This window comes from Rhodopirellula bahusiensis, from assembly GCF_002727185.1.
Taxonomy (GTDB): Bacteria; Planctomycetota; Planctomycetia; order Pirellulales; family Pirellulaceae; genus Rhodopirellula; species Rhodopirellula bahusiensis.
This window is the reverse complement of sequence record NZ_NIZW01000012.1, coordinates 1-230,686: the sequence shown is the minus strand read 5'-3', so window position 1 is coordinate 230,686 and position 230,686 is coordinate 1. Positions and strand designations below refer to the sequence as shown.

Sequence of the window (230,686 nt, the reverse complement as noted above, 5' to 3'; positions counted from 1 at the left end):
TGTAAAATGCGCAATGTAATTGTACCGCCTATGCTTGGGTTGCAGTCTTGGCATGAAAAACCGGCTTGCAGGGGACTCCCGCCGCGACACAGTTAGACGGAATGTCCCGAGTGACTACCGAGTTCGCTCCGATAATTACGTTGTCTCCTATGTTAACATCCTTTGTAATGGTGACTTTATCGCCGATCCACACATTGTTGCCAATCCTAATCGGACCACATTCATATTTTCGTGAGACTGACAAAATGCCGTTGTCATCAAGCGAGAATTGATGGTCGTGGTCCAAGATTGAAACGAACTGGGCGATTGCGACATTGTCGCCAATTGATATCTCTTGCATGGCTACCAATCTCGAATACCGATTAATATCACAACGATTTCCTATCCTTATTTTCCCATCGCACTGTATTTCGGCAAACGGTTGAATGATGACCTTACTACCAAGGCAAACATTTCCTGAGCGAGACACTCGGAAACTCGCCGTCCATGACAAGAGCGATAAACCGTTTGCCGATATTCTATTCCGATATTGTATACGCAATAGGAAAAAACGGACTAGGGAGTTTAGCTTCCAAATAGGGCGATCGATCAACATAATTGCTCGAAATCGCCAGTGTTATGTATGAAGCGACGGGGAATCGAATCGTTTGCAGCATAGATGTCGATCTCAAACTGATCCGTTATTGACATCAATTCAGTGACATAGGATTTGGGCACTGTTTTTAACCAAGACCCGAACTTTTTCCCTGAGGCAGACAGACCTTGCTTCATCTCCTTACTCTGAGTTTTTGAGGGGTCGCCTGGCTTCAAAACGCACGTTTGTTCGATTCCTGCCCACGTAAATGACTGCTTCATTAAACTGTGGTAGTCGCCGCAAAGTTCCTCGTAGGTTAATGCCATTACCGCGTCTGAATCAGAATTATCTAAAAGGTATCGAAACGGAATTAAGTTTTCCAAACACCAGTCAGCGACTCTTAAAGCAAGCGGATCGCCCTCACTCAACAACCGTTCGATCAATGCACGTTGCTTGCTGGATAGGCACTCTTCGTAGAACTTCTCATCCTGGACAAACGCATGAGTATAGGGTTTAAGTCCCCACTTCTCCTGTGACAGGCAGGTAGGAATTGGATGTCGAAACATAAATAGCGATTGCGCAGAAAAGATATCGCAGAGCCAAGGGGCGATTCCAAAGGCATTTGCAAACTTGAAAATGCACTTAGTTGTAGACTTGTGAAAGTCGCTTCGCAGCGGATTCCAGGGGCAGCCAGCGCTGTACCGGCCGTTTTGCAATCCCGAGATGTATTCATGTAGCTCGGCAGCGTGTTCGCCAACGCTCATGAATTGAAAGTCTGGATGCGGCAGTAGTTTGCGGTAGTGTTCATGGAGATTACGGTCTATAAGCGGATCTTCGCAATACCGAACGCGAGCCTGCTTGGCGATTGATTCCGTGACCCATGTTGAGCCGCTCCTTCGCGTCACAAAGAAGAATATTGACTCTTCCGAGTGGACGTGTTTAGAAAAGGTCTTTGCTAAAAAGTTCTTTAGAACGTTGCGAGATTGGCGACTAAGCGGTGATTCGAAATGAGTCACGTCCTTCGCCAGCACTGGGGTGGGACTAGGCACTCGTCCACTCCTTCAGATCGCATTGCAATAACTTAGCCAGCAGTTCGGTATCTTTCCTGAAGTCTTCCGTCAGTAGTTGGCGAAATTCAGGCCGGAGAGGATGTCGTGCTGCCTGACGTTTTAGAGCGGTTTTGGCGAGTCTCAGAACTGCATTGTCATTCGTCCTGCTCCAGGTTCTAAGCCGACCTGCTAGTGGCTGTAGCAGAGCCGGCGGTGACATGATCATCGTCGAAATCATGCGAAAACGATGGCTCTTTGCCTGATTTACGACGGGGAATTCAATTCGCCCATCGTCTTCCAAGTCCAGGAAATCGAGCAGTTTCCGCCAGACTACCCGCGGCTCTTTGACTAGTTGATCGAACCGAAAGACGATTCTTTGGGATGCTGGCACGGCATCGAAGAAGCGTTCGATTTGTTGCCCCAACGAACCGATTCGACGATAATGAAGAAGCTCTGGGGATGGGCAATTTACCGGAACACGCTCCCCTTGGACCCGAGTCGGCTGAAGTCCCCATGCTGTCTCAAAGTCTGCCTCATCTTCGAAATGCGCAAATAACATCTGCTGGTGATATGCGTATACAAGATCTACTGGGTTACGAACCAAGGCAATGAATTTAATTTCGGGAGCGTATTGAAGCAAATTACGGACCGCGGAATCTGAGCTAAGATAAATTGCCGACGCCTCAGCCCGAACGCTACAATGATGGGCTTCAGCAAAGAGCCCTTCATACTTGCAAAGTGTATCAATTGGTTGCGGCATCTTGGATGTAACGTTCGGATAATCAGTCGCCCAGTAGAGTGGTTCCTTAGGGTTGCTGATGAACGCATGTGGGTGCTGGCCGAGGTAGCTTGCCAACGAAGATGTGCCACATTTGGGACCGCCGACAATGACTGTATTTGGTCTAACCATGGGCAGAGTGCTCTTTTGTGACTAGTCGCGAAGCTAAAAAATGATATGGGTCGAGTAGCAGATACTCTATGCAAGATATCGCCCAGAAACGCCATTGATGCATCTTCGGCAAAGCATTTGCGATCTGGCGATCGTTACATAGGTCGGGTAGCGATGCTTCAATGATAAATCGGTGCCGCAGCGGTAATTCGTCTTCCCAGCCGTAGACTCGGGTCTGCTCTGGGGCTTCATGTATTCTCGAGTGGGCTGACATTTGTCGGCCAATCTTATACGCAATAGTTGATTGGGGGCTGCGTTCAACACCAGCAAAACTGAGTACGCCATCGATTGTTTGACCGTAGTCACCAATTAGATCTTCGTAGCGGATGCTGCATGTTCTCTCCTCGTCAAGGCTTGTAATCATTCGCATAAACCGGCGATATCTTATGCATGCGCGAAGCGGACCAGAGTTGCTCATTTTTCGATATTTAAAAATAGATGTAGTATTCCACGCCGAAGACAAGCATGCACGCGGATCTCTTGAGATCGAAAGCCACTTGTAGCTACCAAATGACTTTGAGAGAACCCCCGCGTGCGCATTAATGTACTTGCCGTGCTTCAGCAAAATCGAATGCGGTGCGACGTGGCTTAGCCCCGGATTCACGCTCTTTCTATACTCGATCGCTAGCTCGGTAAGAAAACTACAAAGGCTTTCATTGGCAGGGTCTTCGGCCAAGCGTTTGAGTCGCTCCCAGGAGATGTTTAGCGAAGCGGTTCTGCCATCGAGTGCCATCTGCTTGAGTCGTTCTTGCGGGGTATCGCAATATAGCAAATGAACCGGAAACTCGAGTTCGGGTAACACAATGACACTCGGTGCCTCCTGTGCCACTCGCGACGCTAAGAAAGTCGATCCTGATCGGGCGTAGTAGACGAGCAAGAGGAAGTTAGGTCGTGGCATCGCTACTTTCCTGTAAAAACACAATTACCGCAGCCAGTCTCCAGAGATTCAGGATAGCAATTCCTGCACTGGCAACAATCGCTGCGCCGATCGCGCCATGCTGGATGATGGCAAAATAGGATAGAAAAACTGATGCAATGCACACCAGGGCGGCAGTGCGCTGCACAACTGCTTCTAGTTTGCAGCAAACCAGGAAGCTTGTGACGGGGCCCGTGAGGGCGTTGACCAACTGCCCAACTGCTAGAATCTGCAAAATCGCGGCGGCTGATACGTACTCTGGGCCGCAGCTGTAGTAAAGGATGGGCGATGGAAATGTGGCAATCAGGACAAACACAGGCACTGCAATTATTGAGGACATAAGCATCGAATGCTTGAATGCACTTTTTGCTTCAATCAAGTTAGAGTTAGCCATGGATTTCGCAAATCCCGATTCGTATGCGGTGCTTACAAGAGTTGGGAATATAGCCAGCGCAAGGCAGATTCTCGACCCGGCAGAAAAGAGACCCAGTTGCTCTTCAAGCTTGAGTACGCCCAGGGTGAACACACTTATATTCGCGAGCAGCAGTGCTGCGCCTTCGGCCCAGGTGGTCGCGATCGCTGCTGACCACCAAGTTTTGTCAATCAATGGTTTGAAAGAACGACTTGAGTGCGTGAATTGACGAGCCATCGTTGCCATTAGAACTGATGACAACAGAACTAAACCCAGATGCCAGCTGTAAACGTCGTTTAGTGAAACTCTGCCAGCGTACACAAATACGACGGCCAGGATGCTAGCAACGAATCCGTTATCCAAAAATAACGCAACCGCCGATTTTCCATACCCGATTAGAGCCCTGAACCAAACGCGTCGAACCGCAAGGACTGGAATACTCAGGCTGACCAATAGGACAGTGAAGTTTCCCCCCATCGATTCCTTGACGCTCTGCGGCAACAAATTCAGTGATACTGCAGCAGCGATACCGCCGATTGCAGCCACTGAAAGACTTGTCAGTATCGCTCCTCGGCACCTGGCGGGATCGTCAGCCCGCTGACCCTCAGCCAATAGTCGCGGCAGGATTACCGGCCATCCAAGGGTTACGAACCGTGGAAGAGTAGTGATGAAAGCCATTGCGAAAGAAAAAGCCCCGAAAGCCTCTACGCCGGGAAGTTTGTGCATCAGCACAACGTTCATTGCGAACACGGAGGCGCGGCTCCCAAGTCCACTAAACAGTACACCGATGAGCCTACGTATCATTGTGTTCGGGTCCGCGAATCGCAATGCCAATCGCCAGCCAGAATGCCCATGCAGAGAGACCATTGAGGAACATAAATGAGATCAAGGCAAAAATTAAGCAACCGAGGTCTTTGCTCCGCGTCGCCAAGGACCGACGGCAACTATATGTAATCATGCAAGAGAAAAGTAGATAGCTTACGATGCCAAACTCCGACCAAACCTGCAGATAGATTGAGTGTGCTTCGTTGAATTTCCTGAAAGCCAGCGAATCGTCCACAACGAATTCGACAGACTCAACTCCTTGGAAGTAACCAACGCCTGCAAGTGGATGGGCGCTACCAATCTTTGCGTATGCTATATGGAAATTGAATCGGTGTGTCGAAAGATCGTCAATCCTCTCGACCAAAGAGTGGTTCAGGTCCATTGCCAGTAATGCTACTGGATAGAGTAGCAGGACGCTCACTGTCGCATAGGTAAAAGTTTTCCGTACAAGACTCGGATTGAGGTGTTTGATGTTCCATCGAATTTGAGGAGCTATCACAAATGGAAGCGCAAAAAGGAACGCAAGCAGCCCGCCTCGGCTCAATGTTGGTACGCCGCACAATACAAAAAGAAATGCTAGGATGTAGTAGCGTCGGGCGACGCAGAGAAGTGACAGGAAACCTACCGTCGCCGCGAGGAAATTTACTCCTTCTTGCGTTCCGCTTAGACGCGGTACGGAACGGCCAAGCACGTTGCGAAACTGATCAGGCCCAACCACGAACAGCTCCCCTAGCAAAGCGGTGGCCGTGATGAGGAACAGCAGGACGTATTCCCACCGTTGCGATAAAATACTTTTGTCTTGGGCGATGAAGTGACAGAAGCCGACGCAACCAGTAAGCTGCACAAGGCGAGCCAGAGACTCGGCGTTCAATTCGTGACGCAGCAAGAACCCCATGGCATTGATAAAGATTGCAATAAAGGGAAGCAGCAGGATCGGAGTAATTCGCCCTCGAAAGAGGCCAATGACGCCTAATAATGGCATTAGTAAATGGCCATAGATGGTTAGGCCGCCAATGCTTTTCCAGTGCGAAAGGATTACCAGGAGCCGAACTAGAAAATTCTCTGTCGATTTTAGCCTGATCGCTAAGCGTCTCTTTAGCATTTACACCACTATCCCATGTCTCTTGCAGTCCCGGAAAATAGAGCTCTTGTTGAAAGCGGTAGAAACGGTCAATTCCGCTTGAACAGCCAGTTCTAAATGTCGGCGGCCTATCAAATATGGCCATCTGCTACCGTGTTCTCAACTTCTTTGCTGAATTTCGATCTGAAAACGCCCGGATTAAAATGTTCTGCATGCTTGCGGCAGCATGAGTGCAGGTGCGGATTGCAGTCGTATAGTTCGTCGATTCGCGATAACGCTTCGTTTAATGACCACGTTGTTTGCTTTTTGAAAAATATGCCCGTGTGGTCCTCGACAACGGTTTCCAATGCCCCACCCATGCCGAAGGCGATGACCGGTGCTCCTGCCGCCTGCGCCTCAACCGGAGTGATCCCGAAGTCTTCTATGCCCGGAAAGACGAATGCGCGGCAAGTTTCATAATGTTCTTTAAGTACACTGAATGGTTGTTTCCCAAGAAAAACGATGTTGTCCGCTGCCGCTCTTTCTAGCTTTTTGCGTTCAGGGCCATCACCAATCACGACCAAACGCTTCCCGCTCTCTTGAAAAGCTGATACAGCAAGGTCAATGCGTTTATAGGGTGTCAATGCTGATACAACAAGGTAAAAGTCTGAGCGGGGCCGGTCTGGCGAGAAGCTATTGACGTCAACAGGCGGATGGACAACAACCGAGTCCCGACCGTAGTACTGCTTGATGCGGTTCGCAACAAACTCCGAATTGGCAATGAAGAGGTTTACTCGCTGAGCGGAGTTATGATCGAATCTGCGGCAGTAGGGTGTGCAAAATTTAAAGACGGCCTTTTTTATTCGGGATCCGAATGCCGCGTGGTCGCCAAAATATTCGTCCTGCATTTCCCAGAGATATCGCGGTGGCGAGTGGCAGTAACATACGAGAAAGCAATCGTCAGGTACTTGGATACCCTTGATCATACTGGCATCGCTACAGATAACCAAGTCGGCATTCTTGATCCGCATTGATTTGATGAGCAGTGGATGCAGTGGCATCGCTTGCTTATAAAGCTGCCTCCCAAACGGTACCCATTGAAGGAAACTGCTGCTGATATTCCGCTGGGCGATAACTCCGGTAAGGTTGTTTCGATCATGAACTAGACATTGGATATCTGCAGCAGGAAACATTTTGCAGAACTGCTCTAAAACCTTTTCACCACCGCGCATGTTGACCAGCCAGTGGTGAGTCAATTTGACGCGATCCACCTGTTCTCTAGGGAAAGTCAAGCAACCACCAGAGTGTGCAGTTTGTCTTTGTTCTTGATTGAGCGGACTGAAGTGCGTACCCGATTGCATTAATACGCACCTTCGCGAAACAGCATTGTTCGGATGGTTCGGAAGATGATGTAGGTGTCGAGCCAGGGGGACCAGTTGCAGACGTAGTAGCTGTCCAGACGGATGCGTTGTTCGTAGCTGGTGTCGTTGCGGCCAGAGACTTGCCAGAGGCCTGTGATTCCGGGGCGGACTCGCAAGTACAGCGGGTACATCTCTCGGTAACGACCGATTTCATCCGAGACGATGGGGCGTGGGCCGACCAGGCTCATTTCGCCCTTGAACGTGTTCCAAAGTTGAGGAATCTCGTCCAGGCTGGTCTTGCGTAGGAAGTGGCCGATGCCGGCAATGATTCGCGGGTCGTTCTTGAGCTTTTGGTCTTCGACCCATTGGCGACGCATCTCTGGGTCTTGTTCGAGATATTGTTCGAGGACTTGATCTGCGTCGGTGACCATTGTGCGGAACTTCCACGCTTTGAAAGTTTCTCCGCCGAGCCCGATCCGTTTGTGACCGTAAAAGACAGGTCCAGGACTCTTTCGCTTGATGTAGATCGCCACCAATGCGAAGAGCGGCGAGAGGCAGATCAATGCTGCGGTAGAAATGAGTAAGTCCACTGTTCGTTTGACGAAACGACTAATGGGGCTTCGCAAGTGGTCACGCAGATGGACGCCCATCACTCCAGCACACTCACGGGTGTTGGTCCAAAGGCTTGGAAGCAGAACCTGTGATGGTAGCACCAGTAGGTTGGGAACGTTTCCCGCATGCGACATAACTTCGTTCATGTCAATCTGTTCGCATCCACCTGGTGCAACGATTGCCCAACGGATTTGGAGCTTTCGTCGAAGTCGATCCAGACGCTGCACGGATCCAAGGTATGGAATACCTTGGAGATCTTCCGAAAGGACGTCACTGGTTTGGCGTGGGAAGTCCACCACGCCGATCGGCCGGAGCCCACGCTGTGGGACCCGACTATAGAAGCGGAACAATGCGCGACCTTGAGGACCTGATCCAACGATGATGGTGTTCTCGCCCCACCAACTCGTTCGTGAGCAAACCTTTCTGGTGATCAATCGAACGATCGGCACGAAGAAGGCCGATACAAACATTCCGATCAAGCAAAGTAGAAACTCTCCAGTGCTCAAGATCGCCAGGGTCATATTTGCGAGTATGACAAATGCAAATGACGAAGCGGCGGCGAGAACCGTTTGACGGAGTTCCAAAACTGGACTGATGCCAGTGCCAGGATAGAGGCCCAAAATCGACCCGCTAACGAGATAGCACACCGTTAGGCAAACGGCTTGCAATCCAAGGCCCGAGTGCCAGTTGATCAATTCGAGTGTAAAGATGGGCAGATATGCGACAGCCGCGGAAGCCAACAAGGCAACGAGATCGCCAAGGATGAGAGGCACGCAAGTCAGGAAGACTTGCATGGAACCGTTCGCTTGATTCCGAGTCGCCCGACGTCGGCCTGGATTGGTGTTCCGCCGTTGTGTCAACCGTTGATCGGTGACCGCTGCACTGGGGACGAAGGGATCCAGTTGTTCGATCGTGTCTGTGCAAACGACACCGACCGGGAGCGGATTTGTGTCTAGTTGCGGCATCAAACGCTAGCCAAGGTGAACAAACAAGATGAGTGGGTGTTCCAGCCACCTTTCGTTTGGCGGCAGGACGGTTGGCATTGTAATTGGGTTGACCCAGAAAAAAGGTATCTTCCTTCCAGTTTCAATTCGATCGAAGTCGATGACCCGTCAACTCTTTGTAAAGGTGTGCTGATTTCCTTTAGGAGGAATGCTTGATCAGATTGGAGCAATCGATTTAGCGGACACTTGTGTCAGGCATACTGTTGTCGCAATTTAGATGACACGCATTTGCAGGTTGATTCTGTTCCAACAGCGAGACGCGAGTTTCTGGTTGGTTGATTACCGGCCAGTGGTCGCTGATCGTTCGTTCGCAACGTTGCGTCGTCATATTGATTTGTCTTCGGTCTGGGGGCTGCAGCCGTCGGTCTGAGCAAGTGGCAAAGGATGCAGGTTGTTTGTTGAAGCGATCGCAGGCATGTCCGCGACGCTTCTTGGGTAGGTCGCGTGGTTCTTGGCGAAGTCGATGGAGACGTCGAGAGCATCAAGCATCTTCTGCGTTTGCAAATCGAAGTGCAGGAAACTGCCCATGACGGTATGCGCGTATTCGAACTTGGTCGGGCCCATCAGCGACGCACGGACGAAGTTGCGGAGATAGAGGTAACGCGTGCGTTTGTCTCGAAGCATTCGCCAGGCGATGGTCCGGAACCCCTTGAACATGCGGCGGAATTCCCAAGCGTTGGGAACGTGCTTGTTAACGATCTTGATTCGCGCCGCTGTGTCGATCACACGGTCCATGAAGGCTCGTGGTGAGTAAACGTTTTCGATGATGTTTCGAAGCTCTTGATAGATCTCCACACGATCCCGCGTCGTGATGAAGTTCATCCCGCTGATCGTTTGGTCCTTTGACTCCGCGCTTCGGAGTTCGTAGTTCACTGTCGGATCTTGAACCCAATTGTGTTCCGAATCGATGAGCCGGCGTTCTTTCGCGAGGCGGCGAGTGAGTTGGGTATTTGGCAGCGCTGACAACAGCCCAACCATCGAGAGAGTGATGCCGCTTTCTTGAATGAAGCGGATCATTGGACCATCCGTGCCCGGTTTATCCGTGTCGAATCCGATGATCAAACCAGCCGCGACGGAGATGCCGTGGTCGTAGATCGTTCGAACTCGGTCGATGATTGGATGGACCGTGTTGATTCGTTTTTGGGTGTGAATCAACGTTTCTTCATCGGGTGATTCGATTCCGAGGAAGACATATCGGAACTGGACGTCACGCATCAACTCCAACAGTTCTTTGTCGTCCGCGAGGTTGATGCTGGCTTCGGTTGAGAACACAAACGGGTAGTTGTGATCTTCGTTCCATTGCTTGAGAGCCACGAGCAATGGTTTGATCAGTTTGCGATTGCCGATGAAGTTGTCGTCCGTGAAGTCGACCCAACCTCGATAGCCCAAGTCGTAGAGTTTTTGCAGTTCGGCGAGAAATTGATCTGGCGTTTTGACGCGTGGTCGCCGGCCGAATAGTTCGATGATGTCGCAAAACTCGCAGTTGTACGGGCAGCCTCGCGAGGATTGCACTCCGACGTGGAGGTAGTCGTTGAAGTCGACCAGGTCGAAACGTGGCGTTGGCGTGGTTGTTACGTCGGGTTTGTGTGGCGATTCAAATTGGCCCTTTGGGTTGCCGTCTCGCCAAGCATCCAACCACATCGGAATGGTCAATTCGCCTTCGCCGACGATGACGACGTCCGCGTCTTGATAGATCTGTGGTTGGCTGGTTGGGTCCGGACCACCGACGACAACGAACTTGCCTTCCGCATTGGCTCGTTCAACCCACTGCAAGATACCGGGTTGCTGAGGCAGCATGCCTCCCGTGCAGATTACATCAGCCCACTGCCAATCGGACTCGTCGACTTCGCCAACGTTTTGGTCGGCAATTCGAAATTCCCATTCCTGAGGTAGCAACGCCGCGACGGTCATCAATCCAAGCGGTGGTGCGGTCGCTTTGGCGCCGATTGCTTTGGCGCTCTCGACGAAATTCCAATAGTTCGTTTGCTCGAAACAGGGCTGGATCATCAAACAACGAACGGGCGAATCCGGGCTCTCGGGCAGTCTGGAGGTTGATGGCAACCGGGACGGATTGGACGTCGAAAGCATGGTCGCGAATCTAGCTGAGAGAGGGTATCGGGAGTCAAGCAATGCCGAATCGATCGATCGAAATCAAGTGGGGCCGCCTCCACGCGTCTCAATCAACCTAGTCAGAATAGGTGGTATCGCCAAATCAGAAACGCGGTTTTCACGGTAAATTCGCGGTCCGATGGAGTGGACAGTTGAGGCGAATGAGACGCGGCGGCAACCAGCTGAACCGAAGCGAAGAAGTTTTGGCGGGCTTTATCGATAGAACACGCGTGCTCAGGAGGCCGTCCGGTCAATCGAGATGATCCGCACAGGCAGCGTGATCGTTTTGACTCGGATCTTACGGTTTGAGCATCGCGCCAACGCCATCTTTTTGTGTCACAACATTTGCACTGAGGATTCTGTGAATAAACTTGGGCGATACGAAACATTTGTACTTCTGCCACTTGAGGGGCGTTTCGACGTAGCCCTGTTCACATCATGTCCCACTCGCCCTACCGACGAATGCCCTTGATCACGGGAGCCAGCGGAATGCTTGGCTCTTACGTGGTTGCTGAGTTGTTGAGGGCGCGAATCGAATGCGCGGTCCTGGTCCGAGGCAAAGGGAAGCAAACGGCTGAACAACGCATTGACCAAATCCTGGAGCGATTCGAACAAGCGTGGCAAGTGTCGCTGCCGCGGCCCAGAGTTTTAGAAGGCGACTTGAACCAGCGCCGATTGGGATTGTCGGAGGAGTCGATCCAGTGGGTGAGGGCCAACTGTGATCGAATGCTGCATAGTGCGGCGAGCCTGAGTTTCTTGCCCGCCGATCCAGCGGGCGATAACGAACCTTATCGAACCAACGTTGACGGAACCCGCGAGGTCGTGGCGTTCTGCAACGCAGTTGGGATCACGCAGTTGCATCATGTCTCCACCGCCTATGTTTGCGGCACGCGTTCGGGACGTGTGAAGGAATCCGAAGGCGACACGGGCCAGTCGTTTGCAAACGACTACGAACGAAGCAAGCTGATCGCGGAAGGCATTGTTCGAGAAGCGTTTGGTGGGTCGAACCTGACCGTTTATCGTCCATCGATTGTGATTGACCGGACGGGACTGTCGCCCGTCTCAGGCGATCGAACAATCTATGGTGCATTCTCGATGTACCAGATGTTGGCGTCGAGATTTGGCTTGCCGGAAGATGGTCAGTGGTTCCATGACTTGGGCTTTTCCGGAAGCGAACGAAAGAACATTGTCGACGTCGACTGGATCGCTCGAGCGATTTGCAAGGTGATGAGCACACCACGATTGCACGGCCGGACGTATCATCTGACGACCCGTGATGGCACCGCCATCAAATCGCTGGACGCCGCGTTTCATTCCGCCACGACGAAATGGCTGGAGACGCGAAAGCCGGGGCGGTTGAAGCGACCGAGGCAACTTGATCAGCAAACTGCTAGTGGAGGTTCCACTCAGCGTGAAGAGTTGGATCAGATGGCGGATCCGTTCGTGAAAACGTTCTTGCCGTATTTTCGTGACGATCCAGTGTTCGATCGAGCGAACATTGACGATGTGATCGCGACAACCCATTTGGATGATACGCCCGAGATCGGCAGGGATAAGTTGCTGCAGATGATTGGCAACTGGTCGGCGGTTCCGGCGAGGGCACCCAAGGTGGCGAAGCAACCATCATCGACACAGCAAACCAAAACTCAGCCAGTGTCAGCCCAGCAAAATGGCGATCCCGATGACTGTGTGATTTGCGGTTTCGAAGTTCGTCTGCCGGGCGGCGTTGATAGTGCGCGAGCATTTGAAAGCATGCTGTTCGAAGGTCGCTCGGTGATTGCACCGATGCCAGAAGATCGGTTGAATAGAGAACTGTATTTTGCGAAGCAGCATGGCGTTCCAGGTAAAACCTATACACAGCTCGGTGGATGTGTCTCACCCGCACCACTGGATGCCACGGTAGAGCGAGACATTCAGTCGCTCGGCGACTTTGATTTGACCCACCGCCAGTTTGCTCAGGTCGCGGTGGCGGCACTGAAAACGGCAAGCGGAGTCGGTAGTTTGTCGTCGTCTTCGGCGATGCATGGCGAGTCCAGTCGTGCGTTGTCGGTCGATCCCGTACGTGCTGGCGTTTTCGTGGGACACAGTGGTGGAACTGAACTGGGTGGGCCGCTCGCGATGGCGACGATGGCCGACACCGCGATGGAATTGGTGGACCAAGTACCGTCGATGCAGCACATTGATTGCGGTTCACGAGAGCAAATCAAAGCATCCGTTTCCTCCGCGATTCGTCGCGATCGGCCGCGGTACGAGCCAGGGCATTCACCAGCGTTCAACGCCTATTCGGCAGCGTCGTTGGCCGCTCGATTGATGGGGTTCGAAGGCCGCCGCGAGGTCATCGATGCGGCTTGTTCGTCTTCGCTTTTGGCGCTCCAGCATGCAGCCTCGGCGATCGATGCGAATCGATTGGATTTGGCGGTCGTTGGCGGTGCAACGTTCAACAACGTTGACAACTTGGCGTTGTTCTCGCAGTCAGGTGCGTGCAGCGAAACCGGATCTTATCCATTCGACAACCGCGCGAGCGGGTTGATCAGCAGTGAAGGCTACGTCGCGGTGGTGGTCGCACGGCGAAGCGTCGCGGAAGCCAGTGGGCTTCCTGTCTTGGCGACCTTGCGAGGTGTTGGCGTTGCTTCGGATGGAAAGGGGAAAGGCCTTTGGGCTCCGCGAAGCGAAGGTCAGCAGACGGCCATGCGGCGCGCGGTGAATTCTGATCCGCTCAACATAGATTACTTGGAGTGTCACGCGACCAGCACGCAGGTCGGTGACGCGACTGAACTGGAGAGTTTGACTTCGCTGTTGCGAAACACTCCAAGCACGCAAGGTGCTCTGCCGATTGGAAGCGTCAAAAGCAATCTGGGGCACTTGTTGGAAGCAGCCGGTTTGGTCGGGGTGGTGAAGTGTTTGCTGGCGATGCGTCGTGGCCAGATACCTCCGTCGATCAATTTCGCGATTCCGACCGAACGTCACGACTGGAGCGATTCACCAGTTCGAATCGTGGACCGTGTTGAACCGTGGCAACAACGAACGTCTTCCAGTGGTCGCGTCGCCGCCGTCAATGCGTTTGGCATCGGTGGATTGAATGCACACGCTGTGATCGAAGAGAAGGCTTCCGCTCGTCCTTTCACTACGCAGAAGAAGCGAAGCGAAGAACCGATCGCGATTGTCGGGCGAGGTGTGGTGTTGCCGGGTGCGGGAACACTTCAAGAGTTTCAGGAACTGCTGCAAGGCGGACGATCCGCGATCAGTGATCCACCGGAAGGCCGCTGGGTCGTGGATCCGAAGAGTGGATCTTGGATGGGGTTGAATTCGAATCGATCGAGCTACACGACGCTTCATTGTCGCGGTGGTTACGTTCGAGATTTCAAATTCGACGCGCAGTCTTATCGCATTCCGCCGAAAATGGTGGCTAATGCCAACCCCGCTCAGTTGATGTTGATCGAGGCGGTTCGCCAAGCGATGGATGAGTTTGATGGCGGAAAGTGGTCGATTGATCGTGAGCGAGTTGGCGTGGTCGTGGGAACGATCTTTGGCGGTCAGTTCAGCAACGAGTTGCAAATTGGTTTGCGGTTGCCTGAGATTGCTCAGCACTTGGGTCACGCGTTGGCTTCGATCGGTTTGGATGATTCGAAAACCGAGTCTGCTGCCGAAGAGCTACGCAAACTCGCACTTGCGAAGTATGGAGCTCTTCTCGATGAAACGGGCGGGTTCACGGCCAGCACGCTTGCGTCGCGAATTGCCCGAACGTTTGACTTGATGGGCGGAGCGTTCGCTGTCGATGCCGATGAAGCTTCCGGTGGTTTGGCATTGATCACAGCGATGGAGCAGTTGCATTCCGGTGCGATCGATCTGGCTTTATGCGGGGTGACTCAAAGAGGCATGGACCTGGTCGCTTTCGAACAGCTTTCTCACAAGAACCAGCTTTTGCCATCCGGCCAACCAGAAGACTTGCCTGCTGATGGATCACAAATCATTCCGGGAGAAGGTGTCGCTGTTCTGACGCTGCAGCGATTGTCCGATGCGAAGGCTCAAGGACGAACGATCTTGGGTGTGATGTCCAAGCCGACCGAGGCGTTCGCGGGGGATGTCGAGGCGGCTCGCGCTGAATCGGCTCGTCTTTCCGAAGTGCCTGGATTTATTTCTTCACAAAAGTTGGTTGGCAAAATCGGGCATTTGGGTGGCGGTCAGGGCATCGTTCGCGCAATAGCGGCAACTTTGTCGCCCGCGTTCAGCGGCAAGGATTCTTCCAACGTTTCAATCTCGATCGGTGAAGTTGCCGACGACGGATATCGTGTCAATTATAGTGTCGCCCCCCAGATGAACTACGAGTCGTCCACTTTGTCTTCCGGCGAGTCCGCTTTGATTTCGACCTCCCTTGCTTCCACACCGCTGCCGACTTCCTCTGCGCCGAAACGGTCTCGTTCCGAGGCCTTGGTGAATGAGTCCAACAACGACTCGTCGAGAACGCTCGTTGTTCGTCTTCAGTGTGCATCGTTGGAAGCTTTGCAGACCGCGCTCACTGAGATTGCCGCTGGGAAGTCAGCCAGCGAAAGTCTCGTCTCGTCGTTCACGTCCTCGTCGGTGATGTCATGTCGAGCGGTGTTGTTGGGCAGTGACAACACTGAGATGTCGGCTGCGGCATCGGCGGCACTATCCGGCCCGGTTCGACAAAACGTTTCCGGCGTTCTCGCGAAACAAGATGGTTGGGTTTGGCTACCGAATGATCGTGCAAGCGAGTTTGCGAATCCACGCGTTGGTTGGCTGTTTCCGGGGCAAGGGTCCCAGTACTCGGCCGTTCCGACATGGTTGGACACCGATGACTCCGCAGCCAGCCGAGCATTTTTAAACGGGTTCGATCAGGACCTGAAGTCACTCGGATTGCCATCGGTATCGGATCGTTTGCATGATCCAGATTCACAACTTGGTCGAGATGTTTGGTGGACCCAGGCTTGGGTGTTGGCGGTCGGGTCAATGTTTGCCGATTCGTTGATGCGTCGCGGATTGCGTCCTGATGTTGTGCTCGGCCACAGCTTTGGTGAGTGCACCGCGGCCTGGTGTGCCGGTGTCGTTTCCAGTCGACAAGCAATCGAGTTTGCCAAATCGCGAAGTGATAGCGTGGTGATGACCACGCGAGAACGCGGTGAATTGCTGTCCGTTCGCGGAGCACCTTCGGCCGTGGATGCCGCCCTGCAAGGATCCGATGTTCGTTACACCATTTCGCACCACAACTCGCCTCAACAAACTGTGATCGCGGGTTCCCCCGATCAGATGGCCATCGCGAAAAAGCAGCTTGCTGCGTGCGGGATGGCGTCCGTTGTGATTCCTGTGCCGGCCGCGTTCCATACGCCTGAGATGATGCCGGCTCAAGAGATGTTGCGAGCTCGGTTCACGGGCCAGAACGCACGTCCGCCACGGTTTGCTTTCTTGTCGGCGGTTTCGAATCGTTACTTGGCCGAGCCGTCTGACATCGTTGACAACTTGGTCACGCAGTTGACGCGTCCCGTGTGCTTCAGTGGTGCAACCGAACGTTTGGTTCACGACGGTTGCGAGTTGCTCGTTGAAGTCGGGCCGAACAACGTGCTGACACGTTTGGCCAGCGCGACCGTCGCTCCGCATGTGCTTTGCCTCTCTGCCGATGACCGCGGTCGCGATCCATCTCGTCAGCGACAACTGATCGACTTGGCTTATGAATCACTTGGCCAATCAGTTGACGCATCACGTGATTCGGCTGTTGCTGGAAATGCGATTGCGACACCAACGAAGTCCGGCGCTGAAGAGCCAAGAACGGTTGAGTCTGATCGACCAGCTTTTGAAGTGGTCGATGTGACTCGTCGAAGTCGACGACAACAGGAGACGTTGCAAGACGAGCCGCAGGACCATTTCAAGCCAACCTTGCAGGCAGCGGCAACTGCCTCGGATCAAACCCCCCCGACGGTTCCACCAATCAATGGCAATGGAACGGCTCATCTGAATGGCCTGCAGAACGGCAATGCTGCGGCAGATCTGATTCAGCCGGTAGCGGTTGTTACCGAAGCGGCCGATTTGGCATCCGAAGCGAATCTGCATGACCGTGTCCGATCGGCCCGATCGTTTCTGTTCGATCTGGTGGTCGATCTAACTGGATACGATCCAGAAGTGATCGAATTCGACGCGGATCTAGAAGCCGAATTGGGCGTCGATAGTATCAAAAAGGCTCAATTGATCGGCGAGATTGTTCAGTGGGGCAATTTGGAAGTCGACACGCAATCGATGCGATTGGCTCAGTTCGCTTCGCTCAATGACATCTTGCAATTGGTCGGTGATCCAGCGAGTTGCGATGAAGTCGAGTCCGTTTCTGCGGTAGAAAATGCTTGTGGGAAAGACGTCCCTTGCTCGCCCGATAGCGACGAGGACGCGACTGCCACTTCGGAATCTTTGCGTCGTTTGATGATTGATTTGGTCGTCGATCAAACTGGGTATGACGAAGATATCATCGACATGGACGCCGATCTTGAAGGCGAACTTGGTATCGATAGCATCAAGCGAGCGCAATTGCTCGGCGAACTGGAGCAGCAATACGAGTTGCAGTCGCTTCGCGAGTCGAATTTGAAGCTTTCTGATTTTCCAACTCTCTCGTCCATTCACGCTTTTGTGATGGATCAGATTGATCAGCCGGCGGACGAAAAAAAAAACGCCTCGCTGAATCCCAGTCCCGGCTCAGTTAAAGCGACGACTCAGGCTCCTGCGACGGGAACTCATCGCTTTGTCATGCGGATGAAGTCCGCGTCGCGTCGCGACGGGATGCCTGTGATGCCACGCCTCAACGGGGCTGCACTGATACTGGGCACCAATCCGGTCGCGGACGCATTGGAAAATCGATGTCGAATGGCTGGAGTTCCCGTCCATCGCATCGCAGCTCAGTTAACGTTGTCGGATCTGGATTCCGAACTGGATCGCATTTGGTCAATCGATGCGACGCCGCATCTTTTCTTGGCCACACCGCACGACGATGCGGCCTGCTGGTCAGCATTGGACACCGCGAGTTGGAAACGACGACATTCCGATGCACTCGCGATTCCTTATCGCGTTTGTCAGCGTTGGATGCAACAAACGATCGATGAAGGCCGAATGGCCGAGGCTTCGCTGGTCACCACTTTGAAATTAGGTGGCGGCTTTGGTTTCGATGCGATGTCCGAATCGGTTCAAACCTCGGAGCAGATCCAAGGTCGCTCGGCCGAGTCAGGCGGTTTGGCCGGATTGACCAAAGCCATGTTGATCGAGGCTTGGATGCGTGGTTTCCGAGACACACCGATGTTGGTTGTCGATCAGATTGATGGTGCATCGCCTGATCAGTTGGTCGATGGTGTCTTTCGCGAATTGGCGGTTCCTTCTTACGACGAAGAAGTCGCTGTTGCCGGTGAGCAACGATTGGCCACGGTAGCTCAATACCGTCCACTCGACTTGGCTTCACCAGCCAACCAAATCACTCGTGGCGGTACTTGGATCGTCGCCGGTGGTGGCCGCGGGATCACGGCGATGACGGCGATAGCATTGGCCGAGCGTCACGGGTTGAAACTGCACTTGTTGGGCATGGCCCCGGTGCCAGAAATCGATCCTTCGATGCGAGAACATGCCCGGCGAGATCGAGCGGATTTGCGCCGTGTCATGATGGGAAAAATTCAAAAAGAAGGTGGCAACCCGGTCAAGACTTGGCGGCAACTCGAGAAGGCCATCGAGATCGATCTGACGTTGCAAGCGTGTCGTGAGCGATCCATTGAAGCCACATATCACAGCGTCAACGTTTCGGATTCTAATGCGGTTGAAAATGTCGTCGCGAAGATCCGAAGCATGGATGGAGCGATCCATGGTGTGATTCAAGGCGCTGGTTCCGGACAAGATGCTCGGTTCGATCGCAAGCGTCCGGACAAGGTTGCCCAGTGTTTTTCCGCCAAGGTGGATGGCACGATTGCTTTGGCATCCGCGACGCAAGCCGATCCTTTGGAGTATTTCATTGGATACGGTTCGATCAGCGGACGCTTCGGCGCCAACGGTCACACGGACTACTCCGCAGCGAATGATATGCTCGCGAAGTTGATCGGCCGATTGCGTCAGCAACGCCCTGAAACACGCTGCCTGACTTTTCACTGGCACGCTTGGGGCGACGTTGGGATGGCGACCAAACCCGAAGCGAAATTGGCACTCGACATGATCGGCATGGAATTCATGCCTGCCGAAGAAGGGCTGCAGCATTTCCTGAACGAAGTCGAACATGGTGGTGATGAGGCCGAGGTGCTGATCACGGACCGTCGCTACGTCCGCAAATTCTTTCCCGCCGAGTCATCGCGAGTCGGGAATTCGTTGCCGGGGCCCTCCCCGATGATCAACCCAGCAGAACGGTTGATCGCGACATCGCAGGATTCGTTTGCGGTAACGCTTGATCCCGAACGCGATTTGTTTTTGAAACATCACCTCGTCAACGGCCGTCCCACACTGCCATTCGTGATGGCGATCGAAATGTTGGCCGAGGCGGCTCGCTTCGGAACCGATCAGAAGGTAGTCCGTTGTCGAAACGTATCGGCAACGATGCCACTGAAGTTCATGGGCGATGATTCGCTTGCCGTCGAACTGTTGCGAGATCCATCGGAGCTTACTCGGTGGTCTTTGGTCAGCGACCTCCGTCGACGCGACGGTCGTTTGGTTCAAGCTCAACGCCCTCATTTCTCGGCAATGATCGAGCTAGGGGATGACAGCGTTCCCGTTATAGCCGTTGGTGATACGGAAGTCGCGGAGACTGCGGTGCGGTACGCCGACGAGACGGCTCCGATTTACCATGGGCCATCGCTGCAGTGTTTGCGGTCGATTGGATTTGCGAACGTCAACGCGGGATCGTCCTGCGATGGTTTGGGAAAACATCCAAGTGCGGTCGGGACCATCGTCGCTCCCAGTCCAGCTCATTTGGCAGGTGAGGCTCGTCCGTTGTTGGGTTGGGTATTGTCACCCGCCACGATGGATGCGGTTTTGTATGCGGCGGGTATGCTTGCTTACCATGTTTCGGGTCGACCAAGTTTGCCGATCTCGTTTGAGTCAATCGAAATTGGGCGTTTGCCTGATCCCGGTGAGCCATTGAAAGTTCACGTGCAGTGGGAAGGCGAGTCATCGTCCCGGTCAGCGGGCGACGCCGATGGCGGATTGATGTCAGCCGTTCTAGTCGGCCAGAATCAGGAAATGATTCTGCGAATCAGCGGCTACCAAATCGGTTGGCTCCGCTAGCGCATGTATCACGCGACGACTTCTCAGCCGGCTTTGCTGCCGTCGAATTGGTACACCGATTCGACGATTCATCGACGCGAGGCGGCTGCGCTGGGGCGGGCCGGTTGGCAATTGGTCACGACGACAACGGGGCTATCCAAGCCCGGCGACTACCAAGCGATGGACCGGTTGGGAGTTCCACTGATCGTTCGCAACCACGACGGCGAGTTGGTCGCGCTGCGAAACGTTTGCGCTCATCGTCAGTGTCAGCTGGTGACGGAAGGTGGCGGGCATGCAAAGGATTTGAAATGCCCCTATCACGGATGGCAGTACGGCGGAGACGGTCGCACTCGAAAGATTCCGGCCGCGAAAAATTTTCCGCACTTCGATCGAGAACGCTACCGCTTGAATCGCTATCCAGTGCAAGTGGTTGGTCAGTTGGTTTTCGTGAATCTGGCGGGCGAAGCGACCACGCCGGGAGACGATGATTGGGTCGGTGACTTCGCCGCGAAAACGGACGCGAAGTTGTGGCAGCAGGTTCTTCATGAGGAACTGGAATACTCGTGCGATTGGAAGATCCCGATTGAAGGTTCGCTGGAAAGCTACCATCTCAGCGAAGTCCACTCGCAGACATTTGGCAACGATCCGGGTGAGAACGAGAGCACGCACGAATTGCTTTCTTGGGGAACTCGATTTCGGACGGATGCCCGTGACGATTCGTTTCTTGCTCGGATGGAAGAACGTGTGATGCGATGGTTGGTCGGAGAATTCGGGCCTCACTATCAGCATGTTCATGTGTTCCCAAATATCATGGCGTCGTTCACGGACACCATGAGTTTGGTCTATCAGATCACGCCCACCGGAACATCGAAGAGCAAGATCACCGTTTTTGGATTCACCCGCCGCCCCAAACGTTCGGGCATCATCGCGGGCCGGGTCGCGAGCGGATTGGGACGCAGTGCGGCGTCGATGGCTCGGAAAGTGTTAGATGAAGACGCGGCCATTTTTCCGCTCGTTCAGGCAGGAATGAATTCAGCTTGTCTCGATGACACGAGTCAGCAAACCGGGCGAATTTTTGGACGCTGTGAAGAGAGACTACATGCCTTTCATGTGCACTGGAGCAGCCTGATGAATTCAGAACGCGTGTCGTCAAAAGAAGCTACGTTGGAAGATCACCATGAATGAGGGATCGGGGACAGACATGAAACCATCAGCGGACTTGAAAGGCAAACGAGCTTTGGTCACCGGCGCAAGTCGTGGGATCGGTCGTGCGATCGCGTTGGAGTTGGCCGCTCGAGGTGCTTCGGTCGCGATCAACTTTCTGAAGTCGGAAGAACAAGCGGTCCAGGTTGCCACCGAGATATCAAATTCCGGCGGAACAGTGATGTTGGTGCGAGCCGATGTTTCGTCCAAGGAAGACGTGGAAGCCATGGTCGAGAGCGTCGCTCAGAAATGGGGCGGGTTGGACATCGTTGTCAGCAACGCGGCGGCCGGCGGTTTTCGCGATCTGAATGATCTGACGCCCGTCAATTTCGAGGCGGTCCTTCGTAGCAATTCGGCGCCCGTGGTTTGGCTTGCTCAAGCGGCATGGAAATATTTGGCGGAAGGCGACGCGCACGGAAAGTTGGTCGCCGTCAGCAGTCACGGTTCGAACTGGGCGGTGCCTCACTACGGAGCGATTGGTGCCTCGAAGGCGGCACTCGAAGCCTTGGTGCGTCATCTGGCGCTCGAGTATGGTGACCGAGGCATCAACTTCAACTGTGTGTTGCCCGGAATCATTGCCACCGATGCCATCGCCAGCATGCCTGGTTCCGAAGGCCTGATTGAGGCGGCAAGCGAACGAATGATGGTCGGCAAACGGCGACTTTGCGAACAAGATGTCTCGTCCGTGGTGGCGTTTCTATGCGGCGACGGAAGTGATCTGATTCAAGGGCAAACGCTCGTGATCGATGGTGGAGTCAGCATTCGCGTGTGATGCGAAGGTTGGCCAGGCAAGTTTTCATGACAGATGATTTAGGCGATTGGGAGTCCGATGATTGACCCACTGATTCTTCGACGAGCGACAATTGTGCTCGTGGTACTGTTGGCTGGAATGGTTGTGTGGCAGGTGGTGAAGTCCACGGCAGAACAACCTACCGCGAACAAGGAACGTGACCCGAATGCACCCGAGCTAAGCCTAGGTAGTTTCGCGCAGCCGTCGTTTGCTTCCAAGTCCGACAACGAGGCGCGTGGCGAACTCACTCTTCGCGTTGGAAAGATCGGGTCCGCACCGAGGCGTGATGAGATCACCGTGTTGAAGTCATTGCCTGATTCGGAACGTGATTGGACACGTGCCTACTCGATGGCGAAAGGCAATGCTTGCCGCTTGGTTGCACCGGGGGCAACGGTATCGGCACCGCTGTCGATGGCTCGCTCTGGCCAGCACGGCGAGCTGGGACGTTTGTCAGCCATCACAATCGGTTTGGAGATGGCAACTCAGGGCCGTCAGAAGTTGCCCGCCGTCACTCGTCAGCAAGTCGACCAGTACTTTGAAGACCATCGTTTGTCGGTCCAGCCCAAGCTGTATTACGACGAAGACAAACGTGTCTACTTTGGCACCGACTGCACGGCAGCTTTCTTTGAAATCGAGCGTCCCGGTTACACCATCGAACCGGAGCCGATGATCAATGTGGCAGTCAGCCGATTTCGCACGCTCGGGATTGTTGGCACGTCAGAGGATTCCGGTGTCTTGCTGGGACGGACTCTGGCGTTGATGTTTGCTTTCGAAAAGAGTGATGACACCATTTCAGGTGTGGCAGATGGAGGTCGTCAGGCGTTGGAATTGATGCTGTTGCATTTGCCACAAGATTCAACGGCGGAGGACTTCAACATTGAGGTCTACATCACCAGCGATGAGCGGGCCAGTTTGCACCGTTTGGATCTGGGGAATGAGGCGGTCAACTCGCCGCTTCCGACGATCTCGTCCGAGGTTCGTTTTGACAAGATGATCTTGATGGGCATGTACCCGGCGGAGCCCGTCGTGACCAAGATTCACTTCCGTTCGGCAGGCATTCTTTCGATGGAAATGATCACTCGGCTAACGCGAGGAACCAGCGAACGCACCGGGATGAGCCTGACCGAGATTTTGGATGAGTTCGGCAAGCTCTCGATGCAGTCCCCGATTGATACCTCACCAAAGTACGAGGACGCGGAAGTGGCTGAGGCGGCTCGTCGAAAGTACGAACGCTTGCGAGCCATGCGTGAAGAAGTTTCGCGTGACGACGCAATCTTGACGCCGTCCAAACGCCCAATGATGACCGGACTGGACGACTGATCAGTTGGTTGAGGCCGTTTCGAATGGCGCTCATCGTTGCGTGCGTGCTTGCAGCGTGGACACAAAAAACGGAAGCCAATCTGGTATCAGACTGGCTTCCGTTCATTGAATGTCATTCGTGAATCGTATCGGGTTTAGCGATCGCCACGGCCACCGTAGCCGCCACCGCCTCCGCCGCCGTATCCACCACCGCCGCCACCATAGCCACCGCCGCCACCATAGCCACCGCCGCGGTTGCCACCGCCACCGCCGTAACCACCGCCGCCGCCACCACGGCCGCGTCCGCCGCCGTAGCCTCCTCCTCCTCCACCGCCACTGCGTGGCTCACGTGGACGAGCTTCATTGACTGTCACGCTACGGCCATCGATTTCGTGGCCGTTCAGGTTTTCGATCGCATCCTTAGCACCTTCGGCATCCGCCATTTCGACGAAGGCAAATCCGCGACTACGTCCTGTCTCTCGATCCATGATGATGTTCACAGCTGACACTTCGCCATACTGTTCGAACGCGCCACGGAGTTCTTCCTCGGTGGCCTTGAACGAGAGGTTCCCGACATAAATGTTCGTCACTAATCTGATACCCTGCAAACCGTCACCAACGAGGCAAGATGCCTCTCGCATTCGGGCTCGTTTCACTGGAAAACGCTTCCAAAACAAACCAACCAACCCAAATGTGGTGCTCAACTGACTGCGCAGCGTGAACCATCCCGATACCCCAGTCAATCCCATCTTTTTGCCCCTCCCTCGGAATTCACGAAACAATCCGAGAGCGTTTGAGACGCCTGGGGACGCGGTTTTGTGGGGGTCGTTGCTTTAGCCTATGTGTGCCATTTCACTGTTAAAGCGAAGGCCTAGCTTCACTTCAAGATGCGTTCCGCGGTCCGTTCCGACGCCGCAATCACCGGTGCGATCCCCACGCCACCCAGTGCGTTTGTGTTCAGGTGCAGCCCCTCGAGTGAATCGATCGCGGCTTGAATCCGTTGGACTTTGTCCAAGTGACCAACCTCATACTGGGGCATCGCCTCGTTCCAACGCACGACTCGAACGAGGGCGGTGATGTCCTCGAGTGGTTGAGTCTGATCCAGTCCGATGAGGTCACCCAGTTCGGTGCGGACGACATCGGTGATCTCACTATCGCTGCGGTCGAGGATCTCCGGTTGCAACACACCGCCAACAAACGCTCGCACAATCACGTGATCATCGGGAGCACGCTGGGGAAACTTGGTGCTGGCGAAACTACCTGCTAGCACGCGTCGGTTTTCCTTTGGCGGCACGACAAAACCAAATGTTGCTGGCAGACGTGAGATGCAATCCCTGCGAACAGCCATCACCACAATCGCGGTGGATGCGAATGAAATCGAGCGAAGCGTGGAGGCCGCTTCTTCACTGAGCGATTGCAAGAGATTCGCTGCGACGTGCGCGGGTGTTGAAACGACGACTTGATCAAACTCTTGGGAAGACTGATCGCTGCATTCGGTTTCGATGTTCAGTTGATAACGATGGTTCGGGCGCGGGACGATTGAGCGAACAGCCGTGTTCAAGCGAATGTTTTCACGCCCGACGAAATCGGCGAGCATATCCATCCATTGCTTCATCCCATTTGGAAACGCACGAAACTTTTCGTAGCGAGCGCCACTGCTGGCTTGTTCCGTGGAGTCTTCGCCGGTTCGGATGCGTCGCAGAGTTGCTTTGGCGAGCGACCCGTCGTTGGTCTCCATATCCCAGATCGGTTTCATCGTCGCTGCCATGCTGAGGCGATCGACATCGGCCGTGTAGATGCCCGCGACCAAGGGAGCGACGATGTTGTTCAGGCACTCGTTCCCCAATCGCCGACGCACGAACGATCCAACGCTCTCGTCGGTCACGCTGTCGGCTCGACGTGGAACGAAGCGTTCTCGAAGCAATCGAAGTTTGCCCGAGAGACTTAGCAGAGGCGTCGTCAGCATCGAACCGAGTTTGGTTGGACGCATCAACACAAAACCTTCTGGGATCGGGATCAGCTTGTTCCCTCGAGCGATCATGGCACCGCGACCGAGCGGGTTGGGACGCAGCAATTGATCCGCGACTCCAAGTTGCTCGCACAGATCGATGGCGGCCGATGGAGCGGTGGCGAACATGTCGGCACCGTGATCAACCACGAAGGTGCGACCCGAGTTGTCCGTCAACGTCTCCGTGTGAATCACGCCCCCGAGTCGATCGGCGGCTTCAAAGAGAGTGATGTTGGGAAGAGGCTTGTTCTGCTTTTTCGACAACAAGAGAAGGTGAGCGGCGGTGGACAGTCCAGACAGTCCGCCGCCGATGATCGCAACATTCATCAATTCAATGGGCTCATTTATTCGTCGGTTCCATGCGGAAGCTAGGGCCGCTTTGGTCCATGCTGCCGTCTTGCATCATGGGTTCGCCGTAGCTGGGGTCCATGCCCATTTCCATGTCATCGTATCCCGGTTCACCCATGCCGTATCCGGGCTCGCCCATGTCATATCCGGAATTGCCGTAACCTGACATCCCGTTTGAATTGCGACCGCCGCCCATCTTCATCGCGGCACCGGCCATGCTCAGGAATGGTTGAAGCGGTGCAAGCATCTGTTCGGATGCCTCGTGAAAGGCTGTCGCGTCGGCGGCGGATTCCAATGCCGGCAGGTGTTGCTCAAACTGGGGAGCCATGCCAGTTGCCATCGCGCCGAGTGCACCGCCAGCTTGCTGGAGCGGCACTGCGGAGACCGTGTCGGCAGTCATGTCGCTAATCTTTTTCTTCTGATCTTCAATCCACTTTGGGAATTGATCCGCCACTGATTTAGGAACCCAGTAGCCTTCGACACGCACAAAGTCGATTGTTTCGCCACGAGGTGGGCGCCGTTGTCCTGGTTGCTGGCTGCCCGAACCGGCTCGTCGGATTGTCGCGGTGTCTTCATCGAAACGGGCGACTTCCCACATGGCATCGGAAGACGTGAAGGATTGTGTGAGTTGCCGAAAGTATGGTGCCATCGCTTCACTTCGCGAGCGGAACCAGTTTGTGAATCCTTGTTCGCGGATGGATTCTGCGTTGGCAGCATCGTCGGCCAACCCAGCGCGAATCATGCCCGCGACTGGCAAGACCATTTCATCGATCACATCCAAGTAGGGACTTTCGCTGTCGGGAGAACCAGAGGCCAACCGCGGGTGCGACTTGATCCAGTTTTGACGAGTGACGATCAAGTCTGCCCAACGATAGAACTGCTGAACGGCTTCGTTCCAGTTGCTGGCGTCAGCTTTCTGCATGGACAAGTTTGCTAGTTCGTCGATGTCACTGCGGTACGAAGGCGGCAACGCATCAATGGCGACTGCCAGGTGTCCCTCGCGAAGCTGCGAGTGAACTTGTGCAATGACTTCGTCGATTGACAGATTCGGTGCCAGCGGTTGGTAGGCGGAAGGTGCCGGAGGGGTGGGCAGTGGATCCGGTGCTGCTGCCGATTCTGCATTGGCAACTTGTTGCAACTCTTCGCTCAACAGTTGGCGTTGTTCTTTCAAGCGAGTCGCAATTTCTTCTGCTTGGATCCGGCTTTCCGCGATCAGCGATTTCATCGGCACGCTGACACGTTTGCCGTTGGACATCAACAGGATGACGTTGTCGTCCCACAACCCGATCATCTGAGCTTGGACCGTTCGGTTGCCAACCAAGCTGGTCCAGTTTTCCGCCGTCAGATTCGATGACGTTCCCAACGTGACGACTGACGCAACCGCCAGGCCAATTGTGCCTGTTAGGATCGAGAGTCGAAGCCGATGTTGCCGAAAGAAGACTTGGCGATCAAGCATGATCGATGGTCCGAATGAAAGGTGAGGCGGTGAGATCGCGAAGTCGAGACGGGCAAACTCGGTGGTCACTGTTCCACTGAACGGAAGGCTCTGCTTTTCAGCCGATTTGCATCTCTCTTCAGCCCACCAATGTTGATCAACGACGGGCTTGGAAAGCGATGTGCACACTACCACGCCGCTCGACCTCATCCACTATAGTAACTCAGGCGGGCGGGGTCGCCGACGTGAAAAAGGCATCTGGGAGTTGAAAACGCGATGGATGAACTGGGCTACCCGGACGATGAAGAAAAGCAGCGGCTTCGCGAGAAGCACTACAACGCGACAATCATCAAACGGATGGACCTGACTGAGGATCTGGCGAGGTACCGGATCCAGTGCGACGAACCTGTGATGCCGTTCGAGCCCGGGCAATATGTCGCCATCGGGCTGGGGAACTGGGAACCGCGATTGCGAGGCACCCAGCCTGAGGACGTCCCTGTCAAAAAGTCGCGAAAGTTGGTCCGGCGGGCATATTCTATTTCATGCCCGATGCTGCACGATGCCGAATCGCCCAATGCGGGCGAACTGGCGCCCGTCGACCAAATCGACTACCTGGAGTTCTACATCACATTGGTGCGTCAGGGCGCAACTTCCGCGAGCAAGCCACCTGCCCTAACGCCTCGCCTGTTTGGCAAAGGGGAAGGTGATCGAATCTGCGTCGAACGCAAAATCACCGGGCGATATTTGTTGGGTGAGATTCCAACGAACGAAAACGTTTTGATGCTCGGAACCGGCACCGGCGAAGCTCCCCACAACGCGATGGCGACCACTTTGCTGTCGCGTGGTCACCTCGGGAAAATCGTCATCGCAACCAGCGTTCGATACCAATCGGACATTGCTTATCAGAGCGAGCACGATGAGCTGATGCGTCGATTTCCCAATTATTGCTACCTACCACTGACGACTCGTGAGCCCAAGAATTTAGAGCCAAACCGCCCTGATTACGTCGGCAAGCAGTATCTGCAAACGATGTTCACCACCGGCAAGTTGGCGGAGTTGGTTGGCGATCCACTCGCGCCCAGCAACACACACGTTTTCCTGTGCGGGAACCCAGACATGATCGGTTACGTGCCGCCCGGTGGCGACGTTCCCGATAAGCCCGGCATGCTACCGCTGCTTCGTGCAGCCGGATTTCATGATGCCACAGAAACACCGGGACCCGGCACCATTCGATTTGAAAAGTATTGGTAAGCTAGCCGGTTCAGACACAAACGTTCACATTCAACAACTATCCACATCAACTAGCACGTCATCCCACGAGAGTGATCATGGACTTGAACAATACAATCGCGTTGATTCTTGGCGGTGGCCGCGGAACACGATTGTTCCCGCTCACAAAGATCCGCGCCAAACCCGCGGTGCCATTGGCCGCGAAGTACCGATTGATCGACATTCCGATCAGCAATTGCATCAACAGCGGACTGAATCGCGCTTATGTCCTGACGCAGTTTCTATCCGAGAGTCTCCACCGCCACCTTCGGCAAACGTACACCTTTGATCACTTCAGCGGTGGGTTTGTCGAACTGCTGGCCGCTCAGCAGACCGTGAATTCCGGCACCGATTGGTACCAGGGCACCGCCGACGCGGTCCGCAAAAACTTGGTGCACCTGCGAGAGAGTTGGATCAAGCATGTGTTGATCCTTTCGGGCGACCAACTGTACCGAATGGATTTTCGCGAGATGATGAAGACTCACATCGAGTCGGGAGCGGCCGCGACCATCGCGGGCATCCCGGTGACGCGAAAAGACGCTTCGGCACTGGGAATCATGCAAGTCGATGATTCCGGACGGGTGACTGGGTTTGTTGAAAAACCCCAAACCGAAGAAGAGATCGCAAAGGTCCGCATGGAGCCCAGCTGGATCGATGCTCGTGGGATTGAGAGCCAGGGCCGTGATTTGCTGGCCAGCATGGGGCTGTACATCTTCGACAAGGACCTGATGGTCGACATGCTCGAAAACAGCCTTCACAGTGACTTCGGCAAAGAAGTCTTCCCCGAGGCGATCAACACTCACAAGGTTCAGTTGCACCTGTTCGATGGGTATTGGGAAGACATCGGAACGATTCGCTCGTTCTACGAGGCGAACTTGTCACTGGCTAGCAAGAACCCGCCGTTTGACATTCGCAATCGTCACTCACCCATCTACAGTCGCCCTCGATTCCTTCCGCCGACGATCATGGGCGATGCGAAGATCACCGGCAGCTTGATCGCGGACGGTTGCCGCATCGGTGACAATGTGACGATCGAAAACAGCGTGATCGGACTTCGGACCGTTATCGGCGACAATGTCACGATCAAAGACAGCGTCGTGATGGGAGCCGACTTCATCGAGATGCGAGGTGCAAATCGCGACGGCAAGCTGCCGGTCGGCGTCGGCGCCGGAAGCGTGATTCAGGGTGCGATTCTGGATAAGAATTGCCGCGTTGGTGAGAATGTTCGAATCTTGAACGAAGCCAAGGTGGAGCACCAAGGCGAAGACGATGACCTGCAAATTCGCGATGGAATCAGCATCGTGATCAAAGACGGCCAGATCCCCGACGGATTCAGCTGTTAGTCAGCGAGGCGACCGATTGTGGCTCGGCGGTTCGCCGCCGAGCTCGATGGTGCTCCCGTCGATGGAGCTAGAAGTACTCGCTCAGATTGGCCGCATGCCAGCGAAAACCAAAGGCAGAGATTCTGCTGGCCACTGCTTGTTGCTCGCCATCAATTGATGGCGAAGCTCAGGAGTCGGCGGATTCTTTGGAGGCACCCAGTTGCCGGGTGACCGCCTCAATTGGGATCGGAATCCCTCGCAGGCAACCTTCCAAGACCAGTTCCGTGCCGACGACGCCTTGGAATCGGGCGACGATCATGCGTCCGCGGCGAGCTTTTTCGAGCTTCACCAGCACGATGAGATTATCGCCGGGAGTAACAACTCCTCGAAAGCGAACTTCATCGACCCCGCCGAAACCGACCATTGCGGCACCGAGCAGGTCGTGTTTTTGGGTGTAGTAGCTAGAAAGCTGAGCAACAGCTTCTAACATCACGACGCCGGGCATCAGCGGCATGCCGGGCATGTGACCGCGAACCCAAAACTCGTCTTCAGTGATTGCCTTGTAGGCGGCGCACGCGTGTTGATCGAGATCCTCATAGAGAATCGCGGTCAACTGTTCCATTTCGTGCCGCTGCGGGTTGTACTGGCGAATCGCTTCGATATCGGCGATTGGCTTGTCAACGTCCAGCAGAGCCGGATCAAGGATGAATTCGCTGCGTGCCACGATCAGGTCTTGATTTTTTTCCGCTTAGCTTTGCGTGCCTTCGCATTTGCGGGGCGTTTGCCGTGGTTGGCTTTCTTTGTTTTCCGGTGGGGCTTGGCCACTGTATCGGTCGCTGTTTCTGGAGGAGAGACGTGTGAAAATGGCAAGCAAATCGGCGATTGAAACCGTCAGCCAACGCAGTCGGATGTTAGCGTTCGCGGTAAACGATGCGACCCTTGGTCAAATCGTATGGCGAAAGCTCCACGCGAACTTTGTCGCCTGGAACAATCCGGATGAAGTGCTTTCGCATTCGACCAGCAACGTGGGCCATGACCTCGTTGCCGGTTTCCAATTGCACACGAAAGCGAGTGTTGGCGAGGGCTTGTGTAACGGTGCCCTCAACTTCAAAAGCTTCTTCTTTCTTACCCAAAATTGAACCTTCTTAGCGTTTGCTAAACTGAACGCCACGGCGAGCACCACGAAGGCCTGGTTTCTTACGTTCCTTCATGCGTGAATCACGCGTCAGGAAGCTGCCTTCACGCATCGGGTCGTGCAAAGCCTCATCGTGGCTGCACAGAGCACGAGCGAGGCCCATGCGAACGGCTCCGGCTTGGCCGGTCATTCCGCCGCCCGAAACACGAATCAGCAGGTCGACCGATTCGGTCAAGCCAGCGGCTTCGAGGGTTTCAGTGATCGCGTAGCGATGTTGGTCGTTGACGAAGTAATCTTCGATCGACTTACCATTGATAGTGATTTTTCCGCTGCCGGGACGAACGCGTACTCGGGCAACGCTGCTTTTGCGACGTCCTGTTCCCAGTGCGTCGCCGTTGATCTTGTCTTTTTTAACTGCAATCATGGATCAGACCCGCGTGATGCGGTCGGTGAGGGCGTGTGGGAACTAGGCGCTGGCTTTTTTGCCGGTGCGTGCCAATTCGACGGGTTGCTGAGCGGTGTGTGGGTGCTCAGGGCCAGCGTAGATTTTCAACTTGCTCAGCATTTGGCGAGCGAGTTTGTTCTTTGGCAACATGCGACGAACGGCGTGATACAGCAAATATTCCGGTTTGCGATCATGACGATCTTGGTAGCTTTCCAGACGCAAGCCCGGGTAGCCGGTGTACCAAGTGTAGTGGCGATCACGCATCTTGTTGCCCGTCATGCCGATCTTGTCGGCGTTGGTGACAATCACGAAATCGCCGCAATCGACGTGTGGGGTGTACTCAGGACGATGTTTTCCCATCAATACGACAGCGATATCGCTGGCGAGTCGACCGAGAACTTCGTCGCTGGCATCCACAACATGCCATTGCTTTTCGATTTGGCCGGGTTTGGCCATGTAGGTACGTTGAACAGCCACTGCTCACAACTTCTGACAAAAGGGCACCGAAAAATTTGAATCGCAGAACCTACTCGACTGAACCCAAATTCGGCAAGGGCTATTTGGGAAACGTTTGTAGGCTTTTTGGGCGAAATGGGATAGCCGAGCTAGCCAACCTTGGATCGGATCTCCCCCGCGGCGGCGGGCTGGGATCGTGTCTTGGCAGTCGTCTTCGCTTTTCGCTCGGGCTTTGCCGTCAGTTGAATTGGCGGGACCGAGGACGATCCACCATGAAACGTGCGTTTGCGATCAATGGTGTGATCAAGCACAAACGCTCCGCCCGGCATCCCCTTTCGCGGCGAGACACGCAAGATTGACGCGTGTCCGCACTGAGGGCATCGAATCCGAAGGCTATGTGTGTCCAACATCTTTTGGATGGAATTGGCAAGTTCTCGGTTTTCGCTGAGTGTCGGGAGCGATTGGCCGACGAGTCCCTGCAGCTTGGACTGAAGGGTTAGCCGCACGGTCCGCTGAATCCGGTTGAGTTCCCACTGCAGAGATTTCAGCATTTGGCCGGTCTCGTTGCCCTCCATTTCTGGGCTCCCGATTTCTGCGGTTTCGGATGGTGTCGATCCTTTTACCTCGTTGGAAATCTTCGGATCCGTGGCCTTTGGTTCCGCACCGCTTTTGTCGCTGGTTTGGATGCGGTGACTGTCGGCTGAGTCGGGTCGATCTTCGGGTGCAGCCAAAACGGCGTTCCAGGCGGAAAGAGATTGTCTGAGAAGAGGTCGAGGGTCGGCGGATGGTGAAACGAGTTCAACGACTTTTCCGACTCGACTCTGGACAAGAGGTTATACAAAATGTATAAGTTGTCCAGCGGGAATCGTTTCAATCGATTTTCTCTGTGTTTTCGGCGTTGTCGGACGAGACGTGTTGGGGGGTAAGACCGGGGCAACCGGCGTTTCCCATTCCAGCGTCACAGTTCGCCAGCGAAGAATGCAAACTCCGCTTTTGAAGCGACTTCCAGTGGCGATCTAGGCGGAATTTTAAGTAGTGTCGGCCCACTGGACATTTCCGCCCCCTTCTCGCCCGAGCAGTCAGACAGGCCCATGTCGGTCAACCAACAAACGGTCGAAGAAACCAAAGCGCAGATCCGCGGTTTGGTCAACGAAATCGCAGCTCTCACCAAGAGCGGTGCCACCGCTTCGGAGTTCTATCCGGAGTTGCTGAGCAAAATCATCACCGCCCTGGCCGCGGCCGGTGGTGCGGTGTGGCTGCTCGATGAGGATCAGCAGCTACGGTTGCAGTATCAGATCAACGCTGAGCCGTCGATTCTGAACGAAGGCACGGAAGACGCCGATCGCCACAACCGGCTGATTCGTCGCGCAGCCGCGTCGGGCCAGTCGCTGCTCGTTCCTCCTTACAGTGGAACGACGGACGGCGACGCCGAAGGCAACCCGACTCGTTACTTATTGGTGTTGGGTGCTCTGCAGCACGATGGCCAAAAAGACGGCTTGATCGAAATCTTCCAGCGTCCCGACACCGCCCCCGATACACAACGTGGCTACCTGCGGTTCCTGCAGCAGATGTGCGAGCTCGCGGCCGAATGGCTCCGCAGTCAAAAGCTTCGCACACTCGGGGATCGCCAAACGCTTTGGCAGCAAGCCGACTCCTTCGCTCGTGCGGCTCACGAATCACTGGATCTGAAAGAGACCGCCGCGATTGTCGCCAACGAAGGTCGCCGACTGATCGGTTGCGACCGAGTCAGTGTTGCAATCAAAAAGGGTGGCAAATGTAAAGTTGAGGCCATCAGCGGTCAGGACACGATCGAGAACCGCTCGAACATCGTTGCAGCCCTGAACGTGCTGGCCACGCGGGTTGTCGCGGCTGGCGAACCATTGTGGCACGACGGGTCCACGGAAGATTTGCCGCCGCAGATCGAAGAAGCCCTCGAAGACTACGTTGACCTTTCTTACGGACGGAACATCGCGGTCCTCCCGCTTCGGGAGCCACAACGAAAGCTCGGCCAAGAAGCTGAGATGGGTGCCGCCGGCGAAGTTGATCGCGACGATGCTCACCGCGGTGAAGTCATCGGCGCATTGATCGTCGAACAGATCGAAACGGATCTTCCGCCTGAAATCTTCCGCCAGCGATGCGACTTGGTTTACGAGCACGGCACTCGCGCAATCGCCAACTCGCAGGCTCACTCAAATCTATTCTTGATGCCAGTGTGGCGAACACTCGGTCGAGCGACTTGGGTTTTGCGAGCCCGAACTCTGCCAAAGACATTGGGAGTGGTCGGTGCGATCGCTGCCCTGATCTGCGGATTGATCTTCATCCCGATGGAGTTCGACCTGGAAGCCGACGGAACACTCAAAGCCGAAGCTCGCCGAGAAGTCTTTGCGGGCATCGATGGCGAAGTCCGTGAGGTGCTGGTCGATCACAACTCGATCGTGGCCGCGGGCGATCCGCTGGTGAAGATGATCAACCCAGACATCGGCATCGAACTGGAAGATCTACGCGGTCAGATCCGAACGACGTTGGCTGAATTGCAACGCATCCGGACTCAGTCCCGCAATCGATCGCAATTGAAGGCGACCGAGCGACGCGCGATTGAATTGGAAGAGGTCGAAGTCGAAACCAAGCTCGAAGCACAGCGAGCCAAGCTGCAGCTGAAAGAGCAGCGAGCTGAAGACTTGATCGTACGGTCGCCGATCGATGGCATCGTCGTTTCATGGGAAGTCGAAAAGATGTTGCTCAACCGTCCGATTCAAACCGGTCAAGTGTTGATGGAAATCGCTGACCTTTCCAAGCCGATGTATCTCGAAATCGAGATGCCTGAAAAACGCGAAGGTCACTTGGACCAGTTCATCCATGACAACAAGGTCCAGTCGTTGGATGTGGATTACATCCTGGCGTCGAACCCTGATGAACCGTTGCCCGGCAAGTTGCCCGTCGAAAACATTTCGCTGCGTGCGGAATCCAACGAAGAGCACGGCTCGGTCATCAAGATGCGAATCCTGCCTGACCTCACTGAACTGAGCAAAGTGTCTCCGAGTCCCGGTACCAAGTTGACCGCGGACGTCAAATGTGGCAAACGAGCCAGCGGGTTTGTGTTGCTGCACGAAGTCTTTGAGTGGGCCTACAAGTTCGCTTTCTGATTTCCTCCCACCTTCTCTCTCTTCTCTTTCAAATCTCATCACCTTGTCCCTCCACCACGAGATCCCTTTGATGAAATCCTGGCGATTGATCGTTGCTGTATTGGCTGGCGTTTGCGTTTCCGCAATCAACGCTGAGCCTGCCACGGCGCAAACCAGTCTGAGGGGCGAAACCCCTTTGGTCGCAGAGTATTGCCAAGTCAGATACATCCGGAAGGTCGACATTCCTGCGGAAGTCGAAGGCAAGTTGGTTGAGCTGCCGATCGAAGAAGGTATGAACGTCGCGAAAGACGATCTGCTGGCGTTGGTCGATGACACCTCTGCACGTTTGGCTCTCGAGTTCAAGAAAGCGGAAGAGAAAGAAGCTCAGCTCAACGCCGCGAATGAAGTCAACTTGAAGGACGCACGCAACAACGAAGAGTTGGCTCGAGCCGAAGCGGAGTCATTTCGTGAGCTCTACGAAAAGGGAGCCACGCCGTACTACGAAATGAAGAAGAAGGTTCTCGAAGCCATCCGCGCGTTGCTTCGAATCGATTTGGCGGAAATGCAAAAGAAGATCGCCGAAGCCCAGTACATCGCGAAACGCAGCGAACGTGAAATTGCCGAGTTCGAACTGGACCGCCGGCGTATCACCGCTCTGTTTGATGGCTACATCGAGATGCGAATCGCACAACTCGGTGAATGGGTGCAGCCTGGTTCGCCAATCGCGACGCTGGTTCAGCTGGATCGCGTTCGAGTTGGTGGCGACATCGACGCGCTCGCATCCAATGGTGCCGTTCGCGCTGGCGCACCCGTGTTGGTTCGTGTGTTCAACACGGCGAATCCAGATCAAAACTTTGAAGTGAACGCTCCGTTGGGATTTGTCAGCAGCGAAGTGGATGGCCAAAAACGTTATCGGATTTGGGTCGACGTGGACAACCAAAAGGACAGCAATGGGAATTGGATGATCAAACCGGGCATGGAAGCTGAAATCATTTTCCAGTGATTTCAAATCCGTTCCATCAATCCCTCTCGCTCTCTTTTTCCTGACCTTTTCATTCGACACTTGGCTCCATGACCACTCTGGCTGAATCACTGGTAAGCAGTTCGTCACGTGCACTGACGGTGCGCCGACGTCCTGACTTGACCGCCAGCCGCCACCATTACCAAGGGCAAGGGTATTGGGTGGTCAAAGAGCCTGTGGGATTGCAGTACTTTCGTTTTCACGACGAAGAGTATTTTATCCTGAACATGCTGGACGGGCATGTCAGCCTGCAGCACATCAAAGACGGTTTCGAGCAACGGTTCGCGCCACAGAAAATCACATTCGGTGACTTGCAACAATTCATCGGCATGCTGCACCGCAGCGGCTTGGTGATCAGCAATTCACCCGGCCAAGGAAAGTCGCTTCGCGAACGCGGACGCAAGAAGAAGAACAAGGAATTGATGGGGAAGATGTCCAACGTCTTCGCCGTCCGTTTTCGCGGGATTGACCCCGAGAAGATCCTCAATCGGATGTTGCCCATCTTTGGGTGGATCTTCACTGTCCCCGCGTTGATCTTCTTTGCGGGGTTGTTGCTGGCCGCGTCTTTGTTGCTCGCGACACAGTATCAAACTGTTTACGCCAAGCTGCCGACGTTCCATCAGTTCTTCGCTGCGGATCGCTGGATCATCCTGGCCGCGACGATGGCGATCGTGAAAGTCATTCACGAATTCGGGCACGGGTTGAGTTGCAAGAAATTCGGCGGCGAGTGTCACGAAATCGGCTTCATGCTGCTGGTGTTCACTCCATGTCTGTACTGCAATGTGTCCGACTCATGGATGCTGCCGAACAAGTGGAAACGAATCTGGATTGGTGCCGGTGGGATCTATGTCGAGATGATCCTGGCATCGATTGCCGCGTTCGTTTGGTTCTTTAGTGAACAAGGGACGACGATCAATGACTTGTGTTTGAACATGATGTTCTTAAACGTCGTCAGCACGATCTTGGTCAACGGCAACCCGCTGCTGCGGTTTGACGGTTACTACATCATGATGGACTACCTGGAGATTCCTAACCTTCGCCAAAAGAGCACCGAAGTGCTCAAGCGATGGTTCCAAAGCACGTGCTTGGGATTGGAATTGCAGGATGATCCATTCTTGCCAACTCGCAATCAATTCATGTTTGGATTGTTCACGATCGCCAGCGTGATTTATCGCTGGGTGGTTGTGTTTTCGATCGTATGGTTCGTGATGCAGGTTCTTGAGCCTTATGGCTTGCAAGCACTCGGGCGGATCTTGGCCGTGATTGGCTTCTCGGGTTTGGTTGCTCAACCCATCATTCAAACGTGGAAATTCATCCGCACACCTGGGAGATTGTCAAAAGTGAAACGCGGACCGTTGTTAACATCGCTCGCCGTGTTTGGCGTGGTCGTCGCCGCGGTGTGCTACATCCCGTTGCCGCACCACATTGATGCGGCATTTGAAATTCGACCCAGTCGTGCGGGAATGGTTTACGCCGGCGTGGTTGGGCGCGTGGAAGAGACCGTTCCGGTTGGAACCTTGGTCAGCACCGGCGACACGATCGCTCTATTGAAAAATCCCGAACTCGAAATTCGGCTGGCCGACTTGCATGGCGAACGCAAACTCGCCCAAGTGCAGTTGATGAACTTGAAGTCGCGACGCTTGGACGATGCGTCGGCGAAGATTCAAATCGAAACTCAAGAAGAAATGCTGGAATCGATCGAAGCGTTGCTTGCCAAAACACAAGAAGAGTTGGACCGGTTGACTGTACGATCCAAGCGAGATGGTTTTGTGCTTCCTCCTCCAGAAAAGAAGGAACAAGATCCTGGTGATGGGCGTCTACCTAGTTGGAGTGGAACACCACTTCAAGAACGCAACCGAGGTGCCTTGTTGACGGCGGATGATTTGATCTGCGAGATCGGTTCACCCGAAGCATTCGAGGCCGTGTTGATCATCGACCAAGGTGACCGGCAATTGGTTCGTGAATCGCAAGAAGTGGATCTGAAGCTTGATTCACGGCGACTGGAAACGTTCCATGGGTCGATCGAGGAGATCTCGAAGAAGCCACTTGAGGCGGCGTCCGCGTCGATGTCCAGTCAAACGGGCGGAAGCTTGCAGACGGAGATTGATCCTCAGACAGGACAAATCAAACCTCGCAGTGTCTCGTATCAAGCTCGTGTTCCAATCGAAGGACTTGAGTCGCCATTGCGGCCTGGATATCGCGGTGCGGCCAAGGTTCATGTGGACCCAATGTCTTTGGGAGCACGTTTATGGCGAGTCATCATTAAAACTTTCAACTTCGACTTCTGAGTGAGCTAGGCTTCCACCATCCTTTCCATTTGACGTGGTTTAACGTTTGGCTTTTTAGAAGCGATTCAAAATTCGGATTCTTGATCCTCACCCGTCGCTTTCGCGTTGCGACGTAGGGGGGGATCACTACATTGGCCCCAAACACGCGAATCTCAACGTACCTGTTACCCTTTTGATTTTTTGGAGATTTTGATGGCAGACGAAACCAAGACAGCTGAAGCCCCCGCCGCAGAAAAAGCCGCTCCCGCTGAGAAAGCACAAACTCAAGCTCAGGCTCCCGTTCAAGTTCAGGTTAACGATGACAATGCCATCGCAACCTACGCGAACTTCTGCCGCGTGACCGGTTCGCCTGAAGAATTGATCATCGACTTTGGTTTGAACCCACAACCAATCGGTGTGCCGAAGGAGCCAATCCAAGTCAAGCAACGCATCATCGTGAACTTCTTCACCGCGAAACGTTTGCTCGCTGCTTTGCAAATGTCGGTTGCTCGTCACGAATCCGTTTTCGGCGTTCTGGAAACAGACATCAACAAACGTGTTCGTCCAGGCCTGCAACAACAGCAAGCTGGCGCGAAGTCGTAATCGACCCGCGAGAATTGAGATTCAAAAAGCCATCCCGCTCGTTTTTCAGTGGGGTGGTTTTTTTGTGCGCCGACGGATGCGGATAGCTCTGGCTGACATGGACGGGTTCGAGGTGGCAAAAATGGGCCGAATCGCGGAAGATGGCGATGCGTCGCCGGGACGCGGTTCAATCTAGCCCACTACTCACCCACCGAACGAAAGAGCGGATGTCGTCTCTCGCATCCAATTCCAATCAGTCCGTTGATCCGGAATCGTTGCTGCCGCAATTTGGTCTGAAGCAGTTCCGGCCTGGCCAACGTGATGTGGTCGACGCTCTGGCCGCGGGCGCGGATTGTTTGTGCGTGATGCCGACCGGCGGCGGGAAAAGTCTGTGCTATCAGCTGCCTTCGCTTGCGAGAGAAGGGACCACGATCGTGGTCTCGCCGTTGATCGCTTTGATGAAGGACCAGGTTGATACGCTGCAGCGACGAGGCATCCGGGCGCGATTGCTCAACAGCACCCAATCGCCCGGCCAGCAAGAATCGGTCATGGACGAAATGGCGGCCGGAAAGTTGGACCTGATCTATGTGGCGCCCGAGCGTTTGAGGAACGGACGTTTCCTCGACGTGGTTCCCAAGGCCAACGTGAGTCTGCTGGCGGTCGACGAAGCACACTGTGTCAGCGAGTGGGGCCACGACTTTCGTCCCGACTATTCGCGTCTGGGAAGATTCCGCGATCGTTACTTGGGCGGCGTGCAAACGATCGGATTGACCGCGACCGCGACGCCGACCGTGCGTGATGACATCTGCGAATTGTTGAACCTGAAGCAACCTCGCGTGTTTGTCACCGGTTTCGCGAGAACGAATCTGCGGTTCTCGGTGACGCCATGCAACAACGATGTCGCCAAGCAGAATGCGCTGCGTGATTACCTGTCGAAGCAACCTGGAGCGGGCATCATCTACGGTGCGACTCGCAAGCGTTGCGAAGAGATCGCGGAGTGGTTGCCCGAAAAGACGGGACGCAAAGTCGGCGTCTACCATGCTGGGATGCATCCCGATGAGCGACGCCGAGTGCAAGAAGCGTTCATGAAAGGCGATTTGTCCGCGATTGTCGCGACCAATGCATTTGGAATGGGAATCGACAAATCGGACATCCGGTTCGTGGTTCACTACAACATGCCCGGTTCGTTGGAAGCGTACTACCAAGAAGCCGGTCGCGCAGGACGCGATGGCGAGATGAGTCAGTGCTTGTTGCTGTTCGCCTACGCCGATCGTCAGATCCAAGAGTTCTTCATCGAGAACCGTTACCCTTCGCGAGAAACGGTGAAGAAGGTTTATGAGTACTTGCTATCACGGGAAGAAGACCCGATTGAGCTGACGCTGGATCAAGTGCGTGAAGCAATTGGTGTTCGTGACGGCAGCGAAGCGATCGGAACCTCCGAGACGCTGCTTTCGAAAGCTGGTGTGCTTCGTCGGTTGGATTCCAGTGCCAACCAAGCGGTGTTGCGAATCGATAGTGACGTCCCGACGCTGCTGGATTTCTTGCCTCGGGAAGCCAAGCTGAAACGTCAGGTCATGACCGCGATCGAAAAGATCGTGGGACCTCGTCGCGGGGAAGATGTTTTTGTGCGGCTGAGCTATTTGGCGACTCGAGCCGGTGTTGAACGGGTTCAATTGACGCGAACATTGCGTGAACTGACAAAGCTGAAATCGTTCGACTATATCCCTCCGTTTCGTGGTCGTGCCGTTCACATCATGCGGCGGGATTTGCCATTCAATCAGTTGAAGATCGACTTCGAAGAGTTGGCCAGACGCAAGCAAGCTGAGTACGAAAAGCTGGACTCCGTGATTCAGTTCGCTCGTTCGACATCGTGTCGTCAGCACGTAATCTTGAATTACTTTGGTGATCCAAACGCGGAGAATTGCGGGAAGTGCGACCACTGTGATCCGGCTGGCGAATGCATGCCGAAGGTGGATCCGTCGAAGTTAGCCGCGAATCTGACGACAGGGGCTACGCTCGGAGAAAGTGGTTCAGTCGGGGCGTTGAGCGAGGAATCTGGCATCGACATGGTCGCACTGACGACCGCGATTCGCGTGATCCTGAGCGGGGTCACGCGTACACATGGTCGACTCGGAAAGAACTTGATCGCGCAGATGCTTGTCGGTTCGAAGAACAAGAAGGTAACGCAGTTGCGTTTGAGTCGGCTGAGCACCTACGGGATGCTCGCGGGGTTGAAGCAAGGTGAGTTGACCGACGCGATGGATTCTTTGTTGACGGTCGGTTTGCTGGATCAAAAGGAATTGAATGAACGACGCCCAACCGTCCACATGACGGGCTTGGGACGTCAGGTGATGAATGGCCAGGTTCCGTTGCCGCCTTCGTTGCAGTTGAAGTTCCCGCTTGCGAAAAAGTTGGCCAAGGTCGCCAGTAAGATTGAGTCCGGTGACGTTGCGGAGGAAGAGCCCGGTGATGTCGAGCCATCCGTTGCGACGGAGACTCCAACTTCCTCTCCTCCGGCGCAGCCAACACAAGAGAATGCAGCGAACGAAGTGAGCGTAGTGTCCGCGGAGCCTTTGACGTCGAACGATTCGCAAGAGTTGCTTGACCAGGATCTTTCGGATCGGATCAAGCGGTTTCGTCGAAAACGTTCAGCGGCTTTGAATGTTGCACCGCACCGAATCCTTTCTGAATCAACGATCAAGCGAGTGATCCAAACCAAGCCCGCCAACGCGACGCAGTTGGAAGCCGTGTCGGGGATCACCAGCGAATTCATCGAGGCGTACGGCAGCGATTTGTTGGAGTTGATCGCGAACACTTTGGCGGAACACGAGATCAACTGTCCGCCAAAACCCGTCGCGGTGGCGAAGAACGAACCGGCGGAAGCTCTCGCGGTCGAACCCGCGCCAAGCTCCGATGTGGATCCCGTCAAAGAAGAAGCAACGGATCCATCTGCTTGGCGACACGAGTATTGGACTTGGCGATTGTGCCGGGATGGCTACACGCTGCAGCAGGTCGCCGAAATTCGCGGCGAGCCAACGGAGACGCTGATCGATCATTTGATCGCCGCGGCTCGAGCCGGACAGAAGATCGATCCCGATTGGGCGGACACACCCGCGAATGCGAAACGGTTGCGGAATCTTTAGATCGCGGCCGAGCTGACGACCAATGCTCAGCCGTGACCGCCCGCCGAAAATCGCCGACGCGATCACAAGTGTCGCCCACCGACTTCGCTCGGTGGAACTGCCACAGGCTTACTTCGCCTGATCCGCTTTGTCGGATTGGCTGAGCAGTTCATCGATGGCTCGAAGAACCCGTTCTGCTTCGTGCTGCAGGTCGGCGAGCAGTTCGGGTGATTCCTGAACGCGATTTTCCCGGCCGGCTTCTTCGATGCGTTCGGCAGCTTCTTGAAGTTGTTTGGCGCCGAGCAATCCGCAGGCTCCTTTCAAGGTGTGAGCGTTCCGGCGAGCTTCGTCGTTCAGTCCCGCCGGCACTTCTTTGGAAAGTTGTTCCACCAACTGCGCGCATTCGGTTCGGAAGACAAATGCCAATCTCAACACACCGGCAGTGCCACCCGGAATCCGGGAGCGTGCCGAATCGAGATCCAGGCATCCGACATTCTCAGGTGACAGCGAGATCGCGTCGGAAGTGGAGCCCACCGAAGGAAAGGCGGCGTGAGCGGCATTGATCGTTGTTGAATCTTGTTCGGTGGCAAGATGGATATTGGGCGAACCAGTTTGCACCAGCGTTTCATCGAGAGAGTGATCAGCGGAGGACGGCAGTTCTTTCTGAAACGGTGTCAGTGCATCGCGAAGTTTGCGGCTGTGGATTGGTTTGGTGAGGTAGCTGTCCATGCCCGCTTCGCGACAGGCGGCCGCGTCTTCGCTCATCGCCGCGGCGGTCAGTGCGATGATGGGCGTGTGTCGCTCGGTGCCCCACTCTTCTTGCCGGATGGCACGGGTCGCTTCCAGTCCATCCATCACGGGCATGTGCATGTCCATCAGCACGACGTCGTACGATTCTGATCGCCATTTCGTCAGCGTTTCGCGACCGTCGCTGGCGATCGAACACTTGTGCCCAAGCGAACGCAGCAAACCAGAGATCACATGCTGGTTGGTGACGCCGTCTTCAGCGACAAGAACGTGAAGTGGTGCCAGACGTTGGCGGGTCGGGCCGCCGAGGTCTTCTTCTTCATCGTCGTCTTCGTTTGGCATCGAGGCCGGGCAAACCGGTATCTTCAGCTCAAACGAAAACGTGGTGCCGACGCCGACTTCGCTTTTCAGTTCCAACTCTCCACCCATCAATTCGACAAGCTGGCGACTGATGCTGAGGCCCAGCCCGGTTCCACCAAAACGACGCGTGGTGGAAGCATCGGCTTGTGTGAATGGATTGAGAACGGCGTCTTGCTGCGCGGGAGGAATCCCAATGCCAGAATCGCAAACACTCAAACGCAGTTCGATCATGTCATCACGACTGGGTGACTCTCTGCCGTTTGACGCCGCGGCGAGGTCGCTGTTGTCCGGGTGATCGCGTCGAAGCACTTCGACTCGGACGCGAACGCCACCGTGGTCGGTGAACTTGATCGCGTTGCCAATCAGATTGGTCAGCACTTGGCGGACTCGTCCCGGGTCACCGATCAATCGATCGGGCAGTTCCGGCGAGATGTCGCGTTGTAGTTCCAGGCCTTTTTCGGACGCTTTGAACGAGAATGATCGGAGTGTTGATTCAACCGTTTTACTGAGCGAAAATGGAACCGATTCCAATTCGAGTCGGCGTGCTTCGATCTTTGAAAAATCGAGGATATCGTTGATCAGTCGCAGCAGACCGTTGGACGATTCCTGGATGATTTGAACGTAGTCCTGTTGATCAGGGTCGAGCTTTGTTTGCGACAGCAGGTCCGCCATTCCGATCAACGCGTTCATCGGCGTGCGAATTTCGTGGCTCATGTTTGCCAGGAATTCGCTCTTGGAACGGTTCGCCGCGTCCGCCATTCGAACCGCTTCATGGAGTGCGGCTTCGGAACGTTTGAGGTCCGTGATGTCGCGGGAAATTCCGAACGTGCCGATGATCTCGCCGGCGTCAGTCCGAAGCGGCATCTTGGTGGTCATGCACCACGTGTCTTCTCGATCCGGCCACGTTTCGCGTTCGACTCGATCGACGAGTGCTTCGCCGGTTTCGATGACTTGCAGTTCATCCAGGCGAGCCCCCTCGGCGTGTTCGGGGGTGAAGATATCCGCGTCCGTTCGGCCATGAACTTCGTCGACGCTGGACCGTCCGAACTTCATCGCCATCGCATGGCTGACACGAATGAAGCGACTGTCGATGTCTTTGAAATAGATCGAATCAGGGATGTTGGCCAGCAGCGTTTTCAAGAGCGATTGTTCGAACTGAGTCGCCTTTTCCTTCTCGACTTTCGCAGTCACGTCCCAGAACAAAACCTGCACGCCCAGGAGGTTGCCATGGTGATCATGCACCGCCGTTTTGACACGCTCGATCCAGCCGATGGAGTTGTCCGCCAATTTCGCGGATTCGACGCTATGCAGCGATTCGCCTGTCTGCATCACCTTCTGATCGTCCTCGCGGTACTGGCGAGCGATCTCGGGCGGGAACAGCTCTTCATCGTGTTTGCCGGCGAGTTCTTGCCAAGTGACGTCTCGCCATTTGAGATACGAGTCGTTGGCAAAGACACGCCGTCCATCGGCCGCCTTGATCAACAGATTCAGCGGCAACGCGTTGGCGAGCGCACGATAGGTTGAGGACGTTTGGAACTCGGAGACGCTACTCATCGGTTCACTCGGCACCGCATCGTTTGACCAATGTGATTTGATTGCCTTGGTCGTTGAACCACATTTGGTCAACGAAGCTGGCGATCAACAGCAGACCCTGCTTGTCACCCTGGCTGACTCCATCGGCGCTGGCGGCGAGTGAACTGGCGTCGAGCTCACCGGCCTGCGGCACATTGGATGTGTCAAAGCCGGGGCCTTGATCGGTGATGACGATGCGAATGGCATGTTCCGAGGCGGTGGCTTCCACGTGGGTCACGCGGCTCTTGTACGGTTCCTGCGACAACCGTTCTTTCATCGCGTCGTTGATGACGCCTTCACGGGCGAGCTGGCCATGGCTGGGTTGTTTGTCGCGTGGGATTTCTAAGTTGCCGTGCAGCATGGCATTGGTCAGGGAATGTTCAACGGCGACACCCAGTCGGACCATCTCGATACTGGGCAGAAGCTCCATTCCCGCACTGACCTGCATCAACAAACCGACCAACGGCGAGATCAGTTCGGGATCCGATGGGAGGTCGAAGACAAACACGTTTTTCTTCAGCGTCGAAATCAACTTCGCATAAGAAGCGTCGCTGCGAATGACCCCCAGCACATCGACAATGGTGTCATTGAGCAAGTCGGACATGCGAGTCTTCGGAACGTAGCCAGCCGCGCCGCGACGGAGCGCTTCTGCGGCGAGTTCTTCGCTGCCGTGGCTGGTGACCAAGATGCTGGGAATGTGCGAGAAATTGGCTCGCATGCTTTCCACCAGCTGAAGTCCATTGATTTCGGGCATCTCCAGGTCGGTGATGACGAGATCGGGGGCTTGGTCTTTCAAGTGCGAAAGGCCGAGTTGCCCGTTGGCGACGTGGACGACTTCGTGGTCGGCTGCCTGAAGCAGCATCGTCATTTCTACCGCCTGGGTTGCACTGTCCTCGACGAGTAAGATCTTGGCCATCGCATCTACCTCTTTCGTATTGAGCAAGCAGGACAGGCGTGGTTCTGGTGAAGGAACCACCCCTAATCTTAGGGCTAATGGCGGGGAGCGTGTGCCATCCCCTTCAAAATTGTCGCTGGAGCGAGCCGAATGACTCTCTATTTCTCTGTTGGATCGGAAACCACATCGCTGACAACAGGCGACTTGCGTGACGCTCTGAAGCAGACGTTTGACGCGATCAAACGGCCCGAACGCGTGCTGTTGCTGCCTCCTGACGCGACGCGATTGTTCAGCCGTGCAGGCGAACTGACGGTGCTTTGTCACGAATTGTTGGGCGACCGGGTCAAAGACATCATGCCGGCGCTTGGCACGCACACGCCGATGAAACCTGCTCAGCTCGACCACATGTTTCCTGGTGTGCCCCACGATTTGTTCCGCCCACACCGTTGGCGAGAGGACGTCGTGGAGTTGGGGCAAGTCCCAGCGGAATTCGTCAGCGAAGTCACTGGCGGCATCTACACGCAAAGTTGGCCTGCTCAGGTGAACAAGATGCTGCGAGATGGCGGCCACGATTTGATCTTCTCGTTGGGACAAGTCGTGCCCCACGAAGTCATCGGGATGGCGAACTACAACAAGAATGTGTTCGTTGGCACGGGAGGTGTCTCAGGCATCAACGAGAGTCACTATCTCAGCGCAATGGTCGGAATCGATGAGACACTCGGTCTCGCCGACACGCCGCTGCGAAAGATTCTGAACTACGCCTCGGATCACTTCTGCGATGACATGCCGCTGCTGTACGCCTTGACCGTGATTCAGCAGATGAAAGACGGAACGAAGCACACGCGAGGTCTGTACATCGGCGACGATCACGAAACATTCTTCAAGGCGGCCGAGCTGGCTCGCAAGGTCAACATCACGCACCTGCCAAAGGCTCCCACGCATGTGGTTGCTTACTTGGACCCCGATGAATTCAAAAGCACTTGGTTGGGCAACAAAGCGATCTACCGAACACGAAAGGCAATCGCGACGGGCGGGCGATTGACCGTCATCGGTCCCGCGGTCGAAGAGTTTGGCGAAGACCCTCGAATTGACCAACTGATTCGCAAGTATGGCTATCGAACGAAAGCCGAAGTGATGCAGTTGGTGGCCGAGAACGAAGACCTAGCAAACGATCCTTCCGCAGCGGCTCACTTGGTTCATGGCTCACCAGAGAATCGATTTGAAGTGGTTTACGCGGCTGGGAAATTGACGGATGAAGAAATCGCTTCGGTCGGATTCACACCGGGTGACCTGGACGCGTTGATGAAACGATACGACGTTCATTCGCTCCAGGACGGTTTCCACACTGATGTGGATGGATCCGAGTTCTACTTCGTGCAGAATCCCGCGTTGGGATTGTGGGAAGCCCCGCTGAACTGACGCGTCGGCCGGTCGCGACCCGAAGAATTCACGTTGACTTCACCGTGAATGGCAAAGTCTCGACCGCAGGTTACTGCGTCGGAATTTCGCGAGCACGAGCGGCGACTTGTTGTCCGCGACGTGCGACGGCCAAAATTGTTTTTGAAAAATCGTCTCGCGTCTGCTGATTGACTTGCGGCAAACGTGACGCGATGTCCAGCATGGCAGATGGGTTTCGTTCGCTCGCTTCGCTGACCTGTGCGATGAACTGTGCGGTCTGCTCGAAGTTGCTGTCCGCGGAACGCCCGATGATGGGGCTCATCGTTCGAGCGATCAAGTCGATGCCCAGACTGTCGAGTTGCACAAAGCAATCGAGGGTCCCTGAAACACGCGTGCGTCCGTCTTCGCCAACCGTGTAAGTGGACTCGAGCACGAAGACACCTTTGCCGCGAATTTCGGTTGGAGTCATTTTTCCATCGTAAGATCCGTCGACGACAAAGATGTGTTTGTTGGCATCGCCGTAGACCAGGTCCACTCGGCAAAGTGTTCCCACTCCGTCGCTGGCATCGAGTTGATAGGGACCCGTTCGAGTCGATTGGACTTGGGTGATTCCCATCAAGTCCCAAAGCCCGACCAAGACATCGGGGTTGCGGGTCAAGAACAGGAACATGTCTCGGTCACAAGGAACGATCTGCGATGGCAGCCGACGAAACAATGTCGGCTTTTCCGCGATGCCCAGAATCCGTTGTTTGGCTTCGTCAGTGAGCCGTTCCATCGGCAAGGATTCGAGGATCTGCTCGCGATGTGCGATCGAACCCACGCGTGGAGTTCCGGAACCAGGAAGGAACGAAAAACGACGCGGTGCGGAGTCAGTGGGTGACTGTGCCGAGGCGTCGGTGCAAACAATGGCCAGCATCAATGCACCCACGATTTGCATGCAAGCAACGCGATGTCGATTGACGCGTCGCGAATTCACCGAAACGCGGCTCTTCTGGCACGGATCGTTTGTCACGCAGGCTCCGACGAGAGATCGATCAAAGGCATCGGTGGCCGCGGGGTCTCGAACCAGGGTGTCTCGCGATGATGTGACCGTTTGGCCATGGCGCATTGCAATCCCGATGCAAGCTCTCACTCGCACCACCCCCGCTGGTATCGGCTGCGATCAAGATTGGCCCTGAGTTTTTGGTTCGGGGCACTTCTCGTCGCGAAAAAGATCACTCGTGTGAATGATCGTCCAAATTGACCCGGTCAACGTGTGTCAGTTCCACCAAAACTCACGGCGGACCGGTGCTGTTGACGAGCCGCAAGCGATTCGTCACCGCTCCCTTTGTTTCGGTTGTGACGATGGCGCGACGTGAGAAAAAGAAGGCTCAACGTGACGTTCCCGGTGGGGGGACCGCGTCAAGTCGCGAAAAAACCGGGGTTCTGCCGGTCCCCTTCGCGAAATTGGGTCGCTGGCCGATACTTGTCCGCTGAAATCGACCCCACTCAACACCACCTCGGAGTTTCCCGGCAGATGGCCAAGAAAACCATTGATCAAATTGACGTTCAAGACAAAACCGTCCTCATGCGAGTCGACTTCAACGTGCCGTTGGACGATTCACTCGCCATCACCGATGACCGACGCATTCGCATGGCTTTGCCCAGCATCAAAAGCGTCCTCGATCGTGGCGGCAAGGTGATCTTGATGAGCCACTTGGGTCGACCAACCGGTGGTGAAGGCGACGAGAAGTACTCGCTGGCTCCGGCCGCGAAAAGATTGGGCGAATTGCTCGGCAGCACCGTTCACTTTGCGAGCGACACCGTTGGTGAAGATGCCGCCGCCAAAGCTGGCTCGCTAGCCTCGGGCGAAGTCCTGGTTTTGGAAAACCTGCGTTTCAATCCAGGCGAAAAGAAAGGCGACGTGGAGTTCGCTGGCAAGTTGGCGGCGATGGCCGACGCTTACTGCAACGACGCGTTTGGGACTTGCCACCGCAAAGACGCGTCGATGGTCGCTGTTCCCGAAGCCATGGCTGGAAAACCACGCGTGGTCGGCCACTTGGTAGCCAAAGAAATCCAGTATCTCGCCGATGCGATCGGCAACCCTGAGCGACCTTTCGTCGCCATCCTTGGCGGAGCAAAAGTCAGCGACAAGATCAACGTGATCAACAATCTGTTGGGCATCTGCGACTCGGTCTTGATCGGCGGCGCGATGGCTTACACGTTCTCGTTGGCCAGCGGCGGCAAAGTTGGCAACTCCTTGGTCGAAAAGGACAAAGTCGAATTGGCAAAGGAGTTGATGGCAAAGGGTGGCGACAAGCTGCTCCTTCCTTCCGACACGCATTGCGGAGACGACTTCGGCAACATCGCTGGTTGCAACAAGAAGGTCGTTACTGCGGGTGAGATTCCGGACGACATGGAAGGTTTGGACATCGGTCCTGAAACTGCGAAGAAGTACGCCGATGTCATCAAGTCGGCCAAGACCATCGTTTGGAACGGACCGATGGGCGTGTTTGAAAAACCACCAATGGACGAAGGCACCAAAGCCGTTGCACAAGCGATCGCTGATGGCGATGCCGTCAGCATCATCGGCGGTGGTGACAGTGCCGCTGCGGTTGATCAACTCGGATTCGCTGATGATGTCAGCCACGTCAGCACCGGTGGTGGAGCCAGCCTGGCAATGTTGGAAGGCCAAGCCTTCGCAGCCGTCGATCTGCTCGACGAAGCCTGAGTCGAGCTGCGTTCTTAGGGCTGACTGCAGGGACTTAAAAGTCGCGGAGTGGCGAGAGCTGCTCGATCTCGGCCGGTTTTCGGAATTGGTGGCGGGATTGCATTAAACTGGGGAGAACATTCGTGTTCTTCCCTCCCGTGCATTCTCCATCAGGAGCCCGCCGACCATGCCAAAAAACAACTTTTCAGACAACTCCTCGCCGGTCACCGGCGACTCTTCCACCCGTCGCCATTTCATGGGCACGGGGGCCGCGTTGACTGCGGGCGTTGCCGCCACCGCAGCCGCTCGTCCGATTCGAGGGGCTGAGCCCGCCGAGTCCGTCAGCAGTTCACCCAATTCACACATTCGATTGGCATTGGTCGGAGCTGGCGGTCGTGGAACGGGAGCGATCAACGATTCGCTCACCATCAATGACAATGTTTCGCTTGCCGCGATCGCTGACTTGGAAGGCGACAAGCTCGGGAAAATTTGCGAGTCACTCACCAAGCGTCACGGCGACAAGGTCGCGGTCGAAACGGCCAAAATGCATGGCGGCATCGATGCTTACAAAAAGGTTCTCGATGATCCCGATGTCGATGTGGTGTTGTTCGCGACACCGCCCGGATTTCGGCCTCAATATGTCTTGGATGCCGTCGATGCGGGAAAGCATGTCTTCGCCGAAAAGCCAACCTGCGTTGATCCAGCCGGCTACCGTGTCTGCGTCGAAGCGAACGACAAAGCCATCGCCAACAACACATCGATCGTGACCGGCACCCAGTATCGTCGGCAAGCGAATTATGTCGAAGCGATCAAACGACTGCACGATGGTGCGATTGGCGACATCATCTCCGCGACGGCTCGCTATTGCAGCAACGGGATTTGGAACAAGACTCGCAAGGAAGGCATGAGCGACACCGAGTTTCAGATCTACAACTGGATGCACTTCATCTGGTTGTCCGGCGATCAGATTGCTGAGCAAGCGGTGCACAACATCGATGCGATCAACTGGATCATGGGCGGTCCACCTGAGTCAGCCTATGGCAGTGGCGGTCGTTTCACTCGTCCCGAAGGCAGCGAGATGTGGGACAGCATGAGCATCGATTACCTCTATCCCGGCAACCGAACCGTTTCATTCAAGTGCCGCCAAATCCCGAATGCTCAAGGTGACAACTCCAACATCATCTATGGAAGCAAAGGCATCTGCACGATCTACGGAATCAATCGTGGTGCCATGATTCATGATCGCGATGGAAACGAGGTTTGGTCGATGAAGGGCGACTTGGGAGCTGCCTACAAGCAAGAACACAAGGACCTGATCGACAGCGTGCGTTCGGGTAAACCAATCGTCGAATTCAAAGAAACAGCCGACAGTTCGCTAACCGCCGTGCTCGGCCGCATGGCGGCTTACTCCGGCAAGCTGGTGACGTGGGACTTCGCCGTGAACGAATCGACGTTGAACCTGTTCCCCGAGAATCTGGACATGAAGGCGTCGCTCCCCGAGCCCGCTCACGCGATCCCCGGCAAGACCAAATTGGTCTGAGCCAAAGTGGCATAGGCTTTCAGCCTGCGATCAAAACGCCGTGCCCCAAAACCCCGGATTCACCAAGATCCGGGGTTCTTGGGGAGTCTCGCTACATACGACCAGCGCGGGCTGGTTTTCTGAGCCAACAGTGTTTGGATTGCGAAGCCGATCACGAAACCAATCTTGTGAAACGGCTGAATCACAAAGTGTCGCCGTTTGGCGTCACGGTAAGATCAAGTTTGCCTGTTCCGATTTGGTCTTCGCCTCGCTCGCCGCTGTCGGGCGAGCGCTCAGAAAAATTTGTTAACCAGTGTTTCGCCTGAATGATGATCTCAATACCAAAGCTGGCTTCCTTTCCGATCGCGTTTTGGTTGCTTCTCTCTGCGTCGAACTGCAATTGGGCCGCCGAAGAGATGACGATCGTGTCTCCATCCGGAGATCATTCGATTCAGTTTTCACTCCTGGAAGGTGTGCCGCACTACAGCGTCGCGTTTCGAGACGTCGCCATTCTTGTCAACTCCAGGCTTGCCTTGGTCCTTGATGGGGACCAACTCGGTGATCGGTTCGTTGTCGACAGCAAGCGGACCGAATCTGAAAACGGGAGTTGGGTTCCCGTGGTCGGTTCAAGAGCTTCCTACCCTGATTCGTACAATGGGTGTGTGATTCAACTTCGCGGGGCAACCGACGAAACACAAAGGCTCGAATTGACATTCCGGGCGTACGACGAAGGGGTCGCTTTTCGCTACGCGATTCCGCCGCAGGAAGGGATCGATGAGTTGGAACTGAAATCAGAAGACACACACTTTCAGTTCACCGGCGATCACTTTGTCTACTGGGATGACTATCCGCAGGCACGGTATTCCAAACTGCGACTCTCTGAGATGCCGGGCCATTCCGTTCGTCCGCTGCTGGTCGAAACCGGATCGCATTTTGTGGCGATCGCAGAAGCAGGAAGCATTGGGCGCTACGCTCCCATGATGCTGAATCGATCCGGTGAAAATCAACTGGTCACGCGGTTTCGAAGCGGGACCGTATCGGCGAACAAGTCACTGACGACTCCTTGGCGAGTGATCATGGTGGCGGAACATCCCGGGACCTTGGTTGAGAATCACTACTTGCTTCAGAATCTTTCGCCGCCGTCTAAACTGAGCGACACGGCATGGATCCAACCTGGGAAGGTATGGCGAAGCAGCCTGACGACAAAGGGTGCAAAAGCGATTGTCGACTACGCCGCGGCGAACAAGTACCAATATGTGCACTATGACGCCGGCTGGTATGGACCGGAACGCGACGCCGATTCGAACCCTCTGACGGTCATTGCTTCGATCGACATGCAGGAAACGATTCGCTACGCAAACGAACATGGCATTGGGCTGATCTGTTACATCAACAAAATTGCCATGTCAGGATACGACCTGGATAAAACATTTCAGACGTATCAGGAATGGGGGATTCGCGGGGTCAAGATGGGGTTTGTTGATTGGAAGAGCCAGTCTGACATGGAATTCTTGTACGATGCGATCGAGAAAGCCGCGAAATACAAACTGATCGTTGATATCCATGACAACTTTCGGTTGACCGGGATCGAGCGCACCTACCCACATGTGCTGACGGTCGAAGGGATCCTTGGGAATGAGGAATTGCCAGAGAAGGGGAATCCTCCGAAGAATGTTTTGACCACCTCGTTTGCTCGCATGATCGCTGGGGCTGGCGACTACACGCCCTGTTATTTGAATGGGCGTGTCGTCAGCCGTTCGTTCCAGCTTGCTTTGGGAGTCGTCTTCTACAGTCCGCTGCAATATCTGCATTGGTACGACCAGGCCGATCGATATCCTGAGAATCGTTATCCTGAACTTGAATTCTGGAAGGAGATGCCGACGACGTGGGATGACTCGAAGGTGGTCCAGGGATCCATCGGGAGCTACATGACGGTCGCCAGACGAAAGGGTGATCGGTGGTTCGTTGGATCGATTGTCAACGAAGCTCGAAGCCTCGACATCCCGCTCGATTTCCTGGGCCCAGGGGAGTTTGTCGCCAAAATCTACGCGGAAGATCCAGACGATAAAAAGCAGGTGATCATCCAGTCGCGCCAGGTCACCTCGAACAGCAAGTTGACGGCGACCATGGGTGCTGGAGGCGGATGCGCGATCATGATTTCGCCGATGTGAACGACGTCTGAGCAAACTCCGGACGCTCGTTGGCATGAAGGATGGCCGCGTCAGCCGAAAGCGATTCAACGGGTCGTCTCAGGAATGCCATTCATTGTTCGAACATGTGCCCTGGACTTTTGGCTGTTCTGCCGAAACGGTGGTCGAAATTTACGTGAGACCTGGTTGAACTGGTTTCACGCTCGTAGCGAGGTTTCCAATTTCCGCTCCATCCGACAGTCGAGCTGCAAAGCACTTTCACTTGATCCTCATTCCAAAGAGCCCACCTGTCTCCGATGCGTCAGTGATCTCAACTGAGTTTCGGTATGGTGCGGGATCGAATTCGTTTGCGAATTCCGCTGCTTCCAGCTGGTCGGAGTTAATGCAAATTATGTATTGGAAGCCATGCTGTTTGGACTGACTGGCTCCGATTTCGATGGCACGAGCAACCTGTCGACTGTCCATTCCATCAAACAAATGACTGTCGTGAACCAGGAAACCTGGCCCCGCATTTCGCTTCGACCAAAGCACTGCAAGCGTCATATCGAAGCAGAAGATTTGCATACTACGAATTCCCTTGCTCTCTTTGCCCTCGACGTTGACCGCGAATTCAGGGCCATTTTCCTTCGGTTCGATGACGAGACTTCCTTCGTGGTCTGAAATCAGCTTCGAGAATTCCTCGAAGATCACAATCGAGTCGTTGAGTGTATCAGCTTTCTCGTCGAGGTCCGTCGTAAGACGCTGCTTGATCTTCGCTCGTTCGATCGTCAGTTCGGTCGTTTCGGAATCAAGCTGTCTCGCCAATGCGACCTTCTTCTTCAGTTCTTCAACTGTTGCCTGCTGGCGAGACAATTCCTCCTGCAGCTTCGAGAATTGATCAAGGGCTCCATGGCTATTTAAGGTCGTCATGATTTCGAGGCGACGATCATCCAGTTGTTCTTTCTCGGCATCACGACGATCAATTGAAGCCTTTGCGTCGTCGATTTCGCTCTGAAGGTGGATGCGTCGATTTTGAATGATCGCCGCATGAAATTTTCTCACATCGTCCAAGCGTTTGGTTACCAATTCTGGAAGTACAATCCCAACCTCGCGGTAAACGCTTTCTAGCAAGGAGTCATCGGTTGATCGTTCCACCTCCAATTGGCTTGTCAGCGACTCCACTCGTTCCAGGTCGAGCGTATTCTCACTTGTCAACTCGGAGATACGGATCGCAAGCGCTGAGGCTTCTTTTTCAAGTTCGTGATACTCCGGCAGGACCTGAAATCCCTCTAGCTCCGATTTCAATCGGTTCGCTTCTTTTTCAGCAACCGCCAAGCGAGTACGCAACTCACCAATGTTTCCGATTAGCGCGCCCAATGCACCGCCTTTCGCTTCCTTCCTCAATGTCGCAAGAGACTTTTCTTTCAAACGTACCTGTTGCAAGGCGTGCGGGATTTCCCAATCGAGCCCGAATAAATAGGAAAGATTGGTTTGGACATCCCAGTTCTGCTGTTGAGAAGATTGCTTCTGAGCCTCTTGGAAAGCACCGCTCGATTCGCGTCGGACGAAATAAGAGATCATGGCGCGAAAGGTCGGCCCGTAGGATTCGATATCAACCGGCAAATCGAACATCAGCGATCCGAGGACACTGCACCAGTTCGTCTTACTGATCCGATACTCTCCGCTTTCCTTGTGGAGTTTCGGCTCGATCGGCCAATCATCGTACACCCCGTCAACAACGATTCGGTTCTTTTCGTTGCCCGTACGAGTTGCTGAAGTACGGTGACCACCGAGGTCAAAAGACAATGTGAATTGTTCGTCCGCGAGCGACTGCGATCGAAAAATTGAATCGCCATCGCATTTTGACCCTAGCAAGAAGTCGATGATTCGAACGAGACTTGTTTTTCCCGAACCATTTCGCGTCTGTCGTTCAGTCGCTCCCTTGCTCTTCTCTGCAACGATCAAGTTTAGCCCTGGTTTCAGGCGAATGGACTTGAAAGTGTCCAGTGAGCTGGTCACTTGATGGATCACTGCGTCACCTCGCGCCGGAGCAGGCGATGATCCGATTGCTCAACCGCGTCAATTGCGTAGAGCATCGCGATAGCCAAGGTGAACCAATCGAAAGTTAGACGCAGATTCCGTTGCTCATTCAGTTTCTGAAAATCCAGCCAAAGCTTGGAAACCGATTTTGGTTCATCCAATAGACCAACAATGTCTGCGCCAATTGCAATCAGCGAACGTTCGGTCGGCAGATGTTTCGTTGGAAGGATCATGAGGAATCGCGTGCGTTTTCAAAGATGTCGCAGGTGTGGAAAAAGTGGGACAGCACGGCAGTGACCGCCGCATGCTGGAATGGTGTCGTGAAGTGGTCACCGCCAGCGAAATGCCACAGTGTCTCGAAGGTGTCATCCGGCAGCATCCCGCCCGCTCGGCAGGACGCGTATTTCCGGCGGAATCCTTCGGCGATTGCCTCGCCAGTCCGCAAATCCGTCATCCCTTCCAAGTAGCGTGCTACTAAAGCGTGCTTGGAACGGCCAACACGAAGCAAATCCCGACACGTTTCACTCAGTTCATTGTATTGCAGCTTGCCGGGGTCAGGTATTGTCAGCTCTCCCACTGCGGGCGGTTCGGCTTGAACGGACACCAGATGTTCGATCACCTCCCGAATCGAAGGCATCTCCAGTTTCTCTAACATTTGGGAGGTTGGGGCCAGGCCAAGCAGGTCCTGGATCTCATCTTCGGAAAGCGATTGCATCAGTGTCCAGAGGTTTTCAAACGTCCAGATTTCGATCTTCACTCCCGGCTTGTCTTGCTGAAGCTGCATCATCAGCGTCCCCACACCCTTGGTCAGCCCCTCATCGTTGTGGACAAAAACCAATTTTTTCAATACGACCTTACGTTCCTTCAGGGTTTGTTCTGCCGCTGCGAAGTCGGACGCAATCTTCTTCTCCAGTTCAGATTGCGTGGCCCTTCGCGGTGCGAACACAGCGACGACAGCCGACTCGCTTAGGATGATTCCGTCTAAGCCGCCGTCGCCCTGCGTTAGACGGATATTCTCGTAGTCACCTTTGAGCGCTTTCTTCAACAATTGCCCAACCCAATCTTGAAACACCTGTCGTTTCTTTTCCCGATAGTCATCTCGTGCCATCAGTCGGAGGTAGTTTCGTTGATAACGATCCATCGAGTGATTCCTGGTTCATGAACTCATCTTGAGGCTTGCGGCTGACACCACTGGTCAACCAGCCGCTGTCGCTGTGCATTGCCGGTCTGCCTCTTACAAAGCGACACGTTTCTAAGATTCCGCGACTGACTAGCCGTTCAGCCAACTCGCATTCGAGCAAATTCTTCGCTGTAACTGCTATCGCGACGGCGAGTTCATTGCAAAAGGCGGAAAAACACCTTGCCAAACGGAACTTCATCTTATATTTTTGTTATATCAAGCCGATGGAAGATTTGCGACCTCCTGAAATTCCTCCGCGGCACGAAGTGCGGATTTGTTTGTCTGCTTTCCGTGATGCCCATGGGATCTTGCCACGCCTGACTGGGCGAGCACGATTGCGGCGGAAGGCGTTGAAGTTGCAGTGGTGGGAGCCTGGTGAGGATCGTGTGTTTGACCACAACGTTCGCCGAATTGGCGAACCAGTGACCGACATTTTGATTGAAATCCGTCAGATGCGATTGAACGTCGCGCTGGAGCGGATGCACATTCGCCACGACAACCCGTTTGGATTGCCTGAAGTGGAGACGACATCATGAGCACAACTGAAACTCCCGACGCGCCACTCGAAAACACGAACACGTCTCTGATGCGGATGATCCTTTCGCTGCACGGGACCCAACAGCAAGCGTTCATTGCTGCGCTGACCGAGTGCAGCGATCAGCTTCGGGCCAATTCGGAACGGCTGATGGCGATCATTGAAGACCCTGAGTCTCTTTCTGGTGACAAGGGCCGAGCATGGCACACGCTGTTGGATCAGTTTCGTTTGTTGCCCGACACAGAGGGCCGCTACGGCATGGACCTTGCGCAGTCCGAAGCGGGGGCCGCAGAGAAGTTTCCTGTTCTGCAAGCCGAAGTCGAGAAGATGGATTCACAAGAGGCTCAGTTCGCTGATCGACTTCGAGCAATCATGAAGGCCAAGCACATCACTCAAAAACAACTTGCCGAACGTATCGAATGCACCCAGCCAGCGATCTCTCAGATGCTGAATCGTAAGTGTCGCCCGCAGCGTGTAACGCTTGAGAAGATTGCAGTCGCGTTGCAGGTTGATATACGCGAATTGTGGCCGGACATTGAAGTCGTTGATTACTTGGATTCCGTTGTCGATTTTGGTCGCGATGGGCAAGTGATGAGCGAAGAAATGGCGAACGCTTTGCGTGATGACTCGCAGTCTCAATCGGCCAGTCGCGGCAAGCGTTTGCCTTCATGGAAGGAAGCAAAGCAAAACGGTGAGTGAGTTCCAACTTTATGCCGACGAATTCTGTGAAGCCGACCAAGTTGACTTGGTCGGCTTCTCTTGTGGTGACACCAAGCACGGACGATATTGCACGGAGTGGATTCTCGGGCCAGACGCGATGGAGTCCATCGCGAACTATGGCACCAAGGTTTGGATCTTTCGAAACGCGACTGGCCAGGTAGTCGGTTACGGTTCCGTGGGGACTGTCCGGTGGCGTTGGCCATTGCCCGACGGTGGTTATGCGAGTCTGCTTTACATTCCGATGCTGGGAATTGACCAGCGGTTTCAGGGTCAGCCTCCGGACGCGCAGTGGCGATACTCACGTCAAATCATGAATCATCTGATCTCTGAAGCACATCAGCTCAATTGTGAACGTAAGAAACCGGCTGAATACTTGTTGCTGTTAGTGGATGAAACCAACGAAGCGGCAGTGAAGCTTTATGCACGCTTTGACTTTGAGCTGATTCCTGTTGTTACCCGAGGCCCAGGGCTTCGAGTGATGAAGCATCGGCTTCGCTAAGCAGGAGTCATCGGGAAGCAGCTATTCGTTGACCGGGATGTGTCCAGGCAACGACAAATGGCGTTGGATTGCAATGAGGAGGTTGGCGGTTGCTTCAGCTTGTCGGGACTGGCGGGTGGAGCTGCGAAGGACGAGTCGTTGCGGCTCGAGTTCGCGACCTCGTTGAAGGACGGCGATGAAGATGATGCCGTTCACTGCGGGTGGAGCGTCGGGACCGAGGTGGCCTGTGATGGCGGCGGAGATGGTTGCGTCGGGGGTACGCTCAAAAACTGAGGTTGCCATGGCGTTCGTGATGGCTTGGCTTTCGGCGGTGTGCTGTTTCAATTCGGCTGCGGTGATTCCCAGCCACGCTTGCTTGGTGGTTTCTCGGTAGGTCACCGCGCTGCCGCAAAAGACGTTGGACGCACCGGGGACGCTTCCGATTGCGGCCGCGGCCGCGCCGCAGGTGCAGCTTTCGGCCAGGATCAAACGGTGCTGCGATTGTTTCAGTTGCGTGATCAAGTTGGATGCAACCACGCGAGGATCACTAGGCTCGGTCAGTTGATCACCAGAGGCGGTCATGCGGACGTTCCGCCCGAAGCGGAGTTGGTTGCGGAGGCTTCCAGACGTTCGCGAACCAACCGCAGGACTTCCAAGCGGACTTCGTCGGGAGTCATGCCATCCGTCTGGAGAACGATTGCGTCGCTGGCCGCTCGCAATCGTCCGACCGGACGCATTCGGTCTTCGAGATCACGTTGGTTCTGCGCGGTCAAGATTTCTTCCACCGTCATCGCTCGTCCGTTTTGAGCGAGTTGTTGTTGCCGGCGTCGGGCACGTTCTTCTGGTGACGCAGTCAGGAAAATCTTGCAGTGTGCATCGGGGAATACCTCGGTGCCTTGGTCACGCCCTTCGGTCACGATGTCGCGACCCGTGGCGATGCGTCGTTGTTGAGCTGTGATCCGTTCGCGAATTTTGGGTGGGTCCGCCAGGTGTCGAATGTGGCTGGTGACCTGTGGCGTACGAATTTCTTCGGAGATGTCTTGGTCGTCGAGGTAGATGCGATCGTCTTGCCAAACCAAGCAAGCCGCGTCGGCAAATTGAACCAACGCTTCGACGTCATCCCAGGCGATTCCACGCTGCATGACGCCCCAAGTCACGGCGCGATACATCGCTCCGGTATCAAGGAACTCAAATCCAAGTTCGCTCGCGACGCGTCTTGCGATGCTGCTTTTGCCTGCTCCGGCTGGGCCGTCGATGGTAATGATCATGAGGTTGAACGCTTTGCAATTTGGCGAAGGGTGTTCAGTGCATCTTCGATGTCAGGACGCGAAGAAATGGCCGGGTCCGATTTGGCGGAAGCACCCGACGAAGTGGAATCCGCGTGGGGCTTTGCAGTGCTATCGCCGGAAGCTTGGTGAGCTGCTCCAGGTGCCGCTGAATCCTGACCATACCGTAATGCGTAAAAGGCGTCGGTCAAACGACGCATCGGTCCGAGGGCCTGCACACGTTCATCGTTTTGATTCGGTTCCGCAGAAGACGGCTCGTTTGAATTCAGCGTTGAGGTGGAGCCAGAAGATGAGCTGGCAACCGCAAGCTGCCGGGTGAGTTCTTCGGGCGTTTGGCCTGGTCGTCGTTCGATGCCAAGATTCGAAAGCAGATCGAGTGCTTCGGCATAGAACGGGATCGTCGGCCGGGGGGCTTTTTGCTGGCCATTCTTGCCGAGTTTGCTGCGCAACCAACGTGGGAAGCGAATTTTCAGGCCGACCAATGCGAGGATGCCGAGCACGATTGCTATCACGGCACCCTGCCACGAGAATAGTTTGCCTCCGCCGAGGCCTTCCACATCGCCGGCGTTGATTCGCATGGCGAGTTCTCGTGTTCGGTCGATCCATGATCGATAAGAGGCCGTCATCGGAGCCAGCCCTGGTGTGGACATCAGGGCGGTCTCCTGGCGTTTCGAATCCATTTCAATGACGTAGTCGTCCCAAAGATCCTGTGCCAGATCGAGCATTTGGTTGCTGCCGGCTTCGGCCCCGGCAACTCCGCCGCCACCCGGGGTTGGATCCAAACGCAGCCAATAGAATTCGGACTCGGGTTGCCCGTACACCGACGTTCCGACCGGGATGTCCTCGCGATTGATCAATGCCTCGACCCAAACGTGAGCGTGGTTTTGTCGAACGATGAAGTACTGGCCCAGTTCGCTGAATTCGTCGGTGTGATAGCCGACAACCAATCGAGCCGGGATGTTCTGGCTACGCAGCATCATCACCAACGCCGACGCGAAAAATTGACAGTGACCACGTCGGTCGGTTGAAAGGAATTGTTCGATCGGATCAACACCCACCGTGGCCGATGGATTGGGTTGCAGCGAGTATCGAAATTCTCTGCTGAACGCCAAGTGTTTCTCGAAAGCGTCGGCGATCCCGGCGGCAGTTTTTTTGTTGCTTGGCAAGTCTTCAACGAGTGAATTCGCCAAGATCTCGGCGCTGGGAATCAGGACCTGAGGGTACTCAAGCAACTGGTCCATGTAGTTCAGGTCGTTGGCGGTAAGATCCGCCGAAGGTTCGTCTGGCTTGACGGACCTTTCGAGCATAGGTGTTTGATACGCCAGCCATCGGCTTTGAGCACCGTTGCGAAACGCGTGTGTCCCGAAGTGATATTTGACGGGCGGGTACCACGGCGTGCCCAACGCGCCAGCGGAGACTGATCCGCCGGAGGTGTTGCGACGGGCGAAGGTCCATTTTCCGCTGAGTTCCACCAAGTCATCACTGCCGGGAGACCAGTGATACGGCGCGATCGCGAAAAGCTTCTCGGTGTTCATTGATTCGCATCCGATGCGAACATTCACACGGTCGTAAAAGTTTGAGTCGCTGGCGCGTTGTGGAACATATTCGGGAGGCAATGGCCGCGGTGGTGACATGGACACCGAAGTCGCTCGCCAGGTTGTCGATGCTTCGACCATGTATTGTTCCAGCACCGCCCCGCGAAGATACAGATCATTGATGACCGGGTAAGGTTTCTTGGTTTCTCGATCGATCAAGTCGACTCGCAAAGCACGTTGAGTGCTCTGTTGCATCTGCTGGATCGCGCCCAGACGCAGTTCCTCGCTGAACCCAACCAAGGCAACGCCTTGCGAGCTGCCTCGAGAGGCATCCACGCGTCTTGGCAGGCCAAAGAAGAACAAGGCGGAGAACAGTAGAACCGCGGGGAACAAAATCACCCCGATCATCCACGGCAGGTTCACGCCCGCTCGTGCAAACGAATCCACCGCGGCTGAGTTGTTCCACTTGATATTGGAATGATCGGGTTCCGTGTTTAAAGCTGAAGGACGCGCCGCAAGGCTAGCGTTCTGGTCTGGTGACTGGGATTGCTCGACTACGTTGTCAGCCGCGAGCAAGGTGATGGCCATGCCACCGCAGATCGCCAGCGGGATGAAGAAGATCGCATAGGCAAACGCATCATTGAAAACTGCCGCGACCACGCAATTGAGCAACGCGAAAATCATGAGTTGTTCAAACAGTCGCGACGTCTTTTCCTGCAGCATCAAGATTGACTGAGCGATGATCAACAGTTCCGCAACGGCTTCCATCTTGTTGCCGACTTGCATGTCGTCTTGCATGAAGCCCGTGACGCAGTAGATCGCTGCGATCGCCATGGCGGCGTAGGCGATCACGGAGGGCAACGCAAACAGTTTCATCCAGTCGACAAATAGGAATCCGACCACACTGAAGAACACCACGATGATTGGCAGCGATTCAGTTTGTCCACTGCTGCCGATCACCAGTCCAGACAACATCGTCACCAACGCGAACGCAAGTTTTGTTCGCAGGCGAAGCGGCGAGTCCGGAATGGTCTCGGTGATCGCCTGCAACTCACGCAGATTGAGTGCGTCGGTGCGGCTCATTTCGTCGTCGGCAATCGAAGCGTCACTCATGCAGTGCCTCGGCGGATGATTTGGAAGACGAGCCTTCGGCGATCCAGGTTGTGGCGTCTCGGCCGGACAGGTTGACCCAGTTCAATCGCCCACGTTGTTGCCATTGTCGCAGCAATGAGGATTGGTTGTCATCCGAAGCCAAAACTTCTGACAATGGTCTCGGGCTGAGTACGACCAGGTCGGGCAGATGCTTGACCGCTCCGGCGACTTGTTCCAGAGATTGGTCCAAGTCTGGAGCGGCGGTGGTTTGCACGCGAGCGAGAATTTGCAGCATCCGTCTCAAAGCTTCGCGGGACAGGCCGCCGCCGCAGGTTTCGTTTTGCTGGCCCGCGACACTCAGCATGATTTGGCTGCCCGATCCACCGAACAGCTGAACCACCAATGAAGCGGCCAAACTGATTGCGGTTTCGACGCTTTCATAAGCAGGATCATTCTCGCCCGCTGAAGCTGGACAGTATGCATCGACCAAAAAGCAGATGTCCAATCGACGTTGTTGTTCGAATTGACGCACAACCAAGTCACCGATTCGTGCCGTGGTACGCCAGTGGATGTGTCGTCGACTGTCGCCCCGGCGATATTCGCGAAGACCGAAGAAGACTTCGTCGGCATGGCCTTGCCGGTGAGCCGAGGAGGAGACGTTGCCGACCTTGGTGGGCAGACGTTGTCGCCAGGATCGAGGCAGGTTCAACAGACGTGGGTAGACGTCCACAAATTCTTCTTCGTCTGTCGATTCACGCCATGCGGTCGATAAAGCAAACGGCGCGGTTGTGGAAACTCGCCATCTTCCCAAGCGATATCGCCCGCGTCGTTCAAACGTGAGATCGAGGTAGGCGCTGGTGGCTTTCGAAGGAAGCAGCAGCCCGACGCCGGTGTGGATCGAACGGGATTCGATGGCGGGAGTCGATGCGTTGCTGCTCGATCCGATGGCCTGGGAGTCCGCACCGGTCCGCATGATTTGATCGCTGAGGCAGATCAACCACAGCGGCATCAATCGATGGCGGTTGCTGACTTGATATCGGATTCTCGCGGGTTTGCCAGCGAACACTTCGCTGGGGACCCGCCGATCGACGCGAACGGATTCGATCGTGGACCGGCTGACTCGCCACTGAGCCAACAGCACCGCAAGAGTCATCGCAGCAACAACGATCAGTAGGTTCAATCCGTTGAGCGACCCGCCGAGAAGTCCAAACATACCGATCAGCATGAATTGCCAACCGAGCCGCGTCAGGCGATTGCGAGTGTTGCGTCGCTGCAGGGACATCGTGATTTAAACCGGCACGGGAATGGGTTCGATCAAATCGGCCAGCTGTTGCTCGACCACGGATCGGTTGCCGCCTTGGAAGATGCCTTCGGCCAAGACTCGGTGGGCCAGCGATGGAACGGCCATTTGTTTGATGTCGTCGGGTGTGACGTAGTCGCGACCACGCCGGATCGCCATCGCTTGGCAACCTCGGTGAAAACTGATCAACCCTCGCGTGCTGACACCGACTTGAAACGCGTCGTGATGACGTGTCGCTTCCACGATGTCCAGCAAGTAGTCCACCAACGATTCGTCCATGCGGACTTGTCCAACATTGGCCTGGGCCGAGGACACCTCTGCCGCGCCGACAATTGATTGAAGCTCATCGACGGGTTCGCCTGACTTGTGCGTCGTCAAAATATCGCGTTCAACGTTTCGCGATGGGTAACCGATGGATGTTCGTAAAAGGAAGCGGTCCAGCTGACTCTCGGGCAACGCGTAGGTGCCTTCGTATTCAAATGGGTTTTGGGTGGCGACCACCATGAACGGTTTTGGTAATTCATGAGTCACGCCATCGACGGTGACCTGCCCTTCGCTCATTGCTTCGAGTAACGCCGATTGAGTCCGTGGTGGGGCGCGGTTGATTTCATCGGCCAGCACGATGTTGGCGAAGATCGGTCCGGGTGCGAATTCAAATTGGCTGGTGTCGGTCCGGTAGATCATGCTGCCGGTGATGTCGCTGGGCAGCAAGTCAGGAGTGAATTGCAGCCGCGTGAACTTGGCATCCAGGCTTCGAGCGAGTGCTTTGGCGGTTAGCGTTTTGCCGACTCCGGGAACGTCTTCCAGCAAGACGTGTTCGCCGGCCAGCAAAGCGACCACCAGCAAGTCAACAAGTTCGTCTTTGCCCAAAACGACCTTTGCCAAGTTATCGCAGAGGTTTTGACATAAGTCGGACGCGGCCCGAAATGACATATGGTCGACCGTGAATCGTGAGCGAAGGAAGAAGGAACGAAGAAGACGTCGGAGGAGGACTGCTATGCTAGTGGCTCGGAGTTTCCTTTTCTATCGGCCTGATCTGCAGGGGTGGGGCATGCCCGCGTTGAACGGCGAGGCGGGTGGGCTTCTCGTTGTTGCTGCTTTCGGTTTTGTTCGACTCAATCGCGTTTGAGTCGGCATGGGTGTTGTGGGCAACTTGCATCTTGAGCACACAGCTGCGTAGTAAGAACGAGAAACTTGAAGGGGAGACTCTTTCGCCCTGATCAGGTGAAATGATGCTGGGGCGAGAGGATTCATGCGAACCAAATCCATGGTGGACAACTGATGAATGACAGTCGATCGATTCCGAATCAGGATGTCGCTGGGGGCGAAGACACGACTCGTGAGTTGGTTCAATTGTGCATGCTTCCTGGTCTGGGGCCGCGGACGTTGACGTCATTGATGGACGCCTTTGGGTCGGCACGTTCCATTTTAAGCGCGGACAAAAACTCGCTTGCGTCGGTGCATGGTGTGGGGCCGAAGATGGCTCACGTGATTGACACGGCGGACGATCATGTCGACATCGAGGACGTGTTCGCTTGGTGTGCGGCGAAGGATGTCAATATTCTGCGTCGGGGGCAGTCGTCTTATCCGGCGGCGATGGAAGAGCTGGAGGACGCTCCGCCATTGATGTTTTGTCGCGGTTCGTTTTTGCCGAGGGACACGATTTCGGTGGCGATTGTCGGAACCCGGCACGCGACCGCGTACGGATTGCAGCAAACTCGCCGAATCGCAATGGATCTCGCTCGGGCTGGTGTGACGATCGTCAGCGGGTTGGCTCGCGGAGTCGACACGGCGGCTCATCGTGCGGCTCTCGAAGCTGACGGGCGAACGATCGCTGTGCTGGGCGGAGGGCTGGGGAAGATTTATCCCGCTGAAAATGCACCGTTGGCCGACGAAATTTCTCAGCAGGGGGCTGTGATCAGCGAATATGCACCGATGGCCCAACCTCGTGGCGGGATGTTTCCGCAACGCAACCGAATCATCGCGGCTTTGGGACAAGCAACCCTTGTGATCGAGGCTCCCATGCGGAGTGGATCGCTGATCACGGCACGTTTGGCATCGGAATTGGGCCGGTCTGTCGGTGCTCTACCTGGTCAGGTGAATAGTCGGGCGTCGCAAGGGTGTCACCACCTGATTCGAGACGGTGCGACGCTGGTTCAGCACGCTGACGACGTGCTGGAATTGCTCGGGCCGCTGAGCGGAAACGTGTCGGAGGCCACCGCGGTCGACGGGGGGGAAGCGGTTCGGGATGGCCGTGAAATGACGCTCAATGACGTTGAACGTCAGGTTTTGGCTGCGGTGGGGACATCTGGTACGGCCATTGACGAGGTGACGCTCAGCAGTGGGCTACCTGCGTCCCGGGTGAACGCGATTGTCAGCATTTTGGAGATGAAACGGTTTGTTCGCCGCTTGAGCGGCCAGTATGTATCGAGGATCTGAGAAGGTTGACAGTTCGGTCCTACGGCGCTATTCTCCCGCCTTGGTTCCAAGCCTCCGTTGGTGGCTATTCACCGAAGGTCCTCGCGACGCTGACTTGGCGGCGGTGTTTCGATCCGCTCCATGTGGCTTTCACTGCGATGGTGAATGACGCTTACGACTCAATCTCAACCGTTTCTTTCGATTCGATCGCCGCAATGTTTTGACCGATGGCTTGTCACTCGTAAGAGAGATGTGTCACGCGCGCATTCGAATTGTCCCACGATGCTAGCAAAGCGACCGACATCCGATGACTGTTGATCTGGACGCAATCGCCCAACGCGGGCGATGCGAGGTCTCGAGTTTACGCCTGGCCCTGCCACTGATTGAGCAAGGTTACACGCCCCCGTTCCTCTCGCGATATCGGCGTGACGAACTCGGAGACATTGACGAGGCCAGTCTTTGGAACCTCGCCCATGCGGTGCGAACGCAGAAAAAACTCGACGAGTATCGATCGGATCTGCAAGACGCTTGGAAGCAAACTCCGCTGGCGGACCCTGCCATCGGCCGAGCGATTGGGAATGCCCAGTCCAAACGTCTGCTCGACCGCCTGAGTCGCCGCGTCAAACTAGAAACCGGTGAATCGGCGAACCTGGCCCAACGTTTGGCTGTTCGTACGCTGAACCCGCAAAAAGGCGACGGGGAAGATCTAAAAGCTTTGGCAGAAGCCTTGGCTGCCGAGTCCGCTTCGGCTGAGCCTGCGGCAGCTGAAACCGCCACCGAAGGCGAAGTTGCCGCACCGGAGTCGGCTTCGAACGATGTCGATGGAGCCCTGGCGAAACTGGACGCGACGATCGCCAAACGTTTGATCGGCGACCCACGAATCGTTGGCGCAGCGGTCCGTTGGCTTTCTCGGAACGCGAAAATTCGCGTGATGGAAGTTCACGACCCGCACATTCAATCCGGGGACGAGCCAGCGGATTCGTCCGATTCTCAGCCCAAATCGAAGAAGTCAGCGGCCGCTGCAGAAGCCCCGCCGGAAACTCCCGCTGCGGAAACTTCAACTGAAGCGGCCGCGGCCACGCCAGTTGCGGAAACACCTGCCGCCGAAACCTCCGCACCCGAAGCGAGCAGCACCGAGACAACCAGCAGCCCAGAGACTCCGGCAGCGGAACCCGCTGAGACGCCAGCCAGCGAGCCCGTCGCTGAAACCGCACCGGCCGAACAAGCGGCTCCGGCCGAGCCGGCTGCAGCTGAGCCTGCCGCTGCTGCGGAAGCACCCGCGACTGAAACCCCCGCAGCAGATTCTGGGGTATCGGAAACTGCGACATCTGAAGCCGCCACATCCGCTGAAGCAACGGAATCGACCGAGCAACCTGCTGCGGACAAGCCCGCTGCATCGGACGAACCTGCTGCCGCTGGCAAACCCGCGGAGTCGGTGACCAAGCAAGCTCCGGCTGCCAAAGCGGCTCCCGCGAAAGCGAAGGCCAAAAAGTCGAAGAAGATTTCTCCGCGACAACGCCGTCGTCGTTGGCTGGTCAGCACGCTCAAACCGTTGGCCGGCAAAAGCATGCCCGCGAACAAGCTGAGCTCGTTCCAATTGGTGATGCTCGGGCGTGCCCTGCGAAGCCAGGTCGCCCAGTGTGCATTCGATTACGACGCAGCGAAGTTGGTCGCTGAGCTTCAGAAAACAACAGCCGGATTCAATCGTCCGCTGGCGGATCGTCTGTCTGGTTTGGTGCTCGAAAACGAAGCCATCATTCGTGACGCCGCCGAAGCCGCTTGGTGGGACGAGTTGCAGGAGCAGGCTTCGGCACGATTGGTCGCGATTGCCGCCGACAACCTCCACTCGCAAATCAACCGCGGTGGCGTCGAAGCCAAAGTCGTGATGTCGATCGACGCCGTCGGGCCTCGGACCGCTGCGACTTCGATCGTCTCGGCGGATGGGCGTCTGCTTCACAGCGAAGACATTCCGTGTCAATTATCGGCGGCAATGCGGACGTTGGCTGTGACCAAGATGGGTGAGCTGATTCACGCTCACCACGTCGATCTGATCGTGATCAGCAACGGACCCGCGCGTCGGGCTTGCATGATCGCGGTAGGCGAATTGATCAAACAATCGGCCGACAAGTCAGTGCGTTGGACGTTGGCAGACCGCAGCGGTGCGGATGCTTACGCTGGCGGACCGGCCGGTGACCAAGAGATGAAGTCGACTCCGCGTCGTTTCCGTGCGGCCGCGTGGATTGCGTTCTCGGCGATGCAGCCCGCTCAAGCCTTGGTCAAAGTCGACCCACTGAAATTGCGTCTGGGTTCGTTCCAGCGAGAACTTTCCGACGATGCCGTTTTGTCGGCACTCGAAGACGTGATGGTCAGCGGAGCAGCCCGCGGCGGTGTCGACGTCAACTCGACCGCGACCACCTGGATGCAGCGTTTGCCAGGCATCACGCCTGAGATTTCGCAGGCCATCGAAGGACGTCGTCGTGAAAAACTGATTGCCTCTCGCGAGGATTTGGCGACCGCGGTTGAGTGGCCTTCCGTGGTCAACTCTCGTCAAGCGATGCCGTTCCTTCGCGTTTTCGCCAGTGAAGAAACACTCGACGGAACGTTGATTCATCCGGACGACTATCCGCTCGCGAAGAAGCTGGCCACCGCGCTGAGCGTTGAATTGCCGCCGGATCGCCCGCCCGCCTACGAATTGCCTGACTACAGCGAGCCTGCGCCGGCTCCCGTAGCCGCCGTCGAAGCTCCCGCGGAAGCGACCATTGAAGCCGCTGCATCCGAAGGTGCTGAATCCGAAAACACTGATTCAGAAGTAGCCGACAGCGACACGACCGCCGAGTTGTCGGCGGAAGCTGCCGCGGAATCGCCCGAGGCTCCCGCTTCTGACGAAGCTGCCGCGGAAGAAACGCCAGCGGAAGCGACTGCATCGGACGAAACTGCGTCCGAAGAGACCCCTGCTGCTGATTCGGAAGCCGCCTCACCGGAAGCCGCCGCCGACTCAGGCGACGCGGTCCCGAGCGATGGCGAGTCCAGCAGTCCTGAGGCCAGCAGCGAAGAGGCTGCTGCGTCCGATGGTGATTCGGCCGAAGCGGATGCTCCCGCGGCACCCGCCGCACCGGAGCCCGTTCGCCGCCCGATGCCAGAACGTGCTGCTGTCGACAAACTCATCAAAGAATGGCAAATCGGAAAGCGACGCTCGCATCAATTGGTTCGTTGGTTGTGCGATCCGTTCGGCGAAGGAGCCTCCGAGGGCGAATCACCCGCCGTCATGACCGCGATGCCATCGTTGGCCGAACTGAAACAGGGTGACCAAGTCATCGGTGTGGTCGTCGGCGTGATGCCGTTCGGCGTGTTCATCGAGTTGTCGCCCGATTGCAGTGGCTTGATTCACGTCAGCCGTATCTCAGACAGCTATGTCGAAGACTTGCACGAAGCGGTTCAAGTTGGTGACGTCATCACCGCTTGGGTGACCGGGACGGATGCGAAACGTCGTCGGGTTGCTTTGAGTGCGATCTCGCCGGAACGCGAAGCTGCGATGGAAACTCGTCGACAGAACGAACGTGGCGGACGCGGTGGTCGTGGCCAAGGCGGTCGCGGTCAACGTGGTGGGCAAGGCGGCCAAGGCGGAGGACAAAACGCTGGGCAAGGTCAACGATCGGATTCGGCACCACGTGGTCGGGGCGGACAGTCCGGTGGCGATGGTCGCTCGGGCCAAGGTGGTCAACGCGGCGGTCAAGGTCGTGGTGGCCAGGGCCAAGGCCGAGGTGCACAAGGCGGCCGCGGCGGCAAACCAGGTGGTCGTCCCGGAGGACGCGATGGTGGCCGAGGCGGTCGCGGTCGTGGACCGAAGAAACCAGAAGTTTACGAAGTGATCGGTAAGGATCCCGAAAAGCCAAAGATCAGCGATGCGATGGCCAAAGGCGATGAGCCGATGCGATCCTTCGGCGATCTGATGCAAATGTTCAGCAAGGAGAAAGGCCAAACGACTCCTCCTGCGGACAAGAAACCGGCTGCGAAACCACCTGCCGCTGAGAAGCCCGTCGGTGAAAAACCAGCGGAAGCGAAGCCTGCTGAAACACCTCCAGCGGACCCACCCGCGGCACCGAAAGCAGAGGCTCCCGCAGCCGAAGCTTCCACGCCAACGGCTCCCGAGGGAGACGAATGAGCGACGACTTTCAGTCTCGATTGGAATCGGCCATCGCTCGTGGACGTCGGCGCGCGGAGCATGAAGCTTCGCAGGAACGGCAAAAGGAGATGTCCGAGGAAGAGCTGAAACGACTTCATACGTCGTATCGTCTGTCGCTGTCGGAACAAATCGAAGCCGCCGTGCGTCGCGTGGCGGATCATTTTCCCGGCTTCCGCTACGAATCAGTCTTCGGCGAAGAAGGCTGGGGCGCCGCCTGCTACCGCGATGATCTGCGGCTCGATGCCGGACGTCGCACGAACCTGTACAGCCGGTTGGAATTGGTCATTCGGCCGTACAGTGATCTGCGAGTGTTGGATCTGAAGGGCAAAGGCACGGTCATGAACCGCGAGCTTTTCAATCGCACCCACTACACCAAGATCGCGGAAGTGGAGTCGGAAGACTTCAGCCAATTGATCGATTCATGGGCAATCGAGTACGCCGAGATGTACTCCGCCAAAAGCTCGACATCCTAAGCCGCATCTGCAGCGAAGGCCGTGTGGCTGATTCAGTCGACCACTTTTTCGCGGCCCTTGTCTTTTGACACCTCTGCGACGACCTGCATGCGAGCGTGAGTCGGCAAGTGGTTCTTGCCGATTCGGCCATCGGCTTTGACCCATCCCAACGGGCGATCGCGGTGCTGGACGATCAGCCAACCACGTTGATCCGTCGGAACCGTGCCTCCCGCCAAATAGGTCGCCGCTTCGGCATCATTCAGTTCGATGCGTTCGGCGTTCGTCGTGAATGGGTCGTCCGGGTGTCGCAGTGCACAGGCGTGAGATGGTTTCCAGGTTTGCCCGGTTCGGTGGGCCACTTCGGGGCCGATGGTCCAGTCTTGCTTGACCCATTCAGGAGCACCTTCGCAGAACGCTTCGGCGATCCAGTCTCGTTGCCGCAAGAGCACCGATTCTTCGTCGGTGCGTGCTTCTGTTGAAGAAATGCCAAAGACGGACTGAATCAGTTCATCACAACCAGAATCCAGTGGCTGCTCCGATTGCAGAACGCCGCGGCGAAGCAACCAAGGATCTTCCGAAAACTCTGCCGTCTCTTCCGACGGTTCCTCGGCGATTGGTTTCGTAAGTCGAGCCGCGAAGGCACCGGCGCAACCATCGCGGTGTGGCCAAACTCGATAGCCACAATCAGCGAGCGGGCTTTGGTAGTCGCTCAATGCTTCGATCGGAGAAGGTTGCATGTTCAGTTCGTCCTTCATCCACTGCACTTGGTCTTCGTTCTCCGCGACCGCGAAAGTGCATGTGCTGTAGATGATCGTGCCGCCGGGACGCAGAAGCTTGTGAGCGGCCGCCAGAATGCGTTGCTGGCGTGCGGCGTTCGTGGCCACCATGGATTCGTTGACGGCACCTTTGGATTGCCGGCCGCGCGAAAGCAACGCTTGTCCACTGCAGGGAGCATCAATCAGAATTGTGTCAAAGACGCCCGGCAATTTTTGCGAGAGAGCGTCTGGGTCTTCGCTGCTGATTGCGTAACGGTCCGAGCCGGTGCGAGACAAGTTGTAAGCCAGCGGAGCGACTCGCGATCGGATGGGTTCGTTTGCGAGTAAGAAACCATCACTGCCGATGGCTTCCAACACTCCAGTCGCTTTCCCACCGGGTGCTGCACACAGATCGCAAACCAGTTGTCCTGACAGCGAATCGGTGTGCGCCTCCGCTGCCGCGAGTGCGAGCAGCGAACCGGCGTCTTGCAGGTAGTATTCTCCCGCGGCGAAGTCGATCGAGCGCGAAGCGCGATAGTCATTTGGAATCGCGACGGCGGGCGGGTACCACGGCACATCGAATTGCGTGCCCGATACGGCTTCGCTCGCATTTAACTTGGATCGGTCTCGGCGAATTCGCATCACGTTCGAATGACGCTGGCTCATCGCCGCGGCGAGACGTTCCAGTTCATCGTGTGGCAATTCAATCGGCGTGATTGCCGCCGAAACTTGTTCCGCGTCCAACTCCACTGGTTTGCGATTAGTGGATGGTTTGGAAGATGCCGAGGATTTGCGGCTAGCTTTTTTCGAGCCTTTTCGAGATCGACTCACGTTCGTGTGATCTTGTTCCAAACGGACATGACCAGCGACAGCATCATCGCGATCACGAGTGGCGAGGTGAATGTGAACATGATGAATAGCACCTGCGAAAGACTGCCGGATTCATCTTCCGGAGGCGGTGCCCCCACCCAAATCGCGATGTCGGTTTGGACGCTGGGGACTCGCGACGCGTAGAACAAACCCGCCAAGAACAAGGCGCTGATCAGGACCAACAGCAGCGAGATCGCAATGCTGACTTGTGGGCGAGGGACGCCGGGCGAGGAGGTCCTTGAAACGGACGGGGAGGCAGGATCGGCTTCAGTCATTGAAGATGCCAGACCCGAAATCGTCGAATGGATCCGAGCTCTCTTGCGATGAGTGGTCGGGGTTTGCTCCTCCGGCGTCGCGGTTCGGAGAGTTTGACACGGTCGATCCGCGAGATCCGCCACCACGGCGATGAAGGTGCGGTTGTGGAATGCGTTGCTCGTCGCCTTGCTCACCACGTACGAGCAAAGTTTCCGAACCATCTTTGGTTACTGAACGGGTGTCAGAAACGTTGTTCGATGATTTCTCGGAGTCATTCGATGAGGAGCTTGCGTAGTCCGCTTCGTCGTAGTCTCCCGCATCAAAGTCGTCTTCGTATCGACTTCGGTAACCGGGTTGCTGCGATCGATCGAGTTCAGCCTCGAATTCTTCGATCACCGCCTGCTGAATCATTTCACGGCACTCACTGTTGATCGGGTGAGCAACATCCGCGTAGAGCTTCTGCGGCGAGTTTGCGTTGTGACCGCTCAGCTTCGCACCGCAGTGGTTGCAGTAGGTCGCTCGCAGGTGGTTCTTCGAACTGCAGCGTCCGCAGTGGCCGGTCAACTTTCGACTGGGCATTGCGACAAAGGGACCACTCGTGCCATCAATGATTTTTAAATCACGGACAACGAATGATTGATCAATGGTGATCGAGCAAAACGCCCGTAGACGATCCTCCGAACTTTCCATCAGCTTGATGCGAATCTCGGTAATTTCCACGACGTACCCCTATGCGATGTGGATCTCCGACGGCACCACACAACTCACAACCGGTCGGATCAATGCGCCGCCCGGAAAAGTCGAACGCAATGTTTCGGCGGCGATTGCTGCCTGTTGCGACGAGTCTGCCAATGCGAAGCAAGCCGAACCGCTGCCCGTCATGCGGCAATGTGTCAGTCCAGCCTTCGACAGACATTCTAGGGCGGGATCGATGCGCGATGAAAGCCCGCGTGCGGGCGCTTGCAAGGCGTTATGCAATGAAAACTCGGATTCCGCCCTTATTCCTTGCAAAGCACGTACTAAATCATTGCTAGATTGGGGAGAATCGGGGACTTGGCAGTGTGAATAGACTTGTGCGGTCGAAACACTCGCGGCCGGATAGATAACAACTGCGTGCAACGGATTGGCTAATGTGAAGAAGCTTAGTTTCTCGCCGCGTCCCGTTGCTTGTGCGCATTCGACGTCACGTTCGCTTTCCAGTTCTCCTAAGAAAAACGGAACGTCGCTACCAATTTCCGCCGCCAACAGCGGAAGCATCTCGTGTTTGAGCGGCGAGAATGTTGCGGAAGAGGTTTCGTAAGCCGCTTCCCACCCCAATCGCAACGCCGAGGCGGCATCACTGCTTGCGCCGCCCATCCCAGCACCACTGGGGATGTTTTTGTTCAGTTGGACTTCCCATCCACCGTCTAGATTCAGCGTTTGCGTGAGACGATTGAGAGCACGAACGACGAGATTCTTATCGTCAGTTGGAACAAGCAGCAGTTCGTGGTCATCGGTGACTTGCAGTTCTTTGGCAATCGACTCTCGTCCCGCTGACCAATCAACCGACAATTGAACGCCAGGTTTGCTGGTGCGTCGAACGCGAAGTTCATCACGCCAATCGATCGCGATCATCACGGTATCCAGCTCGTGGAAACCGTCGTCGCGACGCGCCAGGAGTTCCAAGAACAAATTGAGTTTGGCGGGAGGCGATGTGGAATACCAGCGGGATTCAGTCACGTGTTCAGGCTGCTTTTCGAGAAGACGGCAATTGGTCTTTCATCGTATCGGCAGACGCCATTGCCACCAAAGCGATCCCGAGTCGGTCGGCGAGTGCGATGGTTTCGTCGCTGTCGAGCAAGATCGTTTTATTGGCTTCGATCGCGATCGCGGCACCGCCCGCTTCATGCACACGCTGCACTGTTTGTGGACCGATCGTTGGAACGTCGAACCTCATGTCTTGTTCTGGTTTGCTGACTTTGACCAGGGTCCAACCGCCGCGACGGCACAATTCGCCGGTTCGTGCGATGCAGGCGTCGGTGCCTTCGATGGCTTCCACAGCGATGATGGTGCCATCTTTGATCGTGATGGCTTGGCCAATGTCCAGCCCGCCCATCGTCTTCGCAATTTGCCAACCAGCGGCAATGTCGGACTGAACCACCGAAGAAGGTTTGCGACGAGTCAATTGACCCGTTTTCGCGAGCAACTCAGGAGCCAACTCCGTGGCAGAACAAATCTTCATGGTGTGACTCTCATAAGTATCGATGACCGCTCCGAGCAAACGGTCGTCGCGTGCGTCTCGGCGAGCACCAAACAAGCACGGCCAAAAAGTTTTGATGCAAGTCCAATCCGGCGTGTGGCGAATCCAAACCGAACCGCTGTAAAGTAAGTCGGATTTAAACAGCTTGCCCGCCATGGTCACATGTTCGACGTCATTGCGTTTGAAGTATCGAAGGTGACCGCCAAACCGTCCGACGCCTGACCACAGCACACTGTCGCAAATTTCATTGAGCTCTTCACCTGCGTGACCAGTGATTGCCACGCAGTGAACCGAATGCCCGAGAGCCTTCAGTTTCTCGGCCACGCAAATTGGAAAGCGTCCCCATCCGGCGATCAAGCCAATCGGTGCACCTTGAGGCACATCGCGAAGGGGCGATTCGCTTTCATGATCGCGGTTGGCTAGGCCAACCCGATCAGCGTTTGGAATAGGAGGAGCTTGTGTCATGGCAATCGCAACGTTGCGGGAACCGAGGTTCGTTCAGGCCGCTTTCCGGCGGTTGGTGTCGGCCGCTTGTTCTTCTGATGCAGCGTTCATCCGAGCAACTTGTTGAGTCAGACGTTTTAGATCGCGACGCATCTCGGGCAGTTTGCGTTGGACGGCCATGATCTGCATTTGATCGCGTTGCGGTGTCGCGGGCGAACCCAAGTAAACCTGATTGGGCGCCAAATCGTCCATCACTCCGGCTTGAGCACCGACGATGACGCCGTCGGCCAATGCGATGTGGTCTTTCAATCCGACTTGGCCGGCCAACACGACATAGTCGCCGGTCGTGCAACTTCCCGCGATTCCAACTTGGCTGCACAGAAGGTTGTGTCGACCGATTTGACAGTTGTGGGCGATCATGACTTGGTTGTCGATCTTGGTGCCCTCGCCGATTCGGGTGGCTCCATAGGTGCCGCGATCGATCGTCGAACTGGCTCCCACTTCCACATCATTTTCGATCACGACGTAGCCCAGTTGTGCTGTGGGAACATGTCGTCCATCGATCATCTTGTATCCAAAACCATGAGCACCCACGACGGTGCCGGCATGCAAGGTGACTCGCTCGCCGAGTTGGCAATAGGCGTACAGAGTCACATTCGGATGCAGTGTGCAGTCCGCATCGATTTGGCAACCAGCCGCGATCGTGACTCCCGCTGCGATGGTGCATCCAGGACCGATTTCAACATTGGCACCAACATTGGCCGAAGGATGCACTTGGCTGCTCGGATGAACTTTGGCGGTCGGGTCGATTCCGCTGACTGTCATCGCGTCATCGAGAGCCGGGCGAAAGTGCCCGACCAATTGTGTGAACGCCGCATGAGGATCGTCGACCAGGATTTGCAATCGAATCGGCGATTCAGCCACGTATTCGGGCGCGATCACCGCGATGGCTTTGCTTTTCGACAATTGACCCACGTGGTTGGCTTGGTCGATCAACGTGATTTCTTGAGGTCCCGCTTCGGCCGGAGGCGCGGCGCCGGTGCAAACTGTTGCCAACGATTCAGCGCTCAGAGATTTTCCTTGGACCGCGTCGCCGGACGAATCGGTGGCGTTGGGAGGGCAATCGCTGAAGTCGAGCAGTCGACCACCAACCAAGTCGGCGATCTCTTGCAGTGACAGTCCATTGGAAGACGCCATTTGAAAAATCCTTTTTTCGTGACGTGTGTCGGGGTGCGGTGCGAGACTGTGGGTGACTTCTTTGTAGCGGCAACCCATAAATTGACGCAACGTGAATCGTCGGTCTTGCGACGGTTCGTCAGAAAGGACTAGTACAGGGCTGCATGACGCGCGTTGGTGTTCAACCTGCGCGTTTTCCGAATGGCTCCAGCACCCAGTCGCTAACGATGCCCAGCCCTGCTCTTCGCAACGATTCTTATCTTTCGCCCGCCTCCCCGGTTTCGGTCGGCTCGCCGTCGCACGCCAACGATGCGTCCACTGAGAACCCAAATGGCCTGCGGATTTTCAATCCAAACGAGAATGCAGCAGCGGGATCGGCGATTCAGCCGGTTCGCCAAAGTCGATGGACGATTTGGAGCTGTTTGACCGCCTCGCTGATTGCCGGCACCATTTTCGCCACGCTGACCGGGTGCCAGTGGGCCGCGGGAAGTCAGAACACTCAGGGTGCGGCTCTGTACAACCAAGGTCAATACACAGCGGCGATGGAGCAATTCCAAAAAGCAATTGCGTCGGATCCGACGGACTCGGACGGTTACTACAATTTGGCCGCGACGACGCATCGATTGGGAAACCAGCGACAAGACCCGAATTTGATTCGTCAAAGCGAAGCTCTTTACAACCAATGCTTGGACCACGACCCCAATCACGTCGACTGTCATCGCGGTTTGGCGGTTTTGCTGGTCGATTCCGGACGTCCTGACCGAGCCTTCACGCTGCTGAAGAACTGGGCCGCCCAAAACCCTGCCTTGGCCGAACCACGTATCGAACTGGCTCGCCTTTACGAAGAACACGGCGAACCACAAACCGCACTGAAGTACTTGGAAGACGCCGTGCAACAAGACGCCAACAACGCTCGGGCGTGGTTGGCTCTGGCTCGCTTGCGAGAAGCCAGCAACGATCCGGTCCAGGCACTGCAAAACTACCAGCGTGCTCTCGCCCTTGGCGGAGGTGTTTTGGGACCCAACGGTGCGATGGTCAGCGAGCGAGTGGCCGCCCTCAGCCGCCAAATCAACTCGACCCGCGATGCGGCGTCGTTCAATGCGGGTGGCACCCAAATGGCCGCTCCGGCCGGATTCGGCTCGTCTCGCTATTGAGTTCCCCCTCGGTTTTCTCCGTGAATCCAGCGATCGGCGTTTCCAGACCTCAACTCGAGCGAGAACCGCGGCCCTTCGCGTCTGGAACAGTGGGATAGGCTAGCGAACGAATTTGGGGACAATGTTGGGTTGGATTTCCCTTCACTCCCCCGATTGCCTGCCCGATTCTCATGAAATCAATGGACGCCTTGGTGTCGTTGTGCAAACGACGCGGTTTTCTTTTCCAATCCAGCGAAATTTACGGCGGTGTCCAAGGCTTCTGGGACTACGGGCCGTTGGGCGTGGAGCTGAAACGCAACCTGAAGGATGCGTGGTGGCACGACATGATCTCCGGGCACAACGAATTGGTGCCGCCCGCCGGTGCTCCGTCCACCTTTGAAATGGTGGGCCTGGATTGCACGATCATCATGCACCCGCAAGTCTGGAAGTGCAGCGGCCACTACGACCTGTTCCACGATCACATGGTCGATTGTCGCGAGTCGAAAAAGCGTTACCGCTTTGACCAAGTTCGCGGACGTTTTGTGGAATACCAAGGCACGAAAATTTTCGTTTCGACGCTTGCCGAAATTGAGCAAGAAGAAGACGAAGTGCGTCGCCGCGGACTGAAGTACTTCAAACTTCGCGCGAAAAACGCAGATGAACTGACCATCGAAAAAGAATCGCTGACGCTGGACAAGCTCGACTCGACTGAGAACGTTTTGGCGCCCGACGCGAAGGCACTCGGAACGTTGACCGAGCCTCGTGAATTCAACTTGATGTTCAAAACCACCTTGGGTGCGTTGGGCGGCGAAGAGGACACAACCTTCCTCCGTCCAGAGACCGCGCAGGGAATTTTTGTCAACTTCAAAAACGTCGTCGACAGCTCTCGCGTTCGCATCCCGTTCGGAATTGGCCAAACCGGCAAGAGCTTCCGCAATGAGATTACGCCGCGAAACTTCACGTTCCGCTCTCGCGAATTCGAGCAAATGGAAATTGAGTTTTTCTGCCATCCTGATCAGTCGCAGGAGTGGTACCGGTACTGGCGAGATCGCCGGATGGCTTGGTACACCAAACTCGGTTTGTCCGACGAATCATTGATCATGCGGGAGCACCACACCGAGGAACTGGCTCACTACAGCGTCGGAACCGCCGACATCGAGTACGCGTTCCCGTTCCTGCCCGAAGGCGAATATGGCGAGCTGGAAGGGATCGCGCACCGCGGCGATTTCGACCTCCGCAGCCACATGGAAGGCAAGCTTGATCCGTCAACCAATCCAATGACCGTGGAACTGAATGAGCACGGAAAACCCAAGTATCGCGGCAGCGGCAAGGACCTCGCTTACCGGGACGACATCACGAACGAAAAGTTCGTCCCGCACGTGATCGAGCCTTCTGCAGGTGCGGACCGTGCTGCACTCGCGTTCCTCTGCGAAGCGTACACGGAAGACGAAGCGCCCGACGAAAACGGCAAGATGCAAACTCGAACGGTCATGAAATTGGACCCGCGTTTGGCACCGATCAAAGCCGCCGTATTCCCGCTCGTTAAGAAGGACGGGATGCCGGAAGTCGCGCAAGAGATCTACGGTGCGCTCAAAGAGCATTACAACGTCTTCTACGACGCCAAAGGTGCGGTGGGTCGACGTTACCGTCGCCAAGACGAAGCCGGAACGCCTTACTGCATCACCGTCGATGGCGATTCCCTGACGGACAAAACCGTCACCATCCGCGACCGAGACACCCTGGAACAAACCCGAGTCAAAATCGACGACGTCGTTTCCGAAATCCAGTCGCGAATGAAGGCCTCCACCTGATCCAGTCCGATGATCGGATCGAATTCACGACGAACTAGATGCAGTCAAAATCCCGTTTTGACTGCTGGTCGGCTCTGAGTGCTCATCGTCAGGCGCGCCGCCGCTTTTTGGTGTGCCACCTTTGGAATGCAGTGTTTGCCCGATCAGGCTGCGCGAGCGACGAACTGTGATTGGCGAGTACGTTGCATCGCGGATTTCCAGCAAATATTTCTCGAGCGGCTTCCGTCGAGAATTCCTGCATAGTCCTCCCCGAGCACGCGATCGTAAGTCAAGGCAGCGGTCAGTGCATCGTTCTTCCCGTCGATTGCGGCCGTGATTCGCTTGCGATGCATCATGGTGCGTAGCTTCTCAATTCGCTGACTGTATTTTTTGATCTTTCCGGCGACAGCAACGCTCGCATCATCCGCCTCAGCGAGTTCCGTTTGAGTCCCGGTCTTTTCTGCATATTCCGCCATTTGATCGGAGAGCTTTTTCGCTGTTTCATGATCTCCGGGACGGGCTGAGTTGAGCACGTAGTGATACCAAGCACGGTAGTCGGGACGTTCAATTTGTTGCGGCGAAATCTCGCGGATCGTTTCGAGCGTCGAGAAGAATGCGTGAGGGACGGTCACTGCATAACCAATCGCATCACACAGAAAATCCTGCTTGTTTTCTTGTTGAAACATCTGAGCAGGTTTGCAGCGAGGGTCGCCCGCTTTGTAAGCATGGTGGGCTCCGCCTGTGCTGACGGGGCTATAGCCATTGAGTGTGAAGGGGTGAGCTACGTGCAGGGCGTGAGCGTTCCTCAAGACTGCTTGGTACGTGACGTAGACATCCGGGTTGCTGCTTGCAAAGCAGATTCCATCCTCCGTCTCGATGCTACGCAGAAACTGCCTTGAAATGCATCCATGGTAAATGGCCGGTTTTGGGCCAAGTGCCCCAAGGTTGCAATCAAGCAATTGTTGTCTGGAGTGATCGCTGTCAACGGTTTCCACTTCGCCGTACAGGCTGTTGCGTTGAAACTTCAGGCTGCCAGTGCGTTTCCCATATCCGTTGACGGGCCAACCATACGTAGGTCGGTCCCAGCTCAATGAGTCGGGGCGATGTTGCTCGAGGATCTGCCGAAGAAAGCGAAATTGACCGGGCAAAATGCAATCATCGTCACCGATGTAGATGACGTAGTCACCGCTGCAATGTTGCAACGCGAATTCGAAGTTTTGACGCATCGAAATTCGCTCTCCAGTATTGATGTACTTGAAGCGATTGTCATTGATCTCGTTGGCAACTTCGCGGGTATGGTCATTGCTAGCATTGTCGCTAACGATGAGTTCGAACTGGTCGTCTTCGATCTGCAGCCCCGTTTGCAAAGATTCTTTGAGGTAATCAGCGCGTTCCCGAGTTGGGATGATGAGGCTAATGATCACGGCGAGCTCTCAATGATGATGGAGTTGCGGGAGTGGGACTGCCCGGTTGGGAAGGGCGCGAAGGGAAACACCCGAGCAAAACGCTGGGATGGATCAGACTTCATTAGCAACCCTATGCGGGAGCGGTCAATGTCGAGTGAGGCCTCCGAGATGCAATTCATGTTTCGGTATTGTTGGCAAATGTAAGAAACGGTAAGGTTTCACGCACTTCGAGTGCCCAAAGGCGTGGAACTCACTCGTGCTTCAATGACTAAAGGAATGGTCAATGTCGATTGTATTGCTTGCCGGTGGACTCGGCACAAGATTGCAGGAAGAAACCACCAGTCGGCCCAAGCCCATGGTCGAGATCGGAGGGCGTCCGATCTTGTGGCATATCATGAAGCACTTCGCCCACCATGGCCAAGATGAGTTCAATGTCGCGTGTGGCTACATGGGCGACTTCATCAAGAACTATTTCCTCGACCAGTACAACTTGTCCGGTGATTTATCGATTGATTTCGGTCGCAACGTGGTTGCCCGCAAGGAAACCGAAGCGGAAAGCTGGCGTGTCAATTTGTTTGACACTGGGATCGACACTCAGACTGGTGGTCGATTGTTGCGTCTGAAGTCGCGATTGGACTCCGGCACATTTATGCTGACCTACGGCGACGGTGTCAGTGACGTCGATGTGGAAGCCTTGCTTGATTTCCATCGTTCGCACGGAAGATTGGCAACGGTCACCGCCGTCCGTCCACCAGCACGTTTTGGTGGGCTGATCATGAATGGCGATTTCGTGGATCACTTCACCGAAAAACCCGTTTCAGGCGAAGGCTGGATCAACGGCGGGTTCTTGGTTCTCGAGCCGGGGATTTTCGACTACTTGTCATGCGACCGCGACAGCTTGGAAGCGGATGCGCTTGAGCGGGTTGCGGCGGATGGCCAACTGGCCGCGTATCGCCACGATGGCTTTTGGCAGTGCATGGACACTCTTCGTGACAAGCACTATCTGCAGCGTTTGTGGGATGAGGACCGGGCTCCGTGGCGTACTTGGGATCGGGATGTGCAAGAACCACGTCTGCGAATTGGTCCCACTAAAGCCAGAGCGGCTTAGGGCCCGAGCTTGGCGGGACCACCGTCAGCAATCTCCACCTTCGTTTCCGAAATCTCAACCGTCTCAATTATTACGAGCAGATCATGGATGTTTCCAGCACCAGCAAAGCAACTTTTCAACCAAGCTTTTGGAGAGATCGTTCGGTACTGGTGACTGGCGCGACCGGATTGGTAGGTGGCTGGTTGGTGAAGCGGTTGCTCGAAGCTGAAGCCGACGTCATTTGTCTCATTCGGGATTGGACACCGAACGCAGAGATTGTTCGTTGCGGTGACATTGATCGAGTGACCGTCGTACGCGGAGACATCTGCGATCAAGAGTGCCTGGAGCGTGTCTTAGGTGAACACGAAGTGTCGACCGTGATGCATTTGGCGGCTCAAACGATCGTCGGCATTGCCAATCGAAATCCTGTTTCGACCTTTGAAGCCAACATCGGTGGCACCTGGAAGTTGATGGAAGCCTGTCGGCGCAGCCCGAAGGTAGAGCAAGTCGTTGTTGCATCCTCGGATAAAGCCTATGGCGACGCGAAAGTATTGCCGTACACCGAAGACACTCCTTTGGCAGGAATGCATCCGTATGATGTCAGTAAGTCTTGCGGCGATTTGATTGCTCAGACCTATGCGAACACTTACGATTTACCAGTCTGCGTGACACGCTGTGGGAACTTCTACGGTGGCGGCGATTTGAATTGGAACCGCATTATTCCCGGGACCATTCGCTCGGTTTTGCGTGACGAAGCCCCGGTCATTCGATCCGATGGTTCGTTTGTCCGCGATTATTTTTACGTGGAAGACGGTGCCACCGCCTACATGCACTTGGCAGAACAGATGGCGGAGCGACCCGAGCTCAACGGCGAAGCATTCAACCTTTCTACTGAGATTCAAGTCTCTGTTTTGGAGCTGGTCGATCAAGTTCTCGAGACGATGGGGTCGGCGCTTCAGCCAAAGGTATTGGGCGAAGCGTCCAACGAGATCCAGCACCAATACTTGGACGCCAGCAAAGCTCGGGAAATGCTGAGCTGGAAGCCCGATTTTGCCTTGAACGAGGGATTAGCTCGAACGATTCAGTGGTATCAAAATTACTTTGAAAATCATCAAAGGCAGAGTCCCGCGATTGCGAGAGTCTCTCGGTCAACCGCCGCGGCCTGATCGATCCAGGTTTCAAGCCATCCCTGAATTCGCCCATGCAAACCTGCCAGCACGAGTCACTTCGTTCGCTTTAGGAATCCATCTGGAGCGACGGTGATCAACAGCTTGTCGTTGTAGGTTTTGTCGATCGAGAAGTTATCGTTGTCGCCAATGTATTGGTGAACGGCTGTTTTCGCATTGTCGCCTTTGCCCCATGGTCGGTCGGGAAACATTCCTTCAGGAAGGTCTTCAATGATTGTGTCGAAGACAACGCAGTAGCTGCCCACGGTTGTCATCGGGGCGTAGGCTTTTAGCTCAGCCAAGACATGGTCGTGGGTGTGGTTACTGTCCAGAAACACCAGCACCCGACTCTTTCCGCTGGCGAGTTCGGCAATCTGGGCGACGATCTCGGGGGCGATGCTCGAGCCTTGGATCATTTCAATGCGTTTTGACATTGGGTGGTCTTCGATCGCTTGGCGATTGTGGTCGCGAATATCGATGTCGACTCCCACCACTTTTGCATCCTGGCTTCCGCCACACGCGGCGTTCAGTTCCAGCAAGGAAGCTGAAAGAATCAACGATCCGCCGTGAGCGATCCCTGTTTCGATGATCAGCTCAGGTTGGGTTGCCCAGATCAATTCTTGAACCGCAACGATGTCTTGTGGGTACTGGATGATCGGACGACCCAGCCACTCAAAGTGATACGAATACTTGTGGGCGTTTGCCTCGTTGATCCAATTCTTTGTGGCGTCTTGTAGATCTTGTGACTTGCCCTGCAGTTGGACTTCTTTGTCACATTCCGATTTGAATTCTTCGTATGGTGTCATGAGTCGGCTTTCCTAATGTTAATTCTTACTTCGTATTTAGTTCCGTCTGCTTCGAACCAGCATGACGGGTGTTCGTCAAATGTACGGGCACGCAAACGATTGAGTAGCTCTTCCGCCTGGTACGTTTGCTTGAGAAAAACTTGGCTAGCAGGCTCCAGTTCCGATGAATGATGGAAGCTGCCCTTGCTTAAATCTTGTGGTGTTCTGGCGAATTGAAGTGACCGAATTTTCGGGTAGGTCTCCCGAAATAGATCGAGCATCGTCGATTGAGCTCGGTGAAAAAGTGATTCACCATTATCTTCCCAATCGTAGGCGATTTGGCGCTGAGCCACGATGTCACCGTTGTCGACCCCTTGTTCGACCATGTGAAGTGTGACTCCGAAGGGTGCTTTTTCGACGATGGCCCAAAAGTTGTAGTGTTTGCCTCGGTTGAATGGCAGCAAACTGGGGTGGGTGTTTATGAAGCCGTGCCGTGGAAAGTCGAGGAACGCCTGACGAATCAGTTGGGGCCACCAGGCCAAAATGCCCAAGTCTGGTGCGATTGACCTTGTCCCGGCAAAATCGAGAACCTGTTGCTCGGAACGAAATGCAACCGCCGGAACATCGTGCTGCTTAGCCGCTTCAGTAATGCTGTTTTCTTGTGTCGTAACAACGAGGCAAAGATCGTCTGCGTAGTGCTGCAGCAGCCAGTCGGCGATTTGAGTCCCAACGTGTCCATCGGCAAAGAGAGCAAGTTTCATTTCAAAAGCTCCCAGTCGGTTTCAGATCTCGGACAATGGCTGCAACACGGTGAATGTCAGAGTCTTCTATGTCGTGATAGCTGGGCAGATTGAAGGAGCGTTTGGGCAAGTCGTATGAATTGACGTTCTCAGGTTTGCTATCGAAAAAGTCGAGGCTGCTCAGCGGGTGGAAGAACACTCTGGCATCAACGTTTTCGGACCGGAATCGTTCGGCGAGTGTGTCGCTGGTGATGCCAGAGTCTGGAGAACAGACGATAGATGGCATCCAGGCTCCGTTGACTGTGCCTTCGTCTTCTGGATTCAACGAGATCCAGTCAAGGTCCGACAATTCAGATCGGTAGGCTGACATGATTTCGCGTTTGCGGCTGATGAGCGAGTCGATGCGTTCCATTTGCGCGCATCCAATCGCAGCTTGGATGTTCGACATTTTGTATTTGAAGCCAACCATGTCTGGCCAAAACTGTTTCGTCTGAGACCGAGCACGACCATGATTGGAAAGCGTCAAAACAGTCTCATACAGCTCAGCGTCATTGGTCACGAACATGCCGCCTTCACCGGTGGTCAGTGTCTTTGTGCCGTGGAACGAGAATGTTCCGAAGCGGCCGATGCTTCCGGCTCGCCGTCCATGGTGTTCCGAACCAATCGCTTCGGCTGAGTCTTCGATGATCGGCAGGTTCTTGCGTTCCCCCAAATCGCACAGAGACTGCATGTCACAAACATTGCCGTACAGGTGGACGGCAATGATGGCTTTTGTCTTGCTAGTGATCGCCGCCTCGGCTTTTTCCGGATCAATGCACCATGAATCTTTCAGGACGTCGACAAATACCGGTGTTGCACCCAAGTGAACGATGGGTGCTGCAGTCGCGATCCAGTTGGTGTCGGCCAGGATCACTTCGTCGCCTGGTCCAATTCCTAGTGCGGCCAGTCCCATGTGGATCGCGCCAGTGCAACTGGAGGTCGCGATGGCATGGTCAACACCGAGGTGTTCTCGGAACGCTTGTTCAAAGCGGCCGATGTATTCATAGCACTTCGCACCCCATCCGTTTTCGGCAGCGTCTGTTGCGTAACGGACCTCGAGGTCCGTGATGGATGGTTTGGTGTAGTGAATCCTGGGTTTCATAAGATCTTCAGGCTTGGGATAGCGCTCACCAGTTGGGCGTTCCACTGTCGTGTGTAGTCGAGTTGGTTCGCGATTTCATCGAGGAGGTTCCAAGGAAGAACCACGATGTAGTCGGGTTGCTTCAAACGCAATTCGTCCTCATTGACGATCGGAATTCGGCTGCCAGGCATGTACTTGTCTTGCTTCGCAGGGTTGCGATCGACCACAAATTGGATCAAGTCGGGACGGATGCCGGCATAGTTGAGAAGCGTGTTTCCCTTGGCCGCAGCACCATAGGCCGCCACGCTCTTTCCCGCTTTCTTAGCGTCGATGAGAAAGCGGATGAACTCGTCTTTGACTTTGTTTGTCTTTTTCTGAAACCCAAGGTAAAAGTCGGTGGTGGTTAGTCCGAGGCTTGCTTCTGACTGAAGTACTTCATTAACACCGGAAGTCGCGGCTCTTTGCCCGGTTTCGGTGCGTTGGGCGAACACGCGGAGGCTGCCGCCATGAGTGTTCAATGGTTGAACATCGAACACTTGCAATCCGTTGGATTCGAACACCGCTTTTACCGCGGTCAGTGATAGGTACGAAAAGTGTTCATGGTAAATCGTGTCAAACTGGCTTTCCTGGACCAGCTTCACCAAGTGTGGAAATTCAAATGTGGCAACACCATCGTCCCGAAGCAAAATGCTGAAGCCGCGAACAAAATCGTTGATGTCAGGGACGTGCGCGAGAACATTGTTGGCGGCGGTGAGGTCCGCTCGTTTGCCTTGTTCAACGAGTTCGGTCGCCAAGGCAACACCGAAGAATTGTTCGACGACTTCGATTCCCTTTTCGCGAGCGGCTTGGGCTGTACTCGCCGTGGGTTCGATGCCGAGGCAAGGGACGCCGGCTGCCTGAACGTACTGAAGCAAATATCCGTCATTGGCAGCGACTTCTACGACATGACTGCTTTGATCGAGTGAGAACCGCTCGATCATTTCATGCACGTACTTTTCGCTGTGGGTCAGCCAACTGGTTGAAAAGCCACTGAAGTATGCATACTGCGAATCAAACAATTCTTCTGCGTTGGAAAAGTCCTCGGTTTGGACAAGCCAACATTGCTCGCACACAAGGACACGCAGCGGGAACCATTTTTCAGGGGACAGCAGTGATTCTTGTGTGAGGTAGGCGTTGGACGGCGGAGCACTTCCAAGCTCCACAAATGGGAGTGTCAGCGGATGATGGCAATGTCGGCATTTCATAGTTGGATTCCGTTGAAACCGTCCTCGAGTTTCGGATGGCGGTTGTCGCGGTCAGAGCGTTGCGAGATTTCCAGGGGCCATTGAATCGCTAGACCAGAGTCTGTTGCATCCAAACCTGCTTCTGATTCCGCGTTGTAGAACGCAGTGTGCAAGTACAGCAATTCACAGTCATCAGTGAGTGTTTGAAAACCATGTGCAAACCCCTCGGGAATGAACATGGTGCGATGATTGGATTCACTGAGTGTGGCACCGTGCCATTGCAAATACGATTGGGAGCCGGGACGCAAGTCGACTGCCACATCGAAGATCTCACCACGCAAACAGCTGACGATCTTCTTTTCACAATGCGGTGGCTGTTGGAAATGCATTCCTCGGACAGTGCCACGCTGCTGCGTCAAAGTCCGATTGATTTGAACGATTGAAGAGCCGTCCAGCAATTCGCCGAGGTCTGCGTCGCAGTGCATTCGCTCCAAGAAACCACGGTGATCGCCGATCGGCTGTCGCTCAAGAACAATCAAGTCCTTGAGTGGCGTGGTTTGAATCTGAAAGCGATTGGTCATGAGTTTCCGGCGGTCCATCCTGGATGATTCACCAAGAGTCACGACGGACATGTCGATCGTTCCGCCTGCGAATGCCATGTGGCGGCGCGGGAAAGGGGGTCGATCATCAACTGATCGATCCGCATGTCCTGCGGAGGGTGAATTTGCCGCTCAAGGTAACGGTTTTGCGTGCCAGTTCAATCATGCTGACACCAAGAGGGAGCCGCTCAGGCCATGCCGGTGAAGAGGTGGCGTTTGATGGCGGCGGCTCTTGGGGTGAGTTGGTCGGTGGCTTGCGTTTGGGATTTTGCAGAAGCCGGTGGGGTGCGATCGGATTGGTCGAAGTCGATCAACTCCAACTCGCCGTTTCCGTATTCGACCATCGCGGTGGCGTTTTCGACCCAGTCGCCCAGGTTGAAGTACAGCGGTCGTTTGGCGTCGGGATTGTCCGATGTCGGACTGAGGCGTCGCACGGTCGGAATGTGGATGTGACCGCAAACGATTGCGTCGCAGTCGTTTTCGCAAGCGTGTTGGCGAACCTTTGATTTGAATCCGCTGACCCACTGCACGATTCGTTTGGTGGTTTGCTTCAAATAGCGACTGATTCGGCGGGGCTTCATCCGAAGCAGCTTCAACACACGATTGATTGCCCGATCAGCGGTCAGCAGCATTGTGTAAAGGAAGGTGCCAATCAGTGAGAGCCAGTGGGCCTTCCGCTCGACCTTGTCAAATTGGTCACCGTGAAGCACCACCACTCGGCGGCCGTCAACGGTTTCGTGGACGAATTGCTCACCGACGGTCACGTCGTCTGATTCGGCGGTTTCGGGCCAATCGACGTGCCGTAGGTAATCGTCGTGGTTCCCGGGTGTGTAGTGAATCGACGTTCCTTCGGCAGCCAATTCAGCCAGTCGGTTCAGCAACCGGTCGTAGATCGGCGGCCAATACGGCTGCATGTGCAGCACGCGAGCGTCGATGAAATCGCCGACGAGATACAAGTGTTCAGGCGAATGGCTGTTGAGAAAGTTCAGCAGACGGTCGACTTGGGCGTGTCGCAGACCGAGGTGGACGTCACTGATGAAAATCGAGCGAACCGTCCGTGTTGCTGAGCGATCTTCCGCTGAGTTCGCAGGCGCGGCTGCCGCGCTGGATCGCGCAAAAGGTCCCGTTCGCCGGCGGCGAGGGGGCATGACGGTGGACGATTGGTTGGGCAAAAAAGTGATCAACAGGGTGGTCCATCGGGCCAAACGAAGGTCAACGTGTTCCTCGTCAGGATAACCACTGATGTCAAAAGTCGAGTCCCAATGATTCGAAAGAAGAAATCAATTCACGAAAAAATCATTCGTTGCTTCCCGCACCTGGCCGTTTCGAGTCGTTCTTTTCGTTCCCGAAAGCCCGTGAGCGACGCTATGGGCAGCTTACCTACGACAATCCGCAGTTTGCCGGACCTATCAGGCTGGCGTGACGGTTTGATCGCATTTGCGAAAACGCGGGATCGGCTATGGGGGACACTTTCGCGACAGATGGTCGCAGTTGAGTGGAACCAATCCCGCGGCTCTCTAGGCTGAACTGTCCCAAAGGCGTAAACTTCGAGGGTTGAGCCGATTCAACCGGTGGGGAGGACGCTTCAGCGTGTTGCCTGAGACGGTGAATCACGGTTCTCAGATTGGCCAGTTTCCACCTCAAGAAGACCTGGACCCACGTGTCTGAACTCACTCGTTCGCAATCGTTTTTCCTGCGTCACGAATTTGCCATTCGACGACTGCACTCGCTGACCGGGATCGTGCCGCTGGGCTTGTACATGGTCATTCACTTGACCACCAACGCCAGCCTGCTCAACGGGACGGAAACGTTCCAGCGGGCGGTATTCATGATTCACAGCCTGGGGAATTTGCTCCCCGTGGTGGAATGGGGCGGGATCTTCGCTCCGTTGCTGTTCCACGCCATTTTGGGCGTTTGGATCATCCGAACGGGCAAATCGAACCTGGGAAACTATCAGTTCACGGGCAACCGACGTTATGTCTGGCAGCGCTGGACCGGTTTAATTGCTCTGGTGTTCTTGATGAGCCATGTGTTGCACCTTCACGGTTGGTTCCATGCCGGATTCTGGTTGGCCATTGTGGAGCCGCTCGGGTTCGCGAGTTTCCACCCTTACAACGCCGCGTCCTCTTTGGGCGAAGCGATGCAGGGTTACGTCTGGCCGGCGTTTTACTTGGCTGGTGTCCTGGCGACGGTTTATCACTTGGCCAATGGCATTTGGACCGCAGGAATCACCTGGGGATTTTGGGTTTCGCCACAGGCTCAACAACGTGCCACCAAGGTTTGCACGGTTTTCGGTGTGATTTTGGCAGTGGTTGGAACTGCGGCTTGGTGGGGTGCGGTTCGCATGGACGCCGATGACATTGCTCAGGCACAAGCCGATGAGGCGATCATGTACGAAGCGGCCAAGGAAACTGGATTGGCCTACGACATGCCAGAAAAACGAACCCCCGTCGAAGACGCCGATGCCGAAGCCGCGAGTGCATCGGATTCGAGCGAAGACGCGATCACCGAATAAGTTTGCAACCACCCATTTTGATTCTCTGAAGGAAACGTTCCATGGCACAATCCAACTCGCCCACCCGCGTGGTTGTCGTTGGGGGTGGTTTGGCCGGTTTGGCGTCGACAATGAAGTTGACCGAGCTGGGCGCCCAAGTCGACTTGATCAGTTTGACACCCGTCAAACGTTCGCACAGCGTGTGCGCGCAGGGCGGCATCAACAGCTGCAACGACGCGACTCGGCAACTGGGCGACGATGAGTGGAAGCACCTCGACGACACGGTCTACGGTGGTGACTTTTTGAATCACCAGCCGCCCGTCAAAGAGATGGCATATTGGGCACCCAAGGTCATCGAGTTGATGGACCGTTTGGGCGTGCCGTTCAACCGCACAGGCGAAGGTTTCATCGATCGTCGACGATTCGGCGGAACACTTTACAAACGAACCGCATTCGCGGGAGCGACGACGGGGCAACAGTTGTTGTACGCCTTGGACGAACAAGTCCGTCGCCAAGAAGCAGAAGGCAACGTCCGCAAATTTGAATTCTGGGATTTCCTCGGACCCATCCAAGATGAAACTGGTCGTTGCCGCGGCGTGGTCGCTCAAGACATGGTGTCGATGGAAATCAAAGCTTTCCCAGCCGACGCGGTTGTGGTCGCCACCGGCGGATGCGGCCTGATCTACGGCCGTAGCACGATGAGCGTGTTCTGCACGGGCAGCGCAGCAAGTCGTTGTTTCCAAGTCGGAGCCAAGTATGCCAACGCGGAATTCATTCAGGTTCACCCAACGGCGATTCCAGGTGCTGACAAGCTGCGTTTGATGAGCGAATCGGCTCGTGGTGAAGGCGGACGCGTTTGGGTTCCACGCACGCCTCAGGATTCTCGCGGTCCTCGCGACATTCCCGAAGCGGATCGCTACTACTTCTTGGAAGAACGCTATCCCGAGTACGGGAACCTCGTCCCTCGCGACATTGCGACCCGTGAAATCTTTGACATCTGCGTCAACGAAGGGCTCAGCGTCGAAGACGATCGCATGTGCGTGTACCTCGATCTGACGCACATCCCGCGTCACGAGCTGGATCGCAAGCTCGGGGGCATCTTGGAAATCTACGAGAAGTTCCAAGGCGTCGACCCACGCGACGAACCCATGAAGATTTTCCCGGCTGTTCACTACAGCATGGGCGGTTTGTGGGCGGATTACGTCAAGGGCGAAGACGGCGGTTTGGAAGCGGGGGCACCTCGCAACCACATGACCAGCATCGATGGTTTGTACGCAATCGGTGAGTGCGACTACCACTATCACGGCGCAAACCGTTTGGGTGCAAACTCGTTGTTGTCGTGCATCTTCACCGGGTTGTTCACCGGTTCGTCGATCATGAACTACTCGGCGTCGCAGAAATCCGGCGCGGACGACGTGCCTCAATCGTTGCTTGATTCCGCGGTGAAGGCCGAACAAGATCGCCACGATCATCTGCTCAATGGCAACGCGGGAAGCGATGAGAATCCTTACCTGATTCACCAAGAGTTGGGCGATTTGATGACTCGCGTCGCGACCGTGGTTCGTCGCAACGACCAGTTGGAAGAAGCCATCAAAAAGGTCGACGAACTGCACGAACGAGCGATGAAGGTTTCGCTTGCCGATACCGGATCGTGGACCAACCAAAACGTGATTTTCGCGAAATCGCTGCAGGACATGTTCCCGCTGGCGAAGGCGTTGCTGAAAGGGGCTTTGCAGCGTGACGAATGCCGCGGGGCTCACTTCAAGCCGGACTTTAAAAAGCCATCGCTGACGTCCGAAGATCCCGTTGAACGCCGTCGTCAAGCGGAAGCTTGGTGCGACGAGTTCGAGGCCAACAACGAGAAGTACCTCAAGAGCACCGTTGCAACCTGGAATGCCAGCACCAATCAGCCCGATCTTGCGTACGAAGATGTTGACACGACACTGATTCCACCACGCCCGCGTTTGTACGGATTGGTTGGTGCCGAGGCGATCGAAGAAGTCTGGAACGAACGAGCCGCGAAAAAGTTGGCTCAGTCGAAATCAGGGTCCGGGTTGGTGGGAGCCAACTGAGTTCTTGTTTGTAGCCAGTCGCTTTCGACCGATCGCTTTGTCCACCGCACCGCCACTCAACCACCTTTTGAATTCTTGATCCGATGATTGCTCTCGACCCTTCGACGAAGAAACGACCCGAGTTCATCAACGTTCGTGTGCGCCGTCAGGACGCTCCCGGAGAAGCTCCGTACTGGGAACTGCACAAGATCAAGTATGAGCCGGAAATGAACGTGATCAGCGTTCTGCAGCGGATCGCAGCTCAGTCGACCAACCGCGACGGAAAGAAGGTCACTCCGGTCGCTTGGGATTGTGGTTGCTTGGAAGAGGTTTGTGGTTCATGCACGATGGTTATCAACGGCCGAGTTCGTCAAAGCTGCAGTGCGTTGGTTGATCGTCTTCTCGCGGACAATCCCGACGAAGTCGTTCTGGAGCCGATGAGCAAATTCCCCGTGGTTCGCGACTTGGTTGTCGATCGTGCTCGGTTGTTTCAAGGGCTGGAACGAGTCAAAGCCTGGGTGCCTGTCGACAGCTATTACAACATGGGGTCCGGCGAGCGGATTCTGCGAGAGGACCAAGAACGCAACTACCCGCTCAGCCAATGCATGAGCTGTGGTTGCTGCTTGGAAGCATGTCCGCAATACACCAAGATTGAATTGACGCAGAAGCCAGGCGAAACGGACCAGGAGTTCGAGGCTCGGAAGCAGGCGGCCCACTCCGAAGCGTTTGTTGGGCCGCACGCGATCTCGCAGGCAATGCTGTTCAACAACCATCCCACCGGGAAATCATTGGCTGGCGAACGTTTGGATGCGTTGGAAGGACCTGGCGGTTTAGCATCGTGTGGGAACGCTCAGAACTGCGTCGCAGTTTGCCCGAAGGAAATTCCGCTGACCACGTCCATCGCACGAGCCGGGCGAGCAACGACGCTGCACGCGATTAAGAAGTGGTTTGACAAGTAATTGCGTTGGCTGCGGTTTCGTTGGCTGCAATATCTCTGGGCCGCCCCGAACACCCTGATCGGAATCACGATCGGATTGTTGTTGGGCGGACGCATCGTCTGGGTTTCGGGCGTAGCTGAAATCCACGGACGCTGGATTGCCCGAGGGCTGCGATCGATGCCTGTTCCCGCCGCGGCCATGACGCTCGGCCACGTTGTGCTGGGTTGCACGCCCGCCGATTTAGATCGAACTCGGCTGCATGAACGAGTTCACGTGCAGCAGTACGAACGGTGGGGCCCCTTCTTCTTGCCCGCTTATCTCGGTGCTTCGTTGGTGTTGAAGCTGATGGGTCGCGACGCGTATCGCGGCAACCCCTTCGAGATCGAAGCTTACGCAGTGGATGACCCGTCAAAGCGAAGCTTCTGATGCATCCCGCAACACGATTTCTGGGTTAGTACACCCGTACGATGGACTTCCAAGTCCGTCGATGGCAGCGTTCTTGACCGACTTGGAGGTCGGTCGCACGGCCAACTAGAACCTGAGTGTTCAGTCTTCAGGGCTTCGACGTGTCCGGTGTGATATCGAGGCTCCAATTGTGGAGCAGTCCGAACCGTTCGCTGCGTGTTCCGACGATGACCAATTGCCAAGTTCCTTGAACGTTCTTACCGTTGAAGGAGCTGAGGCTGGGTTGGTTCTTCAGGCGGCCCTCCGGAATGAAGGTGCCTTCGAACGGTGGGCGAGCCTTGGTAATCGGGTAGCGTGCATCGTCGTCGAAACGTGTTCGGTCGAAGTGATCATCATGCCCGCCGACTCCGGTGAACAATTCGATCTTTGTCTCGTCAGGGCCGACCAGGTAAGCATCCAGTGCTTCGTCGTGCGTGTGCGTGATCGAAAGCTGAACGTTCACGTCGGCGATCACATACTCTTCTTCGATGAAAATCTCTGAAACGATCGTCTTGCGAGGTGGCAAGGCGGAGGCGGTTTCGTTGCGGTAGTTGCCGCCCATCAGCGAGGTTGATCCTGCCAGTTCGCTCTTGGTGAGCAGTCCATCGGCGTTCTGATCGTACGATTCGAACTCGGCCAAAAGCTCTGATGTCCATTCGGACGTGAATTCGGGCATCGAGATCTGTTGGTCGCCATCTGCGTCACGCTCGAAGAACCAAGGCGGCAACCCTTCCGCGTCTTGATCTTCGCGTTCTTGAACTTCGAGAAGATGGTCGTTGAGCTCGTCACGAGAGATTTCGCCATCGCGATCGAGGTCGATGCGGCCGAACGGGATCCCCATCGCAACGGTTTCGCTGGCTTCCAGTCGCCCGTTGCGGTTGGTGTCAAATCGTTCCATGACGGTGGACGCGAGGTAATATCGACGATCGCGACGCCACGAGCGTGAATCGTCTTCGCGTCCAGAACGTTCCAGTTCGCGAACCTCGCTGCCAACCCTCCGGCGTTTCCGAATCAACTCGCCTGAGGCATCGGAAAGCAGACGTCGGCGAGCGTATCGCTGGGCCAATTCAATGGTGCTCAGCCGGTTGTCTTTGTCGTAGTCTTCTTCAAATGGATCCCGGAATTTCCAGTCGGCTCGTTCCACTTCACGCCGATCGAGAAATCCGTCCCGATTGCGATCGCTGCGTGAGAGAGTGCGTTCGGCTTGGCGGTAGTCATCGGCAGTGTATTGGAACTTCATCTCGCCCAAGCCGAACTCGGGAACCATGGGGTCATCATCGAGAGCGCCAAAGGGACGCACGGTGATGTTGGTTTCGGGATCGACCTCTCGGCCGGAAACCCCGTTCTGCAAAGCGTGATAGATGCGTACCGCTTCTTGCCAACGTTCGACCGAGTTGTCTCGGTTCAGATCCATCCGCCGTGCTTCGGCGACTCGTTCCAAATAAGGACGTGAGAGCGCCGTGATTTCTTCGGGTTCGATGTCACCATCTTGATCGCGGTCGAGTCGTTCCAGCGATTCGCGAAGACCGGATTGTGCTTGGGCGACGTTGCCATCAGAGATCACAGCGCCGGTCACCATTGCCAGCGAAACAGGCAATGCGACTCGAGAAACGGTGCGACGCAGTGTCGGAATGAACTGCGAAAACAGGTTGGCGTTCCATTGAGATCGCATCATCGACCTCCTCGGTCTCGCGAACGATCGCGGGAAGAAGTGGTCGGACGGCGACTGGTCGTTGTTGAGGCGCCGAGCACTTGTTGAAGCACTTCGCCCATGACTTCATCGCTGCTGGGGATGATGACTTCGACCGCTTGTTCGCCGCGTGAATCGATTGTTTGAACAAGCGTTTCCACTTCGGCAAACAATTGTGGAGGAGCGGTGATGATCAACGAGTTGCTGGCCTCGTGAACGGCCACTGTCATCTTGGGTTCCAAGTCGCGAGCGGCTTGAGAAGCTGACTTCTTTGGTGGGTTTTTCGAGTTGCCGCGATTGTCTCCATTGCGAGCTGCGTCGCGTGCGTCGGAATCGTTGCCACCACCGGCGGCCGCGTTGGCTTTGCCGGCTCCTTCTGCCATGCGTCCGGCGTAGGCGGCCTGGACAGCTTCGGCGACGTCCGCGGCACGGGTGTGTTTCAGCTCAATGACTTGCGAGGTGCCATAGGTTTGCACGGTCGTGATGCTGCGGTCTTTATCGATGATCTTCAGGTAGTTTTCGATCAAGTCGACGTCGTCCGAGGATCCCTGCGCGATCAATCGATTCAATCGCGAATCGGAAACGATCGTGATCGAACCGAACAGCAACGTCATGGTTCCGTCGCGAGTGGTCAGGAAGCTTCCCAGGTAACTGCCGGAAGAAACCGAGGTCATCGTTCCGTTGATCAAGGTTCCGGCTTCGCCTTCTTTGGCTGCTTCACCGCCCTCAAGCAATTCCGCCAGCATTCGCAACGCGTCGTCGGGCCGAATGTGTTTCAGGTAGAACGCGATCGGTGGTGACGACGTTGGTTGCATCGATGTGCCGAGCGATCGCAAATGCTGTTCGAACTCATCGAGTGCCGAGGTGTCTTCGGATTGAAGGATCAGTCCACGTTCGGTGATTTGGCAAGTGATGGGCTCGGATCGCGAACGTGTGACCGCTGTTAGCAACCGTGCTTCGGTGGGTTCGTCGGTCAAACTTCGTTTACTGGTGAGTTCGAGAGCCTCGTGGTTGTCGCCGGGATCAGAGCTCTCAGTGGCGTCCGCTTCGTCTTCGTTCGGAACTCGCTCGAGCACGTTGGGCGTGCCTGATTCGTGACCGGGGTAAAGAATCACGGGGTTGGTTGACTGCCAGAACTTAGCGCCGGTTTCCAGCAAACGCACCGCATTTTTGCCTTTGAACGGAAGCACGCGAAGTTGATCAGCTTCGCTGGCAATGCCACCTTCTTCGAGTCCCTCGACAATGGCTTTGATTTGGTCGATCCGATGACGTTTGCCTCGAACAAAGAGGCGACGGTTGCCGGGATCAGCGTCGATGCGAGGGGTGTCCGGGTCGATGTCATCCGGGTCGGCGTACTCGTCGGGCAGGTCCAGCATTTGGTCGATCAAGCTGATTGCGTACGACGGGTCAACGGATTTCAGTTGGATGACTTCGAACTCGTCGTCGGCGGCTTGAAGTTCCTGGACCGTTTGGCTGATTTCCGCTTGGGTATCCGCTGAGGCCAGTGCCACGATCGTGCCCGCATCGTCGTCCATCGAAAGACGAACGGTTTTGCCGGACAGCAAGGTTTGCAGGACGTTGTAAACGGTTCGCACGTTGCCGCCGGGAACCATGTAAGACCGAAGCTGCATTGGCTCGTTCGAGCTGGCTTTGGCGGAGTCGGGTTGGTCGACCGCCTTGACCAAGCCTTCCAGCAATTTCACTTTGTCTTCGATGCCGGTGACGAAGATGCTGTTGCCACCCAGGTCAGCCGACAAGCTGACGTCGATGCCGATCATTTCATCGGTGGCCAGTCCCAAGTGCGGGCGAGCAACGGTCAGGACGTCGTCAGCAGTGACGTGTTGCAGTTGAAACGACTGAACGATCGTGCCGTTGTCCATTTCGTCCATCTTGAACGCGGACAGAACCCGCTGAACGCTTCTCAGTTTTGCAACGGAATCGGTGACGATCAGTTGGTTGGTTTTGTTGAGGACCGTGGGGTTGGTCATCAGGTTCAACGCTGCCAGCTCTTGGACGGCATCGTCACCATCGATCTCGCCCAAGGAGAAGATGCATTTGACAACGTCGTGAGGTTTTCGGTCAGCGAGTTGTTCCGCGTCAATGAACTCGGCCAGTGTTTCCAGTTGCTGCACGCCACGAGGATCGGTCAGGTCGATGACCGAAAGTAAGCGACCGCTGCGGACCAGTGTGAAGCCTTCGGAGATCAAGAACAGATTGACTCGGTCGATCGCTTCTTGGACGGTGAACTCACTGTTATCGGTGTAGGTGAAACTACCGGACGGCAACTCGCTGATGTGCAACGCCAAGTCGGCTTCATCGGCCAACCACTGAATGACTTCTCGCCATGGCACCCCGTTGAATGAGAACCGCAATGTCTCCGGAGTTTGTGAGGCGACCGGTGCAACCGATGCTGGTTCCGCAACGGTAGGCAATGGTGCGGCGGGACTCTCAGTCGCGACTGCCGGCGCGGACTCGGCCGTGTCGTCAGCAAAGCATTGGCTCGATATGGAAGTGCCACTGCCGATCGACATTCCACCGAGAATCGCGATCACGAGAGAAGCACGAACGCGACGTTTGCGTTGGCCGGCGACTCGACCGTGAGCTTTCGTCTCTTGACCAACGGTCGCGGTGCAAGTTGATGGGCAGCCATCCAAAGCGACCCATCGCTTTGGGAAGTTCAATGCATTGTTCATAAGGCTGGAAGCTCGGTGGCGGTCAAACCAACGGCTTTGATTCGGTGGGAGGTGGGGGCGATCAATGATTTTGCCGAGAAGGGCGATCGCCGGGGGGACTTGTAGAGTACTGAATTGTCGAATGAAGTCAATGTTTTTCGGGGTTTTCGGACTGCCGAAGACCGCCGAGATGAGATGGCTGTGTCACTCCCGCGGGGTGGTTCCGCGATGCTGGAGTGACCGTTTGTTCATGCGTTTGGCCAGGGTGCGGCGGATCGCATGCTGGTAAGAGACGCCTGGAGGACGGCCTTCCAAGGCCATCGTACGTCCTGCTGGCAAGCCGAAACGAGGTGGCGAATCTTGCCAGCGGCTCAGACGGACTGAATTTGCCGGATCAGATCGAGAATTGCTTGGGCCTGGTCGATTCCGCCGGCTTGCTTCACGAATTCTGCTCCCGCCTGTAGCGTTTCCATGCTGACAGCATCTGGCGCCGTGGCCATGGGCGGGACAGCAGGTGTGCTGGCTGGAGGAGCGACTTCGGGCGTTGCGACGGCCGGTCGTCGGCGTTTCGCCGGGGCAGCTTTCTTTGCTGCTTTCCGTTTTTCTTGCGAGCGAACGTTCCCGACGTCTTGGTATTTGATGCCGTGTTCTTCCAGTGCAGCGACGATTTCAGTGTTTCGGGCCTCAGGATGAGCCTGGATGTAGCGGCGAATTCGCTCGCTCTTGCTCATCGTCGGCTCGTCGGGCTTCGCTGACTTTTCGGTGCCATTGGCAGAAATTGGAGCGGAGTCGTCCGCGGGTGGTTCGTTGATCAAATCGGGTTGAGTCGTATCCATGAACGTTTGTTGCTGGCGATCTTCGGGCAATTTAGAACGCCCCATTAAAATCGCTCGGTTCGAATTTTGAAACCGTTCATCGGTATATAAGTGGCTTTCCCAGCCAATCCGATTGTCGGTGCCCAATCAAAATGCGGTCACACAGCGGGAAAGATCGCCGCGGCAGCAACGGTGACCACCAATGCGGAAACTCCCAAAGCGGCGCTCATCGGCGAGATCGTCCGCAACGCCTCTTTTTCGGTCATGCCGGTCATTTCCGAAATGATCCAAAACGCACTGTCGGTCATCCACGAGATCGGTTTACTTCCCGCGCCAATTGCCATCGCGAGGTAAACCGGGTGAAAGGGAAGTTCGCCACTGGTGGCGAGCGATTGCAAGATGCTGGCCGATGTGATCATCGCGATGGTCGCGGAACCTTGGATCGTTCGAATCGCAGTCGTGACCAGAAACGCCAGCGGCAACAGCCAAAGACCCGGGAAGCCTTTGGCGATGGAGCCGACCACTTCGGCAATGCCAGCGTGATAAAGCATTTTGCCCATCGCTCCACCCGCCGCAGTGATCAGGATGATCGATCCCGCGGAGGCGATGGCGGCGGACACCACTTTGCGGCGTTGATCGTTGGGGACCCAGCGAATCAATCCAAACGCGACGAGACACCCCAGTCCCAACGCCAGGTTTTTGTCGCCCAAGCGGATGATCCATCCCAGCAATTCCGATTCGGCAACGGCGTCACTTCCGTAAACCGATTTGATCGTCGAACCAAGTGCGATCAAGACCACCGGCAAGGCGATCGGGAACAGGGCGAGCCACAATGGTGGCTTGGGCGGGATTTCTGTCGTGCCGTCACCCGCCGACGCCAATCGCTGGGTTTCGGGGCGGATCTCCTCGCCGTCTTCGTCACGAAGAGGCAAGTCAACGAAGTGGTTGATCACTCTGGCAGCGGCCAACGCGATCACGCTGGTCACGCTTCCAATTCCCAGTCCGGCGATCAGCATCGCGCCGATTTCGACTTCCAAGAACGCCGCGACCTGCAGCGGTCCAGGTGTCGGTGGGATCAACGAGTGCGTGATCGATCCACCGGCCAAAATCGCGAGGATGAACAGCACGTAGTTCTTACCCGTTTTGCGTCGTAGCGACCGGGCCAGGGGCAGCATCAAGTAGAACACGGTGTCGAAGAACACTGGGATTCCCAACACAAACGAGGCCGCCGCCATCGCTTCGGGAGCACGTTCTTCCCCGGTCCAACGAAGCATGGTGTCGACGATTCGCGCCGCGGCACCGGACTGCATCAGCAGTCCGCCGATGACGCTGGCCAACGCGATCACAATTCCAATCGAGCCCGCTGTTGCACCAAACGCATCCGCCACTCGTGCCGATGCACTTTGGTCAACGAAGGCAGCGGCTTCCGCGCTGGTGAATTTGCCATCGGCGACTCGGGCGGATGCGAATGACGACAGCTGAGCCGGTGTGGTCAGCATCGCCACCATCACCGCCGTTGATAGCAACGCCAAAAACGGATGCAGTCGAAATGCGAGGATCGAGACCAGCACCATCGTCACGGCGAGCGCGACCAACCACCAAATCGTCAAGGTTTCTACTCACAGCGTGGGGAAGGGATGTGTGACGCCAGAGTCTACTCCAAGCAGGCACGCCATTGCCCGTCGATCAAACGTTCTTGGGGGACGAAACGCGATTTGTAATTCAAGTGAGGATTCGCGGCGACGTACAAACCCAAGTAGACCCAGGTGCGACCGTTGTCTTTGGCCCACTGAATTTGCTGCAGCACCGCGAACGTGCCCAAGCTGAATTTGGATGCGATCGGATCAAAGTGGGTGTACACCGCGCTGATGCTCTCTCGACCGATGTCCATGATCGAAACGCCGACCAGGTGGTCTTGATGTCGGATCTCCAGTTCAAGCGTTGGCCAACAGGTTGCGATCAAAAACGTTTCGTAGTCGGACGCGCTGATGTCACCATCGTGGGCCAGTCCTCGAACGTTGCGATGGTCGTTGTACAGTCGAACTCGATCCGCATCGACTCGCGGGGTTTGCCATCGCCATGTCAGTTCCCGCTCCGCTTTTTTGAGAACACGACGCAGCGATTTGGTCAGTGTGAAATCCGCCGCTCGCAACCGAGTTGGCTGGCACGCACTGCACTGCGGGCAATTGGTGTGATAGACGAATTGGCTGCTACGACGAAAGCCAGCGGCCAGCAGCGTGTCGGTGTCTTCGCTGCGACGCGGCGGCGTCGGGTAGTACAGCGGCATGCGGGCTGGTTCGCCATCGATGTACGGACAATCGCTGACGGCATCCTGGACCAGCATCAATTGATGACGCAGGGAAGCGGCACTTTCGGGAAATCCATCGTTCGCGGGACTCATGTCATCCAGCGTATCGGATTGCTTCGTTGATGGATAAGGCCGCTGTTTTGTTGCCAATTGGTTTCTCGAATCAAAATTCGGCGGTCGCCAATTCCTGGCTGCGAGCGGTTCCGAGTGCGCCCCAGACACCAAACGGGCTTTCCGGATGTGTGTGTGAGGTAGGCGACTCCGAGTCGGTTTGGTTGGAAGAGTTGTCATCCGCAACGTCAGCCGTTTCAGAAGCGTTCTCAGTCGCCGTCTCATTGGGTTCTGTTGTCAGAACGACCGCGGCGCTTGAGTCACCATGGTCGATCGATTCGGTGATGAACTTGACCGCGCCGTCGGCCATCAACACATGTGCGCCACCTTGATGAAAGCTGCCTGCGGAATGAATGCCCGGGTCGGTCAATTGACTTCCGACGGAACAACTCGGTGAGTTGGGCGGCAAGATGGTGTTGACGGCAGCAATCGCAGCGACGCCGTCGGCCCACCGACCGCCCCGCCCGACGCTGGCTAGTGGGACGGATGATTCGTAGAAGTTTGGGCGATCAACGTCCAACGTTTCTTTGCACCGACTGGGTGACTTGAGGATTCTCAGTGTCTGTTGGATCGCCGTTTGACCGATCACATGACCATCACCGAGGTCGTTGCCGATTTCACACATCGCGATGGTGTTGGACAAGCCATCGACGATCGTTCGGAACTTTGAAACATGCGTTCCGGCAAAGATGCCTCGTACGTTTTGTGTCGACGTGTGTTCGACATTCAACTGGTCGACTTGGTCACCGACGCAGAAGGCATAGCTTGTCAATCCAAATGGTCCGGGTGACGCTGCCGAAGAAGGACACTGCAATGTCTGAATCTGTGTGGTCCAAGGTTCGTAGGTTTCGATCCAGGGAGCCGGGCCCATGGGTGGGTACGACGATCCGTTGAACTCAGCGGGGTTGGAAATTGTGTTCCATAACTCGGGTTGCTCGATGAACGGGAACAATGCCACCAGGCCGTTGAGCCGGCGTGAGTTGCCGTCTCGCTCGGAAGGACCTTGCCGGGTTCCTCCTTGGGCAGGTGGGAAATGTTTGTGGGCGGAGTGATAGTTGTGCAGCGCGAGCCCGATCTGCTTGAAGTTGTAGCTGCAACTCATTCTTCGGGCGGCTTCGCCGGTCGTGCGCATCGCAGGCATCAACAACCCAACCAAGACACCGAGGATGATAATGACCACTAAAAGTTCAAGCAGTGTGAAGGCGTGACGTCTTGGTTTCGCGGTGTGCAGCGTCATGACATTTTCTCCCGACTTCGAAAAGGAACCATGGGACCAACCAACTGGTCCAGGCGATAAGACGGTGTGCAAAATCCGTTTCGGTACCCGTGACGATCGTGAACCCCACCACCACTCGAAGCAGCAAGGGTGAACACAGCAACAAGAAGCAACGAGTTGCCCAAAGACGATGTTGGGTCATTCGCCCAACCATCGCACTGCGGATGGCCATTGCCATCGTGACCGCTGTTGCCAATGACAACAGCGTGAAGGCTGCTTCAGCGGTTGGACCGGCCATGGCGTACTGAGCCATCACCAAACCGCTGGGGAACAGAAAAAACAGAACCACTGCGGCTTGCACTCGGCCGATAACACGGTGCCACGGTGGAATGCGTTTCCGCCGAGATCCGCTGAAGAACAACGCCGCACCTTGAACCAATGCAATTGGTCCGGCAACAATGTGGACGTAGAACGCGAACCGATACCAACCGTGGAAGTGACCTCGATGTGCGGACAAAAACACGGAGTCTTGCAGGTCGGCGGGAAAGTAACCGCGGTATGGAATCAGCAACTGAACCAAAACACTCACGCCGAGCACGATGGTCATGGCGGTTGCCACTCGCAGTAGTCGGTTCAGTCTCGCTCGATCAAGATTTGCGAACGCATCTCGATCGGAATTTTTGAAGAGTGAATGCTCGGAAGCCATCGGTTATCCTCCGGCTTGAGTCTAACCGCTCTGGAATCACCGCACCAAATGGATTGCAGCATGAATGAACCGCAAGCTTCCGAATCGACCCAGCAAACCCCGGGGAATTCATCCCAAGATGAAACTGGGGCCCAGTGGAATCAGTGTTCACCCGCGAATGCGACGGAGGGAGTTTGTCCCGTTTGTTTGGGGCGAACCTTGATTGAAATTCGCGGCAAGTTGCAGTGTGAACGCTGTCACACCATTTGCGAAACGTGCTGCGAAGGCGGCCGCATCTAAACGTTGCGAGGATGCCAGGCATCGAGTGGACAATGCGCCTAAGCAGTTAGGCAGAAATGATCGGGTTTGATCCCGTTGGCTGTTTGGCCACGGTTCCCGCGCACAACCGGGGCTAACACAAAACGGCTGATATCCCCGAAGACACTTGCGTACCTGCTCAGCGAGGTTGGCGGATGAAGTGCCGGACCGGAACTTCCGCGACTCGTTCGGCGGGACTGCTTTCGGTTGAGTGCGGAACGTTCGTTTCGTCGGACGGTTGCCGGATGAAACTTCGGGTTGAGTGTGTCAACGAATCCGTCGCCAAAGGTGTCGGCCGAAGCAGCGGGCCGGCTGAATCGATTGAAGAGTCCGATTGATCGTCCGGATAAGGTGGCAGGAGTTCTTCGAGCGGCAACGCGTCATCTGGCTCGGTCACTTCCAGAGACGAGTCGAGCAGATCACTTGGGCTAGGCAGCAAGTCTTCAGGCGAGCCGTTCTTTGGATTCGCAGGTGGAAGCAATTGCTGTGTCTTTTGTTTCAACAGTTCGTTGACTTTGTGTTCGTCGAGCAAGCGTCTTTGTTCGCTTCCGACGGGTGGGCCACCAAACGTTTGACGCGGTTCGATTTCTTCTGGATCGATCAAGTACTTCTGGTATTTCTTTTCCAGTCGCTGGTGTTCTTGATAGTCGCGAAAGCGTTGTATCTCTTCTTCGGTCAATTGATGCTTGGGAAGCAGGTCGCTTTCGGCGGACGCGTCGCTGGTCGCTTCGGCGTCTTCGGACGTTGGATCGAGTTGCGACGATGCGAGAGGATCCTCACCGGCCAAGACCGAGAACCCATGATGAGTGAAGTCATCGATGTGGTTGGAGTGCAGTTCGAATCGAGGTGACTTGGTTTGGGGATAGTGACCTTCGATCGATTCGTGATCCAGGATCGCGTCGACCGGATGAGCGCCAACTTCGGCGGCAGCTGCTTGGAAGCTGACTTCGCGAGCGTACTCGTCAAACCGATCGTAAAACGTTGGTCGAGAGGTCGCTGGTAGCAAGGTCGGACGCAACCTGCTGAAGCCGTCGCGATGGACGCTTGCCAGTGACGAGTTGGACTGGCAGGTTCCCTGACAGGTTGAGGATTGGCAGGTGCGGCACCCCATCACTTTGTCACCCAAGTTGCCAGTGCGGGCTGGGTACGAGCGAGGTGGCAGGTTGGCCATCGGCCGCATGCCGCTGCTGTGACACGTGTGGTATCCGTCGCCCCAACTGCAGCCACAAAAGCGTCCGACCCGCTCAACCATTTCGGGGAATCCAGCCGAACTGGTTCCGGTCCAACCTGGGCCGATCGATAACATGGTGCACCCGAGCGCGACGGCGAAGGTCCAACGATGTCGAAGCATGCGATCCACGCGATGGACTGCAAAAGCGGTCGTGCACGTGGCGGTTGCTTCGTGGGCGTTGGAGGCGGACGCGTCAGTGGGTTTTGAAAACCATGTCATGAAATAGGCTCAAGCGATGGCGGCGGGTCGAGACGCTAGGTCGCCAAAGCGATGCCATGCGATCACGTCGAAGCGACGTCCCTCCCAGCGATCGGCACGAGCCACCCGATCGCTTCATCCGCCAGAACAGTCGCAAGTGAATTTTGCGTCTGTTTGGTGGGTCGGAACGGTTAGCGAACTTAAGAGGTTGAGCCTCAGTTTTGTTCGTGACGGCAAAGGAAGCGAAAGCGTTCAGAACTGCAAGCTCCCATCGCCGTTAGTCATTGGTGAGCTGGTGCATGGAACGCAGTTGCAAATGTTTTGACGTCGGCTGAGGAGTCATCACGGCCAGCTTTCGGTGTGGTTGAGCAGGCGGTTGCTCAACCCGTGCGTTCAAACTGAGTGCGATTGGATTCCCTGTGTAAAATCACATGAAAAATTTAACAATAAGACATGTTGTCAATTGACGGCAGGCTAGGCTATTGGCAGTATCTGACCCGTCATTCGTGTTTTGCGGTGAATGGAGGATGTGGTTCGAGTGCTGCGTACTAGGCCTCTTCATTTCCCGAGAGCTCACAATTATCTCCCTCGTTTGAAGGTAATAAATATGTCCATGGGAAAAATCGTCTATGCGGCCGCCTTGGTCGCGTTCTGCTGCTTTTTGTCGCCTGGTTGCGGCGGTGGTGCTGAGAACTCGGTGGCGGCTCCACCCGAGAAGGTCCCGACCGCGGAGGAGTTGGCTGCTTCCTACGACGCTCAAGCCAAGGACTACCAACAGCAACAGCGAGAGATGCAGCAACGGGACTCCAGTCGTTGATTTACCCGGGAGCAGCTGCGACGCGAGTCGCGATGCTCCTGATTCTTTTCTGTTTTTGGAAGCTTTTCTGAGAGGTTCGTATGAATTCAAACTTTGCCCGCCGTAGCCGCACAGGCTTTACTTTGGTGGAGCTCCTGGTCGTGATCGCGATCATCGGTGTTCTTGTTGGTTTGCTGTTGCCGGCTGTTCAAGCAGCCCGGGAAGCAGCACGCCGTATGAGTTGCAGCAATAATTTCAAGCAAATCGGCTTGGGCCTGCACAATTATCATTCCGCGTTTGCTCAGTTTCCTCAGCAGATGGGCGGCACGTATTGCTGCACCGGTGCGGGGGCCCAAGGCGACAATTCGTATTTGCTGAGTTGGTTGGTTGGTATCCTGCCGCAAATCGAGCAGCAAGGATTGTGGGAGCAAATCAGCAACCCGCTCGCTCTAAATGGTGACGGTAGTGCCAAGACTCCTCCCTACCAAGCGATGGGACCCGTGCCATGGGATACCAATTACACCCCATGGCGAACGACCGTCGGAACGTTCCGTTGTCCCAGCGACCCAACCATCGGAACGGCGGGGCAGACGGGATTGAACAACTACTCCGCATGTGTTGGCGACTCGATTCAAACAACTCACACCGGCGGCATCAACAACGATGGCACGGTGGCGGATGCCGGAGCCAAGTCACGCCAACGCGGCGTTTTCGAGAGCCACTTCTCAACTCGATTCCGTGACATTTTGGACGGTACCTCCAACACGATCGCTTGCGGTGAAATCGTCACCGATGCGGGGAACTTGGAAATCAATTCGCAGCCCAAAATGAATCAGCGGGATCCGTTCTTCTTCGATCCCGAGTTGTGCTATCGAGACAACGTTGACCCAGCGCGTCCTCAGTTTTGGCTCGACGCCAATGAAACAGGCGGAGCTGATCAACGTCGTGGCAAACGTTGGGCGGATGGCCGTCCAATGTTCACGAGTGTGAACACAGTGCGTCCGCCTAACAAAGAAAGCTGTTTATGGGGTGGGGATGGTTCCGACGGGACCTACACCATGGGAAGTCGCCACCAAGGCGGGTGCCACATTCTGATGGCCGATGGTGCGGTGAAATTCATCACCGACAGCATCGAGGCTGGTAACCAAAACCGCGCGACGCTTCCAAAAGCGGGGCAGCCCGGCGAAAAGAGTCCCTACGGATTATGGGGTGCGTTGGGTACCAAAGCAGGAAAAGAAACGGAGTCGCTCGAATAGAGCTGACTTTGGTCTTCTGCGTTTGCAACGAATGAATGTTGCTCGGGTCAACTGCCCGAGCAACATTTTGTTTTGGATTGGGGCCAACGGTGATGAGACCGATGATGTATCGAATGATCGTGGGTCACAACGTTGCGGCACGGATCCTATTTCTGTCCACGTTCGAGGCAGAGCGGGCAAATCGGCGTCGCTTGATCCCGATGTTGCTGCTCTTCGGAATAGTGGCTCAGTCAGGGTGCGGCTCCCGTGACTCGGTAGACCGATCGGCTTCGGCCGATGGTCCGATCGCAACAAAAAGCGATGCAATGAGCGATGAGGTGCTGCAACTCGCAGCGGTGGCTCAGCCTTTGGAGGCGGAACAGCTCTCGCCTGACGAGCTTGAGGAGCGAGTCGGCGATTTAGTTCATCAGAGCCGGTTCACCGAAGCAGAAAAACTGAATCGGTCGCTGCTGCTAATGCGTCCTGAATCGCCCACCGCACTTTTCTTGGCCGCGCGGATTGCACATGGGCAACGTGAAATGGACGTTGCCATTTCGTATCTCCAGGCGATTCCACCGGATCATCCCGAGGCTGGATTGCCAGCGTTGGGGCAAATCGCGGACTGGTTGCAGGATGTTGGCCGCCTTGAGGAGGCTGAATCAACTTATCGTGAAATGCATTCCCGGTTTGGTGACTTGGTGCCCGTCCATCGTCGGCTGGCGCATTTACTGAATGCTCAAGGTCGACGCGTCGAAGCGACACGTCATGTCGAGGCGTTGATCCGACTGGGAGATGTCACCGAAAAAGAATTGCTGAGCATGACGACGCTGAGCGTTCCGTATCACGACGACGAACCGTTGTCATTGGCCCTCGTTTCGCGAACCAAGCCAAACCACGAAGCGTTGAGCTCGAAAGACTTGGCGAGAGCCAAGCAATTGCTGGTTCAGGATGAAGCCGATGAAGCTAAACATTTAGTGCGACAACTGCGGGAGGTGTTTCCGGATTCATCAAGCGTTTCTGCTTTCGAAGGACGCGTTTACGAGGCATTGCAGTCCAATGAGGATCTGGAAAAGTGGTTCGCAACACTGCCAAAGTCGATCAAGCAGGAAGCTGAGTACTGGGCTGCAATCGGGCAATGGTCGTTGCGCATGAAGCACCCCACCGCAGCCATTCGAGCTTTCGGCGAAGCGGTCCAGATCGATCCCACCGATCGAGTCGCTTACCTCCGAATGGCCGAGGCTTTGGCAATGGTTGGTGAGTTCGAAGCGGCCGAGCGGGTTTTGGAGCGAAAGAAGTGGCTGGATGAGGCTTGGCAAATGGCGATGAACGTTGGTTTGAATCGCGAAAACCGTCGGCAAGATTTAAGAACGCTTGTGGAACAACTTGAAAAACTCGGTCGACATTGGGAAGCAATCTCGTGGCGAACCATTTTGGCGTACGAAGAAGGTCGGCTGTCAGAAGCGATGCCCGAGTTGAAGCATGCGAGGCAACGGCTCATGCAGGAACCTCCGTCTCCGCCCGACTTGTTGTGCGGGATTGAATTGCGACGTTGGCCTCTTCCCAACAGCACGGCAATGTTGGCCGATGCCGCGTCGAACTTGAAAGCGACGAAACGCTCAAGCGATTCGCTCACGGCTTCCATCCCAGTTCGGATGGTGGACGTCGCGGAGAAGCTTGGCGTCAACTTTCAGTTTCGGAATCATCCCAACACCGACCCCAGCCGCCTGCGAATGAGTCAGGTCAACGGTGGTGGCATCGCAGTCGTCGACTTTGATTTGGATGGTTGGCCGGATCTGTATTTCTGTGACGCAGGAGGCCCGCCCAACGATCCTGCCGGTTCGGGAGCCAACCAGTTGTTTCGAAATCTGAATGGGCGAACAACGCACAACGTCTCGGTCGCATCGGGAAGCGATGACCGGTCGTACGCACAAGGAGCCACCACCGCCGATCTGAATCAAGATGGGTTTGTTGATTTGGTGATTGCGAACATTGGTGCCAATGTGATCTGCATCAACAACGGCGATGGGACCTTCTCATCTCAAACGATTGAAGGGTCCAATGGCTGGACCAGCAGCATCGTCTGCGGGGACCTGGATGGTGACGCTTTGCCAGAGATGGTCGAGATCAACTACATCGATGACGAAACGGCATTTGAAACGAAATGCTGGGGAGACGGTTTTGATTGTTCACCGCGAATTTTTGCTCCCGCCAAAGATCGCTTTTTGAAGCGGATGACAAACGGCGATTGGCGCGAGTGGCCACGTGTTGGCGCGGGCCTTCAAGAAGCCAACTACGCTTTCGCGGGTATCATCGCGGACTTTGATCGAAAGGCCGGGAACGACTTGTTTCTTTCCAACGATACGACAAACAACCACTTCTGGGTCAGCCAAGCAAGTGGCGATGGAACGTTGGAATTAAAGGAACAAGCCATCCTTCGCGGGTGTGCTTCTGGCGGCAATGCAGAAACGCAAGGTTGCATGGGAATCGCGGGTGGAGATTTTGACCGCGACGGATCGCTGGATTTGTTTGTGACGAATTACTATGAGCAGCCCAACAATCTATTCTTGCAGAGGACGTCTGGCTTCTTTACGGATATGGCGGCGCCATTTGGGCTGTCTGATGGCGGTCGTGAGATGGTTGGGTTTGGAACCCAGGCATCTGACCTGAACCGAGATGGATGGTTGGATTTGATAGTCGTCAATGGGCATGTGTTTGAACCCGCTCAGAACGGCACACCCGATATTCCGTTTCGTATGTTGCCCCAGTTGTTTCGTGGTGGCCCGTCCGGATTTGTGACGCAAGGAGTGTTTGAGTTTGGTGACCCATCGGTCAGTTCCTCATCTTTTTGGCGAACGCCTCGGATTGCAAGAACGCTGGTTCGTTTGGATTTCAATCGAGACGGTCGGCCTGATTTAGTTGCCAACTCGCTGGACGCTCCCATCTCCATTTTGAAAAATTGCACCGAGACCCAAAATTGGTTGCGAGTTGACTTGGTCGGCGCGGCGTCGGAACGCGACGCGGTGGGTGCGGAGGTGATTGCGGTTTGTGGTGACGAGCAATGGCACGCTTGGATGATGGACGGGACCTACATGGGAGCCAATGAGAGAACGGTTGACTTCGGGATCGGCGTACAAGAACAAATCGACCGGTTGCAAATCGAGTGGCCGTCGGGAATGAGACAATCCTTTGAAAACATCCCTGCTAATTCACATTGTTTGATTATTGAGTCGGTGAACGCGATTCATTATTTCGAAGTCGCAAATCACACAGGCGAACATCGCGGCGGTTGAGGCAACTTGGGTTCCGGCAAACTCGCATTGTGCCGGTGATTGCGTGCTTGCAAATTCGCGGCGGTGCCGGTCTCTCGGCAGCGTCCTCTCGGTCGGTTAATTTGGACGCATGATTCATTCTAAATTGATGGTCGCCACGAGCGACTCCGCTGACGGTTCTGGTTCCAACAACGCTGGCTCAAACGTGAATTCCGACGGGGTTCAGGTGATGGCAGGCCTGGCCGATCGAAATGCGAATTTGTTTCGACGCCTGGGAATTGCGCTGGGAGATCCTGCGGCGTGGGTGGGACTGCCTGATGGAAAGAACATCGGCATCGTGCGTGACTTGGAAATGGATCGGACTCGCGCCGCGGGGCAGTTGGATTCCGTTCATTGCCCGGCTGATTTTCCGCCTGTCTCGGGTTCTGCCAGTGGCGATCGCGAAACGGCGTCCGCTCAATCCGTGGCAAGGTTTTTGCAAATTCAATCGATCGATCGGGTCGTTGTCGACCGCGCGTTCCCGCTGATCTACGCCTGGCATTTGGCCGACGCGGGAATCTCCATCGCCTACGACGATGACCTGGGCGTGATCGACCGCCGAGTCAAAACGGACCAAGAGATTGACGCTCTTCGAAAAGCTCAGTCGGTCACCGAAGCTGTCATGCGGCAGATGTGTGAAATGATTGCCACGGCGGATGTCGGTTCCGAAGGTCGGTTGATGCTCGGTGGCGAACCGTTGACCAGCGAACGAGTTCGAACGATGGCCGCCGAAGCGTTCATGAAGCGCGACTACACGATGAGCCATGGTGCAATCGTTGCCACGTTGCCCGATTCGGCCGACTGCCACCATCGAGGCGACGGCGATTTGTACACGGGCCATCCCGTGATCGTCGATCTGTTTCCGCGAGATGAGTCATCACGCTACAACGGCGACTGCACACGAACGGTGGTCCATGGCACGCCCAGCGAGACTGTTCAGAAAATGCACGCGGCGGTGGTTGCTTCGAAGGAGGCCGCCGAGGCGGTTTTGTTCCCCGGGCGAACGGGCGAAGAAGTGCAGTTGGCGGTCGAGAAAGTCTTGGTGGGTCACGGGTACCCGATCTCTCGTGGCGAGCTGACAGATGGCCCTTCGATTCAGCACGGCACCGGTCACGGAATCGGCTTGGAAGTTCACGAGCCGATCTTGCTGGATCACGGCGGAGGCGAAATGCTCGCGGGTGAAGTTTTCACGGTCGAGCCAGGCCTCTATGGTCGCCAAACTGGTGGCGTTCGCATCGAAGACATGTTGGTCGTGACGGTGGACGGTCCTGTTAATCTGAACCAGTTGCCGATGGGACTGGATTGGAATCCAAGCTAACCCTCGCTTTGATTCGGATCGGTACACTTCGTTACTGAAACGACGGCGAGTTCGGTCCCGGCATTGAGGAAACTGAAGCCATGAATGATTCAATGACTTCGATTCCTTCCCGTCGGCACGACCTGGATGCGTTGCGAGGCATCGCGATGTTGCTGGGGATTTTCTTGCATGCGGCAATCGCCTACTCGCCTGATGCGGGGCAAGGGTGGCCGATCCAAGACTCGCAAAGCAGCGATGTGGTTTCGATGTTCATTGCGATGGTGCATGGCTTTCGAATGCCGTTGTTCTTTCTGCTCAGCGGCTTCTTCACGATGATGCTGTTCCGGCGGCGCGGGGCCTCGAAACTGATCGAGCACCGCGTGTTGCGAATCGCAATTCCGTTTGTGATCGGAATGTGCACGATCATTCCCGCGATGTGGAGCGTCGCGGGATACATCCAGGCCCACCCTTCGCCCAACGCCGCCGTTTTTGACGAAACCGATCTGTTGACTCCCGTCGTTCAGGATGACTTGGCGGGCGTGGAGAAAGCCTTGTTGGAGGGCGCCGATGTCAATCAACGGTCCGAGCAAGGTGATTCGCCATTCTTGGTGGCTGCGTTCCTGGGACGCGATGACATTGCCAAGGTGTTGCTGGATCACGACGCGGATCCTGAATTGGGGAACCACAAGGGCGAGCAACCCATCGATGTGATGCGAGCGCCGTGGGGAACAACCGAGTACGTCGCTGGATTGCTGAAAATCGAAGTCGATCGGGACGACGTCGAATCCGGGCGGGAAGAAATCGCCGCGATGATGGGCGTCACGTTGTTTGAGTCACCAGCGGACCAGGCTGCTGACGGAGGCATGAGTGCCGCGAACTGGAGCGGATTGATGTTTCTGTTGTTTGAGTTTCCGGCGACGGGGCACCTGTGGTTTCTCTGGTTCTTGTGCTTCTTGGTGGCTGGGTTCGTGATTGTCATAGCGGTTACGCCGCGATCGCTGAAGTCTCGCTGGAATGCGTCGGCGCTGGCAAGTTCACCTCATTGTTTGCTTTGGTTGATTCCGCTGACGATGTTGACTCAATGGTTCATGCGGCACGAAGGCTTTGGGCCGGCGACATCGGTCGGCTTGCTTCCTCTCCCATCTGTGTTGGCGTACTACGCGTTGTTCTTTGGCTTTGGTGCGATCTACTTTGTCGCGGATGATCGCGAAGGTCGCCTGGGTCGCGGATGGAAGATCAGTTTGCCGTTGTCGCTCACCGTCTTGCTCGCGATCGGATGGATGCTGAAGAGCCAAACGTCGGGCGGCGGATTGTTCGCGTCCGTGTTGGTTCAATCCGCTTATGCTTGGATCGTGTCCTTTGGCATGATGGGGATGTTTCGAAGTGTGTTCGCACATCCCAGTCGCACGCTGCGGTACCTGTCCGATTCGAGCTACTGGTTGTACCTCGCTCACCTTCCCCTGGTGATGTATTTGCAGTACTGGGTACGAGATTGGCAGGTCGCTTGGAGCGTCAAATTCGCGGTCGTCAGTGCGATCTCCTGTGTGGTGCTGTTGATCAGCTACCAAGTTTTCGTTCGCTACACACCGATCGGATGGTTGCTCAACGGCAAACGAAAATCAACCGTGCCAAACGCGAACGAGCCGAGCACGAATGACGTGCCCGGCTCGGAAGTCGTTGCTGCTCAGCTAGTTCGTTAGTGAGACGTTTCCAGGACTTCGCCTTTGTGTTGTCCCATCTGTGAAAGCAAGTCACCAAACCAGTCCACGTTGATGTCGAAAGGTTTGCCGCCAGCGATGCGTTCAAACTCGATCGCGCGAAGTTCGTTGTTTTGGTCTTCGTCTTCGCCAACCACGCCACCGATACCTTGCATGGCACATTCGACGGCCTTCTTGGCACAGCGACCGATCAAGGCGATGTCGTCCGCATTGGCGGCAGCGGCGCGACTGAAGTAACCGCTCTTTTGCACGAGCGTTTTCTCAGCTCCCAGCATGTCAGCGAATTGTTTGCCGAACCATTTGCCAGGGTTCACGGAGTCGAGTTTGTAGTGACCGAAAGCATCTTTGGGGACGCTCTCGCCACGTGATTCCATTTCCTTGACGATGGTGTCCACGCCGGCACCTTCGGAGATGAAGATGTTGACGCAATCGATCTCGTCCATGATTGCCCGCAGACGTTTGGCTTCTTCTTCGAGATCGAAACTCATCTCAGGAACGAACACACCGTGCACGTCGCGACGTTCTTGGCTGAGTCCCATCTCGGGCAAGAAGTTGAGCGTCTGCAATCGTTCGCGATATTTGGCTGCGGTGGCGGCGGTCAACCAACCACAGTTGCGACCCATGACTTCGTGAACAATCAACATGCGTGGGTTGGCGTTGTGTTCGCCGACCACATTTTCAAAGAACTTGGCGCCTTCTTCGGCGGCCGTCCAAGCACCCAAGCTTTGTTTGATGGGGATGACATCGTTGTCGATGGTCTTGGGCAAACCAACGACCGTCAGTTGGTATTCGTGTTTGGCCAAGTAAGCGGCCAAGTCTGCGGCGGTGGTGTTGGTGTCGTCGCCACCGATGGTGTGCAACACATCGACTTCGTCCGATTGCAATCGCTCCGCGGCAACCTGCAGTGGGTCTTGGCCTTCGCTGACCAAACCGCGTTTCACACAATCGGCGACGTTGGTGAGCTTGACTCGGCTATTGCCGATCGGGCTGCCACCGTGCTGATGCAAGATCGCCGCGTTCTTCCGCGAGTGGTCGTCGACGACAAAGCTGTCGCCGAGCAACAGACCTTTGTACCCGGATCGGTAGCAGACGATTTCAATTTCAGGAGCTTGCTCTGTATAGGCTGCAATCAGGGCTCCGATGGCCGACGACAGACACGGGGCCAAGCCACCGGCGGTGAGGATTCCGACACGTTTGATCGACATGAGGTTGGTTCCGAAAGCTCAAAGGGCGCGAACGCGTGAATTTTCTAAAAGCCTATCGAATCATCGGATTTTCGTCGCCCCGTCAGGAATGGCATTCTCGGGCGGTCAATTGCACTGTTTCAAAGATTCGCGTGTGCCCACGAAACTCGTGGTCATTGAAAAAGTTAAATTGACGATTGTAAATTTGAAACTGGTTGAGCCTCAATTTGGCGAGAGGAAGATGCGGGTCGAATCGGTTTGGCCAACGGCCAAACTCAAACCAAAAGGGACCAGTTGATTCAATCCTAACCCGAAGCGTGAGCGAGGGATCGCGTGCCCTTGCAGCGAGCCTGTGGATCCCTCGCTCACGCGTCGGGTTGTGAAATCGATTAAATCAACAAGCCGAAATGGGACGAGCTGAACAAGGCCATTGGCCATCAGCTGAACTCGTGCAAATCCAACGCCCGAGCTCTGATTTTACAATTTACAATTGTCAATTTAACTTTTTCAATCGCCCCCACGCTCCTCCCTCACTCCACCACCGCCAGCAAATCTCCCGCTTCGACTTGAGTCCCCGGAGGTGTATGGATTTTGGTGACGACACCATCGGCCGGAGCATTGATTGTCGTTTCCATTTTCATGGCTTCCAGCACCAACAGCTTTTGACCTGCCTTGACCTTTTCGCCTTCGGCGGCCGCGACGGTGATCACCATGCCGGGCATCGACGCGGCGACATGAGTGGCATCCGAAGGGTCGGCTTTCACCGCGGCTTTGATGTCAACGTCCAGCGATCGATCGACGACCACCACTTCTCTCGGTTGTCCATTGAGTTCGAAGAACACCGTTCGCGTTCCATCGGGATAGGGTTGCCCGACTGCCAGGTATTTGACAATCAAACGTTTGCCCGGTTCGATGTCGACGGCGATCTCGTCGCCCGGTTCTTGCCCATAGAAGAAGTTGGGTGTCGGAAGCGTTTCCACGTCGCCATAGGTGTTGCGATGCTGCGAGTACTCTTCGAACACTTTGGGATACAGCAAGTACGTCACCGCGTCCCGATCGCTGGGTGCTTCTTGGGTCATTTCGGCGGCTTGAGCTTTCGCCGCTTCGAGATCCGCTGGTGGCATCGATGCACCCGGGCGTTCCAGCACGGGAGCTTGGTCACCGAGGATTTTCCGCATGACTTTTTCGGGGAAGCCACCCGGCGGTTGGCCCATCCGGCCGCCGATCAGGTCCAGCACGCTGGCGGGAAACGCGAGGGCTTTGTTGGTCGTCAGGACGTCTTCCGCTGACATCTCGTTGGCGACCAAGAACAACGCCATGTCACCGACGGCCTTGCTTGTCGGAGTCACCTTCACGATGTCGCCGAACAATCGGTTCACGTCCGCATAGGCGCGGCAGACTCCGGCCCACTGGTCGGCCAAGCCCAACGCACGAGCTTGCTGAAACAGGTTGGTGTATTGTCCGCCAGGCATCTCGTGGTCGTACAAGTCACCTGTTGCCGGCAAGACATCGCTTTCAAACGGTTTGTAGAATTCGCGAGCGGCTTGCCAGTAAGTTGCCAATTGAGTCAGTGATTCACTGTCGAGCGAAGATTCGCGATCGGTGAAACGAAGGGCTTCGACCAACGTGTTCAAGTTCACTTGGCTAGTTCCGCCCGACAACGGTGCCAGAGCCGCGTCCGCGATTTGCAAACCTTCACCGGCAGCCGCCATCAACGTCGACGCTTGGATGCCCGCCGTGTCGTGAGTGTGCAAGTGAATCGGCAAGTCGACTTCGTCACGCAGAGCACGCAGTAACTTCACCGCCGCGGCCGGTTTGAGCAAACCCGCCATGTCTTTGATCGCGATCATGTGAGCGCCACCCGCCTGCAGTTTCTTCGCCAGATCGACGTAGTACTTCAAGTCGTACTTGGTCCGCCGTGGGTCTTGCAGGTCGCCGGTGTAGCAGATCGATGCTTCGCAGATGCCGCCTTCTTCGATCACAGCGTCCATCGCCACACGCATGTTTTCTTCCCAGTTCAACGCGTCGAAGACACGGAACACATCCATGCCCGCTTGGACCGCTTCGCGAACGAACATTCGCACGACGTTGTCGGGATAATTGGTGTAGCCAACCGCGTTGCTGGCTCGCAGCAACATTTGCGTCAGGATGTTGGGAACCGCTGCGCGAAGGTCAGCCAGACGTTGCCATGGCGATTCCTTGAGGAATCGCATCGATGTGTCAAACGTCGCTCCGCCCCACATTTCAAGCGAGAACAATTGCGGGGCCAGGTGAGCGTAGGCCGGAGCGATGCGGAGCATGTCGTTGGTGCGAACTCGCGTGGCCAGCAACGATTGGTGCGCGTCACGCATCGTCGTGTCGGTCAGCAGCAGACCCTTTTGTTCGCGAATCCAACGCACCAAACCATCGGCGCCTTCTTCTCGGAAGATGTCAGCGGTTCCGCGAGGCGGTTTGGCTGCGGTCGGGATGTCGGGAACGGGAGCCGGTTCGCGACGGACGGCAGGCGGGCGTCCCGTGACAAGCGAGTTGCCGTTGACGATCGTTTCGCCCAAGAACGTCAGCAGCTTGGTGGCTCGGTCTCGCCGGCGTGGCAAACGGAACAGTTCCGGCGTTGTGTCGATCAACCGCGTCGTGGCTTCGCCGGCCAAGAACGTGGGATGATTCACCAGCCGGGTCAGAAACGGAATGTTCGTTTTCACGCCACGAATTCGGAATTCGTGCAAGCAACGATCCATCCGGCGAGCCGCCGCGGCCAGGGTGGGAGCTCGCGCGGTGACCTTCACCAACATGGAATCGTAGAAGGGATTGACGACGGCACCACTGAATGCCGTGCCCGCATCGAGCCGAACGCCCAACCCAGCCGCACTGCGGTAGTGGCTGATGCGGCCATAGTCAGGGCGGAAATCGGCGGCGGGATCTTCCGTCGTGATCCGGCACTGCATCGCGAATCCCATGGTTCGGATGCCATCTTGCGATGGCAGCCCGACTTCTTCGCTAGGAAGAGGATGGCCCTGCGCGACCAAGATTTGGTTGCGAACAATGTCGATGCCGGTGACTTCTTCCGTCACCGTGTGTTCGACTTGAATGCGTGGGTTGACCTCGATGAAGTAGAACTCGTCTTTGTCGACGTCGAGCAAGAACTCGACCGTTCCCGCGTTCTCGTAGCCACCGCTTTCTTTGCCGACCGCGCGTCCGATTCGCAGCGCCGCATCGCAAATCGCGTCTCGCATTTCAGTCGATAGGTTGGGAGCGGGTGCGAGTTCGACCACCTTTTGGTGCCGTCGTTGGACGCTGCAGTCGCGTTCATACAAATGAACCAAGTTGCCATGTCGGTCACCGAGTAATTGAACTTCCAAGTGCCGGGCACGTTGGACGAAACGTTCCAGGAACACTTCATCGCTTCCGAATGCCGTCTTGGCTTCGCGTTGAGCGGAATCAAGCGAGCTGGCCAATTCGCTCGGTTCCATCACGACTCGCATGCCTCGACCGCCGCCACCCTTGGCCGCTTTGAGCATGATCGGGTAGCCAAGTTTTTCCGCGGCATCGGTGGCTTCTTTGATCGAAGCGATGGCTTGAGCGGTTCCACCCAACACGGGCACGCCAGCGATCTCGGCCAAACGACGGGCGCTGGTCTTGTCACCCAAATCTCGCAAGCTTTGTTCGCTGGGACCGACAAACAAGATGCCTGCGTCCGTCAGTGCTTTCGCGAAATCGGGGTTCTCGGACAGGAATCCGTAACCTGGGTGCACCGCGTCGATGTGGTGCTTTAAGCACAACCCGACAATCGCGTCGATGTTGAGGTAGGACCGGATCGGTTCGCCGGGCGTCCCGATTTGGTAGGCCTCGTCGGCTTTGAATCGGTGCAACGCGTAGCGGTCTTCATGAGAATAAATCGCGACGGTGCGAATGCCCAATTCGTGAGCCGAGCGAAACACTCGTGTGGCAATTTCGCTGCGATTGGCAGCCAAGATTTTGCGGATCGGACGAATGTTTACGGAGTCTGTGGCAGCGTTCGATTCAGCGACGGTCATCGGGGCATCCATTGCGGGGAAGTCGTAGTCGATTTGCTAATCTACACGTTTCGAAACGCTCGTTCAGCAACTGGAACGACTTGATCTGCCTGCAAAAGCAATTGTTGTTCTGAGACCGGTTTCGGCAGCGGTTCGAGGTGACGGATGAAGTCAGCAATCACGCCTTCACTCCCAACGATCGACCCTCGCTACCACCGTCAAACCTGTAGCTCGGTGGTCCCCACCGAGACCCGCACCAAACACGCGGGCTCACAAAACAACTTCACCGAACCACCACCGATCACTTTGTCGGCGTGATCACTCAACGCCTTCGGTGATGCGACCATGCAGATGCTCGATGCAGGTTGCAATCAGCGCCGTCCAACCGGTTTGGTGACTCGCGCCCAAGCCTTCGCCGGTGTCGCCGTTGAAGTATTCGTAGAACAAGATTTGGTCCTGCCACAACGATTCGTCGCTCGTCATCCCGCTACCACGCAAACACGGACGAGATCCACCTTCCGCGGGCGACGAAAAGATGTTTGACATCCGCCGATTCAGTTCATCGGCCACCTCGCGAAGATTCATCTTCACGCCTGATCCTGTGGGACATTCGACTTGGATGTCGTCGCCATAGAACTCGTGGTACCGCTGAAGGGCTTCGATCAACAAGTAGCTGGTCGGGAACCAGATCGGCCCTCGCCAGTTGCTGTTGCCACCAAACATCCAGCTGTCGGATTCGCCGGGCACGTAGGCGACCGTGTGTTCTTTGCCACGGACCGTGACGCGGAAGGGTTCGGTTTCGTGTTTCTTGGAGAGCGAACGAATCCCAAAGTCGGAGAGAAACTCCGATTCATCGAGCAGAATCTCCAAGACACGTTCCAAGCGTTCTTGCGTCGGAATGGAAATCAACATTCGGTGGTGGCGTTTCGTCGTTTGACAAAACGTGATGTGCTGGACCAAGTCATGTCGATTGTTCAGGAACCATTCCAATCGATTGCGGAAACCGGGCAAGTCCGCCAGCAGGTCTTCGTCCAAGATCTCGACCGCAATCAGTGGCAATAACCCAACCAACGATTTGACTCGCATCGGATGGGTCTCGCCGTCGATCTGCAATTGGTCGTAATAAAACCCGTCATCTTCGTCCCACAGTCCACCGCTTTCACCACCGTTCATCGCGTCGACGATGCGGATGAAGTGATCGAGGAATTTCGAGGCCATGTCGGAATACGATCGATCATGGCGAGCGAGCTCGAGAGCCATCGACATCATCGTGCCGCAGTAGAATGCCATCCAAGCGGTTCCATCGGCCTGTTCCAGTTCGGCTCCTTCGGGCAACCCTTTGCTGCGGTCGAAGACGCCGATGTTATCCAGTCCCAGGAACCCGCCAGCGAAAACGTTGTCGCCGTTGCTGTCGACCTGGTTCACCCACCAAGTGAAATTGACCAGCAACCGCTGGAAGGCTTGCGAGAGAAACTTGTAATCGCGTTTGCCTGATTCGGCTTCCATTTGGAAGACACGCAAACACGCCCACGCATGCACCGGCGGGTTCACGTCGTCGAAGTAGAACTCGTAAGCCGGCAACTGACCGTTGGGATGCATGTACCATTCCCGCAGCAGCACCATCAATTGCTTCTTTGCAAAAGCGGGGTCGATGCGAGCCGCTGGGATCATGTGAAACGCTAGATCCCAGGCGGCGAACCATGGGTATTCCCACTTGTCCGGCATCGACAAAACATCGCGAGCGTAGAGGTGCCGCCAGTCTTTGTTGCGACCTTCGTGACGTGCATCGGGAGGCGTCATCACATCGCGATCACCGTCCAACCAATCGGCGACGATGTAGTGATAAAACTGCTTCGTCCACATCAGCCCCGCGTAGGCTTGCCGAGAGACAAGACGCTGCTCGTCGGTTGCTTTGGGCGGGATGATGGCTTGATAGAACTCGTCGGCTTCTTCGCGCCGCTGAGTCAAGACGTTGTCAAAGTCGTCGCTCAGGTCCGGGTGAAACTCGCCGACCTTTTCTTTCTCGCTCAAGCGAACTTTGACATGTCGTGTTTCGCCGGGTGCCAAGTTCCAACGATACAGGGCCGCGACTTTGGTTCCGTGTCGCTTGGGGTTCACCGCGTCGGTTTGATCGTCGATGACGTACCGATGGAAGGCGTCTTTTGTGTACGGCGAGAAGTTTTCGGTGCCAAACAAATGTTCGGAATTGGTTTCGTTTTCTGTGAACAGCAGTTCGCTGTCCGGCTGATTCTCAAACGCACAAACAAACGGTTCCAGCGTGTCGTGTCGCGTTTGAACGATGTGCGAATCAATCGCTTGAATGGTGGGCTTTGCCGTGCAGCCTTCGTGCAAACATCCCCAAACCCAAGTGTTGCGGAACCACAGCGTTGGCAGCAATGTGATGTCGTGAGCGTCGGGGCCTTGATTGGTGATCGCAATGTCAATCAACAAATCGTTGTCCGACGCTTTCGCGTAGGTCGCCGTGACATCGAAGAAGCGATTCTCGTCCAGCAATCCTGTGTCGATCAGCTCATATTCGCGATCGTTCAACCCGCGTTGTGCATTGATGCTGACCAGATCACGGTACGGGTATCGCTGTTGCGGGTAGCGATACATCGCCTTGGCGTAGGAATGCGTCGGCGTCGAATCCAGGTAGTAGTAGAGTTCTTTGACGTCTTCGCCGTGGTTGCCTTCCGGACCGGTGAGTCCAAACAGGCGTTCTTTCAGAATCGTGTCGTTGCCATTCCATAGTGCGATTGAAAAACACAATCGGCATTGGCGGTCGGAGAATCCGAGCAAACCGTCTTCGCCCCAGCGATAGGCGCGACTGCGAGCGTGCTCGTGCGGGAAATCGCTCCAGGAGTTACCACCCTCGGAGTAGTCTTCTCGAACCGTTCCCCATTGACGCTCGGAAAGGTACGGCCCCCAACGTTTCCAGTTCTTTTCGCGGCGTTCGTCTTCGTCGAGTCGTTGCTGTTCGGACGTCGTCATGAAGATGCTCGTTGTCTGCGTCGCCAAAGAAACCCGTCCAGAACGTAATGCGTGATCTGGGGGACCGCCAAGGCGGGGGCCAACCAAACGGATGCTTCCGCCATAGTTTCTCCCGCCGAATTCGCGAAACCAGGGGGCATCCAAGCGAACAACCAACCGCGTTCCTGCCAGATCCCAAAGTCCCACAGCATTTCTTCTGCGTAGGCGAGGATCCAGACCACGCCCAGAAACAACGCGATTCGGCCGGTGTTGGTTTGCCATCGCGACGTCGGGCGAGACGGATGAGTTGAAGCTTGATCAGTTGCCGAATCAGAGTTCTCTGCGATCCGGCACCATCGATACCAATAGATCAGCACCATGTACGGCACGCCGTGAATGATGACGTTGGTGACCGTGAACGCGTAATCGGAATTGAACGTGATGATGCCGATGTACCAGCACACCGCCGTCGTCAAAACCACAATGTCCTTGCCCGGATTCCAGGCCCCGTCACGGAAACCTCGGTGCAGGCTGCGAGCGGCGTAGGTCAACATGCTGAGCCAGTAGATTGGCATCACGATCGTTGCCGCGATCTCCGGCACCTGAATGAAGTCGCCTTCGGCGAACCACCAGAAGTGCCTCGGTAAATGAGCGTGCCAGTGGATCAGCGGATACAGCGTGGCCAAGTAAATCGCTGACGCATCGATCCACCAGCCGACTCTTTCGTGGTCGCTTTCTCGTGATCGATAGAGAGCGACCCAGCCGTATTGTTGTCGGATGAAATGGAAGACCGCGAGATACGCGAGGACGCTCCAGAATAGCGTCACGCTTTCGCTGTAGATCGCACCGCCGATCGCAAATGCGAGCACCGGGGTCAGTCCGTACAACCAAGGCCGCCGGCGAAGTTCGTTGCCGTCAAAGTAAACACGAAAACCCGTGGCGTAAACGTGAGCGACATCGATCAGCAAGATCGTCGCGACCCAAGTCCAACCGGGTGTTTCGTCGTGAAGAAACCCGAGTGCGGCACCGAGCGGCAGCATCGCCAGGGCGACCAACGCGCTGCCGCCGAACGTTGCCAAATCAACCGCGGGTGAGAACAACCACGGCAAGCGTTCCAGGCTGTGTCGCGAAGGGGATGCGGAGTCGCAGGTCGTCATTCGCGGTCACAGCGTGGAGAAGTTGATTCTGGATCGAGCCTCGCTCGCACGTTCAGTCGACCGTGCTTCCCCACCAATTCTTGTTGGGTTTCCAGTTGGGTTCCAGCATCGCCGCTTCGCGTTTTTCCAGGCGTTCTTTGTTGGGGCCGTGAGCGCGAGCCCAACGTTGCTTGGCCTTTTCAGGATCGAAACGTGGGTCGGGTTCTGGGAATTTCGCGTCGACCGATTTGAGGTACGCCAGCAGTTCTTTTCGCATGGCTGCGACTCGTTCAGGTTGCTCCGACGCGAGGTCATTTTGTTCGCCAATGTCCGTGGGCAAATGGTACAGCTCGTCGTGTGAATCCAGGTGGTAATGGATCAGCTTGTAGTCACCGGTTCGGATCACCGACGAGGGTTCACCACCTTGGTTGCCGTAGTGTGGGTAGTGCCAAATCAGCGAACGTTGCTCCAGCGATTCGTCTTTGCCGCTGGTCAACACGGTTTCCAGTGACCGGCCGTCGACGTGTTGCTGCGGACGCAGAGGCAAATTGCAAACGTCCAGAATTGTGGGATACAAATCGGAGCCAATCACAGGCACATCGCTGGTGGAATTCTCAGGGACGATCGCTGGTATCGAAACGTAGTAGGGCTCGCGCAGTCCGCCTTCCCATTGTCGGCCCTTGCCGCCGCGGTGTGGCAAGTTGCTGGTCGAGTAAGCGTCGCCGGAGGAGACACCGCCGTTGTCTCCGGTGAAGATGACCAAAGTGTTGTCGGCTTTGCCGGATGCTTCGATCGCCGCCATCACGTCGCCGACCGCGTTGTCGAGTGTTTCCATCATGCCGGCGTACACCGGGTTGTCTTGAATTTGACGAACGGGCAACGTGCGATCGATCTTGAACCGATTGCCGTCGGCGGGTGGCGTCGGTGCTGATTCTCGGTACTTCTGCCAGAGTTCTTGCGTGGTTTGGATCGGCCCGTGGACGGCGTAGAACGAAAGCATCGCGAAGTAGGGCTGGTCGTCTTGTCCTTCGATGAACGAAGCCGTTTCTTTTCCCAACCGACGCGTCAGCGATTCACCATCAGGCCCGTTCTCCATCACCGGGTTTTTGTAAGGTGCGAAGAAGCCACCGGGAGGGCTGCCGCGATGGTGGCCACCGATGTTGATGTCAAAACCGTGGTCGGTCGGCATTGAGCCTTCGCCGCCCAAGTGCCACTTGCCGGCAAAGAACGTTTTGTAGCCCGATTCGCGAAGAGCTTCTGGCAGGGTCACGTCACTCGCTGGCATTGCATGGACGTACTCGGCCGGCAGCAGTTCGTCGCCACGGTTGAAGTTCATGCCGGTCTTGGCACCGATCCAGTCCGTGATTCCGTGGCGAGCGGTGAACTGCCCCAGTTGAATGCTGGCTCGCGAGGGGCTGCAGACGCGGCAGTTGGCATAGCCTGCCGTGAATCGCATGCCTCGTTTGGCGAGTGCGTCGATGTGAGGCGTTTGGTGAAATTTGCTGCCTTCGATTCCGATGTCATGCAGGCCCAAATCGTCGACCAAAATCAGCACCACGTTGGGGCGAGCGTCCTCGGCTTTGGCCTGCGAGATGGACAAGCATGCAAACGTGATGGTCGCAAACAGCATCCAAAGCAGTGTCGACGAAGGAACGTCGAGCGAGCCAATGGTGATGGCTCTCTCGCGAGTCGAATGTGGCGTTGTAGGTCGGGGAACGAAGCTGGTTGGTCGCATGAAGGAAGCTCTCGGAGACGCGGACTCGATGTGGCTAACAATGTAGCTCCGCAAATCAGTCCCGTGCAAATCACCGAGTGGGCAGAGCTGGTGTCGTCAAAAGTGTCTCGCCATGAGGTGTCAGGTTGGTGCCAGTGTCATCAAGATGATAGCTCGTGTGAAGCTGGATTGGCAGGTCGTGAGAATTGTTTTTTGTTTCTAAGTCGTTTGTGAGTCGTGTCTTATGGGGAGAGAGTCCAGTTTGCGTGGCAGTTTGGCATCCGCCTCGCATCAGGGAATGCTGTCTCGATGAGGATGTCGGGGAATGGATCAAGGACGGCTTCTCCCAATGGACCACTAGGACTCAAGCACATGACACGCTCACTTCGGACTTTCGCCACGGGCACTTTCTTCGCCGCCATGGTTGCTGTGTTGGCCGGGCCGCAAACCGCCCAAGCCGGACACGATTCGCCGCTGTACGTCGCCGCAGATCGCTATCGCGATGCCGTCAGCCACTTTGAAGACGAGGCCCGGCGGGTTCGAAGCCTGGATCGTGGTGTGTTGCGTTTGATCGACGATTTCGAAGACCAAACCAGCGACGTTCGTTCCGCCGCTCGACATCCTGATCGCTCGGATCGATTGGCTCGGGAGTTCAATGACGTCCAGTTCCTGCAGGCACAAACTGAACAAGCCGTCTTCGGCAGCGGATGCCCGATCATCGCCCGAGCACTCACGCGTTGTTGGAGCGATGTGCTGGGTTCGTTTGCCGCGCTCCAGCAGCAAATGGCCTACGTCCAGCCTTACGTTTCGGCTCGCCCAGCGGTGACCTGTGACGTTCATCATCAAAGCCGCTATTCGGCACCGACCTACCCAGCGAGTCGTCCGGTTGTCTTCCCTGGTCAAACGCCGTTGCCACTTCCACGGACCGTGCCGCATGTGCAGCAGAAACCAATCAGCTATCCCCACCGCAATTCGCGTGACTTCGGCTCACATGATTTCAACCGAGGTTCTTCGCATCGCGACGCTCCTCGTCCCGGCAACTACCGAGCCTCGATTCCTTCACGGAAGTCGGTGCCCAAGGGAGCTGAAATTGGTTTGGTGTTGTTGAATAGCTTTTTGAATCGGTAGCAAACGGTTGGGGCTTGATGGCCGAACGCGAAGATCATCACGGACGACGGCCCCATCCGGGGCGGCGGTGTGATGTCTACCAATGTTCTCGGGGCTCCCACCCCGAGCTAAGGATGCCGGCCCCTGCCGGGGCGAATAGGGATGGATGGCTCCGGAGGAGCCCGCGTTCATAGCTCGGGGCGGAAGCCTCGAGACCACCATCCCAAAGAAAATCAGGCCGCCCCGGCAGGGGCCGTCGTCGATGATGCGCCACAAATTGGCCCCACGGCAAATCGTGATGGAGATGAAGTATGGTAGGCGTCCCCACGCCCACCCCTCCCCACGAAGGATTCTCGCGATGCGAGCCTTGCTCCAACTGCCGTTTTCGTCTCACCAAGTTGACTCCCCGTTGGTCTGGATCTTGCGAAGCTTGATCGTGACCCTCGTCCTGTCGGCTTCCTCGATCAACGGTTTCGCGGAGAAGCCCAAGAACGTGTTGCTGATCTGTGTTGATGACTTGCGACCTGAGTTGGGCTGTTATGGAGCGGACTACATCTCGTCGCCCAACATTGATTCACTCGCCGCCAAAGGCATTCAGTTCAATCGGCATTTTGTGCAGGCCCCGACCTGCGGTGCATCTCGGTTTGCGATGCTGACTGGTTGCTATGGTCCTTCGGGAAACCACGCGTTGTTTTCGCGAGCCAAGCGGATGGCGAAGGACTCAAGTTCCGTCACCCCGTCGATGCCGCGTTGGTTCCGCGATCATGGGTACACCAGCGTTTCCGTCGGCAAGGTCTCGCATCATCCCGGCGGTCGTGGCGGAGCGGACTGGAACAAAGAGGACGAGATTGAAATGCCAGGTGCTTGGGACCGGCACCGGATGCCCACTGGTCCGTGGCAGCATCCTCGCGGTGCCATGCACGGGTTGGCCGATGGCGAGATTCGCAAAGACGCCAGCCAAATGGATGTGTTTCAATCGGAAGGCGGCGAGGAGAAGTACCCCGATGATTTGATTCTGGAAACGTCGCTGGATGAGCTTGCCACGTTGGCAAAGGACGCCGCCGACAAGCCATTCTTTTTGGCGGTCGGGTTCATTCGTCCGCACCTGCCCTTTGGGGCTCCCGCCGAGCACATGGAACCTTACCGGCAGACCGTGTTGCCGAGGATCGAGCATCCCAACAAGCCATCCGGTCAAACGACTTGGCATCGATCCGGTGAATTCATGCGGTACAACCGCTGGGGCAAGGATCCCAACCAAGACGCCGAATTCGCGGAGGCCGTCCGGCGGCACTACGCCGCTTCCGTTTCTTATGCGGATGCGAATGTGGGCGAGGTGTTGAAGCAACTCGATGAACTGGGGCTGCGAGAGTCCACCGTCGTGGTCGTTTGGGGAGATCACGGCTGGCACTTGGGCGAACATGCGATTTGGGGCAAGCACGCTTTGTTCGAAGAGTCGCTGCACTCGCCGCTGATCATTCACGATCCGTCGATGATCAACGCCAGCCAAACGGACGCGATCGTGGAAACGATCGATGTGTTTCCAACCTTGTGCGAGCTCACCAATTTGCCGTCGCCGCCTAAGGTCGATGGCGAGTCGTTGGTGCCCGTGTTGAAAGACCCGGCATCATCGGAAGGCGAAGCGGTTTCGTATGCGAAGGCGACGACGATTCGCACCTCCACGCATCGTTTGATCTCGCATCCGAAGGGTTTTTATGAGCTGTACGATCATGAAACGGACCCCGGCGAAACCAAAAACGTCGCCGACGAGAACCTTGAGTTGGTTCAGCAGTTGCAACAACGTTTGAAAGAACGCTTGGTCAACCGTCAGCAGTTCTGAGCAGACAAAGTGGCATAGGCTTCCAGCCTGTGATTCCGCCTCCACAGGCTGAAAGCCTATGCCACTAACTTGGCGTACAGTTCGCGGTAGGCGTCGACCATGGCGTCGATGGTGAATTGGGAACGGACGCGAGACTGGTTGGCTTGTCCGGTTTGGGTTGCCAGATCTTCGTCGGCCAAGAATCGTTCCAGCGAATGGACGAGCTCCGTGTCATCGTTCAGCTCGAAGCCTTGATGGGGATCGTGGCCGATCAATTCTTGGCTGCCTTCGACACGGCTGCTGACGACGGGTTTGCCCGCCGCCATGGCTTCCAGGATCACGTTGGGCATGCCTTCATAACGGCTTGGCAAAACCACCACGCGGCTGGCGGCGATCCAGCTTGCGATGTTACTCTGCCATGTCAGCACTCGAACGCGGTCGCCGGAGACTTGATTGGCCCAGTTGGCCAGTTCGTTTTGCAGTGGGCCGTTGCCGATCAGCACCAACTTGCGACGGCTGTCTTCGGGAGCGAACCGCTCAACGGTGCGCTGCAAATGCTCCAAGCCCTTTTGCGTGTGCAGTCGGCCGACGAACAGAACCACGGGACTGTCGGCGGGCCAACCCAATTCGGTCCAGTCGATTGGATCGGCGGAAGCAAACGCATCAACGTCGACCGCGTTTGGGATCACCGATGTGCGATCCGGTGAGAGGTTCAGTTGTTGCTGCGCGAAGGCCTCCACCGCTCGGCTGACGCAGACCACGTGGTCCACTTTGCGAAGCGTTTGTCGTTCCACCGCCAGTCGCAACGAATTGGGTTCGGCGACACGGATGCCGGCGACTCGTGGTTGTCGGGACGAGACGTTGAGCATGCCGAGCACATTGGCGTGCCACAGAAACGTTTGAACCAATGAACCAGGTCGACGTGCCAGCCAACGTCGCAACTGAATCGTTGCTGGCAGAAAACCGCGAGACGTTTGGACTCCGCCGCTGGTGACCTCGATGCCTTCGTCATGCAACTGTTGGACAAGCCGGTCGTTGCCTTGGGGCAGAGAGTCGACGGTGGGCAGTTTGCCGAAGCTGAAGAGTCGCACGTCATCGCCTCGATCGCGAAGGCCGATGGCGAGCTGTGTGAGCGCTCGTTCGGCCCCGCCAAAGTTCATCTCGGTGATGATCAGGTCAATGTTCATGATGCCAATCGCAAATCAGAGCCACTCACAATTCACAGCACCGGCCCGACTGTCCACGGCACGAATTCATGGTCGCCCAACCCGAGGCGTTCGCTGGCCGTTTGTGTTCCGCTGGCAAGCTGCAGCAGTTCTTCGAACAGTTGATCCGCGAGTTCGTCCATCGACACACCCTCGAGCAACTGGCCTGCGTTCCAATCCATGTCGTCTCGCATGGCGTGGAACAAAGTGGAATGGCTGGCGATCTTGATCACGGGAACCGGTTTGCCGCCGAAGCAGCTTCCGCGGCCGGTGGTGAACAGCACCAAGTTGCAACCGCCGGCGACCTTGCCTGTGACGCTGGACGGATCAAAGCCCGGCGAGTCCATCACGTACAAACCTTGCTTGGGCACCGTGTCCGCGTAGTCCAGGACACCATCGAGGATCCCAGTTCCGGACTTGCTGACTGCCCCGAGTGATTTTTCGGTGATCGTGGTCAGCCCACCGGCTTTGTTGCCGATCGATGGGTTGTTGTCGATCTCGCCGCCGTACATCGCGACGTGTTTCTTCCACCAATCGACTTTGTCCATCAAACGCTGGGCCACCGATTCGTCACGCGAACGGGCGACCAGCAAGTGTTCAGCGCCGATCAGTTCGGTGGTCTCGCTGAGTACCGCCGCGCCCCCGTGAGCGACCATGCGATCGGCGAGTGCACCGACCAACGGATTCGCAGTCCATCCCGAATGGCCATCGCTGCCGCCGCACTCCAGAGCGAGTCGAAGGTGGCGAGCCGGGACCGTGGTTCGCGAATTTTGGTTGGCGATTTCAAGCATTGTTTCCAGATGCTTCTCCGCGCGATCGATCGTCGCTCGCGTGCCGCCTTCGGCTTGCATGGTCAGCATCGTCGTCGAGACTGATTCCGATTCGGGCGAGGTGACCGGCAGCGACCGCGGATCGGAGATCGCGACCAATTGGTGATGTTCGCTCAGGTACTCAGGCGTCGTTTGTTCGCATCCCAGTCCGATTGTCAGGCAGGATCCGACATTCGCGTGCCCGGCGTAGCCCTTGAGGACGCGGCCGAGCATTTGTTGTTTTTGGCCGGCGTAGCGAAGCGCGCAGCCGGTCGTGTGCGTTCCGATCGCGATTCCATCCACGTTGGGGAATTCCGCCAAGCGTTCGGGAGGAAACCGGGCCGCGACATGGTGGCAAACCGTCGCACTGCAATTCACGCGAGCCAGAATCTGAACGTAATTTCGCGTGCCGACTTGGCCGTCCGGTCGCACGAACCCTTGCCAAGTTTTCTCGGCTGGAACGGTTGGCTTTTTCGCGGGAGCGGATTTTGAGAAAGCGGTTCCGACCAGCGAACGCCAATCCGAGTCGACTTGATGAGCGTCGACCAAATTGTGCGAGTGCACGTGTTCACCGACGTCGATGTCGCAGGAAGCTTTGCCGATCGGCTGGCCAAATTTGATCACCAATTCGCCGGCGGGAATCGCTTGAGCGGCGACTTTGTGTCCGGCGGGAACGGCGGACCCTGCGATGCGGAGGTTGCCGATCGTTTCGCCTGCCACCAAGGCCCGCGCGGCCATCCAAACGTTGTCTCCATCATGCAGTTGGACGACGCCGTGGTCGGTTCCGTTGGGCACGCCGCCGTCCGAATCATTCATCGTTGGACCGGCTGCTCCGGGACCTTCCGCGTCGGCATTGGGATTTGGCGTGGAGGCGGATTGTGGGTCGGTGCCAGTCATCAATAGAGCGGTGGTGGTTGGAATTTTCCGAGCTGCTACCATTTTCACTTCTGGGCAGTCTGACAGACCCCGGACTCGCTCGCCATCATGGCGAGGAGACGTACCTTCGCATTCCTTTCGCTTGCCAACTGGGCTGAACCCCCGATGAAAATTCACGAGTATCAAGGCAAACAGCTTTTCCGAACCGCCGGCGTTCCGGTCCTGGAAGGGCACATGGTGACGACGCCTGACGAAGCAGCTGCCGCATACGACAAGCTCGGTGGCAAAATCGCAGTCGTCAAGGCTCAGATTCACGCTGGCGGGCGTGGCAAAGGCAATGTCATCGACAACCCAGACCAAAAGGGCGTCGTTCTGGTCAAATCGGCCGAAGAAGCCAAAGCGGCAGCCGAGGGATTGTTGGGCAACAAGTTGGTCACCATTCAAACCGGGCCCGAAGGCCAAACGGTTTCGAAGGTCTTCGTCGAAGCCGGATGCGATATTGCTCGCGAATTGTATTTGGGCATCGTGGTCGACCGCGGCAGCAGCAAGCCTGTCTTGATGGTTAGCACCGAAGGCGGTGTGGAGATCGAAACGGTTGCCGAAGAAACACCGGAACTGATCTTCAAAGAGCACTTCGATCCCGCGATCGGGCTGGATGGTTACCAAGTTCGCAAGCTTTGCAAGAAGCTCGGCATCGAAGGGGCAGCGGCCAAGAGTGCATATAAGTTCATGACCGCGATGTGCCGCTTCTTCGTCGATTTCGATTGCGAAATGGCTGAGATTAACCCGCTCGTGATCACCGGCGACGGCGAAATGGTGGCTCTGGATGCGAAGATCATCTTCGACGAGAACGCGATGTTCCGTCACAAGGACTTGGAAGAGCTGCGTGACCTCAGCGAAGAAGAAGAGTCCGAAATGCGGGCCAAAAAGGCTGGGCTCAGCTACGTCAAGCTCGATGGCAACATCGCATGTTTGGTCAACGGAGCCGGGCTGGCGATGTCGACGATGGACATCATCAAGTACCACGGCGGCGAACCTGCCAACTTCTTGGATGTCGGTGGTGGAGCCAACGCGGCTCAGGTGACCGAAGCGTTCCGGATCCTGTTGTCCGATCCCAACTGCAAGGGTGTTTTGGTCAACATTTTCGGCGGCATCGCTCGTTGCACAACGATCGCGGGTGCGTTGATCACGGCCAGCAAAGAAGTCGGGTTCAACGTGCCTTTGGTGGTGCGATTGGAAGGAACCGAAGTCGAGGAAGGCCGCAAAATGCTGGCGGAAAGCGACGTCGACATCATCAATGCGATGGATTTGACCGACGCGGCGAAAAAAATCGTCGCAGCGACTGCGTGACGCTTCGCGTCGAGCGACTCGCGATCGGCTTCCAGCTGGTCGCCTGATTTGTAAACGAGAATCAGGTTTGGCCTGATCCCTTCCTTCCAAAACATCACCCTTCGGTTGTTGGTTCGACGCCAGCAACCAAACGCAAAAAGCTATCAACATGAGTATTCTGGTCGACAAAAACACCAAGGTCATTTGCCAGGGGATCACTGGCAACGCCGGGAAATTCCACTCGCTCGGGTGCCGCGATTACGGCACGCAAATGGTCGGCGGCGTGACGCCCGGCAAGGGCGGCCAAGATGTCGAAGGCATTCCAGTTTTCGATACAGTCGAAGAAGCGGTTCAGAAAACCGGCGCCGACGCGACGATGATTTTCGTCCCGCCGCCGTTCACCGCGGACGCCATCTTGGAAGCCGTTGACGCTGGCATCCGCGTCATCGCCGCCATCACCGAAGGCGTGCCCGTCGTCGACATGGTGCGAGTTTATGAAAAGGTCAAAGCCAGCGGTTCGACGCTGATCGGCCCCAACTGCCCCGGTTTGATCACTCCCGGCGAGTGCAAAATCGGCATCATGCCCGGTTACATCCACAACCCCGGCAAAGTCGGCGTGATGAGCCGCAGCGGTACGCTGACCTACGAAGCCGTTTGGCAAACCAGTTCGCTGAAACTCGGCCAAAGCACCTGCGTTGGTCTGGGTGGTGACCCGATCGTCGGAACGAACTACATCGATTTGTTCAAGATGTACCAAGAAGACGACCAAACCGAAGCGATCTTGATGATCGGTGAAATCGGTGGCAGTGCCGAAGAAGAAGCCGCCGCGTTCGTCAAAGAGCACGTGACCAAGCCGGTCGCCGCCTTCATCGCGGGTCGCACAGCACCTCCCGGAAAACGCATGGGCCACGCCGGTGCGATCATCAGCGGCGGCAAAGGCACGGCAGAAGAAAAGGTCGCGGCTCTCGAAGACGCTGGTATCGTGGTCGCCCCTTCGCCAGCAGAAATGGGCGAAGCAGTCGTCAAAGCCATGTCGAAGTAGTTCCGCCGAATGGCAGATCAATCTGCCGCACCGGAACCAACCTGTAGCACGGCGGTCCCCGCCGTGAATCCAACTTGTGGAAAGCGTCTCTCAGTGAACGCTTGGCTAGTGCTTAAGATCATCCGAATCGGCAAAGCGTCCGGTCGGAACCGGGCCGACTCGCTGCGGCGGTTAATGAAGTGGCAGTTCCACCGCGAGTGCCACCGTGGCGGGCTGTCACCGGTGAGCTTCTGAAGCGTTGGGCGGATTCGCCGATTTGACGTAAGTGTCTACTGAGGAGTGTCTTGCGTCACGTTCTTTGCGGGGCGGCACAGCGATTGCTTATTGGGCGGCTTCAACGAACAAAGCTGCCATTTTGGTTGGCGGTGACGTTGGATCGTTTGTGAGATCGATCCGATCAGCCGGCCGAATCAGGTTAGCCCCACCACACATTTTCCCCACATTTCGACTCAATACCACGAAAGGTGTCACGGACATGGCTGCAGCCACCAAGAGTGCAACCAAAATTCGTTTGCAACCCCTCGGCGAACGCATCGTTGTTCAGCGTGAGGAAAGCGAAACCACGACTGCCGGCGGCATCGTGCTTCCCGATTCGGCCATGGAAAAGCCCGCTCGAGGGACCGTTGTGGCCTTGGGTACCGGCAAATTGCTGGACGACGGCAGCCGAGCTGACTTCCAACTCGCCACTGGCGACCGCGTGTTGTTCAGCAGCTACGCCGGCGAAACGGTGGAAATCGACGATGTCGAATACCTGCTCATGCGAGAAGACGACGTTCTGGCCGTGATCGAGTGATCATTGGCGATGGATCCCATCGCGTTGTTCTGAAACCCATCTCTGCAAACCTTTAATTCTGATAGACAACCATGCCAAAAATCATTGCCTTTGACCAAGAAGCACGCGAAGCGATTCGCCGCGGCGTGTCCAAGCTCGCTCGCACCGTCAAAGTCACCTTGGGACCCAAGGGTCGCAACGTGATTTTGCAAAAGAGCTTCGGCAGCCCCACCGTGACAAAAGACGGCGTGACCGTTGCCAAGGAAATCGAACTGGAAGATCCCTATGAAAACATGGGTGCGTCAATGGTTCGCGAAGTCGCTAGCAAGACCAGCGACGTTGCCGGTGACGGAACGACCACCGCAACCGTGATGGCCGAAGCGATCTTCAACGAAGGCCTCAAAGCCGTCGTCGCTGGTGTCAACCCAATTCAAATGAAGAGCGGCATCGAAACCGCTGTCTCGGACATCACCGAGCAACTTCACAGCATGGCGGTCAAAGTCAAAGACCAAGAAGCCATGGCCAACGTCGCGACCATCGCCAGCAACAACGACCGTGAAATCGGAACGTTGCTCGCCGACGCGATGAGCAAGGTCGGCAAAGACGGCGTCATCACCGTCGACGAAGGCAAGAGCCTGCAGACCGAACAAGAGTGGGTCGAAGGCATGCAGTTCGACCGCGGCTACTTGTCGCCTTATTTCGTGACCGACTCGACCAGCATGGAAGTCGTTCTCGAAGACGCCTACGTCTTGGTCTTCGAAAAGAAGATCAGCAACATCAAAGACATGGTGCCGTTGCTTGAGAAAGTCGTTCAACAAGGCAAGCCATTGTTGATCATCGCTGAAGACGTCGACGGCGAAGCACTCGCAACGCTCGTCATCAACCGTCTGCGTGGCACGTTCACCGTGTGTGCTGTGAAGGCACCTGGTTACGGCGATCGTCGCAAAGCCATGATGGAAGACATCGCGATTTTGACCGGTGGTCAAGCGATCTTCGAAGCTCTTGGCGTCAAGCTGGAAAGCGTCGACCTGCCACAACTCGGTCGTGCCAAGAAGATCATTGTCGACAAAGACAACACGACGGTCATCGAAGGTGGCGGCAAGAGCGCTGACATCAAGGCTCGCATCGACCAAATTCGTCGCGAAATCGAACTCAGCACCAGCGATTACGATCGCGAAAAATTGGAAGAGCGTTTGGCCAAGTTGGCTGGCGGTGTTGCCAAGGTGAACGTTGGTGCGGCGACCGAAAGCGAAATGAAAGAAAAGAAGGCTCGCGTCGAAGATGCGTTGCACGCGACTCGCGCTGCCGTCGAAGAAGGCATCCTGCCCGGTGGTGGCGTCGCCTTGCTTCGTGCTAGCGGCAAAGTCAAAGCGGCTGACACTCTGAGCGATGACCAATTGGTTGGTTACAACATCGTTCTGCGTGCTTGCCGTGCTCCGTTGACCATGATCAGCGAAAACGCTGGCCAAGACGGCGGCATCGTCTGCGAAAAGGTTTTGGCGATGAAGGGCAACGAAGGCTACAACGCGTTGACCGACGTCTACGAAGACTTGGTCAAGTCCGGCGTCATCGACCCAACCAAGGTGACTCGCACCGCATTGGGCAACGCAGCCAGCGTCGCGACCTTGTTGCTGACCAGCGACGCGTTGGTTGCAGAGAAGCCAGAAAAGAGTGGCAAAGCCGGTCACGGTGGCGACCACGACATGTATTGATCCAGCCGGGCCGAACATTCCGTTCAGCCCTCTGTGTTCCAAACATCAAACCCTTCGCTGTTCTTCGGCGAAGGGTTTTTTGTTGGTTGTTTGGTTCCTCGCAATCATGATTGCGACCAACAACATCGTCGAGCTTCGGCGGCTATGTTTGGATGTGAAATTGTCTGTGTGTCCTTCATCTCACATCGCTCATGTTCGTCAACCAATCCAAGTTGCCGCATCTTCTGCTGCCGGAGCACTACAGCAGCCAGTCGCAACATGAGGTCGAGTTGGAGACGATGTTCCGGCCGCAGTGGCACTGGGTTGGCTCGTTGCATGACGCTCCCGACGATGGGGACTTCTTTACCCGCGAACTGTTTGGCGTTCCCATTTTGGTGCGGAACCACCAAGGTGCTTATCACTGCTTTCTCAATGTTTGTCCCCACCGGCACAGCACACTGTCGAACGAACGCTGCGGCAGCAGTCCGACATTGAAGTGCCAATACCACGGATGGGAGTTCAACGTCGATGGTTCAAGTGGTCGCATTCCGGATGCGAAGAACTTTCGGCCGATGAGTGGCGGTCCGGAGTGTTTGAAGAAGTTTTCAGTCTCCGTTCACGGGCCTTTGATTTTCGTATCGCTCGATCCGAGTTGTCCGCCACTGACTGATCAATTCAAACCGTTCGCGACGGTGACGGAAGAGTTTTCAGGTGATCGCTGGGCTCATGCCGAGACCTGGCATTACGATTTCCCCGCGAACTGGAAAGTGGTGGCGGAGAATACGGTCGAGTCGTATCACCTGGAATCAGTGCACACGGATAGCTTTCGGTTTGAACCGGAAGATGAAATCGAGCACGAAATTCATGATGGCGGAACGATCATGCGTGCCACGATTCATGCATCGCCGAACGCGATGCGTTTTTCGCGGTGGGTGACATCGCAGCTCCATCCCGATTGCTCCCCGCGGTACCGGATGTATCACCTATTTCCACATCTGTTTTTGATGCGGGCCGACGCGATGCTGCAGGCGATGGTGTTGATGCCGACGTCCCCGATAACTTGTCGGGCGACTGTGTCCGTCTTTGTGCTTCGACGCGAGCAGGAAACGGCGTGGTCGAAATGGCTGACTCGTTTCTGGGGCCGCATCAAAACATCTGCTGTCAAGAAGATCTTGGCGGAGGATGCGTCGCTTTATCCCGGAATTCAAATGGGAATGGAGCACAGTCCGTTCAAGGGCTGCGTCAGCACTCGCGAAGAACTTGTGCATGCGTTGCAAAACCATGTTGCTGAGAAGTGTGGTTTGCAGGCAGGTCGCGATGTTCTGCCGGAAGACTGCCGTCGCGAGATGTCCTCGTGAGACATTGGCCTGCTGCGACGCTTCGCTATGTGCTTGTTGGTTACGTCTTGATCCCGTTGGTGATCAATGTCGGGATCAATGCTTTCTTTGGCTGGCTGTTGTTTCTCGATCGAGACTCGGTCCCGGTTTGGGGAATTCCTTCAAGCGTCTGCATGGAAATCATTGGCACAGGATTTCTTCTGCCATTGATCACGGCGGCGATCAGTTCCCGAGTGTTGATGCGGCATCTTCGATTTGGAATGGTTGAACCGCTACCCGCGAAGGAAGCGGGTTCTGGCGTCGCGTCGCGAATCACTGCTTGGGTGGGACGGGTTCTGCAAGGTGGGTCGTTCGTCGGCTGTTTGCGGTTTTCTTTCGTCGTGTTGCCGTTCCTCGCGGTTCCCGCACTTCTTGTATTGTTCGTGTTCGCTGGTGATTCAATGGACCGACTCGCCCTGATCGGCGTGAAATCGGTTTATGCAGGTCTGTGCGGGCTGGTGGTGACTCCTTTGATTGCGATCAGTTTGTTGAGTCACCGCACGCAGCTTTCGACCGTTTCTTGGTAGGCTTCCAGGCCGGGGACTTCGAGGTCTTTGATTTTGGCGCCGTCGTCCCAGCGGCGGACGAGCACAACCGTTTCGTGGTGCGGATTCTTCTCGAACTCGGCGACTTCTTCGGGTGTGAACTTTCCACCTTGCAGGTCCAGGCTTCGTTTCGACGCCTGCGACAGCCCGTCGTGATAGCGGGGGTCGACTGCGCAGAGGTATCGTTTCGCAGGCACATGCTGGCGAATGGATTCGATGATCACAGTTGGAAAGAAGGGCTCGAGCAGGTCTGCTCCAACGGTCTCGTGGCACCAATCTTCTTGCAAGAAATCCCCCTGGGCATCGTGCTCGTCCATTAGGAAGTGACCGATGTCGTGCAGCAGCGCTGCGGTCACCTGTTCGTCAGTGGCTCCGTTGGTTCGTGCCAGGAACGCGGCCTGCAGCCCATGCTGAAGTTGGGTCACGGACTCGTCGTAGAAGCTCTGGCCATGCTGGTCCATGTATTGGAATAGCAGGCTGACTTTGTCTGCCGCTGTCTTTGCATTTTCGAGGCACTCCGCCAGCGAGGTGTCGACTTTCTGATTCATGATTGTTCCGGGGGTTTGCCGTTGAAGTGACCGATTTTACTAACTCGCATTCTCTGATCGCCGGTCTTCTCTGCGTCCGCGAAGGCTTGTCGTTTGTCGGCGTAATACGATTCGCGAAGATCGCCTTCGGCGAGCGCGTTGTAGGTGAGGTAGAGCGTCCGCCGGGACTGATCCGTTTGATTGGACGGACTGTAATGGGGGGCATAAGAGCTGAAGAACAATGCGTCTCCAGCTTTCATCGGGATCGGTTCCCAGTTCAGTGATTTTGCTTTGCTCTCTTCAATGCAGCCCTGGTCGTTCAGGTGAATCAAGCCTTCGCGGTGCAACTCAGGAGCAAAGTAAAGGCAGCCGTTTTCTGGTGTCGCGTCATGAATTGCGATGGAGCACGTGATGTGCAGCTTCACAAATTCATAGGCGGGAGCATCTTGGTGTGCGGCGTAACCGCCACCACCAGGATACTTGTAGTTGATTTTTTCTTTGTACAGGACAACGGGTTGCCCAAGCAGGCTGCCGGCTGTTTCCGGGACCTTGCCGGTGGTCAGCAGTCGTCGCAGTCCGTCATGAAAATCGATGATGTACTCCGTTCGAGCCGGTCTGGCGATGGGACCGATTTGCTCAAAGTGATGCATCCACTTTTCCGGATCGGGCGGCCAAGAGCTAATTTGCTCCACCCATTCTTTCAGGTCGTTGGTTTCGGTTTCAGAAAGAAAGCCTGGGAATTGGACGTAACCTTTTTGTTCCCATGTCTCGAGGTGATCCACTGACGGAGAGATGCTCATGGCGTGACTCCTGTCGGCACTGTGGTTTCGGGAAGAGGGCGTTCAATGGTTTCCATCGGGAAGGAACTTCCTTGTTTTTGAAAGTAGAGAGCCACAACCGCCGCCAGGGCGATGGAGGCAGGTGAAATGACCACGGCGAGCTTGAACAGCAGGCCTTTGAAGTCGACCGACTCGGGGCTGATCAGATGAAAAAGGATCATCATGAAGATGGTGCAGAAGTAGCCCGCGCAGTCGCCTAGATAGAGCAAGTACCCCGCGTTGCTTTTTTCTTTCAGCAACGCGACTGCCCGCTCATAGACCGTCGTATGAAATAGGACGTAGGGAACGTAGAGGCAAATTCCAATCTGAACTATGTAGAGAAACGCGGTTGCTTCCGTCCACTCAGGGGTGTTCCACCAAAACAGTGTGGTACCAAAAGCGCTGGCAAACGAAACTGCGATGATCCCCATGCTGACTTGGAACGCTCGGTAGTTGCCCGGAATCAAAACGGTGATTGCGCTCAACAGGACGGCGACGACCGCCACCCAAGTTTCCGAAATGGCGAATATCTCGGGGCGTTCAACGCCGAATCCCGACCAGATTTCGGTTGCGTAGTCGTCACGGATGCTTCGGAACACAGTGAGCAAAACCATGACCAAGACCAATGCGCAGATCCCCAATGCGTAGCGTGAAAAGAAACGTCCACGTTCCTCCCCGTTGAATGGGGTTCGAGGAGAACGGGCGGAGATGTCGAGTTCGCCTGGGGGAGGCAATTGTTCCAGCATCCAGACACCTAGAAGCAGTGGCACCCAGAACAACGCCCCGGTCACAAAGGGCATCCAGAAAGGGCTGACTTGTTGGTATTCCATCAGCATTGCTCCCACGGACTTCACCGATCCAGAGGCCATGATGAAGCTGGCGCAGAGTCCCGCGGCCAATGCCTCCGTCACACGGCGTCCCTCGAGATAAGCAAAGACACAACCGAACACCATCCCCAGCGGCAGGCCGTTGAAAAACAGGCAAATAGGTTTCAGCGAAAAAGGGACCACGGCATACAGCAGCAGCGCCAGATGGGACACGGCAATGAGCGACAGGATCATCACCGCCCTTCGGCGAGGCGATAGCTCGGAAATCACCTTGATGCCGATCAGCTTGGAAAGTGCGTAGCCGCCCACCTGGGCAAACAGCAGCACCACCTTGAAATCAAGGCCGCCAATCAGCAGGCCTTCGTACTTGACCACCGTGAACGGCTTGCGGAAGGCATACATGCAGAAGTACGTGACGAAAGCCGCCAGCATCGCCCAGAGCGTCAGCGCGATCGGGTGGCTTCGGTCCAAGCGATTGGCAATGGCAGCGATTCGCATGAACAGGTCCGTTTGGCTGGAAGCGTGTGCGATGATGAGGCATGTGTCACCGCAAGGCGGGGATCGTAGCTTTCCAGGTTGTGTGAATGGTGAATGCTGCATGAAGCTCGCAAGAAGGAGTCACCGCTCCCATTTGCCGGACTCCGAGTCGATTTTGGATCGGTTCGTGCCGATGAAGGATTCGTGGAATCCCGTGAATTCCTTGGGAAGACACGATCGGAAGAAGGCCGTCGGGGTTGCAAATTTTTGCTCTGAGCCGTACTTTTTGCCTTCCTTTCCCGCCCCGCCTGCGTTTTGGCAGGGCGTATCCTTTACCCAGTTCACTGCATTTTGGGGCGAAGGGCACCGAAATCACGCGTTTTCGCGTCGTTTTCACCGCTCTGGGGCTGCTGTTTTCCTGTTTGTTGGAAAGCCAGTTCTCCGAACCCGCAATGGACCAAATCCCGGAGATGCCGCGAATATGCGCGGCAAATATTCTGATGGCGAATGAAATTGTCAAAGAGATGATTGAAGCTGGTGTCCACTTTGGTCACCGCACCAGTCTCTGGAATCCGAAGATGGCTCCTTACATCTTCGGCAAGAAAAACCAAATCCACATCCTCGACATTCGCGAAACGCTTCGTGGTTTGCTTCGAGCGAAGAAGTATCTGTCGCAAGTCGCCGCTGGCGGCAGCTTGATCCTGTTCGTCGGTACCAAGCGTCAAGCTGGTGAAGCCGTCGAAGAGCAGTCGCTGCGTTGCGGCATGCCTTTCGTCAGCGAGCGTTGGCTCGGTGGCACGCTGACCAACTTCCGCACCATTCGCAGCCGTCTGGGCCGTTTGGAAGAGTTGGAAGCCCTGCGTGCAGGCGACGGCATCAACGACTACAGCAAGAAAATGCAATCGTCGCTGAACCGCGAATATCGCAAGATGTATCGCAACCTGAACGGTCTGCGAACGATGAACCGTTTGCCAGAAGTCATGTTCATCGTTGACCCCGGCAAAGAACGCAACGCAGTTCGCGAAGCAAAACGATTGGGCATCACAACCGTTGCTCTGATCGATACCGACAGCGACCCAAGCCAAATCGATTTGCCGATTCCAGGCAACGACGACGGGATCCGCAGCGTTGAAATGATCATGCGTGAATTGGCCGACGCCGTGATCGCTGGCAAGGGACAAACCCAAACCGAAGCGGCACCGAATGCACAAGCTGCTCCTGAAGCACCCGCCGCCCCAGCAGAACAACCTGCTGCAGAAGCTGCCGCCGCGTCTAGCGAAGGCTGATCTCGACCCCACATTCACTGAATTCAATCAACGATTAGGAAACAGAAACATGACGACGATTTCCGCTAAGGCGGTGAGCGAACTTCGCAAGTCCACCGGCGCTGGGATGATGGACTGCAAGAAGGCACTGGAAGAATCCGGTGGCGACTTGGACGGCGCGATGGATTACCTCCGCAAGAAGGGCCAAAAGGTCGCCGCCAAACGTGCCGACCGTGAAGCTTCGGAAGGCGTTGTGGCTGCCGTGGTCGAAGGCAACAAAGGTCTGCTTCTGTCGCTTGGTTGCGAAACCGATTTCGTTGCTAAGAACGAAGCGTTCATCGAGTTGACCAACACCATCGCCAAGATGGCTTTCGATGCGAACTGCGCGACCATCGATGATGTCAACGCACTCGAGATTGACGGAACGACGGTCAAGGAACGCTTGGTCAACGAAACCGGCAAAGTCGGTGAGAAGATCGAAGTCACCAACCTGGAAGTCGTCGAAGGCGAAAACTTGTCTTCGTACATCCACGCGGGTGCGAAGATCGGCGTTTTGGTTTCTTACAAAGATGGTGCGAAGGACGACGCGGATCAATTCTTCCGTGGCGTTTCGATGCACATCGCTGCGATGAAACCACAGATCCTCGATCCAAACGAATTCGACGAAGATTTCGTTCAGAAAGAAACCGAAGCTCTTCAGGCTCAGATCAACGCTGAGAATGAGTTGAACGAGAAGGAAAACCTCGGCAAGCCGATGAAGAACGTTCCTCAGTTCGCTAGCCGTCGCCAACTGACTCCTGAAGTCTTGGCTGCGACTGAAGAAGCCATCAAGGCTGAACTGAAGGCCGAAGGCAAGCCTGAGAAGATCTGGGACAAGATCGTTCCTGGGAAGCTCGATCGCTTCATTGCTGACAACACATTGCTCGACCAAGAGCGTTGCTTGTTGAGCCAGTTCTACGCACTGGACGACACCAAGACCGTGGAAGCTGCGATCAAAGATTTCCACCCCGAAGCCGAAGTGGTGGCCTTCAAACGAGTTTCCGTCAACTGATCGTTGACTCGCAAATTTGAAATTCAAAACGCCTTGTTCATGGCTTTCATGAGCAAGGCGTTTTTTTGTGATCCAAACGTAGCCGGATTCGCGGAGAATTCGGACTCTTCTACAAATCCAACGTCTGCAACAACGACATCGTTGCGACGCCATAGAACGTGTATTCGACGTCCGGAGTTTGATCGAGAGCGAAACCGACGAAGCCGCCGTCACGCTGCATGGACTCGGCGTAGCTTTGTAGTCTCGCCGCGTCGATTCGCGAGCCGGCACCGAGATCGACCAGCGTGATCAGACCGGTGCAAGAACTCAGCAGGTCGGCAAACGGGATGCGAGTGTTCGCGGCCAGTCCGCCTTCGTCGCCTTGCATTTCAAGCAAGAACTCGATCGTGTCGGTTTGCTGCGCAGGATCCAGATGACCGAGGGTTTTGAGTGATCCAATCGCCGCGGCCGTTGGATTCACGCCCGCTCGTTTTGCGACGCGAATTTCCCGGTAACCTCCGTCGGGTTGATTTTGTCCGGCGAGGAATCGCAGGACTTCGTCGACGTTCGGAACGGGGACTTCCATCAGTTCATGACACAAGACTGACAGAAACGTTTGATAGGTGCTGCCCGCACGGCCTTCGGGGGTTTTCGCGAATCCGCCGTCTTCGGTGCGAAGGTTAGCAAGCAAGGCTGCGACGTTGTCACGCCACTGGCTATCCTCATCGGAAATCACCACGACTCCCGCGGCCATTTCGAGGATGGCGGCACCGAAGATCAGCGACATCAGGTCGACGATGGAATCCCGCTTCTGCATTCTTCTTCGCAGAAAGATCCCCGCGTCTTCGGCGATCGTTGAATCGAGTTCGCCAAGCACCCAGAGCGTTCGTAATGCAAACGAGGTGTAGTACGGATCGCTTTCGCCTTCTCGGCCAGCGAACCCACCGTCATCGCGTTGTCGCGATTTCAACCATTCAGCATGGCGAGTTCGAAATTCAGGGCTCAAGCGGCTTGCACCGACGGACAATCGAAGCGTCAGTTCCTGCAGGTAGCCACTCAAATCAAATCGCCAACAAGATGTCCAGCATTTCCGCTGCGGTTGAAATCACACGCGACGATGCTTGGAACGCGCGTTGGTACGAGATCATCTTAATCGACTCTTCGTCGATGTTGACACCGGTGATCGCAAGGTGCTGGCTTTGCAGCGAAGCGTACAAATCGTTGAGTCCCGCGGTGGCGCTATTCTGCACGCTGATTTCGCGTCCCAGAGCAGAGATGGTTTGTTCGTGCATCCCACGAATCGATCGATTTCCGAGTTCATCAAGCGGTTGATCGACGATGTCCAGCAAGTTGTAAAGCGTGTTCGTGTCCGCGTTGATGCCTCCGTCAGAAATCGCGAGCAAGTCGATGTTGTCTTTGACGACGGAGTTGACTTCGATGTCCACGGCCGACGTTCCTGTGAAGAACGTGTTCAATCCAGCAGCCGCAAGGAATCCGCTGGTGTCTTCGCCAAAGGTGAATTCCGACGTGGATGAGTCGCTGTCGATCCGAACGCGTCCGTCACCCGAGATGGAAGCGGTCACGCCATCGATCGCGTTGATATCAGCGACGATCGATGAGACCGTTGAGTCATCGATGGCTCCTAGGTTTCGAACGTTGATTCGAGTTGTGCTGATCAGTTCGCCACTGCCGTCCACGATGTTGAAATCAAAGCTTCCGTTCTTCGGTTCAAACGGCAGTTCCGCGGCGCTCAATGGAACACCCGCTTCGCTCGTGTTGCTGGAAACCAACGACGAGAAACCTGTGCGTCCTTGTCCTTGCGAGTGGACACTGTTTACGCCTCGGATGAGAGCCGCGGCCATTTGGTCCAGGCTCTCCACGTACTCGCCGAAAACGCCGCCGCGGGCTTCGATGGCGGCGCCCAGTTTCCCGCCTGTCGCTTTCAAAGGTGCGTCAGTGTCGACGATTCGAACTTCCAATCCGCCCGCGTCCTCGTCGTAGGCCGCGTAGACCTCGCGACGATTCCCGTCGGCAATCAAGTAGTCCCCGCCCACAAAGACACTGACGTTTCCGGAGGCTTGCTCTTGGAAGTTGATGTTGACGTAGCTGGCCAACTCCTCGAGGTCTCGATAGCGTTGATCACGAAGGCCTGTGGCATCACTACCGAGTGTCCCGCCGCCTTCGATGGTCGCGATTTCCACGTTGAGTGCTGCGATTCGTTCGGTCAGTCGGTTGATTTGCGTGGCGGCGTCATCCACCTCTGAATTCCAGCCGTCTTGCAGTTCGCCGGCACTTGTCCGGATTTGTTTCATGCTGGTGGCCAAGGCTTCGCCTTGAATAACCACAAACTCGCGAGTGGCTGCGTCGTTGGGCTGGGTCGATAGGTCGTGCAACGCGTTGTTGAAAAGACTGAACTGTTCGTTGAGCCCGCCGCCATCCAAGTCCGTGATCAACGTTTCGAGCTGACCGTAGGCGGAACTGAGTGAGTCCGCACCGGCGGCCTCCGTCTTCGCGTTGAACATCCGCTCGGCCAGCTGCTGGTCAATGACCTGCACGACACCGGTGGCGCGAACACCGTGACCTTGGATCAGGTTGCCTTGGCGATAGGCCACCGCAGGCGTCTGCTCGAGACGCTGGCGGATGTAGCCTTCGGTGTTGGCGTTGGCGATGTTGTTGCCAACGACTTGCAGTCCAATCTGGGCCGCGTCGAGCGCGCCCTTGGATTGTTGAATGGTGCCGAACAGCCCCATGGTCGTCTCGCGAAAGTGTGAAGCCGAACGTTCGTGCGCGCACACGTGTATTCGTTGGTTCGGCACATTCAGGCGTTAAACTTGACTCAATCGGCTCAACAGTAAACAAAGCCTTCGCGTGGGAAGCGGTCATGCTTGGCGATTTGACGATGGTTCACGCGATTCCAACCGGACCAAGCGCCCACACCCGCCAGCACGGCGTCCAAGGCGTCGCCACCAGGATTGCTCAAGATCACCCGTCGTCGGTGAGCGGAGATTTGAATGATCTCTCGAAGGCCGCGGAGGATTTGCTGGCGGGTTCGAAGATGGACCGGGTCGATTAGCTTGTTCCCGGTTTGTTTGTATCGCTGGTGAGGCAGCTGCATTCGTTTCAGCGTTGACGAAGGACAGGCCTCAACCACGATGTTGCGTATGGCGGTGGAGGCTTTGCCGGTCATTGATCGGGCGAGCTTGTCCGCCTGGAATGGCATGACGGCGGTTGTGGGCGAATCCTTGATTGGTAGTAAGACATCGCGCATGCCGTGAAACGTTTGGTAGATGATTCGGTAGTGGTAGCAATCAAAAGGTGTCTGCGTTTCGCGATCGGTTTCACGACGGATGTGAATCGCATCGGATCGCCTGCGAGCCAATTCCACCAGAGAACGCCCATAGCTTTTCGCATCGCCTGAGTGAATCGCGACGTGGTTCAGTTGATCGTTCCAGCTTCCCAGTGCCAGCTCGACCGGCAGCCCAAACGGAAAGTCCATTCCCCACAGAGCACCTTCGCTGGCCATGATTCGACTCGTCAGCCACGGATAGACGCGTTCTCGTTCGTCCTGCCCGGCGACCCTCCCGAGTGGTTGAAGATCCACCAGTTTCAGCGGCGGCGAAGTGGAGCCATTCGGCGAAATCTGGATTTCGGCGATCCAGGCGTTCTTTCCAGCCAAGGCGGCACCGCTGAAGTCGACCCCGAACACGGTTTGGAAGCGAACCTTGGCCCCAGAAGTGCGAAACATCGCTCCGTACGTGTCTCGCTTCACGTTGACCAAGTTTTGTTCTCCAGTGACAATTCGGTTACGGAAGTCTTCGAACCCATTTCGTTTTTCCCGCTGAAACTACCTCATGAGTACCGCCCCGTCGCAGCAACACGCCTCCGCCCAAGTCCCCGATCCCCGCGGGCGATTTGGCGATTTTGGTGGCCGTTTCGTTCCCGAAACACTCACGCGGGCACTCGATGAGCTCTCCGAAGAGTACGACAAGGCCAAGCGGGACCCTGAGTTCCAGCGAGAACTGGATGGTTTGCTGAAGACTTTCGTCGGTCGTCCAAGCCCGTTGTATCACGCCAAGCGATTGTCGTCGGCCGTTGGCGGAGCCCAGATTTGGTTGAAACGCGAAGACCTCAATCACACCGGTGCTCACAAAATCAACAACACGATCGGCCAGGCTCTGCTGACATTGCGGATGGGCAAAACCCGAGTGATCGCCGAAACCGGAGCCGGCCAACACGGCGTGGCCTCGGCGACCGCTTGTGCACACTTTGGGCTGCCCTGCACCGTTTACATGGGTGCGGAAGATATTCGGCGGCAAAAACCCAATGTGTTCAGTATGAAGTTGCTCGGCGCCAATATATCGGCCGTCGAGTCCGGTTCGCGAACGTTGCGGGACGCGGTCAATGAAGCGATGCGAGACTGGATGGCTTCGGTCGAGGACACCCACTACATCATTGGCAGCGTGATCGGTCCTCACCCGTTCCCCATGATGGTTCGCGATTTTCAATCGGTCATCGGCCGCGAAACTCGCGAGCAGTGCCGGGACACGTTTGGGCGTTTGCCTGACTGCGTCGTCGCTTGTGTTGGTGGTGGCAGCAACGCGGCCGGCATGTTTTATCCGTTTGTGGAAGATGAAGGCGTGCGAATGGTCGGCGTCGAGGCCGGCGGTCGATCCGCAACAGCTGGTGATCATGCGTCGCCATTGTCATACGGAAACCCCGGTGTCTTGCACGGCAGTTACAGCTACGTGATGCAGGACGAGGATGGTCAAACGTGCGACGTGCATTCGATGAGCGCTGGGTTGGACTATCCCGGTGTTGGTCCAGAACACAGTTATTGGAAAGACACTAAACGCGTTGACTACATCGATTGTCGTGACGATGAGGCGATGACCGCGTTTGAACGATTGGCATCCAGCGAAGGTATCTTGGCAGCGTTGGAAACGTCCCATGCGGTCGCCAAAGCCATCGAGATCGCTGGCAAGATGTCGGACCAAGAACACCTGGTGATCTGCTTGTCCGGGCGAGGCGACAAGGACTCGATGGAAATCGCTCGTCTTCGCGGCGAAGAGTGGTGAGCCACGGATGTTGTCTGACGTTTCGTTGGACGTCCTCTCACGACTGTTTGCAGATATCACCTGACCGTTTGACTCTTCTTCTCTGATTGCATGTCCGCCCAAGACCGTACCCTGGATCACTACCAGGAATTGATGACCATCAACGCGACTTCGCATGTGTTGCGAACCGGCCGTGAACTGGGTTTGTTCGACGCGTTGATCGAAGGCCAAAAGACGATTGAGGTGCTGACCGAACGCACCGGATGTCCCGAATCGCGATTGTCGCTTTTGCTGCGATCGTTGATCTCGGTGGGCATCATCGAAAAGTACGAGGATGACTATGCGATCTCATCCGTGGCACGTTTGCTGTGCCAATACGATGCGGACTTGGGTGATGCCGTTTGGCAGAACGCGTCGACTGCTTTGAAATCGGAATCGCAATCGTCCGCCGAAGCCGCTGTCCCGCAAAGCCGTTTTGATTCCATCGCTGCGACTCAGTGGGTGCACACTCCCGCGGCGATGCAGGCGGCCGAGATATTGGACTTTGGACCGACGCCGGGAGAAGAAGGCGAAGGCGAGGGCACGGTTCTGAGTTCCGATGAATCGAAACCCCAAACCTTGCTGGACTTGGGTTGTGGCTCGGCGGTTTGGAGTTGTGCGGCGGCTCATCGTGACCCGCAACTTCATGTCACATTGGTGGATCACCCCGGCGCTTTGGAAGCCGCCATGGCCACAGCCAATTCGATTGAATTGGGTGATCGTTTCGAGTCCATCGAAGGCGACGCTCTGACCGCAGAGCTTTCTGGAAATCAGTACGACCATGTGTTGATCGCTCAACGACTCAACAGCTACTCGCCCGATCAAATTCGTCTTATGTTGCAACGTGCAACGTCAGCGGTGAAGCCCGGCGGACGAGTGATCGTGATTGATTCGTTTGAAGGCCCAAACCGACCGAGTCTGGCAGAGTCGATCGAAGCGTTGCGAATCGGAATCGAAACCGAAGGCGGCGCGGTGCCCGAGTTGAAAGAGGCACAAGAACGAATGAAAGATGCCGGGTTGGAATCGATCCAGTTCACCTTCATCGCCGCCAGTCGCGTTGGTTTGGGACTGATGACGGGAATCAAGCCGTGATGGTTTCCAACCCTTCGTCGCGAGACACGAGTGTGCCAGTCGGATCTGACATGGGTGATGACCCATGGTCGTGGTGGCGAGACCGGATGCCGGTAACCAAACATTGGGCTTACTTTGATCACGCGGCCGTGGCTCCGATCAGCCAACCTGCCGCGGAAGCTCTTCGTTCATTCGCTGATGTTGCCGCATCGCACGGTGATGTCCACTGGATGGATTGGTCCAATGCGGTCAATCGATTGCGAGACCTGACGTCGGAGTTGATTCATTGCGACAAGGAAGAAGTCACCTTGGTTCCCAACACCACCACGGGAATCAATCTGGTTGCCGAAGGTTTGGATTGGAAACCCGGTGACAACATGGTTGTTCCGGAGGGTGAGTTCCCAAGCAACCTGTACCCGTGGCTGAACCAGCAATCTCGCGGAGTCGAAATTCGAATCGTTCCGCGTCGCGATGGACGCGTCGAAGTGGCCGATTTGATAGCTCACGTCGATGAACGCACGCGATTGATTTCGGTCAGTTGGGTTGGTTACGCCAGCGGCTTTCGTGTGGATCTGGATCAGTTGGTGAAGGAAGCCCATGCCCGCGGTGTGCTGGTGTTCCTCGACGCGATCCAGGGATTGGGCATGTACCCGCTCGACATGCGAACCTGCGATGTCGACTTCGTTGCCGCCGATGGGCACAAGTGGTTGCTGGGACCCGAGGGTGCCGGGGTGGCGGTGATTCGCAAACGCCATTTGAGTTCGCTGCGTTGTCCGACGGTGGGTTGGAAAAGCGTTGAGAACGCTCACCTGTTTTCAGGATCCAAGTTTGAGTTGCGTGAGGACGCGTCCCGTTTCGAGGGCGGTTCGCTAAACCAATCGGGAATGATCGCGTTTGCGGCCAGTCTGGAGATGTTCACCGCCGTTTCGCAACGATCCGGTGCCGACGCAATCGGAAACCGTGTTTTGGAACGAGCTCAGCGTCTTCGCACGATGCTGACTCAGGCCGGTGCGAAGTTGTTGTTTGGCCCGTGGGATGAGACGCCTCACGCCAGTGCGATCACAACGTTTGAAGTGCCGGGGGAATCGCCCGACGATTTTCGCACTCGGGCGCTCGATGCGGGCGTGGTGATCAGTTGTCGCGGTGGCGGCATTCGAGCCAGCGTTCATGTCTATAATGACGACGCGGATTTGCAACGATTGGCCGATTTGGTCGCCTCGTCCCCCGCTGTCTCTTCTTCCAATCCAGCGCGGAGCTGATCTGTTTTGACTCTGAACTCCTCCAATGACGCGGGTGAGCTTTCGCATTCCATCGCTGTGTACACCGGGTCATTCGATCCCGTCACGCTTGGGCATTTGCACATCATTGAACGTGCATCGAAGTTGTTTGACACGTTGGTGGTCGGGATCGGCATCAATGCTGACAAAAAGTCTTTGTTCAATCCAGAAGAACGCATCGAGTTAGTGCAAACGATCTCGAATCACTTGCCCAACGTCCGTGTTCAAACCTTCGATGGTTTGGCGGTTGATTTCGTTCGTTCACTTGGGGCGGGCGTCATGGTGCGAGGCATCCGGCCGCTTACCGACATCGCGGGCGAGTTCACCATGATGATGGCCAATCGTCAGCTGGATGCAGACATCGAAACGGTGTTCTTGATGGCCGACGAACGGTTTGCTCACGTCAGTTCATCGCTGTTGAAACAGATCGCTGCACTTAGCGAGAACGACGATCACTTGGCGAAATTTGTACCTCGTCCCATCATTCCGTCATTGCGGGCCAAGCTGGCTGCTCCATCCGTGTGATCGTTCCGGGGATCCAATCGATGTCCGGAAACTCGCCACACTCTCAGTCGTCCTCGCCAACACGTGCTCGGCAAGTTCGCACGGCGATGTCAGAGCAGTTGCCGCCTTGGGGCGTGTTGGTGCTGGAGAGTCATCACGCTCCCGATTTTTCGATGCAGTGGCGTGAGCACGCGTTCGTCAAAATCGTTTACTTCCTCAGCGGCGCGGGGATGTTTCATCTCGATGATCGAGTCATCGAATTCTCAGCTGGCGATGTGTTCGTGATTGCACCGCATCAGCGAAATCGAATATGTGATGGCGAAGGAACACCGTCCAGTTTGTATGTCGGCTGCATTTGCGAGAATGTGTTGAAGGCGGAGCCCGTCACCGTAGAAAAGATTGCCTCGGGCAAGTTATCGGGCGGTAGTCGGCAAACGCATTTTGTCGCCTCAACGTTGCGGCGGATGGTTTACACGCAAGACTTGGCATTGGCCTCGTGTGGCGTCGACATGATGATCGACGCTTGGCGTTTGCTTCGGGGTGTGACCGATTTTGATTGCAATCGAAAGGAAGGAAATGATGCGGTGGCTCTTGAGCCAAGCCGTGTCGCGCAGGTAACCGACGCCGAAATCGTGCAGCAGTACATCGACGAGTTGCAGACATCGTTCTTGGAAGCAACGACGATTGATGCCGCTGCGAATCAACTCAATTTGTCTCGCCGCACCTTCACCCATCTTTTTCGTGAGCTGACCGGCACGACTTGGCTGCGACGAGTGCGAGAGCTCGGAATCGAGCACGCCAAGAAACTGTTGCAGGAAACCGATTTACCGATCGCGTCGGTTGCCTTCGAATCCGGTTTCGCTGACCTGTCGACTTTCTATCGAAGATTCACATCCATGGTCGGCCAATCACCGGCCGCCTATCGCCAGCAAGTGGAACGGTCTTGAACCTCGTTCTCAGCAGACGCCACCGAGACGCCCGCTGAGATAGCTTTCATGCAGGTTACCGATCCGACGGATCAGAAGTCGGCGGAGACTTGCTCTTTGGTGGCACGTGTGCCGAGAGCTCCCCACAAACCGTAAGGACTGGGCATACCAGGTGCCCGATTGCCAGTTCCGTTCCACCAAATGTTTCCAGCGGATTGATCACCGGCTTCGATGGAGTCCGTGATAAACTTGACCGCGCCATCGCCCAGGAGAATGTGAACTCCGCCCTGGTGGCGACTGCTAGGCGGATAAAGCCCAGGTTGCCAGGTGCTGTTGCCGGTACTGCAAACCGCTGAGTTGGGAGGGGCGATCGTCGTGATAGCGGTGAAGACAGGGAAACCACACGCCCATTTCAAACCTCTTTGGATCTGAGCTCCACCAGCAAACGTGGCGGACGATGCCCAAAACGCTGGACGGTCGGGATCAATTTCGATCGTGTTACATAGACCAGGGTTGTTGATGATCGTCGCACCGAAGTTGGCATCATTCACAACCTGGGTGGTTTTGTGGCGGTCGCCCAAGTCTGTGTTCATTTCGCCGACCATGATGGTGTTGGAAAGACCGTCCAGCACGTCTCGAAATTTCAAAGCGACACGAGACCGGAACATGCCGCGGTTCGACTTGTTGGCCCGTGGGTATTCCGTTGGATTGGGCTTGGCGGTTTCGTACACGCCGCCGGTGTTTTGCTGACCGAGCGCATCTCCCAAACTCATGCCAAAGTTCGTGCGTCCCTGTCCTGGCAAGCCGTTGCCGGGATCACTGGGGCAACGGTAGGTTGCAACGTTCGTCATCCAAGGGTCGTAGCGTGCTGTTGTGTGGTGAGTAAGCGACATCTCGGGATTAGGACCGAACGCGTTGTAGTACAGATCAGAGCCCGCTGGTTCGACGACTTTGAACTGGTTGGCGATTTGCTCCCAAAGACCCTGTTGTTCGATGAACGGCAGGATCGGAACCAAGGCACTGCGGTTGAATCGATTGTTGCCTCCCAACGATCCACCCAATGTGCGTGGGATAACCGAGTCGCCAGTGCTGCCGGACACTCGTGATGTACCTCCGCGGCTCATCGGAAGCTGGTTGTAGGCAGAGTGATAGTTGTGGATTCCCAAGCCTATTTGTTTGGCGTTATTGCTGCACTGCATCCGTCGTGCGGCCTCACGAGCAGCTTGCACTGCAGGCAGTAACAATCCGACGAGAACGCCAATGATGGCGATCACAACGAGGAGCTCGACCAATGTGAATCCGGGTTTGGCCGAATGTGGTTGCACCGAAGCAACACGCGGCTTGGTTTTGGGAAGGCGAGAGAGAATGATCATGAAAATGGCACGCTTTGAAAGGTAGTAAATGGTGTGTCGCCTCAGCGATGGCTGAAGCCGCGCAATCAGCGTGGGAGTGATTGCAATGGAGCTTCGTCAGAAAGGGTGGGAGTGACGAAGTGTTTCAAATGAAAGACAAAACAAGTGAGCGAGGAGCTCACCTACAGAGTGAGTTCTGTTACTCAGAAACTCGGCCCGCTTCGAATTCAGCAGACTCATCAACCATGGAGTCGTTCGGATCGGCGACGTGATCGGGATTGTCTTGGAGGTACTGCTCGATTTCGTTGGCAGCAGGACCAGGAGCATTGGACTGCTCGCATCCGACCGCGGAAGAGAAAGCGAGCAGCAAACCTGGGACGGCAAAATTCAGCAGAAGTTTGCGTGTAAAACGTTGGGACATCGAAATTACCCGGAGAGAAAGGATTGTATGAATACGCAGGATGAGCGTGTCTTCGTTCAATCTTAACGGGGTGTCAATCGCCGGGGAACCGTTGCTTGGGCGGGGGATCAGCCCTTGGTCGATAGCAATCTCGATGATCGTCGTCGGCTCATAGCGGGCGGAAGTGCGATGTTTTGCAACGTACTTCGGGGCTTCCGCTCCGAGTTATGAACGCCGATTCTTCCGGAGCCATTCATGCAAATTCGCCACGGATGGGGCCGTCATCGCTGTCTTGGGATGAGCGCCCCAAGACCACTCACGGTGAGAACACGTCAAACAGTGTGTCGGGAGGCGTGAGGTTTGCATCAGGCTTTTTGGGCGATGCTTTGGGAGCCGTCTTCTTTCTTGCCGCTTTCTTCTTCGGTTTTGTGGCTGAAGCGGCCGGTTTGGCGGATGACGCGGAGGCAGGTGAGTTGTTTTCACCAAGCCGGTGCACGTGATATCCGTTCTCGGGAAGTGTTTCGGATGCCAAGTCGACCAAGTGATCGTGGTGCGTGAACAGGATGACTTGAGTGGTGGTGGAGAGATCCGAAAAGACCTTGAGTGCCGCAGCGGCCCGGCGATCGTCAAGCTGGATCAAGCAATCGTCGATGATCAGCGGGATCGCATTGGCGTGGGCCAACTGATGTTTCAGCGACGCCAATCGCAACGCCAAATACAGAGCATCCGCAGTTCCCGTGCTCATGCGATTGGCCGGCACCTCGACGCCGTCTCGCACACCGAACAGCGATGGTTTGTCGCTGTCGCCGTAGTCGACCCGTAATGATTGGTATTCGTCGCAGGTCAGCGTGGCGAAAAATGATTCTGCCTCGCGTAGCACAGGTTCTTGGTTTTGGTTGCGGTAGTGTTCCATGGCCCGTTGCAAGATCGACGCTGCCAATCGCAGACGGATGTACTCTTCCGATTCCCGTTGGAGTTTTCCGAGCGAGAACTGCATGTGTTGGGAGAGCTTGGATGCCTCGCTGCTTCCATCGATGGCACCCAGTTTTTGATTCAAACTCCAGAGTTCTTTTTGTGATGCCGAGAGTCTTTCGTCCAGTTCGTCTTTCTTATCAGTCAGCTGTTTCAGTTCTTCGACGATCATGGCGGGCTGCTGGTCCCGCAAAGATTCAACGAACGATTCGCGATCTTGACCACTCGCCCAATGATCCAACTGGGATTGCAAGTCTTCTACTTTGGATTGGGCGAGGATGCGTCGACGACTGCGTTCTTCCACTTCGCCCAGCTCCTCCGGGGCGGAACAATGGGCTTCGTCGCAGAGTTGTTGCTGCGTTATCGTGAGTCGTTCCAACTGCTCGTTGGCATCCGCGAGTTCGCGTTCGCGTTGGCGGAGTTGCTGTTGGACTTCGTCGCGAGCGCTGCGAGCACGTTGTTCCCGTTGCAAACGTTCGTGTGCCGAGTTGATTGTTTCAGCCAACTCGGTCAAGCCGGCGGTGTCGACTGATGGATTGGTTGAGGATTCTGAGTCGGCCTTTGGCGAGGCCAAGGAATCATGTAGCCGAACCGCTCTTCGGACAAAGGCATCGGTTTCTTTGCTGATCGAATCGATGCGAAGTGAAATGTCGTCTCGTTGCTTCTTTTGACCGATCAGCTGCGTGATCGAATCCATCATCGACAACGCGTCTTGCGGAGCGGGTTTGGATGTCAGTTTGAGCGACGCGGTGAGTTCGTCCCACTGTTGGTCCCAAGCGTCCAATGCGCTCTGTCGACGTTGCAGCTTGGATTCCAAGCCGGGGATCTCGGTTCTGCATTCGTCGCGTTTGTTCTCGCGTTGTTCGCGAAGTTTGAGTTGTTGAGCCTGCTCCGCACGTTGGGTCAACGCCACGTCATGCAGACGCGAAAGAGTGGTGCTGGTTTGTTCGAGTGAATCCTCGGACGAGTTGTCGGAGCCTTCACTTTCCAACGCTTGTTGCAGACGCGAAATGGCTTGTCGAAGTTGAGCGTGCGATTGATCGCGTTCGGCAATTGCGGTTTGCAACTCCGCAAAGTGTTCGATCAATTTTTGATGATCCGACATCCAGGTTCGCATCGCATCGGGATCACTTGCTGGGATGCCAGCCGCTTGCCAAATGGCTTGCCAGTTCTCTTGAGCCTTTGTCAGGGAGTCTTGCGCGGCGGCCAGCGCGGCGTCGTGTTCGGAAGATTGTCGACGCAGTTGGTCCAGGTTGTTCTGAGCGGCTTGTCGTCGGTAGATCAATTCGTGTTGCGACTGGAAGACGTCCGCGAGCGAGTCGGCTCGATGGATTGCCAGTTCGGCTGCAGCAAGCTGTGCGGCCCATTGGTCGGCGGAGTATGAATCCGCGTTCTGCTTCATCGCATCGATGATTTCGTCGCGGTGCTGACGAGCGTCGCGAAGATCTTCGGGCGTTGGGAGGTCCCCCGTGTCCGCGTTCAACGAGGTGAGCTTTTCTTCCGCGTTGGCGAGGGCTTGTTGAAGTTCCTGACCACGTTGCTGGCTCAACATGACGTCTTTGCCAGCCCGGTCGAGTGCTTGCGTCAGATCCGTCAGCTGTGACTGCGTCGGCAGCGACAGCTCGACAGCGAATTGAATCGCATCGTCATCGCCGTTCGAGTCGAGTTTTAATCGCCGATGAATGGTTTGGCATTCGCGAGCCAGTTTTTCGACTTGCGATTGTTCTCGGCGGGCGGCTTCGATCCAGCGTTCCGGGGCACCCATCTCATCGAGCGTACGGTCGAGCAATTGGAACTGCGTTGGCGCGTTGGACTCGGCCAATGCCTCCTCGGCCATTGTCAGTTCCCGTTTGGCTTGATCGAGCTGATCCGAGGCGTCATCGCGTTGTTGAACCAGTTTTTCGTATTCGCTCGCCAATCGTTGGATTTTGGCCCGTTGCGACTCACTGATTTGCAGCGAGTCCACTTGTTGTGTCAACGCATCAGAATCGGTTGCCTGCTGTGCAGATGCGGGGGGGACTTCAGCGAAGGCCAAGTCATGGAGCTGCGATCGCATCTCTCGTTCAAGGGCCGCCAGCGATTGTTGCAGGGTTTCTTTTTCGATTTCGGCTTTTTCACGACCGGGAAGTTCGCGATACAACGCGAGGATTTCATCCTCGAAGAGTCCGATGGATTCATCGTTTCCGAGTTGCTTCAGTTGCTCCGTCAAATCGACATGGTTTTGTTGCAAGGTTTGCAGCAGACGGGTCGTCGATTTCTGTTCTTGTTCCCATTCGCGTCGTCGATCCGGGAAGTCATCCGAAAGCATGGGCGCGTCTTGCACGCTGGCTAATTCTTGCGTCGCCGTTTTCCAACGAGGGATCAACGGCAAGGCTTGTTCGGCCGACTTCAGTTGAGCGATTTGTTGAGCGAGCGATTGGGACTCTTCACGCCAGCCTTGGATTTGCTGTTCTTTTTCAGCCAGTTGCTTTTGCAAGTCGGAGAACTCAGCCGGTGGGACTTGAGCTTCGCGCAGCCGACGACGCATCTCGTCGAGTTCTTGCAGGATGTTGTTGATCGTGGGTGTCTTGCCGGTGCGTTTGAAGCGTTCACTGGCTTCGGAATCAAGCTGTTCATAAATTTCGCGAAGACGCCCGATGCCGGCTCCAGCTGAGAACAGGATTTCGCCGAGTTCACCTTCGCCTCGCAATATTTGTTCGCCGCCAAGTAGCAGCTCTTCGTGCGACAAACCAAATCGCGAGCGGAAGGTCGGTTCGTCGATGCCGCCGAGCATTTGGGCCAATTCGGAGTCAGCGATTTCAGTTTGGTCGTCTGCACCACGCAGCGTGTTTTTGCGACCTCGACGTCGAATGCACTCGAGAACTTTTTCAGTGCTGGTTCCGTCGCTGGAGTGTGTCGTCAGGCGTCCACCAACACGAAGTTTCGCTGCGGGATGCAGGAAGGCATCATCGGCTCGAGTGGCCATGCCGAACAACCAAGACGAGATGGCTCGTAGGCTGGTTGATTTTCCGGATTCGTTGGGGCCAACGATCAAGTGGAATCGGTTGGGACCGGCGGAAAGATCGAGGCTGCGGTCGGTGATGTGGCCAAAGGCGATCAAGTCCAAGCGTTCAATGATCATCGTTTGCCTCCTTGCAGTCGGGCGAGCAGCTCTGTGGTTGCCGCTTCGATCCATTCGTGACGTTCTTCGGGATCGTCGAGGCGAATGGGGGCTTGGTCGCCGCTGAATTCGGTTGGCAGTTTCTTCAGCAATGGCGAGATTTCGTTGTTCAACCATTCCAAGTCTGCGTTGTCGGATTTCAATTCTTCGACAACGGACAGGATGCTGTGCAGCGGGCCCTCCTGGTTTGCATCGTGTTGTTCGGTGTGTGAACGATCGACTTCGGCCGAGGTTTTGACCTTCAACCGTTCCAGCCAAACCTGTCCGTGGCCGTGGGTGACCGAAGTGGCTCGCAGCGACGCTTCCAGATTGGATTGTTCCCGCATCCATTGGTGATGCAGTGGTGACTCGCCGGACAAGATGACTCGCGTGACCAGCAACCGATCTTCGACCTGTTGCAGTTGGTCGTTCATCCAAGCTTCGTAGGCGTCCATCAATTCATCGGTGTGCGACCATTCGCTTGCGTTGGCATCGAACGTTTCAAATCGAACGACATCGAGTGGGACGAATCGGCGCTGGGTTTGGTTGCGAGAGTCAACGTCGACGATGATGCAACCTTTCGGTCCCGATTCGCGAATGTGTCGGCCTTGGATGTTGCCGCTGAAGACGACCGGGGCGGTGCCTTCGATTTGATGCTCGCCGCGCAAGTGAATGTGTCCGAGAGCCCAGTAGTCGTAGCCTTTGTCAGCGAGTTGTTGGGGGGAACAGGGAGCGTACGGATCATGACCGTCCAAGCCTGACAATCCCGTGTGCAGGATGCCGAGGTTGAACATGCCGCCGGTTGGCCCGGGGTACTCGGCGGCCATGTCCCCGGTTTCGGCTCGTTTGGCATACGACCGGCCGTGGATGACGATGCCGAGGTCTTCGAGCACCCGTTGGTCGACCTTCTTTTCGCTCAACAGGATGTCGGATCCGTCGGGGTTCTTTGGCAGCGGCAGGTTCGACGTCATCTTATTGGCGGCGTCGTGATTGCCTCGGATGACGGCGACGTGAATTTCATGGTTGACCAACCGGGTGGCTTGTTTGACAAAGAACAGACCCGTGTTTTGGTCAGGCCAATCGCCGTCGTAGAGGTCGCCTGCGATAACGACCAAGTCGACTCGTTCTTCGATCGCCAAGTCGGTCATGTTCTCGAGGGCACGCCGCGATGCCTCGCGAATTTCGTCGACGGGAGCGTCTTCGTAGGCGTCGAGTTTCTGCAGGGGGCTGTCCAGATGAATGTCGGCGGCGTGAAGGATGCGGCGGTGACTCAAAGGGCTTCCTGCGGGCGGGGTGAGTGGCGGGCAAGTTGGGGACGACGACGTCGCGCCGGGTAGCTAGACTGAGCCTCATGATAACGCACCATGTTCGAATCGGCTTCGCGGGGGAAATCTATCTGGCTCGTGCCCAGCGACGGATTGAACGTGGTCGACGTGTGTTGGTGCGGACGCCTCGCGGGGTGGAATTGGCCGAAACACTATCCGTTTGTGAGGATGGTGACACACCAACCACACTGGAAATTCTCCGGCCGACCACACACAACGATGATCTTCTGATCGAGCGTTTGCAGCGGCACAAGGTTCGCGCGGTTCGCGAATGCCAAGCGATTTTGGCGGAGAGCGAATCTTCAGCGGTGTTGTTGGACGTCGATCAATTGTTCGACGGCGGGACGCTGGTGCTGCACTTTTTAGGGGAACCGGATGCTCTTGGCCGCGAGCTGACCGATGCGATCGTTCGCCGCTACGAAGCCGAAGTCAAGAGCATTGAGCTGAGTGATTTGATGCAGACCGGATGTGGCCCGGGATGCGGCACCGCCGACGCTGGTGGATGCGGCGGCGGGTGTTCGTCATGCAGCGGTTGTGGCATCGCCTCAGCGAGACAAAAACAACCGCTTGGATAGGACACGTGGGGCTCGGATCTCGAGTGCGATTTGGTCGTCCTCGTCTGGATCTCCATTCCCTGGCACACTGTCGACATCGAACTGATCGGTCTGGGTGACTTCGGCGTTCAATGTTTTCAACCCGCGAGTGTCGACGCGTGCGGTCAAAACCAATTGGACGCTTGCACCGGACGCCAAGGGGCCGATGTTCCACTGACCCGTCGCTGGGTCATAAGATCCTTGCTGCGGTGAAGCCGGTGGTGCCAGCGTCAATCCATCGGGCAGCAACGATTCAATCACAACGCCGGTGGCATCGGAAACGCTGTCGGCATTGGCCGCCGTCAAGGTGATCGTGATGATGTCGTCGACCTCGGGTTCCAGGTTATCCACCGCCGCGGTGACGCTGACGTCGACGACTTGAGGTGTGACTTCGACGGATGCCAGGTCGTCTTCGTCGCCATCGGCGTTGCCCGGTGTGCTGTCGGGATCGATTTGATCGGACTCGATGATCTCGGCAACGTTGGTCACCGCACCGGACTGTTCAACGAAGGCGTTGATTTGCAGTGTCGCAGATTGGTTGGGATCGAGTTGCGTCAAGGTCCACAGGCCCGTTTGAGCATCGAACGTGCCCTGCGTTGGCGTTGCATCTTGGAAGTTCAATGAACCTGGCAAGATGTCTCGGATCACAACGTTCGTTGCCGGATCGTTGTTGGCATTGGTGACCGTGACGAGGTACTGAATCGTATCGCCGCGGTTGGGGTTGGAAATGTCGACGGACTTGCTCAACGACAAGTCGGCACGAGCGATCATCAAAATCGCTGAGTCGGCATCGTCTTCGTTGACGTCCCCGTTTCCAAACACGCTGTTGCGATCGGGTTGGTCGGCGGAGATGACTTCCGCGAAATTGGTGATGCCGTCACGAAGGATGTCGTCGGTGACGGCGTCTTGGTTGACCGATGCGTTCAGCGTCAGCGTGACCGATTCGTTGCTGGGGATGCTCGGGATCGACCAAGTGCCCGACTGCGGGTTGTAGCCTCCGTCGTCGGTCGATGACGAGACAAAGATCAGCCCGGCGGGCAACGAGTCAGCGATCTCGACGTTGGTGGCTGTCGTCGGGCCCGTGTTGGAAACGGTCAATTCAAATTCGACGGGATCGTCCAAGTCAAAACGCGTGCCGTCAACTGTTTTGCTGAGCGCGAGATCGATCAGTTGTGCTTGGACGTCCACCGAGGCTCGGTCGTCTTCGGCTGGATCGGCGTCGCCGTTGCCCGGCGTGCTGTCAGGGTCACGTTGGTCGCTGGCCATGATCTCTGCCACGTTGGTTTGCAACGATTCGGAGTTCACATTCGCGGTCAATGTCAGTGTCGCGGTTTGGCCGGATGCGATTTCATCGATCATCCAGATCTCGGTGACGGCCGAGTAGGTGCCGTCGGATGTGGTTTGGTCGGTGAGGTCCATTCCGTCGGGCAAGAAGTCTCGGACGCGAATTCCGGTCGCTGGGTCTGGGCCGCTGTTGCGAACGGTGATCGTGAAGGTGACCGCATCGCCAAAGTTGGGCGAGGCGTTGTCGACGGTCTTGGTCAGTGAAAGGTCGGCGCTAGCGAGCGTGACGATCGCGGCGGCGGTGTCGTCTTCGCCATCATCTAACCCACTGTCAGGAACGCTGTCTTGGTCGGCTTGATCGGCAGCAATCACTTCGGCTCGGTTTTCGAGTGTTTCCACGTCACCGATGGTGCCGGTCAGTTCCAGCGTGGTTTCTTCACCGGATGCCAAATCGCCGACGGTCCATAGTCCGCTTGCGGAATTGAATGCACCGGCGGGCGAAGAGGATGTGAAGGTGTATCCATCCGGCAGCGAGTCACGAACGATGATTCCGGTCGCGTCGTCGGGACCATCGTTGCGAAGCGTCAGCGTGAAGGTGACTTCGCCGTTGATCGCGGGACGCTGGGGGGAAGCGGTTTGTGTGAGCGAGAGATCGATCACCGGCGTGGTGATGCTTGCGCTGGCTTGGTCGTCTTCTGCGGCGACGTTGTTGTCAGGCGCCGAGTCGATGTCGTCTTGATCGACGGATGCGACTTCGGCGGTGTTGGTTTGCGTTCCGACTTGGTCGACGATTGCGAACAGGGTCAACGTCGCGGTGGCATCATCGGCCAAGGAATCGATGGTCCATTCGCCCGTGTCGGAATCATAGGAACCGTCGCTGAGCGAGTTCGATTCGTAGGTCATGCCGGCGGGCAACAAGTCGCGGACGACGATGTTGGTCGCCGTGTCTCGCGTGGTCGCGGTCTCGCCATCGTTGGTCAATGTGATTGTGAAAGCGACACGATCGCCGACGTTGGGAGCCGGGTTGTCGACGGTCTTTTCCAGCGACAAATCGATGAACTCGACACGCGCGGTCACGCTGGCTTGGTCGTCTTCGGTCGGTTCGTTGTTGTCAGGCGTGCTGTCCGAGTCGACTTGTCCGGCCGCGATGACTTCGGTGCGGTTGGTGATTGTCGGTGAGTCGGCGGTCACGTTGTTGTTGACGCTGGCGTTGATGATCAACGTCGCGGTGCCGGAGGGAGCCAACTCGCCGACTGTCCAAAGACCGCTGGACGAGTTGAAGCTGCCGGTTGTTGGTGTGGCATCGATGAAGGTCAGTCCGACGGGCAAGTTCTCTTCGACGATGACTCCCGTTGCGGTGTCCAAGCCTTCGTTGCGGACGACGATTTCGTACTGGATGGTTTCGCCCAATCTTGGTGTGAGATTGTCGACGGTTTTAAACAGTTCCAGATCGATTTGTTCGGCTTGCAAGCTCGCTTCCGCTTGGTCGTCTTCGTCGATCAATCCGTTGCCCGGTGTGCTGTCGGGATCGGGAAGCGTGGCCTGGATGATCTCGGCGGAATTGGTCAGTGTGCCTCGCGAAAGTGTTGTTGCGACGATTTCGAGCGTTGCGAACGAGGGAGCTGCGGTGCCGGAATCAGCGTCCAGTTCCGGGACGGTCCAGTGGCCGGTGGTTTCATCGTAAGTGCCAATCGAGGCGGTGGCTTCGACGAATTGCAGTCCGGCGGGCAACGAGTCCAGGACGATGAACTGCCCCGATGGGTCTCCGCTGTCGTGGCGAGCCGTGATCGTGAAGGTCACGTTTTCGCCGACGTCCGCATTCGCATTGTCGACGGTTTTGGTGAGCGACAAATCGGCTTGCGCGGGCGTGATGACGCTGGACGCTTGATCGTCTTCGCTGGCGTCTTGGTTGTCAGGCGTGCTGTCGGGATCGAACTGTGCGGCTTGTGTGACCTCGGCGGTGTTGGTGATGGACGCGAACAGATCGCTGCGGCCGGGATCTAAAATCGAGGTCAGTGTTAGCGTTTCGCTTGCTCCTGCCGCCAGCGAATCGACCGTCCATGTTCCCGTGGCGTCGACATGAGTGCCGTCGGTGACTTGGGCGTCTTGAAGAATCAGCCCGGCAGGCAGCAGGTCGGTGACTTGGATGTTGGTCGCCGTCGTGATGGGAATCGCTGCGCTGGATTCGGCGTTGGACAATGTGATCGTGTATGTGATCGAGTCGCCGGGTTCGGGACGTGTTGGTGTGACCGTTTTGGTCAGTTGCAAATCGATCGCGTTGGGTGTCAAAGTCGCGGAGTCGGTGTCGTCTTCGGTGGAAGCACCTGCACCGGGAGTGCTGTCCGGGTCGCTCTGGTCCGACGCGGTGATGGTGGCCGAGTTGGTCTTGATCCCCAGGCTGTCGACACGTGCGATGATCTGCAGGGTTGGCATTGCCGGGATCGGGTTACCTGGGTTGGGAGCGGTCACATCGCCGACTATCCAAAGCCCCGTGTCTGAATCGTAAGTTCCTGACGAGGTCACATCGCTGATGTAAGTCAATCCGGCTGGCAGGCGATCTTGAACTTGAACACCTGTCGCGTTGTTGGGCCCTTCGTTGTCGACCGTGATTGTGAAGGTCACGTTCTCGCCGACCGTGGGCGACTCGTTGGAAACCGTTTTCGTCAGCGAGAGGTCAGCGACCGGTGTTTGGATGAGGACTTCGTCTTGGTCGTCTTCATCGATCAAGTCGTTATTGGGTGTGCTGTCGCGATCCGTTTGGGCGACCGCCAAGACTTCTGCCACATTGGTGAAGTCACCGGCTTGGTCAACGCGAGCGACCAGTTCCAATGTTGCCAGTCCGCCGACGTCGAGCGATGAGATCGACCAGCGATTCGTTGACGTGTTGAACGAAGTTCCAGCGCTGGGCGTGTTGCCAATCAGCGTCAATCCCGCGGGCAAGCGGTCTTCCACCAGGATGCCTGTCGCTGTGCTGAGCGTCGCGTCGGTGGCGGTGTCGAGCGATGAGTTTTGCAGCGTCAGCGTGAACGTGATCTCGTCGCCAACGTTTGGCTGGCTGTCGGAAACCGCTTTGGACAATTGCAAATCAACTCGCGTCGCGGTCACGGTCGCGGCGTCTTGATCGTCGTCAGCCAGCACGTTGTTGTCGCGAGGGCTGTCCGTGTCGAGCTGTTCGGCGGCCGTGATTTCCGCGACGTTGGTTTGTGAATCCAAGCTGTCCAGTTGTCCTGTCAGTCGCAGGGTTGCTGTAGCACCCACGGCCAGACTTGGGATCGTCCAAAGTCCCGTTCCGGGCGTGAAGGTTCCTGTGGAGGCAGAACCGGTGGTGTTGATGATTCCCGCTGGAATTCGATCGGTCACGACGATGCCGGTTGCTGGATCAGGCCCGTTGTTGGTGACCACGACATCGAACACGACGTTCTCGTTCAACGTTGGTTCCGTGGTGATCAGGGTCTTGGTCAATTCCAAGTCCGCTTCGCCAGCGTTGTCGATGTTCTGGACGATGATGGTCGGGCCGACGGTGCCGAGCAGGTCGGCGATCGCGTCGTAGTCGGGGCCGCCACTGACTTCGAGTTCAATCGCACCGATTTGGGTCAGGTCCGCGCCGCTTCCGCTGACTGCTTGGAAGTCGCTGAATGGGATGTATTCCACCGAGGTGGGCTGCGTTGGCAGAGCGGGAATGGTCAGAGTGGCTTCACTGACCAGAGTTTGGCTGCCCGCGATTCCATCGTCGCTGTACAGCCGGATCACAGCCGTTCCGCTGGTGACTGAACCGATGACAAATCGCAGACCGGTCGCGGAACCACCGCTGGTCAGATCGATCGCTCCCAAGCCATCGTCGTCAACGGTCGCGGCGTCGTCACCCGCGCCGTCCCAGATGACCGAGCGGCTTCCGTCGGCGAACCCGTTGGCGTCGAAGCTGAGCAAGTTGGGTGAGACCGCTTGGTTGACGCCGATCTCAATCGTGCCGATGTCGCCCGTGCCACCTTGCGTTTTATCGACAATCAAATCACGTGAGCCACCGATGGCTTCAGCGGCGGCTTGAGTGGACGTCACCGGCGTCCCGTCGGTGACCGTGTCTTCGACGCTTTGAGTGGTCTGAAATGAGTCAATTGTTTGGAAGGCTTGCCCGGCGACTTGCGTCGAGTTCACTGTGATCAACGGCGAGATCTGTTGTTGTAGCGAACGACCGTTGACCGTTTGTGCGGGCTGGAAAACGAAGTACGAACCGGCGGTCACGCCAGTGAACTGGTAGTTCCCGCTGGGGTCCGCCATGGCCATGTTGACTTCGACGTCGTCAGCGTCTGGCTCGAACACGCCGTCGCCATCGTCGCGGAACAAGTCCAACGCGACGTCCTCAAAGTCACCCCCGATGAAGCTGTCCGTGACCTGCCCCCGAATCGTGACCAAATCGGAAGCCACCGCCAACAACCGTCGATTTTCGAGTGATTCCAGCAGCAATCGACGCCGTCCTCGGTTCTTTCCAGTTGTTGAACGGGAATCTGTCCGTGATTTGCGACTGGGGAATCTCATCGTCAATGCTTTTCTGGGGGCCGGCAAGCTGTGTGTGACACCACACGACGAATGGAGAAGATAAGCGGCCTGGGTGAAGCGGGGAAGATATGCCGAGCTGGAACGGCGCGGGCCCATCTATGGCTATCGACGAGCGGTTGCCCCTGCGAAGCAGCTACGGTAGTCGCGAGGAAAACCCCTCGCGCAAGTAGCTGTGCAGAATTCGTGAGCTGTCTGTTCCCGTCGGCGATGCCAGCGAGTTTCCACGCTCATCCTTTGGCCCAAGAATTTGAACGTGAGGCGGTCGAAGCGAAAGTTCACACTGCACGCCAAAGACTTCGGAATCGACTCTCTCTGATTCGAGAAGCAGTGCCTGAGGCCTCAGGTAATCTGCGATCGCAATAGTCCGCAGCCTCAGAGTATCCGCTGATAGATCCACTCCGTCGAACGAACTGGGAGAACTGACGCGAATCCCAGCGAGAGAGATCAGCGTCGGCAGCAGATCCGCATGGCTGGTGTTGAAGTGAACTTCGCGAGAAACGCTCTTGCCACCGAAGATGATTGCGGGTGTTCGGACCTGAGCGGCGGAGAGTCGTGTTCCATGGCCGATCGTTCCATCGTCGAGAAAGGATTCTCCGTGGTCACCGACGATCGCAACGAGTCGTTGTGGATCGTCCAGCAAGGGTGCAAGTATGGAATCGAGCGTTCTCGCTGAGTTTCGATAGCGATTCCAAACGGCGTCCCTTGAATCAGGGCCAAACGGCAGCGGGTAGTCCGCCCTCGCCGAGGGAAGATTTCGTATGTGTTCGGGTGCAACCAAGAACGGCGAGTGCGTGGCGTAGAGATACAACACCGCCAAACGTGGAGACCGTGATTTGGTACCGGCGGACTGAGTGTCGGCCAAGAAGTCTCGCGCTGAATGGATGGCACGTTGGTCCGAGCTCAGTCCGTCGCGAGGCTCGACTTGGAATGTGTCATAGGCATCCGAGTTGATAAACGCGTCCATTTGAAACGCGTCCCAATCATCCGCTCCGCCGAAGAATCCCAGTTCGTATCCGGCTTGATGAAACAGCCGGTTCATTGCGGGATCGAAACGAACCTGAGAGAGGTAGAACCAGATCGCATCGAGACCGTTGACCAGCGAGAAAATTCCCAACGAGCTGGCGTTGCCGCCAGAATGATGGCTTTGCATCCACAATCCGTGCTCCGCTCGCGCGTGAACGTTTGGCATGATCGATGGATGAATCAATTCAGGCCGCAGTGATTCGACGACAACGACGAGAATGTCCGGCGGCTGCGAATCGGTTTCCTGAATCGCATTGAAGCGAAACCCTCGCAAACGTCTCGTGACGTCGTTCGCGGTCAACAGGGAAGCCGTGCTGTTCATCGGTGGATTCGTGTTGATGCCAAGGCTGATTTGATCGAAGCAACCGGTGACTCCAAAGGCGTTGCGAGATGGCATCTCCACCATGTTTTCGCGTGTTGAGGACCAAGTCGCCAAGCCAGGAATCGCGGTCAGCAAAATTCCGATCGACCACGCATACATTGCGGCCAGAGCGTTCAGGTTCCTGTTGGGAAGGCTGAGTGACTGAGCCAAGACAAATGTTCCCCGATAACATGCCCATCCGATCGCAATCAATGCAGCGATCGCGAACGCCCATCGAAGCATCACTCCAAAGGTGATATAGGGAACCAAACTAGGTATTCGTGTTGAGAACAAGTTCCAAGCATCGGCGGAGATCAAACGAACGCCGATCCAATGAAAGACCAGCAGGTCAGCCAGTACCCAAAGCCACCATGATGTCATGGCAACCGAGATCCATCGACGCCATGACCCTTTCAAACGGCTGACGTGCAGTAACACCGCGACCGGAACGAAAGCCTGGAAGACTCTCCAAGCTGCGATGACAAAACGATCCATCGACGTTTCTGCGTCTCGTGGAACTTCCAACCGATGTCCGCATGTCGTGGCCAGTACCGCGAAGCCGATGAAAACGGCCCACAACAGTTGCTGCCACAACGCTCGATCGTGATCGCGGGGCGAGGAAGGAGAAGGCGATCGCAACGTCTTTGCTCGACTTGTCAGGCGAAGGTCATTCGGGAAACAGATTCAACCATGTGGGTTCGATTGGTCTCCAGCGAAATCACCATTCGCCGCATCACGTCTGGTTGAAGATCAAAAGCAATGTTCGGCATCAGTCTTCCCCGTGCCATTTTCGTCGCAGATGCAACCATCCCACGGTGGAGAGTGGCAGGTAGACGATTCCTTGCATGAATAGGAAGGCGAGGCTCACGCCGATGGCACCGTAGTGAATTCCTCCCCACCAAATGAGCAAACCGCTGAGGCAGCATGCGATCAAACTCAGTGTGAGATAGGGTGATTTTCCGTGAGCATGGAGGTACAGCCATTGGAACTCGAAAATCAGTGCCGTCCACAAACCGATGATCAAAAGCGCAGTTGGCATTGCGGGGAGAAAACGGTGGGCATAGCGAAATTCAAAGTAGTCCAGTCCAAGGACTCCGACCAGAAACACCGCTCCAAGCACGGCCATCAATCCCGCCGCGATTTTCCCAACGCGAAAATAGACTCGGTCCAACTCTTTGTAGTCGCGTTGTGCGATCAGCATTCCGAATCGGGGAACGCGGGTGCGAACCCAGGACGAGCAGGCAATTCGCATGGATTGCAAAATGTTCCAGGTCAGTCCGAACTGCCCTGCGACAACAGCATCCTGGTACCGAAACAAAACCGGAAGCATGACATCCGCATTGAAATAGTTGAAGAAACCTTTCAGCATCAGCTTTGACTGGAAGGGCCAAATTTCTTTTCGCCACGCCACCTTCGCTCCGGTCGGGCGTTTCGCGAAAGCGGCGAAAAACCGAGGGTACTTCCCAAGCATCCAACCGATTTCACAAATCAAGCGAACCGCAGTTGCCAGGGCCGGAATCCAAAGTGCTGCCCCAAGCGGAATCGCGATCCAAACCACAAGACTCCCCGCAATTCCTCGCACCAAGTTCAGCTTGTGAATTTCACGAACTTGGTCGCATCCTTCTAGCACCGCCAAAAACGGAATCAAGGCAAACGCAACGGAAGAGAGACCCACCAAGGTCAACCACGGCGCACGCCACGTGAGTGAATCCGCGGAGGGGTCATCCGCGAAAAACCATAAGCCAAAACCGCTGGCAATGATGGCAAATAGCGACGCGAGCAGCACCTGAACCACCACCGAAATACGCATCAGGTGCGTAAGCTTCGAGATCGCATCAGCCTCGCCCACCAAACTCAGACGTCCATCCAAATCCAGTTGGCTCCATAAATGACTGGTCATTGTGACAATGGTCTGTGGGAAAGCGAGTTCGAAGAACATCTGCAGTCCAATCACCGACCAAAACGTGACGTAAAACCCCTGCACTTCGGGTGAGAAAAATTGAACCACCAGCCAAAGCGTTACGGGACCAGATATGAATTGCCAGTACCGTGTTGCGACAGCATAGAAAGTCGCTCGGTCGACCTCCATTCGATTCAACACCCGGCGCGGCCAAGAGCGTTGTTCTGGCGGCGTGCTAGCAGTCATTGAGATTGATCCGCGGGGGAAATATCTCGCTGATCAGAAACTAGCGAGGCTTTTTGCAAGGCTAGTTTGCCAAGGTCCGCTCCTGCCAATTCAAGAGACGCAATGTTTTTGCTGCAACTGTATTCCAGTAGTGTTGATAAAGCCAAATCGATCTGCGGTTCTGATGCGGGGTCGACCGAAAATTGGTGGTGAACTCGTGTGTCAAATTCGCCATGCACGACCAGACGAAGGCTCAGTGATTCGCGGCCGAGGACTCGTAATCGAAGGTTCGGATAGCGAGTCGGGTCCCAGGAACCGCTCGGTGACTGAAGCATCAAAGATTCATCCGTAGACACGATCTTCAACGGTTGGGATTGATCTGGAGATTGTCTCTTCACGTCCGAAGCAACGTCATCGTCGGAAGCATTCACGCTTCGGGATTCGATCTCCAACGGTGTAAACGCGATTTCTCGCAAGAGGTCGTTGGTGTGCAGGAGCTTGATAAAGGATGGAGAGATCGAGTCGCGAATTTTCAGAGATGGATCGTTCTCGAGCGGTACGCAAACGATGCTACGAGGACGGGATTCAAGGAGTGGCACCAGCATTCGCAGCGAGGGGCGCTCTCCCCATGGAAAGGCAAGTTCTGGAAGTGCATGAGCGATCGCATCTCCGGAAAGGTTCGGAAGACGCAGGTCTTCGGGCGAATCCTGCTCCAAGGGGGAAATCACCTCGTCTCTCAACCGACCGACAGCCCGGCGTTCCCGAATTTGTTCGCGAAGTTTGCCGTTTCGACTTACATCGCGGTCCAGGAATGGCAATTCAGCGCGAGCCCCTAGTTCAACCGCACCATGCCCTAGGAGAGCAATGGCAAGGAAGCCGACGAGCGTCTGAGTCAGTCGCCAATGCAAGCGGTTGTTGGAGGAAGTTGCATTCCAGAAACCTTGGACACAAAAACTCGCGGTCAGACACAGCCAGACGTACGCAGGACCGAGGTATTTTGCCGCGACGATATAATCGAAGCCTGGAATTGGGCGACCTAAACACACCATGGTGATGATTCCAAGCATGATCAAAATGATTGCCAGGGTGGTGGCTTTCAATTCTCGCGTCAGAGCTCGGGAACTACAAATGAAGATCGCTGCCGCTGCGACCGAGACCGAAAGCAAGAACGGTAGCAGCAAACCAACTTTGTCGACGTGGTGAGGAAGCGGAAAACAAACGGTGACGATCAACGTCGACACAAACAGAAAAAATTGCTGGGCAAACCCGGTGAGCGTGAGCGGTTCATCCGTCAGCGTTAAGAACTCATCGTTCCCGGGGAGCGAATATGCGAAGCGGTACACCGCCATCGAAATCGCGACAACGCCGATGACGGCGAAGGCAATCGCTCGGCCATCCCGGAATGTCTCACGAATCGAATTTGAACCGGGGCGTGACAGCAACCTCATCGCAGCAAATACCAGGACGGCACATGGCACCCAGTAGCCACTCGGATTCATGAGGCAAGCCACCAGCACTGCCAACACACAGCCGGCGAAGTAGCTTCTTCGTTGAGTTTTCTCCCAACGTATCCATGACCAACATCCCAGCAAACCGCAGGTGGTGATTTGCATGTACTTCTGGAGGATATAAGAACCTGCGGTGAACTCTCCCCACAGGGACCAGTTGATGCACAGGAATAGAAATACAAACGTGCTGATTCGATTGAGGGTGCACTCTCGAAGAAGGATGCAGCCCGAGTAGAGCATCAGTGAGAAAGAAAGGAGGACTCCAAGGTTGTATGCAAAGGGATTGGTTGCAAATATTTCGTACAGGAACGAATACTCCAAGCGGAGCAGCGGGAGCACGTGGTCGTTGTGAGTTGACAACAAAGAACCAGGGAAATTTCCGTCGCGAGCGACCCCGACCATGAAATAGTCGTCGCTCTCGAAGTATCCCCAAAACAAAGTTCGCCAGTCGTACGCCAAAACCGATGCAATGCTCCACAGGGCCCAGAAAAGGTGCTCTGATCGTGACAAACTCGCGATCGACTGATTTGCGGGCTGGTCATCGATGCTCCCGTCGAACCAGGCACGCAATCGGTGCTGATAAAACGCCTCCGCTCGGGATCGAAGTGTCCATGACATCGCTGAAACGACCAGTCCGATCGCACAGCCAGGAAGAAGCAGTTGTCGTATTTTGCTGGCCAGGACCCGAGCGGACTCTCCGTCGCCGATGGAAATGGCATCCACGATGATCTCGATGGGAACCAACCAGAGCAGGCCTGAAGCAATCGCCAGAACGGCGGTCGCGAGCGATATCCACGGAAACGAAGGAACTCGACCATCCCTTTGTTCATTTCGCAAAATGCGGTTTCCTTTCAATTCGGTCTTCGCCGTTCGGTGTGGGAGGTCAAAGGAGGCTGGATGACAGTTCGGCGGGAACTGATCCGCCTCACCTCAGGATTTGTGGCAGGGATAGGTCTCAGAGAAACCCCACTGCCACGAGAAAAGCACGCTTTTCGTTGCGGAAAATGACGCTGGTACGTTATACTCCGAGTCTTGGTGAAACTCACTCGGTCCACTTTTCAACGGCTCTGCGGGCACATCGAACGTATGTGGAGCCTGCGCTTGTCGGCCAAGTTGGAAAATGATCTCCTTGCTCAAGATTGGGGTGGGGGAGGATCAAGTCAATCGTCTGCGACCACACGAACGCTCAAAGGCTTTAGATGATACTCAGGACTGTTCTATGGTCATTCGCAAGTCTCGCTGCGATGTGCCTTCAAGCGAACTCTGCTTCCGCCTACACCCCGTTTGATACGCAGGTTGTGGGGATGGTTGACCGAGGGTTGGTCTACCTGGAGAACGCGGACCAAAAGGACTATCTCTACGGGACGGCCGGATTTGCCGGTGGGTTGGGGGAGCGAGCACTTGTTGCTTACACGCACTTCAAAGTGAAGCATGACGCCAGTGCTCGCGTGGTCCAGCAAGGCATCGCTGCGGCCCGGACGATGGTGGGAGTGATCCGAAGCGGGAAACGCAACGTGCCCGGCATCAGTTTTGAGGTGTACTCCACCGCTGTCGCCGTCATGTTGCTCGCGGAAGTGGACAAGGAAAAGTACAAGTCGGAGCTGAAGACGCTTCAGGGTTTTCTCTACGAGCTGCAGTACCCCAATGGCGCTTTCAGCTACATCGGGCACAAGACCGGAGATATTTCACAGACGCAGTACGGTGTTCTCGCCATTTGGACTCTGGATCATGCCGGGATTCCGCTGGATTACAAACGCGTCGCGGCGTGCGCAAAGTGGTTGTTGCGGGTTCAGGACCCGGGCGGCGGTTGGCCATATCAGGCAGAGGATCCAGGAGCAGGACGGCCCAATATGCGGCAAACGGATGTCTACCCGGCGATGGCGTATGCGGGTGGCAGCAGCATTCTGATCGCGGGTGATGCACTGCGACTTTGGGGGGATGCCAGTCGGTCGGATATGTCCGCTTTTCCGGGGGCCCCGAAAGCCGTGAAGTTGTACGTTCCAGATGCCAACAGCGAGCGTCGCAAGGGAGTCACAGTAAATAGCGAAAAGGTCGTCAGTGCGATCAAGGCTTCCGACCAATATTTGGCGAACAAGGAGTACAAGCGGCAGGCAAAGGATTACTACTACTATCAGCTGTACACCCAGGAACGTTACGAGAGCTTCAAGGAAATTGCACTTGGTTTGAAGCCCGACGAGAGTCCCAGTTGGTACAACCAGGGCGTCGACGAACTAATCGGCTATCAAGATTCTAAGTCGGGCGGTTGGGGTGTTGAGGACCATGACCACTCTGGGTCGGTTGCGGGAACTTGTTTCGCGATTTTGTTTCTGATCCGGAGTACTCAGAGAAGTATTGCGGCGGCCAGCAGCGGTACTTTGGCTGGTGGGCAAGGCCTGCCAAAAGACACGACCAAGATTCGCCGAGAAGGGTCTCAGATCAAAGGAGAGCCTGTTGGAGCGTCGGTTTTGGATTTGCTCTCGGCTCTCGAAGACGATGGCAATGAAGCTCTCGAAGGTAAGTCGTTGCCGGAGAACATGCAGTTGGCGACGGATCCAAAGGAACTGCGAGCTCAGCTGGACCGGTTGGAACGGCTGGTTCGAGGCAGTCAGTCCTATCAGGCTCGCCGTGTTGCCGCTCGATTGCTCGGCAAGAGTGATGAGATGCGGGTGGTGCCTGCACTGATTTACGCCCTCAGTGACCCCGACCTTTCAGTTCGTCGTTACGCGAGAGATGGGCTGCGGTTTATCAGCCGAAAATTTGAAGGCTTCGAAATGCCTAACAAGCCTACCCAAGGCGAGCTTCGGAAGGCGGAAAGGGCTTGGATGGATTGGTATCTCACTGTGAATCCAAAACACATCTTTGTGGATCAGTGAGAACCCCAAGCAGCGAGGAACGCCTTCAGTGTTCTTCCTCGGGATTCGTCGGTGAGATGGGTTCGTTTGCGACCGCGTGACGCACCCAGTTTGCGAATTCGGATGCTATCTGATCTGCGTTGTGATACTGGTCCAGGTATTCATCCACTTGAGCCCACTGAATTGCATCGTGTCGAAGCTGTGCTTGGATGTTTCGTGTCAGCTTGTCGACTGACTCGTCGCACCCCAATCCGGCCCCCGATCGCGATAGAAAATTGTCGTGGTCCGACAGCGAAACGATCGGTGTGTGAGAAGCTGCCGCTTGCAGCAAGACATTGGGGAATCCCTCGTGCTCTCGGCTTCCGGTCGACACGAACAGCTTTGCCGCTGCGAACACAGCGGGCATCTCGGCGAAGCGGACGCGGTCGATCAGCTCAACGTTCTCGGGAGCTTCGCGGCGAACACGCGCTTCGATCTCTGAATCAAACGGGTTGGCGATCATCTTGAATGATAGGTGCGGTAGCTTTCTGGCCGCTTCCAGCATGATGAGCGGGCGTTTGTGGAAATCGTCGTACCGACCGATCCAAAGAATGTCGAATGGCTGAGTGAAGGAGGCGGGGGCAGGTGTCGGAAACGGTGGCTGCCATTCTTCGCGAAGGATTGGATTGCGTGCGAGCAGACCGTCTCGATCAAAGGCTTGCTTCAGTCGATCGAGTTGCCATTGGCTTTGACAGACAACATGGTCCGATTGCAGCAAAGCAAATCGTCGTGCAGACGATGATTCACCGCATTCGTTCCGGTATTCCACTTCGGTTGCCAGGCCGTCTTCCAGCCCTGCGTTGGAGCGAACGCAGACGAAACTTGGGGTTTGCTCCGTTGCTCCTGTCGCAACCACGCGTGAGCTGGAAGAGCTGACGCCAAATGAGATCCAGGCGTCGATTGATTTTCCAATCAAGCGAGGATCTGGTTCTTTATCAATGGGATCGCGGGATCGAAAGGGCCGTGTCACCGCCAGAAGTGGCAGTTGCCAAAGCAAGTGAGGCGAGAAACGCCGAAAGCGTTTGGATTCGGTGTCGATGCATTCTCCCACCGCGTGGCGAATCGCTCGGAAACGATTGACACTGATGTCGAGCTTGACGCCTTCGATTTCCTTGGGCCAGGGAGTTGAGCCGTTTTGAGGGCTGTCGGTTTCGAGGAAGCAAATTGGCTGGATATCGGTTTGGTTGGCGAGGTGACGTGCCAATGTCCACATCGCGGTTTCGAGACCGCCGAAGGTCTCGCCAAATCGTATCGAGGTGGGCTGTTTTGAGCCCGAATCGCTAGCGGGATCGAAAGCGGTTTGTGTGGGCGCAGCAGGTGGGACGATGGCTGGCAGAGCGTGCCAGGCAACCAGGCCGACGCGAAGAGGCTTTGAATTCATAAACGGGCGATTCGCCAATTTTGCCTAGCGACGATAAACTGAGTTGAAAACAAACCGCCGCGAAAATCGACCGTCGAATGATTGAGAAAGACGCCACGCCAGATTCCGCCCCCAAGCGAACCGTGCCGCCGCTTCGGATTGGTGATTTGGTCATTGACCCGCCGATTTTGCAGGCGCCCATGGCTGGGTTCACCAACGCTGCGTTTCGACACATTGTACGTCAATTCGGCGGTGCGGGGCTGCTGGCGACCGAAATGGTCAACGCTCGTGGATTCGTTTGGCTGGACGAAAATGAAGCCGAACACCCCGATCGATTGTGGGGGGTGGCGGATGAACCCCGGCCGCTGGCGGTTCAAATTTGGGACAATGATCCCGAGACCATGGCCAAGGTCGGGCGACGATTGGCCGAGGAATACCGCGTCAGCGTGGTGGATATCAACTTTGGGTGCCCCGTTCGGCAAGTCACCGAGAAGGCTCACAGTGGAAGCTACCTGCTGCGAGAACCCAATCGGATGCACGCGATTATTTCCCGATTGGTGGAAGTGTGTGCTCCGACGCCGGTGACAGCGAAAATCCGCTTGGGATGCAGTCGCGAAAACATCAATTGCAACGAGATTGCACATGTCGTCGAGGAAGCTGGCGCGGCGGCTCTTACCGTTCATGGGCGAACGGCGGCGGACATGTTTCGCGGCAACGCGGACTGGGAACGGATCAGCGAAATCAAATCGCACCTGCGCAACATTCCGCTGATCGGGAACGGCGATCTGGACAGCGCCGAGAAAGTCGTGGCAGCGTTCGATCAGTACGACGTTGATGCGGTCATGATCGCTCGCGCGTGTCTTGGCCGGCCTTGGTTGTTTTCGCAAGCTGCCGCGGCGTTGCGTGGTGAGCCGATTCCGCCCGAACCGACGCTACCCGAGCAACGCGATGTGATGCTCAAGCATTACCAATTGGTCGTGGATCGCTTTGGCGACGAAAAAGGAACCGTGCTGATGCGCAAATACGCGTGTTGTTACGCCCAAGGAAAACACGGCGCCCGTTACTTTCGGACTCATGTGGCCAAGGTTTCGACGCCGGAAGAGTTTCACTCGGTCGTGGAAGAGTATTTCCCGCTGCACGACCCGCGAGACGAGAAGCAGGAAGCCGAGAGTGTTTCGAGTGCCGCGGGTTCCTAGCAGACTGTTAAGCCCCAGCCGTGCTCGTGCTCAGGTCGCAGACCGGTGCTCGTACTCGTCATCGAAAAGGCGAACGTCGGTCGATTTGTTCTGATTCTTTCTGGAAAGGCGAGGCACTTCGATGGGGGAACCACAATTCGATCACGAGCGACTGGATGTCTACCGGGTGGCAGTTGAGTATGTTTCTTCGGCTTTCTTGGTCTCTGATTCACTGAGCGGGCTGCATCGTCATGCTCGCGATCAGTGGTTGCGGGCGGCCCAGTCCATTCCGTTGAACATTGCGGAAGGAAACGGAAAGCGAAGCTTGCGGGATCGAGCTCGGTTTCTTGACATTGCCCGCGGTTCGGCGCTGGAGTGTTCAGCAATCCAGGATGTTTTGGTCGCAACCGGTGGCATGACATCCATTCGTAGCAAGGAACTCAAGCTTTCACTCGTTCGTGTCGTCGCGATGCTTACCCGAATGGCGATGAAGTTCGGCGAAGTGTCTGAAGATGGCGCGGACAACGACATTTGATCCCGTTTCGTTTGCAATGAGTTACGCCCCAATCGTGCTCATGCTCAGGTCGCAGACCGGTGCTCGTAACTCGCCATCGAAAAACGAGCACGAGCACGAGCACGAGCACGAGCACGAGCACGAGCACGAGCACGAGCACGAGCACGAGCACGAGCACGAGCACGAGCACGAGAGCTAGGAGCTAGGAGCTAGGAGCTAGGAGCTAGGAGCTGCTCGACGTAGCTTGGAAAGTCTTGCATGTTTTCAGGGGGCTCGCCGGGGCCGATGACCAGTGGGCCATCGCTGTGGTGTGCCGGGAGGACGCCGTGGCTGCCGCGGACCAGTGTTGGATCCAGCGGGATCACGTCCATTTTGTAGCGGAGGCCGGCTTTCTTTTGGGCCAGTCTCCCGGCCGCGCGAAGCTTGCTGGTCATGAACAGTTCGCACGGGTCGTAGCCGGGTTTTCGATGGATGTCGACGGTCCGTGCAAAGTCCGGGGCGTTTGCGTCGTCGAGCCAGTAGTAATAGGTGAACCAAGCGTTGGGTTTTGCCAAAGCGATCAGTTCACCGCTTCGTGGGTGATCCAGTTGCAGGTCGCCGGGTGAGACGACCGACGCGACGCCCGGCGTTTCTTCGAGCGTTTTGCGAACGGTGGGGATCAGCTCGGGGCGGCGGACGTAGACGTGAGCCAGTTGGTGATCGGAAACCGCGAAGGCATCGCTTTCGCCCGGCAGCATGATTTCGCCGAAAGGACCGCGTCGGACTTTCAGCCACTCGTTGCGACGGAGGACTTGGTTGATGCCGACGGGCGTGTCGACGGGAACCAAGCCGTACTCGCTGACGACAACAACTTGAGCTCCGATTTCACCTGCGGCCTCGATGACCTTTGCCGCCGCCGCATCGACCTCCGCGACTCGGGCGGGATCGTGGTCGGGCAATCGCTGGAAGTCGTAATCCAGGTGAGGCAGATAGCACAGCGTCAGTTGCGGTTGTTTCTCTCGCATGACGATCGCTGTTGCTTTGGCGATCCACTCACTTGAAGCGATGCCGGCGGCTGGGCCCCAGAAACCGAAGAATGGAAAAGGGCCGAGTCTGTCGGTGAGGTTGCATCCAGACCAATCCAGGATGTCAAAGACTTTGCTGCCGTCGCATCCGTAGTGAGGTTTGGGGGTAGCACCGTACTTGGCCGTGGTGGATTGGTTGAACCACCAAAACATCTTGGCGGTTTTGTAGCGGTCGTAGAAAACGTCGCCTTCGACCAGCGTGCGGGCTTGCTGCCAAAACCGGATTTCCTGCGTGTCGCGGTACAGCCATCCGTTGCCGACGACGCCGTGGTCTCGCGGGGCCAAACCGGTCAGCATGGTCGCTTGGCTGGTGCAAGTCACCGCCGGAACGGGGCTGGTCCAGGGGCGGTGATTTCCCATCGCGGCGAGGTTCGGGGCATGCCGAAGCAATTTTTGGGTCAGGCCGACGATGTTCAGAATGCAGAGTTTTGTCACGTAAGGCTACTTTTTTGCGAGTTCAGCCGCTTTCGAGCGTTTCTCAGCACATCGCTGGTGACAAACCCCCGACGCGTTTGCGATGGATTCACTATCCTATGGCCCATCTCCCCATCATTTTGGTTCGAATCAATCCTTCGTACAGGAGTCTTCATGTTGTTGTCAAAGCTCGCTCGTTTCAGCTTGCTAAGAATCGCCGCCTTGGTTGTTGTCCTTTTCGGGACGGGGGGAGCGGTTGCATTCGCGCAAGAAGAAGTGGCCTCGGTGGAGGTTGCGGAGGAGACGGTCGCTGAAGCGGAGGTCGGGCTGGACCAGCAGATCGATGAGTGGTTCCGGCCAATCGCTGAAAAGTGGGGAGCCGTCGTTTTCTACAGCGTGGAATTGCCGGGCGTCGGTCCATTGCCGTTGGTATTGATTCTGCTCGTTGGCGGAGCGTTGTTCTTCACGATCGCATTTGGGTTTATCAACCTACGTTTGTTTCCCTTGGCGATTGAAGTGGTCAGCGGGAAGTTCGACGAGATCGAAAAACAAGGCCAAGACATCCCGAAGGGAGTCGAGGTCATGGAGGTCGATGGTGACTTGGTTGACACCATTCGAGATGAGGGTGAAGGCGAGGTCTCGCACTTCCAGGCTCTCGCGACCGCGGTTTCGGGAACGGTTGGTCTGGGGAATATTGCGGGGGTAGCCGTCGCCGTTGCCACCGGCGGTCCTGGTGCAACGTTTTGGATGGTTGTCTGCGGATTGCTCGGCATGTCGACTAAATTTGTCGAATGCACCTTGGGTGTGAAATACCGCGACGTGGATGCCAATGGCGTGGTCCACGGCGGGCCGATGTACTACTTGAAGAAAGGGCTCACCGAGCTGGGGCTGGAACCACTTGGAAAAGTGATGGGCGTTCTGTTCGCCATCTTCTGCGTGGGCGGATCGTTTGGCGGAGGCAACGCGTTTCAGTCGAACCAGGCCGCTCAGCAGATCAAATCATTGCTCGGTCTGCCCGACACGGGGTCATCGGGAACGATCATCGGTTTGGTGATGGCGGTCTTGGTCGCGATCGTGATCATCGGCGGCATCAAGCGAATCGCGAAAGTCACTGAGAAGGTCGTGCCGTTGATGGCGTTGATGTACGTGATCGCTGCACTTGGAATCATCTTGATGCACATCCAAAGCGTGCCATGGGCGATCGGCCAAGTCATCTCCGGCGCGTTTTCGTTGGAGGCTGGCTTTGGTGGTTTGCTGGGCGTGATGGTTCAAGGTTTCCGTCGGGCTGCGTTCTCGAACGAAGCGGGGGCGGGGGCGGCCGCCATTGCTCACTCGGCCGTGAAAACGCGTTTTCCAGCTTCGGAAGGCATCGTGGCTTTGTTGGAACCGTTCATTGACACCGTTGTGATCTGCACGATGACAGCGATTGTGATCGTACTTTTCAACGCGGACGGCTCGTTCGAGTGGGGACAAGTCGAGTCCAGCACGGTCCTGATCGACGGAGCTCGTTTGGGCGGCGTGGATTTGACCTCCGCGGCGTTTGACAGCGTGCTGCCTGGTTTCCGCTACTTGCTGACGATCGCGATCATTCTGTTCGCGTTCTCAACGATGATCTCTTGGTCGTACTACGGCCTGCAGTCGTGGAAGTATCTGTTCGGACGCAGCGTTGCTGCTGACTTGTCCTACAAATTGTTGTTCTGCTTGGTCGTCGTGGTCGGAGCAGCGGTTTCGCTCGGTTCCGTCATCGATTTCTCAGACGCGATGATTTTCGCGATGGTCTTTCCGAACATGATCGGGCTGTTTTTGCTGTTCCCGAAGGTTCGGCAAGAGCTGAACGCCTACTTGGAAGCCATCGGCAGGAAGTAGCCAGATCGGTTGGCAACCACATGTCGCCGATTGATTTCGGCGGCTGGTTGCGATCGGTGATTGCCGATCCGAGGCTCTTTGTCGTCTGGACGCTGCCAGCGACGAAAGGCAGAGAAGAAAGAGTGGTTAGAGGCGGGCTCGAACCGCCGACACCGGCCTTTTCAGGGCCGTGCTCTACCAACTGAGCTATCTAACCGAGATTTAGAGGCGTATTACCCCTGAAATGTTGCCTTTTGCTTGCTTCAAAAGAGCAAGTTCGTCGGCGACACGGTAGGAAAGTACGCTATGATGGGTGTCGTCGTCAATCGGCCTCTTCAAAACACTTTTCCTGGCCAACGAATTGGTCGCTCCTTGCTCAAGGACTGATACATGGCTTCATCCGATCAGAACGTGATCGACGAACCACAGATCGACGAAAAATCTAATCTCACGAGCAATGACGGTGCGTCGCAAGGGGCGAGTTCCGCCGGCACGGATGGTATGTCGGAGATTCAGAAGCAGCGTTTGGAAGAACGGGAGCGTCTGCGGACCAGCAAGTTCGACATTGTGACTTCGCTGTTCATGTCGCTGATTCTGTTCATCGGCGCCTTTGTTCTGATGCTGTTCATCGTCTGGCTGACGATGCGAATGCCAGAAAGAGTCAAATCATTCCCGCCAATTGAAGAAAACGCGGCGGGTCGTGCCGACAACGCCGAAGGTTTCGAGCGTGACTTTGAGCCGCCCGGAGCGGAGGAAGTCGAAGAGCTGATGGAGCCTACTCTGCAGGACACCATCGAAGCCGTGACGGACGCGGTCAGCAGTGTCGCCGGTGCGTTGGACACGATGAACACCAGTGCCACTGCCAGCACTGCGGGTTCGGGGAAAGGTGACAGCCGTCCACCTGGTCCCGAGGGGGAAGGCGAAGACATCATTCCTCGATTCGAACGTTGGCAATTGAATTTCTCGGCCAAAGGAATCAAGCCGTACGCCAGCCAACTGGATTACTACAAGATCGAACTCGGTGCCATCGGCGGGACCGTTCAAGGCGTGGATTACGCGAGTGATCTAGCCGCTCGGCCGAAGTCGCGGCACGTCAATGACAGCGAGTCCGAGAAACGGTTGTACTTCATGTGGACGACTCCCAGCCCCCTGATGCAATTCGACCGAACGTTGCTGACTCAGGCGGGAATCAATGTCACCGGCCGACAAATGTTGAAGTTCATCCCCGAGCAACTCGAAAACGAACTGGCCCACATCGAACTTGCATACGCCAAGGAAAAAGGCCATCCAAGCGTCGTTTCGATTGCGAAAACGATCTTCCAGAGTACCGCCAGCGGAAGCGGATACGAATTCGAAGTCGTCGAACAGCGGTATCGCAAAGGCAAATGACGTGAAATTTCGAAACTCGTGACCACAATGGTGCTGGGCGACTTGGTCGTCTCGGCCCAAAGGTATCATTCTTCGCTCGGGTCCGGTCGCGAGACCATCACGAGTCAGGGTGAAACCTCACTCAACAAAGTTCAGAACGCGACGCAAAGCGGGCTGGCATCGAACCCAAATTTGTCTCCTCAGCGAGACGCCCAACCGAATCCAACCAAACAATCGTATCACTCTGAAAGTACTTAGGACAAAACGTTGTTGCTCGCTGAAACTTCGCTGTACGAAATCATCTCCAACTCAACGTACCTGGCTCTTGCTGCCGTTGCGCTTTGGGGGCTGTATCAGATCGTGATCGTGTGGACCCGCGTCGGTCAAAAACGATTCAAGACGGAAGAACAACAAGACGCGTTCATGGACGACGTCGAACAAATGTTGCGAGCGGGTGACTACGAGGGCGTTCACGAATACTGCGATGGCGACGTTCGGGCGATCCCGCAAATGATCGACATGGCCGTTGTCAATCGCGACGAAGGTTTCAAACGTGCCAAGCAAATCATGATGGACCGCTTCCAGCGTGACGTGATGAGCGACCTCGAATACCGACTCAGTTGGGTCAGCACGGTCATCAAGAGTGCTCCCATGATCGGGCTGTTCGGGACGGTATTCGGGATGATGGGAGCGTTTAAGACGCTCGCAACCGCCGAACAAGTCGAACCGTCGGCGCTCGCGGGTGACATTCAAGTTGCACTGGTGACGACGGCCAGTGGTTTGGCGATCGCGATTCCGTTGATGTTGTTGGTTGCCACCGTGATGATTCGAATCGCGAAAATGGAAGACTTGTTGGGTTCCGGTCTTCAGCGATTCTTCGAGGCGTTCAAGGTTGGCCTGGCTAAGTCGCAAGGTGCGGCGACCAAGAATGGTGCCACTGCCAACGCGGAAGCCGTTGCTGCTGGAGTGCGATGATGAGCCAGGGATTCATTGACGACGATGATGATGACGAACCAGCTCTGCCTCGGAAAAAGCGTCCCGAGGAAGAGATGGACATCACGCCGATGATCGACATCACCTTCCTGTTGCTCATCTTCTTTGTCGTTGCTTCCAAAATGGATCCGACGCAGACCGGGAAGATTCCAGAAGCCACGAACGGTTTGGCGATTTCGGCGAAGGACTCGGCGGTGATTTTTATCGAGCCTGCTGGTGGTGATTCACCCGCCATTTTGCGTCGTTACGACCGCAGTGAATTCAGCAAAGACGAAGAGACCGCGACCGGCGAGATCATTGAATACGTCACCGGTGAATTGGAGAAATCCATCGGGACGAATAAGAACCAAGTGATGTTGCTCGGGGACGCGGAGGTGAAGGTGTCCGAGGTCACCAGGGTTCAGAAGATCATCGGTGATGCATTTCAAGATCTGGAATTCACTTACATCGCCGTCAAAGAACAGTAATCCGCATCCGTTTTGAGTGACGATTATGTCCATCCAATTTGAGTGCCCTTCCTGTGGTGAGTCACGCCGAGTGAATGAACGCTTGGGCGGACGGAAGATTCGATGTCCAGGTTGCGATTCACCGATCACAATTCCGGAAGCTCCTGCTGTTGTCGATGCCGAGCCAATCGAAGCGGAACCGGTTGAGGTTGAAGCTGTTGAGGTGGAGGCCATCGCAGCGGAACCCGTCGTCGAACCGGTGATGAGTGCGGAGCCCGAGTTGGCCGGGGTTGGCAGCCCAGCTCACGCCGCGATGCGTGATGGCCTCGCGGCCGTTTCCGAAGGCGTGGAACCTGCCGCGTTCAATTTGGACGACGATGATGATGCCCTGCCGCCACGAAAGAAACGTGACGACGGCGAACTCGACATGACACCGATGGTCGACGTGACGTTTTTGTTGCTGATCTTCTTCATGGTCACGGCGAGTTTCTCGCTGCAGAAATCCATTCAAATGCCTCGTCAGCAATCGGAGTTGCCCAGTTCCAATCCAGATCCAGATCCAACCGACGAAAAGGATCCTGTCGAATTGGAAATCGACGAAAATGGTGGCTTTCTGGTTCTGGCAGCAGAATGGGAAAAAGAAACCCCTGGCAAGCAGAACTTGATCAGCGCCCTGAAAGAGGCCGTCGGTGACAACCGCGATGGCATGCAGCTGAACATCAAGATTCATGAAAATGCCAAGCTGCAGTTCCTGGTCGATGGCATGGACGCTGGCACCATTGCTGGCTTCGCAGCTCTGCAGGTCACTGAAGTTGACGGTTTTGATTGATCCTTTCTTGACGCACCTCCCCACCGTCGCACGCTGACGATTTCCCCGCGTCGGCATCTGTGACTCTTTGCCTCTTGTCTTTTCTATCCACCAACAGAACCCACCGGCTCGCTGGTCGGCGGTTTCACATTCATCAACATGCTTGCAAACGAACTGATTGACCAACTGGAACGGCGGGGTCTCTTGGACCAAGAGATCATCGAGGCGTTGCGGGAACAAATGTCACAAGGTGGTTCACGGGTGACTCCTGAAGCGGTGGCCAAGCTTTTGGTCGACAATGGACAGCTGACTCGATTCCAAGCGACCAAGCTGATCGGCGAACTACGCAGTGAAACGTATGACTCCGAAGCTGCGGAAGTCGTCGATGGCGAAGAAGATCTGACGGCGCAACTGATCGATGATGATGACGTTGCCGAAGCCGTGATCGAAGACGACGACCCATTCGGCGACAATCCGGTCGAAGTCGAAGCGATTGTGGCGGAGCCCGTCGAAGTGGTTGCGGAAGCGGAAGTGATGAGCGGTGCGGGTGGTGCTCCATCTCGCGGGCGCCCATCCGCTCGCGTGAAGAAGCCCGAGACCAAATCGACTTGGGACTCGTTCAAAATTTACGGCTATTTGGGAATCATCGTATTCTTGATTCTTTCCGGAGGCGTGCTTTGGTTTGTGCTTTCCAAAGGCAACGCGGACGAGTTCATCACACTCGCCAACAAGCAATACGACAGCCAAAGCTACCAACCGGCTCAAGACGCCTACATCGCTTACCTCGATCAATTCGGTGAAAGCAGTCAGTACTCTTCACTGGCTCGAACGCGAATCATCATGTGCGAGTTGTTCCGTGCGGAGCAGATGACCGATCCGGTGGCTGGTTTGGAAATGGCAAAGGAGAAGTTGCCGACCATCATCAACGAAGAAGCCATGAATGATGAGCGAGGTAACTTGGCTGGGTTCCTGGTTGATGTTGCAGAGAACATCGCGAAAGAAGCCGAGTTCGCGAAAGAAACAGAAGAGAAGCGACGTTTGCTCGAGAAACTCGACGAGCAGCAAACGTTGATCGACGATCCGAACTACATGTTGTCATCGATGAAGACGACTTTGTCCGGACGGTTGTTGCAACTCTCGGAAGCTCGCAACCGCGTCAAACGCGAAATCGATCGCAACGTTCGGCTGGATGAAACCGAAGCGGCGATGCAGACCGCGCTCGAAGAAAAGAACACCAAGGAAGCTTACGACCAACGAGATTCGTTGCTGCGTGATTTTCCTGAACTTGCCAAGGACCCGCGTTTGGTTTCGTTGATCGAAGAGGCCAGCGACATTCAGCAAACGTTGGTCAAACCATCGGCGAAAACTCCCAAGGTCAGTACAGAACCGGCCAAGGATGCCGCACTGCGATCGATTGTTCTGACGACACGCCAGGGTGATCCGGTTGTCGGAGCCGAGGACGAGGTCTTCTTCCTGCGTGCCGGTGGATCGGTGCTGGCATTTGCGGTCGACGACGGTCGATTGCTGTGGCGTGATTACACGGGCCAAGGCGAAGATTACACGCCATTGCGGTTGGATGACGGGACGGCGGTCCTGCTATCGGACATGGCCAACGATGAGATTCGTCGCTGCCGCGGTGAAGACGGAGTCGTCGAGTGGCGTGCAAAAATTGGCGAGCCATTTGTCGAACCTGTTTCGGGCCGTGATTCCATCTTGGTGACCATGGACTCGGGGACTTTGGTCTCGATGGACTCGGATTCCGGCGATGTGAAATGGTCGACGGATCTGTCGCAAGAATTGTCGACCCCCGCGGGACTGGACGACACGCTGAACCGAATCTACATCCCTGGCAGTCACAGCAACCTGTACGTGCTCAACGCACGCGACGGGAAGTGCATTGAAAGCTTGTATCTCGAACACGACGAAGGAACGATTGCGGTCGCTCCTGTGTCCTTGTTGGGGCACGTGTTTGTGATCGAGAACGCGGGCAGCGATTACGCTCAAGTTCACGTTTTGAAAGTCGACGAGAACGGCGAGAACATTTCGATTGCTCAAGATCCATTCCGGCTGGACGGCAACGTGGTCGTTCCACCGATCGTTCAGAACCGTCGATTGATTGTGTTGACCGATCGCGGCCAAGTCGCTGTGTATGACATCGAGCCAACATCGGAAAAGGATCAGGTCTCATTGATCGCCCAACAGGTTGCTGCATACGACACGCCCACGTTGACTCGCATGGCGGTTGGACGCAGTCAAATGTGGATCACGGGAACGCGAATTGGTCGCTATGAATTGCAAATCAATACGGGGCGAGTTGTTTACGATTGGGGCAAGAACGAAGGCGACACCTTCATTGGCCAACCATTGTCACTGGACGATGTTTTGGTTCACGCTCGAGTGTTGAAAGGCACCTCTGCGATTCGTGTGACGGCGGCCGAACCCAAGACGGGGAACATGCTGTGGCAAACTGATGTGGGCACACCAATCGCGATGATCACTCCCGCGCCAGAAAGCGGTTTTCATGCGGTCACCAGCCAAGGTGCCCTGTTCGAGTTGACTTCTGAATCGCTCGCGACAGGATCGACGCAGGGGCCGATTGAGAATCCTGGTGCCAGTGGGATCTCGATGAGTTTCCAGAATCCGATTGCGGTCGATGAGGTCCGACGCATTCTGTTAAACCAAGCCGAGAAGGGCGAAGCGTTGATCTACGACCCGACTCGTCGAAGTGAGAAGCTTCGTAAGGTCACGTTCCAATTGACGGGGCCGAAGCCAACCGGCGTGGCAACGTTCAGCGGTGGCGGGTTGTTCTTGCCACTCGATACGGGACGTGCCGTGTTGATGGATTGGCAAACCGGTCGCGTGAAGGGGGCCCCGTTCCAACCGGCCAGCGACCCCACTGCGACGGTTGAATGGACCAACCCGATCAAGAGCGCCGCGGACCCGGACCAAGTCTTGATCGCCGACAGTCGAAAGAAGCTTTATCGATTGCGGGTCGGCGACCAAATTCGAGAATTGTCGAGCGTTGATTTGGAGTCGCCATTCCTCGGCAAGGTTGCTGGCGTTGAGTCGAGCTTGCTTGGCGGCGTGAGCGGTCCGGCCTCGGACTACTTGGTCGGCCACGACCAAACGGGGCTCGAGCAAACGTTCAAGAAGGTCTTGGACGGACGTGTGGTTTGGGGGCCCGTTGCGGCGCAGTCGGACGCCACCGGTGAGATCGCTTTGGTGATCACCGATGACCAAATGTTGCGAGGCTTCAGTGCCTCGGGTGAACCGCTCTTCCAGACACAAATGCCAGAGGCGGGACGGTTGGTTGATGACGTCGTTTCCATTGGTGGCCGCTGGGTTCTCACCGGCAAAGACGGCTGGCTGACTGCGGTCGATCCCGCCTCGGGCGATGTGGTTGGCACAACTCAATTGGGCCAACCTTTGTCGGCCGGCCCGTTGCCAGTTGGCGACAAGTTGCTGGTCCCGGGCACGGAAGGTGTCGTTTACATCACGAACATTCCCGGTGACGCCTGATCCATGCAATTTCAGTCCTTGATGAATTCCAACGTGTTGCATTCTCGACGAACTCGCTGCTTTCAACGCATCGTTCAGAACTATCTTCTGGTCCTTGTTCTGTTGGTTGTGGGCACGTCCAGTGCGCACGCTCAGCTCCTGAACTACGCCGATTCCGGTCGTCCGGAAGCACCCGGTTTGGAATTGCTGCAGGAAGAACCACACGACCTGATCTACTTCACCGGGAAGTCCGGCGGCGGTTGGGTGAAGACTCGATTGTTGGATCTGCCCCGGCGTGAGATCCCAGCCGCGCCCAGTGGCTCATTGAAGTTCAGCATTGTCGGTGTCGAGCAACAAGAATTTGTTGCGAAATGGACCGACATTGAGAACATCGATTTCTGGGAAAAACGTCTTGAGAGGGAAACAGCCGAACGAATCAAGGCCGGTGACTTCGTCGGTGCTTACCCGTTTCTGTCGGTTCTCATTCGTGACTATCCCGCACGCCCCGGTTTAAGAAAGCTTCGGACGGAGTTCCTGTGGCGGGATGCTGGACGACGCGCAAAAAGTGGCGAGTTCGGTGCTTCGCTGGCGATGCTGGAAGAACTGCGTCGCTATGCACCCGAGTACGAAACCAAAACAGTTTTGACCGCAATCGGCGCGTTGACGGATAAGCTGATGGAGCAGCTCGTCAACGACGGAAAGTTGGAGTTGGGACAGCAACTGCTCGCGCGGTTGGAAAAGGAATACAGCGGTCTGAGTCTGTCGTCCATCACGAAGTGGAATGCTCGCTTTCTTTCGATGGCCGAGGACAAACGCGATCAAGCATTGGCGGCATTGGAAGCCAAGAACTTTCGCGATGCACGCAAGTTTTCTCGCGAAAGCATTTTTCTTAAGCCAGAGATCGAAGGCGGCACGGAGTTGGTTCGCAAAATCGACCAGATCTATCCGCTGGTGAACGTTGGCGTTTTGCAAACGGCAACGGTGCTCGACCCAACTCGCCTGGACAACTGGGCGGCTCGTCGTGCCGGACGTTTGCTGTACCGCGTGTTGTTTGAGATGCAGGGAGCAGGCCCCGAGGGCGGCGAGTACGAGTTCATCTTCGGGGACACGGAACAGAGCCCCGACCGCCAACGGTTCTCGATGTTTCTGGAGCCCGAACGTTTGCCAGAACCGCTCAATCAGGTCGACGGCTTTTACTTGGCTGATGTCTTAGCAGATCGAGTCAAAGCACAATCGCCGACTTACTTTTCACCGTGGGCCGCGGCGATCCAGGCCATCGGGCTGGACGGTCCCAAGCGGATCGATTGCATTTTGCGTCGTCCCAATGTTCTTCCGTCGGCATTGATTCAGGTCACCGTCGATGGTTCCTGGTTCGGTGGCGAACCCGGTTCGCCGACCGGTGACTATCGCCGTGACGTCGTCGAGGGCGATGTCGTTCGCTATGTCCTGAAGGGTGAACCTCGTACCGAACTGCAGCCTCGGGAGATTGTCGAGATTCGAACGGAATCGGCTGCCGATGGAGTTAGCAAACTTTTGCAAGGCGAAGTCGATGTGCTGGATCAATTGTTCCCAGCCGACGCGGTTCGATTGTCCCGCAACCGAAAAGTTCGCGTGGTCAATTATCCGTTGCCCAGCGTGCACATGTTGGTTCCGTGTAGCGAACATGAGTACCTCGCCGACAAGACGTTCCGGCGCGCGTTGGTGTACGGCACAAACCGGGAAGACATTCTGAATGGTGAGCTGTTGGAGAGCTTGGAGGTTCCTGGATGCCGCGTGCTGTCCGGGCCTTTCCCGGCTGGTCTCGAGGACAACGACCCGCTCGGGTACGCCTACGACCAATCGATTGCACCACGCAATTACGAGCCTCGTCTGGCGAAGCTCTTGATGACGATGACGATGAAGCAGATGGAATCGGAAGCGTCTCGCAAGAAAGAAAAGCCACCTGAGTTGAAACCGATCCGGCTCGCCTACCCGCCCGAGAACCTTTCCCGGATCGCTTGCGAAGCCATCCGCAGTCAGTGGCAATTGTTAGGGTTGGAAATCGAATTGGTGGAGCTTCCAGTTGGTCGTGCGTTCCCGGATCCCGGAACCGCCGACATCGCATATGTTTCGGCGGCCGTTTGGGAACCGATCATCGACGCTCGCCGCGTGCTCGGTCCCGAAGGCATGGCTGGCAGCACCGATCAATTGGTCGGATTGGGACTGCGACGATTGGAAGAATCCAAGAACTGGCGGGACGCTCGTGATCGGTTGTTGGATTTGCACGCGATCGCGCACCACGAATTGCCGGTGTTGCCATTGTGGCAATTGGTCGATTCCTATGCTTACAGCCGAGAGTTGCTGGGCGTGGGATCTGACATCGTGTCGCTGTATCAGAACGCTGAAAAATGGCGGTTGAGCAAATGAGTACCGAAACACTGTTTTCTGATGCACGCTCTATGTCACGTTTCGTGACTGGTTTGATCGCGGCGTGCGTGACGTTGAGCACGCTAACACCAACACTGGCTCAAGAACCCAACTCCGACGCTGCTGTCGAAGCAAATTCAAATGCAGAGGTCGATCCCGAAGCGGAAGTCGAGCCCGATGAGCCGCCACCATTTGATTTCGCTCCGTATCGAACCTTGATCTGGGTCGCATCGGATTCACCGCGAGTATCTGCCGACACGTTGCGAGATGATTTGCAGAAGGTCCTCGATCGTGATTTCCATGCGGTGTGGCGAACGACGATCGAAGACGCACCCACATCCGTTGCCTCGATGGCGATGCGAGTTTTGTCGGAAGTCGACTTCGACACATTGGCCGCCACCGATCCGGTGATCGCGGTGAAAAAATCGCACAACGATGCCGTTCGAATCCGATTCGCGGGAGATGTCGGTCGTTACGCCTCCAGCATTCTGGCCACGCCGGGACGCATGGAAGAGGTTCGTTCGCGGTTGATTGGCGATTCAGGGTCACCCAAAAATGCGTGGTTGGGGATCTTGCATCCAGTCGAAGGCGATGCCGTCTCATTGAAAGAAGCTTGGGCGAGAGAAGAAACGGAAGCCATCTTGGTTTCGCGAGGAATGGCGGAAACCCTGACCGAGCCGGCGGCAAAAATCGTTGTGCCGCCGATCACCGGTCAGGTCATCGATGCTGCCGAAGCTTACGACAAGATTTTCATCGTTCGCATTCGGACGGGGAGCACGCCAATGAAAGTTGAGAGCGTTGAGTTCGATACTTTGATGCGGTATTTCGGTGACACTTCCAATGCCACCGTGTCCAGTTTCAATCTGTTGCCCGAAGTGGTTGGCTCAACTTTGCGAGATGTCTTTGCTCCCGTTGCTCGGATCGATGACGCCGGGAAGAGCAACGCGGTGGGATTGGTGCGAGCATCCGGTTTGGTGACTGACAAAAACTCACCCGCACTCGTCAACGTAGGCGATGTGTTGGTGCCGATGGTTCGCAAAGATGATCGGAACGGCAACCCAATTGCGATTGGACCACTCGATTGGGCTTACTTGCTCGCCAAAGAATTGGATGGTCGGCGTGTGAAGATGGATTTTCACGCCGGTCGCGCGGGCGGATTGCAGGGGCGCAAGAATGCGAGAACGCACCGAGTAGGACTGCGCATTCGACCACGGAGAAATGAGACTCTGTTGCGACTGCACGCCAAGGGAGATCCGAATCAGCCTCTGATTGGCTACGAGATTTACGAGAAGGAACTCGAAGGCAAAAGCATGACCTTCATCGGACGCACCGATTGGAACGGTCGCTTGGATGTTGAGGCGTCCGACGAACAGCCTCTGCGTTTGCTGTATGTCAAAAACGGTGGAGCGGTTTTGGCTCGTTTGCCGATGGTGCCCGGACATCATGAAAAGACGGTTGCGGATCTTGGTGGTGACGACATGCGTTTGCAAGCGGAGTCGTACATTCGCGGCGTTCAAAATTCGATCATCGACCTGTTGGCGATTCGCGAATTGTTCAAAGCTCGAATCATGATGCGGCTGGAACGAGGCGACCTGGAATCAGCCGAAGAGCTGTTGGAAGTTTTGCGAAACCAGCCGACCAATGAACGCCTTGCCAATGACATGGGCAAGCGTCAGTCCGAGTTCATCGAAGCGATCGGTAAGAACGCCAATCAGCAACGCAAAGTCGATGAAATGTTTAGCGTGACGCGTGAAATGCTGACCAAGCACATCAACCCAAAATTGGTGCGCGACTTGGAAGAAGCCATGATTCAGGCAAAAGAAAATGGTGGCAAGTTGCCACCAAAGGAACCTGAAGAAGCGTGATCAAGTTGTTTCGGTTTCGTACCGCGAACGAAAATCCTCTTCGCTGAGGACTTCGACACCCAGTGATTCTGCTTTGGTGAGTTTGCTGCCCGCTTTCTCACCCGCGATCAGGAAGTCCGTCTTTTTGCTCACACTGCCCGCCGCTCGGCCACCCAGCTCTTCGATGCGAGCTTTGATTTCATCGCGGGTGTAATGCTGCAGTGTTCCCGTCGCGACGATGTTTTTGCCAGCGAGCGGCAGGTTCTCTTCTTCGTCGGGTGACTCCACCGGCTCGGGGCCCGACATGGTGACGCCCACCGCATCCAAGTCTGCCAGAGTTTGCGAACCTGATTCACTGTGGATGAATTTGACCAGGCTCTCGGCGATCCGGTCGCCAATTTCATGAATCGCGGCCAGGTCCTCCGCTTTCGCGGAACGCAGCAGATCGAGGTTCCAGTACTTTGCTGCGATCAGTTTTGCGACGCGTGGTCCGATGTGGCGGATGCTGATTGACGACAACACGCGAGCCAATCCGCGAGTGCGGCTCTCGTTGATTCCTGCGACCAGGTTTTCGGCGTTCTTGCGACCGAATTGAACTTCGATCATCTCGTCGCCTTTGCCCTTTCTCAGTCGGGGCCAAGTCAACTCAGCCAGTTCATCGACATTCAATCGGTACAGGTCGGCGTAGTTTTCGACCAGTTCTTTTTGCAGCAGCAGGTCGACGACCTCTTCGCCCAAGCCATCGATGTCCATGCCTGTACGACTGCCGAAGTACACCAGGCGCTGGCGAAGTTGGGCGGGGCATGCCGGGTTGGTGCAGCGGATGTAGACGCCACCTTCGTCACGTGTCAGTGGTTCGTCGCACTGGGGACACTGGGTTGGGAATTCAAATTTGGGAAGCGGTTTGGTGCGAGCGTGCTTCTCGACTCGCACAACCTTTGGAATGATCTTGCCGGCTTTCTCGACGACCACGGTGTCACCAACGCGAACGTCCAATCGTTCGATCTCGTCGGCGTTGTGAAGCGAGGCTCGCGAAACGGTGGTGTCCGCGATGTCGACCGGCTTCAAGTAAGCGACCGGCGTGATCGTGCCGGTCTTGCCAACTTGCACATCGATGGCCTCGAGAGTCGTGATCGCTTCGTATCGCTCGAATTTGTAAGCGATCACCCATCGCGGGCTCTTGCTGCGCACACCCAGTTTTTCGCGTTGCTCGAACGAGTCGACTTTGAACACGATGCCATCGATCTCAAACGGCAGGTCGGGCATCTCCGTCTCAAGTTTCGCGATCGCTTGCAGGGCGTCCTCTTTGTTGTCAAAGCGAACGACATCCGGTGCAATGGGAATGCCCAATGTTTCGACATGCTTGAGGAACGTCATGTGATCGGTCGCTTGGACTCCGATCAGTTCACCGCTGCCGTGGCAAAAGAAGCGAATGTTTCGCGAGGCAGCGATCTTGGGATCGAGTAGGCGGATCGTTCCCGCCGTGACGTTGCGTGTGTTCTTGAACGGTTCGTGGCCCGCTTCGGTTTGACGGACATTGAGATCCGCGAGATCCGCGTCGGTCATGTAGAGTTCGCCGCGAACTTCGAGGACCTCGGGAACGTTGCCACCGGCAATTTCAGGATGGGCTTTCGCAGCGTCCGCGATCGATCGAGGCAATTCGCGAATGGTGCGGACGTTGTGCGTGATGTCGTCGCCGACCTGCCCGTTGCCTCGCGTGAGTGCCAGCGTCAGTTCGCCGTTTTCGTAGCGAATCGATCCCGCGACGCCGTCGATTTTGTATTCCATCGTCCAGGCAACTGATTCGCCTTCGAGCGATTTTTCGATTCGCTCCATCGCCGCCGCCAACTCTTCGCGGCTGTACGTGTTGTCAATCGACAACATGGGGACGCGGTGGGGAATCTGAACCAGTTGATCGACGACGTCGCCGCCGACCAGTTGCGTCGGTGAATTGGGTTGGCGAAGTTCCGGGTTTTCTTCTTCGAGCTGCGTCAGCTCGGCCAGCAATTGATCGTATTGCAGGTCGGTGATTTCAGGAGCCGCATCGTCGTAGTAGAGACGATTGTGGTGATTGATTTCATCGACAAGTTGTTGCACGCGGCTGGCAATGGAATCGGAGGCCACGAAACGATCCTGGGGCAAGAGAGAGTCACCAAAGGTCTCGGCGGACCGAGATCGGCATCCATTGTCCGTTTGCGACCCGCTGATTCCAGACCCCTTGCTAGTTTGAGCATCAGTCCCGCAATCCACCGGTATCAGTGATACACGCGCACAAAAAAACGGAGCCCAACTCCGGCGATTCGAGGTCGCCGGCAGTTTGGCTCCGTGATGGAACGTGAATCAATCGGACTCAGGCCGAGTCCATTTGATCACTCAGCAGTGCCAGCTGCTGCGTCGATGCCTTCTTTGGCTTTCTCGCCACCTTGGTCGATGGCACCGTCAACGGTTTCTTTGGCAGCTTCAGGAACCACGTCTGTCGTCGCGTCTTTCGCAGCACCAGCGGCGGAGTCCACGCCTGCTTTGGCTTGGTCAGCGATTCCGGCGGCGGATTCGGAGCCCTTCTCACATCCAGCCAAGACAGCAACCAAGGAAAGAGCAAGCAGCGATTGAGTGAGCTTTGCGAACATCGAATTCATCCTGAGAAAGTGGGTGGGCGGATCCCGACAAGTTTGGTGGTCCGCCATTCGATTTTAACCCTATCTTAACTGTGCCTGAACGCAAGTGGACCGACGATATTCGCTCTCTTCTCGCGGTCAATCTTCCAAAGATGCACAAACCAATTGCTCATCATTGCGAGCGAAAATGCAGCGGTTGGCATAGGCCGGATGAGACCATGTGACTCCATTGCGTCGTGGCAATTGCACCGTCGTCGTGTCCAGCAAATGAGTCTGGCTGAGAGGTTGATAGCCTTCGGGCGTCAGGTGGGCGATCGTCAATTGACCTTGATCGTTGAACATCCAATCCGTTTGCGAATTCTCGCTTTGATGCACAACCGTGTGGATCGTGCCCCATCGATTTCGCGGAACGGCCGTGGTGTCCTCCCAGACTCGTTCGCCGGTTTCCATCTCCAGGCAACGCAGTTCACCATAGCTGTCGACACCGTAGACGTAACCATCTCGCATCACAGGTGTGCTGATGATGGAATGCAACGCACGGGTGTTCTTTTCGTCGACCCCGACTCGGTGCCACTTCTTTTGTGCCGCAGGTTCGGTGTCCGACAGTTCAAGCATCATGGAACCGTCATAGAAGGATGTGACAAACAGATGGTTGTCGTCCACGACCGGAGTGGCGACACCGATCGGCATTCGAGAAGGAGGAAACGGGATTCGCCAGAAGACATCTCCGGTCGAAGGCGAGAGTCCGCTGATGCTGTCTCCGGTCCAACACACGACAACGTCTCGCCCGCCTTGCTGGATCAAAATTGGAGCGGAATAGCCGGCACGCTCATCGAGCGAACGCCAGGCTTCGTCGCCGGTCGCCAGATCAAATCCCACGACGCAGGCTCCCTTGGAACCACCAACAATCTGAACCACGATCGGTTTGTGAGTCTCGCTGGTCACCACCAGCGGAGCTCCTGTGATTCCCCAGATTGGCATCGCGATTTTGTATTCTTGATTCAAGTCATGCTTCCACAAGATCTCTCCCGTGGTCGCATTGAAACAATGGAAGTGCCCCATCGCGCCGACGGCCAATGCTTTCCCATCGTGCAGCGTGACGCTGGCGCGGGGACCGGCTCGGTAACCGATCTCATAGGCAGCAGCGTAGGAATGTTCCCAGACCAAGCTTCCGTCCTTCTCGGCAAAGCACAGCACACGTTCAATCTCATCGGGTTCCGTTTGTCGGTCGGTGACATAAACCCGTCCGTTCGCAACCGTTGGGCCGCTGTAACCGGAGCCGATTGGAACAGACCATTTCAATGGTAGTTGGCCTTCGGGGAGCTCCGTCACGATTCCAGTTTCGGTCCAGTCCCCGTCGCGGCCCGTGCCTCGCCACTGCGGCCAGTCGTCCGCTTTCGCGAAAACTCCAAAGACATTGGCGGCTACGACCAGAAGAGCCAAGCTCATCATCCGCTGGCATGATCCTGACGGGAAACGGCAGCGTCGAATCGAGATTCGGTTGAGCATCGAGAACTCCAGGTCGGTGAAATGGGGGGAACATGGAAGTCTAGTGCGTCGGCGGGAGTGTTTCGAGCTGTTGCATTTTGCCCGGATTCGCTGGTTTGCCGTTTGTATCGCGTGAAACACGATCGATGTGGCGATGAAACCTGGATTCTCGTATTGATTCGATGTCCGTTCTCCGTCGGCGGCAAATTTTTTCCGGCGGTTTCGCCGCCAATCTGATTGCTTGCAGTGGTCCCGATGAGCCACCCACTGAGATCGAAGTCGTTTTCCGCCCAACCGCAACGCAGCGACCAATTCGTGTTGTTGTGGTTTGCCTGCTGCATCTTGGTATGGATGAGCGTGGGCATCGTAGCGGCTCAGGAAATTGTCTGGACGACGCCCAAACCTCCACCGTTCACAACATCGACGGCTACCACCTATCCGGTCGAAACGTCGGTGCCGGTTTCCTCGCCATCGATTTCTCCATCGATCGTCACATCATCGAATTCGGCCTGGGCAACTCAGTCGGAATCCGTTGAAAGCTGGCCCAGTCACACGGAAACCTCGTCGCGAGGTCGATTGACGCCGCCCGCGTTCACTTCCAGCTCCCAATCCAATTCGAGTGCCAACAATCTTTCTCGGCCATCGCGATCCACCAATTCGCAGTTGAGCACGCGACCGATTCAACGTCCTTATCCTGGAGCGACTCAAGCCTCGCCATCCGTCGTTCAGCGTGAAACGAGTACCCGATCGGATTGGGATGCGACCGACACGACTGAAGCAACCGCGGTGAGCTACCCGTTGCTTCCTCGTCAGCCCAGTGAGCTAGATGATTGGCGGCAATCGCCGTACGCGGACATGCACGTTCGCGCGGCGCAGCAGACCGAATCGCAGTTTCGTTCGCTCGCTCAAACATCGGATCCCATTGCGGCCGACATCGGAACCAAGAACGCAGAGTTGGTTCAGCAATGGATTGATCTCGCCGCGAAGTACAACCAGCTGGCCGGTCGAGTTTATTCCGCCAAGGAGCAACTCGATGCAACGCAGTCGGACTTTGAAGACGTCAATCAGAAGCTGACACGGCATGGCCTAACGCCCACGATCGGGCTGTTGCTTCGCCATAAGAAAGACCAACTGGAACAATGGCAGATCGAAAACAGCCAAACCGCTTTGGCGAGCGAGGCTCTCGGGAAATCGCGTCAACAACAATTGGAGTTGGACCTGATTCGGTTGGATGGATCGGAACCTGAGCGGCAAGCCGCGGAAGTTCTCGCGGCCGCGGGGTACGACGCCAACCGCTATGGCGACCCGTTGCGATTGCAAGTCGAAGAATTGCTGCGTCAACGCGGCGCCTGGATTCGTTCGTTGCAGGTCGGGTATCAGGACCAACAGCAAAAGATCAGCGAGTTGGATTCGATTACGACCGCATCGGAATCCTTGGCGGGTGACTATCGAATGCTGATCGACCGGCACGTCATGTGGATTCGCAGTGATGAACCAGTCGGCCTGCGTGACGCTCGCAACTTGAAGGGTGGGATGGCAGCGTTGTTCGACTCAAGTCGCAGCGGCGATTTTGGACCCACATTTGAACGGAAGATCTCCGCCAACCCGGTCGGTGCGATCGGATTGTTGGTTGGCATCGTGTTAATACTGGTGCTTCGTTGGCTCGCGAAAGCTTCGTTGATCGCCATCGGCAGTCGCAAAAGGATGCGGAAGGCTGCTCCGCAAAAACGAAAACTGTATGCCGGTGTGCTCACCGTGTTCGTTGCCGCGGGCATTCCTGCGGTCTTGTTTTGGATTGGTCGTTGGCTGGGAACCGGCATCGTTTCAGAAGCAACATTGCACGCATCGAGCGCATTCTGTGCTGCGAGCTTAGTGGCTTGGTTGATCGAGGTTCCTCGGCAATGGTTGCGGGCGGATGGCTACTTGGATCAACACGTTGACATTGAATTGTCGCGGCGTCCTCGTGCGATGAAGTACCTGACCATCATTGGCATGGGATTGGTTGTCGCGGCGTACTCGATCACGTTGATGAGCCAAATTGACCACGGCATGTGGCGCGGGTCGGTCGCTCGCTTGGGATTCATTCTGGCGATGCTCTTGGTGGGCTGGACGATGCACTTGGCTTTGCGTCCGGTCGGCGGCTTCCTTGAACCGCTGATTGAAAAATATTGCGGCAGTGTGATTCATCGCGGTCGTTTCTTGATGTACTTGGCCGGCCTCGGATTGCCGCTGTTTTTGATCGTTCTATCGTCGCTCGGCTACAGCGTCACAACGCACGAGATCATTCAGCGGATCATCTTCACGGCGGTGACGTTGATGTCAGCTTCGATTCTTTGGGCGGGAGTCAAGTATGTGTCGGCGGAAGCTTGGGACTTGTTGACCGGCACACGTTCGCTAAAGCAAGAGCGGGACGAGTACGACGAACCTGAGTCCGGCCGAGTCGCCGGGGCTCTGGGTGAGCATTTCCTTGAGCTCAAGCATCACCTCGCCTTCCTGTGCCAATGTGCAATGGTGTTGGGGGCGGTGGTTTGTTTCGGTTGGCTTTGGATCGATGTGTTTCCCAACGTTCGAATGGGCAACCCGGTTCTTTGGACGGTGGAAGACACCGTGCAACAAGCCAGCGTCAACGCGGTTGGTCAAACCGTCATGCAATCGGCGGTTGAAACGACTCCCGTGACCGCAATGCATTTGTTGCTGGCTGCTGGCACACTGTTTGTCGCGTTTCAGTTGGCCAAGTTGTTGCCGGCATTGTTTGATGCGTTGGTTCTGCAGCGGGTGTCCTTCGATGAAGGCATGGAACACTTCACGTTGGTGTTGGGACGGTTCCTGCTCTTCGGGGTTGGATGTTTCGTCGCTTGCAAATGGATTGGGGTGCGTTGGCAAACGATCCAGTGGTTGGCGGTTGGCTTGATGATCGGCTTGGGATTCGGTTTGCAAGACATGGTCCGAAACCTGTTTGGCGGGTTCATCGTGTTGTTTGAAAAGCCTGCTCGATTGGGCGATTTGATCACCGTCGGCAACTTCACCGGACGCGTCGCAGCGCAGCGTCTGCGAACGACGGTGTTGTCGGACGATGACGGCCGTGAGGTGATCGTTCCGAACAAGAACTTTGTCAGTGATGACGTGGTCAATTGGATGGGCGCGGGACGATTGAGCGTCATCCCGATGGAAGTCGCCGTCACGCGAGACGAGCGGCCGGCAGACCTGTGCCGAACGTTGCAAGAACTGATGATTGAACAGCCCGAAGTGCTGCTGACACCGGCTCCTCAAGCCACGCTCGTGTGCGTTGGGCAGCGGTCTCAACGAATTGAAGTGCGTGCTTGGATCGAACAGGGCCAGAACGCGGAACGCTATCGCGACCAGTTGTTGAAACTTGTTCGTCGTCATTTGCTCGAACGGAATTTGCTGGCTCAAAACCAACCATCTCAACCGGAGATGCGAGATGTGTTGACCAAGCAAGACGATTCAGAAGACTTCTTCGACGACGACTTTGGCCAGCCACGACTTTCCGACGCGATTCGCAAGCGAAAACGCCGCGCTTAGAAGCCATGGGCGCGGCATCCGAGATCGAGGTGGTTTCGCGATCGTCGTTGAAAGCGTATTTCTGGTCGTTGGTCAGTTGCCCAGACCAAGAGGTCGCGTGGCGTGACGGTGCGAGCTGGCCAGTGATTGCCGGACGGATGGACGCAGGCTCGCGGTGAATTCGCTGCCATTGTCGAATGAAGTCCATGGTTCCAACGAAGCATATTCGTTGTCCAACCGATCGATGCCCAGATATCCAAACCCATCCCCGCCTTGACCAGCGAACGAGTCGGCTTGTCCCGCCACTTCCACGAACTCAATCCGCGTTTGTTGTTGGGGTTGAGAATGATGGAATTGCATCATCCAGTTTCCGCCAACATCTGTGATGGCGATCTCTTCCCCGAGCAGGCGACCGGCACCGTCGTAAATGCGTCCGACAATTTGGGTTCCTGGTCTTGCTGCTCCACTGAAAATCGGTTCGGGAGCCAGGAACTGAATCGCTTTTGTCAGTTCGCGTGGACGGTGTTGATGAGGCGTGTCGAAGTACAACGCTTCGGATTCTTCGAATGGCTTCGAGGCATCACGTTTGTCTTCTTGGAGCTGACCCTTTTCGTTTTGGCTGAAGTCGTTGTAAGCGTCAAAAGTAAAAAACGTCAGTTCGATCTCTGTCGGATCATTTGAAGTGCCGGTGTCGCCTGGTTCACCGAGATTGTTTCCGTTGGGATCATCGCCGCTGTCTGAATCGTCGGTGATTCGTCCGATTGGGTTGCCGGCTTGGTTCCGAAGTGGATCGCCATTTTCATCGAGTGGATTGCCACTTCCCTGAGCTTGGTTGATCAGTGTGACTTCGGTCTGTCCGGGTTCGCTGACCACTTCGACGGTCAACTGGACGGTCACGCTTTCGCCTGGACGAATCAATCCGGTGATGCCGTCGAAGATACTTTGGGTTGTATCATTCACGTAGGCGTTGTTAATGACCGGATCGACGGATGCATTGGACTCAACGATTCGGGGCGATCCAATCACTTCGCCAAAGTTAACTCCGTATTCCGATGCCAAGTCGTCGAACAATTGCAGATCACTGAGATCCGTCGTGCCCGTGTTCTCAAGGATGAATTCAATCGTCAGTTCATAGGTGAGTCCAAGTTGTTTGGCATCCACGATCGACTTCGCAACTCCCAAGTCGGGAATGTGCAGAGGTGTTGGGTCATCAGCCGAGGATGAATCGCCCGGCTCTCCTAGGTTGGTGGAGGACGGGTTCAAGCCCGAGTCGCTCCAGTCGTTGACGATCGCACTGGCGTTGCTTGGGTCCGAACCAGTCACTGTTGCTTGGTTCTCTAAGAACGATGCCGTTCCGCCCGCATCGGGATCGATTTCCACATCAAAGGTGACCGTGAATGTGTCGCCTGGAAGCAGTAACCCAGAGTTCGGGTCAAGCATGTTTTGAGTGACATCCGTCTCCCAATTTGGGTTGAGTGTTGGCGCGGTGCCGGACACGCCGCCCGTTTGGATTTGGGTGTTCGAAACGCCCAAGTAGGCGTCTCCGAACATGTCAGCAAGATCTTGCTCGAGTTGCAAGTTGTTCAGTTGGGTTGCGCCCAAGTTTTCGACGACGATGGTCACAGGAACGGTGAAGTTGTCCGAATCGGGGATTTGAACTGGATCACCATGGTCCAATGCGATTCCGATGGCGGGGATCAGCGTGGGATCGTCGAATCCGCCAGTGTCGCCTGGATTGCCAGGGTTGCTCGTTGCCGGATTGCTGCCGGTGTCGGAAAGGTCCGTGACGGTACCGTCATAACCCGCTACCAAGGGACGCGAGTCGTAGTCGCCCGAGACCGAAACTTGGTTGCTAGAAGTGGACACCAATTGATCGATGTCGACTCGCACGGTGAATCGAACGGAGATCTGGTCGCCTGGATCCAGTGTCCCCGACGAACCGTCAAACACTTCGATCAACGTGTCTCCGTTCCATGCGGCGAGATTCGGATCGCTGTTGGCGTTGGATGCAACGATGGACGGAGGATCGACGACGGAGATGAATCCAGGGCCAAAGCGATCGTCCAGGTCTTCGGTGAGTGTGATGTTATCAAGCGACACAGTGCCGAGGTTCCGAATGACGATTTCGTAGGTGATGTCGCGGTTTCCGTCGGGGGCTCCGGTTGAGGTGACCAAGCGTTTGGCGGCACCGATTTCTGGCAATACCAAAGGAGTCACATCGTCCGTGGATCCGCTGTCGCCGAGGGAACCAGCGTTGGAAGTGTTGGCATTGATACCACTGTCCGAGAGATCGCTGGCGACGACTGGCGAACCGCCATCGAGCAGCACGGCACCGTATTCGTCCAACGCTCGGCCTGTTGCTACGGCTTGGTTCTCTGCTGTTTGAGACAAACCATCAACGGCATCGGGATCAACGACGACGTTGAAGGTGATCTCAAAGGAGTCACCCGCATCGAGTGAGGCTGTGGTCGCATTGATCATCGACGCCGAAGTGTCGGTTTCCCATCCCGCATTGATGGTTGGGAACGAACCGGTGCCGCTTGTGTTGTTGATTGCCAACGAGCCGGTTTCGATTTCAATGAAGGCGTCGCCGAACTGGTCCGCGACATCATCGTGAAGCGTCAGTTGATCCAATGTAACCGAGCCAATGTTTTCAACCGACATCGTGTAGGTCACTGTGAAATGACGCGAGACGGGGTCTTGAGTGAAGCTGGTTTGCTGCTTGGCAACACCAATGTCCGCGACATAGACCTGGGTCGCATCGTCTTCTGTTCCTTGGTCGCCGGGGGCGCCCGAGTTGGTTCCGGTGACGCTGCTGCCACTATCGGATACGTCCGTCACACTGAGCGGCGTGCCCGGAACTGTCGTCACATCGGTTCCGCCCGCCGTCGATGTGTTGAAGATGGCAGATGCTGTTCCCGACGCATCGGGATCGACCGTCGCCACGAACGTGACGGTCAATGACTCACCAGCTTCGAGGAATTCAGTGGTGGCGGCGGGATCGAACATGTCCAGCGAAGTGTCGGTGGTCCACGCCCCGTTGATGACTGGTGTTCCAGCACTCGCCGTCGCTACGACGGGTGTCGACACGGAAACAAACCGACTGCCGAGCTGGTCTTGCACGTCATCAAATAGCGTCAGGTCGTCCAGTCTGACTGACCCCGTGTTTTCGACGTAGATCTCAAAAGTGACGTCCCAAAGGTCGCCATTGGCAACCACATCGAGAACATTCTTGAGTGTTTGCAAATTCGCAATTTGATCGGTGTCGCTGTCAGAGTTGTTGCCGGTTGTTGGATCCACTCCATTGAATGCGTCATCTGTCACGCTCACATCGACAGTCAGCGGATCGTTGTCCGCGTCAAGGATTTCAACGACGTCCCCTGAAATCGAGAGGTTGACCGTTTCGCCGTCTTGTACCACAGGCAAAGTCCAGGTCACCGTGCCGGCAACAGCATCGATCACGCCTCCAGCGGTTGCGGTCACATTTTCGAGCACATTGGTTGGGAATTCTGCGACGACCACAACATTCTCGCCACTGAAAGTCCCATTGTTGGTCAACGTGATGTCGTGGGTCACACTTTCGCCCGCGACGACGTTGTCGTTCCCGTCATCCACGGTGATCGTGTAATCAGGGTGTCCGTGATAGCCGAAATCAGTGGTGGTGTTGTCTGTGTTCGCTGCCAAAACGACGATGGTGGTGTTGTCGGTCGTCGCATCGTCGTTGTAGGTAGGGTTGTCGCCGACCTGGTCTGGCAAGTCGGTGGAGTCGACGCTGATGGTGTAATCGCCAGCGATCAAATGGTCGAAGGTGTAGGTTCCATCCGAGGCAGTGGTGACGGTGTCGGTGTAGTCCACTGTTGAATCACCATCAACGTCGATCGACAAGGTGACATCAACACCACCGAACCCACGGTCATTGTCGCCCGCGTCAAATACGCCGCCATCTCCTGAGTAGTCGAAGTACACGCGGTCGCCGATGGACGAGTTACCTCGATAGCCGAAGTCTTGGTCACTTGGGAGATTGGCCAATCCGATGGTGAAAGAAGATTGGTCGTCGAGCGATGCGTCTGGATCGTCAGTCTGTGTGGTTCCAGCCAACGGGGTCACGACAATTCGATAGTCCGCGCCCGGTTTTTCAGCGAATTCATAGACGCCATCCGAGTCCGTCGTAGTGACGAAGTCTTCTTCGTACGTTCCGTCGCCGTCGTGGTCCATTTGCAAAGTGACAGTGACTCCTGGTAAACCGGTTTCGCTAGCAGCATCATTGGACCCGTTGTTGTTCGCGTCCCAGTAAACAACGCCACCGATTTCAAACTGCGTTTCGCCAAAGTCCTGGTCGACGGCACCGGTCAATGGCAGGGTGACGCTCAGTTCGTCCGCACTGGTGCTGGTGTAGTAGCGAGGTTGGACTTGACGAACCACGTAGTCATCGGCGGCCAGGTTTTCAAAGGTGTAGTTTCCATTGGCATCAGTGGTGGTGAATTCCAGCAGATTGGTGCCGGTGCTGTCGTACAACTCGATGCGAATGGTTTCAATGCCGGTCGTTTCGCCTGCTTGCTGGGTGCCGTCGCGGTTGTCGTCCATGTAGACCGTGCCCGCGATGGTGGCTCCACGTTCACCGAAGTTGTACTCCGTTCCCAAGTCATTCTCGACGACATCGATTCCGGATATGACATTGTCGGTGCTGTCGTCTCCGTTGGACAAACTGCCGTCCGCGTGTTTGCCGTCGTTCCAAGTGGCCGGTTGCGACTGTGTGATCGTGTAGCCGGTCACGTTGGAAGGACGCAAGTTTGCGAATTCGTATCGTCCATTGCTGTCCGTTTGGACGGTGACGTCGATATCGTTTCCGCGATCGTCGGTGCCGGTCAATCGCATGGAAACCAATGCAATCCCTTCCTCGCCAGTGTCTTTCACGCCGTCGTCGTCGCGGTCGTTGTATACGAAACCCTCCAACGAATTGGGGCGAAGTTCTGCGAAATTGTTCTCGCTGCCGGCGGTGTCGCTGGTGATGACGACTTCAGTGAACTGGTCGTTGCCAAGCGTTCCGCCTTGAGTACCCACTGTGTCGATCCCATCGAGGCGACCGGAGGGTTGGCTGACTTGAGTGATGGTGTAGCCCGTTGCGTTAGAAGGACGCAGGCCGGTGAACTGGTAGAAACCATTGGCATCGGTCGTCACCGTTTCATCCACCGCATTGCCCAAATCGTCTGTGCCGGTGATGCGGATGGATTGAGATTGGATGCCAATTCCATCCGAGCGATTGCCGTCGTTGTTTTGGTCTGTGAAGACATACCCCGATACAGTTGACTCGATGACTTCCCCAAAGCGATAGTCCGTTCCGGTGTCACCGCCGGCTACGTTGACGCTTTGGATCTGATCGTTGGTGCTGATGTCTCCATTGGACAACGATCCATCGGTTTCCGATCGATCGGCATAGGCTCGTCCCGACGGTGCGTTGAAAGCGGGTTGCGTTTCTGTGATCGTGTATTCGCCTGGTCGCAGAGCGTCAAACGCGTAGAGTCCGCCACCGCTTGTTACCACCACGATGGGAGTGATTGCACCGTTGTCGTCTGTGCCAGTCAATGTGACCGTTACGCCATTGATGCCGCTGTCACCAGCATCAAAGATTCCGTTGCTGTTGGCGTCGTGATAAACGATTCCAGAGAGTTCGCCTTCTTCTAGTTCGCCGAAGTTGTAGTCCGATCCACCGTTTTCGTTCGCGGTCGAAAGCACGATGGTGGTGAATGTGTCATTGGTGGAGTCGTTTCCTCCACCCGTGCCGAGCGTGTCGGTACCGTCCAGGTAAGCCTTGCCGTTGGCCGCGGTGGTTGGTTGGGTTTGCGTGATTGTGTAGGTACCAGGACGCAGATCATCGAAGAGATAAAAACCGTCCGGGTTGGCGCCGTCACCGGTTGTGAACGTCCGAGCCGTGATCGCTCGTCCCAAGTGGTCTGTCCCGGTCAATGTCACGGTGACGCCATCGATTCCATTTTCTGTTCCATCCAAGACACCATCGTTGTCGGCATCAAAGTAGACGAATCCATCGAGTGAATGCTCGCGAACATGGATGTCATCGGTATCTACGTCGCTGTTGTCGCCGTCGGCATCGGTTTCGTTTCGCTCACCCGATTCGTTTCCATCGAGGGTTGTCGCGGAGGTGATGCGGGCTGTGTTGGTGTAGTCTTCGCCAACGATCACATCGTCGTGAATTCGAACGGTGAACTCGAAGCTCGCAGTTGCTCCCGAGGCAATGTCGCCACCGGTGTAGGTGATGGTTCCGGTCGTGTTGGTTGCGGCGAATCCAGATTCAGTGGAGGTGAAACTAACCGTTGAAATGTCATAGACGGCCGGATCCAGAATGTCTTGCAAATCAACTTCATAGGCAGCGTGCGGCCCATCGTTTTCGACTTCCAATGTGATGGTGACTTGATCCCGAGCGTTGACGTTAGCGAGATCGATTGACTTGCTGATTGTCAGGTTGGATTCGACCACCGTGACGTCCACCGAGTTCGATGGTGCGGCGGCCACACCATCTCCCGAAACATCGATCGTGGCGATGTTTGAGAGTGTTGATTGTGATCCGGTGTAACCTGTTGTTCCAGAATTGTCCGTGACGACTGCGGTGACCAGAATACTGAACGAATTGTTTCCGGCGTTGTTGTCGACTGCTGTGCTGATAGAACCAAAGGTGAAAGTGACATCCTCGCCGTCGGTCGTTCCACCGGAAACGGTTGGCGCGTTGACCGTGCCGTTGAAACCGCTGGTGTCCAGCGAGTAAGAAACATATTGCAGTCCGGTCGGAAGCTGATCCACGACGGTCAAATCGGGTGACTCTCCCTCAGGCATCGTCACTTGCAAGCGATAGGTCACTTCTTCGCCGATCGTGACATTCGAACCGATGGTCTCGGTTTGGTTGGTTGATTCGAGCGCCTTTGTGAAAGCGGGAGGATTGACCACAAACGAGATCGAATCGCCACTAAGGTAATCCGCCGTGTTGTCGCTGGAGTTGGTTCCCACGCGTTCGTCGCTGGCGACGTTGTGGGTGCTCCGGTTCTGAACGTCGCCGTTCAATGACGACCAGTCGACGATCGGATCGTTTTCGAAATCCGCGTTGGGAGTGACTGAAGACGCCACGGTTCCATTGACAGTGATGGTCACGGTCCGCCCGACTTGTGACGCGAGCATGTCCCAATCTGCGCCGGTGTATTCCAGCGAATATCCGGTGCCGTCTGAACCTGTGAGTGTGAAGTCACCCGCTGACACCAAACCTGCCGTGTCAGTCACGGAAAAAGTCACACCCGTGAGCGCTGATGCGGCACCGTTCTTTGGCAACTCATCGAGGAACCCCAGGTCGAATGCGTCGAGACCACTGTCGTTGGTGAGCTCGATTGTGTAGCTCACCGCGTCTCCCGCATCGCCGGTGGTTTGTCCCGGGTTGCCGGCGATCGAAATGCTCTGGTCCAACGTGATCTCTGGTTCAACCACCGTCACATCGACCGCATCATCGGTGACATCGTTGGCGGCGTTATCGCCCCAGGTGTAAGTTGCAACATTGTCCAGTGCGGTCGCGGCCTGGTTACCAGACGTATTGAGAACGACGGCTTGGTATTCGATCGTCAGTTGACCACCATTGCCATCGCTCGTGTCACTGTCGGTGACGGTCCCCAAGTCAAAAGTGATGGTCTGGCCGTCATTCGTGATGACTGGCGTCAGTGAACCGCTGTATGTGATGCCACTGTCGCTTGTGCTGATGACATTCACAAACGCTAGCCCGGCGTCCAATTGATCCGTGATGACTGATTGCGGCACGGTGGCCTCCGGGAAGTCGATGACCAACCGATAGGTCACCAACTCACCGATCACCCCTTGGTTGGCGCCGTTGCCGCCGGAAACGATTTCGGTTCCCACCAACGTTTTGGTGATGTCCCAAGTCGTGACCACGTTCACGTCCTGCGAGTCTGCTTGGTAGTAGTCGTTGGGTTGCCCAGTGGTGTCGCTGCCGTCACGTTCGCCAGTGGGCGATCCCGATCCGATGTCCGTTTCAAGGGATGTCCAGGTCAACGTGGCGTCGGTTGTCAATGTGTCATCGGGAGTGATGGTGCCATCAACCGTTCCGTCGTACTTAATCTGAACCGTTTGACCTTCATTGAGTCGGTCGAAGGAGACACTCAGAGAGGACCCGCTTTGACTGATTGTTGGGTAACCAGCATCGCCCGAGTTGACAGCTACACCATCGATCAGAATCGTTCCAATGGATCCATAGGTGAAATTGTCCGGCAATGCCGTTGTCAGCACCACATCGAAGGCGTCCGATTGGTTGATGCCGCTATTGACGGCGAAGTTCACCGTGTACTCGACCGTGTCTCCTGCATCGACATTGGGAACATCGGATGTGATGGTTGGTTGAGTCAGCGATGGTTCGACAATACGGGCTTGTGGACGGTCGCCATTGGGAAGATCGAACTGAGTGGTGTTTCCGGATTGGACGCGGAAATCGTTGTGCCGATTGTCGCCGCTGTCATTGCTTCCTGAGCTGGTATTGTCGACTAGGGCATCGAATTCAATGACCACAAATTCTGCGTTGGCATCGGTGTCCGAGTTGGTCAAATTGCCAAGCTTGAAGTAGACGTCGGTCCCGCTTGCGTAGGCGTCGTCGTTGCCGCTGGTCGAAGTGGAAACAGCGTTGTCAGGCAACGCGAATGTGGGCGTGAAGGATGAGTTCGTGGAGTCCAAACCGGCACCGGAAATGGTGTCCGATGAAAGGCCACCGTCGCTGATGAATGCGACGTTGGCATTTCCATCATTCAAGTACGTCAGTCCGGTCGGCAAAAGGTCGCGAATGACAAAGTCGTCCAGGCTTCCTTGTGGGATTTCTACTTGAATTCGATAGCGAATTGTCTCGCCAATGGTGATTCGTTCGACACCACTCTCTGACGTCGTGTGTGCTTGGTCTGTCGAAACAATGGTCTTGGTGCCATCAAAGTTTCGCGTCGCTGCATCGGCGGTTTCTGTCAAACCGGCCGCATGGTTTTGGCCGCCCTCTTTCGAGGCGTAGTGGGCGATCTCGGCGTTGTTCGTGTGTGTTTCGTTGATCGTGGTCGCATCGGACACTTCCACGTCATACAGGATCACCAAGATATTGCGTCCGTTGGTGGGATCGTCCCCATCGATTGATCCCGCGTCGGCACCGGAAGAGTTGGGAGTCGGTCCAGGGTCGTCAATGATGATCCCATCGCCAAACAAACCAGGGTTTCCACCGTTGACATCCGTGAACGTGTGATCTGCTCCCGTGCCATCAACCACCCGCATGGAGCCGCCGACAAAGGTGAATCCAGGTGGCAGTTGATCATTGACCGTGACATCGTGGGCTCCGCGATAGGATGACCCATAGTTTTCGATCACGATTGCGTAGCGAATCCGATCGCCCGCTTCCAAATTATCGATGTTGGCATTGACCGGAGTTGTTTCCAAGCCATCGCTGTTCAGAGTGCCGGTGAATGTCCCACCTGAACCCACCGAGTCGAACGTGACCGGTCCAATGTCACCAGTGATGTTGGCGTTGGCATTGTCAGTTGCGACCACGCCCTTCTGGATCTGCAACAAAGGTTGTGTCATTTCCACTTGGACAATTTCGTCCAATACGGTCGAGTCTTGTTGCGTTGTTCCTTCCGATGCGCGGACTTGGTTCGTCAAAAACAATCCATCGGCTGTAGGCAAATCGCTCGCTGTGATGGAAAGATAGAGCTCAATGTCCGACGGCAATGAGTTCGGATCGTCGTAGCTACCGAAGTCCAAAGAGAGGGCATTGGTTCCTGGGTCGACAACAATCGTTGGGGTGATGTTCGAGTTGGGACCGTTGCTGTTGTAAAACGAATCGTTGCCGCCAAATTCGATCACACCGGATCCCGGTGGAGTTGCGTCAAAAGAATTTCCTACGTCGACTGTCCAGCCGTAGGTCCCACCCGCATTGTCCGCTCCGTCCGCGTCATGGTCCGTCGCATTGAAAATGGGCAGCGGAAGAAAGTCCGTGATGACAAGGTTCTCAAAGTCAGCCGAGGCCAACGAATAGTTGATTCGATAGGTCACCACATCACCGGCGACCAAAATGACTTTGCCGGTTTCCGGATTGGTCGGAAGGCTGGTGCTTCCGTTGATCGCGTAGATCGTCTTCTCTAGCGTTCCGCCTTGGATTTGGATCGAGGCCGAGGAGGTGTCCGACTCGGTGTGCAGCTCTCTTTCCATCGGTGCGAATCCATCGCCCGGGTCATCGTCTTCGGCGTTTTCTCGAACTGATCCGGATATCGTCAAGCTGGAGTTGGTGATGATGTCGCCTTGGTCAACACTTCGGTCACCAGACGGGAATGTGTCGGCGTACTCATCTTGAATGATGGTGCGGAAGCGAATCGTACCGGTTGCGGAACCTTGGTTGGTGTCACCGTCCGTCAATCCACCCTGGAGAATTCCATCGGTAGCACCATTGTCGATCAGGACTTGCGACAGATCGAAGTTCAAAGTCGTCGTGCCGTCCGACAGGCCATCCTCAGCACCATCATCGGTTCGATCGATTTTGGTTTGATCGACCACCAATGTCTCACCGCTATCGGCGTCGATGGAATCTCGAACGGTGAAGCTTCCTGTGACATTTCCGTTCATGTCGGTGATGTCAAAGGTTGCTCCGTAGCCAAAGTCAAACAACTGGCCATCTTCGAAGAGGTCCGTGATTTGTAAATCACCGAACGTGTAGTAGTCACTGATTTGGAATTCCAAGGTGTATTCCAATGTGTCGCCGGGGGTTGCTCCCACGGACCCAACATCGTTGATGACGGCAACCGACTTTTGAATTGCGATTGCTTTGTTGTCCAAGGTGTGTTCAGGGCCTGCAGGATCTGAGACTGCGGCAGACGGATCATCACGGCCGTCGGTTGGTGTCCAGGTTCCTTCTGCTCTCGCGTTGTTGATCGATCGCGAGTCTGGGGCGGACGTTGTGTCGTCCTCCCCATCGATTGGAATGACTCGATCGGAGTTCCCGTCGAACTCTGAGACATAGAAGCTGAACGTCACCACAACATCACCGGTGGAGCTGGTGCCCGTCACATCATTGTCGAGGCTCACGATCAACTCTTGCGATGTGCCGGGGCCAGACAGACTCCCCAGGTTGTCCGTGTAGGCGGCGTTGGAACCGTTGACTGTGACTGAATCAATGCCAGTGACCACGATGTTGTCAGGCAATGAATCGATGACATCGAGATCTGTGATGGTTTGCCCATCCGCGATATCCACCCGGATCTGATATTGATGCTCATAGCTCGGACCGGTGGCGGTTTCGTTTTCTGATCCGTTGAATGTCTTTTGCAGAGAAATCAGCGTGGGGTTCAAACTCGTTGTTTCGCTCCATCGACTGCTGGCACCTGAGGCACCGCTGACATCGACTTGGTCGTCGCTGAGCAGTACGGCGTCCGCATCAGGGTTGTCGACTGGATCTTCGCCAAAGCGAAACGCACTTCGAGAGCCGATGACCAGTTCTTCACCCAAGTCGGCGTTTTCGCTCACGTTGCCGGTGACTGAAATCGAAGCGGCAGGCTGCCCGGGTGCAAACGAACCAAACGGCAATTCCAAGGTCACCAATTCGTCGCCCGCTCGGCCAAACAAACGTTGTTTGGTGGCAGTGCTGGATCCGTCGTTGACAGTCAACGCAGCGGCCGCTCCGCCAATCAGATTGACGCTGTCAACGGTGATGTCACCCACATCCACTTGAGATTGGGCGCCGATAAACTCGACTAGCACATAGCCGTCGCTCATTGAGCCGGTGACGTTGACTTCGCCAGGCGAAACACTGCTGAGTGATTCCAAGGCCGCTTGTACTGTCGCCGCGTCCGCATCGAATGCGAGGTCAGATGTGGTTTGTCCACCGAAGCTAAGTGTGAACGTTCCGCCCGTCGTGGCAGGATCGATCGTGATCGCTTGCGTTTCGTTCTGAGCTATTTTGAAGAACGGATGTTCGACGACTCCGAATCCGTTGGAATCGTTCCCGAACGTGGTGACAACGGAGTTAACCGCATTGCCCAGATAGGTCGCCGACGCAAACGAGACGCCATCGTCACCGTCAGCTCCCGCAGCCGGGAAGATTAAGTCGACTGTTGGCCCGTATCCAACATCACTGCCGGTGTTCTCGAATGAAACGTTGAAATTGACGGTTTCACCCAATTGAGCATCGGTGGAGCCGGCTGGCAAAGTGACTTGTGGGCCTGCCGCCAATCGATGTGAGTAGGATTGTTGGGCTTGTCCGCTGAAGGCAATTTCCGTTTCGATTTCCCCGTGGTGCCGCTCCAATTCCCAGTCAGCTTGGCGATGGCTGGCACCCGTATCGTCATCGCTGGCGGCAACATCAGCGGCGGTCAACGCAGCCAACTGCTCGACCAACTCTTCACCTTCGACTGAACCGGCAACATCGCATCCGTAGAGCAGGATATCGCCATTGGTGGAGATTGCGTCGCCCCAGGCAGAGACGCTTCCCGCGTTGGCGTACAAACTGTCGGCGTCAACCCAATCACTTCCCAGTCGAAAGGCACCTTGTTCGCCGTGAGAGACCACATGAATCGCGTCAAGGTCCTGCCGATCGGCTAGCAACGCGCTGAGTTGTTCGAAGCCACTTTTCTCACCATCCAAGAGAAACACTTCAAAGAGACGGTCTTCTTCATCGCGGTTGGTGAGGTCGTCAATCAGCTCTTCATAGTCTTCGACTGCTGGGTCGATGATCACCAATTCACGACGCTGTTCGATTGACTGATCGTCGCTCGATGTAGCCGCATCTGACGATTCATTCGTTTCAAGTGAGGCCGAGTCGGCTTGCTCGGCTGATTCCGCTTGATTGGATTCCGACGGAGCTTCCATCGGAACGGCGGCATCAAACAGGATGCGTTCTTCAAGGGTTTGATAGAGGCGAATGGACTGCGTTTGAAAACGTTTCATCAGAACAACCAGCTACGTGTGACGAGTCCCCGTCGGTAAACAGGGATTCAGGTGAACTTCTGTCACAAGCTTGCCGCGCCCGGCCTCAAAGGCTGCCCAAATGTGCGAATACAGCTTCGCATTGGTGCAATCCCGAAGTTAAAATGAACAGGTTGTGCTGATTGTATGTTTCGCATTCTCACCGCTCACTTCTCACGGCTGAAAATTGTGCGATTCGTGAGACATACAACCCTCACGACCCGACCGACTGGCGAAGATGATCGTTTTGCTTGCTTCGCCCGCGAAATCGCAAGAAGGGGCGAAGGAAGTCGATACCGTGACGCGTTGCATCGCAGCAGTCGGACGAGGCCGCATTGTGATCAGCGGCTTGCAGAAGGTTTCGAGGCCAATCAGATCGTCAGAAATGTTCGGGCACAACCATGTGAGCCGTTTGGGCGTTAGCCTCGGTTGTACGTGGGAGCATTGGCGTTTGCCAACACCGTTCAAATGCCGAAAGACTCCTGCCGACCTGCTTCGATGCTGATTGTCTTGCTCACGGTTGTTGAGGCGTGAACTCAGATGAAGCGTTTCGAATTGGCGAAACATGCACTGGCGAGCCCGGCACAGGGTCACCGTACGCAGAAACTGCATGCGAAGTCACGCGAGGTGACGCTGAAGCTTCGACCATCGGCGAACTTGGTTCGTCACCGTAAATCATGCCGAGAGAGAAATCCTTGGAGTACTGTTGCGATGGCAAATTGCACTCGCAATACCGCTGGAGATTGATGTTCTCTGAACTTAGCAGCGTGCCGGTGACTTTCTTGAGATTGACCAATGCCAAGTTGTAAGTCAGCTGGGCGGAGAGGTATTCGTACTCGGCGTTCGCGACCGTCGCTTGTGTCTCCAAAAGATCTTGCAACGCCAGTGCAGCACCATTTTGACGAGGCGGAAGCTGGGTCCAACGCAACTGAAGAGCCTCGAGTTGGCGTTGCCGAGAAGCCAGCGCTTGTGACTTCGTGGAAAGCTCTTGGAGCGAGGTGCGAAGCTCGTTGACTCCCACCGCCACTTCATAGCGAATGTTTTCCAGCGTGGTCGCGTATTGGTGCTCGATCTGGCGAAGTTCGAGTCTACGTCGTCGCAGTCGAGCCTTTGCGGCACGGTTTCCTACCGGTCGTTCGTAGACAAGCCCAATTCCGTACGAAGGTGAACCGGTATCAAATTGGCGTGAAAATGCGGCCAGCGAATCACCTTGGTCTTCCAAACCAGACAGATAGGTCTGTGTCACAAGGTTCAATACCGGCATCAACTCGTTGCGAGACATGTTGAGTCGAACGCACGCAGCTTTGTTTTGCTTGATGGCTTGTAAGACTTCGGGACGGCGTTGAAACGCAATGGCAACACTCTCGTCCAAGTTGACCTGGCTGAGTTCGAGGGTTGGCACATCCGATGGCAGAACCTCAACGTCAACCAATGTTGGTGAATTCACGAGGCTTCGAAGACGAGCTTGCGCATTTGCGACCGCGGCTTTCGCGCGGACGAGATCGGATTGTCGCGATGCGACGGCGGCGCGAGCGGCAGCGACTTGAACGTCCGCTGCATCAAGGCTACTGCGAGCTTCCAATCGATCCAGGATCTGTTTGCCACGTAGATAGAGATTGATGCGTTGGAAATAGGCGGCTCGTTCCAAGTACAATGCCCAATAAGCGCGGGTGACTTCCAACAAATGAGATTCAGTCTGACGCCGGAATTCATCCTTGGCGGCATTCTTGTCAATCTGAGCCAGGACAATGAGACTTTTGTTGTAAACCTTCCCTCGTCCTCGCATGAGTGGCTGAGTGAATCCAAGCACTAAGCGAGCAGTTCCCTGTGGATCAGGTACGAAAAACTGTGAGTTGTTGTCTTGGAATCCAAATTGTTGAGACACGTCAAACGTTCCGCCAGAAACAGTGCGACGGCGCAGTCCGGTTCGTCCGGTCCAATTGTGATCGTTGAATCGAGTCGCACCGGCACCTGCGGTCAAGGAATTGCCGATCGGTTCGCTCACGTCATCCCAACGGGTGTCCATGAAGTGATTCCAGTCAAACGCCGAGCTCGCTTCAATGACCGCTGTTTCGCGAATCAGGGGTAGCTCACTGAATACTTTGATCTGCTCTGAATGCTGCAACGCTTCGACGATGGTTTGTTCCAGCGTGATGGCCTGCGGCAGATCTTGATCTTGCAAGGCGGACCCAACGTGTGGTGTCCACCATCCGTGATCAAAGATAGATGTTTCAGGTATAGGAGCGTCCAACGATACGCCTCTTGCGACCGCTTGCAGATCGTCGAAACTTGCGGCCGGGGATTGCGACCAGCCGTAGCGCCCGGCTCCGGTGAGCACGATGGCAGCAATGAAGGCGAGAAAAAATTTGGATAGCGACTGAGTATGAGAAATAGATCGTCGGTTCATCGTCATGGGAGTCATCGAGTCGCAGTTGGGAGGCAGCGGGCTCACGACACATCCTTGAGTAGAGAAGGGGACGAAAACGGGCAAAGGCCGAGTCGTAGAATTGGGCATCCTTGGCAATGACATTCAACTTCACTCAGTATCGAAACAACTTCTTGCTCAGGAAAGAGAATGTCGTATGGGTGTACAGAAGGTCCCAACCGAAACAGTCGGTTTGAAAATCCGACTATTTCATGTTCATCTTGAGTGGGTGAATCCACTAGTTCGCAGCTTCATAGAACCACCAATCGCGGAGCGTCATCGCGATGGGTTGCTTCGGCATTTGGATGCGGCATACCGCAACTTGGCCAGGCGCTAATTGCGGTTTGGCGGAATCAACCGAGTCTAGAGCGAGTGTCGCTGTCAATTTGAGTTGAGGGTTCACCCAGCGCGGTCCGCCGGACTCATCACCGGCATAAACTGGAAGCGGTCCGCCCACGGAAGCAGCAAGCTCAGTGAACTCGACCCGATCGCTTGCTTGCATTGAGTCGAGTTGCAAAGCGATGTCCATTGGATGACTGGGTTGGCCTTCAACCCACAGCCTCGCCCGATGGACCGAGTTTGTTTCCCAGTGCAACGATTGGTCAGCGGGTAGCAACGCGACAATATGGGCGGATTCATTGTCGCCCATCGTGCAAACGGCTTCGCCGCGACGTAGGAAGCGACCTTCCAAGTCATCAAGGTTGCCTTCGACGATCTGTCCAGCTTGCGGTGCGACGATCAACAGCGAATCCAGTTGCTGACGAACGGAATCGAGTCGGCGTCGAAGAGATTGTTCATTCGCCGTTTCTGCTTGGAAACCTGCGATGTCGCCACGGCTATGAAGACGACGAAGGTGGCTTGCGGATAACCGGAGGTTGGATTGGACAATTGCCAATTCCGATTCCAGTTCAGGGCTGGTCAGTTGGCATAACGGGTCACCTTTTTGAACCTGATCACCAACGCGTACCATGACCTCCGCAACAAATCCAGATTCAGCACACCGAATCGACTGCGTGTCTGCCAATCGTATGCTGGTGGGAAGTTGCTTGGAACGGGCAATTGGAACGAACAAAGCGAATATCCCCAATCCAACTACTCCTGCGACCATGGCCGCCACGCGTTTGGTGCTGAGATGCATGGCGATTCCTTTCGTTGGATCCATCAAGTGGCTCAGTAGTAGTGAAAGATGTTTTTGTGCCCAACCGAAGGCGACCGCGAAAACTAGAAGGAGTCCCCATCCCGAAAACATGGTGGAAGCTGCAATTAGCAAGGTGACAGTGATGAATACTCTCCACACTCCGGACAGGATGCCGTGCCCAATGATCCATCCTTTCGGGTTGGCGATTTCGTTGGGACCGATTGCCTTTCCTATCAAGACTCTCCCTAGGATGGCTCGCAACGCGCGGGATCCTTGGGTGGCCAAGTTTGGGATTTCCAATCCATCAGCCATCGCGTAGTAGCCGTCAAAGCGCATCAACGGGTTCAGGTTGAATGCGAAGCTGGTGATTGCAGCTGCAACCATCACGTCGACGCATTGCAATCGAAGCAATGGATCGTTCGTGGATGCAAAGACGTTCATCGCGAGAGAGGCGATCATCAATTCGAAGAACACTCCAGCCAACGAAACCGCAATGCGTTTCCACTTCGATGTCAAAAGTGAAACCGACGAAACATCCACGTATGGCATTGGAACAAAGAGAATCATCACGATTCCGCAACCGCGGACGGCGCATCCGAACAAGCGACACGCCAGCGCATGACCGAATTCGTGAAGGACTTTCAAACCAGCAAAGGTGAACATCAAGGACAACAGGCGATCACTCACAACGGCTTGGCGAACGGTTCGTTCCAATGCGTCCAAATGACCCGCGAATAGCGTTGCGCCGGTGAAAAGACAGAGTGCCGATGCGATCGCGAGTAGCACCAGGATCGGTTGTGAAAGCCGCTGCGTGATTGCGGCGATGTAGCGATCAGGATTCCCAAAGCGAAAACGTTGAAACAATGTTCCGACAGTGAGCGAACGGCGATTGAGATCCAACTTGTTTTGTGATTCTGACTCGCCGTGTTGGCCCTTCCGCGTCCGGCTGTGCAGCAACCCGGTATCCACCAACCAGCCCAATAGCCCGAGGGCTTCATCGTCGCCAAGAGCCTCTGGTCCGAAACGTTGAGCGACGACCGCCACCGCTTGCTCCACCGTTCGTTTGCCGTTCAATGCGGTTGCGAAGGAGTATTCTGATTCACCCAAACGATGGTTCCGACCGCTCGCTGGATCATCAATCACATAACAAGGGCAGCCGCGATAGAAGTGTCGGACAACCGTCAGGTCCGAACGCAATTCTGGCGAGATCGACATGAGGTCGACTGTTCGCGCGTCAAACTCGGTCGGCGATGGATTGCCAGAGAAGGATGGTTCGGTGGTTGAATTGAATGCTTGGGACATCGTTCACCACCATCTTGCAATGCGATCAAATGGGCGATGGAAAAGAACCCAGCCCAGCGACTTGGTGCCCGCATCAACCTTTGCCACTCCATTCATTCCCGGTCGCAAACGACCATCGCGATTGTCAATCGTGCAATGCACGATGAATCCGTGTTGTTGATTGACTGCGGTCGCCTGAGGCATGATTCGATCAATGGTTCCCATGATGGACGACCCGCCCAGTCCGTCAATATCCAGATCGACTTGCATGCCAGTTTGAATATGGTGAATGTCATGTCCGGGAATCAAAGCAGCTGCCCGCAACTGTTCCAGCGGTGCGATCTCAAAGATCACGTCGCCTTGATGGACCGGAACGTTTTGCCGATCTTCCAAGGGAGCCTGCAAGACAATGCCAGCCTTGGAAACATTCAACTCTGTGCGTGCGAGCCGTTGGTTGAAAAGAGACAATTTGGCGTCGATTTGCTCGATCTGCAGGCCTGCCGCGACCGCTTCGGCGGCTCGGTGAGCGATCCACTCCTGGTCTTGGCTTTTGGCGAGCTCTAAACGCTTGGCGTTCAGTTCGTCGATTTGCAACAGCAGTTCGCGATCTTCCATCCTCGCCAAGCATTGAGCAGGGACCACTTCGTCTCCGGCGACGACGTTCATCTCTCGAAGCAATCCATCAAATGGTGCAACGTGGAAGTTGCGAGTCGTCGGTTGGACTTCAAAATCAGAGGTGACGTTGTGAGTCACCGGAACGAACATTGCCGCCACTGCCGTGACCGACACGATCAAAACCGCAAGTTTTCGACTGGGAGTCAGGCCACTGATTCGCTGTCGAAGCTGTTCCCAGCGTCCACCCTCGGCTCGCTGGTTTTGAGACAACACGGACGTGATTGGTCCTCGGATCGCTGACGCAAACTCAGTCAAGCCATCGTGAGAAACAAGTGTTCCCACCCGACCAACGATCAGGATGCATCCCAGCGGTTCTGATTGAGAGTCGAAGAGAGGGATTGCCAGGACGTCGCCCTGATTCTCACTCAATTGTTGCTGTGCATACCCAACGATGCTCTCGGTTGGTTGCGCGAGAACAGCAGAAGCAATTCTGATTTGATCGGAATCTGCACACTCGACCGCAACTTGACAATACAGCCGTGCCAGGTCGGATTCCTGGTCGATCGCTGGCGTATCGGTGACCGCCACGACTCGATTGGGACGATCCGTTTCAGCTTGGATGTAAACCACACGCTGCGCTGAAAGATGGCGACGCAGGTGATCAGTCACGAGGTGGCATGCCGAAACGAACGATTCACATCGAGAAAGATCCTCAAGCACCTCGATCAACCAAGCAGCAGATTGAAGTTTCGCGTTGGCTACGGCGATGCGCTGACGTAGTTCGAGGTCTGATCCGGATGGGATTTCGGCGGAATGAACTCGCTGTGTTGGACGAATCTTGACCGGTGTCGGCGCGTCGTTTGAACTAGCGGGCATAGTACGCCTCCAGATCGCGGTGAGAAGCCGAAACAGAAATTCGCGGTGCAGTCAACGCGGAGGGAGCATTCGAAAGCGGTGGATTGAGCGATGGAGAAGTGCGTGCACTAGATCGCGTCACCACTGGTTGCAGTGAAAGCAGTCGCACTCGGCGGCCCGCCCGCCACTGACGCGAGTCGTTGTTGAGCATCACATCGACGCTGACCAAACCACTGTCCGCTTCTGTGACGGCGGAGATGTGTTCGACTTCTCCCACCACCGGGGATCGGCGTGCACTATCGAATTCCAGCGCAACGCTTTGTCCAACAGTCAGAGAGGACGCGGCATCAGTGTCCAGGAAGAATGTGCAGCGCAAACGATCCAGTTGCACCAAAGTCATCAGGTGCGGTGTGGCTGTTGAGACGTATTCGCCTGGATGAGCAATCACATCCACCACGACGCCCGACAGTGGCGTGCGAACCAATCTTCGTTCGAGTCGCGTGTTGGCTTCTTCCAAACGCAATTGTTTTTGAGCCGAGTCGTTCTGCGCTGACTGCAAGGCAATTTCCTGCGTTGCAACTTTGAGGTCCGCTTCCCGCAGTTCTTCAGGACTGGTTGCACCGGAATCGTACAGCCTCCGCACGTTTTTCGCGTGAGTTCGGTAGCTCTCCAGCTCAATCCGCAATTGTTCGATTTGCGAATTGTCTTTGGCGTCACACTCGGCTAGTCGTTGCCCGATCCGATGCAGGTCGTCGTCCAGTCGAATCAAGACTTGTCCAGCGCAGACCTCATCACCTTTCTTGACCAGGACTTCTTCAATCCGTCCCGACTCTTTCGCAGCCAACTCAATCCGATGAACGGGCTGGGTGAAAGAGATCCATTCTTCGCCCTGACTTGTTTGGCTAGATGACCCCAGTATCAACAGTAAGACAGCGACTCGGGTGGAGAGAGCAAATGAAATTTGGACGGGATGATAAGCGAGAGCGTGTTGGGATTGCATTATGCCACCTCGTTTTGAATTCGGTTGATCCACTGATCGCGAGCGACCAGTTGCAATCGTTGAACATGGCCGTGGTGTTCTAGTTGTCGTTGCAGTTTTTGAATGGCTCTGTCGATGCTGGGAATAGGAGTGCCGTTCGGACTGTCCAACCGAGCGAGTTTGCTTTGGATGCGACGGGCCAAAACGAAAGAAGCTGCATGGCTCTCAAGTACCATGTCGTGCAAACTGGCAAGTTGTTGGACACTGCCAGGCTGGCCTTGGCGAGCAACACGTCCGGCAAGTTGTCGATCAACACGCATTGAGTCGTGGTGTTGTGTTGAGATCAAATGCAGGCCGCCCCGCTGAAGCACCTCAGGAGCAACCTTTATGTCGGTCCCGCGGCCTGCAATGCTGGTAGTTACTGTGATTCGGTTCGGGCGACCGGCCTGACCAACTAATTCGGCCTCGTCCTCATCTTGCATGCCGTGCAAGATGCGAACCGATGGGTTTTGAATCCGAATCAATTTTCCCATGCGATCCGCTTCTTCAATGGAACGTGTCGCCACAATCACTGCCCGGCCATCGTGTGCTATGCGGATGGCTTCCGAACTGGCGAATCGTTCCTTCGTCTCGATACTCGAAAAGTAAAGCGATGGAAGTCGTTGACGCAAGGATGGACGGTGAGTGGGGAACACTTGGACTTTGAGTCCAAAGAAGGTTTGGAAATCCTTCTCATTTCCCGTCGCTGTTCCCGTCAGCCCACACAGTAGGTCGTACTTTTGAAGGAATCGTTGCCGGGTGATTTGAGCGGCGGTGGAGGATTCACAGGTAGGCTGCAGGCCCTCCTTGATCTCGATTGCCTGATGCAGACCACCTCGCCAAGTTCGTTCTGGATGGATCCGACCCGTGTGAACATCAATGATCGCCACTTTGTCCTCGGAGACGACATAGTCGACATTGCGAGCGTATCGATGATGAGCCATGACAGCTTGAGAAACATATTGGGGCCACGGTCGCCGAAGCGGACTGTTTGCCACTCGTTTGTGCTGCTCTCGAATTCGATTGTCTGCCTCAACCGAAAAAACGCAGCGTGATTGATTCAACTGAAAGTCGCGTCCAGCTTCAAACTCGGTTGCTAGAGAGTTCGCCTCTCGCAATGCTTCTTCGTCCAATGAAGTTGCTCCCGCCGAACTACCCAGCACCAACGGCGTGCCGGCTTCGTCAATCATCACGCTGTCTGCCTCATCAATGATCGCCACACCTCTTCTGATCTGAATCGGCCGCGACTCAAGGCTGGGCAATCCATTCAACGCGTCTAAGAATCGGCGTCCGGCCGGAACGCTACCTTGGCTCGTCAGGTTGACTTGATCTCGCAAGTAGTCGAAGCCGAATTCGCATCCCGATCCGTAGGTGATGTCAGAGCAGTAGGCGACGCGTTTCTCGTCGGCTGATTGCTCACTGTGCAAGCAGGACACTGTCAGTCCGAGACAACGGAAAACGGCACGCAATTGTTCGTAGTCTCGGCGGCTGAGATATTCGTTCGTTGTTGCAACGTGTACGCCGACGCTGTCGTTTGCCAACAACGCAGCGGCAAGTCCGGTGATGAAGGTTTTGCCTTCTCCTGTTTGAACCTCCGCAATTCGACCTTGCGTCAGCGCGATCGCTGCTTCGATCTGCACCGGATACAAACGGATTCCAAGCACATCGTGAAAAACATCAACAACGGAATCGACCTTGGTCCGGTCGATTGCCTGAAGGCATGGCGATGGATTCCGTAGGAATGATTGAAATAGCATCCCGAAGTTGAACCAGAAAGACGCGCGGAAGGACAGGTTCTGTCACCTTCGTCCATACGAGTCGCTTTGGTTGACGTCAGAGAAACACGTTTCGCAAAATGGAAGACTGATTGGGCGAGTAGTGCATGCAAAGCGGAGAATCCGGTCGATCGGAATGCGAATTTTGAAGTGCTTTCGCGGTCAGTTTCGAACTTCGTTGACGGGTGTGCGAGAACACGCAATCCCACAATGTTTCCTGTTTTTCGAAGCCAACTCAGACGGGGGCGCGGTGCCATCAAAGGCGCAGCGGGAAGGAGGTGGGCTCCGTTGAAAATCGATCGACGGAAACGCGTTTGGCGAACGCGATGATGTGACATGATCCTGGCGGGATTGGCCCAGTTCAAAATGTCCATGATGTTTTTGGTAATGAAGTGAGATGGCGCATGACTTGGTTGGGTCGAGGCGCTAATGTCGATGTGGGCTGATTCGAATCATCGGCGCGGGAGTTGCTGTTCCAGTGAAACACCCGGCCGAATCGCAACATGCTTTTTGGGTAGTTGCAAGGTTTGCAGAGTGTTCGGCCATCGCTCGGGGCTTCCGTTGATTTCGATTCGGCGGGGCAATCACATCGAAAAGGAACTGGATAGATGAAAGCGGTTTGCTGGCACGGTCGGAACGACATTCGCGTGGACAACGTCGACGACCCAAGAATACTGGATCCTCGCGACGCAATCATTCGCGTCACTGCCTCCGGAATTTGCGGGTCGGATTTGCATTTGATGGCCGGTGCTGCTCCTGCGATGGAAGCCGGCGATATCATCGGTCATGAACCCATGGGCGAAGTCGTCGAGGTTGGCAATGCGGTGAGCGATCTAAGCGTCGGCGATCGAGTGGTGGTGCCGTTCACGATCTCTTGTGGTGAATGTTTCTTCTGTCAAAGCACGTTGTATTCGTTGTGCGATGAGTCCAATCGCAATGCGGAACAGGCCGAGAAGATCATGGGGCATTCGCCCGCCGGTTTGTTTGGCTACACACACATGCTCGGTGGATACGCGGGAGGGCAAGCGGAGTACTTGCGAGTTCCTTACGCGGATGTCGGGCCGATCAAAGTGCCCGATGGACTGCCGGATGAACAAGTCGTGTTCTTGTCGGACATCTTTCCGACCGGTTACATGGCGGCGGAAAACTGCGACATCCAATCCACCGACACGGTCGCGGTTTGGGGCTGTGGTCCTGTTGGACAATTCGCCATCCAAAGTGCTTGGATGCTCGGTGCAAAACGAGTCATTGCGATCGACAATGTGCCTGAGCGATTGGAAATGGCTCGATCGGTATCCAAGGCGGAAGTCATCGACTACGAAAACTCGGATGTGTACGAGACTTTGCAGGAGTGGACGAACGGACGAGGGCCGGATTGCTGCATCGATGCGGTCGGGGCGGAGAATCACGCCGCGGGCAACTTGCAGTCGGCGCTGGACGATGCCAAGACAGCGCTGCATCTCGGATCGGATCGACCGCACGTGCTGAACGAGATCTTCAAGTGCTGCCGCAAAGGCGGCCGAGTGTCCGTGCCCGGTGTTTACTTCAGCAGCGTGAGCCTGCAGTGGGGAACCGCCATGAACAAAGCGTTGCAGATTCGTTTGGGCCAGACTCACATGCAGCGCTACCTCACACCGTTGATGGAAAAGATCACCAACGGTGAGATCGATCCATCGTTCGTGATCACCCACGTCGAACCCTTGGACAACGCCCCGGAAGCGTACAAAAAGTTCCGAGACAAAGAAGACGGCTGCATCAAGGTCGTCTTGAAGCCATGAAGATGCAGGCACTTCGATAAGGTCTCTGCTAACCCGATACCGAGGTGTGAAATCAGTGACGCATCGACTATTGTGCCTTCAGTATTCAGCAATGGCGAATGTTTTGGGTCGATATGTTGCGTTTAAGTTGCCAGGGTATTCATGAAGAATGAGCTGTCGTTCCTCTGTATTCAGAGTTTGTTGTTGCTTGCCGTCGGATGTGCCCCGTCTGGATCTGATCTTGAAACATCACAATCTCCGTCTGTAGTCACTGATCAAACCGGGAATGTTGAAGACGCAGTTGCTTGCATTTTTCGACAGCGAATCGAAACCATTCAGGGCGACGTTACAGCAGGAACCGCCTTTGCAGCTGAACTGCCACAGTCCAATCGCAAGGTGATCGTCACTGCAATTCATTTGCTGGGTCCGGCAGGTGGATTGTCGTCGCAAGTGTCGGCGATCGAGATTTCGAACGTCGTGGAAACGGTCTCGATTTTTCGAATTGCAGGTGACGAACAAGAACAAAGTTTTCCGGCGATGCCATATCAACTTGCAGGTGCTGCTCCATTCCCCGAGAGTTCAACGAATGGCGATGTGCTCGTCTTTGCTGTTCCAGATGAAACGGCTTTGGACGCAATTCAGTTTTCTACGGCGGCTCTTCAGCCTGGTGATCCGGTATGGTTGGCGGCGCACGTGATTGGCGGGGCGCCCGAGGGTCGGTTTCTTCATCAAGGACGATTCCTTGGAGTCGAAGACGACGGCTATTTCAAAATGGAGTTTTTGAACGCGCAATTGGATTTGCGAGCAACCAGCGGTGCACCAATCGTCGATGAGAGCGGGCATGTCGTGGCTGTGAATCTGGCTGGAATGCAGGTGGAAGGTGCTCTTTGGGGATATGGCAACCCTGTCACGCGATTTGTGCCTGGACTGGACGAGGCCATGCCAGATGAATGATCTTGTGTACCATCCGAGTCAGTCAATTCACTCGCCTTCTAGGATTTTGCCCATGTTTCGGTTCACGCTGGTTGCCTTCCTTGTCGTTTTGGGCACCGCCAGCAGCGGCGACGAACCAGTTGTGTCGAAGCGAGAGAAGCTTGCTGGGCGTGTTGCGAGTATCGTCGTCGATGGTTGGCGACGCGACGTCGAAGCGGCAACTCAAAATGTGATTGAGTCTGATCTGCCCGAGACGGTGCGAAAGCGATTGGAGTCCAGTGAGGCTGAATTCAAGAACAGCTTCGATTGGAAGCAGGTTGAAACCTATGTCGCAGATGAATATTCAACAAAATTTGACAACGCAGAGCTCGGGGAAATTCATGCGTTCTATTCGTCCGCAACAGGTAGCAAATTCCTTGCGGAACAAACTGATCTAAAAAACAAGGTCCTACGCCGGGTAGCACTTGCGAAGCTCGAGTTGCCGTTGATTCTGCGAACAAAATCCAATGTTACCAATGTCGTCGACGGCGCCACGGGGCCTTTGAAAAAATTGCTGGAAGACGCTATTCAGTCCCCACCAATTCCGCCAGAACATTTGGTTGGAACATGGTATACAGACGATATGGATGAGCAAGGGAACGGATACCGGGGCTGGCACAAGAAAAGTCTGTCGGGATCCAACGCGTTGCATGGTGTGCAGATCAACCATGCATCCAAAGAATTCATGAGTTTCAGCGATGAGGGCGTTTGGGTCCTCCAAGGGAAGTTGTTGGCGGAAACGAACTTCAACTATGCAGAAGAGAGTCAGCTGATTGTTATCGAATCGGTCACCGCGGATGAGTTGAAGTATCGGTTCGTCGAGTTGAATGCTGAGCCATCAGAATGGCCGTTGATCGTTGACACGAAGAAAGAGATCACGCTTCCCGAGAAGCCGACCGGTTACAAGGACCCATTCGAGTGAACTAGCGGCAACAGTTGAAACGTCTTCCAAGAAGAATTGTCGTCTTCGTTCTTAGGCGCGCCTTCAATTCGGCTCTGGCTTGAGCCCATGCTTCTTCGCAAATTCGAGCAAGCCCGGGGCCAGTGAAGCGGTTGTTCCTGAGAGTATGTCAGCCCAATCTTCGATCGGATCCATCGCGTCTTTGAGTTCACGTCGACTTTGGTAGTCGCCTCGCTTCGCTCGGTTGACGATGCTGTCGTAGTGGCGTTGCAATCTGCTTGCCAATTGATTGGCCCCTTTGATTTCAGGGGCGGATGCTGCTTCCACCAAGTGTTCGTGGATGAGTTCGATGGGCAGTCGATACTCCAATTCGTAATCGGCATTTTTACGATTCGAATGTTCGTCGTCCGACTGGTGGACTTGCAATAGTTTCACCGGCTCGTTTGTATCTTGCCAAGGATCGATTCCGCAAAGGAGATTTGTCAGTTCTCCGAATGGGCGAAACAGATACCAACGATCCGAACGTTGGATCGCTAGGAAAGATCGCACGTTGTGAATGTGCTTTTCCTCATGGTAGCTCTTCTCAGTCGTGAGTACCGTGAACACAACGCGTTTGTCATCAACCAATCGCTTTTCCAACTGTTTGATGCTTCGGATGCGAACAAGATCTCGGAGTGTGAAATGGAATAGCTGTCCTCCGCGGAATTTTTTGTCCTCTCCGAACGCCCTCGTTTCTAAGAAGTAAGAATCAATGGCGTATCGCTCGATGGCAATGCTGGGGAGCAACAAGGGACGAATGGCAGGGTCCACCAACAGCATTGCTGCCTGATCGTCCCCGGCGTTGGAGGCGGCCACCATCGCTTTCAGGGCTGCCTCGGCAGAGTCCGCCCCGTCCAGCAATTCGACCACGTCTGCACGAGCAGTAGGCTCATCCGCCGATGACCTGGGTGAGTCGCCCATCTGAAGCGAGAGAACGGCAAAGAGAAAGCCGCTAGCAAAAATCGATGGTCGCATGTTCGAGACGCTCCAAATAGGCAAACGAATGCACTGATTTGGCTAGCACCGAACCAGTGTCTGACCAATACACCCGGCGGGTGTATTTGAATCTACGATTTTACGCGTTTTAGCCACGTTGCCGGACTTTTTGTCAACTGATTGGAAGGCACTGCCAGTCATCGAAGGTTACAACAGGTTTCGCTCTTTTTCAATCTCTTTTTGAAGCGTGCTGTTGTCTTGGTCACCGGTCACCGTTTGCTTCGTCGATAAAGCGATTCGCGTAACGGCTCTCCGAGTCCATAGTTGTGTGCCCAGGATTTGGGCAAGTTAAAGAAGAGAGATTGGGGTGCGAAGGGGGGTGGGGTTTTATCTTCAAAAACAGAGTACCGCCGTCCCCTGATTTGGGGCGGGGTGGTTGAGACGCCGCTGGGAAGTCAGGCGGAAGAACTCAGGACAAGTTCATTCCGTACAAATGCTTGGTCGAAAATTCGCCCATCATATATGTCTTCCTCTGTCGTTAGATTCTGTTTCCTGTTGTCTCCTCTTTCTCTCCACTTTTACCTGCTGCTCTATTCCTTCTTTCTTTAACTTGCTTTTGATTACGCTTAAAACCTCTTCTTCGTTTTTAGCAGTGGTGATAACCGAATCGTGGATCGATAGAACGGGCAACCGTCGCCTTCTTAGCTCAGCGTAGATATCGTCAATGAAGATTGTGGCTTCTCGGTCTTGCAGTGAGCGAATAAACCTTCGGTGATCTCCTCGCTTGCAGTTCCATATATGGTCATGTGCACTTTTATACGTTTCCTTCATAAAGTGCTGAACCGCCAACGCTGGCTTGTTTCTCGATTTCGGAGTGCGATTGGGGCCGTAGGCGAAAGCACAGTACGCCCTCTTTGCTTCATCTCGGCTGACGTTGAGGGACTCTGCGATCTTGTTATAGAAGCTGTTGTCCAAACAGTCAGCAGTGAACTGAGTGTTTCCACATTGGTAGCTTAGTAAGGTGGGCTGAGAACAAATCAGGTCGCAGTTTACCCAAGGTTGCCCCGCGTAGAAAAAACCTTGTCGAAACTCCCTCATCAAACTCGTAAGGGGTGAGAACAAACGCCTAACACTATTTCCTCTTTTTACTATGCCTCGACGATTCAACAACTTCAACACTGGAAGGCCGAAGGTCTGAACAGAACTGTCACGCCAATCGTCCAGCGAACTCGAAAAGTTGAAAGTAGCGGTTCTATATTCTCCTGGTTTTCCTTTTTTTTCTGCTGAATTTCCACTTTTTTCTATCTGATCGAACAAAAACTCCCTCTCAACAGCGTTGCGAATGTCAACTCCCTGCCAATTGCAGATCAAAACCTCTCGCATGATATGCTTGAGATGCCCAACGTCTGGTGTGAGCAAGTCGAGTTGATGCTGCGAGTATTGAAGCTCGGGTTCAACTGGCTTATTTCGGACCAGTGCTGATATCACATTCTTCGACTCAAGCCGCTTGACCGTAGTCTTGCCCCAGTCGTGAACTCGGTATCTCTGGGGGCGTGCTTCGTTTTTGCCTGTTGCGATATTCTCGGCAACATAACTTTGATCCCACTTGATAAAGCCGTTCTTTTCTAGCCATGCTTTGGCATCATGGGGCATAGTGCCATTGCTTCCAATTTTCTCGAAGTTGTCACCATGGATGTATCGCCACGACGACTCATCGGTCTCAAAGTATCCATTCCGAATGACAGACCAAGTCAAGTAATAGCCTTCGCGTCGCCGTCGATCTAGCTTCTCGTTTTCGAGTCGGTCTTTCAGATCTTCCGGCACGAAGAGAATCGTCCCGGCAAGATAGTCGTCACACAGCTCGTCTATCTCTTGTAGTTTCCTTTTCAATTTCATAGTCCTACCCTTGCAATAAATACATTTCCCTCAGTCTAAACCTCATTCACCGTTCATTTTTTCCAGCCTTGCTAACTTTCTGTCTCAGCCAATGCAAGCAAGTTCCTGGCCTGCTCGAAGCTACCGACCATTTTCAAGAACTTCCTTGCCTCACCAAGAAGGTTGATCGACAAGGAGGCATCCCGCATTCGTCTCCGATGTGATCCAATCACGTTGATAATGGCCGAACTTGAAACGATTAGCCCATGCTTTCGCTTCACCTCTTCTTTGATCTGTTGGTTCGTCCAATGCAGGTGGTCTTTTGCCGTCTCGCGTATTGCGTCTGTCTTAATCATCTAAATCCTCCGTGCCCTATATCGCTGGGTGCAAAACTTTGTCCCAGCAGCCGTCAGTGACAACTTCAACTAGCTTGATGTTATCCGGCCCAAGCGGTTCTTCCGCCCATCGTGGACAGTAGTGGAAGTCGCTGCCGTCACCGTCAACTTCACCAAGGCTGGAAAGCACTTCTAGGAACTGTTCCCAGCTTTCAAATTCGTGGTCTGTTGGCCTATTTCGCCAAGCCTTTTCTATTCTCTTAAACGTTTGATGTCGCATTTGGTTTCTCCCTTGAATGCTGAGTAAATGAGTGAGCAAAGGTGCTCTACTTATCTATACACATCTTTTGGGCAAACTCCCGTTTAACGCCAAAACAGCCCGCCAAGAACGACGGGTAAGACACAGGCACCTGGCTGAATTAACCAGCTAGAACCGCGTAGAGAGACTTCTGAAAGCCCACGAAGGTGCTGGTGATCTCATCGGCACTACCTAGCACAGAAATCGCGTCTTCAATCGCTTCGTATTTCAGCTTCAACAACTCGGGCAGAACTTCACGATCCAAGACTTCGGTGCCCGATTCGATGTAACGCGATAGGACAAACTCGACAAACTCTCTCTGTTCTTGAGAAAGCCCTTCGTAAATATTGGGTTCTGCGGCAGCTACTCGCTCTGCCCGCGTAATGGGCGATACTTCAAACGAAACGTACTCCAACACGTCGAACAGGTCGCTGTCTGGATCGGCCACTAGCTCTCGCAACGTGTTTAATGCGTCGATGCCGTATCCTGCCTCATCCAGTCGGTCTAGCAGAACCTTTCGGGTAGATGGATCGGACCAAGTATCTCTTAGCTCTTGTTCCGTGCTGTAGAAGTCAGGCAGTTTTCCGAAGAGTTGTTGAATGAACTGTTCCGATGTGACTGGTTGCCCGTCTGGTCCCCAGAACGAAGTCTCTGTCATGTGGTTGATTTGGAGACTTTTTCCTTTACCAAGCTCAATCTTCACTTTCTTGATGCACTGACAAGGACGTTGCCCGCACTCGGGGCAAGGATCTTTCACACAAACGCAAGGAGATTGCCCGCACTTTTTGCAAACCTTCGGTGGCTTCTCGCAAATGCAGGGATATTGCCCGCATATTTCACACTCGTCAGGGTCAACGGGGTCGCCATCCCATTCAGGATCGGCAAAGTGATCGAAGATATTCACGAAGTCGTAGATCGTGAAGTAGTCCTTCCCGTCGAACATCCGTGTACCGCGTCCAACGATCTGTTTGAACTCAATCATGTCGTTCACAGGTCGCATCAAAACAATGTTTCGCACATTCCTTGCATCTACACCCGTGGATAGCTTCTGAGACGTCGTCAGGATTGTAGGGATTGTCTTCTCGTTGTCCTGGAAGTCGCGTAAGTGCTGTTCTCCAATCGCCCCATCGTCTGCCGTCACTCGGCAGCAATAGTTCAGATCGTCGCTGTCCTTCATCTGATTAATGAGGTCTCTCACAATTCCGGCGTGAAGCTGAGTCTTACAAAACACAATCGCTTTTTGCTTTTGGTCTGCTTGCTCCAAATAAATCTTCACCCGGTACGCCTCCCGCTCAACGATCTCAATCACCCTATTGAAATCTTCTTCTTTATATTGCTTGTTGTTCTCGACTTGGCCCTGAATGATCTTGTCATCGGGTGAGTAAACGTATTCGTCCAGCGTGGTCTTGATCCGCTTAACTCGGAACGGGGTTAGAAACCCATCGTTGATCCCATCTTTTAGAGAGTACGTGTAGACCGGCTCGCCAAAGTACGAATAGGTATCGACGTTGTTCTTGCGTTTGGGGGTTGCGGTCAATCCAATCTGAACAGCGGGGGAGAAGTATTCGAGAATGTCACGCCATGAACTCTCGTCAGATGCTCCGCCCCGGTGGCATTCGTCAATGATGACTAGGTCAAAGTAGTCTTTCGGGTAGTCTCCAAAGTAGGGCGTTTCATCTGGCCCACTCATGAAGCTCTGGAAGATCGTAAAGAAGATACTGCCATTGGTCGGCACTCGTCCTCGCTTGCCGATCTCATCTGGTCGAATCCGTACCAGTGCATCTTCTGGGAATGCGGAGAACGCATTGAACGCTTGATCGGCAAGAATATTGCGGTCCGCTAAGAACAAAATGCGAGGGCGTCTTGATCCATCTCTCTTGAGGTTCCACCGCGTTTGAAACAACTTCCATGCGATCTCGAAGGCAACCGCTGTCTTGCCCGTCCCCGTAGCCATCGTCAGAAGTACACGTTGCTTACCGTCAGCTATCGCACCCGTCACGCGATTGATCGCATTGTCCTGGTAGTACCTTGGTTGCCAAAGTCCACCACTCAGATTCAACGGCTCGCGGTTGAACTTGTCTCGCCACTCATTTGACTCGGCAAACGTCTTGTCCCAAAGTTCCTGCGGCGTGGGATAGCGGTCTACCGTGCCCTCTGTCCCAGTCTTCATACCGATTTGGTAGATCGTCTTGCCGTTGGTGGCAAAGGTCGTTTCAACGTCCAACCTACCCGCGTATTCTTTGGCCTGCCCCACTCCGTCGGCAGCTTCCTTCTCGTCACTCTTCGCCTCAATGACTCCCAACTTGATCCCACGATAGACCAGAACGTAGTCGGCAATCATTCGCTTGGATCGTCGCCCACCAAGTTGAATCCGGCCATCTGTAATCTTGTACTCGCGACGCACCAACGAGTCTTCAACGCTTCCCCAGCCAGCAGCAGCTAGGGCAGGGTCGATCAGTTCGGCTCTGGTTTCGGATTCGTTCACGGCACCAACTCTAGTTCAGACGATTTGGCAGTGAGTTGCCCGGTGAACGCTTTTTGCAGAATGGACTGTTTGAGTTCGCTGAGTGCCCAGAGCTTTTGTTTGCAACAATGTTCCAGCTTCTCAACTTCAGCAAGCAACAAAAGCAGTTTTTCCACAGTTGACTTTTGAACTTCCGGACTTGGAACAAAAATCGGCAGTGGATCAATATCGTAGTTATTGATCTGAGGAATGGTGGAGCCGCTTCCTAGTTCCCTCATGTCAACGTTTACAAAATAGAAGAACAGAAAATGAGGATTGATACTATCTGGAGGAATGACGCCCATGATGTTCAGGTCACAGCAAATGGGAACCTTTGTTAGACGTTTCTTGTTCGTCAAGATCGCTCCGCCCCGTTTTGGAAAGATCGTGGTTCCTACCGGAAAGACAGAGTTTGGCTTAACGTCAGACTGGAGAAGATAACGCGACGAACCAACAATCTCTGACTCATTGCCTTCATGGTTCATGTCGGCAACTTTGACATACGGCACATCTCCGACACTCTTTTCCAGTGCTTTGTTGACTGTAGTCCCACTCTTTAGTACACAAGCTTCTCCAAGCGTTGTTTCCTCCCATCCTTCATTTGGTCGCGTGAAAACGCGATCAAGGTAGCTGGCAAACAATTCCTTGGCGTTAGCCAAGTTTCTTTCGGTGTTCTCTTTCGCCTTTCCAATCGCCCCCAATGCTTCATCGAGAATTGAAACGATTCGCCTTTGCTCATGAAGAGGGGGGACCGGAACCTCTACCTTACCCAAATTCTTTCGGCTAATTCGCTTTCGCGTTGCTCCTGTGCATTCTCTTTCAACTGCTGAAAGATAGGGCTGTGATTGTGAGTAGTAACGGAAATAGTCAACGATCATCACAGACGAATCAAAGCGAGCAATTGTGCAATCAACTGCCGTTACCATCCGATCTTCGCAATCAGGGATAACACACGCCCTGCCACACGGGTCCGGCAATCGCGAAATTAGGCAATCGCCTTCAAAGATTTCTTCGCAGTTCAATCGTGCAAATGTCGCGTTGGAGATAAATCTCGCCTTGTCCCGTCGATCCTTGAATTCTCCGACGCCGACGTTTCCTGTCTGGATAAGTCGAATCCCTTTTGGCGATTGATCTTTCGATTCAATCCAATCTCCATCCGTGAAGAGGCTGCACAGAGAGGCAAGCGGTTTGTGAAGTGTTTCGCTCATACCAGTCCTCGAATCGTTTCAAGGATTCCAGCAGCTTCTTCGTCCAATGTTTGAATCTCGTCAAGAATCACTTCTGGCTCTCGTAGCACTACCTCCTCATCGCTATTCGGATTCTTTACCGACAAATCGAAGGATGCTTGATCGACATCCGTAGACTTCACGGACCACGAGTTGTCACTGTCTTTTTTCTTTTTCTGTAGCTTTACAAACTCGGCTAGGTCTTTCTCGTTGAGAGGGTTTGTCTTGCCCAGGTTGCGGTCAAGGTTCAACTGATAGAACCAGGTCTTCTTCGTTGGTTTCCCCTTCTCGAAAAACAACACCACCGTCTTCACTCCCGCACCCGTAAAGGTGCCACCCGGTAAATCAAGAACCGTGTGGAGATCGCAGCTCTCTAGCAATAGCTTTCGCAAGCTCACGCTTGCGTTGTCACTGTTGCTTAGGAACGTGTTCTTGATGACGATGCCCGCCCTGCCGCCTGCCTTCAATCGTTTGATGAAGTGCTGGAGAAACAAAAAAGCAGTCTCGCCAGTTTTGATGGGGAAGTTTTGTTGGACTTCCTTTCGTTCCTTGCCACCAAAGGGCGGATTGGCAAGACAGACATCGAAGCGATCTTTCTCTTGAAGGTCATTGATCCCGCATTATTCACCAAGAACTTGTTGAATAGAGAAACCATCGCGTGAACCACTGCGTTTAACGGTTAACCACAACCAACTCAAACGCAAC

The 230,686-nt window shown here is 55.6% G+C and carries 157 protein-coding genes and 1 tRNA gene (1 of these 158 cut by a window edge); 68 read left to right on the top strand and 90 right to left on the bottom strand.

The genetic code is table 11. The features are described 5' to 3' along the window. The 10 genes from CEE69_RS16950 to CEE69_RS16905 all read right to left on the bottom strand — a co-directional run. Nucleotides 1-14, bottom strand: partial view of a glycosyltransferase gene (locus tag CEE69_RS16950; protein WP_099261793.1) — the beginning only. It extends 1,072 nt beyond the left edge of the window; the window shows 14 of its 1,086 coding nt (coding positions 1-14); the start codon lies at nt 12-14; its stop codon lies off the left edge, out of view. A gap of 14 nt (nt 15-28) precedes the next feature. Next, nucleotides 29-340: an acyltransferase gene (locus CEE69_RS33685; RefSeq protein ID WP_158231041.1), complete on the bottom strand. Its 312-nt coding sequence runs from the start codon at nt 338-340 to the stop codon at nt 29-31. A gap of 248 nt (nt 341-588) precedes the next feature. Further along, nucleotides 589-1,623, bottom strand: a complete 1,035-nt coding sequence (locus CEE69_RS16940) for a hypothetical protein (RefSeq protein ID WP_143549273.1) — start codon at nt 1,621-1,623, stop codon at nt 589-591. Next, the gene (locus CEE69_RS16935; protein WP_099261790.1) at nt 1,616-2,533 is read right to left on the bottom strand and encodes a sulfotransferase domain-containing protein; all 918 of its coding nucleotides are present in this window, start codon (nt 2,531-2,533) and stop codon (nt 1,616-1,618) included. Before CEE69_RS16935 ends, CEE69_RS16940 begins: the two co-directional genes overlap by 8 nt. After that, the gene (locus tag CEE69_RS16930) at nt 2,526-3,470 is read right to left on the bottom strand and encodes a sulfotransferase (RefSeq protein WP_099261789.1); all 945 of its coding nucleotides are present in this window, start codon (nt 3,468-3,470) and stop codon (nt 2,526-2,528) included. Before CEE69_RS16930 ends, CEE69_RS16935 begins: the two co-directional genes overlap by 8 nt. Then, nucleotides 3,457-4,626: a hypothetical protein gene (locus CEE69_RS16925; RefSeq protein ID WP_143549272.1), complete on the bottom strand. Its 1,170-nt coding sequence runs from the start codon at nt 4,624-4,626 to the stop codon at nt 3,457-3,459. Before CEE69_RS16925 ends, CEE69_RS16930 begins: the two co-directional genes overlap by 14 nt. Before the next feature lie 67 nt (nt 4,627-4,693). Next, nucleotides 4,694-5,827, bottom strand: coding sequence for an O-antigen ligase family protein (locus CEE69_RS16920; RefSeq protein WP_099261787.1), 1,134 nt, complete (start codon nt 5,825-5,827; stop codon nt 4,694-4,696). A 110-nt stretch (nt 5,828-5,937) separates the two neighbouring features. Further along, on the bottom strand, nt 5,938-7,146 hold the full coding sequence (locus tag CEE69_RS16915; protein ID WP_099261786.1) for a glycosyltransferase: 1,209 nt from the start codon (nt 7,144-7,146) through the stop codon (nt 5,938-5,940). Next, complete coding sequence (gene wbaP, locus CEE69_RS16910; RefSeq protein WP_099261785.1) at nt 7,146-8,723, bottom strand: undecaprenyl-phosphate galactose phosphotransferase WbaP; 1,578 nt, start codon at nt 8,721-8,723, stop codon at nt 7,146-7,148. Before wbaP ends, CEE69_RS16915 begins: the two co-directional genes overlap by 1 nt. Before the next feature lie 363 nt (nt 8,724-9,086). Further along, nucleotides 9,087-10,769: a B12-binding domain-containing radical SAM protein gene (locus CEE69_RS16905; protein WP_099261819.1), complete on the bottom strand. Its 1,683-nt coding sequence runs from the start codon at nt 10,767-10,769 to the stop codon at nt 9,087-9,089. Between the two features lie 540 nt (nt 10,770-11,309). On the opposite strand from CEE69_RS16905, the gene CEE69_RS16900 reads away from it, so the two are divergent. From CEE69_RS16900 to CEE69_RS16885, 4 genes are read left to right on the top strand one after another with little or no spacing between them, the layout of a single operon-like run. Next, the gene (locus tag CEE69_RS16900) at nt 11,310-20,117 is read left to right on the top strand and encodes a type I polyketide synthase (RefSeq protein WP_099261784.1); all 8,808 of its coding nucleotides are present in this window, start codon (nt 11,310-11,312) and stop codon (nt 20,115-20,117) included. Between the two features lie 3 nt (nt 20,118-20,120). Then, nucleotides 20,121-21,281 (top strand): aromatic ring-hydroxylating oxygenase subunit alpha, encoded by a 1,161-nt coding sequence (locus CEE69_RS16895; protein ID WP_099261783.1) that lies wholly within the window; start codon nt 20,121-20,123, stop codon nt 21,279-21,281. Nucleotides 21,282-21,297: 16 nt separating this feature from the next. Beyond that, a complete protein-coding gene (locus tag CEE69_RS16890) occupies nt 21,298-22,071 on the top strand; it encodes an SDR family oxidoreductase (RefSeq protein WP_099261782.1) in 774 nt (257 codons plus the stop codon). A gap of 57 nt (nt 22,072-22,128) precedes the next feature. After that, nucleotides 22,129-23,409 (top strand): hypothetical protein, encoded by a 1,281-nt coding sequence (locus CEE69_RS16885; RefSeq protein ID WP_099261781.1) that lies wholly within the window; start codon nt 22,129-22,131, stop codon nt 23,407-23,409. A gap of 134 nt (nt 23,410-23,543) precedes the next feature. Here the strand turns inward: CEE69_RS16885 and CEE69_RS33515 are convergent, their stop codons facing one another. From CEE69_RS33515 to CEE69_RS16870, 3 genes are all read right to left on the bottom strand, one after another. Beyond that, on the bottom strand, nt 23,544-24,029 hold the full coding sequence (locus CEE69_RS33515) for an RNA recognition motif domain-containing protein (protein WP_261341352.1): 486 nt from the start codon (nt 24,027-24,029) through the stop codon (nt 23,544-23,546). A gap of 236 nt (nt 24,030-24,265) precedes the next feature. After that, nucleotides 24,266-25,723: a protoporphyrinogen oxidase gene (gene hemG / locus CEE69_RS16875; protein WP_099261779.1), complete on the bottom strand. Its 1,458-nt coding sequence runs from the start codon at nt 25,721-25,723 to the stop codon at nt 24,266-24,268. A gap of 13 nt (nt 25,724-25,736) precedes the next feature. Then, a complete protein-coding gene (locus CEE69_RS16870) occupies nt 25,737-27,200 on the bottom strand; it encodes a hypothetical protein (protein ID WP_099261818.1) in 1,464 nt (487 codons plus the stop codon). A 255-nt stretch (nt 27,201-27,455) separates the two neighbouring features. Between CEE69_RS16870 and CEE69_RS16865 the strand changes: the two genes are divergently transcribed. Both CEE69_RS16865 and CEE69_RS16860 read left to right on the top strand, forming a co-directional pair. Further along, on the top strand, nt 27,456-28,430 hold the full coding sequence (locus tag CEE69_RS16865) for a ferredoxin--NADP reductase (protein ID WP_099261778.1): 975 nt from the start codon (nt 27,456-27,458) through the stop codon (nt 28,428-28,430). 71 nt (nt 28,431-28,501) lie between these two features. Next, nucleotides 28,502-29,791, top strand: a complete 1,290-nt coding sequence (locus CEE69_RS16860; protein ID WP_099261777.1) for a glucose-1-phosphate adenylyltransferase — start codon at nt 28,502-28,504, stop codon at nt 29,789-29,791. 166 nt (nt 29,792-29,957) lie between these two features. Here the strand turns inward: CEE69_RS16860 and CEE69_RS16855 are convergent, their stop codons facing one another. From CEE69_RS16855 to CEE69_RS16835, 6 genes are all read right to left on the bottom strand, one after another. Further along, entirely contained in the window at nt 29,958-30,494 is a 537-nt protein-coding gene (locus CEE69_RS16855; protein WP_099261776.1) for a 3-hydroxyacyl-ACP dehydratase FabZ family protein, read from the bottom strand. Between the two features lie 2 nt (nt 30,495-30,496). Further along, nucleotides 30,497-30,595 carry a 50S ribosomal protein bL37 gene (locus tag CEE69_RS33680; RefSeq protein WP_390173962.1) on the bottom strand — a complete coding sequence of 33 codons (99 nt, stop codon included), beginning with the start codon at nt 30,593-30,595 and terminating at the stop codon, nt 30,497-30,499. An 86-nt stretch (nt 30,596-30,681) separates the two neighbouring features. Then, nucleotides 30,682-30,903, bottom strand: a complete 222-nt coding sequence (gene infA, locus CEE69_RS16850) for a translation initiation factor IF-1 (protein ID WP_007328023.1) — start codon at nt 30,901-30,903, stop codon at nt 30,682-30,684. 12 nt (nt 30,904-30,915) lie between these two features. Beyond that, the gene (gene rpsI, locus CEE69_RS16845; RefSeq protein WP_007328022.1) at nt 30,916-31,329 is read right to left on the bottom strand and encodes a 30S ribosomal protein S9; all 414 of its coding nucleotides are present in this window, start codon (nt 31,327-31,329) and stop codon (nt 30,916-30,918) included. Between the two features lie 42 nt (nt 31,330-31,371). After that, nucleotides 31,372-31,827, bottom strand: coding sequence for a 50S ribosomal protein L13 (gene rplM / locus CEE69_RS16840; protein WP_099261775.1), 456 nt, complete (start codon nt 31,825-31,827; stop codon nt 31,372-31,374). Between the two features lie 128 nt (nt 31,828-31,955). Further along, a complete protein-coding gene (locus tag CEE69_RS16835; protein WP_233215312.1) occupies nt 31,956-32,537 on the bottom strand; it encodes a hypothetical protein in 582 nt (193 codons plus the stop codon). 360 nt (nt 32,538-32,897) lie between these two features. On the opposite strand from CEE69_RS16835, the gene CEE69_RS16830 reads away from it, so the two are divergent. The 5 genes from CEE69_RS16830 (at nt 32,898) to CEE69_RS16810 (ending at nt 41,941) form a co-directional block, all read left to right on the top strand. After that, nucleotides 32,898-34,949, top strand: a complete 2,052-nt coding sequence (locus CEE69_RS16830) for an efflux RND transporter periplasmic adaptor subunit (protein ID WP_099261774.1) — start codon at nt 32,898-32,900, stop codon at nt 34,947-34,949. A gap of 70 nt (nt 34,950-35,019) precedes the next feature. Further along, nucleotides 35,020-35,931, top strand: a complete 912-nt coding sequence (locus tag CEE69_RS16825) for an efflux RND transporter periplasmic adaptor subunit (protein ID WP_233215311.1) — start codon at nt 35,020-35,022, stop codon at nt 35,929-35,931. A gap of 68 nt (nt 35,932-35,999) precedes the next feature. Continuing rightward, the gene (locus tag CEE69_RS16820; protein ID WP_315852529.1) at nt 36,000-38,237 is read left to right on the top strand and encodes a hemolysin D; all 2,238 of its coding nucleotides are present in this window, start codon (nt 36,000-36,002) and stop codon (nt 38,235-38,237) included. A 180-nt stretch (nt 38,238-38,417) separates the two neighbouring features. Continuing rightward, entirely contained in the window at nt 38,418-38,819 is a 402-nt protein-coding gene (locus CEE69_RS16815; RefSeq protein WP_199169887.1) for a DUF3467 domain-containing protein, read from the top strand. Between the two features lie 140 nt (nt 38,820-38,959). After that, complete coding sequence (locus tag CEE69_RS16810; protein ID WP_099261773.1) at nt 38,960-41,941, top strand: RecQ family ATP-dependent DNA helicase; 2,982 nt, start codon at nt 38,960-38,962, stop codon at nt 41,939-41,941. Nucleotides 41,942-42,049: 108 nt separating this feature from the next. Here CEE69_RS16810 and CEE69_RS16805 read toward each other — a convergent pair whose 3' ends face one another. Next, nucleotides 42,050-44,581, bottom strand: coding sequence for a PAS domain-containing hybrid sensor histidine kinase/response regulator (locus tag CEE69_RS16805; protein WP_099261772.1), 2,532 nt, complete (start codon nt 44,579-44,581; stop codon nt 42,050-42,052). A gap of 4 nt (nt 44,582-44,585) precedes the next feature. Continuing rightward, a complete protein-coding gene (locus tag CEE69_RS16800) occupies nt 44,586-45,515 on the bottom strand; it encodes an ATP-binding response regulator (RefSeq protein WP_233215309.1) in 930 nt (309 codons plus the stop codon). A gap of 129 nt (nt 45,516-45,644) precedes the next feature. Here CEE69_RS16800 and CEE69_RS16795 point away from each other — a divergent pair, with 129 nt between their 5' ends. Next, nucleotides 45,645-46,913, top strand: a complete 1,269-nt coding sequence (locus CEE69_RS16795; protein ID WP_099261770.1) for a nickel-dependent lactate racemase family protein — start codon at nt 45,645-45,647, stop codon at nt 46,911-46,913. A 70-nt stretch (nt 46,914-46,983) separates the two neighbouring features. Here the strand turns inward: CEE69_RS16795 and CEE69_RS16790 are convergent, their stop codons facing one another. Then, a complete protein-coding gene (locus CEE69_RS16790; RefSeq protein ID WP_099261769.1) occupies nt 46,984-48,000 on the bottom strand; it encodes a hypothetical protein in 1,017 nt (338 codons plus the stop codon). Nucleotides 48,001-48,408: 408 nt separating this feature from the next. Between CEE69_RS16790 and CEE69_RS16780 the strand changes: the two genes are divergently transcribed. The 3 genes from CEE69_RS16780 (at nt 48,409) to CEE69_RS16770 (ending at nt 53,271) form a co-directional block, all read left to right on the top strand. Beyond that, nucleotides 48,409-49,602 carry a phosphoglycerate kinase gene (locus CEE69_RS16780; RefSeq protein ID WP_099261813.1) on the top strand — a complete coding sequence of 398 codons (1,194 nt, stop codon included), beginning with the start codon at nt 48,409-48,411 and terminating at the stop codon, nt 49,600-49,602. A gap of 166 nt (nt 49,603-49,768) precedes the next feature. Next, nucleotides 49,769-51,121: a Gfo/Idh/MocA family protein gene (locus tag CEE69_RS16775; protein ID WP_099261767.1), complete on the top strand. Its 1,353-nt coding sequence runs from the start codon at nt 49,769-49,771 to the stop codon at nt 51,119-51,121. 305 nt (nt 51,122-51,426) lie between these two features. Continuing rightward, entirely contained in the window at nt 51,427-53,271 is a 1,845-nt protein-coding gene (locus CEE69_RS16770) for a glycoside hydrolase family 97 protein (RefSeq protein ID WP_099261766.1), read from the top strand. A gap of 237 nt (nt 53,272-53,508) precedes the next feature. Here CEE69_RS16770 and CEE69_RS16765 read toward each other — a convergent pair whose 3' ends face one another. From CEE69_RS16765 to CEE69_RS16755, 3 genes are read right to left on the bottom strand one after another with little or no spacing between them, the layout of a single operon-like run. Beyond that, nucleotides 53,509-55,248 (bottom strand): ABC-three component system protein, encoded by a 1,740-nt coding sequence (locus tag CEE69_RS16765; RefSeq protein WP_143549271.1) that lies wholly within the window; start codon nt 55,246-55,248, stop codon nt 53,509-53,511. 8 nt (nt 55,249-55,256) lie between these two features. Further along, entirely contained in the window at nt 55,257-55,502 is a 246-nt protein-coding gene (locus tag CEE69_RS16760; RefSeq protein ID WP_099261764.1) for an ABC-three component system middle component 6, read from the bottom strand. Beyond that, complete coding sequence (locus CEE69_RS16755; RefSeq protein ID WP_099261763.1) at nt 55,499-56,410, bottom strand: ABC-three component system protein; 912 nt, start codon at nt 56,408-56,410, stop codon at nt 55,499-55,501. The genes CEE69_RS16760 and CEE69_RS16755 overlap by 4 nt, the downstream gene beginning before the upstream one ends. A gap of 272 nt (nt 56,411-56,682) precedes the next feature. On the opposite strand from CEE69_RS16755, the gene CEE69_RS16750 reads away from it, so the two are divergent. From CEE69_RS16750 to CEE69_RS16740, 3 genes are read left to right on the top strand one after another with little or no spacing between them, the layout of a single operon-like run. Next, nucleotides 56,683-56,985, top strand: a complete 303-nt coding sequence (locus CEE69_RS16750) for a hypothetical protein (RefSeq protein WP_158231040.1) — start codon at nt 56,683-56,685, stop codon at nt 56,983-56,985. Continuing rightward, nucleotides 56,982-57,683 (top strand): helix-turn-helix domain-containing protein, encoded by a 702-nt coding sequence (locus CEE69_RS16745; RefSeq protein WP_099261761.1) that lies wholly within the window; start codon nt 56,982-56,984, stop codon nt 57,681-57,683. Before CEE69_RS16750 ends, CEE69_RS16745 begins: the two co-directional genes overlap by 4 nt. Next, complete coding sequence (locus tag CEE69_RS16740) at nt 57,676-58,203, top strand: GNAT family N-acetyltransferase (RefSeq protein ID WP_099261760.1); 528 nt, start codon at nt 57,676-57,678, stop codon at nt 58,201-58,203. The genes CEE69_RS16745 and CEE69_RS16740 overlap by 8 nt, the downstream gene beginning before the upstream one ends. Nucleotides 58,204-58,224: 21 nt before the next feature. Here the strand turns inward: CEE69_RS16740 and CEE69_RS16735 are convergent, their stop codons facing one another. From CEE69_RS16735 to CEE69_RS16715, 5 genes are read right to left on the bottom strand one after another with little or no spacing between them, the layout of a single operon-like run. After that, a complete protein-coding gene (locus tag CEE69_RS16735; RefSeq protein ID WP_099261759.1) occupies nt 58,225-58,764 on the bottom strand; it encodes a CinA family protein in 540 nt (179 codons plus the stop codon). Further along, on the bottom strand, nt 58,761-59,450 hold the full coding sequence (gene cmk / locus CEE69_RS16730; RefSeq protein ID WP_099261758.1) for a (d)CMP kinase: 690 nt from the start codon (nt 59,448-59,450) through the stop codon (nt 58,761-58,763). The genes CEE69_RS16735 and cmk overlap by 4 nt, the downstream gene beginning before the upstream one ends. Continuing rightward, nucleotides 59,447-62,116, bottom strand: coding sequence for a transglutaminase TgpA family protein (locus CEE69_RS16725; protein WP_099261757.1), 2,670 nt, complete (start codon nt 62,114-62,116; stop codon nt 59,447-59,449). Before CEE69_RS16725 ends, cmk begins: the two co-directional genes overlap by 4 nt. Continuing rightward, the gene (locus CEE69_RS16720) at nt 62,109-63,377 is read right to left on the bottom strand and encodes a DUF58 domain-containing protein (protein ID WP_099261756.1); all 1,269 of its coding nucleotides are present in this window, start codon (nt 63,375-63,377) and stop codon (nt 62,109-62,111) included. The genes CEE69_RS16725 and CEE69_RS16720 overlap by 8 nt, the downstream gene beginning before the upstream one ends. Nucleotides 63,378-63,383: 6 nt before the next feature. Beyond that, nucleotides 63,384-64,280 (bottom strand): AAA family ATPase, encoded by an 897-nt coding sequence (locus CEE69_RS16715; RefSeq protein WP_099261812.1) that lies wholly within the window; start codon nt 64,278-64,280, stop codon nt 63,384-63,386. Nucleotides 64,281-64,676: 396 nt separating this feature from the next. On the opposite strand from CEE69_RS16715, the gene dprA reads away from it, so the two are divergent. The 3 genes from dprA to CEE69_RS16700 all read left to right on the top strand — a co-directional run bounded on the left by dprA (nt 64,677) and on the right by CEE69_RS16700 (nt 70,469). Next, nucleotides 64,677-65,834: a DNA-processing protein DprA gene (gene dprA / locus CEE69_RS16710; RefSeq protein ID WP_099261755.1), complete on the top strand. Its 1,158-nt coding sequence runs from the start codon at nt 64,677-64,679 to the stop codon at nt 65,832-65,834. A 286-nt stretch (nt 65,835-66,120) separates the two neighbouring features. Further along, nucleotides 66,121-69,975 (top strand): S1 RNA-binding domain-containing protein, encoded by a 3,855-nt coding sequence (locus CEE69_RS16705; protein WP_099261754.1) that lies wholly within the window; start codon nt 66,121-66,123, stop codon nt 69,973-69,975. Then, nucleotides 69,972-70,469 carry a hypothetical protein gene (locus CEE69_RS16700; protein WP_099261753.1) on the top strand — a complete coding sequence of 166 codons (498 nt, stop codon included), beginning with the start codon at nt 69,972-69,974 and terminating at the stop codon, nt 70,467-70,469. Before CEE69_RS16705 ends, CEE69_RS16700 begins: the two co-directional genes overlap by 4 nt. A gap of 32 nt (nt 70,470-70,501) precedes the next feature. On the opposite strand, the gene CEE69_RS16695 is transcribed toward CEE69_RS16700, so the two are convergent. Genes CEE69_RS16695 through lpxD form a run of 6 tightly spaced genes read right to left on the bottom strand, consistent with a single transcriptional unit; the run spans nt 70,502 to nt 76,208 of the window. Continuing rightward, the gene (locus CEE69_RS16695; protein ID WP_099261752.1) at nt 70,502-72,034 is read right to left on the bottom strand and encodes a methyltransferase RsmF C-terminal domain-like protein; all 1,533 of its coding nucleotides are present in this window, start codon (nt 72,032-72,034) and stop codon (nt 70,502-70,504) included. Next, nucleotides 72,031-72,348, bottom strand: a complete 318-nt coding sequence (locus CEE69_RS16690; protein WP_099261751.1) for a hypothetical protein — start codon at nt 72,346-72,348, stop codon at nt 72,031-72,033. The genes CEE69_RS16695 and CEE69_RS16690 overlap by 4 nt, the downstream gene beginning before the upstream one ends. Further along, nucleotides 72,341-73,048 carry a SpoVG family protein gene (locus tag CEE69_RS16685; protein WP_099261750.1) on the bottom strand — a complete coding sequence of 236 codons (708 nt, stop codon included), beginning with the start codon at nt 73,046-73,048 and terminating at the stop codon, nt 72,341-72,343. The genes CEE69_RS16690 and CEE69_RS16685 overlap by 8 nt, the downstream gene beginning before the upstream one ends. Nucleotides 73,049-73,057: 9 nt before the next feature. Next, the gene (gene ispE / locus CEE69_RS16680) at nt 73,058-74,047 is read right to left on the bottom strand and encodes a 4-(cytidine 5'-diphospho)-2-C-methyl-D-erythritol kinase (protein WP_099261749.1); all 990 of its coding nucleotides are present in this window, start codon (nt 74,045-74,047) and stop codon (nt 73,058-73,060) included. A gap of 4 nt (nt 74,048-74,051) precedes the next feature. Continuing rightward, nucleotides 74,052-75,032, bottom strand: coding sequence for an LpxI family protein (locus CEE69_RS16675; RefSeq protein ID WP_233215308.1), 981 nt, complete (start codon nt 75,030-75,032; stop codon nt 74,052-74,054). Between the two features lie 33 nt (nt 75,033-75,065). Continuing rightward, on the bottom strand, nt 75,066-76,208 hold the full coding sequence (gene lpxD / locus CEE69_RS16670) for a UDP-3-O-(3-hydroxymyristoyl)glucosamine N-acyltransferase (RefSeq protein WP_099261810.1): 1,143 nt from the start codon (nt 76,206-76,208) through the stop codon (nt 75,066-75,068). 206 nt (nt 76,209-76,414) lie between these two features. Between lpxD and CEE69_RS16660 the strand changes: the two genes are divergently transcribed. Both CEE69_RS16660 and CEE69_RS16655 read left to right on the top strand, forming a co-directional pair. Next, nucleotides 76,415-77,341 (top strand): tetratricopeptide repeat protein, encoded by a 927-nt coding sequence (locus tag CEE69_RS16660; protein WP_233215307.1) that lies wholly within the window; start codon nt 76,415-76,417, stop codon nt 77,339-77,341. A 179-nt stretch (nt 77,342-77,520) separates the two neighbouring features. Continuing rightward, nucleotides 77,521-79,131 (top strand): glycine--tRNA ligase, encoded by a 1,611-nt coding sequence (locus tag CEE69_RS16655; protein ID WP_099261748.1) that lies wholly within the window; start codon nt 77,521-77,523, stop codon nt 79,129-79,131. A gap of 143 nt (nt 79,132-79,274) precedes the next feature. Here the strand turns inward: CEE69_RS16655 and CEE69_RS16650 are convergent, their stop codons facing one another. Continuing rightward, nucleotides 79,275-80,534, bottom strand: a complete 1,260-nt coding sequence (locus CEE69_RS16650; RefSeq protein WP_099261747.1) for a glycosyltransferase family 2 protein — start codon at nt 80,532-80,534, stop codon at nt 79,275-79,277. A gap of 265 nt (nt 80,535-80,799) precedes the next feature. Here CEE69_RS16650 and rfbF point away from each other — a divergent pair, with 265 nt between their 5' ends. Further along, entirely contained in the window at nt 80,800-81,624 is an 825-nt protein-coding gene (gene rfbF, locus CEE69_RS16645) for a glucose-1-phosphate cytidylyltransferase (protein WP_099261746.1), read from the top strand. 83 nt (nt 81,625-81,707) lie between these two features. Continuing rightward, nucleotides 81,708-82,769 carry an NAD-dependent epimerase/dehydratase family protein gene (locus CEE69_RS16640; protein WP_099261745.1) on the top strand — a complete coding sequence of 354 codons (1,062 nt, stop codon included), beginning with the start codon at nt 81,708-81,710 and terminating at the stop codon, nt 82,767-82,769. Between the two features lie 56 nt (nt 82,770-82,825). Here the strand turns inward: CEE69_RS16640 and CEE69_RS16635 are convergent, their stop codons facing one another. The 6 genes from CEE69_RS16635 to CEE69_RS16610 form a co-directional block, all read right to left on the bottom strand. Further along, complete coding sequence (locus CEE69_RS16635) at nt 82,826-83,575, bottom strand: cephalosporin hydroxylase family protein (RefSeq protein WP_099261744.1); 750 nt, start codon at nt 83,573-83,575, stop codon at nt 82,826-82,828. Further along, nucleotides 83,572-84,315 carry a formyltransferase family protein gene (locus tag CEE69_RS16630; RefSeq protein WP_099261743.1) on the bottom strand — a complete coding sequence of 248 codons (744 nt, stop codon included), beginning with the start codon at nt 84,313-84,315 and terminating at the stop codon, nt 83,572-83,574. Before CEE69_RS16630 ends, CEE69_RS16635 begins: the two co-directional genes overlap by 4 nt. A gap of 1 nt (nt 84,316) precedes the next feature. After that, nucleotides 84,317-85,435 carry a DegT/DnrJ/EryC1/StrS family aminotransferase gene (locus tag CEE69_RS16625; RefSeq protein WP_099261742.1) on the bottom strand — a complete coding sequence of 373 codons (1,119 nt, stop codon included), beginning with the start codon at nt 85,433-85,435 and terminating at the stop codon, nt 84,317-84,319. Further along, a complete protein-coding gene (locus tag CEE69_RS16620) occupies nt 85,432-86,658 on the bottom strand; it encodes a class I SAM-dependent methyltransferase (protein ID WP_099261741.1) in 1,227 nt (408 codons plus the stop codon). Before CEE69_RS16620 ends, CEE69_RS16625 begins: the two co-directional genes overlap by 4 nt. After that, nucleotides 86,655-87,218: a dTDP-4-dehydrorhamnose 3,5-epimerase family protein gene (locus CEE69_RS16615; RefSeq protein ID WP_099261809.1), complete on the bottom strand. Its 564-nt coding sequence runs from the start codon at nt 87,216-87,218 to the stop codon at nt 86,655-86,657. Before CEE69_RS16615 ends, CEE69_RS16620 begins: the two co-directional genes overlap by 4 nt. A gap of 206 nt (nt 87,219-87,424) precedes the next feature. Continuing rightward, a complete protein-coding gene (locus tag CEE69_RS16610) occupies nt 87,425-88,420 on the bottom strand; it encodes a UDP-2,3-diacylglucosamine diphosphatase (RefSeq protein ID WP_099261808.1) in 996 nt (331 codons plus the stop codon). A 476-nt stretch (nt 88,421-88,896) separates the two neighbouring features. Between CEE69_RS16610 and CEE69_RS16605 the strand changes: the two genes are divergently transcribed. The 4 genes from CEE69_RS16605 to CEE69_RS16590 all read left to right on the top strand — a co-directional run bounded on the left by CEE69_RS16605 (nt 88,897) and on the right by CEE69_RS16590 (nt 93,145). Continuing rightward, entirely contained in the window at nt 88,897-89,751 is an 855-nt protein-coding gene (locus tag CEE69_RS16605) for a succinate dehydrogenase cytochrome b558 subunit (protein WP_099261807.1), read from the top strand. Between the two features lie 41 nt (nt 89,752-89,792). Beyond that, a complete protein-coding gene (gene sdhA / locus CEE69_RS16600) occupies nt 89,793-91,802 on the top strand; it encodes a succinate dehydrogenase flavoprotein subunit (protein WP_099261740.1) in 2,010 nt (669 codons plus the stop codon). 83 nt (nt 91,803-91,885) lie between these two features. After that, a complete protein-coding gene (sdhB, locus tag CEE69_RS16595; protein WP_099261739.1) occupies nt 91,886-92,740 on the top strand; it encodes a succinate dehydrogenase iron-sulfur subunit in 855 nt (284 codons plus the stop codon). Then, entirely contained in the window at nt 92,741-93,145 is a 405-nt protein-coding gene (locus tag CEE69_RS16590; RefSeq protein WP_233215306.1) for a hypothetical protein, read from the top strand. A 127-nt stretch (nt 93,146-93,272) separates the two neighbouring features. On the opposite strand, the gene CEE69_RS16585 is transcribed toward CEE69_RS16590, so the two are convergent. The 7 genes from CEE69_RS16585 to CEE69_RS16555 form a co-directional block, all read right to left on the bottom strand. Further along, the gene (locus CEE69_RS16585; protein ID WP_099261738.1) at nt 93,273-94,838 is read right to left on the bottom strand and encodes a proprotein convertase P-domain-containing protein; all 1,566 of its coding nucleotides are present in this window, start codon (nt 94,836-94,838) and stop codon (nt 93,273-93,275) included. After that, nucleotides 94,835-97,546 carry a secretin N-terminal domain-containing protein gene (locus tag CEE69_RS16580; RefSeq protein ID WP_099261737.1) on the bottom strand — a complete coding sequence of 904 codons (2,712 nt, stop codon included), beginning with the start codon at nt 97,544-97,546 and terminating at the stop codon, nt 94,835-94,837. Before CEE69_RS16580 ends, CEE69_RS16585 begins: the two co-directional genes overlap by 4 nt. Nucleotides 97,547-97,896: 350 nt before the next feature. After that, nucleotides 97,897-98,406 carry a hypothetical protein gene (locus CEE69_RS16575; RefSeq protein ID WP_233215305.1) on the bottom strand — a complete coding sequence of 170 codons (510 nt, stop codon included), beginning with the start codon at nt 98,404-98,406 and terminating at the stop codon, nt 97,897-97,899. A gap of 92 nt (nt 98,407-98,498) precedes the next feature. Beyond that, nucleotides 98,499-99,950: a GntP family permease gene (locus tag CEE69_RS16570; protein WP_099261736.1), complete on the bottom strand. Its 1,452-nt coding sequence runs from the start codon at nt 99,948-99,950 to the stop codon at nt 98,499-98,501. Nucleotides 99,951-99,994: 44 nt separating this feature from the next. Continuing rightward, nucleotides 99,995-100,798: an arginyltransferase gene (locus CEE69_RS16565; RefSeq protein WP_099261735.1), complete on the bottom strand. Its 804-nt coding sequence runs from the start codon at nt 100,796-100,798 to the stop codon at nt 99,995-99,997. 13 nt (nt 100,799-100,811) lie between these two features. Then, nucleotides 100,812-101,996, bottom strand: a complete 1,185-nt coding sequence (locus CEE69_RS16560; protein ID WP_099261734.1) for a DUF1559 domain-containing protein — start codon at nt 101,994-101,996, stop codon at nt 100,812-100,814. Continuing rightward, a complete protein-coding gene (locus CEE69_RS16555; protein ID WP_099261733.1) occupies nt 101,947-102,681 on the bottom strand; it encodes a DUF2306 domain-containing protein in 735 nt (244 codons plus the stop codon). The genes CEE69_RS16560 and CEE69_RS16555 overlap by 50 nt, the downstream gene beginning before the upstream one ends. Before the next feature lie 60 nt (nt 102,682-102,741). Between CEE69_RS16555 and CEE69_RS16550 the strand changes: the two genes are divergently transcribed. Further along, on the top strand, nt 102,742-102,960 hold the full coding sequence (locus CEE69_RS16550) for a hypothetical protein (RefSeq protein WP_233215304.1): 219 nt from the start codon (nt 102,742-102,744) through the stop codon (nt 102,958-102,960). A 157-nt stretch (nt 102,961-103,117) separates the two neighbouring features. Here the strand turns inward: CEE69_RS16550 and CEE69_RS16545 are convergent, their stop codons facing one another. Further along, nucleotides 103,118-104,428: a hypothetical protein gene (locus CEE69_RS16545; protein ID WP_099261731.1), complete on the bottom strand. Its 1,311-nt coding sequence runs from the start codon at nt 104,426-104,428 to the stop codon at nt 103,118-103,120. A gap of 592 nt (nt 104,429-105,020) precedes the next feature. Between CEE69_RS16545 and CEE69_RS16535 the strand changes: the two genes are divergently transcribed. The 5 genes from CEE69_RS16535 to CEE69_RS16515 all read left to right on the top strand — a co-directional run bounded on the left by CEE69_RS16535 (nt 105,021) and on the right by CEE69_RS16515 (nt 112,743). Continuing rightward, complete coding sequence (locus CEE69_RS16535) at nt 105,021-105,224, top strand: hypothetical protein (protein ID WP_233215303.1); 204 nt, start codon at nt 105,021-105,023, stop codon at nt 105,222-105,224. An 80-nt stretch (nt 105,225-105,304) separates the two neighbouring features. Further along, the gene (locus tag CEE69_RS16530; RefSeq protein WP_099261729.1) at nt 105,305-106,459 is read left to right on the top strand and encodes a DUF1559 domain-containing protein; all 1,155 of its coding nucleotides are present in this window, start codon (nt 105,305-105,307) and stop codon (nt 106,457-106,459) included. 200 nt (nt 106,460-106,659) lie between these two features. Next, nucleotides 106,660-109,728: an FG-GAP-like repeat-containing protein gene (locus CEE69_RS16525; RefSeq protein ID WP_390179980.1), complete on the top strand. Its 3,069-nt coding sequence runs from the start codon at nt 106,660-106,662 to the stop codon at nt 109,726-109,728. Nucleotides 109,729-109,837: 109 nt separating this feature from the next. Next, a complete protein-coding gene (locus CEE69_RS16520; RefSeq protein ID WP_099261728.1) occupies nt 109,838-111,064 on the top strand; it encodes a M24 family metallopeptidase in 1,227 nt (408 codons plus the stop codon). A gap of 80 nt (nt 111,065-111,144) precedes the next feature. Then, nucleotides 111,145-112,743 carry an acyltransferase family protein gene (locus CEE69_RS16515; protein WP_233215301.1) on the top strand — a complete coding sequence of 533 codons (1,599 nt, stop codon included), beginning with the start codon at nt 111,145-111,147 and terminating at the stop codon, nt 112,741-112,743. On the opposite strand, the gene CEE69_RS16510 is transcribed toward CEE69_RS16515, so the two are convergent. The 5 genes from CEE69_RS16510 to CEE69_RS16485 form a co-directional block, all read right to left on the bottom strand. Beyond that, complete coding sequence (locus CEE69_RS16510) at nt 112,740-113,966, bottom strand: pyrophosphate--fructose-6-phosphate 1-phosphotransferase (protein ID WP_099261726.1); 1,227 nt, start codon at nt 113,964-113,966, stop codon at nt 112,740-112,742. The two genes, CEE69_RS16515 and CEE69_RS16510, sit on opposite strands and share 4 nt — an antisense overlap. Nucleotides 113,967-114,475: 509 nt before the next feature. After that, complete coding sequence (locus CEE69_RS16500; RefSeq protein WP_099261724.1) at nt 114,476-117,988, bottom strand: pyruvate carboxylase; 3,513 nt, start codon at nt 117,986-117,988, stop codon at nt 114,476-114,478. A gap of 285 nt (nt 117,989-118,273) precedes the next feature. Next, nucleotides 118,274-120,946, bottom strand: a complete 2,673-nt coding sequence (locus CEE69_RS16495; protein ID WP_099261723.1) for an MGH1-like glycoside hydrolase domain-containing protein — start codon at nt 120,944-120,946, stop codon at nt 118,274-118,276. Continuing rightward, nucleotides 120,943-122,082, bottom strand: a complete 1,140-nt coding sequence (locus tag CEE69_RS16490; protein WP_099261722.1) for a hypothetical protein — start codon at nt 122,080-122,082, stop codon at nt 120,943-120,945. Before CEE69_RS16490 ends, CEE69_RS16495 begins: the two co-directional genes overlap by 4 nt. 52 nt (nt 122,083-122,134) lie before the next feature. Next, a complete protein-coding gene (locus CEE69_RS16485) occupies nt 122,135-123,796 on the bottom strand; it encodes a sulfatase (RefSeq protein ID WP_099261721.1) in 1,662 nt (553 codons plus the stop codon). A gap of 351 nt (nt 123,797-124,147) precedes the next feature. Here CEE69_RS16485 and CEE69_RS16475 point away from each other — a divergent pair, with 351 nt between their 5' ends. Together CEE69_RS16475 and CEE69_RS16470 are read left to right on the top strand one after the other, a co-directional pair. Beyond that, nucleotides 124,148-124,903: a hypothetical protein gene (locus CEE69_RS16475; RefSeq protein WP_233215300.1), complete on the top strand. Its 756-nt coding sequence runs from the start codon at nt 124,148-124,150 to the stop codon at nt 124,901-124,903. Nucleotides 124,904-125,240: 337 nt separating this feature from the next. Continuing rightward, complete coding sequence (locus CEE69_RS16470) at nt 125,241-126,719, top strand: sulfatase (RefSeq protein ID WP_099261718.1); 1,479 nt, start codon at nt 125,241-125,243, stop codon at nt 126,717-126,719. A 56-nt stretch (nt 126,720-126,775) separates the two neighbouring features. On the opposite strand, the gene CEE69_RS16465 is transcribed toward CEE69_RS16470, so the two are convergent. Beyond that, a complete protein-coding gene (locus tag CEE69_RS16465) occupies nt 126,776-127,885 on the bottom strand; it encodes a glycosyltransferase (protein ID WP_099261717.1) in 1,110 nt (369 codons plus the stop codon). A 32-nt stretch (nt 127,886-127,917) separates the two neighbouring features. Next, nucleotides 127,918-129,609: a UxaA family hydrolase gene (locus tag CEE69_RS16460; protein ID WP_099261716.1), complete on the bottom strand. Its 1,692-nt coding sequence runs from the start codon at nt 129,607-129,609 to the stop codon at nt 127,918-127,920. 144 nt (nt 129,610-129,753) lie between these two features. On the opposite strand from CEE69_RS16460, the gene sucC reads away from it, so the two are divergent. From sucC to CEE69_RS16430, 6 genes are all read left to right on the top strand, one after another. Beyond that, nucleotides 129,754-130,938 (top strand): ADP-forming succinate--CoA ligase subunit beta, encoded by a 1,185-nt coding sequence (gene sucC / locus CEE69_RS16455; RefSeq protein WP_099261715.1) that lies wholly within the window; start codon nt 129,754-129,756, stop codon nt 130,936-130,938. Nucleotides 130,939-131,086: 148 nt separating this feature from the next. Further along, nucleotides 131,087-131,959: a succinate--CoA ligase subunit alpha gene (gene sucD, locus CEE69_RS16450; RefSeq protein WP_099261714.1), complete on the top strand. Its 873-nt coding sequence runs from the start codon at nt 131,087-131,089 to the stop codon at nt 131,957-131,959. A gap of 475 nt (nt 131,960-132,434) precedes the next feature. Then, entirely contained in the window at nt 132,435-132,752 is a 318-nt protein-coding gene (locus CEE69_RS16445; protein ID WP_099261713.1) for a co-chaperone GroES, read from the top strand. 71 nt (nt 132,753-132,823) lie between these two features. Continuing rightward, on the top strand, nt 132,824-134,443 hold the full coding sequence (gene groL, locus CEE69_RS16440) for a chaperonin GroEL (RefSeq protein WP_099261712.1): 1,620 nt from the start codon (nt 132,824-132,826) through the stop codon (nt 134,441-134,443). A gap of 191 nt (nt 134,444-134,634) precedes the next feature. Further along, a complete protein-coding gene (locus CEE69_RS16435) occupies nt 134,635-135,780 on the top strand; it encodes an aromatic ring-hydroxylating oxygenase subunit alpha (RefSeq protein WP_099261711.1) in 1,146 nt (381 codons plus the stop codon). After that, nucleotides 135,777-136,325, top strand: coding sequence for a hypothetical protein (locus CEE69_RS16430; protein ID WP_099261710.1), 549 nt, complete (start codon nt 135,777-135,779; stop codon nt 136,323-136,325). The genes CEE69_RS16435 and CEE69_RS16430 overlap by 4 nt, the downstream gene beginning before the upstream one ends. Here CEE69_RS16430 and CEE69_RS16425 read toward each other — a convergent pair. From CEE69_RS16425 to CEE69_RS16415, 3 genes are read right to left on the bottom strand one after another with little or no spacing between them, the layout of a single operon-like run. After that, entirely contained in the window at nt 136,292-136,891 is a 600-nt protein-coding gene (locus CEE69_RS16425; RefSeq protein WP_099261709.1) for a hydroxymethylphosphonate dioxygenase, read from the bottom strand. The two genes, CEE69_RS16430 and CEE69_RS16425, sit on opposite strands and share 34 nt — an antisense overlap. After that, complete coding sequence (locus tag CEE69_RS16420) at nt 136,888-137,670, bottom strand: methylphosphonate hydroxylase (protein ID WP_233215299.1); 783 nt, start codon at nt 137,668-137,670, stop codon at nt 136,888-136,890. Before CEE69_RS16420 ends, CEE69_RS16425 begins: the two co-directional genes overlap by 4 nt. After that, entirely contained in the window at nt 137,667-139,013 is a 1,347-nt protein-coding gene (locus CEE69_RS16415; RefSeq protein WP_233215298.1) for a DUF5690 family protein, read from the bottom strand. Before CEE69_RS16415 ends, CEE69_RS16420 begins: the two co-directional genes overlap by 4 nt. A gap of 479 nt (nt 139,014-139,492) precedes the next feature. Here CEE69_RS16415 and rpsB point away from each other — a divergent pair, with 479 nt between their 5' ends. Together rpsB and tsf are read left to right on the top strand one after the other, a co-directional pair. Next, nucleotides 139,493-140,278 carry a 30S ribosomal protein S2 gene (rpsB, locus tag CEE69_RS16405; protein ID WP_099261802.1) on the top strand — a complete coding sequence of 262 codons (786 nt, stop codon included), beginning with the start codon at nt 139,493-139,495 and terminating at the stop codon, nt 140,276-140,278. Between the two features lie 49 nt (nt 140,279-140,327). Next, a complete protein-coding gene (gene tsf / locus CEE69_RS16400) occupies nt 140,328-141,308 on the top strand; it encodes a translation elongation factor Ts (RefSeq protein ID WP_099261706.1) in 981 nt (326 codons plus the stop codon). Between the two features lie 109 nt (nt 141,309-141,417). On the opposite strand, the gene CEE69_RS16395 is transcribed toward tsf, so the two are convergent. Genes CEE69_RS16395 through CEE69_RS16385 form a run of 3 tightly spaced genes read right to left on the bottom strand, consistent with a single transcriptional unit; the run spans nt 141,418 to nt 145,065 of the window. Further along, entirely contained in the window at nt 141,418-142,347 is a 930-nt protein-coding gene (locus tag CEE69_RS16395; RefSeq protein ID WP_099261705.1) for a prenyltransferase/squalene oxidase repeat-containing protein, read from the bottom strand. A 1-nt stretch (nt 142,348) separates the two neighbouring features. Continuing rightward, the gene (flgK, locus tag CEE69_RS16390; protein ID WP_233215297.1) at nt 142,349-144,082 is read right to left on the bottom strand and encodes a flagellar hook-associated protein FlgK; all 1,734 of its coding nucleotides are present in this window, start codon (nt 144,080-144,082) and stop codon (nt 142,349-142,351) included. A 50-nt stretch (nt 144,083-144,132) separates the two neighbouring features. After that, a complete protein-coding gene (locus CEE69_RS16385) occupies nt 144,133-145,065 on the bottom strand; it encodes a DUF429 domain-containing protein (RefSeq protein WP_099261704.1) in 933 nt (310 codons plus the stop codon). 73 nt (nt 145,066-145,138) lie between these two features. On the opposite strand from CEE69_RS16385, the gene trpB reads away from it, so the two are divergent. The 5 genes from trpB to CEE69_RS16360 all read left to right on the top strand — a co-directional run bounded on the left by trpB (nt 145,139) and on the right by CEE69_RS16360 (nt 150,179). Beyond that, nucleotides 145,139-146,362: a tryptophan synthase subunit beta gene (trpB, locus tag CEE69_RS16380; RefSeq protein ID WP_099261703.1), complete on the top strand. Its 1,224-nt coding sequence runs from the start codon at nt 145,139-145,141 to the stop codon at nt 146,360-146,362. A 90-nt stretch (nt 146,363-146,452) separates the two neighbouring features. Beyond that, nucleotides 146,453-147,472, top strand: coding sequence for a class I SAM-dependent methyltransferase (locus CEE69_RS16375; protein WP_099261702.1), 1,020 nt, complete (start codon nt 146,453-146,455; stop codon nt 147,470-147,472). After that, nucleotides 147,472-148,710, top strand: coding sequence for an aminotransferase class V-fold PLP-dependent enzyme (locus CEE69_RS16370; RefSeq protein WP_099261701.1), 1,239 nt, complete (start codon nt 147,472-147,474; stop codon nt 148,708-148,710). The genes CEE69_RS16375 and CEE69_RS16370 overlap by 1 nt, the downstream gene beginning before the upstream one ends. 6 nt (nt 148,711-148,716) lie before the next feature. Beyond that, nucleotides 148,717-149,253 (top strand): pantetheine-phosphate adenylyltransferase, encoded by a 537-nt coding sequence (gene coaD / locus CEE69_RS16365; RefSeq protein WP_008671240.1) that lies wholly within the window; start codon nt 148,717-148,719, stop codon nt 149,251-149,253. After that, nucleotides 149,250-150,179, top strand: coding sequence for an AraC family transcriptional regulator (locus tag CEE69_RS16360; protein WP_099261700.1), 930 nt, complete (start codon nt 149,250-149,252; stop codon nt 150,177-150,179). Before coaD ends, CEE69_RS16360 begins: the two co-directional genes overlap by 4 nt. Before the next feature lie 71 nt (nt 150,180-150,250). Here the strand turns inward: CEE69_RS16360 and CEE69_RS16355 are convergent, their stop codons facing one another. The 4 genes from CEE69_RS16355 to CEE69_RS16340 form a co-directional block, all read right to left on the bottom strand. Beyond that, nucleotides 150,251-151,531, bottom strand: a complete 1,281-nt coding sequence (locus tag CEE69_RS16355; protein WP_099261699.1) for a DUF1559 domain-containing protein — start codon at nt 151,529-151,531, stop codon at nt 150,251-150,253. Between the two features lie 178 nt (nt 151,532-151,709). After that, nucleotides 151,710-151,931: a hypothetical protein gene (locus CEE69_RS16350; protein WP_099261698.1), complete on the bottom strand. Its 222-nt coding sequence runs from the start codon at nt 151,929-151,931 to the stop codon at nt 151,710-151,712. Between the two features lie 295 nt (nt 151,932-152,226). Next, entirely contained in the window at nt 152,227-156,003 is a 3,777-nt protein-coding gene (locus CEE69_RS16345) for a YhaN family protein (RefSeq protein ID WP_099261697.1), read from the bottom strand. After that, nucleotides 156,000-157,295 (bottom strand): metallophosphoesterase family protein, encoded by a 1,296-nt coding sequence (locus CEE69_RS16340; RefSeq protein WP_099261696.1) that lies wholly within the window; start codon nt 157,293-157,295, stop codon nt 156,000-156,002. The genes CEE69_RS16345 and CEE69_RS16340 overlap by 4 nt, the downstream gene beginning before the upstream one ends. Nucleotides 157,296-157,372: 77 nt before the next feature. On the opposite strand from CEE69_RS16340, the gene CEE69_RS16335 reads away from it, so the two are divergent. Continuing rightward, the gene (locus CEE69_RS16335; protein WP_099261695.1) at nt 157,373-157,921 is read left to right on the top strand and encodes a hypothetical protein; all 549 of its coding nucleotides are present in this window, start codon (nt 157,373-157,375) and stop codon (nt 157,919-157,921) included. Here CEE69_RS16335 and CEE69_RS16330 read toward each other — a convergent pair. Both CEE69_RS16330 and CEE69_RS16325 read right to left on the bottom strand, forming a co-directional pair. Further along, nucleotides 157,892-163,756 (bottom strand): DUF11 domain-containing protein, encoded by a 5,865-nt coding sequence (locus CEE69_RS16330; RefSeq protein ID WP_233215294.1) that lies wholly within the window; start codon nt 163,754-163,756, stop codon nt 157,892-157,894. The two genes, CEE69_RS16335 and CEE69_RS16330, sit on opposite strands and share 30 nt — an antisense overlap. Nucleotides 163,757-163,910: 154 nt before the next feature. Then, nucleotides 163,911-165,656, bottom strand: coding sequence for a sulfatase-like hydrolase/transferase (locus tag CEE69_RS16325; protein ID WP_233215293.1), 1,746 nt, complete (start codon nt 165,654-165,656; stop codon nt 163,911-163,913). A gap of 33 nt (nt 165,657-165,689) precedes the next feature. Here CEE69_RS16325 and CEE69_RS32050 point away from each other — a divergent pair, with 33 nt between their 5' ends. Then, entirely contained in the window at nt 165,690-165,908 is a 219-nt protein-coding gene (locus CEE69_RS32050; protein WP_143549270.1) for a hypothetical protein, read from the top strand. Nucleotides 165,909-165,930: 22 nt separating this feature from the next. Here the strand turns inward: CEE69_RS32050 and CEE69_RS16320 are convergent, their stop codons facing one another. Both CEE69_RS16320 and CEE69_RS16315 read right to left on the bottom strand, forming a co-directional pair. After that, nucleotides 165,931-167,307, bottom strand: a complete 1,377-nt coding sequence (locus CEE69_RS16320) for a lipopolysaccharide biosynthesis protein (protein WP_099261693.1) — start codon at nt 167,305-167,307, stop codon at nt 165,931-165,933. After that, on the bottom strand, nt 167,304-169,631 hold the full coding sequence (locus tag CEE69_RS16315; RefSeq protein ID WP_099261799.1) for a hypothetical protein: 2,328 nt from the start codon (nt 169,629-169,631) through the stop codon (nt 167,304-167,306). The genes CEE69_RS16320 and CEE69_RS16315 overlap by 4 nt, the downstream gene beginning before the upstream one ends. Before the next feature lie 362 nt (nt 169,632-169,993). Between CEE69_RS16315 and CEE69_RS16310 the strand changes: the two genes are divergently transcribed. Continuing rightward, nucleotides 169,994-171,667, top strand: a complete 1,674-nt coding sequence (locus CEE69_RS16310) for a hypothetical protein (RefSeq protein ID WP_099261692.1) — start codon at nt 169,994-169,996, stop codon at nt 171,665-171,667. A gap of 25 nt (nt 171,668-171,692) precedes the next feature. Here CEE69_RS16310 and CEE69_RS16305 read toward each other — a convergent pair whose 3' ends face one another. Then, the gene (locus CEE69_RS16305; RefSeq protein ID WP_233215292.1) at nt 171,693-173,066 is read right to left on the bottom strand and encodes a glycosyltransferase family 4 protein; all 1,374 of its coding nucleotides are present in this window, start codon (nt 173,064-173,066) and stop codon (nt 171,693-171,695) included. 77 nt (nt 173,067-173,143) lie between these two features. Between CEE69_RS16305 and dusB the strand changes: the two genes are divergently transcribed. Continuing rightward, nucleotides 173,144-174,241 (top strand): tRNA dihydrouridine synthase DusB, encoded by a 1,098-nt coding sequence (dusB, locus tag CEE69_RS16300; RefSeq protein ID WP_099261690.1) that lies wholly within the window; start codon nt 173,144-173,146, stop codon nt 174,239-174,241. A 121-nt stretch (nt 174,242-174,362) separates the two neighbouring features. Then, the gene (locus CEE69_RS16295; protein WP_233215291.1) at nt 174,363-174,755 is read left to right on the top strand and encodes a four helix bundle protein; all 393 of its coding nucleotides are present in this window, start codon (nt 174,363-174,365) and stop codon (nt 174,753-174,755) included. 188 nt (nt 174,756-174,943) lie between these two features. Here CEE69_RS16295 and CEE69_RS16290 read toward each other — a convergent pair whose 3' ends face one another. Continuing rightward, nucleotides 174,944-176,233: a nucleotide pyrophosphatase/phosphodiesterase family protein gene (locus tag CEE69_RS16290; RefSeq protein ID WP_099261689.1), complete on the bottom strand. Its 1,290-nt coding sequence runs from the start codon at nt 176,231-176,233 to the stop codon at nt 174,944-174,946. A 153-nt stretch (nt 176,234-176,386) separates the two neighbouring features. Between CEE69_RS16290 and CEE69_RS16285 the strand changes: the two genes are divergently transcribed. Continuing rightward, on the top strand, nt 176,387-178,078 hold the full coding sequence (locus CEE69_RS16285) for an alanine/glycine:cation symporter family protein (protein WP_099261688.1): 1,692 nt from the start codon (nt 176,387-176,389) through the stop codon (nt 178,076-178,078). Nucleotides 178,079-178,201: 123 nt separating this feature from the next. On the opposite strand, the gene CEE69_RS16280 is transcribed toward CEE69_RS16285, so the two are convergent. Continuing rightward, nucleotides 178,202-178,274, bottom strand: a tRNA-Phe gene (locus CEE69_RS16280). Between the two features lie 173 nt (nt 178,275-178,447). Here CEE69_RS16280 and CEE69_RS16275 point away from each other — a divergent pair. The 7 genes from CEE69_RS16275 to CEE69_RS16240 all read left to right on the top strand — a co-directional run bounded on the left by CEE69_RS16275 (nt 178,448) and on the right by CEE69_RS16240 (nt 189,441). Continuing rightward, nucleotides 178,448-179,446, top strand: a complete 999-nt coding sequence (locus CEE69_RS16275) for a hypothetical protein (RefSeq protein ID WP_099261687.1) — start codon at nt 178,448-178,450, stop codon at nt 179,444-179,446. 246 nt (nt 179,447-179,692) lie between these two features. Beyond that, nucleotides 179,693-180,400 carry a MotA/TolQ/ExbB proton channel family protein gene (locus CEE69_RS16265; protein ID WP_099261685.1) on the top strand — a complete coding sequence of 236 codons (708 nt, stop codon included), beginning with the start codon at nt 179,693-179,695 and terminating at the stop codon, nt 180,398-180,400. Beyond that, on the top strand, nt 180,400-180,885 hold the full coding sequence (locus tag CEE69_RS16260) for an ExbD/TolR family protein (RefSeq protein WP_099261684.1): 486 nt from the start codon (nt 180,400-180,402) through the stop codon (nt 180,883-180,885). The genes CEE69_RS16265 and CEE69_RS16260 overlap by 1 nt, the downstream gene beginning before the upstream one ends. 70 nt (nt 180,886-180,955) lie before the next feature. Beyond that, nucleotides 180,956-181,693, top strand: coding sequence for an ExbD/TolR family protein (locus CEE69_RS16255; protein ID WP_099261683.1), 738 nt, complete (start codon nt 180,956-180,958; stop codon nt 181,691-181,693). Nucleotides 181,694-181,804: 111 nt separating this feature from the next. Then, nucleotides 181,805-185,191 carry an outer membrane protein assembly factor BamB family protein gene (locus tag CEE69_RS16250; RefSeq protein WP_099261682.1) on the top strand — a complete coding sequence of 1,129 codons (3,387 nt, stop codon included), beginning with the start codon at nt 181,805-181,807 and terminating at the stop codon, nt 185,189-185,191. 3 nt (nt 185,192-185,194) lie between these two features. Beyond that, nucleotides 185,195-187,576 (top strand): ABC transporter substrate-binding protein, encoded by a 2,382-nt coding sequence (locus CEE69_RS16245; protein ID WP_099261681.1) that lies wholly within the window; start codon nt 185,195-185,197, stop codon nt 187,574-187,576. Further along, complete coding sequence (locus tag CEE69_RS16240) at nt 187,558-189,441, top strand: hypothetical protein (protein WP_099261680.1); 1,884 nt, start codon at nt 187,558-187,560, stop codon at nt 189,439-189,441. Before CEE69_RS16245 ends, CEE69_RS16240 begins: the two co-directional genes overlap by 19 nt. Here the strand turns inward: CEE69_RS16240 and ligA are convergent, their stop codons facing one another. The 3 genes from ligA to CEE69_RS16225 all read right to left on the bottom strand — a co-directional run bounded on the left by ligA (nt 189,442) and on the right by CEE69_RS16225 (nt 193,544). Beyond that, nucleotides 189,442-191,544, bottom strand: coding sequence for an NAD-dependent DNA ligase LigA (ligA, locus tag CEE69_RS16235; protein ID WP_390179979.1), 2,103 nt, complete (start codon nt 191,542-191,544; stop codon nt 189,442-189,444). It abuts the gene before it with no gap. A 245-nt stretch (nt 191,545-191,789) separates the two neighbouring features. Beyond that, the gene (locus tag CEE69_RS16230) at nt 191,790-192,047 is read right to left on the bottom strand and encodes a hypothetical protein (RefSeq protein WP_099261797.1); all 258 of its coding nucleotides are present in this window, start codon (nt 192,045-192,047) and stop codon (nt 191,790-191,792) included. A 126-nt stretch (nt 192,048-192,173) separates the two neighbouring features. Continuing rightward, nucleotides 192,174-193,544, bottom strand: coding sequence for an outer membrane protein assembly factor BamB family protein (locus tag CEE69_RS16225; protein ID WP_099261678.1), 1,371 nt, complete (start codon nt 193,542-193,544; stop codon nt 192,174-192,176). Nucleotides 193,545-193,705: 161 nt separating this feature from the next. On the opposite strand from CEE69_RS16225, the gene CEE69_RS16220 reads away from it, so the two are divergent. Continuing rightward, nucleotides 193,706-194,059 (top strand): hypothetical protein, encoded by a 354-nt coding sequence (locus CEE69_RS16220; RefSeq protein ID WP_099261677.1) that lies wholly within the window; start codon nt 193,706-193,708, stop codon nt 194,057-194,059. Between the two features lie 12 nt (nt 194,060-194,071). Here the strand turns inward: CEE69_RS16220 and CEE69_RS33510 are convergent, their stop codons facing one another. Next, nucleotides 194,072-194,194, bottom strand: a complete 123-nt coding sequence (locus tag CEE69_RS33510) for a hypothetical protein (RefSeq protein ID WP_261341350.1) — start codon at nt 194,192-194,194, stop codon at nt 194,072-194,074. On the opposite strand from CEE69_RS33510, the gene CEE69_RS16215 reads away from it, so the two are divergent. Continuing rightward, nucleotides 194,187-197,066, top strand: a complete 2,880-nt coding sequence (locus CEE69_RS16215; protein ID WP_390179978.1) for a mechanosensitive ion channel domain-containing protein — start codon at nt 194,187-194,189, stop codon at nt 197,064-197,066. The two genes, CEE69_RS33510 and CEE69_RS16215, sit on opposite strands and share 8 nt — an antisense overlap. A gap of 72 nt (nt 197,067-197,138) precedes the next feature. Here the strand turns inward: CEE69_RS16215 and CEE69_RS16210 are convergent, their stop codons facing one another. The 6 genes from CEE69_RS16210 to CEE69_RS16180 form a co-directional block, all read right to left on the bottom strand. Next, on the bottom strand, nt 197,139-210,014 hold the full coding sequence (locus CEE69_RS16210) for an SdrD B-like domain-containing protein (RefSeq protein ID WP_099261675.1): 12,876 nt from the start codon (nt 210,012-210,014) through the stop codon (nt 197,139-197,141). 532 nt (nt 210,015-210,546) lie between these two features. Continuing rightward, on the bottom strand, nt 210,547-212,445 hold the full coding sequence (locus CEE69_RS16200) for a TolC family protein (RefSeq protein ID WP_158231039.1): 1,899 nt from the start codon (nt 212,443-212,445) through the stop codon (nt 210,547-210,549). Between the two features lie 250 nt (nt 212,446-212,695). Continuing rightward, entirely contained in the window at nt 212,696-214,897 is a 2,202-nt protein-coding gene (locus tag CEE69_RS16195; RefSeq protein WP_099261672.1) for a biotin/lipoyl-binding protein, read from the bottom strand. A 3-nt stretch (nt 214,898-214,900) separates the two neighbouring features. Then, nucleotides 214,901-216,367 carry an efflux RND transporter periplasmic adaptor subunit gene (locus CEE69_RS16190; protein WP_099261671.1) on the bottom strand — a complete coding sequence of 489 codons (1,467 nt, stop codon included), beginning with the start codon at nt 216,365-216,367 and terminating at the stop codon, nt 214,901-214,903. Further along, nucleotides 216,357-217,346, bottom strand: a complete 990-nt coding sequence (locus CEE69_RS16185) for an efflux RND transporter periplasmic adaptor subunit (protein WP_099261670.1) — start codon at nt 217,344-217,346, stop codon at nt 216,357-216,359. The genes CEE69_RS16190 and CEE69_RS16185 overlap by 11 nt, the downstream gene beginning before the upstream one ends. After that, nucleotides 217,346-219,121, bottom strand: a complete 1,776-nt coding sequence (locus tag CEE69_RS16180) for a preprotein translocase subunit SecA (protein WP_099261669.1) — start codon at nt 219,119-219,121, stop codon at nt 217,346-217,348. The genes CEE69_RS16185 and CEE69_RS16180 overlap by 1 nt, the downstream gene beginning before the upstream one ends. A 626-nt stretch (nt 219,122-219,747) precedes the next feature. Between CEE69_RS16180 and CEE69_RS16170 the strand changes: the two genes are divergently transcribed. The 3 genes from CEE69_RS16170 to CEE69_RS16160 all read left to right on the top strand — a co-directional run bounded on the left by CEE69_RS16170 (nt 219,748) and on the right by CEE69_RS16160 (nt 222,790). Beyond that, nucleotides 219,748-220,917, top strand: coding sequence for a zinc-dependent alcohol dehydrogenase (locus CEE69_RS16170; protein WP_099261667.1), 1,170 nt, complete (start codon nt 219,748-219,750; stop codon nt 220,915-220,917). A 141-nt stretch (nt 220,918-221,058) separates the two neighbouring features. Further along, the gene (locus CEE69_RS16165; RefSeq protein ID WP_099261666.1) at nt 221,059-221,850 is read left to right on the top strand and encodes a trypsin-like peptidase domain-containing protein; all 792 of its coding nucleotides are present in this window, start codon (nt 221,059-221,061) and stop codon (nt 221,848-221,850) included. Between the two features lie 52 nt (nt 221,851-221,902). Next, entirely contained in the window at nt 221,903-222,790 is an 888-nt protein-coding gene (locus tag CEE69_RS16160; protein ID WP_233215286.1) for a DUF2059 domain-containing protein, read from the top strand. A 63-nt stretch (nt 222,791-222,853) separates the two neighbouring features. On the opposite strand, the gene CEE69_RS16155 is transcribed toward CEE69_RS16160, so the two are convergent. The 5 genes from CEE69_RS16155 to CEE69_RS16125 form a co-directional block, all read right to left on the bottom strand. Further along, nucleotides 222,854-223,783 carry a hypothetical protein gene (locus CEE69_RS16155; protein ID WP_233215285.1) on the bottom strand — a complete coding sequence of 310 codons (930 nt, stop codon included), beginning with the start codon at nt 223,781-223,783 and terminating at the stop codon, nt 222,854-222,856. 477 nt (nt 223,784-224,260) lie between these two features. Beyond that, nucleotides 224,261-225,640 carry a hypothetical protein gene (locus tag CEE69_RS16150; RefSeq protein WP_099261664.1) on the bottom strand — a complete coding sequence of 460 codons (1,380 nt, stop codon included), beginning with the start codon at nt 225,638-225,640 and terminating at the stop codon, nt 224,261-224,263. Nucleotides 225,641-226,373: 733 nt separating this feature from the next. Then, nucleotides 226,374-228,737, bottom strand: a complete 2,364-nt coding sequence (hsdR, locus tag CEE69_RS16135) for an EcoAI/FtnUII family type I restriction enzme subunit R (RefSeq protein WP_099261661.1) — start codon at nt 228,735-228,737, stop codon at nt 226,374-226,376. After that, complete coding sequence (locus CEE69_RS16130) at nt 228,734-229,963, bottom strand: restriction endonuclease subunit S (protein ID WP_099261660.1); 1,230 nt, start codon at nt 229,961-229,963, stop codon at nt 228,734-228,736. Before CEE69_RS16130 ends, hsdR begins: the two co-directional genes overlap by 4 nt. Next, a complete protein-coding gene (locus CEE69_RS16125; protein WP_199169888.1) occupies nt 229,960-230,595 on the bottom strand; it encodes an HsdM family class I SAM-dependent methyltransferase in 636 nt (211 codons plus the stop codon). Before CEE69_RS16125 ends, CEE69_RS16130 begins: the two co-directional genes overlap by 4 nt. Between the last annotated feature and the right edge of the window lie 91 nt (nt 230,596-230,686).

Excerpts from the sequence above, each read along its gene's own strand:
- CEE69_RS33685 (WP_158231041.1), bottom strand. The coding sequence starts at position 340 with ATGCAAGAGATATCAATTGGCGACAATGTCGCAATCGCCCAGTTCGTT.
- CEE69_RS16935 (WP_099261790.1), bottom strand. The coding sequence starts at position 2,533 with ATGGTTAGACCAAATACAGTCATTGTCGGCGGTCCCAAATGTGGCACA.
- CEE69_RS16930 (WP_099261789.1), bottom strand. The coding sequence starts at position 3,470 with ATGCCACGACCTAACTTCCTCTTGCTCGTCTACTACGCCCGATCAGGA.
- CEE69_RS16925 (WP_143549272.1), bottom strand. The coding sequence starts at position 4,626 with ATGCACAAACTTCCCGGCGTAGAGGCTTTCGGGGCTTTTTCTTTCGCA.
- CEE69_RS16920 (WP_099261787.1), bottom strand. The coding sequence starts at position 5,827 with ATGCTAAAGAGACGCTTAGCGATCAGGCTAAAATCGACAGAGAATTTT.
- CEE69_RS16915 (WP_099261786.1), bottom strand. The coding sequence starts at position 7,146 with ATGCAATCGGGTACGCACTTCAGTCCGCTCAATCAAGAACAAAGACAA.
- wbaP (WP_099261785.1), bottom strand. The coding sequence starts at position 8,723 with ATGCCGCAACTAGACACAAATCCGCTCCCGGTCGGTGTCGTTTGCACA.
- CEE69_RS16905 (WP_099261819.1), bottom strand. The coding sequence starts at position 10,769 with ATGATCCAGCCCTGTTTCGAGCAAACGAACTATTGGAATTTCGTCGAG.
- CEE69_RS16900 (WP_099261784.1), top strand. The coding sequence starts at position 11,310 with ATGTCCCACTCGCCCTACCGACGAATGCCCTTGATCACGGGAGCCAGC.
- CEE69_RS16895 (WP_099261783.1), top strand. The coding sequence starts at position 20,121 with ATGTATCACGCGACGACTTCTCAGCCGGCTTTGCTGCCGTCGAATTGG.
- CEE69_RS16890 (WP_099261782.1), top strand. The coding sequence starts at position 21,298 with ATGAAACCATCAGCGGACTTGAAAGGCAAACGAGCTTTGGTCACCGGC.
- CEE69_RS16885 (WP_099261781.1), top strand. The coding sequence starts at position 22,129 with ATGATTGACCCACTGATTCTTCGACGAGCGACAATTGTGCTCGTGGTA.
- CEE69_RS33515 (WP_261341352.1), bottom strand. The coding sequence starts at position 24,029 with ATGCGAGAGGCATCTTGCCTCGTTGGTGACGGTTTGCAGGGTATCAGA.
- hemG (WP_099261779.1), bottom strand. The coding sequence starts at position 25,723 with ATGAATGTTGCGATCATCGGCGGCGGACTGTCTGGACTGTCCACCGCC.
- CEE69_RS16870 (WP_099261818.1), bottom strand. The coding sequence starts at position 27,200 with ATGCTTGATCGCCAAGTCTTCTTTCGGCAACATCGGCTTCGACTCTCG.
- CEE69_RS16865 (WP_099261778.1), top strand. The coding sequence starts at position 27,456 with ATGGATGAACTGGGCTACCCGGACGATGAAGAAAAGCAGCGGCTTCGC.
- rpsI (WP_007328022.1), bottom strand. The coding sequence starts at position 31,329 with ATGATTGCAGTTAAAAAAGACAAGATCAACGGCGACGCACTGGGAACA.
- CEE69_RS16830 (WP_099261774.1), top strand. The coding sequence starts at position 32,898 with ATGTCGGTCAACCAACAAACGGTCGAAGAAACCAAAGCGCAGATCCGC.
- CEE69_RS16825 (WP_233215311.1), top strand. The coding sequence starts at position 35,020 with ATGAAATCCTGGCGATTGATCGTTGCTGTATTGGCTGGCGTTTGCGTT.
- CEE69_RS16820 (WP_315852529.1), top strand. The coding sequence starts at position 36,000 with ATGACCACTCTGGCTGAATCACTGGTAAGCAGTTCGTCACGTGCACTG.
- CEE69_RS16810 (WP_099261773.1), top strand. The coding sequence starts at position 38,960 with ATGGCGATGCGTCGCCGGGACGCGGTTCAATCTAGCCCACTACTCACC.
- CEE69_RS16805 (WP_099261772.1), bottom strand. The coding sequence starts at position 44,581 with ATGAGTAGCGTCTCCGAGTTCCAAACGTCCTCAACCTATCGTGCGCTC.
- CEE69_RS16800 (WP_233215309.1), bottom strand. The coding sequence starts at position 45,515 with ATGGCCAAGATCTTACTCGTCGAGGACAGTGCAACCCAGGCGGTAGAA.
- CEE69_RS16795 (WP_099261770.1), top strand. The coding sequence starts at position 45,645 with ATGACTCTCTATTTCTCTGTTGGATCGGAAACCACATCGCTGACAACA.
- CEE69_RS16790 (WP_099261769.1), bottom strand. The coding sequence starts at position 48,000 with ATGCGCCATGGCCAAACGGTCACATCATCGCGAGACACCCTGGTTCGA.
- CEE69_RS16780 (WP_099261813.1), top strand. The coding sequence starts at position 48,409 with ATGGCCAAGAAAACCATTGATCAAATTGACGTTCAAGACAAAACCGTC.
- CEE69_RS16775 (WP_099261767.1), top strand. The coding sequence starts at position 49,769 with ATGCCAAAAAACAACTTTTCAGACAACTCCTCGCCGGTCACCGGCGAC.
- CEE69_RS16770 (WP_099261766.1), top strand. The coding sequence starts at position 51,427 with ATGATGATCTCAATACCAAAGCTGGCTTCCTTTCCGATCGCGTTTTGG.
- CEE69_RS16760 (WP_099261764.1), bottom strand. The coding sequence starts at position 55,502 with ATGATCCTTCCAACGAAACATCTGCCGACCGAACGTTCGCTGATTGCA.
- CEE69_RS16755 (WP_099261763.1), bottom strand. The coding sequence starts at position 56,410 with ATGGATCGTTATCAACGAAACTACCTCCGACTGATGGCACGAGATGAC.
- CEE69_RS16745 (WP_099261761.1), top strand. The coding sequence starts at position 56,982 with ATGAGCACAACTGAAACTCCCGACGCGCCACTCGAAAACACGAACACG.
- CEE69_RS16735 (WP_099261759.1), bottom strand. The coding sequence starts at position 58,764 with ATGACCGCCTCTGGTGATCAACTGACCGAGCCTAGTGATCCTCGCGTG.
- cmk (WP_099261758.1), bottom strand. The coding sequence starts at position 59,450 with ATGATCATTACCATCGACGGCCCAGCCGGAGCAGGCAAAAGCAGCATC.
- CEE69_RS16725 (WP_099261757.1), bottom strand. The coding sequence starts at position 62,116 with ATGAGTGACGCTTCGATTGCCGACGACGAAATGAGCCGCACCGACGCA.
- CEE69_RS16720 (WP_099261756.1), bottom strand. The coding sequence starts at position 63,377 with ATGTCCCTGCAGCGACGCAACACTCGCAATCGCCTGACGCGGCTCGGT.
- dprA (WP_099261755.1), top strand. The coding sequence starts at position 64,677 with ATGAATGACAGTCGATCGATTCCGAATCAGGATGTCGCTGGGGGCGAA.
- CEE69_RS16705 (WP_099261754.1), top strand. The coding sequence starts at position 66,121 with ATGACTGTTGATCTGGACGCAATCGCCCAACGCGGGCGATGCGAGGTC.
- CEE69_RS16700 (WP_099261753.1), top strand. The coding sequence starts at position 69,972 with ATGAGCGACGACTTTCAGTCTCGATTGGAATCGGCCATCGCTCGTGGA.
- CEE69_RS16690 (WP_099261751.1), bottom strand. The coding sequence starts at position 72,348 with ATGACTGAAGCCGATCCTGCCTCCCCGTCCGTTTCAAGGACCTCCTCG.
- CEE69_RS16675 (WP_233215308.1), bottom strand. The coding sequence starts at position 75,032 with ATGACACAAGCTCCTCCTATTCCAAACGCTGATCGGGTTGGCCTAGCC.
- lpxD (WP_099261810.1), bottom strand. The coding sequence starts at position 76,208 with ATGGCGTCTTCCAATGGACTGTCACTGCAAGAGATCGCCGACTTGGTT.
- CEE69_RS16660 (WP_233215307.1), top strand. The coding sequence starts at position 76,415 with ATGCCCAGCCCTGCTCTTCGCAACGATTCTTATCTTTCGCCCGCCTCC.
- CEE69_RS16655 (WP_099261748.1), top strand. The coding sequence starts at position 77,521 with ATGGACGCCTTGGTGTCGTTGTGCAAACGACGCGGTTTTCTTTTCCAA.
- rfbF (WP_099261746.1), top strand. The coding sequence starts at position 80,800 with ATGTCGATTGTATTGCTTGCCGGTGGACTCGGCACAAGATTGCAGGAA.
- CEE69_RS16640 (WP_099261745.1), top strand. The coding sequence starts at position 81,708 with ATGGATGTTTCCAGCACCAGCAAAGCAACTTTTCAACCAAGCTTTTGG.
- CEE69_RS16635 (WP_099261744.1), bottom strand. The coding sequence starts at position 83,575 with ATGACACCATACGAAGAATTCAAATCGGAATGTGACAAAGAAGTCCAA.
- CEE69_RS16630 (WP_099261743.1), bottom strand. The coding sequence starts at position 84,315 with ATGAAACTTGCTCTCTTTGCCGATGGACACGTTGGGACTCAAATCGCC.
- CEE69_RS16625 (WP_099261742.1), bottom strand. The coding sequence starts at position 85,435 with ATGAAACCCAGGATTCACTACACCAAACCATCCATCACGGACCTCGAG.
- CEE69_RS16620 (WP_099261741.1), bottom strand. The coding sequence starts at position 86,658 with ATGAAATGCCGACATTGCCATCATCCGCTGACACTCCCATTTGTGGAG.
- CEE69_RS16615 (WP_099261809.1), bottom strand. The coding sequence starts at position 87,218 with ATGACCAATCGCTTTCAGATTCAAACCACGCCACTCAAGGACTTGATT.
- sdhA (WP_099261740.1), top strand. The coding sequence starts at position 89,793 with ATGGCACAATCCAACTCGCCCACCCGCGTGGTTGTCGTTGGGGGTGGT.
- sdhB (WP_099261739.1), top strand. The coding sequence starts at position 91,886 with ATGATTGCTCTCGACCCTTCGACGAAGAAACGACCCGAGTTCATCAAC.
- CEE69_RS16585 (WP_099261738.1), bottom strand. The coding sequence starts at position 94,838 with ATGATGCGATCTCAATGGAACGCCAACCTGTTTTCGCAGTTCATTCCG.
- CEE69_RS16580 (WP_099261737.1), bottom strand. The coding sequence starts at position 97,546 with ATGAACAATGCATTGAACTTCCCAAAGCGATGGGTCGCTTTGGATGGC.
- CEE69_RS16575 (WP_233215305.1), bottom strand. The coding sequence starts at position 98,406 with ATGGGGCGTTCTAAATTGCCCGAAGATCGCCAGCAACAAACGTTCATG.
- CEE69_RS16560 (WP_099261734.1), bottom strand. The coding sequence starts at position 101,996 with ATGACGCTGCACACCGCGAAACCAAGACGTCACGCCTTCACACTGCTT.
- CEE69_RS16555 (WP_099261733.1), bottom strand. The coding sequence starts at position 102,681 with ATGGCTTCCGAGCATTCACTCTTCAAAAATTCCGATCGAGATGCGTTC.
- CEE69_RS16550 (WP_233215304.1), top strand. The coding sequence starts at position 102,742 with ATGAATGAACCGCAAGCTTCCGAATCGACCCAGCAAACCCCGGGGAAT.
- CEE69_RS16545 (WP_099261731.1), bottom strand. The coding sequence starts at position 104,428 with ATGACATGGTTTTCAAAACCCACTGACGCGTCCGCCTCCAACGCCCAC.
- CEE69_RS16535 (WP_233215303.1), top strand. The coding sequence starts at position 105,021 with ATGGGAAAAATCGTCTATGCGGCCGCCTTGGTCGCGTTCTGCTGCTTT.
- CEE69_RS16530 (WP_099261729.1), top strand. The coding sequence starts at position 105,305 with ATGAATTCAAACTTTGCCCGCCGTAGCCGCACAGGCTTTACTTTGGTG.
- CEE69_RS16525 (WP_390179980.1), top strand. The coding sequence starts at position 106,660 with ATGTTGCTGCTCTTCGGAATAGTGGCTCAGTCAGGGTGCGGCTCCCGT.
- CEE69_RS16520 (WP_099261728.1), top strand. The coding sequence starts at position 109,838 with ATGATTCATTCTAAATTGATGGTCGCCACGAGCGACTCCGCTGACGGT.
- CEE69_RS16515 (WP_233215301.1), top strand. The coding sequence starts at position 111,145 with ATGAATGATTCAATGACTTCGATTCCTTCCCGTCGGCACGACCTGGAT.
- CEE69_RS16510 (WP_099261726.1), bottom strand. The coding sequence starts at position 113,966 with ATGTCGATCAAACGTGTCGGAATCCTCACCGCCGGTGGCTTGGCCCCG.
- CEE69_RS16500 (WP_099261724.1), bottom strand. The coding sequence starts at position 117,988 with ATGGATGCCCCGATGACCGTCGCTGAATCGAACGCTGCCACAGACTCC.
- CEE69_RS16495 (WP_099261723.1), bottom strand. The coding sequence starts at position 120,946 with ATGACGACGTCCGAACAGCAACGACTCGACGAAGACGAACGCCGCGAA.
- CEE69_RS16490 (WP_099261722.1), bottom strand. The coding sequence starts at position 122,082 with ATGACGACCTGCGACTCCGCATCCCCTTCGCGACACAGCCTGGAACGC.
- CEE69_RS16485 (WP_099261721.1), bottom strand. The coding sequence starts at position 123,796 with ATGCGACCAACCAGCTTCGTTCCCCGACCTACAACGCCACATTCGACT.
- CEE69_RS16475 (WP_233215300.1), top strand. The coding sequence starts at position 124,148 with ATGACACGCTCACTTCGGACTTTCGCCACGGGCACTTTCTTCGCCGCC.
- CEE69_RS16470 (WP_099261718.1), top strand. The coding sequence starts at position 125,241 with ATGCGAGCCTTGCTCCAACTGCCGTTTTCGTCTCACCAAGTTGACTCC.
- CEE69_RS16465 (WP_099261717.1), bottom strand. The coding sequence starts at position 127,885 with ATGAACATTGACCTGATCATCACCGAGATGAACTTTGGCGGGGCCGAA.
- CEE69_RS16460 (WP_099261716.1), bottom strand. The coding sequence starts at position 129,609 with ATGACTGGCACCGACCCACAATCCGCCTCCACGCCAAATCCCAATGCC.
- sucC (WP_099261715.1), top strand. The coding sequence starts at position 129,754 with ATGAAAATTCACGAGTATCAAGGCAAACAGCTTTTCCGAACCGCCGGC.
- sucD (WP_099261714.1), top strand. The coding sequence starts at position 131,087 with ATGAGTATTCTGGTCGACAAAAACACCAAGGTCATTTGCCAGGGGATC.
- CEE69_RS16445 (WP_099261713.1), top strand. The coding sequence starts at position 132,435 with ATGGCTGCAGCCACCAAGAGTGCAACCAAAATTCGTTTGCAACCCCTC.
- groL (WP_099261712.1), top strand. The coding sequence starts at position 132,824 with ATGCCAAAAATCATTGCCTTTGACCAAGAAGCACGCGAAGCGATTCGC.
- CEE69_RS16435 (WP_099261711.1), top strand. The coding sequence starts at position 134,635 with ATGTTCGTCAACCAATCCAAGTTGCCGCATCTTCTGCTGCCGGAGCAC.
- CEE69_RS16425 (WP_099261709.1), bottom strand. The coding sequence starts at position 136,891 with ATGAATCAGAAAGTCGACACCTCGCTGGCGGAGTGCCTCGAAAATGCA.
- CEE69_RS16420 (WP_233215299.1), bottom strand. The coding sequence starts at position 137,670 with ATGAGCATCTCTCCGTCAGTGGATCACCTCGAGACATGGGAACAAAAA.
- CEE69_RS16415 (WP_233215298.1), bottom strand. The coding sequence starts at position 139,013 with ATGCGAATCGCTGCCATTGCCAATCGCTTGGACCGAAGCCACCCGATC.
- rpsB (WP_099261802.1), top strand. The coding sequence starts at position 139,493 with ATGGCGAATGAAATTGTCAAAGAGATGATTGAAGCTGGTGTCCACTTT.
- tsf (WP_099261706.1), top strand. The coding sequence starts at position 140,328 with ATGACGACGATTTCCGCTAAGGCGGTGAGCGAACTTCGCAAGTCCACC.
- trpB (WP_099261703.1), top strand. The coding sequence starts at position 145,139 with ATGAGTACCGCCCCGTCGCAGCAACACGCCTCCGCCCAAGTCCCCGAT.
- CEE69_RS16375 (WP_099261702.1), top strand. The coding sequence starts at position 146,453 with ATGTCCGCCCAAGACCGTACCCTGGATCACTACCAGGAATTGATGACC.
- CEE69_RS16370 (WP_099261701.1), top strand. The coding sequence starts at position 147,472 with ATGGTTTCCAACCCTTCGTCGCGAGACACGAGTGTGCCAGTCGGATCT.
- CEE69_RS16355 (WP_099261699.1), bottom strand. The coding sequence starts at position 151,531 with ATGATCATTCTCTCTCGCCTTCCCAAAACCAAGCCGCGTGTTGCTTCG.
- CEE69_RS16350 (WP_099261698.1), bottom strand. The coding sequence starts at position 151,931 with ATGTCCCAACGTTTTACACGCAAACTTCTGCTGAATTTTGCCGTCCCA.
- CEE69_RS16345 (WP_099261697.1), bottom strand. The coding sequence starts at position 156,003 with ATGATCATTGAACGCTTGGACTTGATCGCCTTTGGCCACATCACCGAC.
- CEE69_RS16335 (WP_099261695.1), top strand. The coding sequence starts at position 157,373 with ATGATAACGCACCATGTTCGAATCGGCTTCGCGGGGGAAATCTATCTG.
- CEE69_RS16330 (WP_233215294.1), bottom strand. The coding sequence starts at position 163,756 with ATGAGATTCCCCAGTCGCAAATCACGGACAGATTCCCGTTCAACAACT.
- CEE69_RS16325 (WP_233215293.1), bottom strand. The coding sequence starts at position 165,656 with ATGGATCGTTTTGTCATCGCAGCTTGGAGAGTCTTCCAGGCTTTCGTT.
- CEE69_RS32050 (WP_143549270.1), top strand. The coding sequence starts at position 165,690 with ATGTCCGCATGTCGTGGCCAGTACCGCGAAGCCGATGAAAACGGCCCA.
- CEE69_RS16320 (WP_099261693.1), bottom strand. The coding sequence starts at position 167,307 with ATGACTGCTAGCACGCCGCCAGAACAACGCTCTTGGCCGCGCCGGGTG.
- CEE69_RS16310 (WP_099261692.1), top strand. The coding sequence starts at position 169,994 with ATGATACTCAGGACTGTTCTATGGTCATTCGCAAGTCTCGCTGCGATG.
- CEE69_RS16305 (WP_233215292.1), bottom strand. The coding sequence starts at position 173,066 with ATGAATTCAAAGCCTCTTCGCGTCGGCCTGGTTGCCTGGCACGCTCTG.
- dusB (WP_099261690.1), top strand. The coding sequence starts at position 173,144 with ATGATTGAGAAAGACGCCACGCCAGATTCCGCCCCCAAGCGAACCGTG.
- CEE69_RS16295 (WP_233215291.1), top strand. The coding sequence starts at position 174,363 with ATGGGGGAACCACAATTCGATCACGAGCGACTGGATGTCTACCGGGTG.
- CEE69_RS16285 (WP_099261688.1), top strand. The coding sequence starts at position 176,387 with ATGTTGTTGTCAAAGCTCGCTCGTTTCAGCTTGCTAAGAATCGCCGCC.
- CEE69_RS16275 (WP_099261687.1), top strand. The coding sequence starts at position 178,448 with ATGGCTTCATCCGATCAGAACGTGATCGACGAACCACAGATCGACGAA.
- CEE69_RS16260 (WP_099261684.1), top strand. The coding sequence starts at position 180,400 with ATGAGCCAGGGATTCATTGACGACGATGATGATGACGAACCAGCTCTG.
- CEE69_RS16245 (WP_099261681.1), top strand. The coding sequence starts at position 185,195 with ATGCAATTTCAGTCCTTGATGAATTCCAACGTGTTGCATTCTCGACGA.
- CEE69_RS16240 (WP_099261680.1), top strand. The coding sequence starts at position 187,558 with ATGGCGGTTGAGCAAATGAGTACCGAAACACTGTTTTCTGATGCACGC.
- CEE69_RS16230 (WP_099261797.1), bottom strand. The coding sequence starts at position 192,047 with ATGTTCGCAAAGCTCACTCAATCGCTGCTTGCTCTTTCCTTGGTTGCT.
- CEE69_RS16225 (WP_099261678.1), bottom strand. The coding sequence starts at position 193,544 with ATGCTCAACCGAATCTCGATTCGACGCTGCCGTTTCCCGTCAGGATCA.
- CEE69_RS16220 (WP_099261677.1), top strand. The coding sequence starts at position 193,706 with ATGTCCGTTCTCCGTCGGCGGCAAATTTTTTCCGGCGGTTTCGCCGCC.
- CEE69_RS16210 (WP_099261675.1), bottom strand. The coding sequence starts at position 210,014 with ATGAAACGTTTTCAAACGCAGTCCATTCGCCTCTATCAAACCCTTGAA.
- CEE69_RS16200 (WP_158231039.1), bottom strand. The coding sequence starts at position 212,445 with ATGACGATGAACCGACGATCTATTTCTCATACTCAGTCGCTATCCAAA.
- CEE69_RS16195 (WP_099261672.1), bottom strand. The coding sequence starts at position 214,897 with ATGTCCCAAGCATTCAATTCAACCACCGAACCATCCTTCTCTGGCAAT.
- CEE69_RS16190 (WP_099261671.1), bottom strand. The coding sequence starts at position 216,367 with ATGCCCGCTAGTTCAAACGACGCGCCGACACCGGTCAAGATTCGTCCA.
- CEE69_RS16185 (WP_099261670.1), bottom strand. The coding sequence starts at position 217,346 with ATGCAATCCCAACACGCTCTCGCTTATCATCCCGTCCAAATTTCATTT.
- CEE69_RS16180 (WP_099261669.1), bottom strand. The coding sequence starts at position 219,121 with ATGCTATTTCAATCATTCCTACGGAATCCATCGCCATGCCTTCAGGCA.
- CEE69_RS16170 (WP_099261667.1), top strand. The coding sequence starts at position 219,748 with ATGAAAGCGGTTTGCTGGCACGGTCGGAACGACATTCGCGTGGACAAC.
- CEE69_RS16165 (WP_099261666.1), top strand. The coding sequence starts at position 221,059 with ATGAAGAATGAGCTGTCGTTCCTCTGTATTCAGAGTTTGTTGTTGCTT.
- CEE69_RS16160 (WP_233215286.1), top strand. The coding sequence starts at position 221,903 with ATGTTTCGGTTCACGCTGGTTGCCTTCCTTGTCGTTTTGGGCACCGCC.
- CEE69_RS16155 (WP_233215285.1), bottom strand. The coding sequence starts at position 223,783 with ATGCGACCATCGATTTTTGCTAGCGGCTTTCTCTTTGCCGTTCTCTCG.
- CEE69_RS16150 (WP_099261664.1), bottom strand. The coding sequence starts at position 225,640 with ATGAAATTGAAAAGGAAACTACAAGAGATAGACGAGCTGTGTGACGAC.
- CEE69_RS16130 (WP_099261660.1), bottom strand. The coding sequence starts at position 229,963 with ATGAGCGAAACACTTCACAAACCGCTTGCCTCTCTGTGCAGCCTCTTC.